The sequence below is a fragment of the Gracilimonas halophila genome (assembly GCF_042684365.1).
Classification (GTDB): domain Bacteria; phylum Bacteroidota; class Rhodothermia; order Balneolales; family Balneolaceae; genus Gracilimonas; species Gracilimonas halophila.
In genome coordinates this window covers 1-230,686 of record NZ_JBHULI010000024.1, presented here as the reverse complement: position 1 = coordinate 230,686, position 230,686 = coordinate 1, and the positions used below count along the sequence as shown (strand labels likewise).

Annotated in this window: 221 protein-coding genes, 1 tRNA gene, 1 pseudogene and 1 riboswitch (1 of these 224 cut by a window edge); of the genes and pseudogenes, 81 read left to right on the top strand and 142 right to left on the bottom strand. The window is 40.5% G+C overall.

Annotation, left to right across the window (positions count from 1 at the left end; genetic code table 11):
• Positions 1-658: the beginning of a methionine--tRNA ligase gene (gene metG / locus ACFSVN_RS07430; RefSeq protein ID WP_390300589.1), read on the bottom strand. It extends 1,376 nt beyond the left edge of the window; only the first 658 of its 2,034 coding nucleotides appear in the window; the start codon lies at positions 656-658; its stop codon lies beyond the left edge, outside the window.
• 118 nt (positions 659-776) lie between these two features.
• Positions 777-1,253: a tRNA adenosine(34) deaminase TadA gene (tadA, locus tag ACFSVN_RS07425; RefSeq protein ID WP_390300587.1), complete on the bottom strand. Its 477-nt coding sequence runs from the start codon at positions 1,251-1,253 to the stop codon at positions 777-779.
• 58 nt (positions 1,254-1,311) lie between these two features.
• Here tadA and ACFSVN_RS07420 point away from each other — a divergent pair, with 58 nt between their 5' ends.
• From ACFSVN_RS07420 to ACFSVN_RS07405, 4 genes are all read left to right on the top strand, one after another.
• On the top strand, positions 1,312-1,854 hold the full coding sequence (locus tag ACFSVN_RS07420; RefSeq protein WP_390300584.1) for an adenine phosphoribosyltransferase: 543 nt from the start codon (positions 1,312-1,314) through the stop codon (positions 1,852-1,854).
• Positions 1,855-1,922: 68 nt separating this feature from the next.
• Positions 1,923-2,408 carry a hypothetical protein gene (locus tag ACFSVN_RS07415; protein WP_390300582.1) on the top strand — a complete coding sequence of 162 codons (486 nt, stop codon included), beginning with the start codon at positions 1,923-1,925 and terminating at the stop codon, positions 2,406-2,408.
• Entirely contained in the window at positions 2,405-3,628 is a 1,224-nt protein-coding gene (locus ACFSVN_RS07410; protein ID WP_390300580.1) for a hypothetical protein, read from the top strand. The genes ACFSVN_RS07415 and ACFSVN_RS07410 overlap by 4 nt, the downstream gene beginning before the upstream one ends.
• Before the next feature lie 133 nt (positions 3,629-3,761).
• Positions 3,762-4,295: a SixA phosphatase family protein gene (locus ACFSVN_RS07405; protein ID WP_390300578.1), complete on the top strand. Its 534-nt coding sequence runs from the start codon at positions 3,762-3,764 to the stop codon at positions 4,293-4,295.
• Here the strand turns inward: ACFSVN_RS07405 and ACFSVN_RS07400 are convergent.
• The 7 genes from ACFSVN_RS07400 to ACFSVN_RS07370 all read right to left on the bottom strand — a co-directional run bounded on the left by ACFSVN_RS07400 (position 4,280) and on the right by ACFSVN_RS07370 (position 13,415).
• Complete coding sequence (locus ACFSVN_RS07400) at positions 4,280-6,217, bottom strand: hypothetical protein (RefSeq protein WP_390300576.1); 1,938 nt, start codon at positions 6,215-6,217, stop codon at positions 4,280-4,282. The genes ACFSVN_RS07405 and ACFSVN_RS07400 overlap by 16 nt on opposite strands.
• A gap of 178 nt (positions 6,218-6,395) precedes the next feature.
• A complete protein-coding gene (locus ACFSVN_RS07395; protein WP_390300574.1) occupies positions 6,396-7,406 on the bottom strand; it encodes an AAA family ATPase in 1,011 nt (336 codons plus the stop codon).
• Positions 7,385-8,755, bottom strand: coding sequence for a peptidylprolyl isomerase (locus ACFSVN_RS07390; RefSeq protein WP_390300573.1), 1,371 nt, complete (start codon positions 8,753-8,755; stop codon positions 7,385-7,387). Before ACFSVN_RS07390 ends, ACFSVN_RS07395 begins: the two co-directional genes overlap by 22 nt.
• Positions 8,745-9,656, bottom strand: coding sequence for a peptidyl-prolyl cis-trans isomerase (locus ACFSVN_RS07385; protein ID WP_390300571.1), 912 nt, complete (start codon positions 9,654-9,656; stop codon positions 8,745-8,747). Before ACFSVN_RS07385 ends, ACFSVN_RS07390 begins: the two co-directional genes overlap by 11 nt.
• 10 nt (positions 9,657-9,666) lie before the next feature.
• On the bottom strand, positions 9,667-11,385 hold the full coding sequence (locus ACFSVN_RS07380) for a peptidylprolyl isomerase (RefSeq protein WP_390300569.1): 1,719 nt from the start codon (positions 11,383-11,385) through the stop codon (positions 9,667-9,669).
• A 30-nt stretch (positions 11,386-11,415) separates the two neighbouring features.
• Entirely contained in the window at positions 11,416-12,744 is a 1,329-nt protein-coding gene (locus tag ACFSVN_RS07375; RefSeq protein WP_390300567.1) for a NupC/NupG family nucleoside CNT transporter, read from the bottom strand.
• Complete coding sequence (locus ACFSVN_RS07370; protein ID WP_390300565.1) at positions 12,744-13,415, bottom strand: thymidine kinase; 672 nt, start codon at positions 13,413-13,415, stop codon at positions 12,744-12,746. Before ACFSVN_RS07370 ends, ACFSVN_RS07375 begins: the two co-directional genes overlap by 1 nt.
• 264 nt (positions 13,416-13,679) lie before the next feature.
• Between ACFSVN_RS07370 and sufB the strand changes: the two genes are divergently transcribed.
• The 10 genes from sufB (at position 13,680) to ACFSVN_RS07320 (ending at position 26,393) form a co-directional block, all read left to right on the top strand.
• Positions 13,680-15,122 carry a Fe-S cluster assembly protein SufB gene (gene sufB / locus ACFSVN_RS07365; protein ID WP_390300563.1) on the top strand — a complete coding sequence of 481 codons (1,443 nt, stop codon included), beginning with the start codon at positions 13,680-13,682 and terminating at the stop codon, positions 15,120-15,122.
• A gap of 263 nt (positions 15,123-15,385) precedes the next feature.
• A complete protein-coding gene (gene sufC, locus ACFSVN_RS07360; RefSeq protein WP_390300561.1) occupies positions 15,386-16,159 on the top strand; it encodes a Fe-S cluster assembly ATPase SufC in 774 nt (257 codons plus the stop codon).
• The gene (sufD, locus tag ACFSVN_RS07355; RefSeq protein ID WP_390300559.1) at positions 16,159-17,496 is read left to right on the top strand and encodes a Fe-S cluster assembly protein SufD; all 1,338 of its coding nucleotides are present in this window, start codon (positions 16,159-16,161) and stop codon (positions 17,494-17,496) included. The genes sufC and sufD overlap by 1 nt, the downstream gene beginning before the upstream one ends.
• 295 nt (positions 17,497-17,791) lie before the next feature.
• On the top strand, positions 17,792-19,039 hold the full coding sequence (locus ACFSVN_RS07350) for an aminotransferase class V-fold PLP-dependent enzyme (protein WP_390300557.1): 1,248 nt from the start codon (positions 17,792-17,794) through the stop codon (positions 19,037-19,039).
• Positions 19,040-19,057: 18 nt separating this feature from the next.
• Positions 19,058-19,609, top strand: coding sequence for a NifU family protein (locus ACFSVN_RS07345; protein WP_390300555.1), 552 nt, complete (start codon positions 19,058-19,060; stop codon positions 19,607-19,609).
• A gap of 6 nt (positions 19,610-19,615) precedes the next feature.
• The gene (locus ACFSVN_RS07340) at positions 19,616-19,966 is read left to right on the top strand and encodes a HesB/IscA family protein (protein WP_390300553.1); all 351 of its coding nucleotides are present in this window, start codon (positions 19,616-19,618) and stop codon (positions 19,964-19,966) included.
• A gap of 75 nt (positions 19,967-20,041) precedes the next feature.
• Positions 20,042-20,551, top strand: coding sequence for a DUF2480 family protein (locus ACFSVN_RS07335; RefSeq protein WP_390300552.1), 510 nt, complete (start codon positions 20,042-20,044; stop codon positions 20,549-20,551).
• A 79-nt stretch (positions 20,552-20,630) separates the two neighbouring features.
• Positions 20,631-21,353, top strand: coding sequence for an SDR family oxidoreductase (locus tag ACFSVN_RS07330; protein ID WP_390300551.1), 723 nt, complete (start codon positions 20,631-20,633; stop codon positions 21,351-21,353).
• Positions 21,354-21,401: 48 nt separating this feature from the next.
• Complete coding sequence (locus tag ACFSVN_RS07325; protein WP_390300549.1) at positions 21,402-23,423, top strand: ATP-dependent helicase; 2,022 nt, start codon at positions 21,402-21,404, stop codon at positions 23,421-23,423.
• Positions 23,424-23,462: 39 nt separating this feature from the next.
• Entirely contained in the window at positions 23,463-26,393 is a 2,931-nt protein-coding gene (locus ACFSVN_RS07320; protein ID WP_390300547.1) for a hypothetical protein, read from the top strand.
• A gap of 6 nt (positions 26,394-26,399) precedes the next feature.
• On the opposite strand, the gene ACFSVN_RS07315 is transcribed toward ACFSVN_RS07320, so the two are convergent.
• Positions 26,400-26,648, bottom strand: coding sequence for a hypothetical protein (locus tag ACFSVN_RS07315; protein ID WP_390300545.1), 249 nt, complete (start codon positions 26,646-26,648; stop codon positions 26,400-26,402).
• A gap of 66 nt (positions 26,649-26,714) precedes the next feature.
• On the opposite strand from ACFSVN_RS07315, the gene der reads away from it, so the two are divergent.
• From der to ACFSVN_RS07285, 6 genes are all read left to right on the top strand, one after another.
• Entirely contained in the window at positions 26,715-28,022 is a 1,308-nt protein-coding gene (gene der, locus ACFSVN_RS07310) for a ribosome biogenesis GTPase Der (protein ID WP_390300543.1), read from the top strand.
• Positions 28,023-28,111: 89 nt separating this feature from the next.
• On the top strand, positions 28,112-28,798 hold the full coding sequence (locus tag ACFSVN_RS07305; protein WP_390300541.1) for a NuoI/complex I 23 kDa subunit family protein: 687 nt from the start codon (positions 28,112-28,114) through the stop codon (positions 28,796-28,798).
• Positions 28,799-28,814: 16 nt separating this feature from the next.
• Positions 28,815-29,345: a hypothetical protein gene (locus tag ACFSVN_RS07300; protein ID WP_390300539.1), complete on the top strand. Its 531-nt coding sequence runs from the start codon at positions 28,815-28,817 to the stop codon at positions 29,343-29,345.
• Positions 29,345-29,947: a hypothetical protein gene (locus ACFSVN_RS07295; protein ID WP_390300537.1), complete on the top strand. Its 603-nt coding sequence runs from the start codon at positions 29,345-29,347 to the stop codon at positions 29,945-29,947. Before ACFSVN_RS07300 ends, ACFSVN_RS07295 begins: the two co-directional genes overlap by 1 nt.
• Before the next feature lie 13 nt (positions 29,948-29,960).
• The gene (locus ACFSVN_RS07290; protein WP_390300535.1) at positions 29,961-30,416 is read left to right on the top strand and encodes a peroxiredoxin; all 456 of its coding nucleotides are present in this window, start codon (positions 29,961-29,963) and stop codon (positions 30,414-30,416) included.
• Positions 30,417-30,594: 178 nt separating this feature from the next.
• A complete protein-coding gene (locus tag ACFSVN_RS07285; RefSeq protein ID WP_390300534.1) occupies positions 30,595-30,948 on the top strand; it encodes a response regulator in 354 nt (117 codons plus the stop codon).
• Positions 30,949-31,127: 179 nt separating this feature from the next.
• Here the strand turns inward: ACFSVN_RS07285 and ACFSVN_RS07280 are convergent, their stop codons facing one another.
• The 5 genes and pseudogenes from ACFSVN_RS07280 to ACFSVN_RS07260 all read right to left on the bottom strand — a co-directional run bounded on the left by ACFSVN_RS07280 (position 31,128) and on the right by ACFSVN_RS07260 (position 34,548).
• Positions 31,128-31,877, bottom strand: coding sequence for a diacylglycerol/lipid kinase family protein (locus ACFSVN_RS07280; RefSeq protein WP_390300532.1), 750 nt, complete (start codon positions 31,875-31,877; stop codon positions 31,128-31,130).
• Positions 31,874-32,221 carry a DUF952 domain-containing protein gene (locus ACFSVN_RS07275; RefSeq protein WP_390300530.1) on the bottom strand — a complete coding sequence of 116 codons (348 nt, stop codon included), beginning with the start codon at positions 32,219-32,221 and terminating at the stop codon, positions 31,874-31,876. Before ACFSVN_RS07275 ends, ACFSVN_RS07280 begins: the two co-directional genes overlap by 4 nt.
• A gap of 12 nt (positions 32,222-32,233) precedes the next feature.
• On the bottom strand, positions 32,234-33,178 hold the full coding sequence (locus ACFSVN_RS07270) for a succinylglutamate desuccinylase/aspartoacylase family protein (RefSeq protein WP_390300528.1): 945 nt from the start codon (positions 33,176-33,178) through the stop codon (positions 32,234-32,236).
• Positions 33,171-34,093 (bottom strand): annotated as a pseudogene (rimK, locus tag ACFSVN_RS07265) (30S ribosomal protein S6--L-glutamate ligase). Before rimK ends, ACFSVN_RS07270 begins: the two are co-directional and overlap by 8 nt.
• Positions 34,093-34,548, bottom strand: a complete 456-nt coding sequence (locus tag ACFSVN_RS07260; RefSeq protein ID WP_390300526.1) for an ATP-dependent zinc protease family protein — start codon at positions 34,546-34,548, stop codon at positions 34,093-34,095. The pseudogene rimK and the gene ACFSVN_RS07260 overlap by 1 nt, the downstream one beginning before the upstream one ends.
• 103 nt (positions 34,549-34,651) lie before the next feature.
• Here ACFSVN_RS07260 and ACFSVN_RS07255 point away from each other — a divergent pair, with 103 nt between their 5' ends.
• Genes ACFSVN_RS07255 through ACFSVN_RS07245 form a run of 3 tightly spaced genes read left to right on the top strand, consistent with a single transcriptional unit; the run spans position 34,652 to position 37,160 of the window.
• Positions 34,652-35,515, top strand: coding sequence for a 5'-nucleotidase, lipoprotein e(P4) family (locus tag ACFSVN_RS07255; protein ID WP_390300524.1), 864 nt, complete (start codon positions 34,652-34,654; stop codon positions 35,513-35,515).
• Between the two features lie 23 nt (positions 35,516-35,538).
• A complete protein-coding gene (locus ACFSVN_RS07250) occupies positions 35,539-36,072 on the top strand; it encodes a hypothetical protein (protein WP_390300522.1) in 534 nt (177 codons plus the stop codon).
• A gap of 11 nt (positions 36,073-36,083) precedes the next feature.
• A complete protein-coding gene (locus ACFSVN_RS07245) occupies positions 36,084-37,160 on the top strand; it encodes an alanine racemase (protein WP_390300520.1) in 1,077 nt (358 codons plus the stop codon).
• 1 nt (position 37,161) lies between these two features.
• On the opposite strand, the gene ACFSVN_RS07240 is transcribed toward ACFSVN_RS07245, so the two are convergent.
• The 15 genes from ACFSVN_RS07240 to trpE all read right to left on the bottom strand — a co-directional run bounded on the left by ACFSVN_RS07240 (position 37,162) and on the right by trpE (position 51,652).
• A complete protein-coding gene (locus ACFSVN_RS07240) occupies positions 37,162-38,181 on the bottom strand; it encodes a S66 peptidase family protein (RefSeq protein ID WP_390300518.1) in 1,020 nt (339 codons plus the stop codon).
• Positions 38,182-38,210: 29 nt separating this feature from the next.
• Positions 38,211-38,795 carry a nicotinate (nicotinamide) nucleotide adenylyltransferase gene (gene nadD, locus ACFSVN_RS07235; RefSeq protein WP_390300516.1) on the bottom strand — a complete coding sequence of 195 codons (585 nt, stop codon included), beginning with the start codon at positions 38,793-38,795 and terminating at the stop codon, positions 38,211-38,213.
• The gene (locus ACFSVN_RS07230) at positions 38,795-39,619 is read right to left on the bottom strand and encodes an outer membrane protein assembly factor BamD (protein WP_390300514.1); all 825 of its coding nucleotides are present in this window, start codon (positions 39,617-39,619) and stop codon (positions 38,795-38,797) included. Before ACFSVN_RS07230 ends, nadD begins: the two co-directional genes overlap by 1 nt.
• 19 nt (positions 39,620-39,638) lie before the next feature.
• On the bottom strand, positions 39,639-40,634 hold the full coding sequence (locus ACFSVN_RS07225) for a polyprenyl synthetase family protein (RefSeq protein WP_390300512.1): 996 nt from the start codon (positions 40,632-40,634) through the stop codon (positions 39,639-39,641).
• A gap of 48 nt (positions 40,635-40,682) precedes the next feature.
• Positions 40,683-41,708 carry a type 2 isopentenyl-diphosphate Delta-isomerase gene (fni, locus tag ACFSVN_RS07220; RefSeq protein ID WP_390300510.1) on the bottom strand — a complete coding sequence of 342 codons (1,026 nt, stop codon included), beginning with the start codon at positions 41,706-41,708 and terminating at the stop codon, positions 40,683-40,685.
• A 91-nt stretch (positions 41,709-41,799) separates the two neighbouring features.
• Positions 41,800-42,582: a methyltransferase domain-containing protein gene (locus ACFSVN_RS07215; RefSeq protein WP_390302315.1), complete on the bottom strand. Its 783-nt coding sequence runs from the start codon at positions 42,580-42,582 to the stop codon at positions 41,800-41,802.
• Positions 42,583-42,596: 14 nt separating this feature from the next.
• On the bottom strand, positions 42,597-43,700 hold the full coding sequence (locus tag ACFSVN_RS07210) for a DUF4837 family protein (RefSeq protein WP_390300508.1): 1,104 nt from the start codon (positions 43,698-43,700) through the stop codon (positions 42,597-42,599).
• A 9-nt stretch (positions 43,701-43,709) separates the two neighbouring features.
• On the bottom strand, positions 43,710-44,507 hold the full coding sequence (gene trpA / locus ACFSVN_RS07205; protein ID WP_390300506.1) for a tryptophan synthase subunit alpha: 798 nt from the start codon (positions 44,505-44,507) through the stop codon (positions 43,710-43,712).
• A gap of 112 nt (positions 44,508-44,619) precedes the next feature.
• Positions 44,620-45,837, bottom strand: a complete 1,218-nt coding sequence (gene trpB / locus ACFSVN_RS07200; protein WP_390300504.1) for a tryptophan synthase subunit beta — start codon at positions 45,835-45,837, stop codon at positions 44,620-44,622.
• Between the two features lie 108 nt (positions 45,838-45,945).
• Complete coding sequence (locus ACFSVN_RS07195) at positions 45,946-46,599, bottom strand: phosphoribosylanthranilate isomerase (RefSeq protein WP_390300502.1); 654 nt, start codon at positions 46,597-46,599, stop codon at positions 45,946-45,948.
• 3 nt (positions 46,600-46,602) lie between these two features.
• A complete protein-coding gene (trpC, locus tag ACFSVN_RS07190) occupies positions 46,603-47,415 on the bottom strand; it encodes an indole-3-glycerol phosphate synthase TrpC (RefSeq protein WP_390300500.1) in 813 nt (270 codons plus the stop codon).
• Positions 47,416-47,478: 63 nt separating this feature from the next.
• Positions 47,479-48,519: an anthranilate phosphoribosyltransferase gene (trpD, locus tag ACFSVN_RS07185; protein ID WP_390300498.1), complete on the bottom strand. Its 1,041-nt coding sequence runs from the start codon at positions 48,517-48,519 to the stop codon at positions 47,479-47,481.
• 3 nt (positions 48,520-48,522) lie between these two features.
• Positions 48,523-49,086, bottom strand: a complete 564-nt coding sequence (locus ACFSVN_RS07180) for an anthranilate synthase component II (protein WP_390300496.1) — start codon at positions 49,084-49,086, stop codon at positions 48,523-48,525.
• Between the two features lie 47 nt (positions 49,087-49,133).
• On the bottom strand, positions 49,134-50,120 hold the full coding sequence (trpS, locus tag ACFSVN_RS07175) for a tryptophan--tRNA ligase (RefSeq protein ID WP_390300494.1): 987 nt from the start codon (positions 50,118-50,120) through the stop codon (positions 49,134-49,136).
• Positions 50,121-50,191: 71 nt separating this feature from the next.
• A complete protein-coding gene (gene trpE / locus ACFSVN_RS07170) occupies positions 50,192-51,652 on the bottom strand; it encodes an anthranilate synthase component I (protein WP_390300492.1) in 1,461 nt (486 codons plus the stop codon).
• A gap of 334 nt (positions 51,653-51,986) precedes the next feature.
• On the opposite strand from trpE, the gene ACFSVN_RS07165 reads away from it, so the two are divergent.
• The 9 genes from ACFSVN_RS07165 to wecB all read left to right on the top strand — a co-directional run bounded on the left by ACFSVN_RS07165 (position 51,987) and on the right by wecB (position 62,447).
• Complete coding sequence (locus ACFSVN_RS07165) at positions 51,987-52,790, top strand: hypothetical protein (protein WP_390300490.1); 804 nt, start codon at positions 51,987-51,989, stop codon at positions 52,788-52,790.
• On the top strand, positions 52,791-54,389 hold the full coding sequence (locus ACFSVN_RS07160; protein WP_390300489.1) for a hypothetical protein: 1,599 nt from the start codon (positions 52,791-52,793) through the stop codon (positions 54,387-54,389).
• A 68-nt stretch (positions 54,390-54,457) separates the two neighbouring features.
• The gene (locus ACFSVN_RS07155; protein WP_390300487.1) at positions 54,458-55,444 is read left to right on the top strand and encodes a hypothetical protein; all 987 of its coding nucleotides are present in this window, start codon (positions 54,458-54,460) and stop codon (positions 55,442-55,444) included.
• Positions 55,441-56,382 carry a PorV/PorQ family protein gene (locus ACFSVN_RS07150; RefSeq protein ID WP_390300485.1) on the top strand — a complete coding sequence of 314 codons (942 nt, stop codon included), beginning with the start codon at positions 55,441-55,443 and terminating at the stop codon, positions 56,380-56,382. The genes ACFSVN_RS07155 and ACFSVN_RS07150 overlap by 4 nt, the downstream gene beginning before the upstream one ends.
• A gap of 10 nt (positions 56,383-56,392) precedes the next feature.
• Positions 56,393-57,406 (top strand): glycosyltransferase family protein, encoded by a 1,014-nt coding sequence (locus ACFSVN_RS07145; RefSeq protein WP_390300483.1) that lies wholly within the window; start codon positions 56,393-56,395, stop codon positions 57,404-57,406.
• The gene (locus ACFSVN_RS07140) at positions 57,399-58,802 is read left to right on the top strand and encodes an oligosaccharide flippase family protein (RefSeq protein WP_390300481.1); all 1,404 of its coding nucleotides are present in this window, start codon (positions 57,399-57,401) and stop codon (positions 58,800-58,802) included. The genes ACFSVN_RS07145 and ACFSVN_RS07140 overlap by 8 nt, the downstream gene beginning before the upstream one ends.
• Positions 58,775-60,328: a polysaccharide deacetylase family protein gene (locus ACFSVN_RS07135; RefSeq protein WP_390300479.1), complete on the top strand. Its 1,554-nt coding sequence runs from the start codon at positions 58,775-58,777 to the stop codon at positions 60,326-60,328. The genes ACFSVN_RS07140 and ACFSVN_RS07135 overlap by 28 nt, the downstream gene beginning before the upstream one ends.
• Entirely contained in the window at positions 60,298-61,356 is a 1,059-nt protein-coding gene (locus ACFSVN_RS07130; protein ID WP_390300477.1) for a glycosyltransferase family 4 protein, read from the top strand. Before ACFSVN_RS07135 ends, ACFSVN_RS07130 begins: the two co-directional genes overlap by 31 nt.
• Positions 61,353-62,447: a non-hydrolyzing UDP-N-acetylglucosamine 2-epimerase gene (gene wecB / locus ACFSVN_RS07125; protein ID WP_390300475.1), complete on the top strand. Its 1,095-nt coding sequence runs from the start codon at positions 61,353-61,355 to the stop codon at positions 62,445-62,447. The genes ACFSVN_RS07130 and wecB overlap by 4 nt, the downstream gene beginning before the upstream one ends.
• Here wecB and pssA read toward each other — a convergent pair.
• From pssA to greA, 16 genes are all read right to left on the bottom strand, one after another.
• Positions 62,438-63,268, bottom strand: a complete 831-nt coding sequence (gene pssA, locus ACFSVN_RS07120) for a CDP-diacylglycerol--serine O-phosphatidyltransferase (protein WP_390300473.1) — start codon at positions 63,266-63,268, stop codon at positions 62,438-62,440. The two genes, wecB and pssA, sit on opposite strands and share 10 nt — an antisense overlap.
• Entirely contained in the window at positions 63,265-63,918 is a 654-nt protein-coding gene (locus ACFSVN_RS07115; protein ID WP_390300471.1) for a phosphatidylserine decarboxylase family protein, read from the bottom strand. Before ACFSVN_RS07115 ends, pssA begins: the two co-directional genes overlap by 4 nt.
• A gap of 1 nt (position 63,919) precedes the next feature.
• Positions 63,920-65,260 carry an RIP metalloprotease RseP gene (gene rseP, locus ACFSVN_RS07110; protein ID WP_390300469.1) on the bottom strand — a complete coding sequence of 447 codons (1,341 nt, stop codon included), beginning with the start codon at positions 65,258-65,260 and terminating at the stop codon, positions 63,920-63,922.
• A 5-nt stretch (positions 65,261-65,265) separates the two neighbouring features.
• Positions 65,266-66,414 (bottom strand): 1-deoxy-D-xylulose-5-phosphate reductoisomerase, encoded by a 1,149-nt coding sequence (locus ACFSVN_RS07105; protein ID WP_390300467.1) that lies wholly within the window; start codon positions 66,412-66,414, stop codon positions 65,266-65,268.
• A 103-nt stretch (positions 66,415-66,517) separates the two neighbouring features.
• Positions 66,518-67,357, bottom strand: coding sequence for a histone deacetylase family protein (locus tag ACFSVN_RS07100; protein WP_390300465.1), 840 nt, complete (start codon positions 67,355-67,357; stop codon positions 66,518-66,520).
• Positions 67,358-67,428: 71 nt separating this feature from the next.
• On the bottom strand, positions 67,429-68,175 hold the full coding sequence (pgeF, locus tag ACFSVN_RS07095) for a peptidoglycan editing factor PgeF (RefSeq protein ID WP_390302312.1): 747 nt from the start codon (positions 68,173-68,175) through the stop codon (positions 67,429-67,431).
• A complete protein-coding gene (gene aroE / locus ACFSVN_RS07090; RefSeq protein WP_390300463.1) occupies positions 68,159-69,010 on the bottom strand; it encodes a shikimate dehydrogenase in 852 nt (283 codons plus the stop codon). The genes pgeF and aroE overlap by 17 nt, the downstream gene beginning before the upstream one ends.
• Positions 69,011-69,089: 79 nt before the next feature.
• Positions 69,090-69,566 (bottom strand): SRPBCC family protein, encoded by a 477-nt coding sequence (locus tag ACFSVN_RS07085; protein WP_390300461.1) that lies wholly within the window; start codon positions 69,564-69,566, stop codon positions 69,090-69,092.
• A 222-nt stretch (positions 69,567-69,788) separates the two neighbouring features.
• The gene (tmk, locus tag ACFSVN_RS07080; RefSeq protein ID WP_390300459.1) at positions 69,789-70,397 is read right to left on the bottom strand and encodes a dTMP kinase; all 609 of its coding nucleotides are present in this window, start codon (positions 70,395-70,397) and stop codon (positions 69,789-69,791) included.
• A gap of 35 nt (positions 70,398-70,432) precedes the next feature.
• Positions 70,433-71,389, bottom strand: coding sequence for a phosphate acetyltransferase (pta, locus tag ACFSVN_RS07075; protein WP_390300457.1), 957 nt, complete (start codon positions 71,387-71,389; stop codon positions 70,433-70,435).
• Complete coding sequence (locus ACFSVN_RS07070) at positions 71,389-72,252, bottom strand: hypothetical protein (RefSeq protein ID WP_390300455.1); 864 nt, start codon at positions 72,250-72,252, stop codon at positions 71,389-71,391. Before ACFSVN_RS07070 ends, pta begins: the two co-directional genes overlap by 1 nt.
• Positions 72,252-73,901 carry a caspase family protein gene (locus ACFSVN_RS07065; protein WP_390300453.1) on the bottom strand — a complete coding sequence of 550 codons (1,650 nt, stop codon included), beginning with the start codon at positions 73,899-73,901 and terminating at the stop codon, positions 72,252-72,254. Before ACFSVN_RS07065 ends, ACFSVN_RS07070 begins: the two co-directional genes overlap by 1 nt.
• 71 nt (positions 73,902-73,972) lie before the next feature.
• Positions 73,973-75,190, bottom strand: coding sequence for an acetate/propionate family kinase (locus ACFSVN_RS07060; protein WP_390300451.1), 1,218 nt, complete (start codon positions 75,188-75,190; stop codon positions 73,973-73,975).
• A gap of 7 nt (positions 75,191-75,197) precedes the next feature.
• A complete protein-coding gene (locus tag ACFSVN_RS07055; RefSeq protein WP_390300449.1) occupies positions 75,198-76,424 on the bottom strand; it encodes a BamA/TamA family outer membrane protein in 1,227 nt (408 codons plus the stop codon).
• Complete coding sequence (locus ACFSVN_RS07050) at positions 76,406-76,861, bottom strand: NUDIX domain-containing protein (protein ID WP_390300447.1); 456 nt, start codon at positions 76,859-76,861, stop codon at positions 76,406-76,408. Before ACFSVN_RS07050 ends, ACFSVN_RS07055 begins: the two co-directional genes overlap by 19 nt.
• A 27-nt stretch (positions 76,862-76,888) precedes the next feature.
• Positions 76,889-77,362 carry a transcription elongation factor GreA gene (greA, locus tag ACFSVN_RS07045; protein ID WP_390300445.1) on the bottom strand — a complete coding sequence of 158 codons (474 nt, stop codon included), beginning with the start codon at positions 77,360-77,362 and terminating at the stop codon, positions 76,889-76,891.
• A 239-nt stretch (positions 77,363-77,601) separates the two neighbouring features.
• Between greA and ACFSVN_RS07040 the strand changes: the two genes are divergently transcribed.
• From ACFSVN_RS07040 to dnaB, 6 genes are all read left to right on the top strand, one after another.
• Positions 77,602-79,389 (top strand): SLC13 family permease, encoded by a 1,788-nt coding sequence (locus tag ACFSVN_RS07040; RefSeq protein ID WP_390300443.1) that lies wholly within the window; start codon positions 77,602-77,604, stop codon positions 79,387-79,389.
• Positions 79,390-79,396: 7 nt separating this feature from the next.
• On the top strand, positions 79,397-81,130 hold the full coding sequence (locus ACFSVN_RS07035; protein ID WP_390300441.1) for a SulP family inorganic anion transporter: 1,734 nt from the start codon (positions 79,397-79,399) through the stop codon (positions 81,128-81,130).
• Complete coding sequence (locus ACFSVN_RS07030; RefSeq protein WP_390300439.1) at positions 81,130-81,663, top strand: RNA methyltransferase; 534 nt, start codon at positions 81,130-81,132, stop codon at positions 81,661-81,663. Before ACFSVN_RS07035 ends, ACFSVN_RS07030 begins: the two co-directional genes overlap by 1 nt.
• A 73-nt stretch (positions 81,664-81,736) precedes the next feature.
• Positions 81,737-82,549, top strand: coding sequence for a uracil-DNA glycosylase (locus ACFSVN_RS07025; protein WP_390300437.1), 813 nt, complete (start codon positions 81,737-81,739; stop codon positions 82,547-82,549).
• Positions 82,530-83,072, top strand: a complete 543-nt coding sequence (locus ACFSVN_RS07020; RefSeq protein WP_390300435.1) for a GNAT family N-acetyltransferase — start codon at positions 82,530-82,532, stop codon at positions 83,070-83,072. The genes ACFSVN_RS07025 and ACFSVN_RS07020 overlap by 20 nt, the downstream gene beginning before the upstream one ends.
• Before the next feature lie 94 nt (positions 83,073-83,166).
• A complete protein-coding gene (gene dnaB, locus ACFSVN_RS07015; protein ID WP_390300433.1) occupies positions 83,167-84,705 on the top strand; it encodes a replicative DNA helicase in 1,539 nt (512 codons plus the stop codon).
• 206 nt (positions 84,706-84,911) lie between these two features.
• Here dnaB and ACFSVN_RS07010 read toward each other — a convergent pair whose 3' ends face one another.
• Together ACFSVN_RS07010 and mutL are read right to left on the bottom strand one after the other, a co-directional pair.
• On the bottom strand, positions 84,912-86,024 hold the full coding sequence (locus tag ACFSVN_RS07010) for a tRNA-queuosine alpha-mannosyltransferase domain-containing protein (RefSeq protein ID WP_390300431.1): 1,113 nt from the start codon (positions 86,022-86,024) through the stop codon (positions 84,912-84,914).
• Between the two features lie 6 nt (positions 86,025-86,030).
• Complete coding sequence (mutL, locus tag ACFSVN_RS07005) at positions 86,031-87,881, bottom strand: DNA mismatch repair endonuclease MutL (protein WP_390300429.1); 1,851 nt, start codon at positions 87,879-87,881, stop codon at positions 86,031-86,033.
• 515 nt (positions 87,882-88,396) lie between these two features.
• Here mutL and ACFSVN_RS07000 point away from each other — a divergent pair.
• Positions 88,397-90,625 carry an NADP-dependent isocitrate dehydrogenase gene (locus ACFSVN_RS07000; protein WP_390300427.1) on the top strand — a complete coding sequence of 743 codons (2,229 nt, stop codon included), beginning with the start codon at positions 88,397-88,399 and terminating at the stop codon, positions 90,623-90,625.
• A 73-nt stretch (positions 90,626-90,698) separates the two neighbouring features.
• Here ACFSVN_RS07000 and ACFSVN_RS06995 read toward each other — a convergent pair whose 3' ends face one another.
• The 3 genes from ACFSVN_RS06995 to ACFSVN_RS06985 form a co-directional block, all read right to left on the bottom strand.
• A complete protein-coding gene (locus tag ACFSVN_RS06995) occupies positions 90,699-91,517 on the bottom strand; it encodes a DedA family protein (protein WP_390300425.1) in 819 nt (272 codons plus the stop codon).
• Between the two features lie 7 nt (positions 91,518-91,524).
• Positions 91,525-92,262, bottom strand: coding sequence for a lysophospholipid acyltransferase family protein (locus tag ACFSVN_RS06990; protein WP_390300423.1), 738 nt, complete (start codon positions 92,260-92,262; stop codon positions 91,525-91,527).
• A gap of 85 nt (positions 92,263-92,347) precedes the next feature.
• A complete protein-coding gene (locus ACFSVN_RS06985; RefSeq protein ID WP_390300421.1) occupies positions 92,348-93,151 on the bottom strand; it encodes a GNAT family N-acetyltransferase in 804 nt (267 codons plus the stop codon).
• A 140-nt stretch (positions 93,152-93,291) separates the two neighbouring features.
• On the opposite strand from ACFSVN_RS06985, the gene ACFSVN_RS06980 reads away from it, so the two are divergent.
• Positions 93,292-94,080, top strand: a complete 789-nt coding sequence (locus tag ACFSVN_RS06980) for an alpha/beta fold hydrolase (protein WP_390300419.1) — start codon at positions 93,292-93,294, stop codon at positions 94,078-94,080.
• A 2-nt stretch (positions 94,081-94,082) separates the two neighbouring features.
• On the opposite strand, the gene ACFSVN_RS06975 is transcribed toward ACFSVN_RS06980, so the two are convergent.
• Genes ACFSVN_RS06975 through ACFSVN_RS06965 form a run of 3 tightly spaced genes read right to left on the bottom strand, consistent with a single transcriptional unit; the run spans position 94,083 to position 98,184 of the window.
• Positions 94,083-95,918: a hypothetical protein gene (locus ACFSVN_RS06975; RefSeq protein WP_390300417.1), complete on the bottom strand. Its 1,836-nt coding sequence runs from the start codon at positions 95,916-95,918 to the stop codon at positions 94,083-94,085.
• A gap of 5 nt (positions 95,919-95,923) precedes the next feature.
• On the bottom strand, positions 95,924-96,793 hold the full coding sequence (locus tag ACFSVN_RS06970; RefSeq protein WP_390300415.1) for a hypothetical protein: 870 nt from the start codon (positions 96,791-96,793) through the stop codon (positions 95,924-95,926).
• On the bottom strand, positions 96,757-98,184 hold the full coding sequence (locus tag ACFSVN_RS06965) for a PilN domain-containing protein (protein ID WP_390300413.1): 1,428 nt from the start codon (positions 98,182-98,184) through the stop codon (positions 96,757-96,759). Before ACFSVN_RS06965 ends, ACFSVN_RS06970 begins: the two co-directional genes overlap by 37 nt.
• A 556-nt stretch (positions 98,185-98,740) precedes the next feature.
• On the opposite strand from ACFSVN_RS06965, the gene ACFSVN_RS06960 reads away from it, so the two are divergent.
• From ACFSVN_RS06960 to ACFSVN_RS06945, 4 genes are all read left to right on the top strand, one after another.
• Positions 98,741-99,943 (top strand): MFS transporter, encoded by a 1,203-nt coding sequence (locus ACFSVN_RS06960; RefSeq protein WP_390300411.1) that lies wholly within the window; start codon positions 98,741-98,743, stop codon positions 99,941-99,943.
• A 184-nt stretch (positions 99,944-100,127) separates the two neighbouring features.
• On the top strand, positions 100,128-101,540 hold the full coding sequence (locus ACFSVN_RS06955) for a carboxypeptidase regulatory-like domain-containing protein (RefSeq protein ID WP_390302309.1): 1,413 nt from the start codon (positions 100,128-100,130) through the stop codon (positions 101,538-101,540).
• A gap of 125 nt (positions 101,541-101,665) precedes the next feature.
• Positions 101,666-102,229, top strand: a complete 564-nt coding sequence (locus tag ACFSVN_RS06950) for a hypothetical protein (RefSeq protein WP_390300409.1) — start codon at positions 101,666-101,668, stop codon at positions 102,227-102,229.
• A 103-nt stretch (positions 102,230-102,332) separates the two neighbouring features.
• Entirely contained in the window at positions 102,333-102,557 is a 225-nt protein-coding gene (locus ACFSVN_RS06945; RefSeq protein WP_390300407.1) for a translation initiation factor, read from the top strand.
• 69 nt (positions 102,558-102,626) lie between these two features.
• Here ACFSVN_RS06945 and ACFSVN_RS06940 read toward each other — a convergent pair whose 3' ends face one another.
• The 4 genes from ACFSVN_RS06940 to nei form a co-directional block, all read right to left on the bottom strand.
• Positions 102,627-102,971 carry a four helix bundle protein gene (locus tag ACFSVN_RS06940; RefSeq protein ID WP_390300405.1) on the bottom strand — a complete coding sequence of 115 codons (345 nt, stop codon included), beginning with the start codon at positions 102,969-102,971 and terminating at the stop codon, positions 102,627-102,629.
• A 150-nt stretch (positions 102,972-103,121) separates the two neighbouring features.
• A complete protein-coding gene (locus ACFSVN_RS06935; RefSeq protein WP_390300403.1) occupies positions 103,122-103,613 on the bottom strand; it encodes a putative metallopeptidase in 492 nt (163 codons plus the stop codon).
• Between the two features lie 44 nt (positions 103,614-103,657).
• Positions 103,658-104,146, bottom strand: coding sequence for a DUF4920 domain-containing protein (locus ACFSVN_RS06930; protein WP_390300401.1), 489 nt, complete (start codon positions 104,144-104,146; stop codon positions 103,658-103,660).
• A gap of 74 nt (positions 104,147-104,220) precedes the next feature.
• Positions 104,221-105,048: an endonuclease VIII gene (gene nei, locus ACFSVN_RS06925; protein ID WP_390300399.1), complete on the bottom strand. Its 828-nt coding sequence runs from the start codon at positions 105,046-105,048 to the stop codon at positions 104,221-104,223.
• A gap of 127 nt (positions 105,049-105,175) precedes the next feature.
• Here nei and ACFSVN_RS06920 point away from each other — a divergent pair, with 127 nt between their 5' ends.
• From ACFSVN_RS06920 to ACFSVN_RS06905, 4 genes are all read left to right on the top strand, one after another.
• Positions 105,176-105,574, top strand: coding sequence for a hypothetical protein (locus ACFSVN_RS06920; RefSeq protein ID WP_390300397.1), 399 nt, complete (start codon positions 105,176-105,178; stop codon positions 105,572-105,574).
• Positions 105,552-106,748, top strand: coding sequence for a hypothetical protein (locus ACFSVN_RS06915; RefSeq protein WP_390300396.1), 1,197 nt, complete (start codon positions 105,552-105,554; stop codon positions 106,746-106,748). The genes ACFSVN_RS06920 and ACFSVN_RS06915 overlap by 23 nt, the downstream gene beginning before the upstream one ends.
• A gap of 135 nt (positions 106,749-106,883) precedes the next feature.
• On the top strand, positions 106,884-107,552 hold the full coding sequence (locus ACFSVN_RS06910) for a 3-keto-disaccharide hydrolase (protein ID WP_390300394.1): 669 nt from the start codon (positions 106,884-106,886) through the stop codon (positions 107,550-107,552).
• A gap of 219 nt (positions 107,553-107,771) precedes the next feature.
• The gene (locus tag ACFSVN_RS06905) at positions 107,772-110,231 is read left to right on the top strand and encodes a c-type cytochrome (RefSeq protein WP_390300392.1); all 2,460 of its coding nucleotides are present in this window, start codon (positions 107,772-107,774) and stop codon (positions 110,229-110,231) included.
• 142 nt (positions 110,232-110,373) lie between these two features.
• Here the strand turns inward: ACFSVN_RS06905 and ACFSVN_RS06900 are convergent, their stop codons facing one another.
• The 16 genes from ACFSVN_RS06900 to ACFSVN_RS06825 form a co-directional block, all read right to left on the bottom strand.
• On the bottom strand, positions 110,374-110,520 hold the full coding sequence (locus ACFSVN_RS06900) for a hypothetical protein (RefSeq protein WP_390300390.1): 147 nt from the start codon (positions 110,518-110,520) through the stop codon (positions 110,374-110,376).
• 310 nt (positions 110,521-110,830) lie between these two features.
• Positions 110,831-111,295 carry a hypothetical protein gene (locus ACFSVN_RS06895; RefSeq protein WP_390300388.1) on the bottom strand — a complete coding sequence of 155 codons (465 nt, stop codon included), beginning with the start codon at positions 111,293-111,295 and terminating at the stop codon, positions 110,831-110,833.
• A gap of 499 nt (positions 111,296-111,794) precedes the next feature.
• Positions 111,795-112,508: an SDR family NAD(P)-dependent oxidoreductase gene (locus ACFSVN_RS06890; RefSeq protein ID WP_390300386.1), complete on the bottom strand. Its 714-nt coding sequence runs from the start codon at positions 112,506-112,508 to the stop codon at positions 111,795-111,797.
• Complete coding sequence (locus ACFSVN_RS06885; RefSeq protein WP_390300384.1) at positions 112,508-113,158, bottom strand: 7-carboxy-7-deazaguanine synthase QueE; 651 nt, start codon at positions 113,156-113,158, stop codon at positions 112,508-112,510. Before ACFSVN_RS06885 ends, ACFSVN_RS06890 begins: the two co-directional genes overlap by 1 nt.
• Complete coding sequence (locus ACFSVN_RS06880) at positions 113,159-113,539, bottom strand: 6-pyruvoyl trahydropterin synthase family protein (RefSeq protein WP_390300382.1); 381 nt, start codon at positions 113,537-113,539, stop codon at positions 113,159-113,161. It lies immediately after the preceding gene.
• A gap of 99 nt (positions 113,540-113,638) precedes the next feature.
• On the bottom strand, positions 113,639-114,229 hold the full coding sequence (locus tag ACFSVN_RS06875; RefSeq protein ID WP_390300380.1) for a redoxin family protein: 591 nt from the start codon (positions 114,227-114,229) through the stop codon (positions 113,639-113,641).
• Positions 114,230-114,355: 126 nt separating this feature from the next.
• A complete protein-coding gene (locus ACFSVN_RS06870; RefSeq protein WP_390300378.1) occupies positions 114,356-114,700 on the bottom strand; it encodes an MGMT family protein in 345 nt (114 codons plus the stop codon).
• Positions 114,697-115,554 carry a Rossmann-like and DUF2520 domain-containing protein gene (locus tag ACFSVN_RS06865; protein ID WP_390300376.1) on the bottom strand — a complete coding sequence of 286 codons (858 nt, stop codon included), beginning with the start codon at positions 115,552-115,554 and terminating at the stop codon, positions 114,697-114,699. The genes ACFSVN_RS06870 and ACFSVN_RS06865 overlap by 4 nt, the downstream gene beginning before the upstream one ends.
• A gap of 2 nt (positions 115,555-115,556) precedes the next feature.
• Complete coding sequence (gene amrB, locus ACFSVN_RS06860) at positions 115,557-116,309, bottom strand: AmmeMemoRadiSam system protein B (RefSeq protein WP_390300374.1); 753 nt, start codon at positions 116,307-116,309, stop codon at positions 115,557-115,559.
• A 104-nt stretch (positions 116,310-116,413) separates the two neighbouring features.
• Positions 116,414-117,052, bottom strand: a complete 639-nt coding sequence (locus tag ACFSVN_RS06855; RefSeq protein ID WP_390302306.1) for a 4'-phosphopantetheinyl transferase family protein — start codon at positions 117,050-117,052, stop codon at positions 116,414-116,416.
• A gap of 63 nt (positions 117,053-117,115) precedes the next feature.
• A tRNA-Ser gene (locus tag ACFSVN_RS06850) sits at positions 117,116-117,204 on the bottom strand.
• A gap of 68 nt (positions 117,205-117,272) precedes the next feature.
• Positions 117,273-117,893, bottom strand: coding sequence for an energy transducer TonB (locus ACFSVN_RS06845; protein WP_390300372.1), 621 nt, complete (start codon positions 117,891-117,893; stop codon positions 117,273-117,275).
• Positions 117,894-117,946: 53 nt separating this feature from the next.
• A complete protein-coding gene (locus ACFSVN_RS06840; RefSeq protein ID WP_390300370.1) occupies positions 117,947-118,675 on the bottom strand; it encodes a lysophospholipid acyltransferase family protein in 729 nt (242 codons plus the stop codon).
• Positions 118,672-119,610, bottom strand: a complete 939-nt coding sequence (murQ, locus tag ACFSVN_RS06835; protein WP_390300368.1) for an N-acetylmuramic acid 6-phosphate etherase — start codon at positions 119,608-119,610, stop codon at positions 118,672-118,674. Before murQ ends, ACFSVN_RS06840 begins: the two co-directional genes overlap by 4 nt.
• A 5-nt stretch (positions 119,611-119,615) precedes the next feature.
• Positions 119,616-121,106, bottom strand: coding sequence for an acetyl-CoA carboxylase biotin carboxylase subunit (gene accC, locus ACFSVN_RS06830; protein ID WP_390300366.1), 1,491 nt, complete (start codon positions 121,104-121,106; stop codon positions 119,616-119,618).
• A 72-nt stretch (positions 121,107-121,178) separates the two neighbouring features.
• The gene (locus tag ACFSVN_RS06825) at positions 121,179-122,153 is read right to left on the bottom strand and encodes a phytoene/squalene synthase family protein (protein ID WP_390300364.1); all 975 of its coding nucleotides are present in this window, start codon (positions 122,151-122,153) and stop codon (positions 121,179-121,181) included.
• 199 nt (positions 122,154-122,352) lie between these two features.
• Here ACFSVN_RS06825 and ACFSVN_RS06820 point away from each other — a divergent pair, with 199 nt between their 5' ends.
• Genes ACFSVN_RS06820 through ACFSVN_RS06810 form a run of 3 tightly spaced genes read left to right on the top strand, consistent with a single transcriptional unit; the run spans position 122,353 to position 124,690 of the window.
• Entirely contained in the window at positions 122,353-123,369 is a 1,017-nt protein-coding gene (locus ACFSVN_RS06820; protein WP_390300362.1) for a LacI family DNA-binding transcriptional regulator, read from the top strand.
• On the top strand, positions 123,369-124,322 hold the full coding sequence (locus ACFSVN_RS06815; RefSeq protein ID WP_390300360.1) for a phosphoribosylaminoimidazolesuccinocarboxamide synthase: 954 nt from the start codon (positions 123,369-123,371) through the stop codon (positions 124,320-124,322). The genes ACFSVN_RS06820 and ACFSVN_RS06815 overlap by 1 nt, the downstream gene beginning before the upstream one ends.
• Positions 124,319-124,690 carry a cupin domain-containing protein gene (locus ACFSVN_RS06810; RefSeq protein ID WP_390300358.1) on the top strand — a complete coding sequence of 124 codons (372 nt, stop codon included), beginning with the start codon at positions 124,319-124,321 and terminating at the stop codon, positions 124,688-124,690. Before ACFSVN_RS06815 ends, ACFSVN_RS06810 begins: the two co-directional genes overlap by 4 nt.
• A gap of 1 nt (position 124,691) precedes the next feature.
• On the opposite strand, the gene ACFSVN_RS06805 is transcribed toward ACFSVN_RS06810, so the two are convergent.
• From ACFSVN_RS06805 to ACFSVN_RS06795, 3 genes are all read right to left on the bottom strand, one after another.
• Positions 124,692-125,648: a methylenetetrahydrofolate reductase gene (locus tag ACFSVN_RS06805; protein ID WP_390300356.1), complete on the bottom strand. Its 957-nt coding sequence runs from the start codon at positions 125,646-125,648 to the stop codon at positions 124,692-124,694.
• Entirely contained in the window at positions 125,645-128,344 is a 2,700-nt protein-coding gene (gene metH / locus ACFSVN_RS06800) for a methionine synthase (protein ID WP_390300354.1), read from the bottom strand. Before metH ends, ACFSVN_RS06805 begins: the two co-directional genes overlap by 4 nt.
• An 85-nt stretch (positions 128,345-128,429) precedes the next feature.
• Positions 128,430-129,395, bottom strand: coding sequence for a homocysteine S-methyltransferase family protein (locus tag ACFSVN_RS06795; RefSeq protein ID WP_390302303.1), 966 nt, complete (start codon positions 129,393-129,395; stop codon positions 128,430-128,432).
• Between the two features lie 100 nt (positions 129,396-129,495).
• Positions 129,496-129,614: riboswitch (SAM riboswitch) on the bottom strand.
• A gap of 244 nt (positions 129,615-129,858) precedes the next feature.
• On the opposite strand from ACFSVN_RS06795, the gene ACFSVN_RS06790 reads away from it, so the two are divergent.
• Positions 129,859-130,368, top strand: a complete 510-nt coding sequence (locus tag ACFSVN_RS06790; protein ID WP_390300352.1) for a hypothetical protein — start codon at positions 129,859-129,861, stop codon at positions 130,366-130,368.
• 11 nt (positions 130,369-130,379) lie between these two features.
• Here ACFSVN_RS06790 and ACFSVN_RS06785 read toward each other — a convergent pair whose 3' ends face one another.
• Positions 130,380-132,041, bottom strand: coding sequence for a BamA/TamA family outer membrane protein (locus tag ACFSVN_RS06785; RefSeq protein WP_390300350.1), 1,662 nt, complete (start codon positions 132,039-132,041; stop codon positions 130,380-130,382).
• Positions 132,042-132,203: 162 nt separating this feature from the next.
• Here ACFSVN_RS06785 and ACFSVN_RS06780 point away from each other — a divergent pair, with 162 nt between their 5' ends.
• The 4 genes from ACFSVN_RS06780 to ACFSVN_RS06765 are packed head-to-tail and all read left to right on the top strand — an operon-like array spanning position 132,204 to position 137,444.
• Positions 132,204-133,610: a type III PLP-dependent enzyme domain-containing protein gene (locus ACFSVN_RS06780; protein WP_390300348.1), complete on the top strand. Its 1,407-nt coding sequence runs from the start codon at positions 132,204-132,206 to the stop codon at positions 133,608-133,610.
• Positions 133,603-134,463, top strand: coding sequence for an agmatinase (gene speB, locus ACFSVN_RS06775; RefSeq protein WP_390300346.1), 861 nt, complete (start codon positions 133,603-133,605; stop codon positions 134,461-134,463). Before ACFSVN_RS06780 ends, speB begins: the two co-directional genes overlap by 8 nt.
• Entirely contained in the window at positions 134,460-135,434 is a 975-nt protein-coding gene (locus tag ACFSVN_RS06770; RefSeq protein ID WP_390300344.1) for a deoxyhypusine synthase family protein, read from the top strand. Before speB ends, ACFSVN_RS06770 begins: the two co-directional genes overlap by 4 nt.
• A gap of 24 nt (positions 135,435-135,458) precedes the next feature.
• A complete protein-coding gene (locus tag ACFSVN_RS06765; RefSeq protein ID WP_390300342.1) occupies positions 135,459-137,444 on the top strand; it encodes an alpha-ketoacid dehydrogenase subunit alpha/beta in 1,986 nt (661 codons plus the stop codon).
• Between the two features lie 121 nt (positions 137,445-137,565).
• On the opposite strand, the gene ACFSVN_RS06760 is transcribed toward ACFSVN_RS06765, so the two are convergent.
• From ACFSVN_RS06760 to holA, 3 genes are read right to left on the bottom strand one after another with little or no spacing between them, the layout of a single operon-like run.
• Positions 137,566-137,811 carry a hypothetical protein gene (locus ACFSVN_RS06760; RefSeq protein WP_390300340.1) on the bottom strand — a complete coding sequence of 82 codons (246 nt, stop codon included), beginning with the start codon at positions 137,809-137,811 and terminating at the stop codon, positions 137,566-137,568.
• A gap of 41 nt (positions 137,812-137,852) precedes the next feature.
• Positions 137,853-138,464 carry a sigma-70 family RNA polymerase sigma factor gene (locus tag ACFSVN_RS06755; protein WP_390300338.1) on the bottom strand — a complete coding sequence of 204 codons (612 nt, stop codon included), beginning with the start codon at positions 138,462-138,464 and terminating at the stop codon, positions 137,853-137,855.
• Between the two features lie 51 nt (positions 138,465-138,515).
• Positions 138,516-139,583 carry a DNA polymerase III subunit delta gene (holA, locus tag ACFSVN_RS06750; RefSeq protein ID WP_390300336.1) on the bottom strand — a complete coding sequence of 356 codons (1,068 nt, stop codon included), beginning with the start codon at positions 139,581-139,583 and terminating at the stop codon, positions 138,516-138,518.
• A 169-nt stretch (positions 139,584-139,752) separates the two neighbouring features.
• On the opposite strand from holA, the gene ACFSVN_RS06745 reads away from it, so the two are divergent.
• On the top strand, positions 139,753-140,139 hold the full coding sequence (locus ACFSVN_RS06745) for a bactofilin family protein (protein WP_390300334.1): 387 nt from the start codon (positions 139,753-139,755) through the stop codon (positions 140,137-140,139).
• Positions 140,140-140,269: 130 nt separating this feature from the next.
• The gene (locus ACFSVN_RS06740; RefSeq protein WP_390300332.1) at positions 140,270-141,238 is read left to right on the top strand and encodes a bactofilin family protein; all 969 of its coding nucleotides are present in this window, start codon (positions 140,270-140,272) and stop codon (positions 141,236-141,238) included.
• A 2-nt stretch (positions 141,239-141,240) separates the two neighbouring features.
• Here ACFSVN_RS06740 and ACFSVN_RS06735 read toward each other — a convergent pair whose 3' ends face one another.
• The 10 genes from ACFSVN_RS06735 to ACFSVN_RS06690 all read right to left on the bottom strand — a co-directional run bounded on the left by ACFSVN_RS06735 (position 141,241) and on the right by ACFSVN_RS06690 (position 153,509).
• The gene (locus tag ACFSVN_RS06735) at positions 141,241-142,734 is read right to left on the bottom strand and encodes an asparagine--tRNA ligase (RefSeq protein ID WP_390300330.1); all 1,494 of its coding nucleotides are present in this window, start codon (positions 142,732-142,734) and stop codon (positions 141,241-141,243) included.
• Between the two features lie 84 nt (positions 142,735-142,818).
• Entirely contained in the window at positions 142,819-144,069 is a 1,251-nt protein-coding gene (locus ACFSVN_RS06730; protein WP_390300328.1) for a M16 family metallopeptidase, read from the bottom strand.
• 84 nt (positions 144,070-144,153) lie between these two features.
• Positions 144,154-146,265, bottom strand: coding sequence for a polyribonucleotide nucleotidyltransferase (gene pnp, locus ACFSVN_RS06725; protein WP_390300326.1), 2,112 nt, complete (start codon positions 146,263-146,265; stop codon positions 144,154-144,156).
• A gap of 117 nt (positions 146,266-146,382) precedes the next feature.
• Complete coding sequence (gene rpsO, locus ACFSVN_RS06720; protein WP_390300324.1) at positions 146,383-146,652, bottom strand: 30S ribosomal protein S15; 270 nt, start codon at positions 146,650-146,652, stop codon at positions 146,383-146,385.
• A 113-nt stretch (positions 146,653-146,765) separates the two neighbouring features.
• Positions 146,766-147,695, bottom strand: a complete 930-nt coding sequence (locus ACFSVN_RS06715; RefSeq protein ID WP_390300322.1) for a bifunctional riboflavin kinase/FAD synthetase — start codon at positions 147,693-147,695, stop codon at positions 146,766-146,768.
• Complete coding sequence (gene truB / locus ACFSVN_RS06710) at positions 147,683-148,426, bottom strand: tRNA pseudouridine(55) synthase TruB (RefSeq protein WP_390300320.1); 744 nt, start codon at positions 148,424-148,426, stop codon at positions 147,683-147,685. Before truB ends, ACFSVN_RS06715 begins: the two co-directional genes overlap by 13 nt.
• Positions 148,427-148,430: 4 nt before the next feature.
• Positions 148,431-148,805 (bottom strand): 30S ribosome-binding factor RbfA, encoded by a 375-nt coding sequence (gene rbfA, locus ACFSVN_RS06705; RefSeq protein WP_390300318.1) that lies wholly within the window; start codon positions 148,803-148,805, stop codon positions 148,431-148,433.
• Positions 148,806-148,886: 81 nt separating this feature from the next.
• Entirely contained in the window at positions 148,887-151,718 is a 2,832-nt protein-coding gene (gene infB / locus ACFSVN_RS06700; protein WP_390300316.1) for a translation initiation factor IF-2, read from the bottom strand.
• Between the two features lie 56 nt (positions 151,719-151,774).
• A complete protein-coding gene (gene nusA, locus ACFSVN_RS06695; RefSeq protein WP_390300314.1) occupies positions 151,775-153,031 on the bottom strand; it encodes a transcription termination factor NusA in 1,257 nt (418 codons plus the stop codon).
• Positions 153,032-153,044: 13 nt separating this feature from the next.
• Positions 153,045-153,509 carry a ribosome maturation factor RimP gene (locus ACFSVN_RS06690; protein WP_390300312.1) on the bottom strand — a complete coding sequence of 155 codons (465 nt, stop codon included), beginning with the start codon at positions 153,507-153,509 and terminating at the stop codon, positions 153,045-153,047.
• 234 nt (positions 153,510-153,743) lie between these two features.
• Between ACFSVN_RS06690 and ACFSVN_RS06685 the strand changes: the two genes are divergently transcribed.
• A complete protein-coding gene (locus ACFSVN_RS06685; protein WP_390300310.1) occupies positions 153,744-154,196 on the top strand; it encodes a DUF192 domain-containing protein in 453 nt (150 codons plus the stop codon).
• Positions 154,197-154,203: 7 nt separating this feature from the next.
• Here the strand turns inward: ACFSVN_RS06685 and fbp are convergent, their stop codons facing one another.
• From fbp to ACFSVN_RS06565, 24 genes are all read right to left on the bottom strand, one after another.
• Positions 154,204-155,232 (bottom strand): class 1 fructose-bisphosphatase, encoded by a 1,029-nt coding sequence (gene fbp / locus ACFSVN_RS06680; protein WP_390300308.1) that lies wholly within the window; start codon positions 155,230-155,232, stop codon positions 154,204-154,206.
• Between the two features lie 79 nt (positions 155,233-155,311).
• Entirely contained in the window at positions 155,312-155,908 is a 597-nt protein-coding gene (gene coaE / locus ACFSVN_RS06675; protein ID WP_390300306.1) for a dephospho-CoA kinase, read from the bottom strand.
• Positions 155,909-155,926: 18 nt separating this feature from the next.
• Positions 155,927-157,037 (bottom strand): peptide chain release factor 2 gene (gene prfB / locus ACFSVN_RS06670; RefSeq protein ID WP_390300304.1). Its coding sequence is split into 2 segments (ribosomal slippage): positions 155,927-156,970 and positions 156,972-157,037, totalling 1,110 coding nucleotides; the frame shifts between segments, so codons are not numbered across the junction.
• An 18-nt stretch (positions 157,038-157,055) separates the two neighbouring features.
• Positions 157,056-157,319 carry a DUF883 family protein gene (locus tag ACFSVN_RS06665; protein ID WP_390300302.1) on the bottom strand — a complete coding sequence of 88 codons (264 nt, stop codon included), beginning with the start codon at positions 157,317-157,319 and terminating at the stop codon, positions 157,056-157,058.
• 114 nt (positions 157,320-157,433) lie between these two features.
• The gene (locus tag ACFSVN_RS06660; RefSeq protein ID WP_390300300.1) at positions 157,434-159,209 is read right to left on the bottom strand and encodes an ABC transporter ATP-binding protein; all 1,776 of its coding nucleotides are present in this window, start codon (positions 159,207-159,209) and stop codon (positions 157,434-157,436) included.
• A gap of 12 nt (positions 159,210-159,221) precedes the next feature.
• Positions 159,222-160,511: a ribonuclease Z gene (gene rnz, locus ACFSVN_RS06655; RefSeq protein ID WP_390300298.1), complete on the bottom strand. Its 1,290-nt coding sequence runs from the start codon at positions 160,509-160,511 to the stop codon at positions 159,222-159,224.
• A 66-nt stretch (positions 160,512-160,577) separates the two neighbouring features.
• Positions 160,578-162,371 carry an ABC transporter ATP-binding protein gene (locus ACFSVN_RS06650; RefSeq protein ID WP_390300296.1) on the bottom strand — a complete coding sequence of 598 codons (1,794 nt, stop codon included), beginning with the start codon at positions 162,369-162,371 and terminating at the stop codon, positions 160,578-160,580.
• A gap of 33 nt (positions 162,372-162,404) precedes the next feature.
• Positions 162,405-163,433 carry an NAD(P)/FAD-dependent oxidoreductase gene (locus tag ACFSVN_RS06645; RefSeq protein WP_390300294.1) on the bottom strand — a complete coding sequence of 343 codons (1,029 nt, stop codon included), beginning with the start codon at positions 163,431-163,433 and terminating at the stop codon, positions 162,405-162,407.
• A 44-nt stretch (positions 163,434-163,477) separates the two neighbouring features.
• A complete protein-coding gene (locus ACFSVN_RS06640; protein ID WP_390300292.1) occupies positions 163,478-164,848 on the bottom strand; it encodes an acyclic terpene utilization AtuA family protein in 1,371 nt (456 codons plus the stop codon).
• A 208-nt stretch (positions 164,849-165,056) separates the two neighbouring features.
• The gene (locus tag ACFSVN_RS06635) at positions 165,057-165,701 is read right to left on the bottom strand and encodes a response regulator transcription factor (protein WP_390300290.1); all 645 of its coding nucleotides are present in this window, start codon (positions 165,699-165,701) and stop codon (positions 165,057-165,059) included.
• Positions 165,702-165,776: 75 nt separating this feature from the next.
• Complete coding sequence (locus ACFSVN_RS06630; protein WP_390300288.1) at positions 165,777-168,599, bottom strand: sensor histidine kinase; 2,823 nt, start codon at positions 168,597-168,599, stop codon at positions 165,777-165,779.
• 59 nt (positions 168,600-168,658) lie between these two features.
• Entirely contained in the window at positions 168,659-168,796 is a 138-nt protein-coding gene (locus ACFSVN_RS06625; RefSeq protein ID WP_390300286.1) for a hypothetical protein, read from the bottom strand.
• Between the two features lie 185 nt (positions 168,797-168,981).
• Entirely contained in the window at positions 168,982-169,221 is a 240-nt protein-coding gene (locus ACFSVN_RS06620) for a hypothetical protein (protein WP_390300284.1), read from the bottom strand.
• 389 nt (positions 169,222-169,610) lie between these two features.
• Positions 169,611-170,234, bottom strand: a complete 624-nt coding sequence (locus tag ACFSVN_RS06615; RefSeq protein WP_390300282.1) for a response regulator — start codon at positions 170,232-170,234, stop codon at positions 169,611-169,613.
• A 68-nt stretch (positions 170,235-170,302) separates the two neighbouring features.
• Positions 170,303-170,557: a sensor histidine kinase gene (locus ACFSVN_RS06610; RefSeq protein ID WP_390300280.1), complete on the bottom strand. Its 255-nt coding sequence runs from the start codon at positions 170,555-170,557 to the stop codon at positions 170,303-170,305.
• 50 nt (positions 170,558-170,607) lie between these two features.
• Positions 170,608-171,585 carry a tetratricopeptide repeat protein gene (locus ACFSVN_RS06605; protein WP_390300278.1) on the bottom strand — a complete coding sequence of 326 codons (978 nt, stop codon included), beginning with the start codon at positions 171,583-171,585 and terminating at the stop codon, positions 170,608-170,610.
• Positions 171,586-171,918: 333 nt separating this feature from the next.
• A complete protein-coding gene (locus ACFSVN_RS06600; RefSeq protein ID WP_390300276.1) occupies positions 171,919-173,235 on the bottom strand; it encodes an amidohydrolase family protein in 1,317 nt (438 codons plus the stop codon).
• Between the two features lie 15 nt (positions 173,236-173,250).
• Complete coding sequence (locus tag ACFSVN_RS06595) at positions 173,251-174,651, bottom strand: amidohydrolase family protein (RefSeq protein WP_390300274.1); 1,401 nt, start codon at positions 174,649-174,651, stop codon at positions 173,251-173,253.
• A gap of 4 nt (positions 174,652-174,655) precedes the next feature.
• Positions 174,656-176,002, bottom strand: a complete 1,347-nt coding sequence (locus tag ACFSVN_RS06590; protein ID WP_390300272.1) for an amidohydrolase family protein — start codon at positions 176,000-176,002, stop codon at positions 174,656-174,658.
• Positions 176,003-176,375: 373 nt separating this feature from the next.
• The gene (locus ACFSVN_RS06585; RefSeq protein WP_390300270.1) at positions 176,376-176,906 is read right to left on the bottom strand and encodes a hypothetical protein; all 531 of its coding nucleotides are present in this window, start codon (positions 176,904-176,906) and stop codon (positions 176,376-176,378) included.
• Complete coding sequence (locus tag ACFSVN_RS06580) at positions 176,907-178,451, bottom strand: trypsin-like peptidase domain-containing protein (protein ID WP_390300268.1); 1,545 nt, start codon at positions 178,449-178,451, stop codon at positions 176,907-176,909. It lies immediately after the preceding gene.
• A gap of 9 nt (positions 178,452-178,460) precedes the next feature.
• Positions 178,461-179,189 carry a DNA repair protein RecO gene (gene recO, locus ACFSVN_RS06575; protein ID WP_390300266.1) on the bottom strand — a complete coding sequence of 243 codons (729 nt, stop codon included), beginning with the start codon at positions 179,187-179,189 and terminating at the stop codon, positions 178,461-178,463.
• Positions 179,190-179,275: 86 nt separating this feature from the next.
• Positions 179,276-179,767: a hypothetical protein gene (locus tag ACFSVN_RS06570; protein ID WP_390300264.1), complete on the bottom strand. Its 492-nt coding sequence runs from the start codon at positions 179,765-179,767 to the stop codon at positions 179,276-179,278.
• Positions 179,768-179,854: 87 nt separating this feature from the next.
• Positions 179,855-181,486 carry an acyl-CoA carboxylase subunit beta gene (locus ACFSVN_RS06565; RefSeq protein ID WP_390300262.1) on the bottom strand — a complete coding sequence of 544 codons (1,632 nt, stop codon included), beginning with the start codon at positions 181,484-181,486 and terminating at the stop codon, positions 179,855-179,857.
• A 113-nt stretch (positions 181,487-181,599) separates the two neighbouring features.
• On the opposite strand from ACFSVN_RS06565, the gene ACFSVN_RS06560 reads away from it, so the two are divergent.
• From ACFSVN_RS06560 to queG, 5 genes are read left to right on the top strand one after another with little or no spacing between them, the layout of a single operon-like run.
• A complete protein-coding gene (locus ACFSVN_RS06560; protein ID WP_390300260.1) occupies positions 181,600-182,973 on the top strand; it encodes a GWxTD domain-containing protein in 1,374 nt (457 codons plus the stop codon).
• A 40-nt stretch (positions 182,974-183,013) separates the two neighbouring features.
• Positions 183,014-184,024 (top strand): 4-hydroxythreonine-4-phosphate dehydrogenase PdxA, encoded by a 1,011-nt coding sequence (gene pdxA / locus ACFSVN_RS06555; RefSeq protein WP_390300258.1) that lies wholly within the window; start codon positions 183,014-183,016, stop codon positions 184,022-184,024.
• Positions 184,014-184,796 (top strand): class I SAM-dependent DNA methyltransferase, encoded by a 783-nt coding sequence (locus ACFSVN_RS06550; RefSeq protein ID WP_390300256.1) that lies wholly within the window; start codon positions 184,014-184,016, stop codon positions 184,794-184,796. The genes pdxA and ACFSVN_RS06550 overlap by 11 nt, the downstream gene beginning before the upstream one ends.
• On the top strand, positions 184,778-185,482 hold the full coding sequence (ftsE, locus tag ACFSVN_RS06545) for a cell division ATP-binding protein FtsE (protein WP_390300254.1): 705 nt from the start codon (positions 184,778-184,780) through the stop codon (positions 185,480-185,482). The genes ACFSVN_RS06550 and ftsE overlap by 19 nt, the downstream gene beginning before the upstream one ends.
• Before the next feature lie 31 nt (positions 185,483-185,513).
• Positions 185,514-186,461 (top strand): tRNA epoxyqueuosine(34) reductase QueG, encoded by a 948-nt coding sequence (gene queG / locus ACFSVN_RS06540; protein WP_390300252.1) that lies wholly within the window; start codon positions 185,514-185,516, stop codon positions 186,459-186,461.
• Positions 186,462-186,513: 52 nt separating this feature from the next.
• Here the strand turns inward: queG and ACFSVN_RS06535 are convergent, their stop codons facing one another.
• From ACFSVN_RS06535 to ACFSVN_RS06525, 3 genes are all read right to left on the bottom strand, one after another.
• Complete coding sequence (locus tag ACFSVN_RS06535) at positions 186,514-186,786, bottom strand: hypothetical protein (protein WP_390300250.1); 273 nt, start codon at positions 186,784-186,786, stop codon at positions 186,514-186,516.
• A 75-nt stretch (positions 186,787-186,861) separates the two neighbouring features.
• Complete coding sequence (locus tag ACFSVN_RS06530; protein WP_390300248.1) at positions 186,862-187,329, bottom strand: hypothetical protein; 468 nt, start codon at positions 187,327-187,329, stop codon at positions 186,862-186,864.
• Between the two features lie 75 nt (positions 187,330-187,404).
• Positions 187,405-188,037 (bottom strand): RNA polymerase sigma factor, encoded by a 633-nt coding sequence (locus ACFSVN_RS06525; RefSeq protein ID WP_390300246.1) that lies wholly within the window; start codon positions 188,035-188,037, stop codon positions 187,405-187,407.
• Between the two features lie 254 nt (positions 188,038-188,291).
• On the opposite strand from ACFSVN_RS06525, the gene ACFSVN_RS06520 reads away from it, so the two are divergent.
• Positions 188,292-188,720: an outer membrane protein gene (locus ACFSVN_RS06520; RefSeq protein WP_390300244.1), complete on the top strand. Its 429-nt coding sequence runs from the start codon at positions 188,292-188,294 to the stop codon at positions 188,718-188,720.
• 54 nt (positions 188,721-188,774) lie between these two features.
• Here ACFSVN_RS06520 and ACFSVN_RS06515 read toward each other — a convergent pair whose 3' ends face one another.
• Genes ACFSVN_RS06515 through ACFSVN_RS06490 form a run of 6 tightly spaced genes read right to left on the bottom strand, consistent with a single transcriptional unit; the run spans position 188,775 to position 194,091 of the window.
• The gene (locus ACFSVN_RS06515; RefSeq protein ID WP_390300242.1) at positions 188,775-189,683 is read right to left on the bottom strand and encodes a Ppx/GppA phosphatase family protein; all 909 of its coding nucleotides are present in this window, start codon (positions 189,681-189,683) and stop codon (positions 188,775-188,777) included.
• The gene (gene prmA, locus ACFSVN_RS06510) at positions 189,680-190,516 is read right to left on the bottom strand and encodes a 50S ribosomal protein L11 methyltransferase (protein WP_390300240.1); all 837 of its coding nucleotides are present in this window, start codon (positions 190,514-190,516) and stop codon (positions 189,680-189,682) included. Before prmA ends, ACFSVN_RS06515 begins: the two co-directional genes overlap by 4 nt.
• Entirely contained in the window at positions 190,516-191,484 is a 969-nt protein-coding gene (locus ACFSVN_RS06505) for a M28 family peptidase (protein ID WP_390300238.1), read from the bottom strand. Before ACFSVN_RS06505 ends, prmA begins: the two co-directional genes overlap by 1 nt.
• Positions 191,477-192,241 carry an SDR family NAD(P)-dependent oxidoreductase gene (locus tag ACFSVN_RS06500; RefSeq protein WP_390300236.1) on the bottom strand — a complete coding sequence of 255 codons (765 nt, stop codon included), beginning with the start codon at positions 192,239-192,241 and terminating at the stop codon, positions 191,477-191,479. The genes ACFSVN_RS06505 and ACFSVN_RS06500 overlap by 8 nt, the downstream gene beginning before the upstream one ends.
• 12 nt (positions 192,242-192,253) lie before the next feature.
• The gene (locus tag ACFSVN_RS06495) at positions 192,254-193,780 is read right to left on the bottom strand and encodes an amidase family protein (protein ID WP_390300234.1); all 1,527 of its coding nucleotides are present in this window, start codon (positions 193,778-193,780) and stop codon (positions 192,254-192,256) included.
• Positions 193,781-193,797: 17 nt separating this feature from the next.
• The gene (locus tag ACFSVN_RS06490) at positions 193,798-194,091 is read right to left on the bottom strand and encodes a Sec-independent protein translocase subunit TatA/TatB (protein ID WP_390300232.1); all 294 of its coding nucleotides are present in this window, start codon (positions 194,089-194,091) and stop codon (positions 193,798-193,800) included.
• A gap of 77 nt (positions 194,092-194,168) precedes the next feature.
• On the opposite strand from ACFSVN_RS06490, the gene ACFSVN_RS06485 reads away from it, so the two are divergent.
• From ACFSVN_RS06485 to rlmD, 4 genes are all read left to right on the top strand, one after another.
• A complete protein-coding gene (locus ACFSVN_RS06485; RefSeq protein ID WP_390300230.1) occupies positions 194,169-194,423 on the top strand; it encodes a DUF2795 domain-containing protein in 255 nt (84 codons plus the stop codon).
• A gap of 127 nt (positions 194,424-194,550) precedes the next feature.
• Complete coding sequence (locus tag ACFSVN_RS06480) at positions 194,551-196,872, top strand: BamA/TamA family outer membrane protein (protein WP_390300228.1); 2,322 nt, start codon at positions 194,551-194,553, stop codon at positions 196,870-196,872.
• 16 nt (positions 196,873-196,888) lie between these two features.
• Complete coding sequence (locus tag ACFSVN_RS06475) at positions 196,889-197,437, top strand: cyclic nucleotide-binding domain-containing protein (protein WP_390300226.1); 549 nt, start codon at positions 196,889-196,891, stop codon at positions 197,435-197,437.
• A 3-nt stretch (positions 197,438-197,440) separates the two neighbouring features.
• Positions 197,441-198,850, top strand: coding sequence for a 23S rRNA (uracil(1939)-C(5))-methyltransferase RlmD (rlmD, locus tag ACFSVN_RS06470; protein WP_390300224.1), 1,410 nt, complete (start codon positions 197,441-197,443; stop codon positions 198,848-198,850).
• 19 nt (positions 198,851-198,869) lie between these two features.
• Here rlmD and ACFSVN_RS06465 read toward each other — a convergent pair whose 3' ends face one another.
• Positions 198,870-199,679 carry a UbiA prenyltransferase family protein gene (locus ACFSVN_RS06465; protein ID WP_390300222.1) on the bottom strand — a complete coding sequence of 270 codons (810 nt, stop codon included), beginning with the start codon at positions 199,677-199,679 and terminating at the stop codon, positions 198,870-198,872.
• A gap of 105 nt (positions 199,680-199,784) precedes the next feature.
• On the opposite strand from ACFSVN_RS06465, the gene rsgA reads away from it, so the two are divergent.
• On the top strand, positions 199,785-200,690 hold the full coding sequence (gene rsgA / locus ACFSVN_RS06460) for a ribosome small subunit-dependent GTPase A (RefSeq protein ID WP_390300220.1): 906 nt from the start codon (positions 199,785-199,787) through the stop codon (positions 200,688-200,690).
• Positions 200,691-200,782: 92 nt separating this feature from the next.
• Complete coding sequence (locus ACFSVN_RS06455; protein ID WP_390300218.1) at positions 200,783-201,910, top strand: DUF6588 family protein; 1,128 nt, start codon at positions 200,783-200,785, stop codon at positions 201,908-201,910.
• Positions 201,911-201,989: 79 nt separating this feature from the next.
• Here ACFSVN_RS06455 and ACFSVN_RS06450 read toward each other — a convergent pair whose 3' ends face one another.
• The 8 genes from ACFSVN_RS06450 to ACFSVN_RS06415 form a co-directional block, all read right to left on the bottom strand.
• Entirely contained in the window at positions 201,990-202,712 is a 723-nt protein-coding gene (locus ACFSVN_RS06450) for an ABC transporter ATP-binding protein (RefSeq protein WP_390300216.1), read from the bottom strand.
• Between the two features lie 6 nt (positions 202,713-202,718).
• Positions 202,719-204,092, bottom strand: a complete 1,374-nt coding sequence (locus ACFSVN_RS06445) for an efflux RND transporter periplasmic adaptor subunit (RefSeq protein WP_390300214.1) — start codon at positions 204,090-204,092, stop codon at positions 202,719-202,721.
• A gap of 26 nt (positions 204,093-204,118) precedes the next feature.
• Positions 204,119-205,498, bottom strand: a complete 1,380-nt coding sequence (locus ACFSVN_RS06440; RefSeq protein ID WP_390300212.1) for a TolC family protein — start codon at positions 205,496-205,498, stop codon at positions 204,119-204,121.
• A gap of 123 nt (positions 205,499-205,621) precedes the next feature.
• On the bottom strand, positions 205,622-206,008 hold the full coding sequence (locus ACFSVN_RS06435) for a hypothetical protein (RefSeq protein WP_390300210.1): 387 nt from the start codon (positions 206,006-206,008) through the stop codon (positions 205,622-205,624).
• Position 206,009: 1 nt separating this feature from the next.
• A complete protein-coding gene (locus ACFSVN_RS06430) occupies positions 206,010-206,417 on the bottom strand; it encodes a phage holin family protein (RefSeq protein ID WP_390300208.1) in 408 nt (135 codons plus the stop codon).
• A gap of 6 nt (positions 206,418-206,423) precedes the next feature.
• Complete coding sequence (locus ACFSVN_RS06425; protein ID WP_390300206.1) at positions 206,424-206,636, bottom strand: hypothetical protein; 213 nt, start codon at positions 206,634-206,636, stop codon at positions 206,424-206,426.
• A gap of 69 nt (positions 206,637-206,705) precedes the next feature.
• Positions 206,706-207,929, bottom strand: a complete 1,224-nt coding sequence (locus ACFSVN_RS06420) for an ABC transporter permease (protein WP_390300204.1) — start codon at positions 207,927-207,929, stop codon at positions 206,706-206,708.
• A 1-nt stretch (position 207,930) separates the two neighbouring features.
• Positions 207,931-209,160: an ABC transporter permease gene (locus ACFSVN_RS06415; RefSeq protein ID WP_390300202.1), complete on the bottom strand. Its 1,230-nt coding sequence runs from the start codon at positions 209,158-209,160 to the stop codon at positions 207,931-207,933.
• 137 nt (positions 209,161-209,297) lie between these two features.
• Here ACFSVN_RS06415 and bshB1 point away from each other — a divergent pair, with 137 nt between their 5' ends.
• Together bshB1 and ACFSVN_RS06405 are read left to right on the top strand one after the other, a co-directional pair.
• Positions 209,298-210,041, top strand: coding sequence for a bacillithiol biosynthesis deacetylase BshB1 (gene bshB1, locus ACFSVN_RS06410; protein WP_390300200.1), 744 nt, complete (start codon positions 209,298-209,300; stop codon positions 210,039-210,041).
• 87 nt (positions 210,042-210,128) lie between these two features.
• Positions 210,129-211,310, top strand: coding sequence for a cystathionine gamma-synthase family protein (locus tag ACFSVN_RS06405; protein ID WP_390300198.1), 1,182 nt, complete (start codon positions 210,129-210,131; stop codon positions 211,308-211,310).
• A gap of 8 nt (positions 211,311-211,318) precedes the next feature.
• Here the strand turns inward: ACFSVN_RS06405 and ACFSVN_RS06400 are convergent, their stop codons facing one another.
• Positions 211,319-213,283 carry a GNAT family N-acetyltransferase gene (locus ACFSVN_RS06400; RefSeq protein ID WP_390300196.1) on the bottom strand — a complete coding sequence of 655 codons (1,965 nt, stop codon included), beginning with the start codon at positions 213,281-213,283 and terminating at the stop codon, positions 211,319-211,321.
• A gap of 64 nt (positions 213,284-213,347) precedes the next feature.
• A complete protein-coding gene (locus ACFSVN_RS06395; protein WP_390300194.1) occupies positions 213,348-214,172 on the bottom strand; it encodes an inositol monophosphatase family protein in 825 nt (274 codons plus the stop codon).
• 139 nt (positions 214,173-214,311) lie between these two features.
• Here ACFSVN_RS06395 and rpiB point away from each other — a divergent pair, with 139 nt between their 5' ends.
• From rpiB to ACFSVN_RS06375, 4 genes are all read left to right on the top strand, one after another.
• Positions 214,312-214,752, top strand: a complete 441-nt coding sequence (gene rpiB, locus ACFSVN_RS06390; RefSeq protein WP_390300192.1) for a ribose 5-phosphate isomerase B — start codon at positions 214,312-214,314, stop codon at positions 214,750-214,752.
• Positions 214,753-214,761: 9 nt separating this feature from the next.
• Positions 214,762-216,060: a serine hydroxymethyltransferase gene (glyA, locus tag ACFSVN_RS06385; RefSeq protein WP_390300190.1), complete on the top strand. Its 1,299-nt coding sequence runs from the start codon at positions 214,762-214,764 to the stop codon at positions 216,058-216,060.
• Between the two features lie 33 nt (positions 216,061-216,093).
• Positions 216,094-216,930 (top strand): twin-arginine translocase subunit TatC, encoded by an 837-nt coding sequence (gene tatC / locus ACFSVN_RS06380; RefSeq protein WP_390300188.1) that lies wholly within the window; start codon positions 216,094-216,096, stop codon positions 216,928-216,930.
• Positions 216,931-217,061: 131 nt separating this feature from the next.
• Positions 217,062-217,544 carry an FKBP-type peptidyl-prolyl cis-trans isomerase gene (locus tag ACFSVN_RS06375; RefSeq protein ID WP_390300186.1) on the top strand — a complete coding sequence of 161 codons (483 nt, stop codon included), beginning with the start codon at positions 217,062-217,064 and terminating at the stop codon, positions 217,542-217,544.
• Here the strand turns inward: ACFSVN_RS06375 and alr are convergent.
• Together alr and ACFSVN_RS06365 are read right to left on the bottom strand one after the other, a co-directional pair.
• Positions 217,541-218,596 (bottom strand): alanine racemase, encoded by a 1,056-nt coding sequence (gene alr, locus ACFSVN_RS06370; RefSeq protein ID WP_390300184.1) that lies wholly within the window; start codon positions 218,594-218,596, stop codon positions 217,541-217,543. The two genes, ACFSVN_RS06375 and alr, sit on opposite strands and share 4 nt — an antisense overlap.
• 8 nt (positions 218,597-218,604) lie before the next feature.
• Positions 218,605-220,209 (bottom strand): phytoene desaturase family protein, encoded by a 1,605-nt coding sequence (locus ACFSVN_RS06365; RefSeq protein WP_390300182.1) that lies wholly within the window; start codon positions 220,207-220,209, stop codon positions 218,605-218,607.
• A gap of 87 nt (positions 220,210-220,296) precedes the next feature.
• On the opposite strand from ACFSVN_RS06365, the gene ACFSVN_RS06360 reads away from it, so the two are divergent.
• The 4 genes from ACFSVN_RS06360 (at position 220,297) to ACFSVN_RS06345 (ending at position 224,749) form a co-directional block, all read left to right on the top strand.
• Positions 220,297-221,145 (top strand): MBL fold metallo-hydrolase, encoded by an 849-nt coding sequence (locus ACFSVN_RS06360; RefSeq protein WP_390300180.1) that lies wholly within the window; start codon positions 220,297-220,299, stop codon positions 221,143-221,145.
• Positions 221,146-221,264: 119 nt separating this feature from the next.
• Complete coding sequence (locus ACFSVN_RS06355) at positions 221,265-223,670, top strand: TonB-dependent receptor (protein ID WP_390300178.1); 2,406 nt, start codon at positions 221,265-221,267, stop codon at positions 223,668-223,670.
• A gap of 388 nt (positions 223,671-224,058) precedes the next feature.
• Positions 224,059-224,511 (top strand): copper resistance protein NlpE, encoded by a 453-nt coding sequence (locus ACFSVN_RS06350; protein ID WP_390300177.1) that lies wholly within the window; start codon positions 224,059-224,061, stop codon positions 224,509-224,511.
• 4 nt (positions 224,512-224,515) lie between these two features.
• A complete protein-coding gene (locus ACFSVN_RS06345; RefSeq protein ID WP_390300175.1) occupies positions 224,516-224,749 on the top strand; it encodes a hypothetical protein in 234 nt (77 codons plus the stop codon).
• A 48-nt stretch (positions 224,750-224,797) separates the two neighbouring features.
• On the opposite strand, the gene ACFSVN_RS06340 is transcribed toward ACFSVN_RS06345, so the two are convergent.
• The 5 genes from ACFSVN_RS06340 to ACFSVN_RS06320 all read right to left on the bottom strand — a co-directional run bounded on the left by ACFSVN_RS06340 (position 224,798) and on the right by ACFSVN_RS06320 (position 230,508).
• On the bottom strand, positions 224,798-226,522 hold the full coding sequence (locus ACFSVN_RS06340; RefSeq protein ID WP_390300173.1) for a M28 family peptidase: 1,725 nt from the start codon (positions 226,520-226,522) through the stop codon (positions 224,798-224,800).
• A 752-nt stretch (positions 226,523-227,274) separates the two neighbouring features.
• Positions 227,275-227,703, bottom strand: coding sequence for a hypothetical protein (locus tag ACFSVN_RS06335; RefSeq protein WP_390300171.1), 429 nt, complete (start codon positions 227,701-227,703; stop codon positions 227,275-227,277).
• A 447-nt stretch (positions 227,704-228,150) separates the two neighbouring features.
• Positions 228,151-228,996 (bottom strand): GIY-YIG nuclease family protein, encoded by an 846-nt coding sequence (locus ACFSVN_RS06330; RefSeq protein ID WP_390300169.1) that lies wholly within the window; start codon positions 228,994-228,996, stop codon positions 228,151-228,153.
• Between the two features lie 157 nt (positions 228,997-229,153).
• Entirely contained in the window at positions 229,154-229,630 is a 477-nt protein-coding gene (locus ACFSVN_RS06325) for a PEGA domain-containing protein (protein WP_390300167.1), read from the bottom strand.
• 179 nt (positions 229,631-229,809) lie between these two features.
• Positions 229,810-230,508, bottom strand: coding sequence for a serine hydrolase domain-containing protein (locus ACFSVN_RS06320; protein ID WP_390300165.1), 699 nt, complete (start codon positions 230,506-230,508; stop codon positions 229,810-229,812).
• Positions 230,509-230,686: the final 178 nt, after the last annotated feature.

Sequence of the window (230,686 nt, the reverse complement as noted above, 5' to 3'; positions counted from 1 at the left end):
CCTGACCCATTACATTCGGCTTCCAGTTCTCCCGGGTTTCGATCCATTTTTCAAGTTTGGGTTGTACATCCCCAAGTGGCATGTACCAATGTTCAGTTTTTTTAAGCTCAGGCTTTTCTCCGGAGAGCGCACTAACAGGATCTATCAATTCAGTCGGGGAGAGTGAGGTTCCGCATTTCTCACATTGATCTCCATATGCTTCTTCATATCCGCAATTCGGACAAGTTCCCTTTACGTATCTGTCAGGCAAAAACATATCTGCTTTTGCATCATAAAGTTGTTCCTCCGTTTTCTTTTTGAAGAACCCCTTTTTATGCAGAGTTGTAAAAAATTCCTGGGAAGTTTCGTGATGGACTTTCGAACTTGTTCTTCCGTAATAGTCAAATGTAATTCCAAAATCCTCAAATACTTTCTTATTCATGCCATGATACCGATCCACAATATCCTGAGGAGTAACACCTTCTTTCTCGGCCGCTATGGTAATAGGAACACCATGCTCATCGGATCCACAGATAAAGGCTACATCGGCGTCCGTTCTTCTTTTGTAGCGTACATAAAAGTCGGGGGTGAGATAGGCTCCTGCAAGGTGACCAAGGTGAATTGGTCCGTTAGCATAAGGCAAAGCTGAAGTAACAAGAATTCTTTTTCTATTGGGCATGAATGAGTTTTGTCCGTCGTTTTTTTGGGAAGATAAGAAATGATGTTCTTAATATTTAAAGTAGCTATTGAATATTTTAAAACAATGCAGCATTTCAGGAACTTATATTATCAAGATACTAGTCTCTTTTATTTCTAAAGAACTCCTTTAATAGGAATTCAGCTTCCGCTTCCATGACTCCCTGAATAACATCCACACTGTGATTCAGTTTTTTATTGGATGAGATATTGAACACGCTGCCGCATCCACCGGATTTAGCATCTGTAGCTCCAAAAACCACGGTTTTTAATTTACTCCATACAGCGGCTCCTGCACACATCGGGCAGGGCTCGAGGGTCACATACAAAGTGCATTCACTTAAGTATTTTCCCGACAAGGTCTCACAGGCGGCCGAAATAGCGATCATTTCAGCATGTGCGGTGGGATCATTCATTCGTTCAACCTGATTGTATCCCTTTCCAACTATTCTTCCTTTATACACTACAATAGCCCCAACCGGAACTTCACCTTCCTCAAGTGCCTGTTCGGCTAACATAAATGCTCTTGCCATAAATCGTTGATGCTGTTGCATGAGTGGGAGATCGATTGTATTCATAAAACTTGATTGCTATTGTTGGTTTTGGCTACCTTGGCGCGAACTAAATCCGATCCTGATGAAGAACGTACACCAAAGTATTACTGATTATATTTCTAATACTATCCGAACTATTCCTGATTTCCCTAAAAAAGGAATTCAGTTCAAAGATATAACTACCTTGCTTCAAGACAAAAGGGCTCTTGAGTTAACTTCTTATATGTTAGCCCAGCCATTCAGAAATAGATCAGTTGATTTTGTAGTTGGCCTGGAATCACGGGGGTTTTTATTCGGAACTAATTTAGCTCAGGATCTTAACGCCGGTTTTGTTCCTGTCAGGAAACCGGGAAAGTTACCCTCTAAAACTCTTTCTGAGATGTATGCACTGGAGTATGGGGAAGACCATGTGGAAATTCATCAGGATGCTATTTTTAAGGGGGCGAAGGTTATCATCCATGATGACCTGATAGCCACAGGTGGAACGGCTTCTGCAGCTTCAAAACTGATCAAACGACTGGGAGGCGAGATCGTTGGCTATTCCTTTATAATCGAACTTTCTTTTCTGAATGGGAGAGATCAGCTTGTTCAAAATGTGCCTATCGAAAGTATTGTTATAGAATAAGGGAACAAATTTCATTTCTTCAGATACAATTTACTGAACGAAAAATATCAGTAATTGAGGACTTAGAAATGAAATCAAAAAGCTTTATACCGATCCTATTATTGGCTTACGTAATGTTGGCAACCGCGGCTTGCAATAAGTTTGTGGTCGAGAATGTAAACTATTCTCAGCAAATTGAATCTGTGTTGATACCTGATGAGAATGGAGATGTTAACGATATTCGCCATGGAATCACATTCAACATCGAGCCATTCAAAATTCAGGAATTCGGCGAAGAGGATACTACACCTGAGATCAAAGAAGTACGTCTTATCCGAAATGCAGAAGGCTATTATTTCATCACTGCAAACCAATTTAAAAATGTTTATGTGATGGAACCGGGCAAATCAGAACTTAAGCTGAAGAATAAAATTCAAGTGTCTGAAGAGCGTCTTAACGCTCCTGCATTCAATTTACGTGATAAAGCTGTACAACTCGTAAAAACGGATACAAACGAAATTCTCACTTTAAACGAAAACGGACTTCAAGAGAGTAAAGAGGAGGACCAATCATGAAACGCATTATATCATCAATATATATCATACTTATAATTTCATTTGTTGCCACCAATGTTGCAGCTCAAAATTCAGATTATCAGGTAAAACAACAATTTGTTCAATCATATGAAGAGTTGAAAAGCTCCATTGATCTTGCAATGTCAGTGGATGAGGTGGATAGTCTCCTTGATCAGGTATCCAAGCTAGAAGTCAAATATGAAGATCATGAAGAACTTTTAGATCATGCCTTGTATCCGCAAACATTTTCCAGCAGCATTGAGGCCTTACAGCAAGAAGCACGTAATGCAGAGCATATGTTGCTGATCATCGAAGGGCAAGAAGAGAAGTTGGTGAAACTTTCTGATGAGCTTGCAAATTATAGGTCAGAAATAGATCATCTTAACAACAGAACGGACTCTTTGCGAACTCTAATAACTGATTCTGAGCAAAGTGAAAAAGAGCTTGCGAACCTTGTCCAGAGGTACCGAAACAGTATCGAACAGAGGGATGAGTTTGTTCTGAATATGATAGATTCATTGTTCGTAACCTACCTGGATATGGAAGGGAGTACTTTTACAGAACTGAAAGAGGAAAACAGAACCATAGAAACCGGAGATAATCCATTGGAAGTAATTTTGGCTGTTATCGAAGAAAATATCCAAATACTGAAAACGGATAATGGAACTCTTCAAACTGAAGATTATCTGAGGATATATGTTGTTCAAAGTAGATTTAATGAGGTTTGGACACGAATAGGAGATGATCTGGCAACTATTTACGGTGGTAATAATCCCGAGCAGTGGGAGTCAAATGTTGAAGAAAGATTAAATGACTGGAAAGCAAGTGCCTCAAAAAATATGTGGGCATCAATTGATGAGCATTTAGAGCAAAACAATGTTGACCTGGGAGCATTTGATAACAATAAAAGCTTTTATGAAGCCAGTGATTCTTTCATAAGTAAAGCCACGGATGCAAGTCGTGATAAAGTAGTTACTAATGAAAACTATGAAGACTTTCAGAGATTCTATGACTTCTGGAATACTAAGATAAAAAGTGATTGGGGTGAGTTTGTTCAGGAAGGAGAAGTACTTACCATGGCTCAGATATCATCCATCGATACAGAGATGATGACCTGGAGAGATGAAGCAAAACCACGATCATTTATAATCCCAATTCTGTTTGGTTTGAGTTTAATAACCATTGTTGGATTGATCATTGTTCTTGCCCGTAAGAACTGAATCACTTAAAACTGTTCAATAAGAAAGGCCGGCTGAATAAGTCGGCCTTTCTTATTTTTTTTGAGAGTGTAACTTTTAAAGTTCAGATGCGATACATTCCCATCTGCCAATTTTAATCATGCATTCTACCATTATGAAAAAAATTACCTGTTTATTACTTCTGATCCTATTTACACTTCCTGCTTTTGCTCAGGTTAATTCACAAACAAATACAGAGACGACACTTATTTTTGTACGTCACGCAGAAAAACAGGATGATGGTACAAGAGACCCTTCTTTGACTGAAATAGGAGAGAAGAGGGCTCAAAAATTGTCTGAATTGATCACTTCGAGTTACAATGTTTCTGCTATTTACAGTACCGGATATAAGCGAACACAGCAAACCGCTTTCCCTACGTCAGAGGTTTTAAATCTATCCATCAATGAGTATCAGCTTAGTAATCCTGACTCATTAATTAGATCAATTATCGAATTACATAAAGGCGAACACGTATTGATTGTCGGGCACTCCAATAGTACACCAACTTTGGTGAATGCGGCGATCAATGAAAATAGATTTGAAAAACTGGATGAGTCCGTTTATGATAATATATTCGAAGTTAACATTGATGAAACAGGGGAGACTTCTGTGAACCGGTACACGTATTGGACTCAGGGCAAGGAGTAGTATTTTCTGAGCATCCATTCTGATCCTAATAACAATAGCACTAACATGAACCAAGGCAGGGAACGGACCGGGAAGAAATAATTTTCTTCGACCTGAATTTGGGGTTCTAACATGCTTGCAGATTCGAGCGTATTCCAAAAACTTTCAATGTCATCATAAGTAAAGAACGCCCCGCCTGAATTCTCAGCTATCGAGCGAAGCAAGCCATCATTTCTGGTTGTGTTTGATAGCTCTGAGCTGGTATTTGATACGAGAAACTCTCCATTTTGTGTATCCAGTTGCCGGTTTCCCTTTCTTGCTGTTGCTGAATATTCGTATAAACCTTCAGAAAGACGGGGAATATTCAATCTGTAATTTCCATTTCCTGAATGATCCATGTTGAAGGTACGAGCCGATCCGCCTTCTCTTTGTAACTCTACCTCAATGATACCGGAATTCTCAGGATCCCCTCGTTCATTTCTTAAGCTACCATTTAAAACCGGTCGTTCTGTGGTATTAAATACTTGTTTTATAGGGTTAATGCGAAGCATCCTGTCATCAGGGTTACTTGCTGTCCATGACACAAGGTTTGTGATCAGTTCAGCAGTAAAAACTCTGTGGTCTTTATTCGTACTTTGAAGCATTCTATACCACCCCCAGGAGACAACATGTCCTCTCCTAAGATTTCCTCTTTCAAGCACAGATATAACAGGGTAGTCTGAATCTATCTGGTTATAACGCAATGCAAAGAGGGCTTCTGCCTGAAGGTCAAGTACAGAGGTTCTTAAAGGTGCATAAAGAGGCGGGAGATCAGTCAGGTCAATTTCTGGAAGTTCAAGTACCGGGTGCGCATTTTGATCAATAAGAGGATGTAAGGTGACCTGAGCCGCTTGCCGGGTATCCGAAGTTATCAGAGTTAAAAGATCAAACCCGCTAAGTTGAGAGTTAATGTCAGAACTCAATTCAAAAAATAAGGTGGGCGTGTCATTTAATTCGGATAAAAATTCAAAATTTTGAATAGAATAAGGAGCCCCATGAATGATTATAAGATTGAACTCCTCCTCAGAAGGAAATTCTTCGATAAACCGATTTCCACCTAACCAGGTAAGCGTGTGTAATTCATTTGTTTCGCCACGCTCTATAATCGAGCGAATAGCTTTTACGTCGGGGTGGACCTGAAAAGCAATATGTAAGATCTTAAAACGATCATCTATAACATCCACAGAAAATAATTGCTCGTTATTAGAATCTGTCCATTCATCTGGAAGGGGCTGGACCCGAATCTCATATTGTTTAAGTCCAGCTTCTTCCAAAAGAAGTTCAAATTCAGCAGTAACAACCTGACCATCCGCTTCAAAAGTGATCTGTTTCTGTTCAATGATCTCATCATTTGATACCAGTGAAACTGTTACCGTGTTATTGGCAAATCCTGACTGTGTGATCTCAGCCTCTATGATATGATTGCTGTTTGTATAACCGGTGGCATTCGTGATCACATTGGAAACCGAAATATCCCTGACATTGGTCGTATCACCTATTGCAATCGTAAAAATAGGGATCGCCGAGTTAAAAGCACTTACACTTGGGTTTCGACCGTATGTAATGATCCCATCGGAGATTATGACTGCTGCTTTCACTTCATCTTCCATTTCCAGAATGGTGTTAATGGGGGCGGAAAGGTCTGTCTGAATTTCAACGGCTGATAATGAATCGGGATCAAATGCCTCAACATCACTTCCTATAGAAAAGTAGTTAATATCGGCTTCCTCGATAGAACTAAATGCCAGACTTGACAAGAGATCATTGTAGGATCTTAGACCCTCATAATTACCTTTTGTGATACCCGTGCTTTCTGAATTATCCAGAAAAACAGAAATTTTTGGCTTTACTTTTTTCTTTTCTGAAGAGTAGAAGTAGGGATTCAATAAAAGTAGTAAGACCACTGTGAGACTAATACCTCTCAAACTTATCAAAGACCAACGACTGAGAGGGGGAATGCTTTCAAATTTTCGATAAGAGGCCCAGGAAATACCGAAAAGGATGATAATAAGTACGACAATTAAAGCCGGTGGAAGAATATGTTGAAAGCCCTGGAAATCCACGTTAGCTCCTCATTAGAGATTAGGCTTCATCAATAAGCATGTTGATCAATTTGACAGTGGTAAAACCTTCAGCTTCTGCTGCGTAGTTATTTACAATACGGTGACGAAGAACCGGGATCGCCAGTTGTTTTATATCATCAACTGTAACATGATATCTGCCTTGAGATAAAGCACGGGCTTTACCACCCAAAATTAGATATTGGGAAGCTCTTGGTCCCGCTCCCCAGCTCATATATTTATTCACATACTCCGGAGCAAGCGCATTACCGGGACGGGTTTTAGCCACAAGTTCAACAGCATAATCCAATACGTTCTCTGGAACAGGAACTTCACGAACCAAGCCTTGTAATTCCTTGATCTTCTCTTTGGTTACAAGAGCCTCTATCTTGACATCCTGATGAGCTGTTGTTTTACTTACGATCTCTTTTTCTTCTTCAAGAGAAGGATAATCAACCCATACATTAAACATAAAGCGATCCAGCTGAGCCTCTGGAAGGGGATAGGTTCCTTCTTGCTCTATAGGGTTTTGAGTTGCAAGCACAAAGAAGGGCGTATCAAGCTGATATGTTTTACCTCCTGTTGTCACATGGTACTCCTGCATTCCTTCAAGTAAGGCAGCCTGGGTTTTTGGAGGAGTTCGGTTGATCTCATCAGCCAATAGAATATTAGCAAAAACAGGCCCCTTTATGAAGGTAAATTCCTTGCGACCAGAATCCTTGTTTTCCTCGATCACTTCTGTACCTGTAATGTCTCCGGGCATAAGATCAGGAGTGAATTGTATACGATTAAAAGTAAGGCTAAGTGATTCCGAAAGTGACCGTATCAGTAGTGTTTTAGCTAACCCGGGAACACCTACTAACACACAATGTCCTTTAGAGAACAGACTGATAAGTAACAGGTCAATGATATCATCTTGCCCGATTACAACTTTATGAATTTCATCTTTGATCTGATTAAAAACGGCATGAAACTCATCTGCAAGTTTAACCGGATCTTTTACACCTGAACTCATAGGTTGGTCTCCGTCCATGGTACATCAATTTTATAATCAATGTAGATGTCGTTACGTAACTCTTTCAGCCAATTCTGCATTATCCGAAATTGTTTTTGCTGCAAGGCAATGCTTTTTATTCGTTCATAATCCTGATCCAGATTTGCAACGTGTTCAGGTATTTGTCGGTCAAGTCTTACTATACGGTAAGCCTTTTTATTTTGGCTTTGTAAGGTGAAAGATTTAGGCTCAGAAATGGCGCCCTCCTCATCCATCATAAGTACTATTCTATACATAGAAGGGTCAAGTCGGTTAAGTGCAATAAGTCTTTCGCCTGTTTGTGGATCAAATACCTTACCGCCATAATTCGCAGTGTTAGGATCTTCACTTTCTTTTCTCGCTACTTCAGAAAAAGTTACTTCAGGGTTCGTAAGAATGCTATCCCGAAGAGTGTTTAATTCATTTATCGCATAGTCTTCATCCAGTTGATTTTCATCTACGGAGATAAGGATGTGATTAGTTTCAATACGGTCTCCAACACGTCGGTTAAGTTGAATCACATGGAAGCCAAACTGAGTTTCAACTACGTTTGAAATTCCGCCGGGCTGAAGGGCTGATGCTGCTGCTGAGTATTCAGGAACCAATTCGTCCAAAGACATGAGCGGTAATAGTCCGCCGTCCTGGGCAGAACCGCGATCAGCACTGTGTCGGCGAGCAAGCTCTTCAATAGATTTTCCATGAACTACGATAGAATCACGCAGCTGTTTTGCAAACTCATAAGCAAGTTCTTTGGCGTTACCTCTTGCGGGTGGAATTTTTACAATCTGCGATAAAGAAACTTGTTCAGGAATAGTAGGGAGGGAGTCGCTAGGGATGTTATTAAAAAACTCCTCAACCTCAGGTCTGGTAATAGTAATTGAACTCCGTTTCTGTTGTTGAACGCGGTTTGCAATCATTTGCTCTCGAAAGTTTTCTCGGAAATCAGCTCTCAACTGAATAATAGATTTCCCAAAAGCTTGTTCAAGCGCTTGTTGACTACCTGCCTGTGCGGTCAACTGCCTGATACGTTGATCCATTTGCATATTTACCTGATCATCAGAAACAGTAATGGAGTCGATCTCAGCCTTTTCAAGTAAGACATAATTATTGATGGCAGATTCAAGAAACTGAAACCAAAGTTCTCGGCTAAACTCAACATTTTCACCGGAAACCTGGGCTTGCCTCAAATAATCGGCTACGTTTTGATCAATTTCAGATTTTAAAACAATGTTTTCATTTACATGTGCTACAATTCGGTCAGCAAGCTTGGGAGCTTCCTGTGCATATGATTGTGTGGTAAATAAAAATGAAAGAAAGATGAGAGGTACAAAAAATAAGTTATTCTTCATTAGTTGTTTGATTCAATGTAAGAGTGTCTGATGACACCGAGTTAAGTTCGTTAGTAACGTTGTAAATTGTAATTTCGTTGTTAGCTTGCGCCTGAAGATAAAGATTCTTTACGTATGTGTTGAATGCTCTTTTACGTTTTTCGAGTGTCAGCCATTCCTTGATCTGCTCAATGAGCCAATCGAGGTCGGGATGATCTCCTGCAGGACGCTCTTCTATTAACTGCACAAAATGATAATCATTGCCCGAGCGATAGGTAGGAGATATTTCTGAAGGACCGATGATCCTTAAATATCTATTGAGCATGGAAATATCACCACCTGCAATAGATATAGGCCAGAACCTTTCAGACTCCCTGATCTTCAGATCCGGGTACTTGGAATACCGATCGGCTACTGTATCCCATTCAACTGCTTGCATGAGTTCTCGTTTAGCACGTTCAGCATCAGCGTTACTTTCTGCAATGAGATGCCGATATCTTACATAGCGTTCTTCCAGCGTGAATTTCTCTTTGTTTTGCTGATAATAGTTGCGAGCCTCTTGATCACTTACTTCCATACCATCTTCAAATTCGCCAATTATATAATCCTGAACAGATTGAAGAATAAACTCCTCCTGAAGTCGATGAAGCCTTCTTTGAACGTCTTGTCGGTTAGAAAAATTAAGCCGTTCAGCTTCCTGTAAAATTATTTGTCGGCGAACCCAATCATCTCTGAAGCTGATGTAAGCTGTACTGCTGTCGTCCCTGAAAATATTGGGGGGAATTTCAGATCGAGCATGTTCCTTGGTTAGTACCTCACTTCCAACTTGTGCGAGAACCTCTTCAGAATTTTCAGTGTTTGACTTACAGGAAGCCATTATAAAACCAAGCGATAGGAACAGTAAAAGAAGTTGTGCTTTCATTGAACTAAAATTAAGAATCTTTTTGATACGCTTCGAGTAATTGGTTCAAATCTGAGGAAACGTCATATTTCTCTCTGAGGCTCTCCAGCCATTCTTGTTCTCTTAGCGGCTGGTATTTCTTTAACAATTTGTTAAAAGCTTCGTCAAAGGTCATCTTTCGAGCTCTAAGTTTATCCTGCAGCCAAAATACTCCCCGAGAGTTGTTATAATGAAATTTATTTGAAAAGGTCTCCGGCTTCATATTACCCAACCGGTCAAAGGGTTCAGTAAAGGAGATAGAGACTGAGTCTGAACTAATACGCAAACCATCAATAGCTGAAGAGAGTTTGTCAACGGAACCACCTTTATATACAAACTGAATGGCTTTGTCGAGCGTAGAATCATGGCGTGCAGTAAGGAGATAATAGAAAGACCTTTCCTGGTATTGATAATTAGCAGGATTCGAATGGTACATGGACTGCAACCGGGCAGTATCCACCTTTGCAGGATTCCATAGCTGTTCTTCATTCAGTTTGAACACTATTAATCCTCTCATAAAACTCTCAGATTGCTGTTCAAACTCTGGATAATATTCTTTTGTCACTTCAACAATATCTTCATTTGCAATTCCTCTCCCTAATTTCTCTTCAAAGTAACTCAAAACATAATCGTTATTTGCCTCATAAAAAGAGGCTTGTTCAAGTTGTTCTCTCAGGGCCCGGTCTTTGGTTTCCTGATCCGGATAGCTTTCTACTGAATCAATTTTAAAAATATGAAAGCCGTAATTAGTTTTTTTAGGTTCTGTGAATGAGACATCAGTTTTGACATTCATTACGGTATCAATAAAACTGTTGGAAGCGACCTGATAGTTTAACCAACCAATTAATCCGCCATTTTGTATAGTTGAAAGATCTTCAGAAAAAGCATTAACAACCTGATTCCACAACGTCCCACTTTTAAGCTGCTGATAAGCTTTGGTTATCTTTTGATTTGCAGTAGAATCATTTGTTGGACGAACATAAATATGTCTTGCAAGGCGGGAGGGGGTTCGTTCTCTTTTATCCTGAAGTACTACAATATGATATCCGAATTGGGTTCGGAAAGGATCTGAGATCTCACCCGGCTCAAGAGTATAGATCTGATCTTCAAACTCCTTTACCGTTGTCCCGGCTGTAACCCAGGGGATATCGCCCCCCATACTTCGTCCGTTTCTTACGGTTGAAAATTTCTGGTTTACTTCCTGAGGATTTCTGCCATTCTCCAATTCACTTTTAGCTTGCTCCAGCTTCCTAAGAGCATCATTTCTCGAAGCCTGAGAGGCATCATCGTCAATAGCTATCAAGATGTGAAACCCCTTTAGCTCTGATCCGGAACGATGCTTAAATTCGTCAAAGGCTGAAGGTTTTATCTCCTTTTCTAACCAGTAAGAGTAAGCTGCTTGTGTAAGATAGTTCTCATATTCTGAAACCAGAGCTGAGTCTTTATGGTAACCCATCTCTTTTCCGGCTAAGATCTTGGCTCTGAAATCGAGGTATAGGGGGAGGAAGCTCTCAAGTTCATCATAGGTAGCTTCAGCTAAAGAACTGCCGGTAGAATTCAAGGCATAGTTATTCAACAATTCTTCATATGTGATATCAGTTCCGCCTACCGTACCAACAACCATCAGGTCAGGATCACTTTGAGCTGATAAGGTTGCAGGGATTGTCACTGCCAAAATAATGAAGACAGACAGATTCTTTAAAGATAGCATAGATCTATAGTACTGTTGAATGAAATCAGTTTAAAATAACATCCCTGCAAAAGTAGCTGTCATAAGGTTTGCTAAAGTTCCGGCGAAGACTGCTTTTATCCCAAACTTGGCGAGATCAGATTTTCTACTGGGAGCAATCCCTCCAATACCACCGATTTGAATGGCAATAGATGAAAAATTAGCAAATCCACACAATGCGAATGTAGCCATGGCAATTGTTTTTGGGGATAAATTAGCAGCGCCGACTTCTTCGGCCAGCTTCAGGTATGCAATAAACTCATTAAGCACGATCTTAGTACCTAACAAAGATCCCATATTAACAGCATCAGACCATGGGACACCAATAAGCCAGGCAATAGGAGCGAAGAGCCAGCCTAATATCATCTCGATCGTGAGGCTTTCGCCAAGTAAAGTGGTAATACCGGTCAGGTCGCTTCCCCAGCCTAAAATCCCATTGAACATAGCAAGTAATGCAATGAATGCCAATAACATAGCGCCTACATTTAAGGCTAATTTTAATCCAACTCCGGCTCCGGTTGCTGCTGCATCAATTCCATTGGCATCTGTTTGTTCTACATGCATGGACACATCACCTTTGGTGACCGGTTCGCCATCCTCAGGGTAAAGGATCTTTGCAATAACTAATGCAGCGGGAGCTGCCATCAAACTAGCGCCAAGTAATCGTTCAGCAAACAATTGCTGAGCTACTGCGATTTCAAGTCCATTAGCCTCTGCGAAAGGAGTTCCAAGCATTGCAACATACGCGGCCATCACTCCACCGGCAATGGTTGCCATACCTCCGGTCATCACAACCATCAGCTCAGATTTAGTCATTTTTTCAATAAATGGTTTTATGACAAGAGGGGCTTCTGTCTGCCCTACAAAAATATTTGAAACCACCGACAATGTTTCTGCTCCTGAAGTACCTAAAAGTTTCTGCATTCCTTTAGAAACTATTTTGACGATAAACTGCAAAATACCATAGTGGTACAGAATAGCCGTTAGCGATGCAAAAAAGACAATAGTGGGTAGCACCTGAAAAGCAAAAAAGACCCCCAGGCTTTCAGGATGTTCAGGACCTTGCCCCAATCGTCCAAATATAAAGGATGCTCCTTCTGTAGTATAATTAAGGACAACCACAAAGAAACTCGCGACTTCCTGAAATAAGAGAACCGGCCAACCGAGTGGGCCCCATACTCCGGCTAAAAAATCTGCTTTTAAAATGAAAACAGCTAAGATGAACTGGAATCCAATTCCTATTCCTACTAATCTCCAGTTTACATTCTTTTTGTTATTACTAAAAATGAAGGCAAGGCCAAGAATGGCAACCATTCCGATTACGCCGCGAATAATATCCATTAGGTTTGATCTGAGTTAACTTCTGTTTGTACGTTAGTTTCTTTGTTAGGGTCCTCAACATTTGGATTCAAAAAAGGTCTAATAGGACGCCCGCGCCTTCTATCCACAGGAGGGCGGAAGCAATGCCTGGCTCGAGGTTCATAAGCATCATATTCACCTACTAAAACCTGTCCTTCTTTCTCTACAACCCTTTGTGAATAATGAGCCATAGATCCACTTTCTGCACAGACTGCATGTAATTTAGTAACATATTCTGCGATGGCTAATAAATAAGGCATGGGGCCAAAGGGCTTGCCTTCAAAATCCATATCCAAACCCGCTACTATTACACGTTTACCATCGTTTGCGAGCGTGTTGGCAACTTCCACTACACGATCATCAAAAAATTGTGCCTCATCTATACACACCACTTTGGCATTTCCGGTTAGCAAAACAATTTGGTCAGCCGTATCAACTAATATACTTGGTAAAGCATTTTCGTTATGGGATACTACTTCGGTATCACTATATCGTTTATCGAGAGCAGGTTTTACAACTACAACTTCTTGTCCGGCTATATGCGCTCTTTTAGCTCTCCGGATCAATTCTTCGGTTTTGCCGCTGAACATGCCGCCACAGACGACTTCAATCCATCCAAATTCCCGTGGTGCTAACGATGGCTCATTGATCATTTATAAAGTGTACTTCTGGTTTAGAACCTTAAAATTTCGAGTTGGAATATATCAGGGCAAGAGGAGAAAAGGAAAGTATAAAAAGCTTCATTTATCTTTAATTGGCATCATAGAAATTCTCAATCATTTCGGTTTAGTTAAGAGAGGGAGATTTCGTATATTTGTACTCAATCTAAATAGACTGGTTAAACAACGAACGCATTATAACAGAAGGTTGTTTTTCCGGCGAGATAATAGAGCAAACCCTAAGACAAAAAAAAGCTAATGAGCGAGATGCAAGCCTTAGAATCAATGATCGGAGAAGACTATAAGTATGGCTTCTCAACCGATATTGAATACGAAGAATTTCCAAAAGGGATTAACGAAGATATTATTCGAGAGCTTTCCGCACTTAAAGAAGAACCGGAGTGGATGCTTGAATTCCGTCTGAAGGCCTATCGTGCCTGGACTGAGATGGAAGAGCCTGACTGGTTCAATGCTGAGTATGAAAAACCAAAGTTTGATACTCTTCAGTATTACTCAGCTCCGAAGAATAAGCCTAAATTGGACAGCCTTGATGATGTAGATCCCAAAATCCGTGAAACTTACGATAAATTGGGAATTCCTCTGGAAGAGCAAAAAGCCCTGGCAGGCGTAGCAGTTGATGCTGTGTTTGACAGTGTTTCTGTATTTACTTCTTTCAAGGAAAAACTGGCTGAAGCAGGCGTGATCTTTTGCTCTATTTCTGAAGCGATCAAGAATCACCCAGAACTGGTGAAAAAATATATGGGTTCGGTGGTTCCTGTTCGTGATAACTTTTATGCGGCGCTGAACTCAGCGGTATTTTCAGATGGATCTTTCTGTTACGTACCAAAAGATACGATCTGCCCAATGGAGCTTTCCACTTATTTCCGTATCAACAATATGAATTCAGGTCAGTTCGAACGTACGCTGATCATTGCAGAAGATAATTCTCATGTGAGTTACCTTGAAGGATGTACTGCTCCAATGTATGATGAGCATCAGCTTCATGCCGCTGTAGTTGAATTAGTAGCATTGGATAATGCTGAGATAAAATATTCTACCATCCAGAACTGGTATGCCGGTGATGAAGATGGAAAAGGCGGTATCTACAACTTTGTAACGAAACGCGGAGCCTGTCGCGGTAAGAATTCTAAGATCAGCTGGACTCAGCTTGAAACCGGATCAGCTGTTACTCTGAAATACCCAAGTGTGATCTTGCAAGGCGATGGCTCTATTGGAGAATTCTATTCGGTTGCTGTAACCACTAAACGACAGCAGGCTGATACAGGGACCAAGATGATCCACATCGGTAAAAACACCAAGAGTACCATTATTTCGAAAGGTATCTCTGCCGGACATTCAGACAATAGTTACCGAGGTGAGGTTAAGATTAATAAAGGTGCAGATGGCGCTCGGAATTATTCGGTTTGTGACTCTATGTTGATCGGTCAAACATGTGGAGCACATACATTCCCTTATATATCTTCTAAGAATCCAACGGCTAGTGTGGAGCACGAGGCTTCAACTTCCAGAGTTGGAGAAGAGCAGATCTTTTACCTGATGCAGCGTGGAATCAGCGAGCAGGATGCCATTTCCATGATCATAAACGGATTTGTGAAGGAAGTGCTGAAAGAGCTGCCACTTGAATTTGCTACAGAGGCAAATGCTCTGCTTGATGTGAAACTGGAAGGTAGTGTTGGGTAATTGTTGAGTTTGGAGGTGGATGTAAGCTGAGGAAATCTTGGCGACAACACCCCACGAATTTCATGCAGGAACAGCTGCATGAAATGATCTCCCCTTAAGGGAGACTTCTCTTAACAAGGTTGACATATTGAATTAGAAAAGTCCTCCCTTGAGGGAGGTGCCGACCGAATGGGAGGCAGAGGGTGTCGATTAGGGCAAAACAACCTTGAATGCCTCAACATCATCCCAAAAAAAATATTAATAATCAAAAAAAGAACAGAAACGTGTTAGAGATCAAAAATTTACATGCCTCGGTTGAAGGCGAAGACGAACAAATTCTTAAAGGTGTGAATCTCACCATCAACAAAGGAGAGATCCATGCTATTATGGGTCCAAACGGAAGTGGAAAGAGTACATTGGCCAAAGTAGTATCTGGCCACCCCGAGTACGAGATCACTGAAGGGGAGATCCTTTTTGAAGGTGAAGATATAACTGAACTGGATGCCGATGAGCGCGCCCACCTGGGTATGTTTCTCGCATTTCAATACCCGATAGAAGTACCGGGTATTACCAACAGAACTCTGCTTCGTGAGTCTTATAACACTATAGCTCGTGAGAACGACCGTGAAGAACTCGACCCTCTTGAATTTGATGATTACCTGAAAGAACGTCTTGAAGTGATCGATATGAAAGATTCATTCCTCGAAAGAAGTATCAATACTGGGTTTTCCGGTGGTGAAAAGAAGAAGAACGAGGTTTTTCAGATGGCAGTATTGAATCCAAAGCTTGCCTTTATGGACGAAACTGACTCCGGACTTGACATCGATGCCCTGAAAATTGTTTCTGATGGTATCAACAAAATTGCCGGACCTGAAAATGCGATCGTTTTGATTACGCACTATCAGCGACTGCTAAACTACATCACTCCTGATTATGTGCACGTGATGATGAACGGTAAGATCGTGAAATCGGCCGGTAAAGAGCTCGCACTTGAGCTTGAGGATCAGGGCTATGAGAAACTTGAAAAAGAATTTTCCCTAAACGGAGAGGCTCAGTAATGAGTACAGCAGTACAAGAAAAAGAAACAATACTGAACTTTTTGGACGGTGATTTCAGCACGACATCGAATGTTGCTGTAATTGGCGGGTTGAATCAAAAAGGAGCAGGAAATATTTCGGAGTTCCCATTTCCAACCAAGAAAGATGAGGACTGGAGGTTTACAGACCTGAGATCCATCAGCCGTAACCATTTTGTTCCTGTTGCTGAAGCAGGGGCAAACCCGGTGGGAGATATAAGTGATCATTATCTGCCGGAAGCACAGGAAAGCCGTTTAGTATTTGTGAATGGTGTATTTGATGCAGAAAAGTCTTCGCTGGATGCCATTCCCGATAACGTAACTGTAGGAACTCTTGTTGAATACGGTGATTCTGAAGTTGTGAAAGAGCATCTCGGTAAATATACCAATTATGATGACGATCAAGATGTGTTCAATGCCCTGAATGATGCCAATTTTAAAGATGGCGTATTCATTCACGTTCCTAAAGAGACCAAAGTTGAGGCACCCATTCACATCCTGAATGTTTTTACTGATGTTCAAAAGCCATTTTATGCTACTCCTCGTGTGTTATTTGTTGGGGAAGCATATTCAAAATCAACGGTTGTTGAGGAGCATATCGGACTTGCCGAAAATGAGTATCTGAATATTCCCGTTGCTGAATTCAAGATGAAGGAAGGTTCAAACATCCACCATGCGAGAATTCAGCGCGACAGTAAGAAAGCAAACCATATTTCCCGTCCCATTGCGCACCTCGATAAGTATGCTGAATATCATTCTTATACCATTTGTTTGGGTGCGAAGTTATTCCGTAATGACCCTCGGGTTGTGCAGAATGATGAAGAAGTGAATTTCACTATTGACGGACTGGTATTGATCGATGGTGAGCAAATTGCTGATACACATTCTGCGATCGATCACCGCCACTGGCACGCTCAAAGCCACCAGTTGCACAAAGTAGTTGTGAATGACAAGGCTCATTCCATATTCAATGGAAAGATCTTTGTTCGGGAAGATTCCCAAAAGATCGATTCATTCCAGGAAAACAGAAACTTGTTGCTTTCCGTTGATGGAACGGTTCACACCAAGCCACAACTTGAGATCTTTTCTGATGATGTACTGTGTTCTCACGGTGCAACTATCGGTCACCTGAACGAAGATGAGGTATTTTACCTGCATAGTCGTGGTTTGACCAAGAAGAAGGCTCGTGAATTGCTTGTTTATGCTTTCACCCTCGAAAGTATCGAGAATATGGAAGTGGAATCGGTTCACAAGTTATTATTGGACGAAGTGATCAAATTTACCTCTCGCGACGAAGAGTTTGTTGCCGTAGGAAGTTAAATGCCCGTAATTCGCTACGACGCAGAGCGTGCGTAGCGAGGCCTGGGTGAGATAAATTATTGTAGAAATACTCGCTCCTACGCTCTGCGTTGGAGCGAAAGTCCTCCCTTGAGGGAGGTGCCGGACTGAACGAATGTGAAGTCTGACGGAGGGTGTCGATTGGGGCAATGTTGCTTGAATCGACCAACACCTCTCACATCAAATCAGGAACAACTGATTTGATGATCTCTCCTCGAGGAGAGACTTGTTAAGAGCTGAATTAAACTTCAAGCTCGAATTTTCACATATTATTATCATGCAAGAAACCCTGAAAACAGAAACCAAAACTACCATTGACTGGGAAGCCATTCGCAGTCAATTCCCCGTACTTCAACGCGAAGTAAACGGGCATCCGGTGGTGTATCTGGATAACGGGGCTTCAAGCCAAATGCCGCAGCGAGTAATAGATCGTATCAATGCCTATCACTCCAACGAACATTCTAATGTGCATCGAGGCATTCATACATTGAGTCAACAGGCAACGGATGCTTTTGAGTTAGCTCGCAAAAAAGTAAAAGAGCTAATTAATGCTCGTTACAATGAAGAGATCATTTATACGACCGGAACCACCGACTCCATCAATTTGGTAGCTCAAAGTTACGGCCGTAAGCATTTCAGTGAAGGTGATGAGATCATTCTTTCCGAAATGGAACACCATGCCAACATCGTGCCCTGGCAAATGATTGCCGAGGAAACGGGAGCTAAGATCAAGGTCATTCCGATGACTGAATCCGGTGAGTTGATGATGGATGAATACCATAAACTTCTTTCGGAACGCACCAAAATGGTGGCCGTAGTTCATGTTTCCAACGCGCTTGGCACAATCAACCCGGTGGAAGAGATCATTGAAGCAGCTCACGCCAAAGATATTCCGGTGTTGATAGACGGAGCACAGGCAGTTCCACATGCTAAAGTCGATGTACAGAAACTGAATGCTGATTTCTATGCTTTTTCCGCTCACAAAATGTGCGGGCCAACAGGATTCGGAATTCTCTACGGTAAAAAAGAATTACTGGAAGAAATGCCTCCGTACAGAGGAGGAGGGGATATGATCGACAAGGTGACCTTTGAGAAGACCACCTGGAACGACCTTCCCCATAAATTTGAAGCCGGAACTCCGCCTATCGCGGCCGGAGTCGGTTTTGCTGAGACCATTGACTTCCTGAACGAAGTTGGAATGGAAAATATCTCAACCCGCGAGCATGAGTTACTGGAATATGCCACTGCAAAATTAAACGAGATCGAAGGATTGAAGATCATCGGAACGGCAGAAAACAAAGCATCGGTCATTTCGTTTTTACTGGAGGGAATTCACCCTGCTGATGCCGGTACTATTCTGGACCAAAGAGGTATTGCAGTTAGAACCGGGCATCATTGTGCACAACCTATCATGGATCATTTTGAAATCCCGGGGACAGCACGAGCTTCCATTTCTTTTTATAATAACGAAGAAGATATTGATCGGCTTGCAGATGGAATTAAATACGTACAAGAATTTTTTTGACAACAAAAGAGAACTGATATGGCTAAAATTAAAGAAATAGAACGCACACCAAATCCCGATGCAATGCGCTTTGTATTGGCCGAACCGCTGACGAATGGAACTACCCGTTCTTTTGAGAATGCAGCTGAAGCTGAAGGCGATGAACTTGCATCCGCTTTATTTGCTGTCGATAACGTGATCAACGTCTATTATGTAGACAAATATATTACTGTTACGCAGGATGGAAAAGCTGTTTGGTCCGAATTACTCCGCAAATTGGCTCCTCCAATTCGAGAAGCTGAAGCTGCAACTCATGAAGAGGACGACACCGATGTCCATATGAGTAAAGAAGTGCAGGGTTCTGATGATCCTCGCTTGAAGGAGATCACGCGGATGCTGGATGAGCAAGTTCGTCCGTACCTGCTTGCTGATGGCGGTGGATTGAAAGTACTTGGGCTTGAGTCCAACAGGCTTAAAGTTCACTATCAGGGCGCTTGCGGAACATGCCCAACAGCTACAACCGGAACGCTGTACGCCATCGAAAGTATGGTCAAGCGTATTGATCCCGAAATTCAAGTAGTTTCTGTTTAACTCTTAGTGAGAAGTATTATCGAAGAACTTTCCATCACAGAACGAGCTTCCGAACGCATCAATTTGATTCGCAAGGAACAGAATGTCCCTGACGACGCATTTTTGCGCGTAGGAGTGGTGAGCGGAGGATGTTCAGGTCTGACTTATGACCTTGAATTCAATTCTGATGTCCAGCCTGAAGAGAACGATAAAATTTTCGATGTAGAAGGACTCAAGGTATTGGTAGATATGAGAAGCTTTCTCTATCTGGCCGGAACCGAGCTGGATTACACCGAAGGCTTGAATGGACAGGGATTCCACTTCAAAAACCCCAATGCTACTAGGACGTGTTCCTGTGGCGAATCATTTTCGATTTAATTTTAAATGTTGAATGCTAAATGTTAAATGTGGCACCATATTTAATATTTAGCATTTAAAATTAAACATTTCCCCATGTCAGAAGAAGTAATCGTAAATAAGGTTCAGCAAAACAAGAAGTTGGTTACGATTGACTTGCAAAAGTTTCATGACCCAACACCCCTGGAAGAGCTGGATATCAAACAGTTCTTGTTTCAGGAAATGTTGTTAAAGGAAAAGGATTTCAGGGAACAGCTGAAAGAATTTGACTGGTCGCAATACGAAGGAAAAAACTTATGCGTGTATTGTAGCACCGATGCCATCATTGCTCCCTGGGCCTGGATGTTGATCACCTCTTATGCCGGTCCATTTGCCAACGAAGTTTTCCTTGGGAAGAAAGAAGCTTTTCTGCACCAACTCTACCAACGTAAGCTTGAGGAATACGACTGGGATCAATATGAAGACAAATTTGTACTCCTGAAAGGATGTGGAAAAGTACACGTCCCTGATTCCATTTACATTCTGGCTACCAATAAGTTAATGGGTACAGCTAAGAAGATTATGTACGGGGAAGCTTGCTCGAATGTGCCTGTTTGGAGAAGGTAAGAATCACATGTTTCTTTGATTACACTGATTAGTTTATCTTAGCCCATCCATTAATCAGAATGACAATCAATATTGCAACATGAAATTATTAGTCACGGGCACCTCTCGCGGAATAGGAGAATCCATTGCAGAACAGTTATTAGAAAATGGTTATTTGGTTATTGGCACTTCCCGTTCAACCAATACACCATTTCCCAATAACCAAAGCTACCGCCACATTAAATGTGATCTTGCGGTAAAGGAAGACGTGGGAAAGCTTAAGGAAGTCTTTCAGGAAAATGAGATCCCGGAGGTTCTGATCAACAACGCCGGGATGTTTGCTGAGGCACAATTTGATATCTCTGACGAAGAATGGCTCGAGAATTGGGATAAGACCCTGCAAGTGAACCTGCGTTCATCGGCATTGATCACGAAATGGGCACTGAATGCCTGGACCAAAGCAGGAATAGAAGGGAGGCTGATCAATATTTCATCCCGGGCCGGATATCGCGGAGATACGGGCGAATATGCCAGCTACGCCGCCAGTAAAGGAGGGATGGTCGCCTTCACTAAGAGTATTGCCCGCAGTTTTGGAAAGCACGGGATCACCGCCTATACCATAGCCCCGGGCTTTGTGGATACGGATATGGCTCAGGGTTCCATCGAAGTGTATGGTGAAGACTACCTGACTAAAGACCTGGCGTTGGATTCCATTGCACCGCCTGAGCAGATAGCTAATATTGTGGGTCTGTTGGCAGAAGGGAAACTAACGCATGCTACCGGACAAACTTTTCATGTGAATTCCGGGTCTTATCTGATCTAAATTCTATACATAATTTTTACATACTCAGTCAGTTTGCTATCTTGAGGTATGAAGAAATTTGTTCTACAGAAGGAAGAGCCTCGCAAACGCCCCGAAGACTATTCGATTCCGTATGCTGAACTTTTAAATCAGCAGCAGATGGATGCTGTTTTTCATGAAAAAGGTCCGGCTTTAGTAGTGGCAGGGGCCGGAACCGGAAAAACTCGTACCTTAGTCCACCGAGTGGCCCGTTTGGTTGAAAGTGGTATCAATCCTTCCAATATCTTGTTGCTTACCTTTACACGAAGAGCTGCTAAGGAAATGCTTCGTCGTGCAAGTAATATTCTCGATGAGCGATGTAAGCAAGTTCAGGGCGGTACCTTTCATTTCTATTGCAGTATGCTGCTTCATCGCTATTCGGATGCCATCGGTTATCCATCTAATTTCACGATCATTGATACAGCGGATGCTTTGGAGGTTATTCAATTTGTACGAACTCAGCTCAACCTTCATAAAAAGAAAAAGCGGTTCCCGAATAAAAATACTCTGCTGAATATGATCAGCACTTCAAAGAATAAACATCTGGATCTTAGGATCGTTTTATTGGAGGAATATCCTCAGTTCCTGGAGCAGGAGGAAAAGATCATACAGGTCGCAGAAGCATATCAGGAGTATAAAGAGAAGAATTTTGTCATGGATTTTGATGACCTGTTGATCAACACAAGAGATCTGTTGGCTAAAAATGATGATATCCGTATCAAAATTGCTTCTCGGAATGAATATGTGATGGTAGATGAGTTTCAGGATACCAATAAGCTTCAGGCAGAGCTGACGGAGTTGTTTTCCAGCGTGCACGGGAATATCATGGCCGTTGGTGATGATGCTCAAAGTATTTATTCCTTTCGCGGGGCAGATCATCAGAACATCATGGATTTCCCTGAACGCTTCAAAGGCACTAAACTGATCAAACTGGAAGAGAACTATAGATCTACCCCTCAGATCCTTCAGGTAGCTAATAATTTACTTAAACAAGCCAATTTCAAATTTGATAAGGAGCTGTACTCCAATAATAAGGAAGGTGAACTACCCGCCCTGGTACAATCTTCCAGTGAGCATGATCAGAGTCGGTTTATCACACAAGCTTTATTGCAGCTTAGGGAGCAGGGGAAGGAGCTGAATGAGATGGCCGTACTTTTCCGTAACGGTCGTGATTCTTTTGATCTGGAAGTGGAGTTGAATAGAAAGAATATTCCTTTCGTAAAATACGGAGGACAAAAGTTTACAGAAGCGGCTCATATTAAAGATGTATTGGCGCATGTCAGGGTTCTGGTCAACCCAATGGATACTATTGCATGGAATCGGGTGTTGATGCTTTTGGATGGTATAGGCCCTAAGACTGCTCAGGATCTGTTTGAATGGATACAGCTCGCAAAGAATCCCTACCAATTGGACCTGTCTGACACTACCAGTAAATCCTATATCGATCAGCTAAAAGAACTCAGCAAACTTTTGGTTGATATCAAAGAAAATGACCGGTCAGTATCAAAGGTAATCGAATTGATCGTGAATTATTATCGGGATTTCTGTAAAGACAGGTATGACGATTATCCAAAGCGGCTTAAAGACTTAGAAGCTTTTGTTAATGTTTCAGAAAGCTTTTTATCCCTTCCAAAAATGCTAGAGGAACTGGCCCTGGATCCCATCACTGCAACTGCTGTAGATACCGAGCAGAAGACCAAAGAAGAAGCCCCACTGATCCTTAGCACCATACATTCTGCAAAAGGACTGGAGTGGAAACATGTATTCATTATTCAATGTCTGGATGGTATCATTCCATCAGCTTATTCAGTAGAAGATGAGGAACAACTGGATGAGGAACTCAGGCTTTTATACGTAGCTGCAACAAGGGCTGAAGAAATGCTCTACTTTAGTTATCCGGTACTTGCCCAGTCAGCCTACGGCGATTATTTTACACAGCCTTCCAGATTTATTACGGAAATGAATGAAGAGCTGGTAGAAGAATGGAAACTTATTGAAGAAGAACAGCAACAACAACTTGATGAAGGAGACCAAAAGCAACTCCCGGGGTAATCTGACGTAGCCCATCAATCAAGTCTTAAATGGAATCTTATGCAAAAGTCGTTACTTAGTCTTCTTTTAATTTTAGTTTCACCGGCGTTAATTGCTCAGGGGTTTAATTCTACGAATGGGAGAAATCACCCGGAATTGAATTGGCATGTAGCTGAAACAGAGCACTTTTTGATCATGTATCCTGAGCGGATATCCGGTATCGAATCAAAAGCTGCCGCTATAGCTGAAGCCACATACGAATCTTTATCCCAAAACCTTAATGTAGAGTTTGATTACAAGATCAGGATCTATCTATCAGATGAGGATGAGGTAAATAACGGTTTTGCAGTACCCTTCAATAAAGCATTTACGGATATCTGGGTAAATCTGAATGATTATAGTGAGATCTGGACAGGGAGTGAAAAATGGCTTAGAAAAGTAGTAGCTCATGAACTGGCACATATCTTTCATTTTGAGGCAGTACGTTCACCAATGGGTCTTTTTCAATATACCTTTGCCAATCCTTTACCAAGTTTCTGGACTGAAGGCCTGGCCCAGTATCAAACAGAATACTGGGATTCCCAACGTGGAGATCGGTGGTTACGCAAAGCCGTATTTGATGATGACATGAATTATTATTCAGGTCAGGCTTTGGAAGATGGAAGATTGAGATATGCTCTCGGAAATTCTCAGCTTCGCTATTTCACAGAGAAATATGGGGACAGCACTTTAGTGAATCTGCTTCAACAAAGGGAAAAGCTATGGGGGCTTTTCACTTATCATGATTTTGATGCAGCTTTTTCTGAAGTGATAAAAGGTGGCTATTCCTCATTCTATGACGACTGGCGGAAGCATACCAATGTCTATTATAATACCGTAGCCTCGCAAATGGAAAGGGTAGATTCGTTGAAAGGAGATCCATTGAATTTCCCGGGCAGTTTCTACTTCGATGCAGCTATTAGTCCTAATGACAGTTTGGTAGCAGTGCTTGGTTTCCCATCTATGAAAAGGCCTGTAAGAAGACTTTATATTGTTCAAAATGATTCTACTCAAAATTCAACCTTGGCAGGAGAAGGGGGGATCAATGAAGATCTTTCCTGGAGCAGTGACAACAGCAAGCTTATTTACTCCAGAACGATGAGGGGGAAGCATTCATCACTTTTGAATGATGTTTTTATATATAACCTCAAAACTGAAAGAGAACAACAGGTCACCCATAGCCGAAGAGCTAAGTTTCCGGTATTTGGCCCCAGTGAAAACGAGATTTCCTATATCGTAAATGAAAATGGAACAGGTAATCTGTTTACATTGAATTTAGAAACAGGTGATGAGAAAAGAATCACGAATTACAGTGATGATATTCAGCTACTATGGACTGTATGGATAGATCGGTATGACAGTTGGCTAGTACATCGGTTTGATGAAACAGGAAATAGAGATCTTGTAATGATCAACAGGGAAACCGGGAATGAAGAAATTCTTGAAACCGGAGATGTTGACAACAGGGAGCCCGTGGTTAGTCCTGATGGAAATAGGGTGGCTTACATTTCATTACGGGATGAAGTTCCCAATGTGTTTATTTATGATCTTGAATCAGGATCGGAAAAAAGGTTTACTCAAGTTTTTACTGGGGCTGAGGTATTTGGCTGGACCTCAGACCATGATTCTACCGGATACGAACACCTGCTGATAGGTGCTTCAGAATCAAGAAGAAGAGATCAGCTTTATTTTGTTTCTGCAGATCGCAGTATCAGGGAAAGTGAGGTTGAATTACCAAAGCAATACTCAACCTGGCGTAATAAAACCCCTCCTTCATTTCTTGATTCAAAGATCAAAGCTGATCAAAGTCTGATTATTAACAATTATAGCTATTCATCACTCAGAAACCTCACTCATGTTACTTCATTCGGATTCCCATATTATGACGGGAAAGATGATTGGGGAGTCTTTGCTACTACCAACTGGACCGAGCCTTTAGGAAAACATACATTTGTAGCAGGAGGATGGGTATCTGCTCCCGATCCAGTTTCCCAATCATATGGAGCAATTTCCTATCTGAATAATCAGCTTTATCCATCTATTTATTTCAACTTATACAGGATCCCGGAAAACGGCCAATTTTATGGGGATAAATTCCTGATCGAAGAGTACACCGGAGGGGATATTAAGATGGAGTGGCCACTGGATATACTTTCCGGCTCTTATCAAAACAGCTCATTTTCGGCACGGATTCGTCATTATAAGACCCGGCCAATAGATATTGATAAGTTTTCAGGACAACCACTTCTTCCAATTCCGGAATCGGCAACCATCACTGATCTTGAGCTCGGTTTTATGGTCAAAAAACAAAGACCCTGGGGAGATAATCAAATTCACCCTCTGGACGGGTCCGGGATAAAGGTGAAATTAAACGGATCAGAGGATATTCTGGGTTCAGAGAGAAGTTTTTTAACTGCAGACCTAAATGCTTTCACTATACTTCCTTTTATAGGAATGCATCGAATATATATTCAAGGGAGGCTTCAGTCTAAATGGGGTAACAATCTGCCGCAGAACTATATAGGCTTTTCACGTTATGAAAATATAGGTGTTAATCTCCTGGAAGAAGTTCCGCTACAATTTTTTGGAGATAATGAGCGGGTTAGGGGATATCGGGACTTTGTAACCGGCAGCAGGTCCGCATTTGGAAGTATTGAATACCGGATCCCGTTTTTACCATCTCTTCAGACTGAAATATTGGGAGTGTTAAGTTTAGGCAGCACTACTTTTGCTTTGTTTACTGATGCGGGGATTGTTGCCGATGGAGTCTCTGAATCTTCAGAAACAGGTACCATTAAAAGATGGGGGACAGGTGCTGAGATCAAAAATAGAATATTCCTTTTTGGAATAGATTTTGTTCACAGTATTGGGTTTGCCCAACCGGTTAAAGAATTATTTACGGAAAGAGATCAGGAAGTTTATTACAGGATCAAAACGGTTATTCCTTTTTAAGGTATTCTATTCCGCGCTCTCATCATCCATATACTTACGCTGAGTGTAAATATCCAGAATAAGCCAGATCACGGGGTATATGGGGATAAGTACGGCTAAGATTATCTGCCAGTTGTGGCCTTTCTTTTGCCCACCATCATAGGGAAGGGTTATACCGGCAATTCCTGCCATCCATAAAATAAAAAACAGGAACATGGATATCGCCAGAGCTAGGGCCCCAAAGAATCCGAAGTTCTCATAAAAGCTTTGAAGCATAGTTAATTAAGTGCTGAATTATGCGTACCTTTAATGCTGTTTCAATCTAAGAATCTAACACTTAAAATGCTTCCAGTAGTTTCAATTGTAGGACGTCCTAACGTCGGTAAATCAACCTTTTTTAATCGTTTGCTCGGAAAGAGAAAAGCCATCGTTCATGATGAGTATGGAGTTACAAGAGACCGCCATTATGGAGAGACCTTCTGGAATGGCAGAGATTTCAATGTTATTGATACCGGTGGGTATCTTCCTGATGACATGAATGTAATGACGGTAGGTATCCGAGAACAGGTTCATATTGCCTTGGAGGAGTCGGATATTATTATTTTTGTTGTTGATGTAGAAACCGGAGTAAATACACTTGATAAGGCAGTTGCTTCTCTATTAAGAGAGCAAGAAAAACCGGTGATCCTGGTAGTAAACAAAGCAGATAATGAAGAACGGAGGCTCAACGCCTCTGAATTTTATGAATTAGGGATTGAGGATCTTTACCCGATCTCATCAATTAGCGGAATGGGTACCGGTGATCTGCTTGATAAAGTTACTGAATATTTGCCCGAAGGAGAGCCAGAGCCTGAATCAACCTTGCCAAAATTAGCATTCATAGGTCGGCCTAATGTTGGAAAAAGTAGCTTGTTCAATGCTTTATTACAGGATGAGCGATCGATCGTAACCGATATTGCCGGAACAACCCGTGATTCCCTAAACAGTAATCTCAATTATAATGACAAGGATTACATCCTGGTTGACACAGCCGGACTCAGAAGACGAACAAAAGTAAAAGAAAATGTAGAGTTCTACAGTACGGTAAGAACAGAAAAAGCTATACGTGAATGTGATATAGCAATACTCATTGTCGATGCAATGCAAGGTTTTGATGCTCAGGATAAACGGGTTCTTCGTGAGGCCGAAAAATTCAACAAAGGGCTGATGATCGTCCTGAATAAATGGGATCTGGTCCCTGAAAAAGACACCAATACCGTCCGGGACTTCGAAGAGTATATTTATACTTCTGTTCCTCAATTGTCCTACGTTCCTATTCTCACTATCTCAGCTATGAACAAACAACGCGTGCATAAAGTGTTGGATATGGCGGATTTGGTTATACAGGAACGAAAGAAGGAAATATCTACTTCAGAATTCAATGATTTCATAGATCAAATGCTTGGCGAAAAACCCCTTCCAATGAAAAGGGGGCAGCAGCTTAAGATCACCTATGCGACACAGGTAAAAAGTGATCCACCGGTCTTTAAATTCTTTATGAACAGTCCGCATGATCTACCTCCAAATTACCGTAAATATATTGAGAATAAGATAAGGCAGCGCTTTGGTTTTACCGGTGTTCCTATTACAATGGTATTCCGCCAAAAATAAAACAGAAAAGCTGATAAATAACTTTGATGCTAAGGTAACAAAGGTTTATTTTTCAGTGCTAATTTCTACTTGAAACCGATTCGAATTGAATGGCTAAGAATCTTGAAAAACCGACGGTAAACGCTTTAAGCGATAACTATAAAAAAGAGCGAAAACTTAATTTCCTCGAGAACATCTATCTCATAGAGATCTTTAAGGGGATGTGGTATTCCTTTAAACAGATGTTTCAGCCCACATTTACACTAAACTATCCTGAGGAAAAGTGGGATCCACCCGCTATTTTTCGTGGTCGCCCCGTTTTGGTAGAGGATCATGGAAAAGAAAGGTGTGTAGCTTGTGGTTTATGCGCACGTGCATGCCCGCCGCTTGCTATCAGTATGCAAGCTAAAGAGACCGATGATGAGAAAGAACGTTTTCCGGATTTCTTCGAGATCAATATGCTCCGGTGTATTTATTGCGGTTATTGCGAAGAAGTATGTCCTGAAGAAGCTATCGTTATGAGTAAAGATTATGATATCGTTTTTGAATCAAGAGAAGATGCCATTTATGACAAAGAACGATTATTAGTTCCAAAAGAAGACCTTGAAGAGCGCTTAGAATATCTCAAAAAATATCGAAATCAGCAGTTTGGGTCTTTTTGGGATTTCCAGGAAGAGAATAACATTCATTCGGTCAGGGATAGAGACCAGGAATGGAATACGGGATTGTCTTTAGTTGACATGATTGAGCAACAAAAAAATAATGATTCAACCCCGGCGTCCAAAAGCTGGTCTTAATCACTTTCCAAAAAGAATGGATATAAAACAAAGCCAGATTGATTCATTAATTGATGACGTTGCATATTTGGAACATGAGGCTGAGGCTTTAAAATATGTCATCGATTCCGTTCCATATGATGAAACTCCTCCGGGAGGGAGATCAATATCCGAAATACTAATGTTTCTGGATCATGCACAACAATCATATTACCGAAAAGTGATTGAGGATGCATATAAAAGTGTGAGGCCTATAAACCTAAACGCTTACATTGATCCTGAAGAGACCTTTGAAACGGATGAGGAACTTTCTAAGGACATTCAAAAACTATTGTATAAACTCTCAAAACATAGAGTAGCCCTCTTAAACCTGATTAAGAATATTCAACTAATTGACTGGGAACGGGAGATAAGTAAGGGCAGAGAATCGATAACTTTATATGAATTCACCTCTCAGATGGTCCGTAAGGAACGTAGTACATTGAAAGAAATAGCGGACTTGGTGCTTACCTACCAAAAAAGCCGCCAAGTACAGAGGGAGCTTGAAAGTCGTAACCCGGAAAGCTGATGGAACCGCAAAAGTGGGTTGACCTTGTCGTTTCTTTTTCATTCGGAACAGCATTCATATTACTCTTTAAGCTGTTTTTAAAAAAGAGATCTTTACTTGAGCTATACTTTAGTCTTGCTGCTTTTGTAATCTCAATCCCGTATTTATTAGATCTTTTTCAAATTGACCCTGTTATTGATCTTTTTCAATGGGGTAAGCTCATTTCCATCACTATTTATATAAGTGGGTTATTGGTATTAATACGTGAATCGAAACCCGTATTCGCTCGTTTCCCGATCTACTTAACGGCTTTGCCTTTTGTCAGTTTTTTATTTTTTCCACTTCTTATTAATTCGATCGTTATTAAAGACCTTATTAATGCTACTTATCAAGGCGGAGCATTAGTAGTAACAGTTCTGGTATTTACAGTTAATCAAGCCCGAGCTAAGGGACGACGTTACTATATTATTGGGATCAGTTTTATATCTGCAGCATATCTAAGTTACTGGTTATATCTGAATCGACTCAATGAACCTGATCTAATATGGATTACAGAAATTTTACTGTCTGTGGGAATTCTTGTGACTCTATTTAGATTTATTAAGAGCCAACAAGTACAATAATAGTCATAAGTCTATGAACACAGCCCCAAATTTTACTCTACAGGATACGAATGGTGAAGAAGTATCATTGTCTGATTTTCGAGATCAAAAGAATGTTGTTCTTATCTTTTTTCCATTGGCTTTTAGCGGAGTCTGTACTAAAGAACTATGCACAACAAGAGATAACCTGAAAATTTATAGTTCTCTTGATGCTGAAGTGATCGGTATAAGTGTAGACAGTTTTTTTACTCTCAAAGCTTTCAAAGAATCAAACAATCTAAACTTTTCGCTTCTAAGCGACTTCAACAAAGAAGTAAGCGAACAGTATGATACTTTATATCAAGATTACTTCGGAATGAAAGGGGTTTCTAAAAGATCAGTATTTGTTATAGATAAAGAGGGAAGGGTAGTACATCAAGAAGTCCTTGAAGACTCAGGTAAACTTCCTGATTTTGGCAAAGTTCAAGATGCATTAGCTGATCTCAATTGAAATCGAAACACAACTATTACGGTTTAAGGAGAAAAGGGTTTAAATCAAGACCAACCTTACTTTACATAATATAAATTATAAGAATAAATATATTATAATCACAATTGGCAAATAATTTCTTATCATCACACAGAGAAAAAACTCCATTAAATTGCTTAATAAAATCGATGCTTAAAGGATGAAGATTATAATTGTTGAAGATGATAAAGTGTTGTCGTTATTACTAACAAAAATGATAGAACGTCTTGGTCATGAAGTCTTAGAAATTATTACCAAAGGTTCTGACGCTATAAAAATTATTAAGGATATAAGTGCAGATCTCATATTAATGGATATAATGCTCGAGGATGACGTGGATGGTATTTCTGCAATGAGTTCTTTAAGAGAAAGCGGCCTTACTACTCCTGTCATATATATCACGGGAAATTCCGATCCGGTAAATTTTGAGAGAGCAAAGAAAACTGATTTTGTAGAGTACTTGATCAAACCGGTTGGTTTTGATGAACTCAAAGAAAATATCGAAAAGGTTTAGCTATTGAAAAGCGTTCTAAACCTGAAGCCTATTTGTATTTGTAACAACTGATAAAGCTCCCTTTTTCAAAGAGAACGAGAAAATATTTCTTTTCTCGTTAACTTGCTCTCCATCAGCATGTACCTTTAAGACACCTTCCGTTTGAATGTCAAATCCTTTTCTGCTTTTAACAACCTCTACTACACTTTCTTTAAAAGAATAGCCAAATAAAGCTTTATGAATTCATAGACCAATCTACTTTTTGATACCTTTTTTACGAGTATAAGTTCAATTTCCCCGTCGTGGTTTACTGAATCAGGTGAAATCTCATACCTCCCTCCTTCAGTTTTTCCGTTTGCAATCGCTGCCATCCAGGCATTCCCTTCAAAAACGGTACCAGATTCTCCTGTTTTAACTGAGACAGTGAAAGGTTCTGATTCAAAAAGTGCTCTTAATCCTGCCCAAAAATATTTTAACCCTCCGTGTTTAAATGGACTGTTGTTCGAGTAATAATTTGTAAGTCCATCAACTCCAATGCCAAAGGTGTTTAAGAAATAGCCCCATTCAGTTTTAATAACATCTACTGAAGTTCTTTGGTCGCCTAGAAAAACTTGCAGATCTTTCTCAAAATTCAAATAGAGACCGATATTTTGTGCAAAATCATTACCGCTACCTAAGGGAATTACTCCCATAACAGCTTGTGTGCCTATTATAGCGTTAGCAACTCGATTTACAGTTCCATCTCCTCCACAAGCAATAATGTGACTATATACTAGCGCTTTTTCTCTGGCTATCTCAAGGATTGAATCTCCTTTTTGGATATAGATGAATTCAGAATGACCGGGTAATTCTCGCCTAAGAACGGTCTCTCTTTCTTTGAAAAAAGATTCAGCTCTATAGGAATTTGATGAGCAATTAATTATAAAGCAATATGTGGAATCCAGACTCAATCGAAGTGTTTAACGTTTACTGAAAACGTACCTTTTTTGTTGGACTTAAGTTTGATCTTATCGATGATCGCATCCATTTTTACTTCACCTTGTATAGACACAAATTCAAAACCGTCTTCCTTAATGCGTTTGATAGGGCTTTGAATGCGCAGAGGATCTAATACGATAAGCAACAGTTGTTCAGTTCCATCGAAATAATGGTTTATAATTTCTTCTGCATGTTCTCCTGTAAATGAATTTACGGAACCATCCTGTTCAAATGATGCAGGCTTTAAGCGTTCTTGCTGTGAAACTTCGCGCCATTCTGATTGTTTAATGACTGCAAATAATAGATCTATATCCACTGTTATATTTGTTTATTTGTTATATGCATAATGAAGGAGTGCGTCACCCTTATTTACTACAGGACAATTATTTAAACCGATTACCATCCCATCATGAGGTGCAATAACTCTTGAATTCAGTTCACCATAAGGGTCTTTTATCAAGCCTAAAACTTGTCGTTTATTCAATTCTTCACCAAGTTCGGCTTTTGGAATAAAAAGCCCTGCATTTTTAGTCCTGATCCAGGTAGAATTATTGAACACCTTTGATTTATTTGGTTCAGGTGCTTCAGACATCATTCCCAAATATTTCATTAATCTTTTTGCTCCATTAATGCCTTCTTCGATCCCAAATTCATCATATCGAAGAGATTCACCGGTTTCGTAAACCAAGATCTCTTTCCCTTTCTTATGAGAAGCACTTCTGAAAGACTTTGATATGAGGGAAGAATGCATCATTACAGGAGCTCCAAAAGCTTTAGCCAACTCTTTGGCTTTTTTGATCTTAAAGGAACACCGGATCTGGGGATAGTTGGAACGTGCTGCTCCCCCAGTATGGAAGTCGATACCATAATCAATTTCAGGTATGATTTCCTTCATCAAAGTATGCGCCAATAACTTGGCCAATGACCCTCCTTTAGCCCCCGGAAAACTTCTGTTTATATCTTTCCCATCCGGTAAACCACGTGAGTTTTGTATAAATCCATAGATGTTTACAATTGGTATCGCGATCACAGTACCTTTTTCAGGGATCACCTGTTCCCGCTCTATCATTCGCCGAACGATCTCCACACCATTGATCTCATCTCCATGCAGTCCTCCGGTCAGTAACAATACGGGACCGTCAACCGGGGCGCGATAAACTAATACAGGCAGGTCAATACTCGTATAGGTAGGAAGTCGAGCTATGTTCAGGTTTATGATCCGCTCTTCTCCAAGCCCGATCTTCTGTTTGTTTATAGAAATAGAATCAGGCATTTTTCTTAGCCTTTTTCTTACGAGCTGGGTTGATCTTTCGGCCTTCAACTGCTTTTTCTATATAACTTATTATACTGCTCGCAATATCTTTTTTGGTCGTATTCTCAATACCCTGTAACCCGGGTGAAGAATTCACCTCAAGGATCAGCGGCCCTCGTTCGGATTGCAGCATGTCCACACCTGCAATCTGGAGATCCATGGCATGAGCGGCAGTTAAAGCAGCCTCTTTTTCGGCTTTGGATAATTTTATCAAAGTTCCGGATCCGCCTTGGTGTAAATTGGACCTAAATTCACCTTCCTTACCTTGTCTTTTCATGGCCCCAACAACTTTGCCATCAACAACAAATGCACGAATATCGGCACCTTTGGATTCTGAAATGAATTCTTGAACAATAACACGCGCCTTCATAGCATGAAAGTCTTCAATAATAGACTCAGCGGCTTTCTTTGTTGGGCCAAGCACAACTCCGTGTCCTTGTGTTCCCTCCAGTAATTTTACGATCAAAGGAGCTCCCCCAACCGACTCTATTAGTTTTTTAACCTCTTTGGAATAATTCGCAAATACGGTTTTAGGTAACCCGACTCCAGAACTGGCCAATAGCTGTAAACTTCTGAGTTTATCTCTGGATCGCACTAGTGCTTGAGAATGGACAGCGGTAAATACTTCCATCATTTCAAATTGACGTACCACTGCAGCTCCGTAAAAGTGACAGAAGCACCGATTCTTGGTATAATCGCATCCAAATAATCTATGCGCTTACTCTTATAGTAAATCTTCGGATCATCCTGTTCTATTACGATGTCACATTTCAAGTGATCGATAACCTCAACTTCGTGCCCTTTTGATTCTGCCGCTTCTACTAAACGACCTGTTGAATAGAGTGATGAGTTTCTGGATAAAATTCCGATCTTCATTAAGATTCCTTGGTCTTTGTATTCTTAGAACTATTTGTGCTTGTTACATCTACTATAAAAGGGCCTTTCTTGAGGAACTTACGCCCTATGAGCAACGGGTATTTCATTGCCGATCTATCCGTTAAAGAAAATTCGATGGTATACGAACCGTCAAAAAAATTAATCTTTGTTTGAATAAAATATCTCAGCTCCTTTTCCCCATTTGAGCTTTTTACTTCTCTTTGATCATGAATAGGCATTTCAATCTTACGGTCGTTATAAGACTCATGATCAGGATCCAGTAAATAAAAACGGATCCAATTTGCATCTCCTTTTTTAAAAGGTTCAATATGATGGCAATGCAAACTCGAAGTGAAAGCCCCGGTATCAATTTTTGCTTCGAGAGCATAAAATTCCCATTCAGGAAGATCTACCTGCTCAAGTCGTCCAATGATCTTTAGCTTTGATGTATTCATTTAGAAAATAAAAATAACGGTTTAATTGGCTAATTACATTCTTAGATATAAGTTATTTACGTTATTTTCATTTCATATCTTCTAAAAAAACTGAACAATCATTATGTATTCCCAAAAATTTGGCATTCTGATTCTTTTACTGAGCGTACTGATCGGTGCCTGCGGCTCAACACAGCAGATTACAGAATCAGATGAAATACCGCTTAACAAGACTACTCAGGCAACTCTTTGGGTGCAAAACGCTGCAGAATACACCGCAATTACGACTCAGTCTTATAATACAGCTCAGCGTATGCTTCCATTATCGCTGGAAGATTCCTTCTGGACCGCTTCTCTGAATCAGCAAGAGAATGAAAATCACCTCTCCCTCCCTCCTGCAATAATTATGGATATTGACGAAACTGTGCTCGATAATTCGCCTTTTCAAGCCAGAATGATCAAACAGAATAAAGCCTTTAATATTGCAGATTGGAACGCATGGTGCAATGAGGCGAATGCAGATCCTGTTTCCGGGGCATTGGAATTCACCAATTTTGCGGCTGAAAATGGAGTTGCCATCTTTTATATCAGTAATAGAAGCTACGAAGTTGAAGATGCTACTAGGAAGAACCTAATCGAAAAGGGATTCCCCGTTTCCGATTCCATTGACACGATCATGAGTAATGGAGAAGAGCCGGATTGGAATTCTTCTAAGGTAGAGAGACGTAAAGTGGTGGAAGAAAATTATCGCATTCTTATGGCTTTTGGTGATGACCTGAACGACTTCTTGCATGCCAAAGGTATCACCCAAGACAAACGAGCAGCTCTTGTTGAGGAAAACGCGAATAAATTTGGGCGCATGTGGTTTGTACTTCCTAATCCGGTATATGGCTCCTGGGAAGATGCTTTATTTGATTTTGAGGATGATCTGACTGAAGATGAACAAAATTCTATTTTGCAAGAACGGCTTAACTCAAAGAATAATTAACAGAAACTCTCATTTATATAGGTATGAAATTAGGATTATTGATCATATCAATACTTTTCGGCATTCAAACCGCTACCTATTCACAGATCGTGTTTGAGCCTAAAGAACAGAAAAAAGAACGATCACTCCCTGTTCATTCCTTGTATATAGATATTCTTGGAAATGCCTATTCTTACTCTCTTAATTATGATGTGATAAATAAGAACAATATTGGATTCAGAGTTGGAATCACCCCTTATTTTGATCTTACGATCAATGATAAAGAATTACCGAAGAACAATGATCGGTCTTCTCAAAGCTTTCTCTTAATTGGAATGGGTAATTATTATTTCGGAACAGGATTACATCGGTTAGAAACAGGATTAGGAATGGTTTTTTCAGTTACCGACAGAAATATTCGCCCGGGACTACCTACTTACCCTGCTTTCACAGGTACTATCGGGTACAGGATCATCCCTTTTAAAGAAAATATTACACTTCGTTTAGCTTTCACTCCAATTTTGTCGGGCGATGAATTTTACCCTCATATTGGATTTTCAATAGGATATATATTTTAAGAACAGTAAACATGAGCTCTATCTATCCCACCCTTTTTGTGGACCTTGAAATCGTCAAAAACAACATTGCAGCCATGGCTGATAAAGCCAGGAAATGTAATGTTGAATTTCGACCACATTTTAAGACCCATCAATCAAAAGAAATTGGAAGGATCTTTCGTGAATTTGATGTTTCCGGTATTACCGTTTCTTCAGTTAAAATGGCAAAATACTTTCTAAATGATGGATGGGATGATATCACTATTGCATTCCCTGCCAATGCATTAGCTATTAATGATTATGATGATATTGCTTCCAAATGTGACCTTAAAACGCTGGTTATTTCAGAAGAGGTTATACGGAAATTAGATCAGGACCTTAATCAGGAACTTGGCCTGTATATAGAAATTGACCCTGATTACGGCCGAAGCGGCCTACCGATTAGTAACATCAACCGTATACGATCAGTACTTACTGAGATTCATAATTCAAAACACTTTTACCCTGCAGGATTTTATTGTCATGCAGGTCATACCTATAAATCTAGATCCAAGGAAGAAGTTGAAGAGACTGCGTCTGCAGCTTTAAATAAGCTGAGTGATTTAAAGAAGCATTTTCCGGAACTCCCTATTTGTTTTGGAGACACCCCCTCCTGCAGTGTGTTAGAAGATTTTGGGCCAGCTGATCAGGTCAGTCCAGGTAACTTTGTCTTTTACGACTGGATGCAGGTTGAAATAGGTTCATGTACACCCAATGAGATCGCTGTGCACATGGAATGTCCCGTTATTGAGAAATTTGAGAATAGAAACCAAGTGCTTATACATGGTGGGGCAGTTCATTTCTCAAAAGATTTTGTGCAAGTCAATGGAATGAAGAGTTTTGGGGAGCCTCGTCTAAAACACCTTTCAAAAGAGACGTATATCAGTAGTCTATCCCAGGAGCATGGCATCATTCAGTGCAGTCCACAGGTTTATAAGGAGATCGAGATCGGTGAAGCCATACAGATATTCCCTATTCATTCGTGCCTTACTGCTGATCTGATGCAGTCCTATAAGACACTAGAAGGCAGGGTGATCGATCATTTATCAGGTACTGAACGCCCCAAATGAACTAAACCACAGCCGAATCATTGATTCTTATTATTTGGGTGGCTGCATCTATTGTCCCTGAAATTCCAAAAGGGATGGTCACATTATCATCCTCATGACTTATCATTGCACCATAGAACGCAGGAATATTCAATGGACTGATATGATCTTCAAACACCTGTTCTAAAGTAAGACTGTTATTACCGGCCGAGCATTCTGTACATTTCCCAAATACAAATCCGGATAATTGATCAAGGACTCCGGCGAGTTTCAATTGGGTTAGCATCCGGTCGATTCGATAGACACTTTCTCCGATATCCTCCAGAAATAGAATAGCTCCTTCAAATGACGGCAGGTATTCTGATCCTATCATAGAAACCAATACGGATAAATTCCCCCCGATCAATCTTCCTTCTGCAGTTCCTGGAGTAATCGTAAACTGGTCTTTAGAGTTATCCGGAATCATGTATTCTACTTCTTCTCCATTCCAAATAATACTTTTGAAAGAATCAGTAGTGAACGAATTCCATACTGATTTACCTACCGGACCATGAAAAGTATACAGATCACTCCTCTCATAAAAAGCCATATGCAGGGAAGTAATGTCACTGAATCCACAGAACACCTTTGGGTTAGACCTGATTACATCATAATCTATATAAGGTAAAATACGGTTGCATCCCCACCCTCCTCTTATGCACATTATCCCATCAACTTTTGGGTCTTTAAACATATTCATTAGATCTTCTAACCGTTCTTGATCTGTGCCGGCCAGATAGCCATTTCGATTACGGACATGCTTTCCCAGTTTGAGTTCGAAACCCAGATCAGTGAGATTAATGAGCATTTCATCAAATACTGATTCTTCGTAAATGGGACTGGCTGGAGCAATTAATCCTAAAGTATCGCCTTCCTTTAATGCCTTTGGTTTTATCTTACCCTTTACCGGTAAGTTTGTATTACAGGCCGTACCGCTAATCGTCATTCCGGCAAGTGAAGCTAAAGCCGTAGTTCTAAGAAAATCCTTACGTGTAAAATTCATTCTTTTCTATAATTATTGGGTAGCAGTAGTTAGCTATATAACTGCTCATTTTCAATAATTAATGCTACCTCTTCAGGAACCTCTTCCCTAATGGACGTCTTCTTTTTTGCTTCACTCCGAATATCAGAAGATGAAATATCAAGTGGGGTATGTGATACGAAATGAGTTTGAGACAGGATATCATCCTCAGTTTCATCATGTGAAACACCGGGACGCTGAGCTACCAACAACTCACATTCTTCCAGTATTTTATCATAAAATTTCCAGGTATGAAATTTAGCAAGGCTATCCTCTCCCAAACAATAAAAAAAGGTAGTATCAGGATATTCCTTTTTCAGATGCCTGATGGTTTGAATACTATAGGAAGGTTTTGGCAAGCTATTTTCAACAGTATTGATCTTAACTTTTTCCATACCTGAAAAAGCAACCTCCAGCATATCGAGTCTGGTTTGGTAAGATGTTGTCGATTTTTCTTGCTTATGTGGCGGGAAAGGGGTTAACAAAACCCATAACTCATCAATAATACTCGAATCAATGAATGACTGAGCAATGGAAATATGACCATTATGTACAGGATCAAAAGTTCCTCCAAATAATCCCACACGATGAGTCATTAACTCTGAGAGGTTTCTGAAACTTTTGGTGTGGGTACTTCTGCAAGCTTTTGTTGTGCTTCATCATGCAGACTTTCTACTTCACTTCTATACTCACTATCCGGAAAAAGCTGAAGGAATTTTTCATAGGTTTCAATAGCGCTTGAATATCGCTCTGCCTGACGGGCAATGATACTGTTGTCAGCATAGGTAATATATGTCTGAATCTGATCTACTAATGATCTCTCTGCCCACTCTGTTTCAGGATACTGATCTATTGTCTCATCAAAATAGATGTTTGCCGCCCTGTACCGGTCAGTTCTTACATAAAACTGTGCAGCTTCATAAGATTTACGAGCTAATTTATTTCTTAATTCATCGATCCGATCGGCAGCTTCAGGAACTAGTTCAGAATCAGGGAAACGATTATTGAATAACTGAAAACGTTCTATAGCCCTGCGCGTAGAGGTTTGATCCAATTTATATCGTGGACTTTGATGATAATAACTCATAGCAGCTTTAAATTCTGCATCTTGCCTTCTTGGATCCTGAGGGTACAAACTGACAAATCGGTCATACTCAGATGCAGCCAAAAGGTAGCGACGTCCGCTATAGTAACTTTCTGCAAGATAATACTGTGCTTCCTGACCATAATTTGTTCCCCGGCCTAATCGGGTTACTGTATCAAAAGCATCAGCAGCTTCACTAAAATCTTCTTCTTCATATAGCGCCATTGCCTTTCCGAAAGCTACATCAACAGTGTCTCCTCGTTTAATAAGCTTATCGTTTTGGCAAGCGGTGAAAAGAAACAGGAAACTAAATACAACTAAAAGTTTTTTACGCATTGAATAAATTTGTTCTGATTTAATGGTCACGATTCTGTAGAAAGATAAGAAGTTTTTCAAGCTCTTGTTGATATTCTGAGGGTGTAAATTTATTGAGCACTTCAAAGGCTTTTTTATAATGCTGATCCACTTCTTCTGATACATCTTTAAGCACATTCAATGATTTCATAATATCCAAAACTTGATCCACCTTTTCAGCTTCAGGATCATCTGTATTCAAGGTATCCTGTATTAATGCTGCTTGTGCCTTATCTGCCCGTTCTAACGCAAGTATGGTAAGATATGTTTTCTTTCCTTCAAAAATATCTCCACCTGGTCTTTTGCCAAATTTTTCAGGATCAGCGGTAGCATCCAGGAAATCATCCTGTATCTGAAAAGCAATCCCCATTTCATATCCAAGTTCATAAAGTTGACTTCTTTTTTGAGAAGAAGCGTGCGCAGATATAGCCCCCATTTCAAGCGCGGCGCCTAATAATGCTGCAGTTTTGCCGGCTATCATCTGTATATATTCTTCGTGTTTCACATGTCTGCGTTCAACAAATTCCATATCTAAGGCTTGTCCTTCACAAACGGTGATTATGGCCTTTGAAAAAACTTCATGAATAGCAGCATATTCATCTTTTGAGAAAGATTTATTCTTAGCATAATACCCAAGCTGCCGGTATGCATCTGCAAACATCACATCTCCGGAAAGAATTGCTGTGTTCTCATTCCATTTTTTGAAAACACTGGGTTCTCCTCTGCGGGTATCCGCACTGTCCATAATATCATCATGCACCAGAGTAAAATTATGCAAGATCTCTACAGCCAAAGCAGCAGGTAATGCATCATTAATATCACCTTCACACAACCCACAAGCTAAAAGAGTTAACATGGGACGAATACGCTTACCTCCTACAGAGAGAGCATAACGATAGGGCTCATAAAGGGTTTTAGGTTCACCCGGAAGATCAAGTTCCTGCAGGGCCTTTTCGATCCTGTTTAGTAATTTTTTTTGAAGGTCTGTTTTACTCAATGTTCTGTTTGTAGATGAAGTAAGAATATAAGGAAATTGGCTGATGCATTAAGAAATTTCTCGCAGGTGTGCAGTATTCAATTCTGCTATACTTTTACATCCTAACAACGTAAGAATAGTCTTAAGGTCTTTTTGCCAATGAGAAAAAAGGTGATCAAGTTCATCTATTCCATTTTTGTTGATCGCTTTGATAATCGGCTGAGCAGTGGCCGAAAAATGCGCTCCCAAGCAAAATGATTTAGCCATATCAAAAGCAGAACGAATTCCGCCGGATGCAATGATCTCAAAACTACGTTCCCATTCTAACTTGCTAAGTTGCAGTAAACATTCAGTGGTAGGAATTCCCCATTCATCAAATTGATGATCAGCTGATTTGTTTGAGCTTCTGAAATTTTCAACTTTTGCCCAGCTGGTCCCCCCCGCTCCGGAAATATCAATCACTTCAACTCCAACATTCAGCAAACGCCGCGCTGTATGCTCAGAAATTCCAGCACCTGTTTCTTTTACAATAACTGGTCTTTCTGTGTCTTTGACCAACCGTTCAATACCATGTAATATACCCTTGAAATCTCGATCTCCTTCCGGTTGCATTAATTCCTGGAGGGGGTTCAAATGAACAATAACAGCATCAGCTTTGATCGAATCTATAATTTTGTTGATCATTTTAACCTCAAGCCCTCCAACAAGTTGAGCGCCTCCAATATTAGAACATATAAATGCGTTTGGAGCATGTTTTCTAACAACAGAAAAGGTATTAGTCAGGCTTTCATCTTCCAGCATGGCTCGTTGACTCCCTACTCCAAAAGGAAGATCATACTGTTCGCAAAATTCAGCAATAATAGCATTCACCGGGCTGGCATCAGCATAACCACCTGTCATGGAAGAAATGAATAAAGGAAAGCTAAACGTCCTGCCGAGTAAGATCGATTCAGTGGACACTTCACTGAAGTTCACCTCTGGCAATGCGTTATGAATAAATCTAAAACGTTCAAAACCTGTGTTCTGAACATACTGAGTACCATCAGTTAAGGTAAGCTCTACGTGGTCTTTTTTTCGATCTCTGATGTCTGTCATGCTGATAAATTGCTACTATTCTAAAGAAAACACAAAGCCGGAGCACAAATAATATATAACTGAAATTTTAATAGGTTAAATAAAACTGATGTCACTGAGTTTTTTTAGCAGCCAAATATACAATGTGCCATTTCACTTTCACCTTTCCATCACTTTTACTGTCCCAGTGATCCGTAAGTAACTTAAACTGTTTTGTACTTATCGATTTATCCAAAACACTGATGGAGGCACCAATATTTTTAAGATGTCGGAAAAAATCCATAGAGGAGTCGAATTCCTTAAAAAGGTCATTTTCATAATAATCAATTTGTATAGGCCCCATGGATAGCTTTACAAGTACCTCCTCCACATCAGGTAATGGGTTCGCAGTATGAGGAAGACCTAATTCCAGACAATTCTCATACCATTTTGGGAATGAATGATTTCCCGGAAAAGCCGCTAACATAATTCCGCCGTACAGTAGCGATTCTCCTAAGTTCTGCAGCCCTATGGAAGTATCTTTAAACCAATGTGCCACAAAATTACTGATCACCAGTGCAAATTCCTCTGAGTCAGCTTTATAATCATTTACATCTAGTTGGCGAAATTCTACATTATCAGTGGCAATATCTTGTCTACAAAGTTCTGCTTCACAAAATTTGAGCATCTTTCTAGAGGCATCGGTTACGATCAACTTCCTCTCAGGGAATTCCTTAATGAGTTTTGAGGTCAGGAATCCTGTACCACAACCTACTTCCAGGATCGGTCCTGAAGGCAGGGTTTCCTTCCAGGGAATAAGTGAAGAGATCAACCCTTCTGCTACTTTAAGCTGAATATCAGCTTCACGGTGATAGGCTTCTGCTCGCTCACCAAATACTTCTGCTACTTTATTGATGGTACTTTAATTTTCTAAAGATTAGGATCTTCTTGTTCAACAGTCCAGGTAGAATCAGACTGAAATGTTCTTCCCATAGCCCGAAACTGACGTACAAATGGTAATTTTTTGCGTACACTCGGGGCAAATTGATTATAATCAACCATAAACAAACGGTTTGTATCAGGGTCGTAGTAGGTAAAATTAACAAATGGTCCTCCCATCAAACCGTTCATCATATACCATGTTCCGCGGGTTTCATATGTTATAAGCCTTCCCATTTGAAAAGATTCCGTTTCTATAGGCCTTCTTACCTGATCGTTAATATATGTCTGAACATACATCGAATCTCTGGCCCCTTTAATGAATTGCTCCTGAAGAGAATCTCTGGTAGCAATGATCCAATCCTGATCTAAGAAAGAGATGTCATCTACATTATCTTGGTGCCAGGTCCACATCCAGCGATCGTTCTCGGGAAGGAATCTCCGAAAACTATGGAAATTCAACGTATCAATATTTTTAATATAATCATGCTGAATGCGAACTTTATACCCATAATTTTCCCAAAGAGAATCTGAATATTGAGTTTGTTCATAGCGTTCATAAACAAAGTACTCCCATCTGGCCAGCTCTTTTTCAAGCATATTGCTAAGAAGTGAGTTTTCAGTATTTCTGATCTTCTGGGCCAACACAGAATCAGAAGTAGAAGTTAAGATGAGGGCATATTGATCCTTATACCATTGATCTTCAAAAGGGAAAGCAAAACTTTCTCCTGCTCGTACCCGCTGTTCAATGGTTTCATCAAGAAAACCACGTATTTGTCGGCCGGTATTGGAATCTTCATCAATGGGTGCTGCAAAAATAATATTCTTTTGACTTCTGATGCGTTCCAGATGATCCTGAGATCGGATACGAGTGAATCTGAGGTCATAATAAGGTTCACCATTAGGAACAGTCAAGACCCATTTACCAAATACATCACGAATGGCTTCTGCGGTTTCGCTTTCCCATTGAGTTGAATCCATAACAACAACAACTTCCCGGGTATTACCATCAGCAAGAGGACGATAGTCTCCATCGCATGAGATAAACAACAAAAGAAAAACGGATGCAATAAGTGATAAATATGTGCGCTTCATAATTACGAATTAGTTTCCAAATTTAAGTGAGTGAACGAAGGAGAATAACTCAGATTGCCATCCCTCATTCGGATAGTGTTTTTTGATGGTATCAATTAAGGCACTTCCAACTATAAATCCATCGGCATTTGATGCGATATCCAAGGCATCGGCATGTGACTTAATACCAAAGCCGACCATAACCGGGTTTAGAGTGATGTTAGATCGAACCCGTTCTATAAAACGTGAAACTGATTTTGATACTTCTTCACCATCCCGGGCACCGGTTACTCCCGTCACGGAAACACAATATACAAATCCCTGAGAGTTTTCATCGGCCTGCTTCATGCGAACATCCGAAGTATTCGGAGCTACCAGATGAACTATGTTCAAATTATTCTTTTCTGCCTGTTCTTTGATGATACCATCTTCTTCTAAGGGGATATCAGGAATGATCAACCCATCCACGCCTGCTTCCTCTGCATTTTGGGTGAACTTATCTACGCCATATCGCAATACCGGATTCATATAACCCATCAGGACAATAGGGATCTCCGAATGTTTGCGTACTTCCTTTACCATCTCAAATATCTTATTCATGGTATTACCGTTTTGAATGGCCACATCACTCGATTGTTGTATGGTCGGGCCATCAGCCAAGGGATCACTAAATGGCATTCCTAACTCAATGATATCAGCTCCGTTCTCTTCAAATCCCAAAATGAGATCAACAGTAGAATCCAGGTCAGGATATCCCGCTGTTATAAAAAGACTCATCAGTTTTTGGTCGTCTTTTCTATTCTTAAATACGTTTTGAATTCGATTCATTATTTATAATAATTTCGTTATGGAACGCGGATGATACGGATCGAGCGGATAGTCACGGGAATTAATTAATCGGTGATCATCCGCTGTATCTTCATAACCCGTGTACTATTCTTTAGTCTTTTTCGCGAATGTATTCTGAAATGGTGCCCATGTCCTTATCCCCTCTTCCTGAGAGATTCAATACAATAATTTCATCTTTGGAAGTCTGTGGCATTAATTTCTCTAACCATGCAAAAGCATGAGCGGTTTCGAGTGCAGGAATGATGCCTTCTGTTTCTGATAACAATTTGACCGCATCCATGGCTTCTTCATCGGTTACGGCATTGTATTCGACACGACCCAGATCTTTAAGGTGCGCGTGTTCAGGCCCTACACCGGGATAATCCAATCCTGCACTAATAGAATGGGCTAATTCGATCTGACCTTCATCACTTTGAAGCAGATAACTTAGAGATCCGTGTAAAATCCCGGGTGTTCCTTTACTCATAGTCGCAGCCGTTTTCCCTGATTCCACTCCAAATCCAGCTGCTTCAATTCCAATGATCTTTACATTTTCATCTTCTATAAATGGGTAGAAAAAACCTATGGCATTTGAGCCGCCTCCTACACATGCCACTAAATAATCCGGGTTCCTCCCTTCAGCTTTATCAATTTGATCCTTTGTTTCATTGCCTATCACTTCATGGAAATATCGAACCATCATTGGGTATGGATGAGGACCTACCACTGAACCAATGATATAGAAAGTAGTATCCACATTGGTAACCCAGTCACGAATTGCTTCGTTAGTCGCATCTTTTAGGGTTCTGGAACCACTTGTCACGCTTCGGACTTCAGCCCCAAGTAAACGCATACGGTCGACATTCAATTTCTGACGAACCATGTCTTCTTCGCCCATATATACAATGCATTCCAAGCCAAACTTAGCACAAGCCGTTGCAGTTGCAACTCCATGCTGACCTGCTCCTGTTTCAGCTATAATACGCTTCTTACCCATTCTGCGAGCCAGAAGAACCTGTCCAATAGCATTATTGATCTTATGAGCTCCAGTATGACAAAGGTCTTCTCTTTTCATATAGATCTTTGCCTTTCCATAATATTCGGTAAGCCGGTTTGCGAAAGTAAGTTTTGTAGGCCTGCCTACGTATTCATCCAGCAATGCGGATAACTCTTTTATAAACTGAGGATCATCTTTAGCTTTAGTAAACTCTTCCTCCAATTCATGAATAGCGGGAATAAGAATCTCAGGAACGAATTTTCCACCGAATTGACCGTAATAGCCTCTCGCATCTGGAAATTTATAGGTCTTAGTCTTGGTTTGTGTTGCCATAATATCGTTTGAACTTGTCATCTTATCCTCGATTTCTCGGGCTGAAAGATTTAAATCTATATTGCTTATGTAGGTTATTTGCTTTCAGTAAGAATGACTTTTTTTGATTTAGTTTTCTTCTAATGCTCTTATTTCATTCATAAAAGCTTCAATTTTGCCAAAGTCTTTGAGCCCGGGCTTTTGTTCCAGGCTGCTCGAAACATCAACTGCAAAAGGCTGAACGGTTTCTATAGCTTTTTTGATGTTATCAGCCTTCAATCCTCCGGAAAGAAAAAATGGGATGTCGTCTCCGATTTCTTTCAAGATATTCCAGTCGAAGGCCGTTCCGGTTCCGCCCCATTTCCCATCGATCTTTGAATCAAATAACAAATAATCGGCTACTTCAGCATATTGTTCAACCTGATGTTTTAGAAGATAGTCAACCGTTTCTTCCTCAATATGAATTACTTTTATTATAGGCTTCTCGATAAGTCCGCAATACTCGACAGATTCATCTCCATGAAGCTGAACAAAGTCTAAACCTGTTTCTTTTGCTATTTGATTTACATCATCCAAAGGCTGATTTACAAAAACACCTACTTTTTCAGGCCCCTCGATCCAATTTATTATCGCCCCGGCCTCTCCCGGCTCGATATATCGGGGACTCTTCTCATAAAATATGAAACCCAAATAATCGACCAATGCACCCGCTGCAAAACGAGCATCTTCCAAATTGGTTATCCCACAGATCTTAATTTTAGTTTGCTTATTCTCGTAACTCATCAACTAACTGTATTGCTTTTTAAATTCTACTTTTGCATTCTCGAGCAATCCTCTTACAGCTTTTCCCGGATCTTTTTGCCTCATGAAATATTCACCTATTAAAGCAGAGTGAATTCCTTCTTTCTGTAATAAAGCCATGTCTTCCCCGGTAGATAACCCACTTTCTGAAACTAATACCGTTCCTTTTGGTGCTTTTTTTAGCAGTGAGATCCCGCGATGGACATCCACTTCAAAGTTCTTAAGGTCCCGGTTGTTCACTCCTAAAATATCCACTATATCAAAGTTGATTCGATCAAGATCATTCTGATCATAGCATTCAACCAGTGCGTCGAGTCCAAATTCCTTTGCCGCATGAATCAATTCATCAAGCTGTTTTCCCTCTGTTATAGCAACAATGATCAATACAGCATCCGCTCCATAAGCCCTTGTTTCTTTGACCTGATAGGGATCGATAATAAAGTCCTTTCGGAGTAATGGAAGTTGCGTACGTTTTGAGATGGCCTCTAAATAGTCCAGATCACCTTTAAAAAACGGTTTATCAGTCAACACTGAGATAGCAGCAGCACCTGCTTCCTCATACCTTAAGGCAATATCTACCGGATCAAAATCCGGACGTATAACACCTTTTGAGGGGGAAGCTTTTTTTACCTCGGCAATAATGGATATGGAGTCGGTTCCACTTAAAGTGCTTTTAAAAGACAGATGTTTTTTTTCAAATCCCTCAAAGGAATTGAAATCTGCAAAAGAGACCTGTTTCTTACGTTTAACCAGGTCATAAGCTGTCTGAGCAGTTATTTGTTCTAATATGTTACTCATTAAAGTTACTTAGGTTCGAATAGTATTGTGATGCAGATGGCACGTTACTCATGTTAAGTTCAATTAGTATTTAAAAGTACCCATTGCATCGTTTGTGGCATCCATAAAATCGTTTAGCATCTTGCGAGCCTTACCCGATTTAAGTGCTTCCACCGCGTGATCTTTCGCATCTTCAAGCTTCTCTACTTTTCCGGATGCCTGAATGGCAAAAGCGGCGTTCAGTAAAGCGATATTTTGTTGCGCTTCCGTTGCTTCATTTGCCATGATATTGGTCAATATCTTTGCATTTTCTTCTTTTCCATCCCCCATTAGTTCATCCATGCTAACTTTTTGGAAGCCAATAGATTCCGGGTCAAATATGATAGAGGTTGAAACTACTTTATCCTTTAATTCAAAGATCTCAGATTGAGAAGTAAGACTCACTTCATCCAGCCCGTCATGGGCATTAAATGTGTAAGCAAAATCAGTGTCCAGATTGGCCAGGATATGGACCATTTTTTTGGCTACTTCTTTGTTAAATGCGCCAATAACATAACGTTGTACTCCGGCCGGATTCACCATCGGGCCCAAAATATTGAAAAAGGTTCGAAAGCCTAATTCACGTCTAGTTGGCATCACGTATTTCATAGCCGGATGAAAAATAGGAGCAAACATAAAGGCCATGCCAATCTCATCAAAAACCTGTTCTACCTGTTCTTTACCCAATTCAATAGATGCTCCCATATATTCCAAAACGTCAGCACTTCCGCATTTACTAGAAGCACTTCGGTTTCCATGCTTTATTACCGGCACTCCGGCTGCAGAAGTAATAAAAGAGGCTGCTGTTGAAATATTAAAGGTACCCGACTGATCGCCTCCTGTTCCGACAAGATCAATAGCACCGGCTATATCTACATCTACTTTAACGGCCTTAGACCGCATTACTTTTACAAAGGAAGTCAATTCTTCAATAGTCTCTCCTTTTAATCGCATGGCTGTAAGGAAAGAGGCTATACGCTCCTCTGAAACGTCCCCACTCATGATCATATTCATTGCCATTTCAGCTTCAACCTGACTAAGGTTTTCAGAGAATGAGAGTTTATTGAGTATACTTTTAAAATCCATGGATTATTGTCTTAACCAGTTTGAAATTAATTTGGGTCCTTCTGTAGTAAGAATACTTTCCGGATGGAATTGAATCCCTTGAATAGGAAATTTTTTGTGACGGATTCCCTGTATAACATCATCATCGGAATAAGCTGTTACCTCAAGTACTTTTGGTAAAGTATCAGGATCTAAGGTTAGGGAATGATAACGTGTAGCAACAAAGTCTTTTTCAACACCATCAAATATATAATTTCCGTTATGTGATACCTTTGAAACCTTGCCGTGCATTAACTTAGGGGCATGTACAACTTTAGCTCCAAACACCTCACCAATAGCCTGATGTCCCAAACAAACTCCCAATATCGGTATCTCTTTACCAAGTTCACGGATGATCTCTTCGGTTATTCCTGCATCATGAGGACGCCCCGGTCCGGGCGAGATCAATATTTTGGTTGGCTTAAGTTCACGGATCTCATTCAAAGTCATAGCATCATTACGGATCACTTTGTAATCCTCGGTCTCTGCCGCTACCAAATGCACAAGGTTGTAGGTGAATGAGTCGTAGTTGTCAATAATTAGGATCACTGATGTTGATGATTGGGTTAAATTTATTTCCTAAAGCAATGTTAAAATCAAAAGTGCCGTACAATTCCTGTTACTTCTCTGATAGGTTCCATAACACTCTCAGCACGTTCACGGGCTTTCTCTCCGCCTTCACGGAGTATGTCACGGACATAATCCATGTCTTTAACCAACTCACGTCTTCGTTCTCGGGCCTCACCAAAGTAATTTTCTATCATGCCTAAAAGTTCCTTTTTGGCATGTCCGTAACCATATCCTCCCGCACGGTACTTCTCAGAGATCTCATCCTGTTTTTCCTTGTCGGTAAATAGTTTAATGAGTGCAAAAACATTGTCTGTGGAAGGATCTTTAGGGTCTTCAAGAGCAGTGGAATCAGTTTCAATAGACATCACGCGCTTTTTTAAAGCCTTTCCTTCCGCAAAAATATTGATCGTGTTGTCATAACTTTTGCTCATTTTTCGTCCATCTATACCCGGCACCACAGCTACCGATTCTACAATATGTTCTTCAGGAAGTTTAAGATACTCACCGTTATATGTATGATTAAATTTACCGGCAAGGTCCCGGCAAATCTCAATGTTTTGTTTCTGGTCCTGACCCACCGGCACCACATCCGAGTGATAAATCAAGATGTCAGCAGCCTGAAGAATGGGATAGGTAAAAAGCCCGATGTTGGGATTCATACCCTGTGCAACTTTATCTTTGTAAGAAACACCTTTCTCCATCAGGCTTACCGGAGTAAGAGTCCCCAATATCCATGCAAGTTCTGTAACCTGTGGCACATCACTCTGAGCAAAAAAAGTGCACTTATCAGGGTCTAGTCCTAATGCAAGGTAATCAAGAGCAATGTCCCAGGTATTCTGGCGTACTTCTTCCCCTTTATTTACAGATGTAAGAGAATGATAGTTGGCTATAAAATAAAAGGCGTCTCCTTTATCCTGAATAGCTATATGCTGGCGAATTGCCCCAAAATAGTTGCCAATATGAAGTTTTCCAGATGGGGTTATACCTGATAAAATAGTCTTTTTCTTACTCATTGATCTTATTAGTTATATAATGTGTATAAGGTTTTTAGTAATCTCAAAGTTTCCAAAAAATACTCCGGTAATCACTGAATATCTAAAGCTACGCTAAGCGCCTGAATAAGAGCTCCTGCTTTGTTTTGCGTTTCCTCGAATTCCTTAGTGGCATTACTGTCAGCCACTATTCCTGCTCCAGCTTGAATATACGCTTTGTTCCCTGTTACAACCATGGTACGAATGGCAATGCAAGTATCCATATTTCCTGAAAAATCAAAATACCCCACCGCCCCTGCATAGATTCCACGTTTTGTTTGTTCAAGTTCATCAATGATCTCCATTGCACGGATCTTAGGGGCACCGCTTACTGTACCTGCAGGGAAACATTGCATCAATGCATCAACGGAGGTTTGATCATCCTGTAACTCACCTATAACATCACTTACAATATGCATAACGTGAGAATAGCGCTCTATAACCTGATTCCGCTCCATTTTAACCGTGCCTGGTTTACAAACCCTGGAGAGGTCATTACGCCCCAAATCTACCAGCATGATATGTTCAGCCACTTCTTTTGGGTCATTTTTAAGATCTTTTTCCAATGCCAGATCTTCTTCATGTGTTTTCCCTCTAGGACGAGTACCTGCTATAGGAAGAACTCTCGTCTTGCCTTCCTGTACACGTACCAAAACTTCAGGTGATGAACCCACCAATTGAAACTCATCAAAATCCAGATAGAATAAATATGGAGAGGGATTCACCATTCTGAGAGCCCGGTATAACATAAACGGGTCTCCACTCATATCAGCCTCAAATCTTTGTGAAAGCACGACCTGGAAGATATCACCTTCATAAATATACTCTTTACCCTTCTTTACGATCTGCTCAAAGTAAGTTTGAGTCATATTACTGGTGAGAGATTCAGTATCAATACTGAATGGGCGGCTTTGGTAGTTAGAGCTCAGTGCAGCTTCCTCCATTTCATCCAGACTCTGCTGTGCTCTTTCATATGCAATATGCAGATCTGATTCCTCTTCCGTAAAAATCGTTTTAATCAAAACCACCTGATGCTTCACATGATCAATCGCTAAGATCTCATCATAAAAGGCCCATATGGCCTCAGGCAGATTGAGGTCATCTTCAGGAACATTTGGCAGATCCTCTACCTGACGAAAAGTATCATAGGCAGAAAATCCAACGGCACCGCCTTTCAATCTCGGAAGCTCAGGAAGTGGCGGTTCAGAATAAGCTGTTGTAAGCTCTTTTAGCTTATCAAAATATGTTGATTTTACTTTTTCTGTACCGTCCTTAGTCTCCAGAGTCGTTTTTTCGCCGTCAAATATCAGTTTTTGATAGGGATTCCTTCCAATAAAAGAATAACGGGCAAGCTGCTCTCCTCCTTCTACCGATTCAAGTAGGAATGGAAATTCTGCGGCTTCTCTGATATTCAAAAACAGAGAAACCGGAGTCAAAACATCTGATAACAATCTCCGATAAATGGGGATAGCCGTATAATCTTTACTAAGTTCTAAAAACTGTTTTTTATTCATTTGAACCAATACTAAAACACAAAAGCACTAAATTTACTTTGAGTGATTTCGTGGTAGTTTATTTAAACAAAAAAACCCACTATTCATCGAACAGTGGGTTTTTTAAAAAATTCTTTTCAATCGCTCAATTACATACGATGCCCACTGCTATTTATAGCAACCGGCCACCACCAAGAATTCATATGAGCGTTTTTATTTTTCATAACGCGTCGAATATACAGGCATCAATACGTACATGCAATAAGAATGAGGTAAATATCAGTTTATAATTACGTATTGGATTTAAGAATACCGAATTCGTACCATTACTCTCATAATTAAAGAAGCTATTGTCTTGAAGAAAATATTCATCTGCTTTTCCATTTTAAGCATTGGTTCTATCATATCCGCTTGTGATGAAACTCCTGGTCCAGCTTCTGTTTTGGAGGATGCCCCAGCTATTACTCATATTCAGGTTCAGCCAAAAAATGTAGAATTCACGGTTGAAGAAGACGGTTTTAAAGACGACACTACTATTACTGTCGAGGTATTTGTATCCACCATAAATATCTCTAATGACCAACCACCATTGTACATTATGGCAGATAAAGGCTCCGGAACAGAGATCGCCGCAGGTACATTTGATATAATAAATTCTGAAAACGGTGATTTTAGGATCGAAATTCCAATAGAAACTTCAACTACTTCCTTTGAAGAATTTATCATTAATGCTTTTCCATCATCAAATACAGGGGTTGGAAATTTTGCTCAGGCTTCATTTGAGATTAGTGGTATTTCCAACAATGCACCGGTGATTTTAGAAACTGATAACCCGGATGAGATTCAGCTCCCCTCTTCGGGTAACCAGAATGTCACATTCACTGCAAAAGTAACTGATGAGGATGGTCAGAATACGATCGAGAATGTTTTTATGAGACTTATCAGTAAAACTAACGGAGAAGTTGGTAATTCCCCTTTTCCTCTTTACGATGATGGCACAAATGGAGGTGATGAAATAGCAAACGATTCCCTCTTTACCCTGACTTTTCAAATCAATGAGCAGAATCAGTCTGACACCTATTTCCTGGAATACTTTGCGATCGATCAGGGCGGATTGGTAAGTGATACTGTAACCTCCACATTCAGCATAATTGAATAGATGAAAAAGTTATGTATATCCATAGCCCTGATTTTATCTCCTTTTCTGGGGTATACTCAGGTTATTGGACCCGAGAATCCTGACATTGATAAATTCAATACCATTCGCCAAAATTCGGTGAGCACCATTGCCGCAATTGGTGATACAATTTGGGTCAGCCCTGCACTTAATCGGAATATTGGAAATGCCGGTGAATGGTTTTCACCGGATAATGCGGTTGAGGTTGTTAATGGGGCAAGCCGTGTATTCTCACTTAGTTTAACTCAAGATACAGTAATAGCAGGTTTAGGATTTTCTGCTGAAAGTCCTGCCGGCCCTGTTCCCTCCGGTTATGGTTTCTATACCAGTATTGACGGCGGGGAAAGCTGGAGGCTCATTGAATTTCCTCTTGACCCCGAGCCCCCTTCGTCTTGTGAGCCTACTGCAGAAACCTATGATCCTATTTGTGATATAGAGTTCCAGTTCGGAGATGAAACCTACACAAGGATACGAACTACAGTTCCACAACAATCTCCCCCTTATGCCGTGGATTCAAGAGGAGATGTCATTTTTGTTGCTGCCTGGGCTTCAGGGTTGCTGAGAAGCACCGATTTCGGCGATTCCTGGGAAAAGGTAATACTTCCCCCCTCATCCGTTGACAACTTTAATCCGGATGAAGATTATGAATGGACATCATCTTACAACGGTGAAATTATAAACAGGTATGACCCCAGAGGTGACAATAACCTTTTGGGATTCGGGGTTCTGATAGACTCCCAAGACAGACTTTGGCTCGGAAGTGCCGGAGGCATCAATATTTCCGAAAATGCACTCAGTGCTCCGATAGATAGCATTTCATGGAAACACTTACGTTTTAATAATACTTCGAACGGTTTACTGGGTGATTGGATCATTACAATAAAAGAGGATCCTCAAACGAATCGTATCTGGCTTACAAACTGGATCGCAGATCAGTCACAACAACAAGGGTTGGTTTATACCGACGATGTTGGTGAGAGTTTTACACAGGTTTTAAAAGGCGAACGCATTAATGATATAGGATTTAAAGACGACTATATTTTCGCTGCCGGAGATAACGGGCTGTTTATCTCTGAAGATGAAGGCGATAGTTGGGTCAGGTCGCCGCAGATCAAAAGCCCCAATACATTTATAAAACCTTCAGCCCAGTACTTTTCTGTAGCCTCAACCCTTGAAAGAGTTTGGATCGGTACTGATGATGGTATTGCCTCTACCGATGATTATGGTTCTTCCTGGGAGATAACCCGGGTAGATTTTCCTCTTACCGGAGGGAACAGATACGATCCAGATGGAAGGGATGTAAAAGCCTATGCGTACCCGAATCCTTTCTCCCCAACCGTACATGAAGTTGTTCGCATTAAGTTTGAAGTTGAAAAACAAGGTAATGTTAGAGTTCGGATCTTTGATTTTGGAATGAATCTGGTTAGAGAAATTGAAAACGGGAGCTTTGTTCCAGGTACTTATGAGGCAGTATGGGATGGACATGATGGAAGAGGAAGAAAAGTAGCAAATGCACCTTATCTCTATATTATTGAAACTAACGGCAGAGAAATTAATGGTAAAATTTTAGTGGCAGATTGATGAGAGCTATACCTACATTTAAAAAAATAGCTTTTGGGCTTGTCGTATTCCTGACAACATTTTTAATAATGCCTGAATTACTTGCGCAAAACGGTGGGTTTGCTGGCGCTTCAACACGACTTGGTTACAGTGCAAGAGGCATGGCTATGAGCAATGCCATGTCTGCAGTTACATCAGAAGGTGCATTTCCATATTACAACCCTGCACAATCAGCCTTGTTATTAGGGAGTAAACAAACAGATCTGACTGTTGGTGCATTGAAATATGACAGGGTATTTCAAAGTACCGGAATACAACTTCCGCTTCCTCCTTCCGCCGGCTTAGCCATCAATATCATTAGAACCGGTGTAAACGATATAGATGCCAGAACTTCAAGTGGATATCCACTGGATAGATTTGACGCATCCGAGTATCAAATATCAGGCAACTTTGGGCTTAGGTTAACAGAGAAATTTTATGGGGGTATTGGTTTAAAATTCAGCATTGCCAATTACCACCCTCGACTTGATAATTCGACCAGTTTCGGTGTCGATATCGGCTTTCTTTATCAAACTGATGCTAATATGAACCTCTCACTAACCATAAAAGATCTATTAGCTAACTATTCCTGGAATACTCAAAACCTATATAATTTGAGTCAAGCCCAAGATGTTATTAATGAGTTCCCCACCCGTATTATTACGGGAATTGCTTATCAGGAAAATGATTTCACCCTTTCTGCTGATGCCGAATTACAGATATATAATTCAGAAATAGAGAATACTGAATTAGTTGTTTTGGATGGAAATCCCGTTTATACATCAACAACTGAAGAGGTACAAACCAGTTCCGTACAATTCAGGCTTGGAGGTTCTTGGCAGGCTCATGAACGGTTCACTCTCAGGGGCGGTTGGCAACTTCCAGATTTCGGACAAATAGAAAGCTGGGCTTTGAGTTCCGGCTTCTCCTTACACCTCCCTTTCGATGTGTTTTCACCCTCTGTTGATTATTCTTTTGTTATGGAGCCATATAGAATTTCCAACATGCATGTTTTTTCATTAAGATTGAATTTATGAGAACAGGATATTTAACTATTGTCTTTATTCTACTTTCCACACCCGTGCTGGCTCAGGGTTCCGGCTTCGAAATGCTTAATATTTCCCCAACACCTAATTCGCTATCTAAAGCTGAAGCTGCTACAACCTTAGCTGATGGATCTGCTTCCATTTATTCCAATCCCGCTTTGTTGGCCTATGCGAACAAATCATCCATTGACCTTGGCTATTCATTCTGGATTGCAGATGTTGACAATATCTTTGGTGGTGTCAATTTCCTAAGAAACAGAAGTGCTGTAGCATTTTCTTTCTATACTTCCGGCAGCAGTGAGTATCAACAATTTGTTAACCCAGGAGAGCCCAATGGCAGTTTTTCCATTCAATACCTATCGATAGCTGCCGCGTATGCTTATAATTTTAAATACTTCACTATCGGCGCAACAGCCCAGTATCTGAACGAAGAGAATTTTACATATAATGCAAATGGTTATGCATTTAATGTGGGTTTGGCTTCTCAATTTTTTAACGATCGTCTTCGTCTTGGTACTTCCCTGACTAATCTGGGCGAGATGGAGAAATTAAATATTGAGTCTACACAGTTACCCTCTACCTATAGAGCAGGAATCTCTGCAGACCTTATTGAATTTACGGCCCAAAGGAATGGTGAACTTCCCATATTGATATCAGCTTATGCTGATTTCATATCACCCCTTCAAGAAACCTCAGGTAAGGACTTTGCCGATTACAGTGCTTCTGAGAACTATGTGAATTTAGGTCTTAAGTTTATGATAGCAGAAGTACTGGAATTGAGCAGTGGATACAAAACACAAAATAATGTACGCCCCATTTCTTTTGGAGCCGGCTTTTCTACCGATGAGATCACTTTTAATTATGCGCTAATTCCTTTTAATACCGGTTACGGAACGGTACATTCCATCGGAATTCAGTATAAATTTTAAAAGAATATATATGGAGGCCTCTTCCCTATCCGAGATCTATGAATCAATCAGTAAAGATGCAGATATTATTTATGTAGTGCCTTTGATACGCCACACCCACAAAAAAACTGACTATCTGTATCTGCTTTATGAAGATCTTATCGGCTCCGATTCTTATGAAATCAAGTCTATCAGCATCTTTCACCACTTTAAACTGGTAGCAGGAATTCTTACTAACAGGAAGGCAATACTTCATTACCACTGGCTGGAATTCCAGGACTTTAAGTCATTATTGGGGATGCCCTGGAAGATGTTGTGTATCTATCTCTTCCAGCTTTTTGGGGGGCATATAGTCTGGACTTTGCATAATGAATTTCCTCATAACCAAAAGTATTTAGGACTTCATCGATATCTACACAAGAAAATGGCACGCTGGACAGATATTCTGCACGTGCATTGTTCTGCTGCAGTCTCATTGATGAGTGACAGGCTTAAGGCACCTAAAGAAAAATTCACAATAATACCTCATCCTGATTTCCCAACGGACCCTATTCCAAAGTCTACTGCGATTTCTCATCTCAATAAAAATTATGATTGCGGGATAGATCCTGACGACACAATACTATTAATGTTTGGTAATATAAGTCGCTACAAACAAATAGAGGAAATAGCTGATATACTTATTAAGGAAGAACTATCATCAAAACTTATCATTGCAGGACCTGTTAAAAAAGGAAACATGGATCTCTATGAAGAGCTTATATCAAAAGTGAATAAATATAATTGCATCAAATTGATCGCTGAATTTATCCCTGAAGAACATGTTCCCTGGTTTTATTCAGCAACAGACATTTGTGTATTCAACTATCGTGAGATCTTATCCTCCGGTGGTTTTCATATGGCTGAATCCTATAATAAAACCATTATTGCACCTAATATCGGTTGTTTAAGTGAAACAAAAGATCTTTCAAATATTCACTTGTTTACCAATGCAGATGAGTTGAAAGCATTACTCAGAGTGAAAATAACGGAGTTAAATGGCTAACCTGAAGGAAAAAGCTTTCTGGATCTCTTTTGGTGATATAGCAGGACGAGGGCTTTCATTTATTACCTCCATTTATCTGGCCCGAGTTCTAGGAGCTGAGTTTTATGGCTTGATCACGGTGGCTATTTCAATATTGGGCTACGCCACCTGGTTCTCCGATCTTGGATTACACCAAATTGGCACTAGAGAGACAGCAAAACAGCCTTCTAAAAGGATCTTCAGGGTTCTGGAGGTATTCAGGTTAAGATTATTTTTAGGGATCATCGTTCTAATTATCTCTACCATGGTGATTTCAATGATAGATATGGGAGAGATCGAAAAACAAGTAATGTTGGGTTATTTGTATTCTCTTATCCCATATATGGCACTTATGGAATGGTTTTATGCCGGAAAGCAAGAGTTCGGTAAAATTGCACTTTCTAAAGTTTTAAACGGTTTGACTTATTTTATATTGATCTATTTCATGGTCGAAACTGTCGAAGATGTAACCACGGTTCCCGTACTTTATACAGTCGGAATTGTAACTGCTGCTTTAACATTGGGTACCTTTGCACTCAAAGACAAACCTTTTTCACTCCCCTCACGTGGATTTCAAATCTATCCCGATCTCTTAAAAACAAGCTCTATATTAGGGTTAGGTCAGTTTTTTGCACAAGTTGTTAGTCTTTTACCGCCTCTATTAGTGGGAGCGCTCATGTCTTTGAGAGATGCAGGAATCTATGGCGCTGCTTTTAAGATCGTTTTAATAGCTATGATGGTCGATCGCGTGTTCGTGAACTTACTGCTACCGAATCTATCTTCGATGTGGAGCCAAAATCGTTCGGCGGCAGTTAGTAAAGTAAAACTTATCTACGGGATTTTAACTGTAGGTGGTGCTCTTATCGGAATGGCTACTGCGATCGGAGCTGAACAGATTATCTTCTTACTTTTTGGGGATAACTATGCAGAAAGTGTGGTAGTTCTTCAAATCCTCTCAGTAATGATATCCGTAACTTTTATAAATAGTCTGTTCTCATTTGGGTTGATCGCGACCAATAAAGACAAAGAATTTTTCATTGCAACCTGTTTCGGTGGCACCGTTTCAGCACTTATTATATTCGGAATTGCTGCATTTGGCGATCTTGTGATGGTAACCATTTCAGTGGTTTTTGCTGAAATTATTATCACCTTTTTTACCTATTTCTGGTTCAGAAAAGTCATCCCTTCAAATTATGTTAAACCTATACTGATAAGTTATCCGCTCGCAATCATTCTCTTTTTATTATTTAGTTTAAGTCCATTAATGCCCCTGATAAATGCCCTCATTGCATCTATAATCTTTATTTTAGTAATCGTAAAAACCGGAGTTTTAGACCGGCAACATATGCTGTGGATAAAAAGCAAGTTGAGCACATGAACCAAAGGCTTTGCATAGGAATTCAGAAACTCACTCAAGATTGGGAAAACATTCTCAATGATCTTGGACTTTGGTTCGAAGAGATTGAATACAGCAGTAAACTATTAACACAATATAGCCTTCTCATTCTTAATGAGGCACCAAATAGCGCCGAAATACCTCTTCTTAATAACTACTTAATAGAAGGTGGGGCATTGTTAGAATTGAAGGACGTCCATGCTTTTACAAATAAAGAAGAAACCAGGACCACATTCAAAAAAACTGTTATTGATCGGTCTCAATCTGAAGCTTTTCATCACATTCCATTTTTAGACCTGTACTGTAGCATTGACCTCCATCAAAGATCAAAAATATTCAATGGGATGGTCTATTTTGAAAAGAATAAACATGGAGTACTTGGTTTTTTAGGTGTTGACCTTCCTAAGGTTTTACGATCTACTCAATACAAACGAAAACGGTTCTATGCTGGTGATATGCGTTCCCCTGACGAGATCGTAAGCGCTGTTTCAAAGCATGAACTATTAGAAGTATTTCGGGCAACCATTGCACACCTTCACTATGAAAGAGAACTTCCTTTTAATACGAAATGGACCTCTCCTACAGAAAAACCGATCTTTTGTTTTAGAATTGACAGTGATTTTGGAGATAAGACATCCCTCAAAAACTTGTACGATCTGTGCTCCAAACATGATATAAAGGCAACCTGGTTTCTGCACGTGGAAGCTCATGAAAATTGGCTCGACGTATTTCAGTCTTATGAAAACCAGGAAATTGCGCTTCATGGATATAAACACGGGACATCAAATTCATCAGTTAAAACATATTGTAATATTAAGAAAGGCAATGAGTTATTAGAATCATCAAAATTTAGATCAGGTGGATATTGTGCACCCTATGGTATCTGGAATAATTCTTTGAAAAAAGCATTATCAGACTTTGACTTCAAATACACTTCTGAATTCACTTTTAAGTATGACGGATTCCCGATCACTTCTTCTGCTGCTGATAACAGACTTCAGATTCCAATTCATCCCATTTGTACCGGAAGTTTAAACCGGTGTCATTATGATAAGGACCAAATGAGTCGCTATTTTAATCAAGTTATTGAAAATAAAACGTCTCGTTTCGAACCCATTTTATTTTATCATCATCCTATGCAATCCGGGATTGATGTGATTGAACAAATCTTCAAAGAGATCAATAAAAAAGGCTTTAAGAATCTTACATTTTCAGAATATGCAGATTTCTGGATCAAACGAAAAAAAAATACGTTTGAAGCCTACTATGATGGTATTACAATGGAGATAAATTCAAATAATAGTCAAATTTTTCAAGCTTCTACCGATCATCAGGGGTTCCATTTATTACAAGCTGAAGCTGATCAGTTTGACCTTAACACGATTCCGAGAAATGAATACCGCAGCAGAGATCTGCCATCTTATAAAAAGATAGAAGAAATGCACACAACTGATCTTCGATTGCTTAAAACATCTCTATGGGATTGGAAAAACAGGATTCGGTTATGAAGGTTGGATATGTAGCACCCATGAGCATTGCAGCCGTTAACGGAGGAATGAGAAATCAGGCCCTTAATACTATTTCTAAGATCCATGAGCTTGGAATTGTGACTGTTAAACTATCCCCCTGGGAGGATCTTTCCGAGTTAAACCTTGACCTTGTTCACATTTTTGGAGCTTCTGTTGAAAATATTGGCATCGTCAATCAACTTTATAATACGGATATCCCAATCGTATTGTCCCCTATCTTTTATTCAAATCGAAGTGCATCTTTTATAAATAGAGTTTTAAATGTTGAACAATTTCTAAAACCTCTATCAAGGGGGATTAGATCCGATTTTAGCGTTCAAAGAGATCTTTGCAGAAAAGCAGATCTCCTCCTCCCCAATACTGCTGATGAGTCGATGATGATCAGGGAGGCTTTTTCTATTCCTGAAGAACGAATTATAGTTACACCAAACGGGGTTGAGTCCCACTTTGAACATGCAAAGCCTGATCTTTTTGTGAAAGAATATGGATGTAAAGACTTTGTCTTGTTTGCAGGACAAGCCGGTGCTGAACGAAAAAATGTTATCAAGCTCCTTGAAATCAGTGATAAAATGATTGTGCCCGTGGTGATCATAGGTTCATTCTATGATGATGAATACGGGAAAAAATGTCTAAACATGGCTTCAGAACTGGATAATGTAATCCTGATCGAAACGCTGGATCATGATTCAGAGCTGCTGGCTTCTGCGTATGCAGCTTCAAAAGTATTTGTATTGCCTTCCCAGTTTGAGACACCGGGTATTGCAGCCATGGAGGCAGCACTAACGGGCTCACAGATAGTAATAACAAAGAATGGTGGGACTAAAGAATATTTTGGAGATCATGTTAACTACATCGATCCGAACTCTGCCAGTTCTTTGCTACAAGGAATCCAAAATGCTTTAGCACAAGAGCAATCTGATGATCTTAAAGTTCATATCCTGCAGAATTACACTTGGAATAAGGTTGCAAAAATGACTGCTGAGAATTATCAAACATTGATATCATGAAGAAATTATTGATCGCATTCGGTACAAGACCTGAGATCATAAAACTGGCCCCGGTAATTTTAGAGCTAAGAGATAGTTATGAGTTAAAGTTATTGCATACCGGTCAGCATCGCGAAATTGCAGACCCAATGCTTTCTTTATTTGGAATCTCTCCTGATGTTGATCTCGAGATCATGAAAACAAATCAGGATCTGTTTTCTTTAACAAGCGACCTACTCCCTAAACTCAGCAAAGTATTGGATGAATATCAGCCGGAACATGTAATGGTCCAGGGTGACACCTCTACTTCTTTTTTAACAGCTTTAGCAGCGTTTTATAAACGAATTCCAGTATCTCATGTTGAAGCCGGGCTTAGAAGTTATGACAAATACAGTCCATTTCCGGAAGAAATGAACAGAAGACAAATTTCTCAGATCGCGCAGCTTCATTTTGCCCCAACGGCTATAAATAGAAATGCCCTTGTAAAGGAAGGTATTTCAAAAGAGAAGATCTTTGTGACAGGAAATACGGTGATCGATGCTTTGAATATGATCATAGGTTCTGATGATTTCTCAAAATCCTCCCCTTCCATTCTTTCCGAAATTGAAAAGGACGAAAAACTTATTTTACTTACTGCGCACCGCCGCGAAAATCATGGGGCTCCACTTATTCAAATTTTTAAGGCGGTGGAAGAGCTTTTAGCTACTCAACCTGATCTAAAAGTTATTTTTCCGATTCACCCGAATCCAAATGTTAAAGCAGCTTTAGATAAAAGTCGGTTAAATAATACAAGGATGATCCAAACTCATCCTATGGAATACCTTCCTTTCCTACATGTACTTAAAAGAGCCGATCTCATTCTTACCGATTCGGGAGGAATTCAGGAGGAAGCCACGGTTTTGGGAAAACCTGTACTTATCCTGAGAAATGAAACGGAACGCCGGGAGCTTATTGAAGCGGGTTTAGGAGAAATTGTAGGAACGGATATTTCCAAGATCGTAAGCCGATCAAAGGCATTACTTGAATCTACGATAAATCACTCCACATTAAACATATTTGGCGATGGAAAGGCAGCTGAGAAAATACACGAGATCTTAAAAGATCAACTATAATCCTGAAATTTATCTACTCCTGCAGGACCATAATCATCAGTGAAGAATTGGATGGCACCAATTGTAATCCCTTTAAGGACAAAGATGATAAATACGGCCATTAGTCCATATTCTTTAAAGATCAATATGAGTACAAGGTATAGAAGAAATAGAATAAACTTCCCCTTCTGCTGACGAATAGTTTCACGGTCAAAACGAGGGATCTTATCAAACGGTAATGTGCTCACCATGAGAAATGAGATAACGACCGTAAATGGGATGAGAGCAGAATTGACTCCATTTTCAAGAAAAGCAAAAACATCCAGTGAATCTCTGAATGTGAGGAAAAAAGCTCCTAACATAATAGCCTGAGCTGGAATTGGAAGACCAATAAAGAAATTTTTGGTGGGCTCGAGTCTTGCATTCACATTAAAACGTGCCAAGCGAACAGCTCCACAAAGTGGCGGAAGAGCACTTATAATGATTCCCACAAAACCCAATTCATGTAAGCTCCAGATGTAGATCAAAAAACCCGGGGCAACTCCAAAAGAGACCATATCACAGATAGAATCAAGCTCGATACCAAAGTCAGTTGTGGCATCTGCAAGCCGGGCCATTAATCCATCAAAAACATCAAATAAACCTGCAAGGGCAATTAACCAAGCTCCGCGCACAAAATCTCCATCTGAAATAGAGATGATGGCCAAAAAACCGCTGAATAAATTCATTAATGTAAAAAAGCTGGGTACTGCGATCTTCTTATTTACGGGAGGCTTGCTTTTTTTGCGACGTTCTTGCCGTTCTTTAAATGTATGGTATTTCTTTTGAATGGGGTATTTCATGCGTTAATAACTCCAAGCACTGATTCACCTGCAACTGTTTTATCTCCGGGCTTAACTTTAACCTCAACATTTCCGGGAACTACAACATCCATTCGTGATCCGAATTTCATGATCCCAAATCGTTCACCTGCCTTTAGTTCATCACCTTCTTTGATATTATATACGATCCTACGAGCCAGGAATCCGGTGATCTGCCGGAAAAATATTTTGGTATCCGATGGATGGAGAACTCCAAAATCTGCTCTTTCATTTAGCTCAGAAGCGTGTTCCGCCCAAGCCATAAGGTATTCCCCGGGGTGATATTTAAGATATTGAAGATCGCCTGATACCGGGTTTCTATTCACATGCACATTAAGTGGAGAGAGAAAAATACTTATCTGAGTAGCTTTACCTTTAATGTAGACTGACTCCTCTATTTCTTTAACAAAAACAACTTTTCCATCAGCAGGAGAAATAATCAGTTCATCTCCGACCGGTATATCCCGGTCAGGATCACGGAAGAAAAAGATGGTCAGCCCGCTTAGTGCAATGATTGAAAAAAGAAGTATATACCTGAACCAATGATCAAGGAAGTAGAAAGCAAACCCACATACCATCACTGAGACCAAAAGAACCAATGCTATGGTAGAATATCCGTCTTTTGCAATCATTTTAAAGCCCGAAATATCTAAATGCGTCGTTAAACATTACGAATATGAATAATCCGATCATTAAGAAGAAACCTATCTGTTGTGCAACCATTCGTACTTTCTCTGAAGGTTCGCGCCGTGTGATCCCTTCATATAACAGAAATACCAAATGACCTCCATCTAATACCGGTATAGGTAAAATATTCAGGATAGCCAGCGTGATACTCAATAAAGCAGTGATATTCCAAAAACCTATCCATCCCGCAGAATCCGTAGCTTCACGGGTAATACTTGCGATGGCTATGGGACCACCTAAATTTTGGGATACTGAAATATCTCCGGTTATCATTCGGGTAAATCCCTGTAGTATTCCAACTGTTTGCTCCATGGTTTGATTGTAGCCTTCACCAATAGACTCAAAAAAACCATATTCAATTCGTTCTATCCCTAAAGTTTCTAAACTTGGTGAAGCAATACCGATAGTTTTTGTCTCGGAATCAGGTGTGATGGAAGTGTAGAACAGAGAATCTTCCCTTTGCACACCAAAAGTGATAGCAGTATCAGCATTCTGGATAATTTCTACCAATTGAACCCAATATAGTACGGTGTCGCCGTTTGCAGATACGATCTTATCGCCGGCTTCTATGCCTGCCTCAGCAGCTGGCCGACCTGCCGGAGCCGATGATATATTACTTGGAAACATATAACTGACATCCAAAAAACCACGAGTTTGAAGACTGTCAAGATAATTTGGGGTTACAGAGACATTTATACGCTGACCATCACGGATCACAGTATAATTAAGATCGTCTACAGTAAGCTCTGAAGCAGAAACCAATTCATTGAAATATGTAACCTCTTGCCCGTTTACTCCAATAATCTTATCACCGGTTTGAAAGCCGATTTCATTTAAAATAGAAGATTCCGGCACATACATTCCGGCCGTCTCCTGAATTGGAAGTACGGATTTACCATTGGTATAGGTCATTCCAAAAAAGATGAGGAATGCCAGGATCATATTAAAAATAACCCCTGCAGTAATTGTAATTATACGTTGCCAAACCGGCTTACTTCGATATTCCCATTCCTCTGGTTCCTTCTCGAGGTGTTCGGTATCCATACTTTCGTCGATCATACCAGAGATCTTAACATAGCCGCCCAGAGGTGTTGCTCCTATACAATAATCGGTGTCCCCTTTCTGAAAACCCCAAATACGTGGCGGAAAACCAATGGAGAAACGCTCAACTCGCATTCCAAACCACTTAGCAGCTAAAAAGTGTCCGAGTTCATGTACAAAAACGAGGATCATTAAAGCCCCGCCAAATATTAGCAGTGTATTTAATAAATTTAAAAACCAGTCCATGTAAATTATTTAATAATTGATTTAGCGAAGACTCGCGTCTCTTTATCTATTTCTTTTAGCGTCTCTGCGTTCAAACTATCATTCCAATCAATGTTAGCCAAACTTTTTTCAACAATTTCAGGGATGTGAATATAACCAATTTCTTTGTTCAAAAATCGCTGAACAGCTACTTCATTTGCAGCGTTTAAAATTGCCGGAGCATACCCTCCTGTTTCAATGCTTTCCATAGCTAATCTAACACATGGAAACTTATCAAAATCAACGGGTTCAAAGGTAAGATTCTGGGCTTCATTCCAATTCATTCTTGGGGTATCCAGATCTAATCTTTCTGGGTAGCTTAATGAGTAGATAATAGGCACTTTCATGTCGGGCAATCCGAGCTGTGCTTTACTTGATCCGTCAATAAAAGTGATCATAGAATGAATGATACTTTGGGGGTGTATAACCGGCTGAATTTTGTGCACGGGAATATCAAACAACCAGTGTGCTTCTATGATCTCAAGGCCTTTGTTCATCATGGTTGAGGAGTCGATGGTTATTTTGGCTCCCATATCCCAATTGGGATGATTTAAAGCTTGCTCCACCGTTACATTTTGCAATTGCTCTTTAGTAAAGGTTCGAAATGGCCCTCCGCTGGCTGTAATAATGATCTTCTCTATATTATCAAGTGATTCACCTGTAAGACATTGAAGCATAGCACTGTGTTCAGAGTCTACGGGAATGAGTTCTGCATTTGACTTCTTTAGCTCTTCTGTGATTATCTCCCCCCCAACAACCAAAGATTCTTTATTGGCTAACGCCACCCTCTTTCCTGCTTTTATAGCTGCCAAAGTAGAATCAAAGCCTGAATATCCAACTAAGGCATTAAGAACGGTATCCACATTTTCTAATGATGCTAACTCCGGAAGATGTTTTTTACCACTTAGAAGAGTGGCTCCAGAACAAACTTTTTCTAAATCCTTTGCGTGACTTTCATCTCCAATAAGAGTGAATTCAGGATTGAATTCCTTGACTTGTTCAGCCAGCAATTTCCAGTTGGAATTCGCTGATAAGGCAATAACCTCAAATTTATCAGGATGCTGACGAATGATCTCAAGTGATTGGGTCCCAATGGATCCGGTTGATCCAAGAATAGCCAGTTTTTGTTTCTTCAAATGTTTCTTTCTTTTTACTTCTTTAGAAATTGTGGCTCATTTCTGAACGTGTAACTATAAAACCGTAATTCAAGATAAGTGATTCCAAATTAATTAGTGGTTATCAAAAACCTATCTCTTTGGCAACTTCATACATTTGAGCATGCGCAATTATCGTTTCTTTTAAATTTGGAGCATATCCTCCGGAAAGCAATAGAACTAAAGGATATTCTTTCTGTGTAAAATATTCGATCACAATTCTATCTCTTTCCCTGAGTCCTTCTAAAGTCAAAGACAGCCTCCCAAAATGATCCGTTTCAAGGGGATCAATCCCTCCTAAATAGAATACCAGGTCTGGTTTAAATTCAGCATTAATATTATCCAAAGCAGAGATCAAAGCTTTATGATAGTCTTTATCTTTTGTTTTGTCCGGCAATCCGACATCAAGATCAGAGGGTGGCTTTTTAAAAGGATAATTTCTTTCGCCATGAATGGAAAATGTAAACACATTCGGATCATTCAGAAATATATGCGCAGTCCCATTTCCCTGGTGTACATCACAGTCTACCACAAGAACTCGATTCACCCACATCGATTGCTGCAATACCTTTATAGCAACAGCAACATCGTTATACACACAAAATCCTTCACCGTGGTCAGGCATAGAATGATGTGTTCCCCCTGCCAGATTCCCGGCTAACCCATCCTGCAGAGCCATCAACCCGGCATTAATGGTGCCCTGTACAGCAAGCCTGGAACGAATGGCCAACGACTTACTCCAGGGAAGCCCCATTCTTCGAACCTCTTTTTTAGTAAGATCGCCCGTCCAAACAGCTTTAGCGTAATGTTCAGTATGAGCTGTGATCAGATTTGAAAAGTCAACCATTGAAGGCTCTATAACCTCATTTTCGCTCACTATACCTGAATCAGTTAAATAAGAATGGAGCCCGCTGAATTTCTTCATGGGAAAGATATGCTTCTTTGGTATATCGGCAACATAGCCGGGGCTGTAGCTGACTCTCAAAAGTAATTATCTTAATTTAATTTTATGATTCCCATCATTCGACCACTTTTTCCTTTTTGCCTGCGATAGGAATAAAACTTTTCATCATCTATGGTGCAATGAGTATCTAATTCAATTTTAGATTCCATCATTCCATGTTCTAATAGCTGATAACGTATGAATTCTTTAAGAGCAATATGAGGTTTTTCAAAACGGTCACGATCTACAAACTGACCAGGAAACTCAGATGCAACTTCCTCACCTACTTCAAAATTATTCAAAGAAATGCAGGGACTTATAAAAGCCTTAATATTCTTTGGTTCAGCTCCGAGGCTCAACATTTTGTCTAGTGTTTTTGGAATGATATTCCCAGCTGCCCCTCTCCATCCTGCATGGGCCGCTGCTATAACTCTATTCTTTGGATCCCCAAACAGTACTGCCGCACAATCCGCAACCTGTATAGCAAGAGCCATATCTTTTTTTGTTGTTACAAAAGCATCAGTATCAGGGTAAGTCCCAGCATTTGTAACCACTTCGATCTTCGTTTTATGTACTTGTATTGCATAAGCAACTTGATGTACATCTAACCCAATTTCATCCAAAAGTAGTTTTCGGTTTTGAAGTATAATTTCTTCCACCTCTTCTGTATTCATGCCAAGATTCAAACCCGGAATGTTAGTATTGGGCCTCACAGAGTCATGATTGCGTAAACTGAACCAACTTGAAATTGATTCGTCATTTAGCAAAAGTGGTTTTATCAATTCAATTTGGGAAGACATCATCTAATTTCATTTTAATGAGTCCTAAAGGAAATTCCTGTCCGGTCCACATTTTAAAGGATAGCGCACCCTGATAGATCAGCATATCTAATCCCTCGATCGGGATTCCTCCCGATGCCACAGCTTGTTTTAAAAACTTTGTTTCTCTGGGATTATAAACTACATCATAACAAATCTTACCCTCTAATAAATGTGTCTCACTTTCTTTAACCGGAGAAGCATCTGTATTTGGTATCATTCCCAGCGGAGTAGCATTTATTATGATAGCAGCTTCTTCAGCATAAGCATGCCAATTATCATAATTACACATAATGACGTTATCAGAAAGGTCATATTTTCTCGGTCTTCTGGAAACCATTAATATTTCTTTGATCCCCATTTCATACAAAGCAAACGAAATAGCTTTAGTAGCTCCTCCGGTCCCAAAAATAATGGCTCTCTCTCCTTCTAATTCATCCGCATATTCTTCTATAGGGGCTTTAAATCCATATGCATCCGTATTTTCTCCAACTATTTTACCGTCTCTTTTTAAGATGGTATTGATGGCTCCGATCTGAGCTGCTTCAACACCCAATGTATCCATCGCACCAAATAACGTTTCCTTATAAGGTATGGTAACGTTTGCACCTAGAAATTCCAGTTTATTCAAATGAGCTATCAGTGATGATATTTCGTTGTTACGAACAGAAACAGCATGGTATTCTGCCTTTAATGCATGATGCTCTAAAGCGGTATTATGCATCAAAGGAGAGACACTATGACTTATTGGGCTGCCGATTAATAAATAATGCGGCATACGACTCGATTCTGATTGTAGAAACTTAGAAAATTCCATGGTCGCTGAAGTTAATGACAAAAAAAATGCGCATCGTTGAGATGCGCATTATAAATAAAGTGATAAAGATTAAATTACCTTATGCAGTAACTTCTTCTTCGCTCTCTTCTTTAGGCTCGAGTGGAGTTTCTTTGAAGGTACCGCCTTCAGCTAATTCTTTGAATTTCTTAAGATCTTTAGCCAATTGAGCAGGTGAATCTTCAATGAAAGAAGCTAATTCTTCTTCAGGCTCACCGAAAAATGTACGGTAATCTAAAGAAAACTCAACTCTTGTTCGCTCTCCATTATCAAGTGGAGTGAAGCGAATTGTTCCAGTTTGATTGAGATTACCATTAATAGTAATCCAAGCAAATCGAGTGTTACGAAGATTGTCGATAAGATTAGTAGTCCAATTATATTCTTCTCCCCCGATATCGGTCTTGTATTCAAAAGTCTGAGAATTAATTCTTTCAACTTTATCAATGCGTTCCAGGAACTTAGGGAATTCAACCGGATTGCTTAGGAGTTCATATACTTTGGCAAGAGGTAAATCAATTTCGATTCTTTCGTGCGCCATAATTTAATACTTGGTAGTTATGATCGTTAGAATTGTATTCTTTTGATGAACTGGTTGTCATGGAAATAGGCAGGACTAATCCAGATTGTTCTAAATTTACGGATAAAATGATTAAGGCTCAATGATATTGACCTATAAAAAAATAAAAAACTTTTTTTACCTAAGTTTTTTCGCCTATTCTTTTGACCTTTTCCCTGCTATCTGCTTTTAAAACTGATAAAACTAGGATTTCAGTGAAGGAATCAGAATTTCTATAATTTCCTCATGAATTGAATCTATATCGCGCTCTGCATTAATGACTTTAAAGCGAGGTTCCGTTTCAGCCAAATGTTCAAATCCTTCAAAAACCTGTGCGAAGAATGTATCTCCTGCGCGCTCCATACGGTCTTTCTCAAATGTTTTAGTTCTTTCTCCCGCCTCTTCAAGACTCAACCGCAGATAAAAAGTAAAATCAGGTACCAGGTTATGCGTTGCCACGGTATTGATCTGTTTGATCTGCTCAAGTGGCACACTCTTTCTGCCAAATCCCTGGTATGCAGTTGTGGAATCATAAAAACGGTCTAAAATAACTATGACATTATCCTCCAGTAATGGACGAACTTTCTCAGCTACTAACTGGGAACGTGCAGAAGAGAATAGTAACAGCTCTGTCACAGGATCTATTTCCAGTTCAGGATTAAGCAGCATTCCTCTTATCATTTCAGAAACATCTGTACCTCCTGGTTCACGGAACACCTGCACATCGTGACCCATTTTCGCCAGATAATCCCTTAATAGCGAAATCTGTGTTGATTTACCGCTTCCGTCTATTCCTTCAAATGTTATTAGCATTACTCAATTTAATAAGAAAATTCATATTTAAGTGATCAGTCATTTCCCATTAAAGCACAGACACAAGCAGTATTCACGATATCCTGGGCTGAACACCCCCGAGAGAGGTCCATCATCGGTTTTGCAAGGCCTTGAATTATAGGACCGGTTGCTATGGCTCCTGCCAAACGCTCGGTAATCTTATATGCAATGTTACCTGCGTCAAGATTCGGGAAAATGAATACATTTGCCTGCCCGGCGACTTCTGAGCCGGGTGCTTTTTGTTTACCGATCTCGGGTATCACAGATGCATCAAACTGGAGTTCTCCATCTACCGGAAAATCAAGGTTATGGGATTTCACGATCTCAAGGGCATCACGAACTAACTGAATCCGTTCATGCTCTGCACTTCCCTTTGTTGAAAACGAAAGCATCGCCACCTTTGGAGCTACCCCTGTTATCTTATGATGAGTTTGTGCAGAATCCATAGCTATAGTCGCCAATTGTTCAGCGTTGGGATACGGAACCACAGCGCAGTCTCCATAAGTGAACACCCTCCCGTCTTCAAAACTCATCAGGAACACACTTGAAACTACATTGGATCCTTTTTTTAACCCAATGGTTTGAATAGCTGCACGAAGCACATCGCCGGTTGTAGCAACAGATCCGGCAACACAACCATCGGCATCATCTGCATCAACCATTGCTGCAGAAAAAAATAAAGGGTTTTTGATCACATCTATCGCTTCTGCCTCTGAAATACCCTTATGTTTTCTTCGCTCATAAAAAGAATGAGCATATTTTTTTAGCCGTTCATCTGATACAGGGTCTATAACAGTTAAATTTTCAGGAATTTGAGCACCTGCTCTATTTTTAATTAGGATCGGTTCTGCCAGGTGGTGATCAAGTAAAAACTGAGCCGCCTCAATTACCCTCGGATCCGAAGAACGTGGTAATACAATTCTTTTCTTCTTGGATTTAGCGCGGTCTCTGATCTCAGAAATAATGTTCATTATCCTAATAATAAAAAGATTGAAATTATTGCGATTCCCAGTCCCGACCACTGTTTAACTGAAGGGCTATCTTTCCATATCCATATACCAATGAAAGTTCCAAGTACTACTAAAGTTACATTAACTATTGGGAAAACGATGGAGCCGGGCATTAACTTCAGTGCATATAAAAGGAATATTGAGGAATATAGATTCACGATTCCTGTAGCAACTCCGTAGCCAATTTCTTTGTAGGTAAACTTAACATCCCCTCGTTTAATGAGAATGCTTCCACCTACAATAAAAGAAATTAAGAATATTCCGGAAACAAAAAGGTCTTCAGAAATTTGAGTGGCAAAAAGTTGCTCGTACATCTTAAGTCCTGAATCAGCAAATCCCGTCATTATAAAAATCAAAATGGGTAACCATGCATCAGATATACCGGAAATATTTTTGGTTTTTATTCGTGGAACCATCAATAAAAGCGAACTAAGAGCCAGGATAATTCCGGCGTATTTTATCATTCCAATAGTCTCACCAAAAACAAAAAGACTTACAGCAATTGGGAAAATCAATGACATTCTCATAGCTGCGATGCTCACCCCCATTCCAACACGATCTATGGAACGACTGTATACTACCATATTGGCTATAAAAATAATCCCCAGAAGAATAGCCAATCCCATCAGCCACAAGCTAATCTCATTCTTAAATTCGGGAAGCAGTGAAAATTCAGCAGAGTTAAAAAAACTGATTAGGAACCCTGCCAAATAATTACAGACAAGAATATGAAGTATCCTCATCTTATTATTCTCAGCTAACTTCAATATTTGAGCAATGGCTAGTGAACAGGATACACTAAGTGCTATGAAAATAAGCCCCATCAGTTAAGAAGCTGAAGCTGAAGGTTACCAAAAAACAAAGGATTTTGTGGGCGATCATAGATGCTTCTTGACGTAAATGGAACATTACGGTCAAGATGGTTTAGAATTTCTCCCATGGTCATATTTCCTTCTTTGATCGCTTCAGCAAGGTAGTAGGTAAAAATACTATGCCTGTTCTGATCTCCATTACTTGATGTGAAAATACCGGAACGCTGATCAGGCTGAGCCCCAAAGAACACGGCTGAAGTGCTGTTGTCAGAAGTAAGGATGGAAGCCAGGTCTTCAAGCGGTTCAGACGAACCATCTTCATTTACAATATCTAGATCAGCATACACTATAATGGAACTAAGTTGAAGATTATTCAACCCTCTGAAAAATTGATGCAGGTCAATATACTGTCTCTCTTCACTTCCATTCTCAGAGCTACCTATCAAATAGACTTTTGAGTCTCTGATCTCGGCATACCCACTGATATAAACATTCAAACCCTGCTCTTCTTCTGTTAAAGAGTTAGCAAGTCTGGAATAGGCTCTTTCAAGTAGCCTATCGCTGTTTATGTTAGTTGCTTTCACAATATTATTGCCCCTGATGCCAAAAGCCTGCAGAAAATATTCTTCCATAAGCTTTGTATCGCGTTCCCCATAGATCCGCTCTGAGAGCGAACCCCCATATTGAAAATTAGATAGCAGAAAAGCAGAAGCATTAAGCGAACTCACTCCTAAAACAGGGATATCACGTTCTACATCTACAGAACCAAAAGGTACATTTGGAATAGCTATGACAGACAGGACGGATGCAAATTCAGAAGGCCTCCAAACAGTACGCACATCATTGGCATATACCCAGGTTTCAGTAATACCATATAACACTTTATACCATTCCCCCTCGCTTTCCACCAGTTTTAGCTGACTGCCCTCTGCCAAATCAGTTAGAATATTATTTCTGCTATTAGAAGGTTCATTTCTAAGCGGTGTGATCTGGGCATCAACAATCACAAATTGTTCAAATATGGAAGAAACCGGAACTTCCTTTGTACTGTAAAGTGAATCGTAGGAAACTTCTATTACTATATTGTCCTGTGGATCTTCCTCAAACAAACCGGCATTAACTTCTTCTGCAAGATTAATAGATATTCTTCCTTCGTTAAAACTCCAATTTGTAGCTTCCCTTATTACTTCTTCTTGGTATGAGATTTTGATCGAGGCCAGATCCGAATTGTATGGACGTACATTTATTGTATCTGCCTCCTCAACACTCCCTGTTCTTCGTAAAAGCCTGCTCTCACCTGTCTTTGAAGGCTCCCCAATCGGTTTCATGTTTAAGAATGAAAGCCCTGTAAGCAATCCACCTGCTCCCAATAAGGTATATCGCTGAGAAGATGTTGGCTCTTTAAGCAACTTATCTGAATAAGCAGCATATGTTGAAAGCCCTGCACCGGCTATGCCAAGCAACACAAATCCAACCCGGTGACGATAACGTTGTATATATCTTTCAGTTCTTACTCTTTGAGCATATTCATAGGTATTGATGGCTTTTATATCGAAGTGAACGATCGGCTGATTAGGAGTTAACCCATTTGAACTCTCTAAGTAATATTGAGATGAAATGATCTCAAAATCATTAATGTCTTTAGCTTGTTCCTCTACCACTACCCAACTGGTGCTCGAGCATGACATGAACAGGAAAGACAAGAAGATCAAAAAACAGGATAAAGATCTATTTATGCCCATGGTGTTTGTTTTGAAGCCGTCGCAATTTTTGCTGCATCAATCGCAATTACAAGTTCTTCGTTGGTAGGTATAACGTGAACCTGAACCTTTGAATTGTCAGCGCTGATCAACGTTTCATTTTTTAATTCTTTATTTCTTTTTGAATCCAACTCAATACCAGCAAAATTCATTTCGCTCAATACCTTCTCCCGAATAAGAGGAGCATTTTCACCTATACCACCTGTAAATATAATTGCATCAACCCCGTTCATGGCAGCTATATATGACCCGATATACTTTTGTATTCGATAACAAAACACATCGATTGCTTCCGTACACCTGCGGTCACCACTTTCGGCCTCCTCAATGAGATCTCTCATATCAGCTGCATAACCACTTAGACCTAACAGCCCGCTGTGCTTATTCAATAAAGCATGAACATTGGCAAGTGATAATTCTTCTTTCTCTATGAGATAGAATACGATGGAAGGGTCAATATCTCCGCTACGTGTGCCCATCACCAATCCTTCCAATGGAGAAAACCCCATGCTGGTATCATAGGATTTTCCGTCTTTAATCGCAGTTATAGAACAGCCATTCCCTAAATGGCAAGTAATAACTTTTGAGCCTTCTTTAGGTGCTCCCGTTATCTGATGGTATTTTCGGCTTACATAATAATGAGAGGTCCCATGAAATCCATATTTACGGATCTTATATCTCCGGTATAATCGGTTTGGGATCCCATATAAAAAAGCATGTTTTGGTATGGAATGATGAAAAGCGGTATCAAACACGGCCACATGTGGCACATCCGGGAGGTGCTTCTTAGCTGCTCTGATTCCATCAAGATTTGGGGGATTGTGAAGTGGTGCTATATCAAATGCTTGCTGGATTGCTTCTTCTACATCCTCATCGATCAGAACCGAATCTTTGAAGGTCTCTCCTCCATGTACAACCCTGTGACCTACAGCTTCAATCTCGTCCAAAGTTTGCAGATGATCATTGTCCGCTTCAACTAAGAGTTCCATTATTGTTTTGAGAGCAGATGCATGATTTTCGATCACCATCGTTTTCTTAATGGGTTTCTCCCCTTTAAACTCTTGTTTTATAATAGAAGTAACGGCACCAATACGTTCTACCAGGCCTTTGCATAAAGACTCTTGATCTTCAGTATTAATGAGCTGGTATTTAATGGAAGAACTGCCACAATTTATGACGAGAATTTTCATAAGAAAGTTAAAGTGAGATTACTGCTCCGATACCTATCAAATTACGAAATTTAAAGTTGCTTTCACTGTCTTCAGGGTGTGACAACCAAAATGGAATCTCATACCGAATTGCAAAACCACGATCATTGCCCAAATAATCAGGGATATTTATAGAGAACTGAAATCCAACTCCTGCATCTGCTCTTTGTTCGTTCAAATCAGAAATTAATCCCGGGGAAAGTTCGTAATCTGCCCTGAAAAAATTACCTGCATCTGCGAAGAGGTATGATCTAAGCTGAACAAAGTCACTTATGATGGAGCCGGACATTGCAGAATTGATGAAATTAGGGAATTCGAACTCAGTATTTATGGTATTAACAAAATTATACTGCACGAAACTTTCTTCAGAAAGGCTTCGAAACTCAGCATTCGTATAACCACGGAGGTTAGCATGACCAGAAACATGAAAGAGTCCATCATCAAGCAAGCTGCCTGGTAAGGTGCCTTTTGCCCTGCTAATACCGTTTTGGAGCCAGCCAACAGGTTGACGGTAACTAATTCCAAAAAGATACTCCGGAGCATTTTCAGTATCAGTGTAGCCTGTAAAACCCCTTACTCTGAATTCAAATTTATCGCCCAATGGTATTTGTTGTTTGATCTCAACCATAGCCACCTTAAAACCTTCAAATTCACTTACATTCTGCTTGAAGGAAGCATTCAGGTTAAATTTACCGAGATCAAAATTCTGGCTAAGCCGATACTCTGCTCCTAAAAGTGATTTCCACTCCTTTTGCCACAACAATGGATAAGGCCTGTACTCTTGATCAAATAACTTTTCCTGGCTGAAGCTCAACGTGAATTCATGATAATCAAATTCATCAAACCCATTTTGCCATCGTTTATTCATAGACAGTTCATGCCGACTATACCCTGTCCGTATACTACTTTGGATTCTGAAATTTCCTTCATTCCCAAAGCTTGAAAATGCTGAAATAGGCTCAGTGAATGAAATATAATAAGAGACAGGAAGGTCAGGAAAAGCTGTTCCTACCCAAAGTCCTGCCTCCAATCGGTGAGGACCGTCCTGAAAAGTACCTTCCATTTCACCTAAAACCCGAGCGCCCAGCCGAATACCGTCTACTTCGTTATACCATGCATCAGGAGCAAAACTTAATGTATAGTTATCGGATTGAGCTGCCAGAACTCCCGGAAACAATACAATGAGAAAAACAGCTATTAAAATTCTATTACCCATTCGGGGAGTATTTCTAAAAATTCATCGGTCATTATATCATAAGTGAGCTTCATCAGTCTCAGTTGCTCCGGCCATTTTATATAGGGCTGAATGCCTTCTATGCTGATCCACTTATATTCTGAATGCTCATCATCCAGAGTGATCTCGGCGTCAAACTCCAATTCAGCTGCAAAAGCTGGAATGGTGTGAACGGTATCAGATTTTGCTTCATAAAATTGATTCACGGAAGGTATGGCCCATAGCTTAAGGGGTCTTAGACCGGTTTCCTCTTTAAGTTCCCTTAAAGCTGCTTCCCAGCTTTGCTCTCCTTCTTTCACCTTCCCTCCAACCATTCTCCATTGACTGGCATATATCTTTTCTGAAGAACGTTTGAAAATCAAAAAATGTGGGTATCCATTTTTCTGTCTGTAAGGATATACATCAATAAGTTTTTTCATATGCAGGAAGGTAACGAGCCGTTTTAATCAAATTTCAATATTCTTTACCTCAAGCTCCAATTTCCCGGCCGGAACCTCCACTTCAACGGTCTCTCCGATCTCACGTCCAAGCAATGCTTTACCTATGGGTGAGTCTATGGAGATCTTACCGGCTGCAAAGTCAGCTTCGTTGGCGGAAACAAGCGTGTATTTCATTTCCTTGCCTACATTCTTATTCAAAATGGTAACGGTAGTCAATACTCTGACTTTTGACAAATCCAGATCCTTTGTATCCAAAACACGGGCGTGGGCCAGGGCATCTTCAAGCTTTGTAATGCGATCCTCCAAGTGTCCCTGAGCTTCTTTAGCTGCATCATATTCGGCATTTTCACTCAAATCTCCTTTGGCTCTTGCCTCTGCAATATCGGCTGCAATCTCTCTGCGTCCTCTGGATTTGAGATCCTTCAATTCCGCTTCTAATTTATCATAACCTTCTTGTGTCAGATATTGAACTTTACTCATAATCGTTGTTTTAGTTCGGTTTCTATAAATAAAAAAAGCAATCTACCTTTGGCAGATGGCTTTAACTTGCTTTCCTAAAATATACCTTAAAATAAGGGGTTATTGCATGTATTTCCATTACTGTTTTCATTTAGATTTATTGCTTTTTATATCCTCTATTTATAATTCGATTTTCAAATAAAAGAGATACTTATAATATTTAGTCTTTTGAATCTCGTATAAAAACTATATAAATCTCAATGTTCGGAATAGCACCAGACATCCTGTTTGTTTATGCCCTCATTCTGGTAGCTGTAGTTCTATTTATCAATAAGCGTATCTCCTTCGATATTACATCATTGATATTGCTGGCAATATTGATCGTATCAGGAATATTGACCCCTACTGAAGGACTTTCCGGCTTCAGCAACCCGGCTACAGTTACTATCGCCTGTATGTTTATTCTAAGTGAGGGGCTTAGAAGAACCGGTGCACTGGATATTGTGGGCGACTATTTTTTCAAGCTTAGCAAGCTGAATTACCGGCTCACAATGTTCATTATTATGATTATTGTCGGAGTTATTTCTGCCTTCATAAATAATACAGCTGCTGTAGCGATCTTTATTCCCGTCATCATCAGCCTTTCAAAGGATATTGGTGAAAGTGCTTCAAAACTACTGATGCCCATGTCTTTTGCTGCCATGCTTGGAGGTGTTTGCACGCTTATAGGGACCTCAACTAATCTTCTTGTAGATTCCATCGCTACAGATAATGATCTTGCTGGTTTTGGAATGTTTGACTTTGCCCCTGTAGGTATGATCTTTTTTGTAGTGGGTTTTATCTATCTATTCACGATCGGGATCAAGCTTATCCCCGAACGAAGGAAAGATGAATCCCTAACAGACACTTTTGAGATGCAAAGCTACCTCACTGATGTCGTTCTTCAGCCCAACTCTCCGTTTGTTGGCACTCCGTTAAAGAATACGGAACTGATACAGGACCTGGATCTGGATATTGTTGAAGTATTTGACGAAGATGGAAACTCAAAGCCCGACCGGCGTACAATTAATCTTGAGAAAAAAGATGTACTCAGGATCCGCGGAAGTGTAAAAGAGCTGAACAAGCTTCTAAACCGGGAAGACGTACTTATTAAACCCAATAAAAACTGGGATGATAAGGACTTTGAGATCGGAAATGGTCAATTGGTCGAAGCTGTTATTGCTCCTGAATCTTCTTTTGAAGGCAAAAAGCTGAAAAAAGTAGATCTTTATCAACATTATGGGGCACAGGTTCTTGCCATCCGCCAAAAAGGGAAAATACAGCATGACCAATTGCAAGATATCAGGCTTCAAAGCGGAACATCACTTCTTTTATATGCAAAAAAGGAGCGTGTAAATGAGATCAAAACTGCCGAAGAGTTTGTGCTTGCAACTGAGATCAAAGTGCCTGATTTCAAGAAATCTAAGATCCCTGTGGCTATCGCTATCATCACCGGAGTTGTGGCGTTTGCTGCTTTCGGGATTCTGCCCATTGTGGCATCAGCTATCTGCGGGGTCATCCTAATGGTGCTCACAGGATGCCTTTCCAATGAGGAAGCCTATCAATCCATTAACTGGAAAGTGATCTTTTTACTTGGTGGAGTTTTACCTCTCGGAGTAGCAATGCAAAAAACAGGTGCGGCCCAATTAATTGTTGACATTGTTGTAACTCAATTCGAGTCACTGGGCCCAACAGCAGTACTTTCGGCATTCTTTTTCTTGTCTATGATGCTGACCAATCTAATTTCAAATCAAGCCACGGCAGCACTGCTTGGCCCAATTGCTATTGAAGCATCCTCTTCAATCAATGTCAGTGCAGACCCTTTACTTGTTGCTGTAACTATGGCTGCATCTTTGAGTTTCATGTCTCCCATCGGATATCAAACAAATACCATGATCTTCGGCCCCGGTCAATATAAATTTATAGATTTTGTGAAAGTTGGAACTCCGCTCAACATCTTATTCTGGATAATTGGTACCTTTGCCATCCCATATTTCTGGCCATTTTAAATAACCGATGAAAAAGCTTCTGAAAACATACTTCCCGATCCTGCAAGTGATCAAGGAATATAATTTAGATAAGTTAAAAGCTGATGCCATTTCAGGCTCCACAGTGGGGGTTGTATTGATCCCACAGGGAATGGCTTACGCGGTTATAGCAGGACTCCCTCCCATTTATGGACTTTATGCAGGACTCGTTCCGCTTTTCATCTATCCGCTTTTAGGAACTTCAAGGCATATTTCTATCGGGCCGGTTGCTATAGACATGCTGATCTTGGCTGCAGGATTGGGTTTTCTTGCCGGTAATGATCCCACAGAAAAGATCAGCTTAGCAATTCTGATCGCCGTTATGACCGGTATTTTTCAGCTTATGATGGGGTTCATGAAGCTTGGTTTTGTTTTCAATCTATTTTCAAGACCCGTGATTTCAGGATTTACTATAGCGGCACCTATCATAATTATTGTGAGTCAGGTCGGGACTTTATTGAATGTGGATGTTCCAAATTCCCAATACATCCATGAAATGTTTTATTACATAAGCCAACAAATAGGGAATATTCACTATCCTTCATTAACGCTTTCCATTTTCTTTATTTTATTTTTGGTACTAATACGGCGCTTCTATTCCAAACTTCCGGAATCAGTACTGTTAGTAGCTATTACTATTATCATTGTTTCCTTTTTCAGCATTTCAAAATGGGGTATCAACCAAGTTGGAGCTATTCCACAAGGCCTACCCTCATTCGCTATACCTGAACTCAATTTGGAATCTATTAAACAATTGGCTCCCAATGCCTTTACATTAGCACTTATTCAGTTCATGACTATCGCTTCACTCTCTAAAGCATTTGCAAGGAAACATGGATATACCGTTAATCCCAACCAGGAATTGATTGCGATTGGGAGCAGTAATATTGTGGGAAGTTTGTTTCAATCTTTGCCCGTTTCGTCCAGTTTCACCCGTTCCGCCATTGCTGAACAAGGAGGAGCTAAAACTTCTCTTAATAATGTTTTTGCAGGGATTTTGATCCTATTCACCCTATTATTTCTGACCCCTCTATTTGAGATGTTACCGGAACCTCTTCTCGCCGCTATTATCGTTGTTTCTGTAAGTAGCCTTATCGATATACAGGAACTTAAATTCCTGATTCGCACCAAACGCCGTGATGCTTTGGTGGCAATGATCACCATTGTAAGTGTGCTGGCAATTGGAATTCAGGAAGGGATCATTATAGGACTCGTTTCATCGGTCCTGGCTTTGCTTCTTAAAATGAGCAAACCAACTGTCGCTGAACTCGGGCTTATTCCCGGTACCAGAGATTTTAAAAATCGTGAACGGTTTTCAGAAGTAAAACCTATTCCGGGTATCCTTATTCTTCGGGTTGATGCGCCCTTTTCTTTTGTTAATGCAGAGTTCTTTAAAAATTACATTTTAGAGAAAAGCATGAATGATAAAGAGGCTCCTAAATATGTGATCATTGACGGAACTACGATAGGAGATCTTGATATTTCAGCCATGGATTCACTGCTTATGATAATCGAAACCTTAAAAAAAGAAGGCATTGAATTATATATATCAGGATTAATTGGTCCGGTTCGCGACGTTATCCGAAAATCAGATATAAGCACATTTGTTCGATCCAACCGTTTCTTTAATACCGTGCATGATGGTGTAGTATCAGCATTAAAAGCACAGGACGATCAAGACCAAGGGAACAGGCTTAATGAGTACAAGGAGATATGCGCTTAATGAAAAAGCTCACCACCAAACAAATTCTCGAAGAAAATCTTTCCAGAGAAGCACCCGAAAGTATCAGCTCTCTAAAGCTACTGATTCCCAATATCCGAAGTTTGCATAACGTGGGCTCCATTTTCAGGTCTGCAGATGCGTTTGGGATCTCAGAGATCATTTTAACAGGATATACGCCTACACCTCCCCGACCGGAGATTAATAAGACAGCAATTGGTGCAGAGGAATTCATGGATTGGCGCTATGAAGAAGATGCCTCGAAAGCTTTGAAAGATCTCAGGGAAAAAGGGATTTATATAGTTGGACTTGAGCAAACTTCAGACAGCACTCACCTCCCTGACTTTGAAGCAAGAAAACATTCAAAAATGTGTATTGTACTGGGCAGTGAAGTTTCAGGGATCGAAGATGAACTGCTGCCACTGATAGATGAATTTGTGGCTATTCCTCAGTACGGAAGAAAACACTCTCTGAACGTATCTGTAGCAGCAGGAGTAATGCTTTATGCAATGCTGGAAAAACTGTGGGATCAATAATGGTTATTCCTTATCTGTATTTGTAAACTTACAAAAGCTTTCAATTTTCGATTCATGAATAACAAATAACGAAATGGCCGATCCTAAAGAACTGGTTGAAAGAGCTGAACGTTTTCTAAAACAACAGCAGGAAATGTATGGGGATTTTTTTGTGAATTCTGATGAGGGTAATTCTTCTGATTCAAAATTAACAAATAGTAAAAAAGATGATAACAAAGTAACTGAAGACCAGAAGACATCGGAAGAACTTAAGAATCAAGAAGCTGCGGATTCTGTTCAACAAACGTCCAGGAAAGAATTAAGTACAGCTGAAAAAATAGCTGCCTGCACTACCCTCGATGAGTTGCGTGATTTATGTGCTAAAGCCAAAGAATTACAAACCGACCTTGAAGATACCAACCTTGTTTTTGGTGTGGGAAACCCCAATGCTGATCTTATGGTTATTGGCGAAGCTCCTGGATTTAATGAGGATAAACAGGGTGAGCCATTTGTGGGAGAAGCCGGCCAGCTGCTTGACAAGATATTGGAGGCCATTAATCTCAGACGAGATGATATTTACATTGCAAATATTCTAAAACATCGTCCACCAAATAATCGAGATCCAAAACAAGAAGAAAGGCAACGCAGCCTCCCTTACCTGCTTCGGCAGATCGAACTTATAGATCCAAAACTGATTTTGTGTGTAGGCAGAGTTTCAGCAACAACACTTTTAAATGAAGACACTTCCTTGAGTAAACTCAGAGGGAAATTTCATTCCTTTCATGGCCGGGAATTGATGGCGACCTATCACCCTGCTGCATTGCTTAGAAATCAGCAATGGAAACGTCCCACCTGGGAAGATGTTCAAAAATTAAGAAAACGATACGATGAACTGGGTGGGAAGTAAGGTATCTACACAAAGGCTGTCTCTTCGCCCCATTCAAGATCAAGATCTCCAACATATTTATCGAGGACTTTCTGATCCCAAGGTCATCAAGCACTATGGTGTCAGTTTTTCGAGCATGGAGGAAACTAAAGAACAGATGGATTGGTATCGAAAGCTCATAGAAAATAAAACCGGGATCTGGTTCGCCCTTGAGCTAAAAGAAAGTAATGAATTTATAGGAGCTGTCGGACTTAATGACATCAAAAAAGAACATCGTCGGGGTGAAATTGGGTTTTGGTTACTGCCCGAATTTTGGGGATCAGGGTATATCTCAGACGCGGTTCCTAAAGTGTTAGAGTATGGATTCCGTACGCTAAAACTCCACCGTATTGAAGCATGGGTAGAAACTGAAAATGAGAAAAGCCGGAAAGCTCTCACTAAACTTGGTTTTCAATACGAAGGTACATTAAGGGACCATGAGTTCAAAAATGGAAGGTTCATCAGCGTTGATATCCTTGCGAACATTGTGGATAACTTTGTCTAAAATTTGTTTAAAAAGAATCTCAATTAGGTTCTGATTTATACCTATTTTCGTTGTTCACTTTATCGTTTCAGCATAAGATCTTTCAGTATCACTCATGGCAAAAAAGAACGGTTCTTACAGTAACAAATACAAGCAGGATGATTCAAAAAAGCTTGAGCAAGGCGGACGTGTTCCGCCACAGGCTGTTGAAGTTGAAGAGGCTGTTCTTGGAGCCATGCTAATAGAACATGGTGCGGCAACCATTGCCCTTCAGATGTTAAAGCCTACCGATTTCTACAAAACTGCTAATCGGCACATCTTTGAAACGCTCACTAACTTATATGAACGTGACAATCCTTTGGATCTGCTCACAGTAGAGAACGAATTAAAGGATAATAATCTGCTGGAAGTGTGTGGAGGCCCTACCTATTTATCAGACCTGACCCGCTCGGTTAGTTCTTCCGCCAACATAGAATATCATTCGCAGATAATAATTGAGAAGGCAATAAAGCGAAATCTTATTCTGGCAAGTAATGATGTGATAAAGGATGCCTACGATACTACGTCTGATGCATACGATGTACTTGATCATGCCGAACAGAGTATTTTCGACCTCTCAAATCAAAAAAACAGAAGTTCTGCTGTCCCCGTTGAAAAACTTCTAAAAGATACCCTTTCCTACCTGGAAGATCTTCGGGGTAAGGAATACGGAATAACCGGAGTGCCTACGGGACTGGCCATTGACGATATGACCGCCGGCTGGCAAAAAGGTGATCTTGTTATTATCGCTGCCCGTCCTTCAATGGGTAAAACAGCTTTTGTTTTGACAGCAGCCCGAAATGCAGCTATGCATCCGGATGAAAATCTCAGAACCCCTATTGCCCTTTTCAGCCTGGAGATGTCCAACCAATCTCTTGTTCAGCGTTTACTGACCATGGAAGCTCGTGTCCGTGCCGATGAAGCTCGTAAAGGTACACTTAAGGATGAAGACTTCCGCAGGTTGATAGATGCTGCAAGTCGTCTTTTTAGTGCTGAAATTTATATAGATGACACGCCCGCTATAAGTTTAATGGAGCTTCGCACCAAATGTCGCAGGTTGAAAAGTGAGAAAAACATTGGCCTTATCGTGATCGATTACCTCCAATTAATGCAAGCTAATTCCAAAGACATTGGAAACCGTGAGCAGGAAATTGCCACTATTTCGCGTGGACTGAAAGGACTCGCTAAAGAACTGGATGTACCTGTAATTGCCCTTGCTCAGTTATCGCGTGCGGTAGAGCAGCGTGGCGGTGATAAACGCCCTCAGCTGAGTGACCTTAGGGAATCGGGCTCCATTGAGCAGGATGCTGATATTGTGATGTTCCTATACCGTCCGGAATATTATGGCATTACTACAACTGAAGAAGGACAGTCAACGGCCGGACTTGCAGAGATAATTGTTGGGAAGCAGCGTAACGGTCCTGTAGGTAGCAAGATGATGTATTTTGTGAAGGAATATGCCCGTTTTGAGAATCTCACCTCTGCCTCAAATGATAACCCGATGTTGGGAGGCGGTAATAACAATGGTAACGGACCTCAACTTGACGGTGTAGGTAATGATGGCCCTCCTCCTATGCCACACAGCCCGGCACCTGATGAGGATGCCCCTTTTTAATTTCGTGGTTGTTACTAGTTGAAATCAATATCTATTTGAGTCATTCTGAGGGTACTCCCGAAGAACCTTACCTGTTTAGGATTGGAAGCATCTTTCAGGTAACTATTCATCCAATATATTAATACTTGCATCATCAAATACCTATGCTTCGCTAAAGGCAATTTCCTTCGCATTCGCTCAGGATGACTGATCAGATAGATACCTAATTAACCGGTAACCATTTCTTCAAACAGCTTATCAAAAGCTTTTATGCGCTTCGACCAATCCAGATGTTTATTGATATTCTGAAGGGAACTCTTGGGTAGAGATTTTGTATTTCCGGTAAGCAGATCTTTCAGATGGTGAAAAAGATCATCCTCGGTCTCGTACAGAACCGGTGCATGCAAAAGCGGATCATGCAAGCTTTTTGGGATCAATTCCGGATAATGTAAGTTATTGGGCACCAATGGGTGGCATCCACAATATATCGCCTCCATTATAGCTACACAGAAAAATTCATAGCTTGCTGTGGAAACTACAATATCACCTGAATGAAGAAGTTTGCTGTAGTTTTCCTTGTCATCCACATATCCAAAATGAGTGATCTGCTGACCGAATCGTTGCCATGCTTTTTCAAACTCTTCGGGCTTTTCATGCTGCGTATCTCCTGCAAGGATCAGGTCAAATTTCAGATCAATGTCATTGAGGCGATTCAAAACTCTGAAAAACATGGCCGGATTTCGATCAAATTGCCAACGCTGATTCCAAACGATAACAGGAGTTTCATTTTCAGACCGGGTATCCGGTTGTTTGTCGAAACTTTTCAGATCCAGACCGGGGTGCATCACAATACTTTTTTCTCTGATCTTATCAACGGTCCCATATTGTTTTCCATCAGGGAAATTATCGAGGAATCCGGGCAAAGCATCCATAAGATCGTCAAGATGAAACTGGGATGAAAAAAGTAGTTTATCAGCCACCAACATGCTTAAATAATTAATGTAGCAATAGGTCAGATCACGCTTTTCACCATCCGGTATTGGTCGTGTAAACTGATTTTCATGCATGTACATGATCACAGGTGTATGGGCAAATCTTGGATTGGTCAGAGCCATAAACGCCGGCAGGTTGGTCATGCTACTGGTAAGCAAGAGGTCGATATCCTCCTCCACCTTATTCGTCATCTCAGTAAGTGTGACCGAATCCCCATGCATTCTCCATTTCCAGCCTTTATAATTCAGCTTTATAGGTATGATATTATGACCGGAATGTTTCTCAAGTCCTTTTAGAAAAGCTTTATGGGAGCCGCTGTAAAATGGTTCTACCGCCAGGATGTTCATAGTTGATTACCTAAATCGAGCTTGGATTTCGTCCAGAGGAATATAACTGATGGTAGGCTTCTTCAAAGGGTCAAGATATGGCTGTTCACAAGCAAATAATTGATCTACCAATGATTCCATTTCAAGCTCGGTTAATTTCTTTCCTCTTGGGATAGCAGCCTTTGCGGCAAAAGCGATTGCCAGTTTTTCACGAGCTTCCAGCTTTACCTTTTGCCCCAACTCCTGATATTGATGAAGCATAGAGATCAGAACTTCCTCTTCATTACCGATCTCTATATCGGCCGGAACTCCATTTATCATAGCGGTATTGCCACTTAAGAGCTGAACGGAAAACCCCATTCGCTGAATGATAGAGTGAAGTTCTTTCAGTAAGGTATAATCTGAAGCTGAAAGCTCCAATGTTTGCGCAAATAACAGCTGCTGAGTGCTTGGAAGTGCTTCTTCAGTAGCATTGATCGCCTTTTCGTAGATAATGCGCTTATGAGCCAAATGCTGGTCTATAACGGTCAATCCGGTACGGGTTTGAGTAAGGATATAGGTGTTATGTAGCTGCCAAAACCCTTTATCCTGCGTAACATTATCTTTCGGCTCTGTCCCAGACTGGAAAGTCTGCAGATCATCCTCTTCATTTCCTTGCTGAAAGGTACGTCCACCATACAATTGCTCAGAAAACTCACCACCTCTGCCCTTTACTGTATCAGACCGATTATTAATCCGGGAAGACATATGGAACCCTCCTCCTTCTCCCTGGGAAGTCTTTGGGCGGTTGAAACTGAAACCGGAATCAAATCCCTTGGTGGGGTCATCACTCAAAAAGGTGTCTTCATTGGGCTGAATATCCGGCACTTGAAAGTGTTTGTTTAAAGCCCTGTTCACAACTGAACGGGCAAGCTGAATTACACTGCGTTCGTCCTCAAACTTAACTTCCATTTTTGCAGGATGCACATTCACATCGACCTTGGAAGGATCAATATCAAAGAAAAGTGCGTAAAAAGGATATTCATTATTCCTTGTCCACGCATCATACAAGCTTAGAATTACATGTGTAAGATAACGATGCTGAAAAGGGCGGCCATTCACAAATAAAAATTGTTCTCCCCGACTTTTCTTAGCCAGTTTTGGATCCGAAGCAAAACCATGAATTTTCACATAGCTTGTTTCCTCACCAAACTCTATAAGGCTGGCCTTATAAGAACTGCCAAAAATCTGTGTTACCCTATCTTTAAGATCTTGAATTGGCAGGTCATAAATAACATCTCCATCCGCTTCCACATAAAAAGCGACATCTGTGCTTGCAAGAGCAGCATATTGGATCGTTCTTAGAATGTGCCTAAGCTCGGTAACGTCGGTTTTCAAAAATTGCCTGCGGGCCGGTACATTAAAAAATAAATTCCGGACTGCTATGGTTGTACCATCATCTGTAGCAGTGGGTTTGATCTCACGTTCTTCACCGCCCCAGACCTCAAATTCCCAACCATTCTCATCTCCGGCACGTTTGGTTTTTACGGTAACCTGAGATACGGAAGCTATGGAAGCCATTGCCTCTCCGCGAAAGCCAAGAGTACGAATTTTAAAGAGATCATCAACAGAATTGATCTTAGAAGTGGCATGTCGTTCAAAGCATAGCGGAAGGTCTTCCTTACTCATTCCGCATCCATTATCGGAAACTTGAATAAGCGTACGTCCCGCATTCTGGATCAGGATCTTAAGCTGGTCGGCTCCGGCATCAATGGCATTATCAAGAAGTTCTTTTACAACCGAAGCCGGTCGCTGTATGACTTCCCCGGCCGCAATTTTATTGCTTATTTCGGGCGGCAGTTGATGAATAATGGAATCGCTGATATGCGTGTCGCTCAATTAAATGATCTATATTTTTAAAGTGAAATTAGGTAAACGATGATGGCTAATAAAGCAGCAAAAAACACAATTCGTGTAAATTGTGCCGGTCTGCGACGAGTATGTGTCTCAAATTTAATTCGCTTGCGCCTCTTTTCCTTTTCGTCCTTTTCGGGGTCATAATATCGAAACGGGTAATCGAATTTCTTAGGTTTGGGCCGGAAGCCGAACATTGGTTTGATCATAACAACACCTCATTTTTATTGGCTTTAGAAGGCTAACAAAGTAGGCTAACCTATCGACTCTCAATATATGGATTCCAAGTGGAGAATGTCGAATATCAAGCAAGGAACTTCTAATATCTCATGATTATTATTTAGTAACAGGAAGCAACTTCAAACTGAATAATTCAATGTTCTTTGTTTGATGTTCTTTTGCTTGTAAAATTTGTAAACTCTTTGCCCGATATTATTGTATCGAAATTGAGCTAATTTCGATTCTTCAAGTTAATTAAAACTGAAAATTAATTATTGAAAATGAGCACTGATAAAGCCAAGATCTTTTACACTATTACTGATGAGGGACCTTATTTAGCCACTCATTCTTTTCTGCCTATTGTTGAAGCCTACACAAAAGCAGCCGGGGTAAATCTCGAAACTAAAGATATTTCATTAGCCGGACGTATTCTCGCAAACTTCCCTGATTATCTCAAAGATGATCAAAAAGTATCTGATGACCTTGCTGAATTGGGAGAATTGGCGAAACAGCCGGAAGCAAATATCATGAAGCTTCCAAATATCAGTGCTTCAATTCCACAGTTGGTTGAAGCGATCAAAGAACTTCAGTCTAAAGGATATAAGATCCCTGACTACCCTGAAGATCCTAAAAATGACAAGGAAAAAGAAATTCAGGCTCGATATGGAAAAGTTAAAGGAAGCGCTGTAAACCCTGTCTTAAGAGAAGGTAATTCAGACCGTCGTGCTCCAAAAGCCGTAAAAGAATATGCTCGAAATAATCCACATTCCATGGGTGAATGGAGCTCGGATTCTAAATCGCATGTAGCAACTATGGGTGACCATGATTTCGCTTCTTCGGAGCGATCAGTTACTGTTAACAATGCTGATGACGTAAAGATCGAGTTTGTAGACTCAAAAGGTAATACTACTGTACTGAAAGAAAGTACCCCCCTTCTTCCCGGTGAAGTAATCGATGCCTCTGCCCTAAGCAAGAAAGCGTTGGTCAGTTTTCTGGAGAATGAAATTAAAGATGCTAAAGAAAAAAGAGTTCTGTTCTCACTCCATATGAAAGCCACAATGATGAAGGTTTCCGACCCCATCATCTTTGGACACGCAGTACGTGTTTACTTTAAAGATGTGTTTGAAAAGCACAGGGAAACACTGCAGGAATTGGGTGTTGATCCAAACAATGGATTTGGGGATATCGAATCCAAGATCAAGGAGCTGCCGGAAGCAAAGCAAGCAGAGATCAAAGCAGATATTCAAAAATGCTATGAAAATGGTCCTGACCTGGCGATGGTTAATTCCCATAAAGGAATTACTAATTTGCATGTTCCAAGTGATGTGATCATCGATGCTTCTATGCCCGCTATGATTCGAACTTCCGGACAGATGTGGAATAAGAATGATGAAACTCAGGATACCAAAGCCGTTATCCCGGACAGTAGCTATGCCGGTATTTATCAGGAAGTGATCGACTTCTGTAAAGAACACGGAGCTTTTGACCCTACCACAATGGGGAGTGTTCCCAATGTTGGGTTAATGGCAAAGAAAGCTGAAGAATATGGCTCACACGATAAGACTTTTGAGATCCCGGAAAACGGCTCGGTCCGAGTTGTTAATAAGGCTGGCGAAACTCTTGTTGAACACGCTGTAGAGGAAGGCGATATCTGGAGAATGTGTCAAACAAAAGACGATCCTATCAAAGACTGGGTTGGTTTAGCCGTTCGAAGAGCCCGTGAAACAGGAGACCCTGCTGTATTCTGGCTTGATGAAGACCGGGCTCATGACGCAGAGCTCATCAGCAAAGTTAATCAATATCTTCCTGAGCATGATACCAAAGATCTTGAAATTCATATAATGTCGCCTGTTAAAGCCATGCGTTTTTCTTTGGAGCGCATCAAAGAAGGAAAAGATACTATCTCCGTAACCGGAAATGTATTGCGCGACTACCTCACTGACCTCTTCCCTATTCTAGAAGTTGGAACGAGTGCAAAAATGCTTTCTATTGTACCTCTTATGAATGGCGGTGGTTTATTTGAAACCGGTGCCGGTGGATCTGCTCCTAAACATATTCAGCAGTTTCTTGATGAAGGCCATCTTCGCTGGGATTCACTGGGAGAATTTCTGGCGCTGGCTGTTTCAATCGATCACCTTGGTAAGACATTCAATAATGACCGAGCCAAGATCCTTGGAGAAACTTTGGATACAGCAACTGCCAAATACCTCCAAAACGACAAGTCCCCTTCACGAAAAGTGAATGAGCATGACAATCGTGGAAGTCATTTTTATTTGGCTATGTATTGGGCTGAAGCATTAGCGGAACAATCGAATGATGCAGAGTTGTCTAAACGATTCCAGGAAGTAATGCAGAAGCTCAAGGAAAACGAATCCAAGATCAACGAGGAGCTTATTTCAGCACAAGGAAGTCCTCAGGATATCAAAGGATATTATTGGCCAGACCGTGACCTTGTATTTAAATTTATGCGCCCAAGTAAAACCCTGAATTCAATTATTGAATCAGTTTAATTGTTCTTTAAATCAAAAAAAAATCCCGGATCTGTCGATTCGGGCTTTTTTTGTTTTTAATGATCTTAAAAGATCATTTCCGAAATAAACGTCGGAATTTCTTCCATATAACCCTACGACCAGCTGCTGTCAGCATAAGCGGAATAATTTTATAGAGTCCATTGAACACCAATAATGCAGCAAAGATCACCCAAATGACATATTGGTCATATTTTTCGTAGAAAGCCAAAAGCTCATGACCTGTTAGCATAGATATCCATACAAAGATCGGGGTCCAAAGTAATACAGTTCCTCCAAAATAGAACATAAATGTCCAGAACCCGGTGTCTAAAATACCTGCTGAAATATACACAGGCATTCTGCTTCCGGGTATAAATCGACTGGCAAAGAGAATATATGGCCCCCTGCTTTTGAACCATTTTACAGAAGCATCAAGAGTCTCCTCTTTGATCATCCATTTAAAAGGAGGAAGTTTAAGTATGGGCTTCCCCACCCATCTACCGGCCAGGTATAGAGAGAAATCACCAATAAAAATCCCAATAATAACCGCAAAAGCAGCAGGCCAAAAAGGAATCATCGCATTGGCCGCCATAAGTCCTGCCCCAATGGCTGCAAGGTCTTCACTTAGAAAAGTAGATAGTGCAATAAGTAGCACATAAGTGGCATAGAGCTCATCCTGAGAATCAGCATCTACATCGTCCAGATATGGAACAAGCTTTTCCAGGGAATCATTACTTATTTTGGAAGTGTCCTGAGGCTGAGTCAGGGTATTGATAGAAAGAGAATCCTGAAATAGATGCAATTCTCGGGCATTACCATTATTTGCAAAGGTTTCTACTCTAATCAGAGAAAGCAGTCCAAGAAAAACCAGAATAACAGCCTCAATTCTCATTCATTACCTAAAATGATAAAGGTTCAAATTCATCGTGTTGTTCCAAAAAATCTTTCTTTTTAATTACAGGTTCAAATGAGTATTGAACTCTTTGGTGTAACTTCTCTGCTAAACGCTTACGGTCGTCTTCAATAACAGATTCATTACCAAAGTGAATTATTGCTTTAAAACCTTTCATCTTAAGTAATTCAAAAAAATGTACAAAAAAAGGAGTATCACCCCACCAGCAAACCTTCTCATAAACTGTGTTATTGTCCATTACAATTAGAGCGTAAGAAATTGCTGCATAGGATACAGGAAAATTATGGGCAGCAGGGAATTCTAAAAGTGAAGTACGAAATGGCAGTATCTCAAAGCCCGGACTCGTTGTCCCTTCCGGGAAAAGGATGATACCCTGATCTTCGTTTATGTTCTCTGAGATAAGGTTATTTACTCTTGGAACATCTCTTTTTCGGTGCCTGTCGATAAAGAGGATGCCACAGGTTTTAATGATAAAACCTATAACAGGCCATTTTTTAACATCACTTTTTGCCACAAATAGACAACGAAGTCTGGAAAACAATATAAAGACATCGACATAGCTTAGATGATTTGAAACCAGTAAGAAAGGTGGATCGGGTGGATCTCCCTTAATTTCCAATTTGATACCTAATACCAAACAGCATAATCTTCCCCATTTTCTCAGTAAATAACCACGTGCTTTGTCGTAATTAAGTCCGACAGCTTTTCCCAAAAGGGAAATCATAATCAGACTATACATGATCAGAGTTACCGTTAGAAATAAAACTAGTTTAATAATGGCCCTTAAAAACTTCATGGGCAGAAATTAATCAATTATCATTGAAAAACAGGTGTTTTGTTTCATTATTTAGCATTTTCACGTCTAACAGAATCATGTAATCTATTGTTCTGAATTCCCTGTCAATGGCAGGTGGACTACAGATTTTTGCACCTATTTTTAAATACATTTTTAGAAGTATGGGAATATCTACATGTTCGATGTTAGCTACAATTTTACTTTCACATTGATACTCTTCTCTAACAGGCACCAAATACTTTGTGTGTAAATAATTTTGTTCTTTTAAAAAACTATATAGGTTCCATCCAGTCTCTGGGTTCACCGAATTCAAAGAGCAACACCCGAATAAGAAGCGTTTATCTTTTAAAAGTATATATCTAGCGATCCCTTTCCACAGCAGAAATAAAACCCGACTATTTCTGTGTTCAGATGCGATACAAGCCCTTCCTAATTCAATTCCATTTCTAAGATAGCTTCCGGGTAAAGAATCCATATTAAATTCAATATTAGAATAAAAACCAATTCCTTGTTCAGCTATTTCAAATGTTTGAATTCGGTAAGTACCTACAATTTCATTTGTGCAATTTTCAACAACTAGGAGATGATCACAAAAAGCATCGAAACCATCACTATCTAAGCCCGTTTTATAAGATGTTGACGAGCCCCCTCCCAACTCAAGGTTAAATACCTTATACCTTAATCTTAAAGCTTGCTCAATATCATATGTATTTTCGGGGAGTCTAACGGTGTACTTTGTACTTTTAATAGGCTTGAACTGATGAAGTAACTTAAACGATTGCTTAGCTCTTTGTGTTTGGGACAGAAGTGTTTGCATAACAAAAATAGTAAGAGGTTTTTATTGATAATACCCCTTGATTGTTAAGTCCGTATTCACAAATTGTTTAGTTTGTGTATCGATTTGTAAAGTTGACAGAACTCATTTACTTAGATCGGAAATATTTGTAATCTTTATATATGCTTTACTACAAAAAATATAAATCTTCTGACAAGAGCGACTGGGTTGTCTTTGTGCATGGTGCCGGAGGCAGCTCATCTATCTGGTTCAGTCAGCTTAGAGATTTTAAGAAACACTTTAATGTATTGCTTATAGATCTTCGCGGACACGGTAAATCGAAAGATCTTTTACAGAAATATTATGAAGAGGATTATTCCTTTGAATTTATCAGTAAGGATATCCTGGATGTCCTGGATCATTTAAAAATTGAAAAAGCACATTTCATTGGTGTTTCTTTAGGTACCATCATTATCAGGACGATTGGGGAAATTGCCCCTGACCGGGTTAAATCAGCTGTATTATGCGGTGCTATAACTCGATTGAATATACGTTCACGTATCCTTGTCTTTTTAGGACATATGTTCAAACGGTTTATCCCTTATATGTGGCTGTATAAATTTTTTGCCTGGATCATCATGCCTCGAAAAAGACATGCTAAATCCAGAAATTTATTTATAAGAGAAGCTAAAAAACTTTACCAAAAAGAATTTTTAAGATGGTTCAAACTAACCAATGAAGTCAACCCGCTCTTGAGATATTTCAAAGAAAAGGAAATACAATCACCTATGCTTTATGTGATGGGAAGTGAAGATCATATGTTCCTCCCCCCTGTAAAACAGATCGTAGAGAAACATAAAAATTCAACACTACAAGTTATTGAAAACTGTGGCCACGTTTGTAATGTTGAACGCCCCGGGGCTTTTAACAGATTATCTATTCAATACCTGAAACAACACTCTTCAACCTGATCTTATTCCTGCTCTGATGGCAGTTGGAAGATCCAGGCTTCATCATTGAAAGTACTTCTGATCTCTAGTGTACGTTCTCTCGCCGTTTCGTAATCCTTATATGCTTCAAAGGCTACGTAATTAAATCGAGTTTCCGGATTAAAAAGAATTCGGGTTTCGTATCCCTGGTCTTCAAGCATTTGCTTAAAATTCTCTGCGTTTCTAGGAACCAGGAATGATCCACCGATAATAAAGTAATTAAGATCAGAGGCATCATCAGATTCTACCTCCTTTCCATTTGCCTGATATTCAAGGTACTCTTCCAATGAAAATGCTTTTGGAACTACAACCATAAGCTCAGGACGGTCTACAGAAATAGTTAAGTCTTCAGCCGGCTCCACGGGTTGTTCTTTTGTTTCTAATGGTTCTTCAACTTCCGTAGTTGTAGTATCCTCCATTACTTCTTCTTGAGGTGGAGTTACCGGCTCAGTTTCTGTTACTTCAGGTTCGTCTGAAACTGAAGTAGAAAAAACTTCCGGCTCAAATACACGATCTAAATTAGTTCGCATCTCATCTCTTGTGTTATTAAGAACTTCCCGTGCTGTTAACTTTTTATTGGCCACACGTTTCGATACGGGTTCTATTAACTCAGCCTGAACAATAATGATCAATTCATTCTCAAGAAAATCACTGGAGTTATAACCAAACAAATATTTAAGACCAAAAAACCAACCCGGAAGATCTTTTAATATTGGCACTCCTCTTCTAACCTCAGTTTCCTCGGTACGGTAAAGTCCAGCCACATAAGTAGATTCACCATTCAAAAGGATAGCAGAAGTCTGTGCCGACTGCTTGTTTACTATAGTACTTACTACATCAGGCTGTGCTGTTGATCTTTCCACAGCAAGGTCTAAGTATATAAATGAGGTGTCACCTTGAGTTATGATTTGTGGAGTTACCGTAAGGATCGTACCTGTACTCACAAAGTTATCGGTAACGTTTCCGGCAATATCACGCTGTTTAATAGAAAAATCCTGTCCAACCTGAATATTACCTTCCTGGCCATCTACAACCTTTATAGACGGAGTCGCTAATACTTTACCAAGGTTATCCGCTTCAAAGGCTCTAAAAAGGGCCTGAACACTGATACCTGGGCCATATTCTCCTAAATTAACCAAAGCATTAAACGCATTCTGTGATACGTTTGCAGCATTGAATGAATTAATAGCTACAAATTGATCGCTAAGATCTGATGATGGAACAGATTCCTGGCCGTCTCCACCAACAAAATCGCTCACATTATCAGGAGCATCACTTGTCAATGTAGACCAATCGATTCCTATTTCCTGTAGTGCTCTTTTATTACCTTCGAAAAAGGTAGCATTTATACGGATTTCACGAGTTTGAGTAGTAGCTAATGCATTACCCATTGATCCGGAACCTTGCCCTCCGCCGGCTTGTCCACCACCAGCTCCGGAAATATTCTGTGTTGTCTCAGTCTCCGGTACTGTTATTTCATAGAATTCATCATATTCAGTCAATTCCAGATTTTGGAATCTCATGATGTATTCAAGTGCATCTTTCCAATGCATGGCCGGCAGATTAACACCAATCTCACCGCTATAGGCTGATTTATCAATGATAAATTTATTCTCATACTCCTGAGCAAAAGTATTTATAATCTCAATTGCTTCATTGTAGGTCGTATTCTTATTGAAAGCTACAATTTCATCAGGATTTGTATACTCTCTGAGTGGGTCAATGATCTGAGCTGAAACGTGTTGTGGAATAACGGCCATAAAGGTAAAAGCCATTATAAAAATGGAAAACAAGCCTAGTTTATATCGTATTTCTTTCATGGGTTTCATTGCTCTGTCTCCAAGGTAACTAATTCCGTAATGCCGCCTTTATTTAAATTGAAAGTAGCAGATTTATTTCTTAGGTCTATTGATTCTAATACACCGAGATAAACTTGATCACCCTTTCTCAAGGATGTTATATTTCCTGCCTGATCTACTATAAATACTCTTGAATCTGTCAATCCTATCAATCGGCTTTCCTCAACGTTTATTAAATTATCAACATTAGGAGGAATGGACGGCTGTATCAATGGAAAAAATGGATTGTATACAGAAACTTCTTCATTCATTGCTATTTGGTTGACATCCCCAGAAACTTGTTGAATAGAAATTCTCTCAAAATAACTTTCGAGAACAAAATAGAAATTAATTTCATCGAGCTCTTCTCCATCGCCCCCGGCAGGCGTAAATTCAAGACTGGTAACTTTATTTAAAAGCTGACTATTTTCAATTTTGTTAATGAAATTGACAACATTACGGTATCGGCCATAGCCATTGATATCTGAGCGTATTATTCCATATTGATCCTGTGTTGTTGAATCAGTAAATGCAAAATCGAAATATACTTTAGATGAAGGGCTGCTATTGCTTATATAATTTAAGTAATCAAAAACATCATCCGCCTGCGGGGCTGGATATAATGATTTATCATAATTCTCGATTATAGATAAGGCTGTTTGATAAGTCTCGTTTAGCTGAGGAAAGGCATCACTAGTTGCTTTCTTTTCATTGAAATCTTCCTGCTTTTCGGTATAAGTTGATTCAAGTCGTTCCAGTTCAGGAAGTTGAAAGAATGTTATATATCCATAAGCCCCTCCCGCAATGATAAGAAGAGCAACTAACAGTATAATGGTATTTCTGACTGCGTATGACAATGTAAATTCCCTATTAGTTCACGTATGCCTTGCACACTTTCCGGTGTATATATCTCTTCATTTTCAAAGAAGTCTTTAATAATATATACAAACTTATATACTTCCTTTTCTCTGATCTCGTCTGATCTAACGTTTAACAAAGTAGTAGTATTAAATAAACTTGCCAGCTCAGGGATCCTGTCTCTGTAGATCGCGTAACCATTGATCTCAATATTATTATTTTGAACTGGCGTTAGCGATGTCAGCCAAATCGAATTTACGTCTTCAATCCCGCGATTAATAAGGTCAAGGTTTATGGACCATCGTAATGTACCTTCATTTAATTCACTCAAAAGAGTTAATTTTGACTGAATTTGACTTAACTCATTACTTATCTGATTGTATCGTTGAACGGTAGGCTCTAAAGACTGTATTTGAGCATCCAGAGTACTAATCTCACCTTGAAGTCGATCAATATCAGTATCGTACTGGGTATAAAAATGATTTGCTACAATTGGAGTAAGCATAATAAATAAAAGCAGCAACATTCCATGCCACTGTAGCTTAAAGATCTTTTGGCGATCATTTACATAATTCGGTAGGAAAGAGATCTTTGGAAATACTTCCTTTTTTAACCCTGAGGCAGACCATGCTGCCCCTATAGCTGTTGTAAAAGAGACAATTGAAGAAGGATTGATATTTTCGGCTTCAAAAAAGTCTTCCGAAAACTGAAATTCGGCAACATCCACATCCTGAAAACGATCTTCAAAAAATTCAATGGCTTCGTCACCTAAAGAGTTGTTGCAAATGATCAAGCGATCAAGATTAGGTACCTCTCCGGTATCAAGTTGAAATAGGATCTTACTGAATACGGTGTTTAAAAAACGCTGACTCTTGAGAGACTCAGTAATAATAGGAGAAACAATCCAAAGTTGATTCCCCTTTAGAAAAAGTACCCGGGTGGAATTCTCACTAAATTGAACAACACCGGTGATACTGTTTGGGTCAAGATCATAATTAGCTCTGATAAGCCCTAATAAGAGAATCTCATCAGGTAAAATCTCATGAATAAAGAGTTTACCATTGTAAAGTTCTAAGGTTCTGTTGATGAGAGTCAGGAGTTGAGGTTCATCATCAATCGAAGTTAGTAAAAGAGCACCGTCTTCCCTGACCGAATAAGAATAATAGTCCTCTCCCTTTGATATCCCATGCAAGGATTCCAAACGATCATCCACTATCACCTGAAGATCCTTCTTCTTAGTATCAGAAAAATCTACATCTTTAAGAATCTGAAAAATAGTTTGTCCTGAAGGAATGCTTATCCCAAGGTCTACCCTCTTCGCATCAACAGAACTAAATAAGTTATAAAGAAGTAACTCGTTAGAAGAAGGCGTTTCTGATTCATCCACCATATCGGTGTCTACAATGGTATCAGCTCCTTCATCAAGGTCATCAAAATCAAGATCATCAAGGTCATCCTCAAAACTTTCAAGGTCTAACCCTTCGTCTTCGTTATCTTACTATAAACCTCAGAACCTTCTTTACCATCTTTGAGGTCTTTTTGTATCGTTTTAATAACTTCTTTCATCCTTTTGTTTTGAGTATCCTCATACAAAAGGTTTAGTATTTCATCATAAGGCAACTGTTGCTTTAGAAGATCGGCTGAGAGACTAATAAATGTAACAACCTCCTGATTTGCCGATTATGCCATTTGCCTTTATATGTATATACCATTTTAAATTCTGTAGATGATATAATAAACTAATTTATTTTGAGAAATAAGCATAATAATAAGACAATCTTTCTTTTTATTTCTTTTGGATGTAGGCTGACAGCCTAAGTAAAAAAATTCTGAGTGTAAAAGCCATACTATCATTAATTAACTTTTAATAATGAAGTTAAAATCAGCTATTCAAATATTTACTGTTTTTTAAAGAAAGGCGCTCTATCTTGACCTAAATTTTTAAAATGAATAAACAGCAAGACGGCAACCCCTACATTATAATTTTTGCTTTATGGCTCCTTGTATTTGCAGCAAGTAGTCAAGTCATGATTATCTCTCCTATTCTACCTCGCATAAGTGAACAGCTTGGTACTCCATTAGAAATTCTTGGAAATCTGGTTACTATATATGCGGTAATGGTCGGTGTATTTGCGATCATAATGGGACCTCTTTCAGATAAGATCGGGCGCAGAAAGATCTTATTAATTGGTACCGGTGGGATTACTGTCTCTCTATTTTTACACGGCTTTGTAGATTCTTTTTGGGGTTTGATGACCGTTCGTGCTTTAGCAGGAATGGCAGGAGGTGTTTTGAGCGGCGCTGCTGTTGCTTATGTTGGAGATTATTTCCCTTATGAAAAAAGAGGCTGGGCAAACGGTTGGATAATGAGTGGCATTGCCATGGGACAAATTCTAGGAATTCCAATGGGTACATTATTGGCTGACCTCTCCGGATTCAGAATTCCTTTCGTTTTGTTTGGAGGGATAATGGCCCTCACATTTATTCTAATCCTTATAAAAGTACCGCAACCCAACGTTACATTATCCACCGACAAAGTAACTTTCAAAGGTTCTATCGGTAAATATTATGTATTGTTGAAACGCCCCGAAGTGAGCGCTGTTGCTTTCTCTTATGTTGTAATGTTCTTAAGTATTTCGGTTTATGTGGTATATCTTCCAACTTGGCTTGAAGAATCCTTTGGAGTTAGTGGTACTGAAATTGCGTCATTGTTTTTTGTAGGGGGTATAGCCAATGTTATCACAGGACCAATAGCAGGAAAGCTCTCTGACAAAATAGGACGTAAAAGCATCATTATTATCTCTTGTATTGGTTTATCCCTGGTAATGCTTATTACTACCTATGTAATTACCGACTTTTGGATAGCTTACGTTGTCTTTTTTCTAACCATGGTACTTATAGCCATGCGCATTAGTCCCTTTCAGGCACTCTCCACTCAACTTATAAAGTCTGATAACCGTGGCTCCCTGATGAGTTTATTGGTAGCCATAGGTCAAGTTGGTTATGGAGTGGGAGGTTCTATAGCCGGCCCCTTCTATGTGCAAAGTGGGTATGTAAGTAATACCATTATTGGAACGGTCATGATCCTGGTCATGGCCTATGTTGTTTGGAGACATATCCCTGAACCGGATTTGAACAGTACCTCCTAAGTTTTTGCAACTAAAAATCCCACCTCCCTATTAAATTATTTTAATATTCATTTACTATCTATAATTTTAGCTGGTAAAATAAAATCCAATATTCCTGTAACGAATCTGTAACATTTCGCCAGGTTCTCACTTTTTAAATAAAAAAGTCATGTAAAAATATCTACAGTACTGTTTTACTCTTTTAATACTTTCATTTGTTGTCATCTCCTGTGCTCCTGATGATGATTCTGCTGTTATTCAGGGTAGTGTATTTGATGCTCAATCAGGGGATGTGATTGAAAATGCCCTAATTCAGATCACGGCACCGGGCGCGCTCAATGACCTGTTCTCAAGAACTGATGAAAATGGTCAGTATAATATCGGTGGTATTGAAGTTGAAGGGGTTACAGATTTAACACTTACCGCTTCTGCAACCGGATATGATGACTTAGAAGAGGAAGTACGAATAACTCCGGGTGAGAGCATATCGGGTGTTGATTTCGACCTTCCCGTTCAAGGTTCCGGTGACGACGGAGGAAGCGGAGATGATGGTGGTCAGGAAGTTGGCGGTGAAGCCGGCGGTCCTGCCCAGATTCAATTATTACCGATGAGTAATACCACGATCAATGTTGCTGAGACCGGTGGTATTACAAGCACTACTTTTACATTTGTAGTAAAAGATTCTGCGGGGCGTAAAGTAGATCGCGACCATGAAATCTCTTTTGAGATAATCAGAGGTCCTGAAGGCGGAGAATACATCACTCCTGAAATCAGATTCACAAATAGCCAGGGAGAAGTCACCTCAAATCTTGTTAGCGGCGACTCTTCTGGTACCGTTCGTATTGAAGCTGTTATTGAGCGTCCTGATGTTGGATTGACGATTCGCTCTACCCCTGTGATCGTATCTATTAGCAGTGGATTCCCCCACCCCAACAACTTTTTTGTAGCACCCCGTGTATATAATTTTGATGCCTATGGATATATCAATGAAAGTTATAGAAATAATATTGCTGCAAGTGTTGGAGACCTTAAAGGAAATCCGGTCAAAGAAGGCACAGCTGTATATTTTTCATCTGAGTATGGAGGATTAGTAAATGGAAGCGCGGTAACGAACGCTAACGGGTATGCAAGTGTAAATTTATCGGCAAATGGCAGCAGCCCTCAAAATCATCCAGATGGTGTAGGTTTTATTGATGTTACAGCACAAACTGTCGACAAAGACAACAACTATATCGAGAATACCTTCACAATGCTTCTTACAACCCGTTCAGCCGTTATTACTGTTACCCCCAATAATTTTGATATTAATAACGGACAAACACAAACGTTTAATGCTACCATCACTGACCTCAATGGTTACCCTATGGCAGCTAATACGCAGATTTCAATTGAAACCGGTCCAGGTTTGGTGGCAAGTGGTGATATTGTAGACTTACAACTACCAAATTATTTCACCCCCGGTCCAGGTACAACACAGTTTTCGTTTAGTGTCTCTGATGCCGATCCGGATGATATCCAGGATACAGAAGGAAGTTTTACAATCAGAGTTGAAACTCCTTCTGGCGGTGTAACAACCAAAACCATCTCAGGTCAGCGTGAAAAAAGAAGTTCTAATTGATCGCTTTTATTTTAAATAAAGAAAAGCCTGCTCATCCAGAGCATGCTTTTTTATTTTCTGCTTTATTACAATTGCAGTAAGCCCTACCTTTGCTACTCATATAAAATCAGCTTTTAACCACAGCCATGAACGCAGATAATACTTTCGAATACAACAGTGTTAACTATAAAGAGTTTTTAAAAAAATTCAGAAATTTTAATTCATCTAAGCATAATCTTATTGTGTTTGCCGGTCCTTTTCACACCAACAGAAATGCAGCACTCGATGAATTGAAACGAGAAGTTATTGGTGAGGTTGTTGAAGTTGATCTGGCAGAGATTATTACTGCATATGAAGAAGAAACATATCAAAATATTGACAAGGCCCTGGAAGATATTGACCAAAATGCCCCACTCATTATTTTTAGAAATGCTGAACAGCTGAATGGAGCTTACACAGCTTATTCCGGTTCAATCGTTAAATATGCTACCCCACAGGAAAAATACTTTCTCAAACATGTCAAATCCATAAAAGCACCTGTAGTTCTGGAGTTCAAAGATTTTGACCAACTTGACCGAACCGTTGTTCGAACAGCTGATTCTGTTGTATACTTTCGCCCCCCTTCCTCACTGATCGAAAAATTAGCATGGAAACTGCAGAATGTTCACGTACATGGATCAAGTTTCTTATCCCCTCGCCCTGTGAAATAAAGTAGTTATTCTTTATTCGGAAGCATATAAGTACACCTAAACTAAATCTCGTTCTATTGCGATCTTCACAAACGCTTTAATCCAAAATTTAATAAAGAGTATTATGAAAGTAACCGTAAAAATGGAAACCGCAGGACGCAAGGGCAAACAGGTTTCAGTGATCAGGGGTATTACTCATAACCCTCAGGTCATAGAAAAGCTCGAAAAGAAACTAAAAACACAATTAGGTACCGGTGGTACTATCAAAGGAAAAACAATAGAAATCCAGGGAGATCACGTTGACCGCATCAAAGAGATACTGGCTAAAGAAGGGTACGAAGTGAATTGAGGCTCAAGGGGTTAGGTACAAGGCACAAGTTATTTTTACTTACTTATCTATTGCTAACCTACTTTTGATTTATTTTTTTAAAAGTGTTTGTAGCATTTTTTGAACTTCTTCATTGTATCCAAAAGCTGTTTTGAGAATTTTTGTATCCAAAATTTCATTCTGCTTTAGCAACAAAAGTTGTGTTTCAAGTTCAAAGCTTGAGCCAAGTGATATTCGAAGAAATCTGTTAAAATCTTTTCTGCTATTTCTGCTGCTTCCCTCAGCAATATTAGAGGGAATAGAAATTGAGCACCTCACTATTTGGTCTCTATAAGTAAATCGTTTTTGATGTGGAAATCTAGAAACTAACTTTGCAACCTCAGCCGCTAACTCCATACTCCGCTGCCAAAGAATAAGTTTTTTAAAATTTTTCATTGAGCTCTATTTATTGTTTGCGTTTCACAGTTAGAGCCATGAAAATCCAGTTCCTTACAATAAAATTTAATGACCTCTTTTCAGAAATAAGAAATAAAGATCAAACAATTAGGTTTTTCTTGCACCTTACCACTTGAACCTTGTACCTAATTACAGTTTGACCTTACTCTCCTGCTTAGGGTCCAGGTCGTATAAAGAAGAAGCGGTGGCTTGTATCGTCTTATACCACTCATTCCCATACTTATCGTTGATGGTATAGAAATCAGCAAAATCAGGCTTTCGGATGGTCATCTTCCATTCCTGAGTTTTTGATTTAAAGGTGGGATCAACATGCAACAACTCATGATACAACATCATCTCTTTGGTGTCATTGTCCAGCATATCCCAGAGTTCACCTGAAATTTCGATCAGGTAGTCGTTACCGGAATAATGCTTTACTTCCCTGCTGGCTTTCACACATTTTGCAGCGCGCTGCTTGGAAAGATTCGGATAGACCAAGAAATATCCGATCTCGGCCGGACCAAATTCCATCTTATGTTTCTCGATCACCTTTTTAGCAATAGCCTCCACTTCGGGAGATTCCATTAATTGTTTGGTAGAATGAATCGTCGGCTCTGCACCTAAATAGTCGTTCTCTGGCATGAATAGGTATCTTGATATAATTTAAAATTCTAAGGTAATAAAACTTACGATTTCGGAACCAAAACAGAAGTAGCTATGATGGAGTACTCCTCTTGTGATCCCTGAATGGCATCCGGGTTTTCTCCGGCATCTTCAGCATGATGTTTTGCCTGATCTTCTGAGAGAGTTTTAACTTCAAATGTACCGATCAGCTTAACTGTTTTTCCTTTTGAGTCGGTAGGAATAAAAAATCCATAATCCTTAAATGTAATTCGAGCAGCATTGTTACCATCATTAGCTATAAAGAAACAACCTTTCTTCTCACAAACTTCTGCAACTTCAGTTTCCAGGGTGATCTCTTTACCAGTGAATACGTCAGCATTTGAGATCAGGTCATTTAAAGCGATGGGCTCATTCCATGATGATACTTCAGCGCCAAAAACTTCATAAGTTTCCGTTTCTGCTACCGGTTCAGATAATCGAATAATCTCCTCATTCTGAGCGAAAAGAGCAGTTGAAAGAACAGTAAATACTAAGATCAATAACTTTTTCATAGGTCTGTTTTTATTTTTTTAATGACTCCAAACATACAAAGAACTGCCCCAAATTCGCATCCCTTATTTCACAATTATTTATTTTCTTTCTGTCGGTTCTCGCAAAAATAGATCTTTCTTCCTCCTGTTTTCATCTCTTTGATCTCATGTCCACATTTATAACAGGGATTCCCGGTTCTTCCGTATGCATAATGTCGGTATTGCTTACGGGTAGCCCCCTCCCGCTTCAAAGCTTCTACCAATTCCGGAGCGGTGGTAATACCTCCGGTTTTATAAGATCTGCGAGAAAGCTCTAAGGAATAATGAGACAGATCTTTGATCTGCTCCTCCGAACAATCTTTAGGGCGATGATCAGGATCAACTTTTGCACAAAATAAAATTTCACTGCGTAAATAATTCCCTACTCCGCTCAGAAATCCCTGGTCGAGTAATAATGTGGCAAGTTTCCGGTTTTTAAAAGTATCATCTTTATATCTATCCAATACCTCTTCATAGGCAGTATTTGGATCAACTACATCAGGACCAAGCTTTTTTATATAAGGATGAGATTCAATTTCATCATCTTTCAAAAACTCAATTTCAGAAGCAGAATAAAGATATGCTGAAGAATGCTCAGTATGAATAGCGACCCTTAATGATCGGTTAGTGTCCGGCTCTTCCCCATTTCCGCTGATCATCCATTTTCCATAAAGCTGATTATGAGTATATAAATTTAATTCGTTATTGAAGGCTGTAATAATAGCTTTACCACGTGGAGCAACAGAACTGACCACAGAACCTTCCAGCCGGTTTTCATATTTTTTCAGTTCATCGAAAGCGAAAAATAGTTTAGTGATCTTTTTTCCTGCAATGGCATCATTGATCTGACTCGCAGCTCTCCAAATTTCAGGTCCTTCTGGCATTTTATAGTTTATAGTTTTGAGATTTTAATTTTAGTTCTTATCAATTCAAAAACTATTACTTATTTGTGATAGTTTTGTTTGGTAAATCATCTGGAAGTCATTACAATTCCGACCAAAAATCCGTTCAATGAAACAAACCCTCGCTGTGATATCTGGTTTTTTTGGCCTTCTCTTCTTTGAAGGCTTTGCCCGGCTGATCATCACTTTTTATCACCGTATGGACTTTCAATTCTATGGCATTTCTCATTTACCCTCTGATATATGGGTTGTAGTGATCTTACTTTCAGTGATCACCAGTACCTGGCTGGTTACCATGCTGGTGCTTACCGTTATCAATGATCATATTTTTTTCTATTCTGTATTATTTGGAATGATTATTTTCGCATGGCGTGGAATTGAGATTTCAAATTCATACCACACAGAACCGACATGGTACTTTATTACAGTTTTAATTCTTCACATAATCGGTATATTTATTGCCTACCAATCATTTACAAGACAGCATGAATTCAAAACTCTTTCTTAGCTTATCGATCATTTTTTTAATAATTGGATGTAATCCGAATAATGGGATCACTGTAAATGAAATAAGTTCTCCTGTTTCCCAAAACAGTTCCCTCCCTCGTTTATATACTGACAATACCGGAACTGTATTTATGAGTTGGGTTGAAGAAGTTGACAACATGAGCTATCTCAAATTCTCTTCGTTCTCCAACAATACCTGGTCTAAACCTAAAACCGTTACTTCTGATTCTACCTGGTTTGTGAACTGGGCAGATTATCCTTCAGTAATAGCTAATGATGGTTCACCAATGGCTGCTCACTGGCTAAATAAAGTTGTAGGCGGGACATATGCATATCATATAAATATGTCAGTATATAATGAGGAATGGAGCCCGGCTTTTACTTCTCACCAAGATAATACCCCCACCGAGCATGGGTTTGTGAGTATGACCCCCGCCTCCGATTCTACCTACGCTGCAATTTGGCTGGATGGAAGGCAAACTCACGATCGCGAAGACGATGAATATTCTGATTTAAATAAAGCCATGACTTTACGTGGAGCAATAATTAATACCAATGCCGAAATTTTGGAGAAATTCCTTATTGATGACTCAGTTTGTGACTGTTGTAACACATCCATCACAAAAACCGAGAATGGTTTTTTAGCCGCCTATAGAGATCGTACTGATGAAGAGATCAGAGACATCTATGTTACTTCCTATGTTGATGGAGTTTGGTCGGAGCCAAAACCTGTTCATGCTGACAACTGGTCGATCGGGGCTTGTCCTGTAAATGGGCCTGCTGTTGACGCTTCTGGAAATACAGCTGCTGTTGCATGGTTTACCGGTGCCGAAGGCACGCCTCATGTTCAGTTTGCTATCTCTAAAGATCATGGTCAAAATTTTCAACCCCCAATCTCTTTGGATAACGACTCTCCTTTGGGAAGGGTTGATCTAAATATTACTGAAAGTAAAATATGGGTTAGCTGGCTCTCCCCTACAGATAATGGAGCAAAATTGAACATCAAAGTTTATACTCTTGACGGTGAAGAACTTTCTTCAAAAACGGTTAATGGACTTTCACGAAGCAGAAGCAGTGGCTTTCCACATATTACTGAATTAGGTGCAGGGTTAATGATCGCATATACGGATGTAACAGGAGAGATCCCAACGGTTCGCACCCTAATTTTGGAATAGGTATTTGATCTTTCTTCTAAATAACCGATCTGATCGAATCACCATTTTAGAGATGGCATATGATCTGATCATTGAATTAAACTATGTTCTGAAATGAAGAACTTATCATCGATTTATTTTCTAATCATACCAATCTTGATCTTCTCAACATGCACTCAAGAAATAGCTGAATCACAACCTGATAACAGCTTTCGTGAGATCTTGACAGAAAATACCTTAGATGAATGGAAAGGAAACCCTAGCCACTGGCGATTTGAAGATGGAGTCCTTACAGGCGAGACAACTCCTGATAACATCATTATTGAGCACTCTTTCTTTATCTGGAATGAAGAGCTGACTGAAGACTTTGAACTTAAATTAGAGTATAGAATTTCTGACAGCGGTAACAGTGGAATTAACTATCGAAGTGAAACTGTAGAAGGAAAAGAGTTTGTATTGCGTGGCTACCAGGCAGATATAGATGGGAACAATGAATATACCGGACAATTATATGAGGATAAAGGCAGAGCTTTTCTGGCTCGCAGGGGTCAGGTTACAATAATTGATGCAGGAAATCAGGTTCATGAAATAGGCTCATTGGGAAATGCAGATGACCTATTAGCTCATATAGAGACTGATGGATGGAATTCGTATAAAATTATAGCAAAAGAAAACACTTTGATACATGTAATAAATGGCCGCGTAATGAGTATAGGCACCGATCATGGAAGTAAAATGAAGGAAGATGGCTTGCTTGGATTTCAGTTACACCTTGGGCCTCCCATGAAGGTTGAATACCGGAATATTTTATTTAGAAAACTTTAGCGAATAAGGCCTCGCAACTAGAATTATTAAAACTGCACCAATGAGAAGAACTTCTACAAGATCCTTACTCCAATTATTTACCCTCTCACTTTTATTTTTTCCGGTTGTAGTTCAAATCCTGATTCACAGGATATCTCAACCTTAGATTCTGATCAAGATATCTCAGATAGTCCGGAAATTATTACACTGCCGGGCTTTGAGGTTCAAGAATTATATTCAGTGCCAAGAGGAAGTCAGAGCACCTGGATATCACTTACTTTAGGTCCTAATGGTCATTTAATAGCATCGGATCAAAGTGATAAAGGTTTTTTTCGAATTATCATATCTGAATCGACCGACTCTGATCTCCCTAATGTTAGAACAAAAGAATTGCTGATGCCGCTTTCCGGGGCTCACGGACTTACTTTTGCCTATGAACACTTATATACAAATGTACCCGGAAAAGGAATTTTTCGGATGCGCGACACCAAGGGCACTGAAGAATTTGATGTAATGGAATATATTGGAGGGCCTGAAAAACTTGCAGAGCATGGAAATCATAGCGTAATTAAAACCCCTGAAAACGATGGATTATTCATCGTAAATGGGAATTATACCCCTGCTCCTGAGCTCACTTCCAGCAGATTACCATCTTGGGATGAAGATATCTTATTGCCACGTCAGTGGGATATGCGCGGGAATGCCCGTGGAATATTTGCCCCCGGTGGGTATATCGCCCGCATGAATCCCGATGGTTCTAAATGGGAGATGTTCAGTATAGGCTATCGCAATCAGTACGATGCAGCAGTGAGTCCTCATGGAGAACTGTTCACCTTTGACTCTGACATGGAGTATGATCTTGGAATGCCGTGGTACCGCCCTACCCGATTATTGCATGTCACAAGTGGAAGTGACTTCGGTTGGAGAAGTGGCAGCGGAAAATGGAAAGAGTATTATGAAGACAGCCTGCCTCCTATTGTGAATATTGGCAGAGGTTCACCGACAGGTCTGGTATTTGGAACAGGGGCTAAGTTTCCGGCTCAATACCAGCATGCACTTTATGGACTTGATTGGCTTTATGGGACAATATATGCCTTCCATCTTACTCCTGAGGGAGCATCATACTCTGCAGAAGTTGAAAAGTTTTTAACCGGAAATGAATTACCGGTCACCGATGCGGTTATCGGTTCAGACGGAGCTTTATATTTCATTACAGGAGGCCGAGCCAACGACACCAAGCTATACAGAGTTATCTATAACGGTAATGAATCCACTACGCCTGCGGAATTACCTCGTAATGAAAAAGCTGCAAATGCAAGGGAATTGAGAAAAGAGTTAGAAGCATATCATGGAAATATAAATTCCCAAGCTATAGCTAAAGCATGGCCTCACCTAAACTCAGATGACCGATACATACGCTACGCGGCAAGGCTTGCTGTTGAATCTCAACCTGTTAGTATATGGGATCAAAAAGCGTTATCTGAGCAAAATTATCAGGCCAGAATTACCGTGATAATGGCCCTTACTCGTTCAGGGGATGTTTCTTATCGACCCCAGGCAAGCCGATCTCTTCTGGAAATCGATATCAACACTCTGGATAAAGAAAAAAAGCTTGGATATCTGCGCTCAATTTCCCTGATATTTACCAGGTTGGGAGAGCCGGAACCAGATCAAAAGAAACAAATTACAGATACTCTAATTGAGTTACTGCCTACTGAAGATCACAGAGTAAACATCGAGTTAGTTCGAATTTTGGTTTATCTCAAAGATACCAGAGTCATTGATAAAGCAATGGATCTTATCGATCAAACTAAAGAGGATCCCGAACCGAATTGGGTTGGTTTACCAAACAACAATGACGGTACCATTCAAAAAATGTTGGAGAACCCTCCCCCCACTAGTAAAATTAAATACGCTTTTTTATTGAAAAATCTTCGCGATGGCTGGACCATAGATCAAAGACGGGAATATTTCACCTTTATCAATAAAGCTGCAGAAGCCCCCGGAGGCTCAAGCTATGGAGGCTATTTAACTAAGATCCGTGAAGATGCTTTGCAGAATGCCAGTGAAGAGGAACACAATGCAGTTTCAGATATAACAGGTGTAAATTTAATTCAGGAACCATCTTTTGATGTACAACCACCCGAAGGACCGGGGAGAGACTGGACCGTTGATGAGGCGCTCGGGGAAGTAGCAGATTACCTTACCAATAGAAATTTTAAAAATGGCAGGAATGCCTTTTTTGCTACAGGGTGTGCATCATGCCATCGTTTTAATGGTTATGGTGGAAATATTGGTCCCGATTTAAGTTCCGTTGGAATGAGAGCTTCTGTTCCGGTTTTACTGGAAGATATCATTGAACCCAATGCGCTTATTTCAGATCAATACAACAGTTCTATTGTCACCCAGACCAATGGAAAAACTGTATCAGGATTGGTTGTTGAAGAGCAAGAACAAGTTAAGATCTACCCAAGAAACCCGGATCAACCTCCTGTAATTGCAGATAAAGAGGAAGTCGCTTCCATAAAGAAATCAGAAATATCACAAATGCCGGAAGGTCTGATAGATCCACTTAGTGAAGATGAACTGAGAGACCTGATTGCCTATCTAAGATCCGGTGGTAATCCTGACAGCCAATTGTTTAAAGAAGGAAGTGGCAGTTCGTCTGGTATTGAAGATCAGGAACATGATCATGATTGACCATAAATCGACCTGATGAATTACGAAGTACATTAGTATTAAAAGATAGTAAGTTGGATTAAGCTATAGAAAAGATACGGGTGGCTTAATCTAAAAATCGGTCAAGGTATGAACCTAAATGCTTAGCATAGAAAAGAGGTTCTTATTCATTCACCCATTTTACAGAATCGCGATAAACTATTACGGTGATAGGAGTTTGACCAGTTCCACTTGGATATCCAATAATCGTGAATGAAGTATGGGTTTTATTAGTGAGTTCAAATCTTCCATTTCCATTAACGCTATCCATTAATAAATCATTGAAAGTAATGTTTTCGAAGGAACTTGCTCCTCCTCCATATACTTCAGGGCGTTCATAATAAGCTATTGATCGACCTACTGCAGTATTTATACCTTCAATTATCGCCGTTCGGCTGGGACTAACTTCTGATCCGGTATCGTTCGTACAGCAACACCAATACTAATTGCTACTAAAACCGTAACTAATATAACAAGTAATAATTCTCTGTTGCCCATAGCTATTTCTCAAGTTTTTTAATATAAAAATGGCTCCTGAGAAAGGAGCCATTTTTCACATCGTTAGTAAAAAACGAGTTGGCTTACTGGTTGCTACAAGTAGCACAGTTCCAGTTAATACCACCTGGTCCAATTTCAGCAATTAAAGGACCGTTTCCTTGAGTTGCTGTTGCGGTAGCTGTTACCGGTCCGTCAATTCTACTTGATGGATGGCCTGAAATTGTAAATACAGTATCAGTAGCAGCTGGTGCAGCGAAAGTATAAACACCATTAGCATTAACAGCAGTTAATCCAGCATTTGCAACTTCATCAGCTGGGAATGCTACAGTATTGAAAGTAATACCTTCCCAGTCACCGCCACCGCCGCCAAGCATTTCAGGCTTCATGAAGTAGCCTTGTGCAGAAGCTGCGAATGTTGCGATGTCCTGACGAACAGCATCGATGTTAGCTGAATCAGCAGCTGATCCAAATGTATTAATAGCCACAACCGTCGCAATACCTACGATGATTGTTACAAGAATAACGAGTAATAATTGTTGTTGACCCAAGATGATCTCCTAGTTGTTGTGTTTTGTTTGTTTGTTGTAAACTGTTTTCAATTTATCTGATGCAAATGTTATGAATAAGTGCGTCAAAGTAAATTAGAAAATATTTAGTGTTGAGTATGTCTTTGTTTCTCTAATAAGAGTGTAGTTCTTGGTAGTTGTTACAAAAGAAATTTCATTAAAATTTTTTAATGTTTTCAAATTTATTTCTTTTAAGCCCAAATTTAATATTGGGAACCAACTCAAACTGTTATACATGTTAGTACTGCTTCCGGATTGATTCTTTTTCTTATAGTGATACGTTTTTCCTAAGGTAGAAAGATCATATGTGATTAGGAATAATTCTTTTCTGCCACCAAACCCCGATCTGATGGATTACCCATCTGATCGATGATACAAGTGCAAAATGACGGATTAATATAATTACAAAACTTGGATCCCCTGAAGCCCTACTCAACCAATCGGTCAGACGGCTTGGAGCCGGCAGACCGTGAGATAGATATCACATAGGTGCTACTTTTCCACCCTGAGGCATCAGTGTTATCTCCTCAACAACACTTCGAATGCTTAATTGCGATAAAGAAATTATCAGTTTCCCTACATCTTCGGGATCAATTAATTTCTCCTGGGCGATATCTACATCTTGCCATGATGTAGAGTAGGTCTGTCCAAGGTTAATAGCTGATACCGCAATCTTGGAATTCATTAATTCCTTTCTTAGCGAGCGTGTGTATCCAAGTAAGGCATGTTTTGACATTGAATAGGCTCCACTGTCTTTTAGACCTTCCAAAGACCCCATAGAACAAATATTGACGATGAGTCCTCTCTCCTTCTTTTCTAATTCAGGAAGAATAGATTTTGTGATGTTGAAAGCACCAAATGCATTGATCTGAAACTGCCTGTCAAATTCTTCAACTGAAGTATCCTTTAATTTTTTAAACAGAAAAGAACCGGCATTGTTAATAATAATTCCTGGATCATAATCAGTAAAGGGAATATTCGAAACAGCATTTTTGTCCGTGATATCAACGGAAATAGTATGAACCTCTGTAGCCCCATCTTCGAGGCATATCTCTTTAGCCTCCTCCAATTCATCCCTATTTCGTGCGATCAGAACAAGAGGGTGATCGGTTTCCCTGGAGAATACTTTCGCAATAGATAGGCCTATTCCTTTGCTTCCACCAGTTATTAAAACAGATGATCGTTGAAAACTCATTATGGTACTTTTAAAAATTTATGTGCCTGAAGGCTTATTCCCCATTCAGGATGTTTCTTAACATATTCCACAATAATATCTATAGATTTTGGGGTTTCCCATTCAGGCTGTAATAGCAGTTTTGTTCCTTCGGGACATTTCGCTGCATTATCTTCAGCCCACTTCAGGTCTTTCTTTGTAAGAACAACAACCTTCAGCTCATCCACATAGTCAAATACTTCCGCAGTTGGTTTTTTAAACCGTTTTGGAGAAAGTGTAATCCAGTCTAACTGTCCTGATAAAGGTGAAGATCCACTTGTTTCAATATGCACCTGTAATCCGGCTGATTTTAATCCCAGAGTCAGAGGAAGCAGGTCATGTAGCAGTGGCTCCCCACCTGTGATAACTGCAAACGGAGCCCCGCTATTCTCAGCTGCATAAACAAGCTCTTTCACGGTTAACCTGGGGTGACCTTCTTCTTCCCAGCTATCTTTGACATCACACCACCAACAATTCACATCACACCCGGCGGTGCGAATGAAATATGAGGCTCGACCTGTATGAGCTCCTTCTCCCTGAATGGTATAAAAGTGTTCCATTACAGGATATTCGACATCCATGAAGTCTTTGGTGTCGGTAAGCGTTTCGGTATGGTTTTCTACTTTAAACATTTAATCCGTGTATTCGACCCAACTTGTTTCTGTTTCCCAAACGGTAACAGTTAATTCAATATCATCCGGAATTCTATTCTTGGTTTCTTTATGAATAAACTCAGCGATCCGTTCAGCAGTAGTATTGTCGGGCATCAATTCATTCAGAAATCCATGGTCAAAACCACCTTTTTCAGAATCTTTCGCAGCCCACTTCAATTCTTTAAAATCACACACCATATCGGGAGTTTCCAGATATTGAGATGGGTTCAACTTGTTTGATTTAGCTGTCATCTTAACTTTATAGGAATGGCCATGCATTCGGCCACACTTACCATCATATCCGTCTATATAATGAGCAGCGTCAAATTTAAATTCAGTATGTAAAGTCCAGGTCGGCATTATTCTCTTTTAGTTCCTTGGATACTTTTTGGTAAAACATCATTCAATAAAAAAGCCACGTTTGTGGCGTGGCTTAAAACTACGGGTTTTTGATGAAAATTACTCAGTCCGCTTGATGGTACATCCTTGAATTTGAGTTCTTCTTTTTTGGATATCGTTTCCACTTGCTATAGTTACTATAGCCTCTTCAAGATGCCTTGAGTTCGCTTCACTACCGTTTTCAGCATTATCATCAATTGCACCGTGGTACACCAATTCAAGATTCTCATCAAATAAAAAGACCTCCGGTGTTCGAGTTGCTCCAAAAGCATCCGCAATAATATGATCTTTGTCCAGAGCATAAATAAAATTATATCCTTGTTTTTGGGCTCGTCTTCTCATGTCTTCCATGGCCTCCCCTCTGTCTCGGGTACGTTCATTCGAATTCAGTGCAATCATACCCACATCATTCTGATTAGCCAGACTTGAAATCTCATTATACCGATCTTCCCATTTTGCTACCCATGGGCAAGTATTACAAGAAAAAATAACAATAAGACCATTATTATCTGCGACATCGGAAAGCGTTGTATTACGATCTGAAGTATCTACGATCACCCTATCCGTTTCAGGGGCATTTGATCCCATTTTCAAAGGGGTAATATTTTGTGCAACTCCACTGACTGTAATTCCTAAGAATATAATCAGCAAACCGTTTATTTTTTTAATCATCTGTACTCCACTTATAGAATTCCCAATCGTTAAAGAAATCAACTATTTATTCTCAGAACCAAAAACCTGACCTAATTATACAGAATGGAGAAGGTATATGCACCTTTAGTTTTCAAGCTCTTCCGGGTCCCAAAAATGTCCCTCCAAGTCTACAGTATATTCTTCTTTAAACTTAATCCCTTCCTGCAACAAACGTTCGCGCATGGTATCCCCTTCAAAATGAGCCCGACCTGTCAATTGACCCAGCCTATTTAAAACACGATGAGCAGGAAGCTCAAACTCAAGATCATAGCTTTGATAATTATTCATGGCATACCCAACCATACGCGCTCCCGATGCTACCCCTAAATACTGAGCGATTGCTCCATAAGAAGTTACTTTTCCCTGAGGAATTTGAGCAACGACCTCATATACTCGTTCATAAAAGTCATTCGGTTTTCCAGAGCTCACGATAACAATTCTTTTATTTTTCCTAATGATGAAGAATGGCCACTTTTCCGTTCAGCAATTTGTAGTGCTTCCAGCCCCAGAGTCTTATATAATACCTGAAGCTTTGGAACTGATTCTAAACTTTGAAGATGTTTCTCGACCGTTTGAGCATCACCCCGGGCTATAGGACCTGTAAGTGAATCCGTAACTCCTAGTTCAGTAATATTGGAAAGTGTACTTTCCATTAGAGGAGCTAATGCTTTGATTGCGGTATGTTCAGGTATATTTCCCTGTGATGAGATCCTTGATACCAAGTCAGCCAATACCACCAAATAATTTGAGGCCACCACAGCTGATGCATGTAAAAATGGTTTGGCTTCCGGTTCAACTCTAAATGAAGAAGCTCCCAGCAATTCAGCTAATTTCTCAAGTATACCCAAAAGCTCTTCATCCCCTTCTATATCGAACCATATATTCTTGAAAGAAACCGTGTTTGAAGTAATCGCCTTAATAGGGTGAAAAGAGGCAATATTAGCTCCTTTTCTTTTTAAAGATTTCAATATTTGTGATGAATGAGTCCCGGAACAATGGATTACATTCAAATTCTCATTAGGGGTGAGAATCTCAGAGAGTTTTTCAGCAACTTCCTTTATAGCATCATCGGAAACCGCTAAGATGATAAAGTCTCCCATAGGTTCTTCAGGACCGGGCAACTCTCTTCCAAAAAAAGAATTCGGAAACTTCCCTTTCACTGAAGGGTTTATTTCAGAACGATTGAATACGGAAACTACTTCTACCTTACATCCAGAAAAAGCATTCAATAATGCTGTACCCACTTGTCCCAATCCAATAATCGAAACGCGGGGTTCATTCATCGCTATGCTATTTGAGGTTGTGTTCGTTTTGCGTATCCACAAATATTATTTGCAGATTCAATATGATCCAGAAATTCAATATCGTATCCCCAGGAACGAGCAACTAATACTCCACTCATAAAAGCCCGTGCACCTTTTACAGTTTTGTCATTACTATTCAGATAATGCATCAGCCCTGATTCTTTATTCTCCACAACCAACGTTCTAAGTTTCTCCAGCTCGTCAGGATTACTTGCAGGTACATCACAACAATACACAATCAATGCATTTTTATGAAGTAATAACTCATCAAGGGTAAAAGCCAGTTCCCGAACAATAGCTGGGTCATAATCTCCAATTTGTAAACTAACCACTTCAAAATCAGAGAAACAAGATTGTAAAATGGGCAGCTGTGTGTAGATACTCATTTCTTTGCTATACCCTTCATCAGCGATAAAAAAATCATCTTCCTCATCACAAAACTCATTCCTTAAATAATCGTTGACGGGTACCTCACCAAATCGGGTTTCGAAAGTTTTGTTGGAAGGCATTGCCAGTTTCTTTTGCAACTGGCCTGTATAAGATTCAATGATAACTACCGTATCAAAATTTTGATTGATTACGGTTTTATACGTCGTGCAAAGCTCCCCAAAATTATGCTCACCAATTTTGTTAGGCACGAAGAGCATACGAACGTGCTCAGCGTTCGTATTTAGATGTTTTGCATTTTTTATCCTGTCCCGGATCTCTTGTTTTGTGAGGGTTTGTACGTCCATGGTGCTGATTGATGGTCTGAATAAATCGTTAAACGAAAAAAAGCCCGAAGACACCATTCCCTAACCAAATGAAAATGGCAACTTTGAGCTTCTTTGAAATTCTATCAAATATGTTTGCTTTGATAAGCTAGTGCTATCTGATGATCGGATTGCCTAAAACTACAAATTTCAATGTATTTATCATTGTAAAATTTTACAGAAATCTGAGAACTTTGATTTTTTACAATTTTAAGCTCATTTAAATTTGTACGTAGTCCGGTTCCCAGAAACTTTACTACTGCTTCCTTTATCGTCCAGACTTGAACAGGCTTAAGTGTAGATACCACTGATCGTTCAGCATCCGATGTTATTCTTTTCAAAACACTTTGACTGATGTCTCTTGATAAAGGCTCTACATCAAGCCCGATATCCAGCTTTTTTGAAATAGCACAGTACACTTTTTCGGGAGAATGAGAGAAGCTTACAAAAATATGTTTTTCATTCCACATAGCATACGGCTTACCCTCCTTGTCTTTCTGAAGCAGAACTTGTTCTGGGTTTATATCCATTTGACAAAGTAAAAACCTAAAGAGCTTTCTGGCTGATATAAACTCCGCCCTTCTCTTTGTGTTCTTAAAAGTGTCATATTCTTTTAGTTCTTCTTTAGAAAGAATATCCAAGGATAAATGTTCCTTTATATCCGCCTCACCAAATATAACGTCCTGCGGGTAGTTCCTTATTTGAGAAGTATCCAGTTCTTTCATCAAGACAAGTATAACGATTTTTAGCGGTAATGAATGAGGTAAGCAAAAAGAAAAGCAAAAATGCGGAGAGGGAGGGATTCGAACCCTCGGTACCCCGTAAGGGGCACACTCGCTTTCCAGGCGAGCCCGTTCGACCGCTCTGGCACCTCTCCGTTTTTTTAAGATGATAGCCCATCGAAGGGCGCCTAAGATAGAAGTATTTAGATCCTATATCAATGAATTAAAAGCCAATTTTAAAACTATTTTGAACATAGGTCTTTACTCGCTCTCCATTGTCTCTTGCCGGAGTGAATCTCCATTTATTGGCTGCCTCCAAAGTAGCTTCAAGAATCCCATAACCTATCTGGTCTACTACTTCATATGAATCCCCATTAAATAGCCTTATCTCAGAAACAACCGCTTCTTCAACTTTACCATCAATCCCCACTAAGAAAGTCACTATGATCTCAGCTTTTATGTTCTGCCTTTTAGCTATATCAGATATTGTTGGCTCAACTATCCGGAATACACGCGGGCTCTGCTCAGGACTTCCCACAAGTTTACCTTCACCGCCGGTTTCAGATGAACCCTCTTCTCCCATGGCATCAAAGTTAGTAATCACCTCATCAAATTCCGGAAAATCGATCTCTTCTTCGATCACTTCATCATTGGGAACAGGAACCGGAATCTGGGGTTTAGGAGGAGCCGCCGGAGCATTGGTTTGTTGTGTTACTATAGCTCGCTCAACATAAATAACTTCATCAGTAAAAGGGTCGTTATAAGATGTTGAAGAATCAACCTGTACAGGCCATAATTTAAGAATCAATAAAAGGATCAATTCGGCACATATTAGCGAAAACATAAAGCGATGCTCATGCTCAAGTTCGCCGTAATATATTTCTCGAATCTTATTGATCAAACAGGTCTCATTTCTTGCAGTTCTTTATTCATAAGCATTCTTACATGGTCTTTTAGTTCCGAAAGGCCCTCAAAGTCTTTCACATCAATAGGGTCTAGGACCCTCAACTTGAAATGCACCTTAGGTTCCAGGTTTCCGGAACCTGACGGCATGGCTATATGTCCACCATTGATAACCATAGGTTGTATTTTAAACCCATGCTCCATCGCCAAAAGGAATGCTCCGTTCTTGAACGGTTTCAGCTCCCCATCCATTGTGCGGGTTCCTTCCGGAAAGATCATTACCGGAACCAGATCTTTCAGTGGCCGGACTAAATTTTCGAGCTTCTTTAGCGCCGTTTTACTGCTCCTATTTATGGTTAGATGTCCTGTAAGCCAAACCAGCCATCCCATTACCGGTATATAGGTTAAGCTTTTCTTGGATACCCACTTCATTTTCCAAGGCAAATGATAGATCACAGCCATATCCAGAAAACTCTGGTGATTACACACAAAAATTGTTGGTTCTTCAGGATCAAATTTTTCCGTGCCCTCAAACTCCATCTTCCACCAAGGACTTGCCATCATCATAAAGCGAGCCATTATTGATAAAGTGAAATTAGGCGCTTTTCGATATCGGTCAAATGGAAAGGTAACCAAGAAAACAGCCGAAATGAGTATAAAAAACACCAAAAATAAAAAGCTGAAGTACGTAAATACGAAAATACTAAACAGAGTTCTCATCATGATTCTTCTAAACTTAAAAGTGCTTTTCGCACAAAACCATTATGCTGGTCTAAAAGATCTTTCGCTTTATCACGATCCACTTTACCCAAAGCCATCATCAATGCTGTTTTCACATGTCCTTCTGCCTCTGATAATAACTCTTCGGCCCTTTCATACTCAACCCCTGAAAAGATCATCAGAATTCGTTTTGCTCGCTCTATCAGTTTTTCGTTTGAGAGCATCAAATCGACCATCACATTTTCATAGATTTTCCCCTGCAGGATCATCGCTCCTGTTGTGATCATGTTCAACACCATTTTTTGTGCTGTACCGCTTTTCATTCGTGTGCTTCCCATAATTACTTCCGGTCCCACCGGGATAGCAACCAAATGATCAACCTTAAGGTCTATCTGTTCATCAGGCACGGTAGTCACTAAAATGGTTCTGCATCCTCTTTTTGAAGCTTCTTTTAATGCTCCGTGTACATACGGAGTACGACCACTTGCAGCAAGGCCACACACTATATCAGGAGGTGCTGCTTCTGCTTCATCAACAGCCTTCACTCCTACATCTTCGGAATCTTCAGCTCCCTCCTGAGCTACAAACATCGCCTGATTTCCTCCCGCAATAAATCCCTTCACTTTTTCAGGATAAACACCAAAAGTTGGAGGACATTCGGCAGCATCCAAAACTCCTAATCGGCCACTTGTCCCGGCTCCGAAATAAAGCAACCTGCCCCCAAGCTGAAAGGCATCACTTACTATTTCTATGATCTCCGAGATAACTGGAAGTTTCTTTTCAACTTCCATGGCTACTTTTTGGTCTTCCTGATTTATAAGCCTGGCAATCTCCAGAGGAGTAGCCAAGTCAATTTCCAGTGTAGCAGAATTACGTCCTTCGGTAGACAAAGACTCAAGTTTGCTGAATAACTTTTTTTTATCAGCTTTTGATCTCACTTGTTTTACTCCCTGCGGTTCTTCCACCACATACTTTCAGCAGATCCGTTCAAAGTGAGAGCCGGTTCTGCTTCGCTTTCGGCCATCCCCTTCAGCAATGCAGCAGCCAAGGCTACATCACTTTCATTTTGTTCAGGCTGCATTTTTTCCGGAGTGAAGTGATCAGGTACAAAATGTGTGTCATATTTAGCGTCAATGAAAGCGGGATGATTCAATGTAAACTCACAAAATGGGATAGTGGTTTTGCATCCGGCTATCTCATACTCACCCAAAGCTCGTAGCATCCTTTTGCGGGCTATTTCCCGATCAGGTCCATGCACACTTAACTTCGAGATCATAGGATCATAATTGATCGTGATCTGCTGCCCCTCTTCAACGCCCGAATCTACACGAATTCCTGACCCGGTAGGAGCTCTGTGTTTCTCAAGTAACCCGGTACTTGGCAAGAAATTATCTGCAGGATCCTCTGCATAAATACGACATTCAATAGCATGTCCGTTTATCTTAAGATCGCTTTGTTTGAAAGGAAGTTCTTTACCCTCAGCAACTAGGATCTGCATAGCAACAAGATCTACTCCTGAGATCATTTCTGTAACCGGATGTTCTACCTGAAGCCTTGTATTCATCTCCAGGAAGTAAAAATTAAGATGTTTATCTACTAAAAATTCGATAGTTCCGGCACCTATATAATCGACAGTTTTGGCTGCTTTAATAGCTGCCTCCGACATATTCTTGCGAAGTTCGGGAGTCAATAAAGCACAAGGCGCTTCCTCGATCACTTTCTGATGACGCCTCTGAACCGAGCATTCCCGATCAAATACATGAAGTACATTTCCGTGCGTATCCGCTATGATCTGAAATTCAACGTGACGAGGTTCCTCAAGATACTTCTCAATGTAGATACGGTCGTCACCAAAAGCATTCCTTGCTTCAGATTTAGCAGCCTTAATACTCGCTTCAAATTCTTCTTTTTTATGAACGATTCGCATACCCTTTCCTCCGCCACCCGCTGCGGCTTTCACCAAAATTGGATAGCCGATATCATCGGCAACACTACGAGCTTCTTCAATATCTTTAAGCTCACTTTTTAAACCGGGAGGTGTGGGTATTCCCGCTTTAGTAACTAATTCACGGGCTTCGGTCTTATCGCCCATCAGGGTGATCGCTTTGGGCTCCGGCCCTATAAATATGATATTCTCTTTCTTACATTGTTCCGCAAAAGCAGCATTCTCACTCAAAAATCCATATCCTGGGTGAACAGCATCTGCTCCGGTTTTTTTAACGGCATCAATGATTTTATCGATTACAAGGTAACTCTCAGAGGAAGCTGCCTCTCCTATGAAAACAGATTCATCAGCATGAAGTACATGAGGTGCATGTGCGTCAGGACGGGAATACACCGCGACCGTTTCAATACCCATTTCCTTACAGGTGTGAATGACCCTTAATGCAATTTCTCCTCGATTTGCGATTAGTACTTTCTTTATTTCAGCCATAGATAAAATCTTGTTTTCTTTTTGTCCAATGATAGGACTTTACAATAAGATTCTCCAAGCTAAAAAAAGATTTTAACTGGCAGTTTTCATCTCCAGCAGAACACGGGGTAACATGGAAAGCTTTTCAGTGTAATTGAGGTAAGCCCTGTTATCAAACACATTGTAATTATTCTCTTCGATCTTATCCAAAATTCGGCTGTAATTGTGACGAGCAAGATATACCGGGAGTCTGCTATCACTTGAAAGCAGTGGAATACCAAAATCTGCCTTTGAGTAATATTCATTGGTACGTTCTATCTGAAATTTCATAAGGTTGGTAAACTTTTCGTTTACCTTGCCCTCAAAAAGTTCTTCTTCAGTGATGTCAAATTTCTTAAGATCATCCTGTGGAATATATATTCGCCCCCTTCTAAGATCCTCACCTACATCTCTGAGTATATTAGTAAGCTGCATGGCAATACCGAGATCGACTGCATAATCCAGCGCATCGTTATCTACATATCCAAAAACTTCACTCGTCATTAATCCAACAACCGAGGCAACTTTATAGGAGTAATCATATACTTCCTCGAAGGTTTCAAATCGATCTTTTACAAGGTCCATTTTTACTCCTTCCATCAAAAGAAAAGGTAATTCTATAGATATCTGATACTTTTTAAGGGTATCAGAAAAAGCTGTCAGGATTGGATTATCTACTATTTTTCCATCATAAACATCGATCAGACGTTGTTTAAAAAGTTCCAGTTTTTCATCTACCTGATCTATGGTGATCTTTTGGTCATGGATTAGATCTTCAGCCTCGTCAACAAGATCATCCAGATATCTACACAAGCCATAAATAGCAAATATCCCCCTCTGCTTGTCATTAGGAAGGAAGCGGGTAGCCATATAAAAAGTTTTTGCATGTTTTCTGGTTATAAGCCGGCAATGCGAATAGGCACTCTTTAGCCCGTCATCCTGCAGATCTTCAATAACTGACCTATGAAAACTGGTCTTCTCATACAGAGGACGAATCAGGTGATATGAAATACTTAGTATATTTGTCATTTCTTAAATTTTCTCTCTTCCTAAGCTTTTTTTATTCGGAAAAAGTTCCCGCCTACTCATAGTTAATTCTATTTATACTCTATAACATTTTGAAAAGAAGATGTTTATACTTGAATACAGTAAATGGTTATATTGAGGTAATATTATGTTCTTATGTTATTAACCTTATTATTATATAATACTAAATAATTCAGGTAAAATGCGCAAAAAAGTAACAATTTATGAGGTCGCTAAAAAGGCCGAGGTAGCCATTTCCACTGTTTCGAGGGTATTAAATGGTTCAGATAATGTTTCGAAGAGCACGAAAGAGAAAGTTCAAAATACTATTAAAGAACTAAATTTCAGACCTCAGGTTAATGCCCGAAAGTTGGCAAGTAAAGAACCGCAGATGCTGGCTATTGCTGTCCCCTCCTTCACGACGCCATATTTCAATGAGGTATTGAAGGGTGTTAAAGATGAAATCAAAAAAATGGATCTTGATATCATCATGTATAACACGGGATCCAAAAATCCGGAAGAAGGAGTACAAAATTTTTTCGATCGCGGTACGGCCGACGCTGTTATTTTATTATCCATTGATGTAAGTGAGTCGGTTCATGAATTAATTCAAGCCACCCAAACACCGGCCGTTCTTGTAAATTCATCCCATCCCGCTTACAATTATTTTATGCTCAACGATTATCGGGGCGGATATCTTGCCGGAGAGCATTTAGTCAATCAGGGCTTTGAACGACTTGGCATGATTACCAGTATCGTTGAATCCAAAACATCAATGGAAAGGATCAGAGGATTCAAAGATGCCCTTAAAAACTATAAAATGACTATTGACAGTGAACTCTTTATGAGCGGTGATACAACCAAACATGGAGGATTTACTGAAGAAGCCGGTTTCGAAGCCATCTATAAATACGAGAAACTTGGGAAATTCCCTGATGCCATTTTCTGCTCAAACGATACTCAGGCAGTGGGAGCTATCTACGCTTTATCAAAACTTGGAATGAAAGTACCGGACGATATTGCCATTATGGGATATGACAATTTAAAGTTGAGTAAATACCTGGAACTGACTACCATTGACCAAAAAATGTATACCATCGGAGTTCAGGCAACCAAACGGTTAGCCGAGATCATCTTGGACCCAGAAGATGAACTCTGCCAAACCACTATCGATCCGGTGCTTGTTAAACGAGGTTCAACCGAAAATAAGAAAGCATAGTGAATACCAATTTCTCTACTCAGGAAGCACTCGATAACTGTATTACTGAAACCCAAATCCCAGACCTTCCCTCCCCCTATAAAGGCAAAGTGCGTGAAGTATATGATCTGGGAGACGAAAAATTAGGCATTGTTGTAACCGACCGGATATCCGCTTTCGATTACATCATGAAGCAAGCCATCCCTTTTAAAGGACAAATTTTGAATAAGCTGGCTGCTTTTTCATTTGACAAGGTAAAGGATATTGTAGCTACACATATCATTGAGGTTCCCCACCCTAATGTAACTATTGCTAAAAAGTGTGAACCCATTCCCATAGAAGTAGTCATTAGAGGCTACCTGACCGGGCATGCCTGGAGAGTTTACAAGTCCGGCAAAAGAGAATTGTGTGGGGTGAAATTACCGGAGGGTCTGAAAGAACATGATAAGTTTCCCACTCCGATCCTTACTCCTGCTACCAAGGCAACAGAAGGCCATGACGAAGACATTTCTGAAAAAGAAATCCTATCCCGTAAAATTGTATCTCCTGAGCTTTGGAATGAGATCAAGGAAGTTGCTTTCAAACTATTTGAGCGAGGTACAGCCATAGCTACAGAACAAGACCTTATTCTTGTAGATACAAAATATGAGTTTGGGTTATTCAACAATGAGCTTACACTGATCGATGAAGTTCATACCACCGATTCTTCCCGCTATTTTTATAAAGATGGGCATGAAGAACGTCAGGCTAGTGGCCAGGGGCAAAAACAGCTTTCAAAAGAGTTTCTTCGCGAATGGCTAATGGAGCATAATTTCCAGGGATTAGAGGGACAATCACTTCCTGATCTTCCGGATGAATTCAGAATGGAAGTTTTTGAACGGTATGCTGAACTTTTTGAAATGCTGACCGGGAATAAATTCGAACCGGTTTTAGAAAAAGATTTCAATAAAACTTTAGCAACCATATTCTCATGATCGATAAAGCAAACTTACTTTCAAAATTTGAGCAGATCAATGAATATTGGACACCAAAGATCATCGCTGAACTCAATGATCAATATGTTAAACTCGCCAAACTTAAAGGTGAATTTATCTGGCATGATCATGAGAACGAAGACGAACTTTTCTATATCGTTAAAGGGCAGCTTCATCTGAAATTTAAAGACAGGGACGATATCCTTCTTTCTGAAGGAGAAGTGTATGTGGTTCCGGCAGGAGTTGAACACCTTCCGATAGCTGAGCCAGAATGCTGGGTATTGTTAGTGGAGCCCAAAAGCACTGCCCATACCGGCTCAATACAGAGTGAAAGAACCGTTCAGGTTGAAGATCAAAATTGGATCTGAGCTAGAACAAGGCTTTAGCAACTTCATACACTGAAGCCGATTTCCCCATTGAATAGTAGTGCAAACTCGGGACACCATATTCCATTAGCTCTTTGGACTGCTGAATGGTCCATTCAATACCTACCTGTATAACCTCCTCCCTGTTTTTGCAGGCTTCCACAGCTTTTGATAACTCCATAGGCAGATCCACATGAAAAAGCTGGGGTAATATCGTCAATTGCTTACTGGATGTAATGGGTTTTAAGCCCGGAATAATAGGTATTGTAATTCCAGATTCCCTGCATTTTTCAACAAAATTAAAATACGACTGATTATCAAAGAACATTTGAGTAACAATGTAATCACCGCCTTTTTCCTGCTTTAATTTCAGATACTTAAGATCTGTCTCCATATTAGGAGCAGCAAAGTGTTTCTCTGGATATCCGGCCACACCAATACAGAAATCTGAGGGTTTCGCATTTTCCAGCTCTTCATCAAGATAAATCCCATTATTAAGCTCTACTACCTGCTCAATTAAATCTGAAGCATGGGCATGTCCGTCCGGTTCAGCTACAAATTCCCGTTCCGGTTTTCTTGTATCTCCCTGTATCAAAAGCACATTATCTATTCCCAGAAAATTCAGATCTATAAGAGCATTCTCTGTATCCTCCTTCGAAAACCCACCACAAATAATATGCGGAACCGCATCCACCTGATAATGATTTTGAATGGCTGCACAGATACCTACGGTACCCGGTCGTTTACGTACCGTTTTTCGCTCAAGTAATCCATTCTCCCGCTTTTTATATACAAACTCTTCACGGTGATAGGTTACATCCACAAAAGGTGGATTGAATTCCATCAGGGGATCCATATGATCAAACAAAGATCGAATATTCTGTCCTTTTAACGGAGGCAGAACCTCGAATGAAAACAGTGTGTTACCATTGGCTTTCTTGATGTGTTCAGTTACTTTCATTTTTTCTCTGGATCATAGTCTAAATTAGGAGAAAGCCATTTCTCAACTTCCTCTTTGGTACATGATTTTCGTAGTGCATACTCTGAAACCTGGTCTTCTCCGATATTTCCCACCCGAAAATATTTTGATTGTGGATGTGAGAAATAAATTCCACTTACCGATGAAGCCGGGTACATAGCAAAGGATTCCGTGAGCTCGATCTCCGCGTTCTTTTCCACCTCCAACAGATCGAACAATAACCGTTTCTCAGTATGATCGGGGCAGGCTGGGTAACCCGGAGCCGGTCTGATCCCGGAATATTTCTCAGCTATCAGATCCTCATTTTTGAGATCCTCTTCTTCGGAGTACCCCCAAAATTCTTTTCGGACCCGTTCATGCATGCGTTCCGCAAATGCTTCAGCAAGTCGATCAGCTACGGCTTTTGTCAAAATCACCATATAATCATCATTGGCTTTCTTGTATTTGCTAATGATGTCTTCAATACCAATTCCGGCCGTTACCGCAAAAAAACCAACATAATCCGTTATTCCGGCTTCTTGGGGAGCTATGTAGTCTGAAAGACTTGAATTTGGCTGTCCGGCCCTCTTCTTGGTTTGCTGCCTGAGAAAATGAAATTCAGTCAGCTCCTCAGATAGATCATGATCTTTATATATAATTATATCATCGCCGTAACTAACTGTGGGGTAAAACCCTATAACCCCTTTTGATTGTAATAATTTCTGCTCAACAATTTCATCCAGTAATGTATTCGCATCATCAAAAAGAGACTGTGCCTGATCTCCTACGGCTTCATCCTTCAGGATATCAGGATATTTCCCGGTAAGCATCCAGGTTCGGAAAAAGGGAGGCCAGTCAATATAATTTCTCAACTCTGAAATGGGATAGTCTTCAAATGTTCTGGTTCCCAAAAAAGTAGGTTTAGGGGGATGATAACCTTCCCAGTCTATCTCTGTTTTGTTATTCCTGGCTTCTTCAATACTCAAAAGTGGCTTCTTATTTTGACGCTCTTCATGCTGCTTCCGCAGTTCAGCATACTCTTTTTTCATACTGCTCTTAACGCCTTCTTTCCGCTCCTTACTGATCACATCGCCAGCAATAGATACCGCTCTTGAGGCATCCAATACATGAATTATCGATCCTTCATATTCAGGATCGATCTTCACTGCAGTGTGCAGGCGTGAGGTTGTTGCTCCGCCGATCATAAGCGGAAGATCCATATTCCTTTTTTTCATCTCCCGGGCTACGTGGATCATTTCATCCAGAGAAGGTGTGATAAGTCCGCTTAAGCCAATGGCATCCACTTTATGTCTTTCGGCTTCATCCAGGATCTTGTCGGCCGGAACCATAACCCCAAGATCAACCACATCATAATTATTACAGGCCAGGACTACGCTCACAATATTTTTTCCAATGTCGTGCACATCACCTTTTACAGTAGCTAATAGTACTTTAGGGCGCTCACTTGTGTCTTTATTCTCAGCTTTCTCCTTTTCAAGGTATGGCGTTAGATAGGCTACAGCTTGTTTCATTACGCGGGCACTTTTCACGACCTGTGGAAGAAACATTTTACCTGAGCCGAAGAGATCTCCGACTACATTCATGCCATCCATAAGCGGTCCTTCGATCACCTGCAGAGGACTTTCATACTTAACCCGGGCCTCTTCTGCATCTTCTTCAATGTATTCATTGATCCCCTTTACCAGCGAGTGACTGATCCGGTCTTCCACTGTCTTTTTACGCCACTCATCGTCTTTTTTAGCTTTAACGGAGGATCCCTCATTTTTAAACTCCTCTGCAATTTCCATAAGTCGTTCTGTGGCATCATTCTTTCTATCAAAAAGCACATCTTCTACTCTTTCAAGAAGGTCTTCCGGGATATCATCATACACCTCAAGCTGGGTAGGGTTCACAATTCCCATATCCATTCCGTGCTCTATAGCATGATAAAGGAATGCAGAATGAATGGCTTCACGTACACGATTATTACCGCGAAAGGAAAATGACACATTACTAACACCTCCAATAACGTGTGCCCCCGGTAGGTTCTCCCGAATCCACTTGGCAGCAAGAAAGAAATCCATCGCATTCAGCCTGTGTTCCTCCATTCCGGTTGCCACCGGAAAGATATTGGGATCCAGAATGATATCTGATGGATGAAATCCAACTTCTTTGGTTAGCAGTTTATAGGCCCGACCACATATCTCTTTTCGACGTGGAAGCGTATCGGCTTGCCCCTCCTCATCAAATGCCATACAAATAACGGCCGCGCCAAAGCGTCGAACGATCTTTGCTCGTCGCAGAAACTCCTCTTCCCCATCCTTCAGACTGATTGAGTTCACTACGCCTTTTCCTTGCAAGCATTTCAATCCTGCGAGAATAACTTCCCACTTCGAGGAATCTACCATAATAGGAATTTTGGCGATATCAGGTTCAGAAGCTATCAGATGCAGAAAGTGGGTCATTTCAGCCGCACTGTCCAGCATACCTTCATCCATGTTTACATCCAGGATCTGTGCTCCGCCCCGCACCTGATCGAGCGCAATTTTAAGAGCCTGATCATAATCTTTATTCTTGATGGTATTCAAGAACTTCCTTGAGCCGGTGACGTTGGTCCGCTCTCCTACATTCACAAAGTTAGAGTCTTCCGTGATGATAAGGGGTTCAAGTCCGCTAAGTGTCAGAGGTAATGACTTCATACTGTTCTTGCTACCAAAATTTTAGAATTCCAACTCATCGTCAGATAGAGGTCGGGGGTATTTTTGACTGATTGTTTTCTCAGAATCATATCAAAACTCCCTTTGCCCCTTTGCGGTTTATACTTCTTGGTTCGTAACTCCGGGCCAGTTGGGCCATTTTAGTAATGTGTGCTGGAGTTGTACCGCAACAGCCGCCGAGAATATTCACCAATTTATCTTCAAGATATTCTTCCACTTGATTTCCCATTTCATCCGGACCTTCATCATATTCTCCAAATTCATTCGGCAATCCTGCATTCGGGTAGGCGCTGATGAAGAAAGGTGATCTGTCAGATAGATTTTGCAGGTAGGGCTTAAGCTGCTTGGCTCCAAGAGCACAATTGAATCCTACGCTGAGAATGGGCGCATGGGAAACTGAGATCAAAAAAGCTTCTACAGTTTGACCTGAAAGCGTTCTCCCCGAAGCATCTGTAATGGTTCCGGAAACCATAATTGGGATTTCCTCTCTCCGTTCCTCAAACAAATTCTGAATGGCAAATAATGCAGCTTTGGCATTAAGCGTATCAAATATGGTTTCTACCAGCAGCACATCCGCCCCTCCATCCATTAAGCCTCTTGCCTGCTCTTTATACGCCTCAGCAAGCTCATCAAAGGTTACAGCCCGATAACCGGGATCCGTGACTTCCGGGGAAATGGAAGCTGTTTTGTTCGTTGGTCCCATCGAGCCGGCGACAAACCTTGGCTTAGCCGGATTTTGTTGGTTGAATTTATTCGTCGCTTTTTTAGCGATCTCTGCCGATTTTCGATTCAGCTCATACACAATATGTTCCAGGTCATAATCAGCCTGGGCGATGGATGTTCCACTGAATGTGTTCGTCTCGACAATATCAGCTCCGGCTTCCAGATATTCCTCATGAATGGACTGAATGATATCCGGGCGAGTCAGGCTAAGTAAATCGTTGTTCCCTTGAAGGTCATCAGGATGATCTTTGAACTGTTCGCCTCTGAAGTCATTTTCTTCCAGCTTATAACGCTGTATCATCGTACCCATGGCTCCATCAAGGATCAGGATTCGGTCTTGTAAAGCTTGTTTAATATTCACTCTTTCATCTTAGATTGGCTTATACAGAAAGAGCGGAGAGTGATTAGCTCGCTTATCTTTCAGCATACATAAAGTTCTATGTGTGCTGTGGGATTTGGCACCTGCCCCTTTTCAGAAGTGGTTGCCAAGACGTCATCGGGCCCATCCCTCGGTCTTTCTTTATAAGCATTCAATAAATAATTTCTTTGAATATAACGGTCTCTTAGTCGCTGAGCAACCTATTATCATGGATAAAAAAAAATCATTTGAAAGTATCAGAAACCTAAGCTTCAAAATTTCATTGACGTTTCTTGAAGTAATGCCCGGAAATTTAAGATTCCAGACCTGAATTGAGAGTGTTCCAAAACAAGGTTGTATAAATCAATTATTCAGAAGAAATTCAGATATAACAAAGAGTAAGACTCCTGCCTTCATGGAAGATCATATTGAATTCAAACGTATTCGCCCCCGCATCTTTGTGGAAACACCACTTACTGCAGATGAGATCAATCAAAGGATCCGGCAGGAGCTTCGTTCTCAAAACCGTCTTTGTGACGGGCAATCCACTAAAGGGTTCGCTACTATTTGTCCCCCTGAAGAGGAACAGCATTTCTGGTCACCACAGCTTACTATTACACTTGAAGAGACTGATGAAGGGTCTGAAATTAGAGGATTATATGGCCCTAAACCTTCCGTGTGGACCATGTTCGTGTTTTTCTATGCAACCATCGGGTTTTCCATAATGACCCTCTCCATGATCGGACTTTCTTACTGGTCATTAGGAAAATCTGCCGGATTCATTTGGTTGTTGCCAATTTTAGTGATCGTGTTTTTCACTCTTTACGCAGTAGCTTATTTTGGGCAAAAACTGGGACAGAAACAGATGACGAATCTTCATCGGTTTTTAGAGCGGTGTCTGGACAAGGAAATTGATGCGGTTTGATAAAAATCAGATCAAAGCTCCGTCCTGATACCAAAATGCACTTTTCCATTCCCTATCGATTCTTCCGGTGAAATGGCATAGGTAAACTTCAATCTTCCGATGCGGGTCTGGTAACTCAACCCAAATCCTGTGGAGAAAAGGTAGTCGGTTATTTGAAAATCATTATTCGTTTCAGTCAATAACATTGGCCGGTGATAACCTCCCGCTGCTCCAAAACCGAACAAAAAGGAATTGTTGTTCAGTAAAAAACGATATTCTATATCTCCCCAAAATAAACGAGCGGCTCGAAATTGCTGCTCAGAATATCCTCGAAATGAATTTGCACCCCCAAACCGAATCAGGTCATTGGCAGTCACTCGCTTCGATTCTAATAGAAATCCATGTAAAGAAGTCGCTATCACACTTTTTTCAAAAATAGGAATATAGTTGCGGGCTGTAAATTCAAGAAAATTCTGTGTAAAAGCTGTACTTGAATCATCCGTAATATCTTTATTTGCGATACCAAATATCAGTCGTACCGAACTGCCTTTAGTAGGTACAACATACCTATCCAGATTTGAATACTCGAAGCCCAGCCGTGCCGTACGTTTCTTACCGTCAGGCTCAATGACAGCAGGAACATTATTTCCTGAAGTTGTGTTTTGAAACCCAATTCCTCCAGTCAATTTAAAAACTGGGTTCAACCGGTAATACCCATTCAGATCAAGGTCACGGGATTGATATGTGGTATCATTTTGATAGAGTTGAAACCCGGCAGAAACTCCCACCGGAATATTTCCGATCCAGTCTTGCGAAGCTCCAACATTCAATTGGCTTGTTTCTGAACGCAACCGCTGATATTTAAGATCAAAGCCATTTCCCTGAGTGATCACATTCCATAATGAAAGCTCCACATCACCCACAACCTGACCATTTCCAGCTGCATCAGGTACATATCCGATCAATCCATCAAATTGATTCAGTGAACGCTCTTGAACGTCAAACACAATAACCGGTTCACCTTCCCGCAAAAACACCTGTCCTTCTCCCACCTCATTGAATAATTCACTGCTATTAAGATTGGTTCTTAAAAATTGCAGATAGTTTGAAGTGATAAGCTGACCGGGCTGAAACCGGGATATTTTGGAAAGATAGGCTTGTGAATTCGTCTGAATACCTAAAAAGAGAATATCCGAGGCCTCTGCTTTTTGCCCCGTTCTGAGATATACTTCAATAGCAATAGAACAGTTTTCAGGATCAGGATCAAACTTCGCGATCTCTGAGTTTGCAAATGGAAATCCATCTTCCGCCAACTCGATAAGCCTGGATTCAATCTCATTCCGTAAATATTCCTGCCTGTATCTTTGCCGGGGATTCTGAGTAACAACAGTATCTATTGCTCCAGAGTAATTCCAGTTCAGTTGTTGAAATTCGAATGCGCAGCCCCGATCAATATAAAACGTGTTTTCTTTTACAGAATCAGTGGAAGCATACAAATATCCATCGGCTGAAAGCCACTGTAACAAAATGTTTTCAGGGGATGTTGATTCACCAACAAGCTTTGTTTGAATAGAATCAGGAACAGAAATTTCTGTACCGCTATCAAATACACGAGGTGCCGAATCCTGAACCTGGGCAAAACTCAGAACCGGGATCAATAACCATATACTGACTACGCCTGCTTTTGAAAACATAGATCAAATCTACATCCTTTTTCAAACTTGTGCAGAAAAACTCAGAACTCAACAAATTACTTTTTTTAAACACAACCTATTTATCCGTTGCAATTAACTCGTATATTTATATTCTTTTCACCCCATTATCCATTTAATTACCCATGACCTCTACCCCATCTGATGAAGAATAATTATTACGAATTAATTGACCAGACTTATCATTTCCCTCAAAATGGCTTTGAACTTGCCGGCGGAACGCTACACTTTAATAACGTTGATCTCCATAAACTGATCCAGAAATACGGGACACCTTTCAAGCTTTCGTATTTGCCTAAGATTAGAGAAAAAATTCAGAAAGCACGAAAGTACTTTAATCAAGCGATCTCCGAGAATAACTACTCCGGTAAATATGAGTTTTGCTACTGCACCAAATGCTGCCACTTCAATCATGTGGTTAGAACGGCATTAAAAGAAAATGTGTCGCTGGAAACGTCCTCTTCATTCGACATCGATCTGATCGAAAACCTCTACAAGAAAGGGGTCTTTAACAAGGATAAGATCATTGTCCATAATGGTTATAAAACCGACAATTACATTAAAAAAATAGGTCGGCTTATCAATGAGGGATTCTCCAGTTCTATTTGTGTATTAGATAATATTGGGGAGCTTGATAAACTTATGGAGCTCGAGACCAAAGAGCCGATCAAGATCGGATTGCGTATATCTATTGAAGAAGAACCTCAAGCAGCTTATTACACCTCTCGACTTGGGATCAACAAGCGAGAAATATTGGATTTTGTACGAGAAAAGATCATTGGCAATGACCGTATTGAACTGGTTATGGTTCACTTTTTTGTTGATTCCGGCGTGGGTGATAATATGTATTACTGGAATGAATTTAAGAAAGCATTGGGCCAGTTCACCAAGATCAAGAAGCTGGTCCCCTCAGTCAAAAGCTTAAATATTGGCGGAGGGTTCCCCATACAGAACAGCCTTAGCTTCGATTTTGACTATGAGTATATCACCGGTGAGATCGTTAGAAATATACAGGAAGCCTGCAAAGATGATGGCGTGGAAGAACCTGACATTTACACCGAGTTTGGAAAGTATACCGTTGGTGAAAGCGGAGCCGTTATTTTTCAGGTACTGGAGCAAAAGCAACAAAATGATGCTGAACTTTGGTACCTGATCGACAATAGCCTGATGAATACCATTCCCGATGCATGGTCCATCAACGAAAAATTCATATTACTTCCTCTTAATAAATGGCAGAATCAATATAAGCGAGTAAATATAGGCGGTATAAGCTGTGACCATTCCGATTACTACAATTCTGAAGAGTTAAATCAGCAGGTGCTGCTACCAACCTACTCTAACGATGATGATGAACCCTTATATATCGGATTCTTTCATACCGGAGCTTATCAGGATTCCATCAGTGGTTATGGAGGTATCAAGCATTGCCTCATCCCTTCCCCAAAACATATTGTGGTAGATATGGATGACAATGGAAACTTTTTTGACTACGTTTATCGCGAAGAACAAACTGTTGATAACATGCTTAACATATTGGGTTACAATGACTAAATCGAATCATATATTCGCAGGAATTGAAGGTAAACACAACGAATTCGAACACGCCAATGTCCTGTTGCAATCCATTCCCTATGATGGAACCAGTACCTGGGGAAAAGGTGCTGATGAAGGTTTTGAAGCTTTCCTTGATGCCGCAGAGAACATGGAGATCTATGATATTGAAACCGAGAGTGAAGTCTATAAAAAAGGTGTGCATATCATCGATCCGATTTTAGAAGACACTTCACCTGAAGCTATGTTTGAGTCGGTATATAAAAGCACTAAAGAATTACTAAAAACCAACAAATTCCTCACTTTTTTTGGAGGGGAACATTCCATCAGTATTGGAGTGATCAAAGCTTTTTATGAAGCGCATCCGGATATCACTATTCTACAGATCGATGCCCATGCTGATCTTCGCCCTCAATACCATGGCACCCCTTATAATCACGCCTGTGCCGTTTATGATGCTTCGAAAAATGCAAACTTGGTTCAAGTTGGTATACGCAGTATGGATACCAGCGAAGTACAGTATCTGGATAAAGACAAATGTTACTTTGCAGAAGATATGTACGGCCACTCTGCCTGGATGGAAGATTCCATAGGTAAAATGACGGATAAGGTCTACATCACGCTCGACCTTGACGCATTTGACCCATCCATCATGCCGGCCACGGGAACACCTGAACCTGGCGGAATACTATGGAATCCAATGATCCAATATCTTAAAAAAGTATTTCAGCAAAAAAATGTTTTGGGCTTTGATATTGTGGAACTTGCCCCTACTAAAGGATTGAGTGCCCCACAATTTATGACAGCTAAACTATACTATAAAATGTTAAGCTATAAATTTGCGAATTCATGAGTAAGAAAGGACCTGTTTCCGATTTCATTACCCACCACTACCGTCACTTCAATGCTGCCTCTCTCGTTGATGCTGCCAAGTCTTATGAAGATCAGCTCAATTCCGGAGCCAAGATGATGATCACCCTTGCCGGAGCTATGAGCTCTGCTGAACTGGGATTATCACTTGCCGAAATGATCCGGCAGGATAAGGTACATATCATTACCTGTACCGGAGCAAATCTGGAGGAAGACGTATTCAACCTCATCGCACATGATCATTATAAACGTATTCCAAATTATCGGGATTTGAGCCCTCAGGATGAACAAGAACTGCTTGAAAATCATTTTAATAGGGTTACAGATACTTGTATTCCTGAAGAAGAAGCAATGCGCCGCATAGAAGATCACTTAGTTAAACGTTGGGTAAAAGCTTCCGAAAATGGAGAGCGCTATTTACCTCATGAGTATTTTTATGACATGTTGCTAAGCGGAGATCTGAAAGAGGATTACCAGATCGACCCTAAAGATTCCTGGCTACTGGCTGCAGCAGAAAAAAATATTCCGATTATTGTTCCCGGCTGGGAAGATTCAACCTGTGGAAACTTCTTTGCCTCTCATTGTATCGAAGGGCGTACAAAACCATCTGCAATGAAATCAGGAATTGAATATATGATGTTCCTGTCAGACTGGTATCTTAAGAATTCGGAAAATGGAATTGGGTTTTTCCAGATCGGCGGAGGAATTGCCGGGGATTTTCCAATTTGCGTAGTACCCATGATAGAACAAGATCTTGGCAAGAAAGATGTACCGCTTTGGTCTTATTTCTGTCAGATTAGCGATTCCACCACCAGCTATGGTTCTTATTCAGGCGCAGTGCCCAATGAAAAAATAACCTGGGGGAAACTGGGCATTGATACGCCAAAATTCATCATTGAATCGGATGCAACTATTGTAGCTCCGCTTATTTTTGCTTATCTGTTGGACTGGTAACATTTGAACTAACCTACAGAAAGCGTGGCTATTACTACAAAGAAGGAAATTTCAGCTGATCAAGCTCTTAACATCTACAAGAATCTGCTTCTACACCGCAGGATTGAAGAGCGTATGCTCAAACTACTCCGGCAGAATAAGATCAGTAAATGGTTTTCAGGGATCGGACAGGAAGCGGTTGGTGTAGGAGTAACACTCTCAGCTAAGCCTAAAGACTACATTCTACCCATGCACCGTAATCTGGGGGTTTTTACTGCCAGGAATGTCCCTCTCTACCCTTTGTTCTGCCAATTGTTTGGGAAAGCCGAAGGATTTACCGGTGGACGTGATCGTTCTTTTCATTTCGGTATAATGGAGCATAATATTGTAGGTATGATCTCTCATCTTGCTGCCATGATGCCCGTAGCCGACGGGCTCGCACTTGCCAAAAAACTCAAGGGTGAAGATGCCGTTGCTTTCTCTTTTTGTGGAGACGGAGCTACCAGCGAAGGTGACTTTCATGAAGCTTTGAACTTAGCGGCTGTCTGGAAACTCCCGGTAGTTTTCATTATTGAGAACAATGGATATGGACTCTCCACTCCTACTTCAGAGCAGTTCGCTTGCGAACACCTTTCAGACCGCGCCAAAGGCTACGGAATGCACGGCTTCAATATTGATGGAAACAATATCTTTGAAGTAATGGAGACCGTAGAAAAGGCACGAAAACTTGCCTTAAATGGAGAACCTGTTCTCATCGAAGCCAAAACCTTCCGCATGCGTGGACATGAAGAAGCTTCCGGAACCCATTATGTACCGGATATCTTATTTGAGAACTGGGCGGAGAAAGATCCCATTCTTCGTTTTGAGAATTTTATGGAAAGAGAGGGAATTGCAGGTAAAGAAGATTTTAAAAAGATCACAAAAGAGATCGACCAATCTTTCAGAAAAGATCTTGAGAAAGCAATAAATGCAGAGGACCCTGTTTTTGATGAACAAACTGAAATCAGCGCGGTGTATTCAACCGAAGAACCCAAACCTCCGGTTCATTCTAACGGCATTACCTATGAAAAAAGATTCGTAGATGTACTTCAGTCAACCCTCTGGCAAGCGTTTGAAGAGGATGACTCTTTCCTGATCATGGGACAGGATATTGCCGAATATGGTGGTGTTTTTAAGATCACAGAAGGATTTTTAAAGGAATTTGGTGAAGATCGTATCAGAAATACACCCATTATTGAATCAGGTGTGCTTGGGGCAGCAATGGGACTTGCACTGGAAGGATTCAAGCCTGTTGTTGAAATGCAGTTCGCTGATTTTATATCCTGCGGATTCAATCAGATTGTAAACAACATCGCTAAATCGCACTATCGATGGACACCTTCATTAAATATAACTATACGTGCGCCTCATGGCGGAGGTGTTGGAGCCGGTCCTTTTCACTCCCAATCCGTGGAAGGTTGGTTCATGCAAATTCCCGGGTTGAAGGTTGTAGTTCCCGGAACCGTGGAAGATGCACAGAACTTACTATACAGTTCTCTATACGACCCCAATCCCGTCCTGTTCTTTGAACACAAGAAACTATATAGAAGTCTTAAAACAACAGTTCCTGACAAAGCAACCTATGAGCCTCTGGGAAAAGCTAAAATACTGAAAGAAGGGAATGATGCTACCATCGTTACCTACGGAATGGGTGTTCAATGGGCCCTTAACATTGCTGAAGAATTTGAGCATAAAGGAATTTCACTGGAAGTTTTAGACCTTCGAACGCTTCTTCCTTTAGATAAAGAATCTATTCACGCAACAGTTAAAAAGACAGGGAAAGTGTTGCTGCTCCAGGAACCGATGCTGACCTTAGGTCCGCTTAGTGAAATTTCGGCTATCATTTCTGAAGAATGTTTTGAGTGGCTGGATGCTCCTGTAATGCGATGTGCTTCTTTAGACACCCCTATTCCCCATGATAAAGGTTTGGAAGATGGATTTATGGCTACCGCTAAGCTTGAAGATCAGATTACAAAGCTTCTTAAGTATTAGCAGTGTTGAAGGAGATCCTTAACCCGAAAAATTTTTTATTAATATTGATGCCTTAGATCATTATCACTTCACTGTAAGCTGAGATAGCCCCAAAACGGTCTCTCTGTTAGTCAACAGCTAATTACTTCCCTTCAGAGATACTGGCCATTAAACGCTCGATAAAGTCTTCTTTCGCTTTGATCTCACGAAATTCATCCATGAGTTTTTTCCCTTCTTTTGCAGCAAAGGTTAATTCGCGAAGTTCATCATCGTGAACTAAAACTTCTTCAAAAGTAACTTTTTCAACTGAATCGAGTGATTCATCCACATAATTAAGAATGTAATCTTCAATTACCGGATGGTATTCATTATCTAAATAATTATTCATAGGAGTTTGCTAATGACTATTTACTCCCTTCTATTCCGATTCTAAGAATTTGTTCCCAATTGAACGTAGTCTTTTATCAATGCCTGGACCTGCGCCCTTGCACGGTTTATTCTGGATTTCACAGTTCCCATAGGAATGTCTGTAATATCAGATATCTCATCATAGGAAAGTTGTTGCAGGTCTCTGAGAATAATGACCTCACGAAAATCTTCCGGTAACTCCATCAATGCTTGTTCAAGCTTTTCTATGCAAAGTTTTTCGTGCAGAGCATCATCTTGTAAGATAGTTGAATCTTCCAGCTTGATCTCTCGATCGTCAGGATCAGATTCATCCTTGTGGATAGAAACCTTGTACATGCGCTGCTTTTTCTTATACAAACTCTTGGCAAGGTTTAGCGCAATGGTGTACATCCAGGTAGAGAATTTCGCTATACGCTCATAGGAGTGCTTGCTTTTATGAACACGCAAGAAAGTTTCCTGAACTAAGTCCTCACAATCCTGATGATTATGTGTGTACCGATATAAAAAATTATGCAGTCTGTCCTGATAGCGATATACCAATTCATTAAAAGCCATTTCCATACCATTCTGGAAATACTCCATCAGGTCTTCATCATCATAGGTCTTAACAGCTGTTGCTTTAAACGCTTCCATATCACAAACTCCACAAATGTTATTTCAATTCTTACTTTGCGCGAATCGATATTAACCGATGATCCGCTTGACCAGGAAGAATAAAATTGAAGTGGAGTCTAATGTGCTGAACCCTTTAATGGAGCGATCTGCATCCAAAAGAGCTTCGAATATCCGGGGCATTTCCACGTAACGAAAATTTGAGGCATCATCCCAAAGTTTGTTAAAGTACCAGCTGCTGCCGATCCCCAATTCACTCTGGATCTGATTTTTAGCAAACCCCTTTTCAGAGAGCCTCAAAATCTGCCAGACATTTACAAACACACTGTTAAAGAACCCCACGAGACGAATCAATTCTCCCGTGTCTGATTTAGTGTGTTGCAACATCTGTTCCGAAATGTACAGTGATTGTTCCATATTACGTGCAACAATAGCCTCTTTGAGCTCTATGGCCGTAAATTCACGATATGAACCAATTATTTTCTTTACATCGGCTTCTGTAACGGTATCAGAAGTGTCCACAAAAGTGCACACTTTATCTATTTCTGTGGACAGTAACTGGAGATTGTTACCCACAAATTGTGCCAGCAACTGAGCTGCTGCCGGTTCAATATTCTTTGAGTGATTACTGCGCACCCAATCTATCACCCAATCAGGGATCAGATAATCCGGCATGCGTTCAAATTCATAAAACCCAACCTTTTTATCTTTCTTAAAGGCTTTACCAATATTGGTATTCCCTGCAGGCTTCTTTTCATCAAAGCATACGAGCAACGTGGTTGGGTTAGGATTTTCGATATACGGGATGAAATCATTGATATGTCCACGAGGAGAACCATCCTCTCCACCACCCTTATTCAGTTGAAGGAAGTTTCGAACGATCAGAACCCGCTTCTCTGCCACCATCGGAAAGCTGCGGGCAATAGACAGAGCCTGAGCCGGAGTAACATCCTGCCCGTACAGCAGATCGAAATTAAAGTCTTTTTGCTCAGGTGAGATTATCGAAGAAAACTTTTCGAGCAATTGGTCAAGATAAAATTCTTCTTCCCCAAAAAGATAATAAATGGGTTTAAGGTTGCCGGAATTCAATTCTCCTACAACCTGCTGAAAGACCTGATTGCTATTTTGTTTTCGTGCCATCGGTGGCAAAGATAAGGAAAAGTGGCTCTGAATGAAGTCCTATTTCAACTTCATTTGCTGATTTAATTTTCTTTGTCTAATCACAGTCTTGAAAAATCAATTTATACAGGAACTAAACTCTATAATAGTTGTATCAGTTAATATGAAGTTCAATAGAAATAAAAGAGACGTGAATACCAAACCAAAAGCTGAATCACCAAGTGTTACATATATTACAGAATCCACACATGTGAATGCCGATATCAATTGCAAAGATGATATCAGAATTTCAGGAACTGTTGACGGAAATATTAAAACTTCTAAAAAGATCATTCTCTCAAAAGAAGGGAAGATCAAGGGCAAACTAACCTCTCCAACAGCTGATATAGCAGGTAATGTTGACGGTGATATCATCACTTCCGGAAAACTCACGCTCCGCCCCACTGCAGTTGTAACCGGTAAGATCCAGGCTGAAAAACTATCTATTGAAGACGGAGCTCAACTTACTGGGGAGTTCATGGTAGGTCCCGGAAGTAATGCTTCGGTTTCAAAACCATCTTCAACAGTATCTAAATAAGTTCGTCCGGGGTTCTATTTCTATCAATTAAGACTATTGACAGAATATTTAATTTTTTGGTTTTACATGCCAATAAATACAAAAACATTAAATATTTTAAGGGCCTAATTCTAATGCAGATTATTAAACAGTGAACGAAGCAAATACTGCGTCCCCTATTACTAACATTGCCAAAGGAACACATATTACGGCAGATATTGAAACCAGTTCCATAATACAAGTTTCCGGAAGAATTGAAGGTGATATAACCACTAAGAGTCATTTGGTTTTAGAAGAAAGTGGTCATATTACAGGTACTGTTGTATGTAAAAAAGCCACAGTAAGTGGAAAACTAACTGGTGAATTACGAGCAACCGAACACCTTGATATCCGTTCTTCCGCTAAACTGGACGGCTTTGTTTTTACAAAAAAAATAATGGCTGAAGAAGGGTCTGTAATAATAGGTATTGTAAAGGCCGGTCCTAACGTAGATGTATTGAATTCTAAGATATCGGGCCAAGGCTCTTCTCAGGGAAAACATAAGCCTCATCAGCCCGACCCCGGTACCGCTGAAAGTAAAAGTGATTCTTCAGAAAAGCCTGTTGCTAAAGATACAACAGACGATAAGCCCCTCAATCGGTTTCTCCATAAATTATTGATTGGAATTCCTGAAGTAAAAGCATCCAATGAACAAACGGGAGCCATTTACAACGCTTCTGAGGAATTTCTACAGGCCTTAGACTTCAATCTTGAGATCTTTGATGAACCATCTTATGCTCCATTTTACCAAAGTCTTACCTTTGTCCGCAAAGGACCAGAAGAACAAGATGAAGTTGAGAAAGACTTTGAGAATGGGAAAAAAGTGATCGAGACTGCTTTTTTGAAAAAAGAAGCCGAAGAAGATGCATCAAAACTTCAAAGGTCTGCAATTAGATTGACAAATCTTATTGGAAAATTTGAAGATATAGCTCTACTCTTAGGTGAAGTATTGATCATTAAATTTCAACAAAATGAGGTACAAACCATTGCCATTGAGACTATCAGTGAGCAGGTAATGGAAAAACTTCGCAAAGATCCCAAACAAATAACTGATCCGGAAAAGCTGTACTCCTTGCTTTAAATTTAAGGTTTAAGCCTTCCCATCATTCTTGGGAATGGAATAGTCTCCCTAACGTGGGATAAGCCACACAACCACGCTACGGTACGCTCCAGTCCAAGTCCATAGCCTGAATGGGGAACCGAGCCAAAGCGACGAAGATCGAGGTACCATTCAAAAACTTCTTTATCCAGTCCTTCTTCCGCAATGCGTTCTTCCATCACCTCCAGGTCATCTTCCCGCTGAGACCCGCCTACGATCTCACCATATCCTTCAGAAGCTAAAATATCCATTCCAAGGGCAAGCTTATTTGTTTCATCCCGCTTCATATAAAATGCCTTGATCTCTGCCGGCCAGTGTGTTACGATCAGCGGGACATCAAACTGCATCATTAATACCGTTTCGTCACTTCCGCCAAAGTCATTACCCCACTCAAAATTTCGGGCAGATTCTTTCCATTTTGGAATATTACGAAGATCTTCCTCGATCTGAGCTACTCTTGCAGAAATATCTTTTATCCTTTGATCGATCTGGGCTTTGCGCCATTTCTTTGCTGACCCATGCTCTTTTTTGATCTCCTGTTCTTCTTTTTCAAGATCCAGGTTCTCTTGTCTGCGCGATTCTGCCATTTGATCCAGCATATCCGCTGTTTCATCACTGGTCAAGATGTCTACGGCCTCCGTGTAGGTCATTCTTTCAAAAGGTTTCTCGGCAACTTTTTCCAGGGCTGAAAAATCACGTTCTAAGATCTCAAGCTCATTTTTACATTTTTCAAGTACCTGGGAAACAATAGCCTTGATCATATCTTCTGCAAGATCCATATTCATTTCAAGATCATAATAGGCCATTTCGGGCTCTATCATCCAGAATTCTGTCAAATGACGGCGAGTCTTGGACTTCTCGGCGCGGAATGTTGGGCCAAAAGTATAGATCAATCCATGAGCCATTGCCATGGCCTCACCGTAAAGCTGACCGGTTTGTGCCAGATATGCTTTTTCTTCAAAATAATCAGTTTCAAATAGTGTGGTACTTCCCTCGGCCGCGTTTCCTGTAAAGATCGGAGAATCCATTTGTACAAACCCTCTTCCCTGGAAAAAAGTATGGATTGCAAAAATGATCTCATTCCGAACTCGCATGGCCGCCCACTGTCGCTGACTTCTTAACCAAAGATGACGGTTATTCATTAAGAATTCCACACCGTGATCTTTCGGAGTAATGGGGTAATTATCAGCAACCTGATATACTTCAACATTCGAGACATGTATCTCATGCCCGCCAATACTTCGATCATCAGCTTTCACCGTTCCGGTAACGGAAAGAGAACTTTCCTGTTTAAGCGATGTAGCAGCTTCCCAGGCTTCTTCAGAAACATCATCTTTTGCAACCACACATTGAGTGATCCCGGAGCCGTCTCGCATTTCAATAAACACAAGGCTTCCGCTACTCCGGTAATTATACACCCAACCTTTTAGTGTTACTTCTTTGTCGACATGTTCTGAAAGATTCTTGATGTAGATCATTACTAATGTTGAATTATTTAATACTTAGTGTTAAATGGTAAAAGCTCAAGTTATTTTTTTATTCCTTGAAACCGGAAATATGGTCTAATTTTCAGGCAGTAAAATAGCTTCCATGAAGAATTCGTCACTGAAGAAACCTTTAACAAATTCCTGAATATCCTCTGCTGTTACTGAATCAATATTTTCAACTAACTCATCCAAAGTTACGAAACGTCCGAAATATAATTCACTTTTTGCAAGACGCGTCATGCGATTGCTGGTACTTTCCTGTGATAGTAGCAACTTCCCTTTTAGCTGAGACTTAGCTTCGTCCAGTTCCTTTTTAGGAATGAGTTCTTCCTGCATTTGTTTCAGTTCCTTTAAGATCAATTCTCTTACATGGTCCACGTATTCCTTATCGGTACCTACATAGATGCCCCATAGACCGGTATCAGTGTAAGATTGGTTGAAGGTCTGAATAGAATAACAATATCCATATTTTTCACGGATGTTTTGATGTAGCCTTGAGCTCATCCCTCCTCCTAAAACAGTATTTGCTAACAGGAGCAGATACTTGTCGTCATGATCAAAATTCAAACCTCTTCTTCCATAGATATAATGTGTTTGCTCAATCGCTTTTGTAAGCTTCACATCCTCTTTTTTGAAATCAGGAAGCGGTTGTTCTTTCTCATTCTGGTCTTTGGGTGCCAACGTTTCAAAATATTCGGAAACCAGCTCAACAACCTTATCATGTTCCACATTTCCGGCTACGGAAACCAATAAATTCCCCGGGTAGTACCGATCTTCCATATAATCATATAAGTCCTGACGGCTGAATTCAGAAACCGTTTTCTCGTATCCAAGTACCGGCCTCCCCAATTCATGCCCTTCAAAGATCTTGCTGTTAAATTCTTCAAAAAGGTAATCATCCGGAGAGTCACGATACATTTTCATCTCTTCGATCACCACTTTCTTTTCCTTCTCGATCTCTTCTTCAGGAAAAGAAGAATTAAGTACCATGTCTGAAAGTACATCTAATGCACGGTCTAACTGGGTACTGAGACATCGGGAATAGTAGCATGTATATTCGGAAGAAGTAAAAGCATTGAGATAACCGCCAACTGATTCCATACTAAGAGCAATATCAAAGGAAGACCGCTTATCGGTTCCTTTGAAAAGCATATGCTCAAGGAAATGGGTTATTCCTGCCTGCTTCTCTGTCTCATGCCTTCCACCGGTCTTTACCCAAATACCAACTGAAATACTCTTCACACTTTCGATCCGCTCTGTTACAATCCGAAGTCCGTTTGGAAGGGTACTTTTAGTTACAAAATCGATCTCTTTCACGTTTTCCATAGAATGATTATCTGCTTAAATAAAAAAAGCTCCACACATTTGAACAATGTGCGGAGCAATTTAGGTCAATTGATTAACAAAGACTTACTCTTCTTCGTCTTTGTCCAACAATACTTTTCTTGACAGTCGAAGCTTATTACCCGGCTCGATCTTGAGGAGCTTAACTTCGATCTGATCTCCAACACTCATGTATTGACTTACATCTTTAACATGTTCGTGAGCAACTTCAGAAATATGCAGGAGTCCGTCGCGACCCGGTGCGATCTCTACAAAGGCACCGAAATCTTTAATAGATTTCACTTCGCCTTTATAAACAGCTCCTTCTTCGAGTTGCCCCGTTATAGCTTTGATTCGCTCCTGAGCTTCCTGGGCTTTATCAAGTCTGTCGGCAGAAATTGTGATCTGTCCGTTTCCTTTCTCATCTTCTTCAACCCAGATCTCAGTATCTGTTTCTTTTTGAAGGGTCTGAATTACCTTACCGCCAGGTCCGATAACTGCACCGATCATGTCACCATCGATCTCCATCTTGATAAACTGAGGAGCAAATTCTGATAGTGTTTCATTAGGAGTTGAAATGGTTTCAGCCATTTTACCCAAAATGTGTAAGCGACCAGTGTGAGCTTGTTTTAGGGCTTCTTCCATTACTTCGAATGAAATTCCTTTCACTTTCATGTCCATCTGGCAAGCAGTGATACCATCAGCGGTACCGGCAGTTTTGAAGTCCATGTCTCCCATGAAATCTTCTTCGCCACGGATATCGGACAATACTACTGAGTTATTCTCCCCAACGATCATTCCCATTGCTATACCAGCAACCGGCTTCTTCAGGGGAACACCGGCACTCATAAGCGCCATTGAACCACCACAAACGGAAGCCATAGAAGATGAACCGTTAGATTCAGTAATGTCAGAAATTATTCTGATCACATATCCAAAATCATCAAAGGGAGGCATCATCATTTTCAATGCGCGCTCGGCAAGGTGACCATGACCGATCTCACGTCGACCCGGACCTCTTAAAAATCCAGCTTCTCCTACAGAATATGGAGGGAAGTTATAGTGCAGATAGAATTTCTTGTCTTCTTCGTCGAACAAGGTATCAACACCCTGGGCATCTTTCTTGGTACCGAGTGTTACAGACACAAGTGCCTGAGTTTCACCGCGTGTAAAGATCGCAGAGCCGTGTGTTCTGGCAAGATATCCGACCTGAGTCCAGATATCGCGAACGTCTTCCGGAGAACGACCGTCAATACGACGTTTTTTCTCAAGTATCATATTGCGAAGTTCTTCCTTCTCAATATTACCGAGGATATCTTTAACCGTACCAATTTCTTCTTCGTACTCTTCTTCAAACTCAGCTACAACGCTGTCTTTAGCTTCTTTTAGCTTCTCGCTGTATTCTTCTTTACCAAGTCCGATATTTACTACTTCTTTGATCTTGTCGGTAGCTAACTCACGAACTTTATTCTCGATCTCTTCAGGATAGCCTTCCGCAACAAATTCACGTTTTGGCTTGCCATACTCTTCTCTGAGTTCTTCCTGAAATTCACACAAAGTGATAATAGAAGCATGTGCTGCTTTGATAGCACCTAACATTTCTTCTTCAGAGATCTCACCCATTTCACCTTCCATCATCAAAACAGAATCGGCAGTACCGCCAACGATCATATCGATGTCACTGTTTTCCAGTTCAGAAAGTGTTGGGTTGATCACATACTCACCATCAATGCGTCCTACCCTGACCTCAGCCATGGGACCATCAAATGGCACATCTGACATATGCAGAGCAGCTGAAGCTCCAAATCCACCAAGAACATCACCATCGTTTTCTCCATCTGAAGAAAGTACGCTTGAGATGATCTGTGTTTCACATAAATATCCTTTAGGGAAAAGCGGGCGTAAACTTCGGTCAATCAAGCGACTTGCTAATACTTCTTTCTCAGAAGGACGTCCTTCACGCTTCATGAATCCACCGGGGAAACGACCGCCGGCTGAAAAACTCTCTCTGTGATCTACTACTAACGGGAAAAAGCCTTGTCCCGGTTTTGGTTCTTTTGCACTCACAGCGGTACATAACACCTGGGTATCACCCATGCGAACCACTACAGCGCCATCGGCTTGCTTGGCAATCCGGCCTGTTTCAATTGAAAGCACCTTACCCGGTGCAAATTCTACACTTCTTATTTGTTCTTTCATTTGTCTTCTTTGTCTTTTTGATTTACTGAATCCCGCCAACAACAGATAAGAAATGTAATAGCGGCAGGATAAATTGAAAAAGGCTCCAACATCAGGAGCCTTTTATAACGAATAAACTTACTTACGGATACCGAGTTCTTTGATAAGTTCTCTGTACTTCTCGATATCGTTTTTCATGAGGTAGTTCAACAACCTTCTTCTTTTACCAACCATTTTCAACAGTCCACGGCGTGAAGCGTGATCTAGTTTGTTGTCTTTCAAATGCTCGGTCAGGTCATTAATTCTTTTGGTTAGAAGGGCAATTTGTCCTTCGGTGGAACCCGTATCGGTCTCACTGTTACCAAACTTCTTAAAGATTTCTTTCTTTTCTTCTGCGGTTATGCTCATTGCAATGGTTTAATTAGTACTTGTATAAATCGATTTATAGTATTGAAAGATAGGGGTTTTTGGTGTAACGGACAATCCCTCAAAAGCAGATTTTATTAGCTTTATTACCTTTTTCAGCTCAGAATCTCTAAGCTTTTGTCTTTATCCGAATCCAACTGAGCTTTCAGTTCTTCTATTCCGTTAAACTTCTTTTCATTTCGAATACGTTCTATAAAACGAACCTGAATGGTTTCTCCATAAATTTCACGGTCGAAATCAAATATATTCACTTCTATGGTTCGAACCGGATCATCAAAAGTAGGCCGCACTCCAATATTCATCATCCCGCCAAACCATTCTCCCTGAACCCGTACTTTCACAGCATATACCCCATTTTTAGGAATCACTTTGTTTTCATGCTCCGGTTTCAAATTCGCAGTCGGGTAACCGATGGTTCTTCCCCTCTCATCACCGTGCATTACAATACCGTTGAGCAGATAATTTCGGTTCAGGTATTCCGCTGCTCTTTTCACATTCCCCTCTTCAGCCAGAGTTTTGCGAATTACCGTACTGCTAATGGTCACATCTCCCATTTCCTGTTTTGATACTACATAGGAATCAAAGCCAAGTTCTTGACCCAAATTTTTGATGGTATCAATGGTTCCTTCACGATCTCTTCCAAAGTGGTGATCATAACCGATCACAAATTCACTGACCCCAACTTTCTTATGAATGATATCGCGTACAAATTCTTCCGAAGTCAGTAAAGAAAAATCGCGGTCAAATGGAATTACAAGCAACACATCCACTCCCAGATCCTCAAGGATCTCACACCTTTCCTTTAAAGTGGTGAGCAATTTTATTCCTTCTTTCCCGGGGTTAATGATCTCTCGTGGATGTGGGTCGAAAGTCACCACTACGCTTCTCGCACCTCGCTCTTTGGCTTTAGAGACTACCGTACCGATTAAGGCTCTGTGACCTTTATGAACACCATCAAAGGTCCCAACAGTAATTACTGAATTAGGTTGACGCGTAATGTCATTAAGTTCAATTAGCTCAGCCATATTTCTTTCAATTGATCTCCCATTTCATGTGGAGTTAATGCTTCCTCTATTGAAAAATGTCCTATTGAAGTTCGTTCCAATCCACTTAAATAGCCTTTTGAATCAAGGGCTTCACCAAGATCTCTTGCAAGTGAACGAATATAAGTTCCCTTACTGCATGTTGTCCTTATAGTCAGCTTTGGAGGGCTGAAGTTTATAATCTCATGTTCATGAAACGTAACCTGTCGTGGTAAACGAACCACTTCTTCTCCTTTTCTGGCGAGCTCGTAGAGTTTCTTTCCCCCGTATTTAAGTGCAGAGTACATTGGGGGAATTTGTTCGACCGTTCCGGTAAACTCATCAGACAAAACAGACTCTATTTTTTCTTTTGTGATATGTTTCCAATCCGCTGTTTCCGTTACTTCCCCTTCGGAGTCGTAAGTAGTTGTAGCTTCACCGAAAGTGATTTCAGCCGTGTAAACTTTGGGAAGATCCTGGATCAGAGAAATAGATTTTGTGGCACGACCACAGCACAGGATCAAAACTCCGGTCGCGAGGGGATCGAGTGTTCCTGCATGGCCCACTTTCTTTACTCTTATTCTTTTCCGGAGAAACTTGACCACATCAAAACTAGACCATTCAAGGGGCTTGTCTATAATGAAAACCCCTCCTTCCTTTAAGTCTGTGTCTTTGGTTGGTAAGTTATTTTTACCATACACAGGAATTTCATCCAAAGGAAGAGCTCGGGCCATTTACTTAATCTTCACTGGGTGATTCAGGATCTTCATCAGGAATGTCAACTTTCTTTAAAAGTTGCTCCATCTTGTTTACATATTCAGCTGTATCATCTTCATAGAAATGCAATTCAGGGATCTTTCGAACCTGATTTTTGATCTTGGAGGCTAATTCAAATCTGATCTCATCGATATGCTCATCAATAAACTCATATACCGGTTTATCGTCTCTGCCGGGAGAAAAAACGCTTAAGTATACCTTGGCAATAGACAAGTCGTCCGTCATTATCACATTTGTCACGGTAACAAAAGTACCACTAGGCTGATAAGACTGTTGGATTATCTCACCAAGGTCGCGTTTAATTACAGCTGCTAATCTTTCAGGTCTGAAACCCATGATCGTAGGTAAGAATTAATTTAAAAATTTAGTTCTGAAGGAAGAAATCAAGCTGTAATATTTTCATCACAGCTTAATAGCTTATCCGGCTGAGTCTTCAAGGGTACGTTTCTGTTCGGTGATCTTGTAACTTTCGATCTGATCACCAACTTTGATGTCGTTATATCCTTTAATACTGATTCCACATTCATAACCGGATGTAACTTCTTTCACATCATCTTTGAAACGCTTAAGGGCATCGATCTCTCCATCATAGATCACAACACCGTCGCGCACCAAGCGGATAGGATTGTTTCTTTCAACCTTGCCTTCCGTTACATAACAACCGGCAATAGTTCCAACTTTGGATACTTTGAAGATCTCACGAACGTCAACAACACCCATCATTTGCTCTTTGATCTCCGGTGAGAGTAGCCCTTCGAGAGCATCCCGAACCTCATCAACCGCATCGTAAATTACACTAAAGAGTCTGATATCAATCTCTTCTTCTTCGGCAAGCTTACGAGCTTGAGCTGTTGGTCTAACCTGGAAACCAATTATGATAGCGTCTGAAGCAGAAGCTAACAATACATCAGATTCAGAAATGGCACCTGCTCCGGTGTGAATAATATTTACTGAAACCTCATCGGTACCTAATTTCTGGAGTGAACCGGAAAGAGCCTCTATGGAACCATCCACATCAGCTTTGATAATGATATTCAATTCTGAAACTTCACCAAGAGCCAGTCGGCGAGAAATATCATCCAGTGTCATGTGCTTGGTAGAGCGCATAGCTTGCTCACGGCGGATCTGCATTCTTTCGCTGGCCACTTCTTTGGCTGTTTTCTCGTCGTCTGCCACAATAAGTTTATCACCGGCTTGCGGCATGTCATCAAATCCCATAAGCTGAACCGGTGTTGATGGACCTGCTTTCTGAATACGTTTACCACGGTCATTTTCCATTGCACGTACCCGGCCATAACATGGGCCGGCCACAAATGGATCTCCAACTTCAAGCGTACCACCCTGAACAAGGATATTCGCTACAATTCCTTTTCCTTTATCAAGACGGGCTTCAAGTACAACACCATCAGCACGGCGATCAGCATTTGCTTTAAGTTCCAGAAGTTCTGCTTCTATCAATACTTTCTCGAGCAGGTCTTCAATTCCTTGTCCTGTGTGGGCAGAAACTTCAGCATACTGAACCTGTCCGCCATATTCCTCAACGATCACATCATGCTCAGAAAGCTCAGCTTTGATACGATCCGGATTTACACCTTCTTTATCCATCTTGTTGATGGCTACCACTATAGGTACTCCGGCCGCTTTAGCGTGATTGATGGCCTCTATTGTTTGAGGCATTACTGAATCATCACCAGCAACTACAAGGATTACAATATCTGTTGCCTGAGCACCACGAGAACGCATTGCAGTAAAGGCTTCGTGACCAGGGGTATCAAGGAATGTTATCTCATTATCATTATGTACCACCTGATATGCACCAACGTGCTGGGTAATACCACCGGCCTCACCGGCTGCTACTTTCTCTTCACGGATGTAATCAAGTAAGGAAGTTTTACCGTGATCAACGTGTCCCATTACGGTAATAATTGGTGCGCGTGGATGCAGATCTTCTTCCTCATCCTCCGGGATAGTAAGCTCTTCATCAAGTTCTTCAGCATCAATAAATTCGACTTCCTTGCCAAATTCTTCCGCTACCAGTTCAATAGTACCGGCATCCAGTCTTTGGTTGATCGTTATCATTAAACCAATGGACATGCAAACTGAAATAATATCATTTACACCTACATCGAGAAGATCAGCTAATTCGTTAGCGGTTATAAACTCGGTTGTTTCTACAATATCTGATTCGAGTTCTTCAAGTTCCGCCTGTTTTTGCAGCTCTTCCTCACGCTCTTCTTTTCTTTCACGGCGACGTTTTGAACGCTTACTACCCACGGTTTTAGAAGACTGCATCTTCTTCATGGTTTCGCGCATCATCTTGTCTACATCAGTCTCATCGATCTCAGTTTTCTTCTTCCGTTTCTTCTTGGAAGTTTTTCTGGATTTTGAACTGCTGTCATCTTTCTTGGATGAGCTGTCATCCTTCCGGTCTTTACGTCGCTTTCTGGTCTTGCGTTTCTTCTTATCAGCGATATCACTAGTAAAAGAAGCTTTTCCTAATACTTTAGTTCCTTTGAGCTTACCGGCTGCTCCACGGATTATTTCCTCTTCTTCCTCGTCTTCTTTGCTGTCTTTTACATCTTCATCTTCGGAGTCCGAATCGGAATCTTCTTCAGCTTCAGTATCTTTAGATTTCTCTTTCTTGGCTTTAGCTTCGGCCTTAGCTTTTTCTTCTTTTTCTTTGGCCTCTTTCTCTTCTTTAGCCGCTTTTTCCGCTTTTTCCTTCTCGGCTTTCTTTTTCTCTTCTTCTTCCTTTTTCTTTGCTGCTTCTTTCTTCTTAGCCTCTTCCTCTTCTTTGGCTTCTTTCTCCGCTTTCTTCTTAGCTTTAGCTTTTTCGTCCTCTTCCTGATCTTCTTCCGGTTCCAAATCAGCTTCCGGTTCTAAATCTGCTTCATCCTTAGATCCATCATCTTCGGGTTCGAGGTCAGCAGTTTTGTCTTCGGGCTCTAAACCTATGCTGTCTTCTATGGGTTCCAATACGTTATCGATAGTTACGCTATCGTTACGCTGGTTCATCATTTGACTGCGGCGACTTTCATACTCCTCACGGGCTTTTTCATGATCAGCACTTTTCGCTTTGTCTTCTCCATAAACTTCATCAAGCGCCACATACATTTCAGGCGTAATCTTGAAGTTAGGACGATTTGCTGCATCAAAGCCGTTGTCATTTAATGTGTCCACGATAGATTGTGTGGCAACATTAAATTCCGCTGCAACTTTAAATAATGGTTTAGGTCTTTTAGACGTCATAAATGGGTTTTAAATGTGAGCTTTTAAACTAAGAATTTTTAAATGGAATTGCCGATTTAAGCCTCGTCCTCAAATTCGTATGCAATTACACCCATAATCTTCTCTGCCAGCTCGGGATCTATTTGTTCGTTCGTTCTGCTTACTAATTCATCTGCGTTTAATTCCAGTACAGCACGAGCGGTGTCACAACCGATGTCGTGCAGCATCTGAATCACATCTGCTCCGAAATCAACTTCGAATTCGTCAATATCAATATCGTCTTCTTCTTCAACTTCGCGGTATACATCAATTTCAACCTCGGCTAGTTTCGATGCCAAGCGAATATTTACACCACCCTTACCAATGGCTTTTGAGACTTCATCGGCCGGCACAAGCACATTTGCATGCTTATTAGCTTCATCCAGCTCTACTTTTAAAACCTCAGCAGGTTGAAGTGCCCTTTTAATAAATTCAATTTTATCAGGGGTGAAGTTGATCACATCAATGTTCTCATTCTGCAATTCACGTACAATGGCGTGAATTCGAATTCCTTTCATTCCCACGCAGGCACCAACCGGATCAACCCGCTCATCATGAGATAATACTGCAACTTTGGATCGGTCGCCCGGAGAACGTGCAATCCGTACCAATTCAATGATTCCGTCAAATACTTCGGGAATCTCGTTTTCAAATAATCTTTCCAGGAACAATTCTGAAGTTCTTGAGATGATCACCGTCGGGTTACCGTTGCGCATATGCACACCGGTTACTACTGCCCGGATGGTATCTCCTTTGCGATAGCGATCTTTATAGATCTGCTCACTTTTGGGAAGCAACAGCTCTACACCGTTGTGATTAACAAGGATGTCTTTATTCTGACGAACCTGATATACGTCACCGAGAATAATCTCTCCTACACGATCGGTGTAGTCTTCATAAATATTGTCTTTCTCAATTTCCCGGATACGCTGAGCCAGCTGCTGACGTGCCATTGTAACAGCACGACGGCCGAAATCGGTGATCTGGATTTCCTGAGCAAGTTCATCATAAAGCTCTGCATCAGGGTCTACTTTCTGAGCATCTTCCAAGGTGATCTCCGCAACCGAATCAGTTAGCTCATCGGCAGGAACCACTTCCTGTACATGGAGGATCTGGATTTCTCCCCGGTCAGCATTCAAGATCACCTCAAAGGCTTCGTCAGACTCATATTTTTTGCGGATCATAGTACGAAATACATCTTCCAGTATGGAAAGAAGCATATCGCGATCAATGCCTTTCTCATGTGCGATCTCAGCAAATGAGGAGATAATCTGTTTTGATAATTCGTTCTGCATCAGTTTAGCTTAATTAAATTACGGGGATGATTTTGGTTTCAACGATTGCTTCAAAAGGAATCTCTGTTTCAACTTCCTCTTCATCTGTTATAGCAACGTTATCTTCCATAATACCGGTGATGACACCTTCAATTTTTTTATATTCACCGGCTTCATTTTTGAATTTGATGGTAGCAACTCGACCTTCATTTTTCTTGTATTGCCTTTTATCACTCAATGGGCGACTTAATCCGGGCGATGAAACATTCAGTCTGTATTTGTTATCAAAAAGCTCATGAGCCTCGATCAAAAAACCGAGTTCTTTGCTGATATTGGAACAGTGATCTATGTTCACACCACCGTCTTCATTATCAAGTAACACCCAAACTTCATTCTGCCCGCCTCCCGTTTTCAGTTCCACATCTACAACAAAGAGATCGTGTTCTGCGGCAAGCGGTTCCGCTAAGTCTTTAATATTTTGTATGATATCTATTTGCATTTACACCAAATTCTGAAACAAAAAAAAGCGAGTGCCTTCCGACGCTCACTGCCTTTCAAAGGTAGCTCTATTTCGTCTAAATTTCAATGAAACAAAAGGATTGAAAGCAGATTCATTTTTTGGTTAAGAACTTTTGGCTTAATTTAGAGTTATCATCAAACTTAAAGGATCTCGTATTCATATACCCTCAACCCAGATCTTATGAAATCTATTTTTATTGCAGTTTTTAGAAGTATGCTAATTATCTGTCTTTTTATATCCTGTCAGGATAAAAAGTCCGAAGGTCAGTCTGAACAAAAAAAGGGAAGACAGCTTGAGCTAACAGAAGAAGTGACTTTTCTGGATCAGGATAATGAAGAAATTTCGAAAATTACTGTAGCCGTTGCCGATGATCAGCAGGAACGAAATCAGGGATTGATGGATGTTACTGAATTACCAGCTGATGCAGGTATGCTGTTTATCTTTCCCACAGAGGAGGAACTTAGTTTCTACATGGCAAATACTCCCCTGCCTCTTGATATCATGTTTGTAAATGCCGACAGTGTGATCATTCGTATTCATCACAGTGCAGCACCTTTTAACAGTAAGCAGTTATTTTCAGATGGCCCGGCTCAATATGTGGTAGAAACAAATGCAGGTTATGCCGTCTCAAATGATATCCGGGAAGGAATGAGAGTCCGATTTTAGAAAATTATTATTCCTGAGGTACTGATTTATACTCTTTCAGGAATTTCATGACATCTTCTACATTCTTTTTAGAGCCTATATAGATAGGAGTTTGTTGATGAATTTTTGTGGGTTCAAGTTCCATGATCCGTTTTTCGCCATCAGTCGCCATACCCCCTGCCTGTTCTATGATAAAACTCAATGGGTTACATTCATACATCAATCGTAATTTACCATTCGGATATCTGTTACTGTGTGGGTAAATGAATATACCCCCTTTTATCAGTGTGCGATGAATATCAGCTACCATAGATCCAATGTATCTCGCAGAATAGGGCCTTCCTGATTCTTGATCTTCCTCCTGACAGTATTTAATATATTGCTTAAGCCCAAGATCCCAGGAATTATAACTCCCTTCATTGATGCTATAAATATTTCCATAATCCGGCATTTTTATCATCCGGTCACTCAAAATGAATTCACCGATGCTTGGATCCAAAGTAAATAGTGAAACGCCTAAACCTGTAGTGTAAGCTAATATGGTACTGGAACCATATAACACATAACCGGCAGCGACCTGACGAACACCGGGCTGTAAAGCATCGGATTCCCTGAGTGCAGAATCGTAACGGGGCTCCCTCATATAAACTGAGAAAATACTTCCAATTGAAACATTCACATCGATATTGGAAGAACCATCAAGCGGATCTAAGTAGACGATATACTTACCGTTCTTGCTGCTCATCCTTACGATCCCGTCATTTTCCTCGGAGATAACCATACATGTAATAAGTGAACGGTCTAAGGCTGAGATAAGCTGTTGATCAGCAAAGAGATCTAACTTCTTAACAGCTTCCCCGTGTATATTTGTGGAGCCGTCAAAACCGAGTATATTGGTAATTCCTGCTTTATTAACCTCTCTGGAAATGATCTTGGCTGCTAAACCGATATCTCGAAGTAGCTGTGACAGCTCACCTGTAGCTCCGGGAAACCTGTTTTGGTTTTGAATAATGTATTCTTCTAAGGTTTCCAGTCTAGATTCTTTTTTACTCAGCATATCAAGTTTTATGTTTTGGAAGCGCTTTTTTGATAATATAAAGATGTTTGAGGGTCAAAATCTTTTCCTTTTCTATTTATCAGGTTTGCTCTATGATCTTTTTAAAGAGTTGCTGGGATTTGTTTTTAAGTTCTTTTAAAGTACCGTCATTTGTAATAACGAAATCTGCCAAATGAATAAGCTCATTAAAATCAGGTTGTTTTGAAATTCTATTCCGAATCTGTTTTTCTGAAGTCCGGTCTCTGTCTTTGGTCCGATCTATACGGTTTTCTTCATCAGCCAGCAGAAGCACTACATAATCAAGATCTTTTGGGCGTCCGTTATTTAATAAGATGGCTGCCTCTTTAACAAAAACTTTCACCCCCTCTCTTTTCTTCTCTTCTTCGATAAGCTTTGTATTCTCCCATAACACAGGGTGTACCAATTCATTCAACTCTTCTACCCTGCCTTTTTCAAAGGCTTGACCGGCTAGATATGATCGATCTAAATTACCGGATGCATCATAAGATTGCTCTCCAAAAACCTTTATGATCTTAGATCTTAGCTCATCATTTTCATTCATCAATTTTTTAGCAAGATCATCCGCATAGAGTATATAAGCACCCATTTGCTCCCATTCTTTACAGAGTGTGGTTTTACCTGAGCCAATTCCGCCTGTAACTCCAACCTTGATCATGGGAAAGTTTTGTACTGATTAAACTTCGGCATCCTGAAGCAGATATGCTTTTATGAATTCATCGAGGTCTCCGTCCATCACCCCGCTTACATCACTTGTTTCGTAGTTGGTACGATGGTCTTTAACACGTTGGTCATCAAATACATAGCTACGTATTTGTGAGCCCCATTCGTTTTTACTTTTAGAACCTTCCAGCTTAGCTTTTTCAGCTTCCTGAATTTCTTTTTCAAGTTCATAGATCCGTGATTTTAGCAATACCATTGCTTTTTCACGATTCTGTAACTGCGACCGCTCCTGCTGACATTCAGCCACAACCCGTTCCTTTCGTCCATCCGACAGCTCATCTTCCCAGATGAGTCGGACGGCCGTTTCCACTTTGTTCACATTCTGTCCGCCTGCTCCACTAGAGTGGAATCGCTGTAGTTCAACTTCACTTTCATTGATATTTACTTCAATGGTATCATCAATAAGCGGGGCTACAAAAACGGAGCAAAAAGAGGTATGGCGACGAGCGTTGCTATCGAATGGTGAAACCCGGACAAGACGATGCACTCCACTCTCTGCTTTAAGAAATCCATACGCATTATCTCCCTGAACTTCTATAGTGGCACTCTTGAGTCCTGCTACATCACCATCCTGGTAATCCACAACGGAAATCTTAAATCCGGCCTTCTCAGCCCATCGGGTGTGCATCCTATACAACATCTCAGCCCAATCCTGACTTTCTGTTCCTCCTGCTCCGGGGTTGAAGTTAACGATTGCATCCCTGTGATCATCAGGACCGCTGAGCATATTACGGAGTTCCATTTCCTCCAGAGCTTTTTCGAGCTTTTTGTATTCAGCGTCGAGGTCGGATTCTACATCTTCTCCCATTTCCTGAAATTCGAGATATACGTTGATGCTCTCGCGCAAAGAGTCGAGATTATCCCATCCCTCAACCAGACTTTTCTCATGATCCAGCTCTTTCATGATCGCCTGAGCTTTAGCAGGATCGTTCCAGAATTCGGGGTCTTGCGTTTGTTCGGTAAGTTCTATTATGCGTACTTTTCTTTTGTCGTAGTCAAAGGTACCTCCTGAGCGCGTCAATTCGCTCATAGAGTTCCTGTAGGTGATCTGTATTTATTGCCATCTGTAGATTTTAAATTTTTTATTTTCTTGTCAACAAGGCGCCGAGCACTAATCCGGCTACAAAAGCTATTCCCAAGCCTTGTTCAGGATGAGCGCGTACGTAGCGACGTGCATTTCGATACTCATGCTTTAGCTCTCGTTCCAAACCATCCCGTTCATATTTCAAACGATCCAACAATACATCATAAGTCTCTTCAGCTTTATCCTGAAGTTTCTCGGTGGTATCGTAAATGGTTTCTTCAATGTCTTTTTTTGTAGTAGATTTTTTCTTTCTATCAGCCATGATATTCTCCTGTTTTGATTCACTGAAAATACGAATTCATTTGTTAAAAAATTACTTGACTGCCTTTCTCTAAAATGATTGAAATTTTAGGTTTCAAGCAACATATAAAAGAAATTATTTAGCAACCAGCTGGTCTTTATATTGCAATTCGTATAGCTTTTTATAAAGCCCGTTTTCCTGAAGCACAAGCTCTTGATGACTTCCTGATTCCCGGATCTCCCCTTTGTGCATCACCAGGATCCTGTCTGCATGTTGAATGGTCGAAAGCCGATGTGCAACAACAATTGAAGTTCTACCTTCCATCATTAGACGACTTGATTCCGTTACCAAAGATTCAGTTTCAGAATCAACACTTGAAGTAGCTTCATCAAGGATCAGAATCTCAGGGTTGTAAACTAAGGCCCTTACAAAACAGATGAGCTGACGCTGTCCCATAGACAGTGATGCTCCTCTTTCCTGAAGAACATAGTCATAAGTTTCGGGAAGTTTCTCAATGAACCTGTGCGCCTCTACTTTGTGCGCAGCTTCGATCACTTGCTCTCTGGTAATATCAGGATGTCCAAGTGTAATATTGTCAAGGATGGAACCGGAGAATAAGGCATTATCCTGCAGCACCAAGCCAAAATGAGAACGAAGATCATAAAGTGAAAGATCTCTTATATCAACTCCATCGATCTTTACACTGCCTTTCTCTATATCATAAAAACGCATAAGGATATTTATGATCGTTGTTTTACCTGCCCCTGTTGCCCCAACAATGGCTATATCCTCTCCGGGTTCAGCAGTAAAAGAAACATCTTTCAACACATAGTCTTCATCTTGATTGTACTTAAACCATACATTTTCGAATTCGATCTTTCCTTTTGGGTCTTTGATCGCTGTAGGGTTATCTTTTTCCAGAACTTTTGTTTTAGTATCTAACACTCCAAAAATACGTTCTGATGATGCTAAAGCAGATTGAAGAGTGTTGAACTTTTCCGACAAACCTTGAATTGGGCGGAAAAACTGACGGGCATATTGTATAAAGGCCAGCAATACACCAAAAGTTACCCCATCCATTAGAGCTCTTGCTCCACCATACCACACAATGAGCGCCATAGCCAAACTTGCAGTTACTTCAACGATGGGCCAGAAAATTGCGAAGTAGAAGATCGTCTCGATGTAGGCATCTCGGTGTCCGGCATTGATCTTTTCAAACTTCTCTCGTTGTTTCTCTTCCCTGTTAAAAAGCTGAACCACATCCATCCCGTTTATGTGTTCCTGCACAAAGGAATTCAACTGGGCGATCTTATCCCTCACTTCAAGAAATGTGGCTCTGACTTTGGCCTTGAACCAAAATGTGGCATAGAATAAGATAGGCAATACAGTAAGGGTGACTATACTCAGCTCCCAATTCATGCTAAACATAAAGTAGAGGATAAATATTATGCGAAACAGATCACCCGTTATCGCAACGACCCCATCGGATAATAATTCACTTAGGGCTTCTATATCACTTGTGGTTCTGGTAATAAGCCGGCCTATGGGATTTTTATCGAAGAACTGAACATTCAGTGTCTGGATCTTTTTAAAGACAGTATTCCTCAGTGAATAAAGTGCGTTCTGTCCAAACCACCTGGTTATATAAGTGTTAAAAACCAGTAAAATAAATTCACCGAGTAAGGCCCCTCCCAACAAGGTTATGATCCACCAAAGACCCTCAAAATCATCTACAGCAATGTACTCATCAACTGCGATCTGGGTAAGTTTTGGGCGTATCGTGCCTAAATAGGATGCCGACAGAGTAAGACCGATGGCTAATAGAACGAACCATCGGTAGGGTTTTAGGAAAAAATAAAGCCGCCGAATCAGGGTGGTATCGACGGCTTTGGAATCTTGTTTGTTGCTCACTTAATTGTTTGCTTAGAATCTGTCAAAATCATCATACGAAGATCTTGGAGTGATCTTTCGGGGTGAACTTGAGTCAGAATCGTCTTTTTTATCTTTTATGTTAGCACTGTAGGTGCTGCTTCCATAGGTTTTTCTTTTGTAATTATCGCTTTTACCCCGGCTGTCAGTCCTTTTTGAACTGCTGGAACTGCTGCTTCGCCCCCGACTACTGCTACTGCTGCTTCGGGAACTGCTTCTTCCACGGCTGGAGCTTCCGCCTTTACGGCTTCTGAAATTCTTCTTGCCGCCACTCTTGTAATTCTTTTTGCCCTTATAATTACTTCCTCCGGATTTCTTATCGATCTCGTTGATCTCAACCTTCGGAGTGATAATACCACGCTCGTGCATTGGATCCGTGAAAATAGGTCGGAGTTCGTTAGCAAGCCAGGCAGGATAAAATCCTTCACGGGCTTCTTTCAGTAGATCATGCTCATTGGTGTAACGAGCTGAGAAATGCCCGATCACCAAAAGTTTGGTTTGGGCTTCCGTTGCCACACGTGCAGCATCTACAGTAGAAGAATGTCCTGTTTCACCTGCTTTATCATTCAGATCTTTACCAAAAGTGGCTTCATGATAAAGGATGTTGGTATTCATCGCCAGTTTAACGGCATTCGGAGTGTACTCTGTATCAGTAACGTAAGCAAAGCTGTCTCCTGGACGAGGGTGGCCTACTATATCTGATGATTTAACAACACTGCCATCATCAAGCGTTACATCATTTCCGGCTTTTAACTCTTTAAACTCTTCGTCTTTGGATATACCCATTTTCTCAGCCTTTTCAGCATCAACTTTTCCGGGTTTATCCTTTTCCTGAAACCGATATCCAACACAGAATTTGGTATGTTTTAGCGGTCGGGCTTCTACATAATATTCATCTTCATCATGCACCACGTCCGATTCAATATCTTCTGCGATCTCATGAAAAGTGATCTCATAATTAGCATCTATATCCGCAAATTTTAAATTCCATTCTACAAAGTCCTTGATTCCTTTCGGACCAACAATGTGTAATGGTTTTTCTCTGCGTTGAAGCTGAAGTGTGGCCAGTAATCCAAGTAATCCTGAATAGTGGTCCACATCAAAATGTGTGATAAAAATTGCTTCGATCTTTGATCTCTTGATACCGGCTTGCAACATGCGCATTTGTGCATTTTCCCCGCAATCGAAAAGAAACACACTTCCTTCTCTCCATAATGCAACTGAGGGTAAATGCCTGACGGCTGTTGGGGTTGCTGATGCCACTCCTAAAGGTACTACAATCATTGTTCTATCTCCCGTAATGTATGTTTTATTTGGGGCGTTGCTTTCATACAAGTGGCCCCGGTTTATTTATATTTCTGCCAATTCTTGTTCTAATATTTGTTTGTTATACATGGCTGTATATCTGCCATCTTTAGCCAATAAAGCTTCATGGGTACCTGTCTCTACAATCTGTCCTTCTTCTATATAGTAGATTTTGTCAGCGTCTTTAATTGTGGAAATGCGATGACTGATCATAATGGTTGTTCTTCCGCTTAACTCTTGTCGTAAATGTTTTAAGATCGCGTCTTCCGTTTTTGTATCCACTGCACTCAAAGAGTCATCAAATATTAAGATCTTGGGGGCTTTGATCAGGGCTCTCGCTATTGCTGTCCTTTGCTTTTGTCCACCTGATAAGGTAATACCCCGCTCTCCAAGCATAGTCTTAAATTTTTTCTCAAAATCCAAAATATTCTCTTTTACCTGAGCCTTCTCTGCTGCCGCTTCTATTAATCCTTGTGAAGCATCCTCAACACCAAATGCGATATTATCACCTATGGTATCTGAAAATAAAAAGGTTTCCTGAGGGACAAAACCGATTGCATCCCTAATTCTTGAAAGAGACCATTTTTTTAGGTTTTCACCATCCAATAATATCTCTCCTTCCGTTGGGTCAAATAACCTGGGGATTAATTGCACCAGTGTTGATTTCCCTGAACCTGTTCTTCCTACAATAGCGATATTCTCACCTGGATTTATCTCAAACGATATATTCTTGAGAACCATTTCGTCTGAACCGGGATAATGAAAACCTACATCCTTAAATTCTAAATGTCCCTTCACTTCTTGATCTACTTTGCCTTCAGCATCTTTGATCTCGATCGGTTCGTTCATTAATTCCTGAATTCTATTCCATGAGGCAAGTGATCGCTGAAATCGATTAGTCGTGTAACCCAAAGCAGCTACAGGCCAGGTCAGGTATGCAACATAGATCAGAAATTCTGCAATGTTACCTACTGTGATAGTTCCTTCTATCACCATCTCTCCTCCTTTCCACACCACAATCAGTAATGACAACCCAATAAGGAAGTTGAGAGCAGGATGAAACAAGGATTCGATCATATCAAGCCGCAGTTTCTTTTTCCGGTAATCCTCACTTTCATTTTCAAAAAGCTGCTGCTCATGGTCGATGCGATTGTAGGCTTTGATCAAACGTATAGCTGAAAAGGTCTCTTTTGCGCGACCTGCCATGGAAGAATATTGCTCCTGAATAATGGTTGAATGCCGATGTATAAATCCGGTTATCCAATAAGCAAATACAGAAATGAAAGGAAGGGGAATAAGCGCCCAAAAGGTTAGTTCAGGGTTAACAAAAAACATCATGGTAAGTACGAAACCGGCACGTGTTACGGTATTGATACTGTACATAATAACCGGCCCATAGTAATCACGTACCTTGCCAACATCTTCAGTAGCCCTTACATAGGTTTCTCCGGATGAATTTTCAGCAAAATAGCGCTGGGACAAATTCATTAATTTCTTCACAATATCATTCCGGATATCAAACTCTACCTTCCGAGATGTCACTATCAGGGTTTGACGTGTAGCAAATAACAGGACTCCATACAACATTACTGTTCCAATTAGTATCAAAGAATTGGTAGCCAGAATCTTAGAAGCTTCTGTAGAAAAAAGTGTTTGAACAATACTGGATGGGACTTCAAACCCCCTTCCCTCGAGGGATTCCACTTCATCCATGGTACGACGTATAAGCACCGGTATCCAAACGAGGAAGAAATTGGAAGCCGTCAAGAAAAGGGCTCCGAGTATCATCGTGCCTTTATACTTCTTGAGGTATTTATTGAGTTCTTTTAGAGCGCCCAAACCTATTCCGGTTAGTTGGCTTAATGTTATTTTTTAGTCAGCGAATTGTTCAGCCCAGTGTTTTCCGAGCTTTAATCCTGAAAGGTATGCCGATTCAACGGTGTTGCCATTTATATAACCACCAACCAAAGCAAGCGGAGTGTCGTTTCCTCGTATCTCCATAAAATCGTGCGGCAGAGGATTCTTAACTCGACTGTATCTCCAGAAGTGAAGCTGTTGCCATTCCGGAAGTCCGGCCCATCCCCCCAGTATCGTTATAAGCCGATCTGCAATAAGATCTTCAACTTTTTGACGATCAGAGTTCATGTTCATTTTAGCAAATTCAGAAGTTGTATGAATTACTAAGGTATTCTTGCCAGATTCTCTTTTAGTGGATTCATTTGATATCCATTCAATGATATCATCATCACATTCCAAAGCATTCCAATCCGGCATTTGTACTCCGGAATAACCTGTGAGAAGTGTAAACTGAGACTCATATTCCACCTCGTCTATTTCACGAACCATTTTCAATGTTTCTATCTCATCGATTGTGGTATTGAGCAAGGCATAAGCTTGACGAGCCGGGGCTGAGATCACAACGGCGTCTGCACTTTCGGTTAACGCAGTGGGGAAATTCAGCATCCAGCTTTTCTTCTTTCTTCGGTTTTCACCAATGTGTGTCAACCCTCCCACTTTCTCATTAAGGCGAATATCAAGATTTCGACCAATATACTTACCAATAGAATTCATTCCTTCTTTTGCAAAGTAATATTCAGAATCAGGAGTTACTTCAGATATTTCACCGCTTTCATTTCGGTGTACAAAAGTTCCACTCCAGGTACTCAAGATCCCTTTGGATGTTAACTCAGCAACAAGCTCTTTAAACTCATCTGATGTGGCTGTGAAGTAAGGAACCCCATGGTCAAGCTTTTGCTCATTTCCTTTACCCGCATACCGGGTAGCTAAACGGCCTCCGTAACCACCACTTTTTTCAAAAACGACAACTTCGTGTCCAGCTTTTACTAATTCACGTCCTGCTGCCAAACCTGAAATTCCTGCTCCAATAACTGCGATCTTCATATTCATCTGTATTTTGCCGTTAAAAAAATTATCGGCGGTTATATTTAATCTATTTCAAAAACGGTAACTCTTGGTGTGACAGCCTCTTTATCCAATAAGGCAGGCCAGTAAGCCACTACATCACTTGCTTTTGGACGCCCCCCGGCAAAGCCTGTTACTCCACTTGGACCGGTTAAGATAAGAGGTGCAATTTCCATCCCAAAGCGATTTAAATCGTTTTTACGTTCTCCAGATACTGAAATCCTCATCTGAATTTCATCAAATTCAGTATTCAGAGCTTCCTCCGTAACCGGCTGTTCCGAATTACCATTGTAACCGATGTATTCTTTGTTGAACTCATTGAATTGAAGCCCAAGATTTTCTGCCCTTTTCTCTAAGATCTCTGCACCCTTTACAGCTTTCTTTAGTGCATCAGGCCAACAGTAAACAAGCGTTGCCGATAATTTATACCCGTCATTATAGCTTGCTGAAACTTTATAAGTCGGTGTATCAGGATGGCCTTTAATTCCGGTTACTTTAACTTTGTTCTTTTCAGTCTCTTCCACTTTTATGGATGTAAAATCTGCTATCACGTCCGGAGTGATATACTCTGCCGGATCCCCAATTTCATAAAGTAATTGCTCTTTTACCGTCATCGCACTTACAAGCCCACCGGTTCCCTCATGTTTAGTAACAAAAAAATCACCGTCAGGATATGCCTGTACGATAGGGAAGCCTATATCTGTAAAGTCTTCAACCTTTTCCCAGTCCGTGAAGTTACCGCCTGAGGATTGTGCTCCACATTCAAGGATATGGCCTGCAATTGTTCCTACCGCCATCTTGTCAAAATCATCCAATTCCCAGCCAAACTCGTGGATCATGGGGGCGAGGGTAAGACCGGTATCTGTAACTCGTCCGGTAATGATCACATCCGCACCTTTTGCCAATGCCTCAACTATAGGCTGACATCCAAAATATACATTGGCACTCAATAGCTGGTCTTTGATGGTTGAGATCGGTCGGCCATTATCCATGTTCTTAAGCTCATGCCCATCAGCAATAAGCTCATCAATCTGATCCAGTATATCATCCCCGTCTACCACAGCTACCTTGAGTCCCGTATATCCTTTCTCTTTTGCAACTTTAAGGATCTCATCTTTACAAGCATTTGGGTTCACCCCTCCGGCATTGCTTATAACCTTGATACCATCATTTTTGATCTCGGGCAACACCTGTTCCACAACATTCACAAAATCCCTGGCATATCCCCAATCCGGATTTCGCATTCTTTGTTTCTGCATAATGGACATTGTTACTTCAGCCAGATAATCCATAACAAGGTAATCAATGGGCCCTTTTTTAGCCTGATTAACCGGAGCATTTGGAAGATCGCCCCAAAAACCCTGACCTGATGCAATTCGGATAAACTCTTTCATAAAAACTGCTTATTTGATACAACTGAAATTCGCGCTGAATATCGGGATATTTTCACTGCATGTGAAATAAAAAAACCCTGCTTTTATCAAAAAGCAGGGTTTTGGTGTATTAGGTTAGTTTAGTCTTGGAAGGACTAATGTTTTAAAAAACTAAAAAAGGCTATTTAGAAATGAACCGCATGATTATGTGGTCTTGATATATGATCTGTCAATCATTTGGGCGGATAATTTTTTTATTGATTCCTTTTGCAATAGCCTCTGAGCGGCTGTGAACCTCCAGTTTTTGATAAATATTCCGAATATGATGGCGGACTCCATCCACTGACAGATAGATCTCTTTCCCTATGGCAGCATAAGACCGGCCTGTGGATAGTTGATTTAAGATCTGGATCTCCCGTTCTGAGAGTTCTTCTTCCATATCTGCTGCCTGCTGAAAAGTTGAAATGATCTTGCGGGCAATATTCGGTGTGATAGGTGAGCCACCTTCGTGCGCATTCCTAATTGCTTCAACCAATTCGTCCGGAGTTACTTTTTTCATGAGATAACCAACTGCACCGGCTTTCAAAGCATCGAAAATATGATCATCGTCATCGTGTATGGTTGCCATTATGATATTCACATCCGGGTGATGTTCACGCATATACTTAACCCCCTCTATGCCGGTCATACCCGGCAACCCAATATCCATGATCATAAGATCAACTCTGTTAATGGCTGTCGACTCGAACGCTTCTTCACAGGACCCAAAACTACCTATCACTGAAAGGTCATCCTCATGCTCAATGAAAGTCTCCCATCCTTCTCTCATATACTCATTATCTTCTACTATGCCTATTTTTATCACGTGATCCATTTTGCGATTTAGATTAGATGTTTAAATCTATGTGCTTATGCAGAAAATAGCACTGCATAACAATGTGGTTTTTATTTAAACCGAGACTTTTAGAATCCAGCGGGTACCAAATCCTTCAGAGGTTTTAAGGGTGATTTCTCCCTCAATCAGATCAACCCTCTTTTGGATATTTACCAAACCATTTCCTTTTTTAACTTTATCGATGTTCATCCCTTTTCCATCATCCTGAACCACCAATTTCAGTACTCCGTCTTCATAATTCATGATCACATCCAACTGTTTTGCGTCAGAGTGACGGGCGGCATTGGTCACCATCTCTTTGAAGATCAACCATAAATGCTGACGGAGCTGCATATCCAGTTTTCCGGGAATATATTCATCGATCTTAAGACTGTATTTTATGCCTTTGCTTTCCAAAAGATCAGAAGCATATCTCCTGCATTTTGACAGAAAAGCCTGCCAGTCGTCATGTTCAGGATTGATAGCCCAAACGATATCGGTGATCTTTTCTTTTGCATCTCCGGCACTGTTAGCGATAAGCTTCACAAAACGGTCTTTATCTTTTTTAACCTTATCACTTTGAATGGCCTCTGCAAAATAACTGATGCTGCTGAGAGTGGCACTTACCTCATCATGGAGGTCAATGGCAATATCATTTCGAATACGCTCAACCCTCAACAACTGGTTTACCCTGATCTTGTAAGCAGTATATAAGATACCAGCTATAGTAACTGTATAGAGTAAATATGCCCACCACGTGCGATACCATGGTGGGAGAATACTGAATGAAATCGATGCAGTGCTCCCTTCCACATCATACACATTCTTGCTTCGTATCAAAAACGAATACTCTCCTTCTGGGATGTTGGTATAATCCTTTTGAGTTTCGGAAGTCCAGTTACTCCAATTCTGGTCAAAGCCTTCCAATTTTACCTGACATCGATTGCGATCGGGGTCAATATAACTTGCAGCTGCATAGGTGAAACGAAGCTCGTTGTCTTTGTAGGGGAATATTAACTCAGATTTTGGTTTCCCATATCCTCCAAAAACCAGAGAATCTCGGTCAATGAAAACAGAGGTAATGTTGGATTTAAATTTACTATTGTAAGTAAAATCAGGATTTTTAAGATAAAAAATCCCTTTAGTTCCCCAGAACCAAACACTATCTCCCATACATTTTATTCCTTCTATTGTATCAGAAGTGCTTTCATTCTTTATTAATCCAAAAGATGAATCATCGGGCGTCCATACGCCCTCAATTTTAACAAGCTTGATTATTTTTTTATTGGCATAGAACCAAATTTGACTTTCCGAACACTGGCTAAAACTCATAACCTGACGACCATTCAGGTTTGTGTTTTTATCAAAAAGATGATTACGTGATAGCCGGTTATTTTCTTCCTGTAAAACATAAAGTCCGCCATTTTCTCCCTCACCTTCTGTTCCAACAAAAAGACTATTTTCAATGATACCCATCGTATTAAAGAATGAAATGCCTAAATCTTGGTCATTCTCAACAGGAAATTGGACGATTCTTTCTTTTAAAACTTTGTATAACCCATTTGATTTGTTTCTAATATATAGCTCTTCTTTCCATCTCATTGCTTGGCTGAAATTAATATCAATATTTACTGGGCTTGTAGAAACCGTTGCCCCTTTGTATGCAATGATTCTTTCGGGGGTTAAGAATTGAAGCTGATCATCCCCAGCCTCTTCCACCTGAACCATATGTGGAAAATCCAGAATTCTGTCACCAATTTGATTATCAGAGGTTTGATATAAACCATCCTCAGCCAAAATATAAGACCTGTTTCTCCAGGTTATTAAAGATGTGATAGAGGGTTCAAAATCAACAGGGTCAAAAAGAATAACCTTTTCTTGCTCGAGGTAACGGCTCACGAACAGCCCGAAAATAGTATGCACCCAAGTATAATTTTCTGAGAAAGAAATATTTAGCACTACATCATTTAAACCCGAATGCTCTCCATAGTGTATCAGATTGTCGGTAATAAGAAGTTTTTGTATGCCTTTTTGTAAGCCAATCCAGAGGTTTTTTTCTTTATCAAGATAAAGATCGTACACCATGTTGTTGGCCAACCCGGTATTCTCATTAAAAATTTTAACCATTTCTCCTTCCCCATCAATAAAAACCACTCCTCCATACAAAGTAGCAAAAGCAAATAGGTCTTCATGGATTTTTATCCCGTCATAAATCTGATTTTCTTGTAAATATTGATCCGCTTTCGTTTCAAATTTTTGAAATGTATTCCCATCGTATGTGAAAAGTAAATTTTGACTGCTTCCAAACAAGTATTCTTTTTCATCTTTTTGAAAAGCGACATATATCACATCTCCCTTTAAAAAAGAAGAGCCTTTTATCCTTTTAAAAACCTCTTTTTGGTTAAAACTCACCATCCCTTTCCGCGAGCCTAAAATCAAAGAATCGCCCGCAATTACTGAGTATCCAAAAAGAGTGTCATCAGGTATTGGAAAACTCCGCAATTCATCATCATCGTACTTGTTGATACCATCTAAATGTCGAAAATAGATGGCATTATTCCATTCATGGGTTTCAAACTGAGGGAGTGCTCTTTTCCCGTATTCTTTTGAAAGAGAATGGTATTCTATATTGTTTACAGAGTCCGGTTTTATAAATCCAAAATCTGATTGACCGCTAACATATACCCGTCCATCAGTACTTGAGTATATGGAGGTGCCTCGTCCAGTTTCACCAATGTGTATATTTTTCCAGTCAATTCCATCAAAAATCAGCAGGCCGTCACCGTTGCCAAAATATATAAACCCGTTAGTATCTTGTTCTGCTGTCCAGTTTTGTACATGGCCACCGTATTCTTCGGGCGGATAATAGAAATGAAATGAAAACCCCTGCCCAGCCACCGGTATAGACAGAGGTAATAATAAAATTAAGAGATTAAAAAATTTAGCTAGCAACTTAATTAACCGCTTCCTCCGCAATTTGGATCAAGAGGATCACAAATGTGGCCTTGTACATGTGTTCTTAAATGTTTCCGGAGCTCTTCGGCTTCTGCATCATCTAACATACCCTTTTCCAATTTCTCTAATTTATTTTTCAACGTGTCTGCATGAATCAAACCTTCCTCATAGACAAAAATAATTTCATAGCCTCTTTTTGGATTTTTATGAAATTTAGTACGGGTAAATGAAGGTTCGTGACCTTCTCCTAAAACCCACTTAACATCTTTATAATCCCAGTTCTGTCCCTGTCCCGATTGTACTCCTGGTACTGTAACAATTAACTCTATCTTTTCTCCATTACCTCTTCGGAATAAAGTAGAATTAATTTTTTCTTTTGATCTTTTTTTAAAACTGAATCTGCTTTAGAGCTTGAGCTTAATAAAGCCGGTTTTTTTGCCCCATTCTTATCTTTTACATGTATAAAAACGGGAGTGCCTAATTGATTCTTAAATTCATCTGGTGCTCCATAATGTATAATTTCATTTGGTGACACACCATTTACATTCTCAGCATAAAAACCCAAAAAAAGTATTCCTATTAAAGTAAGTCCCGTAAAAATTTTTATTGCTTAGCAATTTTAGGTTTAAGGTTGAATCATTGTACCCATTCTAATGATTAATATCACTGCATAATTGTGTGGTTATATCAGCAGTATCAGAAATGAATTAAGCAGTTATTCCATCTAACTTCAAGAAGGAATTTTCAGGGGTCAAAGATAAGAAATCAAATAAAAAAGCCTGTCTTTTCAAGGACAGGCTTTTGCAGTTCTTTAGGTTAGAATAAACTTGTATTACTGAATTTGTATGTCCCTATAAACCCAAACCATATTTGTCTGATACGCCTCTATCATCGGTAACATCTGAGAAGAATGCACTACATAGATATGCGGTTTTAGAATCAGTTTTTATACTTTCAGATCAATTTATCCCGCAATGCCTTTGCAACTGCTTCACTTTTATTACTCACTTCCAGCTTGTTATAAATGTTACGGATATGATACCTGACTCCATCCACCGACAGATACACTTCTTTAGATATCCCTTTATACGAATTTCCTTCAGCCAATAATTTAAGAACCTGAATTTCCGTATCTGATAGTTGAATGGATGAGTCATTTACTCTTTGAAAGGAGTTGATAACCTTGCGGGCAATATTAGGACTCATCGGGGAACCACCTTCGTGAGCATCATGAACAGCGTCAATAAGTTCTTCGGGAGTCACTTTCTTTGATAAGTACCCTATCGCTCCATTCCTAAGTGCTTTAAAGATGCGCTCGTCATCATCATGAATGGTCACCATCATCACGGCAACATCAGGGTTTTTCTCTTTGATGATCCTGACTCCTTCCGTACCAAGCATTCCGGGAAGCTGAATATCAAGAAGGATGACATCGGCTTTAGGCAAGTTGTTTGCTTCGAAAGCATCCTCACAGCTTTCATATTCCGCTAGTACATTCAGATCGGCTTCAAGACCAAGTACGGTGCTCCACCCCTCACGCATGTACTTATTATCTTCTATGATTATAATATTGATCACTAAATGTGGACTTTTTCCTATAGTAAATAATTAATAATCCAAAAGTAACTGCCCGATTAGGCAGTTTTTTAGACCTGGACTTTCAACGTCCACTTTGTTCCTTTCTGAGGGGCACTATCCAGGAGCAGTTTTCCCTTAAGAAGTGTTGCACGTTGGCGGATATTCTTTAACCCGTTTCTGTTGCTCTCTTTTTCAACATCACTACCAATCCCATTGTCGGAAACCGAGAGAAATATAATTCCTTCCTCTTCCTTAAATACTATTTCTGCATGGGTGGCATTTGAGTGAGAGACAAGGTTATTGACCATCTCTTTATAGATCAACCACAGATTTTGTCTTAACTCCAGTTTTACCGGTATTTGAAAGTCCTCACTTATATCAAGTTCATATTCAATTTCTTTACTGTGGAGGGCATCTGCGGCAAAACGCTTACATTTTTTAAGGAACGTAAACCAATCATCTTTTGAAGGATTCTTTCGTTTGGTCGCATAAAGTTAGACGGATCACCATTTAACAATTGTCCTACTGAATCCGCTTTTTGAAGTTTGCCCATTTCCATATATCGATGACCCAGTCTTATTAAGTTGCCGCTTCCGATATTGGGAATGCGATATCTTGTAGTGATCGAAGCAGCATCTTCAAATAAAGCTAAAGCCCGTAATGAGTCTCCTTTCATTTCATAATTACGACCCAAATTCCCCCTCACAATCGCTTTTATTGGGGGAGCCAGGTTTTCATACTCTAAGCAAGGGCTCAATATCTCAATGCTTTTCTCAAAATCACCCAATTCAGTAAAGCTTGTGCTTATCTTACTTAAAATATTGCACCGGTCTTGCGGATTATCTTCATATTCAAGGAATTTCTCGAACATATCTATAGCTAAGTCATGAGCCCCTACATTCACGTACAGATTCCCCAAATTTCCATAAAAATAATGAACCGGATATTCGACTTCTTCCTCTAAATTTTCCCGGTAAGAAATGGCATTGAAGTATAATGATTCGGCCTGGATATAGTCTCTCTGAAGAGTTAACTGGGTGGCTCTTAGATTCTCCACCATTAGATATGAATTATGTTCATTCAGTTTTCTCAGCTTCTCAGAAGCTCTTCTTCGGTAATATAAAGCAGAATCACTATCTAAAAGACGCCAGGCACTTGCGGCAATAAAAAGAGAGAAAGCTTCTTTCTTTTGCTCCTCTATCCCTTTAAGATTTCTGATCTCATCGGAGACTAAAAGCATTGAGTCAGGAGCATTACGCAGATAGCGATTACTCATTTCCACATATTGATAGAGCTTATCTTCGGCAGACTCTATTTCATTGATCTCTGCCCTGATATCCTGAAGGCTCATCGGTGGAAGTGAGGGCCTTTGCTGTGCATAAGGTTGGTTGAAAATGCCCAAAATGAGGAAAACGGAAATCCCGAGGAAAACTGCCCTGCACCTTAAAACTGAAATTAAATAATCTTTGATAACGCCTTCTTTAAAAGTGAACTTCACTGCACTTCGCCTATTTATCATTGCCTGTCGGTAAAATAATAAAAAACCGATCGTCTCCAATCAGTTTTTTTGTTTAGCAATATTAAATATCAACAAAAAACCCCGTACACGCTAATGCACGGGGTTTATAAAAACTTTAAAGTTGATCAGGACAAGATCATCCCATCAACTTTCAACTCTCAATTACTACTCATTAACTGCATCCCTATCCAGGAACTCATCATAGAGTTGAATATGGCGACTGTCCATCGGGATCTTGAATCCTTTGATGAAGACATGCTCGATATTGGTCATAGGCTCAAAAGGATCTCCATCTGAAATAAACAGATTAGCTTGTTTACCTGCTTCCAGAGAACCGATCTTGTCAGCTACGCCAAACATCTCGGCAGGATTTATGGTCACGGCTTTGAGTGCTTCTTCCACTCCCATTCCGTAAGCTGCGGCATAACCGGCTTCGAACGGAGTATTTCTTGAGTTTTCTGTGTCATCAGAAACGATAGCCACTTTTACACCTGCTTCAGCCATTAGTCCCGGATTTTGGTATGGGCGCTGATAGTTGTCGTAGTCGCGGCTTGGAGTGTACAGTGTTGTTGTAAGCACCGGGACACCGGCTTCAGCTATTTCTTCAGCTACACGCCATCCTTCCCGAACGCCTTCAAAGATGAAATTCATGTCATCGTGACCTTTGATCCATTCAATGGCATCCAGGATCTCCTGCTCATCATTTACTGATATTACCACAGGAACATCACCGGCAAGAACTTCACGCATAGCTTCCATCCTTGGATCATGATCCGGTTTGGTTTTACCGGAAGGGTCAGCCTCGTATTCTTTCATCATTTTATCATAAAAGCGAGCTTTATCGAGGAAATCATTGATCTCTTTGAGATTTTCCTCATACTGCTTTTTGATCTCCGCTTCACTGCGGTTGTCCCACCAGCCACCACCGGACGATGAAGGCAGATCCATAACCAGTGCTCCGCTTTTCTTCACAGCCATGGAATCCGGAGAATATCCCCAGAGATCCATCACCGCAGCTTTACCGGCAATACTGCCTGAACTTGGGTGAGAAAGTACGGTTGTAACACCACTTACCCTGGTCACAGGTACTGCGGCACTGTGCGGGTTGAATGCAGTAAAGGCATACATATGTGGGTTGAATTGTCCCAGCTCTGCATTATCAACGGTAACAGGAACGGCTGATATCTCTACCAGGCCTAATCCCGTCCATCCGTCGATGAACCCCGGATAGACATGCTTTCCGGATGCATCAATGCGGGTATATTCGTTGGTGATGCGGGCGTTTTCACCTACAAAGGTGATCTCATTTCCATTGATCAAAATAACGCCACTTTCAATGGTGCCATTTGTAACGGTATGGATAGTGGCTCCCGTAATGGCAAATTTACCATATTCGGGTTTTTCAGTTATCTGTGCTTCGGCTGTGGCGTTTAAACCAAACAGCAGAGCAACAATTACAGCAAAAATATTGAGTTTCTTCATGTTTTTGTCTCCTGTTTAGTTATGAGCGTGTGTTTGTGCCTGATCCTGTAAAAGAATGAAGTTATCCTGAATGCAGGCATCTTCATCTCTGTTATCCACGATCTTGCGGAAATTAGAACCGTCATCGAAGTCGGCACCGGGATTGATCTGAATACGCATGTCATCAGGATCATTTGCCAGGTCAAAATATTTGGTTCCATCCACGAAGGTCATTTCAGCTTTGCTATAGATACTGAGGGGATGTCCGTCCCAAACAACAACATCACCGTGTTTACCTTCTTCAATACTTCCAACACGATCATCAATACCCAACTGAATTGCAGGATGCAGTGTGATCATCTTGATAGCGTCATTTACTGAAGTCTCACCGTAGCGTAAAACCTTAGCTGCTTCGTGATTCAAGGTTCTCAGCAACTGATCATTGTCACTGTTGATACTGTTTACCACCCCATTCGCATTCAGAATGGAAGCATTGTACGCTGTTGAGTAGTACACCTCAAACTTATAGGCCCACCAGTCAGAAAATACGGAGGTCATCGCTCCATTTTTCGCCAGTTCGTTCGCTACTTTAAATGCTTCATTGGCATGCTGAAAGGTATAATTCTCAATTCCATAATCATTGAAAACACGCATGAGCATCAGAATCTCATCTGAACGATAAGAGTGACAGTGAACAAAGATCTCACCTTCAATGATATCATTCAGTACTTCATATCTCAGGTTCTCTGCAACAGGAACCGGAGGCGTACCACGACCTCGTCGGTCGTATTGGGCTTTGGCCTCTAAATAAGCCTCTCTTTTACGTTTGTAATCAAGGGCTTCATCGAAATGACCGCGAACAACCTGCTCAACACCCATACGGGTTCGTGGTTGTATCCCGTTTCCTTGTCCGTGTACACGGGTAGGATTCTCCCCTAAAGCAAATTTGATCGTGCGTTTGGCATTCTCAAATTTCATCCCTTCCTGGGAAGCTCCGTAACGAAGTTTAAGGGTTTCTCCCTGACCTCCAATTACGTTGGCAGAACCGTGCATCAGGTGGATGGTAGTTGCTCCACCGGCCAATGCATGATAGATACCCACTTCATTGGGATCTACGGATTCTTCCATGGTAACCTCAGCTGTAACCGGGTTTCGCGCTTCATTGATATCTACTCCATTTAAATGTGAGTGAGCGTCAATGATACCGGGCATTACAAATTTGCCGGTAGCATCTACCGTTTCAACTCCACGGGGAGCTCTGAGATCTTTTCCGATCTCCCGAATAATTCCATCACGGATCAGTACATCCGTTTCTTCCAGATCACCATTAGTTACAGTGATCACCGTTGCATTTTGAATTAGAACCGAGCCTTTGTCCTGCGCTTGTGCAGTTAGTCCAAAAGCTGCGATCATACATAGTGTTAAAAGTTTCTTCATCTTCTTAATTCCCATTAAATTCGTGAATAATGCCATTCGAAATACTGTGAAGTACTTTCGCTTTTTCTTCGGTCATAGCCTTGTTAAATACCGAGAAGCTGGCGTTTTTGCCACTTTCAAGACTCCCATGTGTTCGGTTCAACCCTAAAATGTTAGCCGTGTTGGCACTCATAAGGGTTACCAGGTTAGTCTCCGAAAGTCCGCCCTCCTCCAATAATATTTCGATTTTGGCAGACAGATCTTTTAGTTCGAGCCCTGAAGAAGAAAATCCTACAGAAACACCGGCATCCATCAGTTTTTTGATGTTGGTAACTTCAGCTTTCCAGGCTGCCAGCTGCTTTTCACGATAATTCTGTTCCTCTTCAGAGATCTCTTCTTCTGAAGCTTCCTCTTCATCGGAATCTTTTTCTTTCTTTTGCTCAGCATACCATTCCGGCATATCAGTAAAATCGATACCGGCTAAAACAGGAATGTTTCTTCGCTTAAGTTCGTCTGCTTTGGCATAAGCTTCCTTACCGGAAACTATGACCACATCGAATCCAAATTCATCCTGAAGTTTTAAAAGTCTTTCAATATGCTCTTTAGAATCAACTTCAAAAAATAGCGGGGCTGAATTGTTCACAAGTGGGAATATCGCTTCCAGTACACGGTCTCTGTCAGGCGCCGGCATTTCCGGGTTTTGCTCATAATATTTGATATGCTGTTGTAGAGCAGTAGCATCAAACATGACCTGTCTGAACTTGGCCATCACTCCCATTAATGTGGATGGATATGCTCCACTACCCCATCCACCTGGTGCCGTATCAAATGACCCGGCCAGTCCCATCGGTCCTTTGATGAGCCCAACATTATCGTGACTTGAGGAAAGGTAGAAAGCTTCAACTTGTCCCGGAAGCATATATCCATTTGGAAACAAAGCCGCAGTAGTAAAACCGGCCTTCATAAAAGCTTCAAAGTTCTTGTCTTCCGTTAAAAGCTCGGAAGGTTTTCTTTCGGGTTGTACTTCGGATCGATAGTAAGGAGGGTTTCCGGGATCATCTAATTCAGGCAGATCCTGACTTCGGGGCAACGAAGGACTCCCCAAGGTAGAAAAGCCATCGATAAAACCCGGATAGACATATAAACTGTCGCCACCGTCGATCTCGAAAGCATCAAAAGGGATGGCTGCGTTTGTTCCAATGGCTTCGATCACACCGTTTCGCCAAACAACAGTGGCCGATTCAGTGATTGAGCCATCAGTATGGTGAATAGTTACGTTCTTTAGTGCATGGGCCGGTGTGGTTTGGGCAAACACACCCTGCATACTCAAGCCCGCAAAAAGAAACGCAAATAAAAGTAATTGTTTTCTCATAACAGATAGTCTGATTTTAATTATTTAGGTGGCAACAATAACAGCATTAATTCACTCTTAATAAAGGTAGGGGAATCAAAATTTTGTAAATGTTACTTTTTAAAATTAAAGTAGAATTGCATAAATATAGTTTCCTGAAAAGTGATTACATAGCCAATATTCACTATCGGACTTATCCCGATATTTAACTTAGACCGTTCACTGATGCTGAACCGGTGGGTTATACCCAGGTAAGATCTATTCTATAAATGCTTCAGGATAAGATCAATCTATCCGTATACTTTTGTAGTTATGACATCAGACCACCACTTCGACAAGAAGGATGACAAGGATTACCATCAACAAGATTGCAGGGAGAGCAAGTCAGCTAAAATTAATCAGGAAGTATTTCTGAATTTTTTAGAGCATTCCAAAAGCGTGTTTTTCCACTAAAACCGTCTTCAAGAAGACCCATTAACTCATTTTTTGTGATAGAAACCTCAGAAAATCCTCGATAGTAATTCTCTTCTTTATTGGCAGATTTATTACCGGAAACAGCTTCTTCCTGGACTGCATCATGTGCGTTTCTGAGAGTAATGATAAAATCGGTATCAGTGGCAATATCTGAACCTTGATCTTCAAGTTCTTCCCGAACTGACTCTAATTTTCTGGCAATATAGCTTTCCAAATTTACCCTAGCCTGTAATTCTGCATTTGCCATGGCAATCACAGAGTCTGACGAAACTGCGGTTGCAAAACCATTGTAGGAAAGAGAATCTACCGAAAACCCGGAGTGAATATACCACCCCGGATAAATACCCGTAGATCCTTCGCTTGATACAGCTGTTTGTTCCGTTGCGGAACACCCGAAAAACCCCATTGTAACCATCAATACTAATATAAATCCTTTAAAAATACGTGGCATCTAATCCTGTTTTATTTCTATAAAACCGCGAGCACCTTCTTCGTTAACGATCTCAAGTGTCACTGATCCTTTTTCATTTAAATTACGGCGCATAAGTTCTTCCAATTCGGAGAGATCTTCAACCTTTTCTTCTTCTATTTTTAAAATTTGTTGATCAGCTCTTAATCCACGATTCCACGCTTCTGAATATCTGTATACACGGTCCACATAAAGATCAAATTTATCGGCATCTTCAGGAGTTGCTAATGCCATGATCCGAAATCCCGGCTCAAATTCTTTATACATCACTCCATCATTATTCCCTTCAGGGATCTCTTCCGGCATCACGGGTTGTTCGTTTGAAGATATCTCAGGGATGGATTCCTGCTCCAGAATTTTTAAAGCGACATCCTTATCAATGATCTCACCTTCTCTAAGAATGCTTAACCGTACAGTTTCTCCCGGACTTAACACGGCAACCTGTTGCTGTAATTGATTCGCCTCATTCACTTTGATACCATTGACCCTAAGCACTACATCACCGGGCCTGATGCCGGATTCAAATGCAGCTCCATTCTCAGACACATTTAATATTTCAACACCCCGCACAGTTTCCATTCCTTTTTCTACAGCACGATCATAGTCAACCCCGGCAATAGTAACTCCCAACAAAGCCCTGCGTACCCGGCCGTACTCGATAAGGTCTTCTGCAACTTTAATTGCCAGATTACTTGGTACTGCAAATCCATAACCTTGATAGGTCCCTGTTTGTGAAGCAATAGCTGTATTGATTCCAACTAACTGTCCACTTGTATTTACCAACGCACCGCCACTGTTTCCACGATTAATAGCAGCGTCAGTTTGAATGAAACTTTCAATACGCATCTGATCGTTAATGATCTGCACATCCCGGCTTAATGCACTTACAATACCGGCAGTTACCGTAGAACGTAACCGAAATGGGTTTCCAATGGCAAGCACCCACTCTCCTACATCAAGGAATTCTGAATCGCCTACAGTTATTTTAGGAAGATCAGAACCATTGATCTTTATTACTGCAAGATCAGTACTGGAGTCAACTCCTACAACTCTGGCAGGATATTCCCTTTTGTCATTTAAAACCACTCTGAGACCTTTATCCACAGCTCCATCAATCACATGATTGTTTGTGAGGATGTATCCGTCTGAAGTGATCAAAACTCCCGAACCGACTGTCCTGGCTCGGCGTGGCATTAAGCGATCCCAGATGCTTTCTTCGTCTTCGTTATCAAACTCACCTTGTTCATCGTCATTGGGTACTCCCCCTTCAATTGGGACTATGGCTTCTATATAAACAACAGTAGGTGTTACTTCCTCGGCGACCTTTTTAAAAAGAAAGCGTGCATCCGCTCCTTCCAAAGCTTCATCAGAAATTAAAGGTTCACTGCTGCGGGTTATTTCTGTAGTTCTGACTTCAGCCAAGGGGGCCAGCTCTTCGTTTATAGTGTACAAGGCGATCAAAGTCCCGGCTGTAATGCCGATCATAACCAATAATAACCCTGTAAGAATTAGATCTTTCCTTTTCATAGTATTTACCTATAGCATCTGTTCAAAAATGGCATCTGACCTTCGTTCCTGATAGCCTTCAATATGATATTTAAAGTATACATCTATATGGTGAACAAGTTGCTTCAATTCTCCATTCTCTAATCCTACACTAAATATCTTTTTACTTTTACCGGACATAGCCAAAATAATAAATCGGGTTTGGGCTTCAGTTAATTTATAAGATAATTCCTCTTCAGGTTGTTCCGAAATGTTACCGGATGAAATATTCAGATAGGCCATTTCAGGAATCCTGGTTAATGCACTCACCAAACCAATACCGGTTATTTCGGCCAGCCTGATCTGAACATACGTGAATACCGATGGATAGGTTTCCTCTGCATCCCCCAGCCATTGGATGAAATTCAGTGCAAAGGTAAAGATCGGCTCGTTGACCTCATGCTCGTGCAAAAGCTGACTCAATAACTCAAGTGTAGAATATAATATTGCTGCCCGTTCAAAATCTTTTCGGAAGCTCTCAGTGGAATAGTGAACGGAGGCTTCGGTAAGAGTTTGTACTCCTCTCGATTGTTTGTAATAGTATACTACATCCAAAACAGCACCGATCTCCAGAATTCCTGCCAGCTTGTTTTTAGGTTTCTTAGTACCCTTGGCGATAAGCGCGATCTTGCCGTGCTCTTCAGTCAATACCGTCAGGATCTTACTTGATTCCTGATAATCAATTACGCGTAAAATTATGGCTTTGGTGTGTGCGATCATAGTGCTTGAACATATCTCAGATGGAGGACAAAAGAAACAGGATAACAGGTTTTAGTTTTTAGGTGTTAGGTTTTAAGGGTTTCTTTTTAACTTTCGAGGAATTCTATTCGGAATTTAAAATAGATATCTAGTTTCTCTTCCAGCTCCTGATAAAGTTGGTAGATTTGATCGAGTTCTTCCTCATCTGATTTCACCAAACGAATGTAGCCGTTATCAGTCATCAGGTCTAAGGTGAACCATTCCTTTGCCCCCATTCCTTTGCTGAATAGAGCTTTACCACTTTCAAAATTGGAGAGCAGGAGCTCATCTACATCACCAAATCCTATGGTCTGCAGCCGGATCCGAAAGTAATTGAAAAAACGGTAGTATCTGCTAACGGTATATTCGTCTTTATTGAACTCAAATTCATAGCGAGAAAAGATCTTTTGAAGTACGGCAAATGCGAATATCAGGAAGAACAGAGCAAATACAAATCCCAGTAAGAAACTGGAAAAGAACATCAGGAAGTCGATGAGCGTAAAACTCGCCTCCACCCCAAGAAATACCACATTATTTTGCTTATAAAGATCGTAATTCATGGGTTGAAAACTGTTATGTGTGAGTACCCGAAAACAAAGGGCACCTTTATGGTACCCTTATCTATACACTTCAATATTGGAATACGCTTAGGTTTGCATTACTCCCGTTTTAAACTCCTCGATCTCAGGTTTTAAATTAGCACATTCAATAGCTTTCGAAATGCGTTCCCTGGTTTCAATCGGATTGATAATGCCATCAACCCAAAGCCGTGAAGCAGCGTACCGGACATCAGTCTGATGATCATATCTATCACTGATCTCTTTCATGATCCTCTCCTGATATTCTTCACTTACCTCTTTCCCTTTTTTCTTCATGGAGGCAACCTGTATCTGCATCAATGTCTTGGAAGCTGAAGCCCCTCCCATCACTGCGATCTTGGCTGTGGGCCATGCATACATGAACCGGGGGTCATAGGCTCTGCCGCACATTGCGTAATTACCTGCTCCATAACTGTTGCCCACCACGATCGTAACCTTAGGTACAGTACTGTTGCTCATGGCATTTACCATTTTTGCCCCGTCTTTGATGATGCCACCATGTTCACTGCGCTTTCCGATCATAAATCCGGTTACATCCTGGAAGAAGATCAGCGGTATTTTCTTTTGGTTACAGTTCATGATGAAACGGGCGGCTTTATCGGCACTATCAGAGTAGATCACTCCACCGATCTGCATCTCCCCTTGCTTGGTTCTGTTTACCGTACGCTGGTTAGCTACAATCCCAACACTCCAGCCGTCAATGCGGGCATATCCTGTGATCAATGTCTGGCCGTAGCCTTTTTTAAATTCTGTAAAGCTGTCTTCATCTATAATGCATTCCAGCAGATCGTTCATGTCATAAGGACTGTTGCGTGTTTCCGGAAGGATCTCAAATACATCACTTGCAGGCCTTTTGGGTTCTTTGGGTTCCTTTCGATTAAATCCTGCAGTATCAAAAGGGCCAAGCTTATCAATTAGATCACGGATAGTGGAAAGGCATTCCTCATCATCTTTCATCTTATAATCTGTAACTCCTGAGATCTCAGTATGGGTTGTAGCACCGCCCAGTGTTTCATTATCCACATCCTCCCCGATGGCTGCCTTAACGAGGTAACTCCCGGCAAGAAATACACTTCCTGTTCCATCCACGATCAATGCTTCATCACTCATAATTGGCAGATACGCTCCACCGGCCACGCAACTTCCCATGATCGCAGCTATTTGTGGAATTCCTTTAGCAGAGATCACAGCGTTATTTCTGAACATACGTCCGAAGTGGTCCTTATCCGGAAAGATCTCATCCTGCATCGGTAAAAAGACACCGGCTGAGTCAACAAGGTAAATGAGAGGAATATGGTTCTCAATAGCGATCTCCTGCGCTCTCAAATTTTTCTTAGCGGTGATCGGAAACCATGCTCCGGCTTTAACAGTGGCATCGTTAGCAACGATCATACATTTTCGGCCACTTACCTCACCGATGCCTGTCACTACTCCTCCGGAAGGGCAACCGCCCTGCTCCTCATACATTTCATAACCGGCCCAAAGACCCAGCTCATAAAACCGTGAATCTTTATCTGTGAGGTGCTCAATACGTTCACGAGCTGTTAACTTGCCTTTCCCGTGTTCCTTATCAATGCGTTTTTGACCGCCTCCGAGTTTTATCTCAGCTTCAGTTTCTCCAAATTCCTCGATTAACTTATGTAGCCAATTTTTGGTGTCGCTTTCGGAAGTGTTACTCATAAACCGATTTTTTTATCTTAATACTCTTGTTTGAAATGATGCGTTGAAAATAGGGATTATATTTATTGTGTAAACCCCGATATTGATTTAATTCATTCAAAAAAATGATCTTTATGAGTAAAAGAATTTTAGCTTTACTTCTTTTTGCAGGAATTTCCAGCTCTTTGATCGCCCAGCGAGTTTCCTATCCACAGTTGGTAAATCGTACTGAGAGTCCCACTATTTTCATAGACGATATTATACTTCCGGGAGAAAACGGGAACTCAACCCTTGCGTTCATTTTCAGGTTTAATAATGATTTTATTCCGTTTAAACGAATATCCGGAAATGATTTCAATACACCTGAAGAAGCTGATTTTTATTCTACAATGCGATTTAATTCTGAAGTTTTTGAGGGAGAGTTAAAACGGCGTCAGCAGCCTTCCACAAATTCAGTGGCACGAGATACCTGGCGAGATACCTTATTTACTGCCAACTTTGAGGAAACACAATCCAAAGAAAAATATGCGTCCGGTGCACTCAGCATGCAACTTTCCCCGGGTACATATAATTTTATGCTCCAGCTTTCGATGATGCAAGAAGTATCTGATCGGAATACACAGCGAAGAAATATCACGGTGCCTGACCTCAATAAGAAGAATACCGGTGAGGTATACCTGATCAAGGATGTCGACTCAGCTCCCAGCACTACATCACTAAAGCTGATGAATATGGAGAATAATGTCTTGTTTGGAAAAGACTTTCATGCTTTGATTCGCATTCCGAATTATGACTCTTCAGCGGAGTATAGTTTAAAAATAAATAACGCGAATATTTCAAGGGATGACACAACTTCAGGATCCAATGTGTTTACTTATACACTTAAAAAAAGCGATATTCGCACAAACTCAACCATCAAACTTAATAAGAGCGAGAACCCATCATTGCATTTGATTCAAGGAGATCATCCCTTTACTTATGCTTTGGTTCCTATTCCTGCAGCTAAATTTGACAATGCTCTTTACTTGCTTACAGTTGCCAAGAACAAAGAAGATAGATCCCTTGCCCGATATCTGTTCCGGTCTTATTGGCCTGACATGCCCGCTAGCTTATACAATCTGAACATATCCATAGATATGCTTAAATACATCCTCTCAGAGAATGAATTGAATCAGTTGAGGAAAGGAAACGATGAGGAAAGAGAACGTAAATTCAGGCAGTTCTGGGAGCAAAGAGACCCTACTCCAAATACCGTTTACAATGAGCTTATAGCTGAATATTATCGAAGGATCGATTATGCTTTTAAGGAATTTGGGAGTCAGGAAAATCCAATGGGGCATGAAAATGACCAGGGTGAGGTCTATATCAAGTATGGACCTCCAAATGAAAAAGAACGCATCTTTCCCCCGCATGGAAAGACTCGTGAAATATGGAAATATTCTGACCGAACCTTTGTATTTGAAGCAAGTACCGGCTTTGGTGACTTCGTTTTAGTAGGAACCCGATGATGCTGTTAATTACTCCTTATAAACTGTAGTTTCTGTTGGTATGAAGAGAAGAAATATTCCGCATGTAGCAATTTCTATTGGTGATTTTAATGGGATCGGACCTGAAATTATTCTCAAAACGTTGGCAGAGGCTGATCTATACAGTTCCACACCGATCATAATTTCTTCAAAAGAGGTCATTGAGCGAGCTGAGGAATTCACTCAATCCGGGATCGTTTACAATTTTGTTAGTGATATCTCTGAAACAAAGAACAATGTGATCAATATTCTGGAACTGAAATCCAATGGTATTAAGTACACTCCCGGTATTCAGTCTGCCCAAAGTGGCAAGGTTGCCATGCAATCCATCGAAACTTGTATACAACTTTGCTTGAATAATGATACTGATGCCATGGTAACGGCACCCATTTCAAAAGAAGCGGTGAATTTGGCCGGTTATGATATTCCAGGTCACACTGAATTCCTGGCATCAGAAACCAAGACTGAATTCGTTTTGATGATGTTGGTAAGCGGAAGTCTAAGAGTTGCCCTGGTTACCACTCATATTCCAATTACAAAAGTCGCTTCTGAGATAAGTGAAGAGCTTATTGAGACCAAGATCAATATCCTTGCAAATAGTTTAAAAAATGACTTTGGAATCTCTCACCCAAAAATTGCCGTTCTTGGACTTAACCCTCATGCCGGTGACGGTGGAGTGATCGGGATGGAGGAGATCGATACTATAAAGCCTGTCCTGAACAAAATTAAAGAACAAAAGCATGATATCATCTTACACGGGCCCTTTCCTGCCGATGGATTTTTCGGGCAGAAATTACACACCAAACATGATGCAATTTTAGCAATGTACCATGATCAGGGGTTGGCTCCTTTCAAATTACTTTCATTCGGAAGCGGGGTGAATTTTACCGCTGGACTTCCGATCATTCGTACCTCACCGGATCATGGCACAGCCTTTGACATTGCGGGTAAAGGTATTGCCGATCCGTCCTCATTTAAAGAAGCCTATAATTTGGCTGTTGAACTTGCAAAAAAACGAATTAGTGAAGACTGAACAAACTGAGATCTATTCAGCACTGGCTCATCTCTACGACATCCTGATGCAGGATGTAGATTATGAAATGTGGGCTGATTTTATTGATGAAGTCATACAGACCCACCATCCGGATCCTATTGATGTCATGGAAATGGCATGTGGGACTGGTGCTGTAGCGCTCTGCCTCTCTGAACTCGACGTATATGAACTAACGGCTACTGACAAGTCGGGGGCTATGATAGAAAAAGCCAGACAAAAAGCGGCTGAAAGGGAGGCCGATGTTCAATTTCATACTATGGATTTCAAAGATATCAATAGCGATAAAAAATATGATGTCGTATTTTCGGTTTTTGATAGCATAAATTATCTCCATAATGAAGCAGATATATTAAAAATGTTACGGGGTTGTCAGAACATTTTGAAACCCGGTGGCCTTCTTATCTTCGATTTTTCCACTCCTCAGAATTCGCTGGAAGCCGTAGATTATCTGAATAATGAAGAAGGTGGTTTTGGTTCTTTTCGCTATTTCAGGGAAAGCAGATACGAGCCAGGCGAACAATTTCATTATAATGAGTTCGATATTGAAGAACTTGCGGAAGATGGGAAAACCGTGATCCGCAGTTTTAATGAAGTACACAAACAGCGTATTTATTCCCTGCAAGAAATGTTGTCTATTTTGGAACAAACCTCCTATCATCAGGTAGCCAAATACGAGGGCTTTGACTTGGTTGATGCCGATGAAAACAGCAGCCGCATAACAATGGTACTTAGATGTCAGAAACAGCAGTAATAGAACTTAAAAATGTATCCTTAAGATTCGATAACACCCAGGTGTTGAAGAATGTTAATTTCAAACTACATAACGGTGAATTCACCTATTTGATTGGTCCTACCGGTGTGGGTAAAAGTTCATTCCTGAAATTGCTTTACAGAGATGTTGTGCCTGATCATGGAACTGTCAGGGTAACCGAATATCCCGTCAACAAGATCAGTGAACGGGAAGTGCCAATGTTGCGCCGCAGATTGGGAATCGTATTTCAGGATTTCCAGCTTTTACAGGATAGAAATGTACATGATAACGTAGCTTTTGCCCTTCAGGTTACCGGAGAAAAACCAAAGTTTATCAAACAACGAGTGCTCGAAGTGTTGACAATGGTTGGACTGAGTCACCGCAGAAGACATATGCCTAAAGACCTTTCCGGTGGCGAGCAGCAACGGGTAGTTATTGCCCGGGCTTTGGCAAATGAGCCTCGAATTTTACTGGCAGATGAGCCCACAGGAAATCTTGATCCAAAAGCTACCAAGGAAATCATGGAACTCCTCAGAAGTATCAATAACCGGGGAATGGCTGTACTAATGGTCACTCATGATTATGCAGTAGTGAAAAAATATAAAGCCCGTACTGTACGTATGGTTAATGGGAAAACTCAGGATTTGGTCTGGAAGGGTGAAAAACTGGTTCCCATTAAATCATAAATCCAGAATGAATTAATCATTCAATTTTATTTTGCTAAAGCAACAAAAGCTTACAGAACTGATACGCACTCATGCTCTTAAACTGGGTTTTGATGCCTGCGGTTTTGCTAAAGCACAATATCTTCCCAACGAAGCTCGCAGACTTGAGGAATGGTTAGACCAAGAGCGCCATGGCACCATGGATTGGATCACCAACTATTTTGATAAACGGGTTGACCCTACACTGCTCGTGCCAGGATCAAAAACGGTGGTTTCAGTTTTGGCAAGTTATCATCATCCCAAACATAAGGATCAGATTGGAGTTAAGGATCAGCCCCTTATCTCAAAGTATGCCCAGGGTCGGGATTATCATAAAGTACTCAGGAAGAATTTAAAAAAGCTTTTCAGTTTTACAGAAGAACTTTTGGGCGGACTTGAAGGTCGTATTTTCACTGATTCAGCTCCTGTTCTTGATAAAGTATGGGCACAACGTGCCGGACTTGGATGGATCGGTAAGAACTCCAATTTGCTCAATAAAAACATAGGGTCTTTCTTTTTTATCGGGGAGATGATCATAGATGCTGAATTAAGCTATGACACCCCCGTAACCGATCATTGTGGTTCTTGCACTAAATGTATTGACGCCTGCCCCACAGATGCCATCTACGAGCCATACCGGGTAGATGCGAATAAGTGCATCTCTTACCTTACCATAGAGTTGAAAAATGAGATCGACAAGAAATACCAAACTAACATTGAAAACTGGATATACGGGTGTGATATCTGTCAGGATGTTTGCCCCTGGAACAGTAAATCTGTTTTAGCTCAATTTGAAGATCTTCACCCCAGGGATTACGTTGCTGAACGTGATCTGGAATTTTGGGAGAACCTAACTCCAAAACAATATGATGAGGTTTTTGAGGGAAGTGCTATTCGCAGGGCCAAATATGAAAAGTTTAAATCAAATGTTGAGATAGTAGCTGACAACCTTTCCAGCTAATAAAAAAGCCGGCTCAAGTAAGCCGGCTTTTTCTAACAGATTTCAACAATACTTAGTAACCTACTGTAGAGCAGTCAACATTAGTAAAGCTATCATTCCAGCAATACCTGTTCGCCGTATCAGTACCTTCTTGGTAATATCCGGTTAGCGCAGTAGTATTCCAGTGTACGTAGATATTATTCTGGCTATCAGTATCACTGAATGTAACATCAAAGATATTACCATTCTGGGTATAGGTATACGTTTGAACACCGGTACCATCGCCAAAGTATTCGGTAGTAGATTCAAAATTATCTTCACCTGTTCGTTCCCAGGTAGTTTCCATAAATGGTTCCTCCTGATTACTCTCAGGATCAAGGCTGTTGAATGTCCAAGACCCGGATGAACCGTCTTGAGCTATTCAACCCTCTACCATTGTATAATCTTCAAAAGAGGTTCCCTGTCCGTCATCATAAGACCAATTCATTTCCCATACTAGATTGTCGCCAACCTCTTGAGAGGTAAGAACAATAGAGGCAGTCTCCCCTTCGAAACTATAGGAATATTCCCATCTCCATGTTCCATTATTAAAGTCTGCTTCGGCTTGATCAGCAGAACTGAAGAAAGCGGTATAGAATAATCCGGAAGAAGTTACAGCCGAAAGCCCTGTTGCATAAAAATAGGCTTCAGTAAAATTGGTGTTATTTTCCTGACCAGTTGCTTGACTATTTTGTTCGAAATAGGAAAGGTCGGCATCAATATTTTCGAATTCAGGAAACTCAGGTGGATCTTCATTACCTGATGAAGCGGGATCATCACCACAGGCGGTTATAAACAGCGCAAAAATCAGAATAAAAGAACTGAGTTTTAAAGTATTTGTGTATTTCATGAGCTTTACATTTTATTGTTGGATAATTCAATATATAAATGCGCAAGAAATTTGAGAATAGGGTTAAATATGTTTTTAAAACTTATCCTTCTTGTCGATCAAGGCCTTATATAGCAGCTCTCTTGCCCGAAAAATATGAGCTTTTACCGTCCCAAGAGGTAAATCTAATACCTCTGCAATTTCCTGGTACGACTTTTCCTCCATATGCCTCATCTCAATAACTGCCTTGTATTTTTCAGGCAGATTCTGGATCGCATGCTGAACGATCTGTTTTCTCTCCTTCTTTATCACCGGTTCATCAGTAGAAAAATTCTCATCCGGAAGCTGTATTTCCATTTCACCATCCTTGGTCTTATAAGGCTGGTTAATAGATAACGTTTGCAGCTTTTTCTTTCGCAAATAGTCTATGGTGTGATTAGTGGCAATCCGGTATAGCCATGTTGAAAAAGCATATTCATTACTATAAGTGGACAGGTTGTGAAAGGCTTTCATAAACACCTCTTGCACGAGGTCTTCAACCAATTCCACTTCCTTGATCATCTTGCGAATATGGAAATAGAGTGGTTTTTGATATTTATCTACAAGCTTCTTGTAAGATTCTTCTTTACCTGCTAACGCTTCTGCCACAAACTTATCGTCTTCAAGACTGCTTGCAGAGGCGTTTTTTCTGGGTGAGTTATTTTTGATCTCGGAGTTTTCTTCTGACATATCGTAAATGATTCAATCCCTAAAATACAAAGCCTTTGGTAAATGAAAATGCCTTTTTAATAGTTTTTATGAATTTGATCCTTTTTAATTCCAGACCACGCATAAGTAGGTGAAGCAGAAATGCAATAATTTTAAATTCAACCAAATATAAAATACTTATGAAAAAACTAATTACTTCTTTGTTCATTGTCTTAGGCACCGTATTCATTGTAGAATCGGCACATGCTTAATTTACTAATGTTGGAGTCGGCCTGATGTATGGTTCTGAGATCGAGCAACCAGGTTTACGAGTTGATGGGGTTTATCAGATCAACGAAGAATTTAGAGCTGTAGCGGACTTTGGTTTTTATTTACCAGATGAAACTGATTTAGGTGGAGGAAACACCCTTACTATTACTTGGTGGGAATTAAACTTCAATGGTAATTATATATTCCATAACGATGAAGAAAGCGGTCTCCAAGCATATGCTTTAGCCGGTTTAAATATTACCGGTATCAGTTCTGAATTTGATGGCGGTGGAGATAGCAGTGACTCAGAAACTGGATTAAACCTTGGTGCCGGAATCGAGTACGGAATGAGCTTCGGGAACCTTTTTGGTGAAGCTAAAATGGCAAATGTCGGAGGAGACGCTGATCAATTTGTAGTAGGTGTCGGAGTTCGATTCCCGGTAGGTGGAAACTAATTCTGATCATACAGAATAATCTAAGCGCCATTATCATATATAATGGCGCTTTTTTTATGCTTTTAAAATTGCCCCGTGCCTGATCCCGCCGGTAGAAACGATCAGTTCACTCAAGCCTTCCTTCTCCATAAATCCTTCAAGTATCAACATGCCCGCCATAAAAATATCAGCTCTCCCCTTTAGATAAACAGGATGTTTCTTAAAAAGCTCTTCATTCGGCGTGACAGCAAATTGATCGATAACTGAACGAATGTTTTCTAATTTTAAATGGAATCCATTCAACCTTTCAGGTTGGTAATCGCTTAGCCCCAAAGTTATTCCTGCGAGTGTGGTAACGGTTCCTGCGACTCCAACCAGAATAGAATCCTTTTGCAGCTCAAAAGGACGGTCAGCCAATAAGTTTTTGATCTCTTTTCTGCAAGTCTTGATCTGATTCTCGCTGGGAGGATCATTTTTAAGAAAACGCTCCGTAAACCGAACAGAACCCATATCAAAAGAATGCGCATCGGATATTTCTGATCCCGCAAGAACAGCGATTTCGGTACTCCCTCCTCCAATATCTATGATCAATACATTGGAGGTTAGATCCTTCAGTACTGAAAGAGCACCTTGTGCCGTCCATTCAGCCTCCTCTCTTCCTGAAAGAAGCCGGATATCAAAACCCGTTTGCTCTTTCACGGCTTTCATGAACTCCTTTCTGTTTCCGGCATCTCTAACTGCGCTGGTTGCTGTAACTGTTACCGTTTCGAGGTCCGGATAGTCTTTTGCAAGTAGTTCTTTATATTCATTTAAAGCAGAAATAACACGTAGTGTGGCTGCTTCATTAATATTCTTATCGGCTTCCACTCCCTTACCCAGTCTTGGCACCCGGTGCTCCTCATGAATTGGTTTAATTACCCCCTCTTTTAATTCTCCAATCAAAAGGAGGACCGTATTTGTACCTATATCGATCGCTGCTCTCATGACTTAAATAACAGGGCTATCCATTCATCATGCCTTCGGGTATCAACATGGGTAAGTTTTTTCAAGGAAGGCTGATTTAACATCACCTCTTCGTCTTCTTCTAACAGCCCTGAGAGTAGAAATTGTCCACCATCATTCAGGAATTTGAGTAGTTCCGGGATCAGTTCTATCAATGTATTACGGTTGATATTCGCAAGGATCACATCAAATTTTTCACCTTCCGGTATTACTTCCGTTGAGCCAAGCCTGACTTCAAAATTATCCACTTCATTCAATAAAATATTTTCCCTGGCATTGGTCTCGCTCCATTCATCAATATCGAAACCAAATGCTGAATGAGCCCCCAATTTAAGGGCTGCAATGGCAAGAATTCCGGTTCCCGTTCCGGCATCCAATACTCTATTCCCTTCATAAATGACTTCAGGCAACCACTCCAGCATCACGCGAGTAGTTGCATGATAACCGGTACCAAATGCCATCTTTGGATCGATCATCAATTCGATCTTATCATCGAGTTCTCCGTCAAAAGTTGACCAGGATGGATGTACATAAAACTTACCAATGGTCTGCGGCTTAATGCTTCGCTCCCATTCTTCATTCCAATTTTGAGGAGCAATGATCTTTTCACTCAAAATGGAAGCTTCTCCACCGAACGACATTAACTTTTTCTCGATCTCTTCTCTCTTTGTATCATCAAATCTATTGGAAGGAATTGTTGCTAAAAGCAGATCATCTTCCTGTTCAAAACCCTCAAAATCAAGATTAAAGAGTTCAGCAATTAGCAGTTCATGGAAGTCATCCTGAAGAGATATTCGAAGTTCTACATATTCCATTATAAACGGTTATAAATGAGTTCTGCCATTACATCGCCGACGGCTTGCAGGGTTTCCTTGCTGATGATCTCCATGTTATCATTATGAGTATGCCAATATGGTGCAAACTCCGTACCTCCTCGCTCATTGCGACTGTGATTAATGATATTAATAATAGGTATTCCTGCCTGTTCATTCACTATCACATGATCATCAGAAACAGCAGCTCCCTGTTCATTCAGAAAATAATGATCATACCCTTTTTCAGAAGCAATATTCCAAACCTCATCTACTAAATTCGGCGCGTAACTCATTGAATATTGCTCTTTAGGAAACTGAGCATCTTCAGCGCCAACCATATCCAATAAGATGCCAAAACGAGGGCTATATCCCGGTACGGGTGGATTATTTGACCAGTACCGAGAGCCTAAAAAGTATTTTTCCAGGCTTCCTGATTTCCCATAGTCTTCTCCATCGAATAACACAATATCTACTCCAATGGGTGGCGGGTTATCTTTGAAAATTCGGGCCAGCTCAAGTAAAACGGCTACTCCACTTCCACCATCATCCGCTCCAACAATGGGTTCGTCTTTTCGGGTTGAATCTGAATCCATATCTGCCCTCGGGCGACTGTCCCAATGAGCACTGAGCATAATTCTGTCAGGTGAACTCAGGTTGAATGCAGCAATTACATTTCCAAGTTCAAGGTTTTCTTCGTATCCCTCAGCTGTAAATTTCTGAGTAAATACTGCATTTGAGCCCGCATAACCACGAAGTTTCTCTTCAAAAAATTCCATCGCCTTACGATGAGCTTCAGAATTTGGAACCCTCGGGCCAAAATCCACCTGTTGTTGTACAAAAAGATAAGCTGAGTCAGCATTAAAAGACGGTACTTCCCTCCCCTTTTCAGAGAATTTTAAACCGGGAGTATCAGAATTTGAGCAGCCGTAGATCAGGATCAGAAGAAAGAGTGAAATCCATTTATTCATTTCGATGTACCATTGTTGCTGAAGATTGTGCGACCGGATAGATGATGGTATCCATAATATTTACATGAGCCGGGCGATTGGCCACAAATACTATGATCTCAGCAATATCCCGCGCAGTTAATGGCTTCATGCCTTTATATACATTAGCAGCCTTTTCTTTATCACCATCAAATCGAACTTCACTGAATTCCGTTTCAACTAAACCCGGAGACACCATACTTACCCTGACATTCGTCCCATGCAGATCTTTCTTAGTGGATTCAGTGATCGCTTTAACTGCATGTTTGGTAGCTGAGTAAACAACTCCCCCCGCATAAGATTCATGTCCTGCCGAAGAACCAACATTGATGATATGACCGGAATTCAGATCTTTCATTCTGGCCGAAATTAATCTTGATAGATACAACAACCCTTTCACATTGGTATCTATCATGGTATCCCAGTCTTTAAAATCAGCGGCAAAAACAGGGTCTATACCTTTTGATAATCCTGCATTATTGACCAGTATGTCCACATCAACATTAAGTGCATCTACAAATTCCCGGCAAGCATCAGCATCCTGAACATCAAATGATGCCGTTGTAACCTTGATCCTTAACCGATCTTCAAGGTCATTCTTGATCTCTTTAAGGCGTTCTTTTCTTCGACCGGTTATGATCAGATCCACGCCTTGTTCCGCAAATAGCTCTGCGGTTTTAAATCCTATTCCGGCTGTAGCACCGGTAATAATTGCAGTTTTTCCGACCAGCCTGTTCATAGAATTAGGGTTTTAAGATAATTTAAGTTCTACGAGTCGCCCGGCATTCAATATTTTGGTTTCCTGAAAACTATCAGCCACAAACTGAATACCATAAGGTAATCCATTGCTATGTGTCCCAACCGGAACACTGATTCCACAAATACCGGCTAAATTCGCACTTATGGTGTACACATCATTCAGATACATTTGAATGGGATCATCTTGTTTTGATCCAAGTTCAAAAGCGGTAGTTGGTGCAGTCGGACTCACGATCACATCTACATTTTTGAATGCTTCTTTGTAATCATCTTGAATAAGTCGGCGCACTTTTTGAGCTTTGCCGTAATAAGCATCATAGTAACCGGCACTCAGCACATAGGTTCCAAGCATGATCCTGCGCTTGACTTCATCGCCAAAACCTTCGGTTCGGGATTTTTTATAGAGACGGATCAGTGGAGTATCAAGCTTAGCAAGTTTTTCCTGAATTTCGACTTTCGCATCACCTTCAGCTATTTCAAACTGCTCTTTCAAAGCTTTTTCTTCCTTTTTCAACTCATCGAGCATTTCATCTTTATCTGCTCGATGTCCATATCGAATACCATCATAGCGAGCCAGGTTACTAGAAGCTTCAGCAGTAGCTAAAACATAGTAAGTAGCAATTCCGTATTTGGTATGAGGTAATTTTACGGGCACTAGTTCAGCGCCATCGGCTTCAAGATCTTCAAGAACCTTATTCACACCGGTCTTGATCTCTTCATCCAGACCTTCACCGAAAAACTCATCCGGTACACCTATTTTAATATTTTTCCTGGGATTCTGAGCTGCATATACATAATCCTCTTTTTCAATTTGTGAAGAGGTGTTATCCATTTCATCAAAACCTGCGATAACTTCTAAAACCCGTGCTGCATCTTCTACTGAGTGAGCCAGTGGCCCAATACAATCAAAGGAAGAAGCAAATGCAACCAAACCATAGCGTGAAACACGGCCGTATGTCGGCTTCAAACCCACCACTCCACAATAAGAAGCGGGCTGACGGATAGATCCACCGGTATCAGAACCAAGTGTAACCATAGCCATATCTGCGGCCACTGCGGCGGCGCTTCCCCCCGAAGATCCTCCGGGCACTTTGGTTGGATCATGAGGGTTTTTAACCGGGCCAAAATTACTGTATTCATTAGCTGAACCCATGGCAAACTCATCCATGTTCAAACGCCCGATAAGAATAGCATCTTCATTCTTCAGCCGTTCGATAACAGTAGCATCATACACGCTTTCAAAACTCTCCAGCATCTTTGACGCACAAGTTAACTTCTTTCCTCGCTCAGAAATCACATCTTTTATACCCATAACCACTCCGGCAAGCTTACCGGAAGTGCCATTATCGATCTTTTTCTGTACCTCTTCGGCACGGGTTCTGGCGGCATCAAAATCAGTATCAACATAAGCATTGACCTTCGGATTTTGATCTTCGATCTGCCGGATGTAATGTTCTACAATGTCACGAAGTTTTGTTTCTCCTGATAAGACTTTTTCGCGAGTCTCTGAAATAGTCATGTAGTTCAAATCTGCTTTTATTTACTCTTTGATGAGGTTTCTTCGTGATTAGCGGCGTCGTTGATGTCGCGGGAACTTTCTTCAATTTCTTTCTTTATATCTTTAGAAGCCTGACGGAACTCCTTAATGCCCTGGCCTAATCCACGGGCTAATTCAGGAATTCTTTTTGCTCCAAATAACACTAACACCATGATGGCGATAATCAGAATTTCAGGGGCACCTAAACTATTAAACATTAAAATATTCCTCTTAGGATTTAGTTGATGTATTTGTGCGAAGATAACAATATTTTCGGCACGAATTTGGAACAAAAATTTTATTTATTCACTTGTGTTTTATTCACACTTGTGTTTATTACACTCATACAATTTAAAATAATTACATAACTATGATTTGGACTGTTGAATTAGCCGCAGCTTTAGATGATGCCCCCTTCCCGGCAACCCGAGAAGAACTTATTGAATGGGCAGAACGTAATGGCCTGCCTACTCAGGTTATTGTTAATCTTGAAGAGCTCGAAGAAATAGAACAAGGTGAAGAACCTGTATATGAAGGTATAGAAGATATCTGGCCTGATTACATTCGTAAAGAAGACTTTTTCCATAACGAAGAAGACGAAGGCTTCGACTACGACGACGTTTAATTATAAAATCCTTTTATCAGAGGCAGCGGTTGTCAAATAAACCCGGTAACCGTTTTCTGTATCACCCTTGCTTACATCTACTCCCCGACTTCTTACAATCCTTTCTTTACTGTGTATTTTTACATGGATGGATTTTATTTATCCTGATGTGATTTATGCTCAAACCATCGAAGAGCAAACAAACACGGAAGATGTTGTCCGCCGGGTCCGTTTTTCCGGCAATGATAATATAAAAGACCGTACACTTACCACATTGGTACGTACCCGTACTAACAGAGAGTTTCTAAGCATACCAAGGTTCACACCCTGGTATTTTATATGGAGAGTCTCTAACGGTAGATTTGGAGAAGAACCGGCTTACCTTAACCGGCAGGTTGTGGGTAACGATATAGAACGTTTATCTCTTTATTATCAATCTCTGGGATACCTGGACGTGAATGTTGATACCTCTATCGTCGAATACAGGAGTAATAGAATCGAAGTATCATTCATAATTGATGAAGGGCCTGCTTATCAGATCGGAACAGTATCCTACTATGGAATGCCTGATTTCGCGGAATCTCAAAAAAAGTTCAACTTTCTTTCTGACAGTGAACTGACAAGGGGACGAATTAATGATACGACCTTCACCGTAAACAGGCAGTATAATTCTCAGAATTTAAGTATTGAACAACAGCGTATAATTACATTCCTGAAAAATAATGGGTACGCCTCTATACAACGTGATTCAGTTATAGCTTTGGTGAAAGAAGACTCTACGGCAGCAAATACACTTGATATCCGATATAGAATAAACCCCGGCAAGACCTATACCTTTGGTGATGTTCGGGTTCGACTTACCGATACTGAACCTCCCGTAGATTTTTCCGAGCAAGACACCCTTATCGGCCCACCCCATACGGCTGATTCCATGCATACTATCTTGCTACAAAAAGAACCGGGAGCACAATCTAAGTTCAGGCTTCTGCATGATCAGATCTTATTTCGTCCGGGTGACACATATAATCACTCTTTATATCTGGAGACTGTAAACGAATTTCAGAACCTTGGTATGTTATATATTCAGCGTTTCAGCCAAAGTGAAGAACAGGCTCAACCTGATTATAGCAAGGACGCGATTCCGGCTTACTTTGATCTTCAAACCATCACAAAACACAGTATCTCCTCTGAGGTATTTGGGATGAAGCGGTACGGATATGGAACCGGTTTTGGGATAGATTATAATAACAATAATGTATTCGGAAATGCTGAGAACCTTATTATCGGAGCTAATGCCAGTTTTGAATTTGTGAGCCCCAGTGTATTGGAAGAGATCGATACCACGGCCACCCAATCTTCGGTTTTTCGGAGTTATGAGCTGCGAGCAGATTATTCCGTGCCTCGTATAAACTTCCCCTTCGCTTTTCTGGATAACCGACCGGGGTTTAGAAGCGGTGTTACCCGATACCTTCTGTCCTATAGTCGTTCCGATCAACTGCTATTTGATATCAATTCAGATGTAGGATTCAATATGAGGTACGAAGTAGATCACACTTCTAACTTCTCAAGCTTCTTAGACCTCATTGAACTCGATGTGGTTGATACAAATCCATCTGATTCCTACATCAGAAATCTGATCAATGAATTTGGAGAGAATTCTTTTGTACTTCAGCGAATTCTGGAAGACTTCAATCCACAAGTTTCCTCTATAATCCGATATACGTTTAGGAGTCAGAATACCGATCTTATCAAAAGAAATCGCGGGTATTTCAGCGAGTATTCCATTTCAGCCGGTGGTAATATTCCCTACCTCATTGATAAACATATCACTACTCCGGGTACACTCGAAGGAAATGTTCCCAGCTTATTTAAACTCAGTGACAATAGTTTGAGATATAGCCGCTTTTTTAAACTTTCAGCAGATTACCGGCGATACTACCCCATCTCAAATACCGGTGTATTTGCGTGGAGGTTCTTTGGCGGATTTGCACAACCCTATGGAGGCTCTACGTCAATCCCACTTAACAGAAGATTCTTTGCCGGTGGCAGTAACGACATCAGAGGCTGGGCGCCATTCCAACTTGGTCCCGGTGATATTTCTACAGATAATGTGAACATTCCCGGAGGGGAAATTAAGCTGGCTGCTTACACCGAATTACGACAGACTTTCATCCGTGATTTTTTAGGTGCTAACTGGTATGCAGCCCTCTTTGCCGATGCCGGCAATATCTGGTACGGACCTCAAAACGATTTCAGGGATGAAAACAATGAAGACCGCTTAGAACAAGGTCGTTTCAAGTTTGACAATTTCTATAATCAAATAGCCGTAGGCAGTGGCCCCGGACTTCGTCTCGATTGGGAATATGTGGTAGTCAGGTTTGATTTTGCGTTCAGGTTACATGACCTTCAGGCTGGTTGGTTAAACAATAAGCAACTATATTTCAGCTTCGGTATCGGTCATTCCTTTTAACCTAACATCAGGTGCTATGTTTGATAAATTAAAACATCTAAAAGACCAGTCTAATATTGTTTTTAAGTCAACTTTCTTGGCTAATCTGAATCCTGCTGAACGCTATGAGTTCTTGCAACTTTGCCATCGCCGCAGTTATAAAGAAGGCGAGTATGTATTCTATAAAAATGACCCGGGTACAGGTATGTACTTCATTGAAAGCGGAAACATTCAGCTTACTATAGGTACACCTGATCAGGAAACTCCTGATGAGATCATCTCTCAACTGGAACTAAAATCACCGGATAGCTTCGGTGCACTTTCTATCGGGTATAATCTCCGGCGAAAATCTTCGGCTAAATGTATGACCGATTGTGATCTGCTGGGATTCTTTAAGCCTGATTTCGAAGTACTGAGAGACCGGCACCCACAAATAGCTGTTAAATTTTTACAAACACTTACTAATATTGCACTTCGCCAACTTGAAACAACATCTAAGAAACTGGCAGAATTGGCCAGTGAACAAGTGGCATTGAATATTCAATTTAAAACGTATTACGAAGAAAGTCGCGAGGAATCCGCATAGATTATGGCGCTAAAAAAAGGTCAGGTAGTAGAATTAGATATTATTAACGCTGCATTTAAGGGAAAAGGATTAGCTAAGGTTGACGGTCTTGCCGTTTTTGTACCGAATACAACGCCGGGTGATAAAGTAAAGGCCCGGATCATCAAAAAGAAGAAAAAGCACCGCGAGGCCAAACTCCTTGAGATCCTCGAACCAAGCCCTCATCGAATTGAACCAAAGTGCAGACATGCGAGCGTTTGCGGAGGTTGCAGCTGGCAGCATATACCTTATGAAAAACAGCTTGAGTATAAAACACAACAAGTTCGTGATCACATAAGCCGTATTGGTCACCTGAATGATTCCATTGTTAAACCCGGTGTAGGTGCTGAGAAAGAATTTTACTACCGAAATAAAATGGAATACAGTATAAGTTCGCGAAGGTGGTTGACCGAGGAGGAAATTCAGAGCGACGAATATGTGGATGACTCTGCTTTTGCTGCTGGGCTCCATGCTCCCGGCAGGTTTGATAAGATCCTGAACTTGAAAGAATGTCACCTCCAGGTACCGGAATCATTTGAGATCTTAGATTTCGTGCGAAACTACTGCATTGAGCATGGAATCACTCCTTACGATACGTTTGAGGATTCCGGTTTTATGCGGCATGTTATGATCCGTAATTCTCATCACACCGATGATTTTATGGTAAACCTGGTAACCTACAAGGACGATCAGGGCATCATGAATAAAATGAGTGAGGCTTTATTGAAAGAGTTTCAATTCATCACTACCGTTGTAAATAATGTGAATGACACCAAGAGTCCTACAGCAGTTGGAAGGTTTCAGCATGTACTGTACGGCCCCGGATTTATTGTAGATAAGATCGGCGATTTCACCTTCAAAATACACCCTAATGCATTCTTTCAAACTAATACAGCTCAGGCTGAAACACTCTATGAGATTGCCCGCAATTACGCCGAATTAAAAGATGGCGATATTGTATATGATCTATATTGCGGAGTAGGAACCTTGAGTTTATTTATGAGCAAGCCCGCTAAACATGTTCTCGGAATAGAGCTTGTTGATGTAGCGGTTAAGAACGCAAAATTTAATGCTAAAGAGAATGGAGTGGAGAATGTCTCTTTCATAAAAGGAGATATGAAAGATGTGTTTACTCAGGATGTTGTCAATGAATACGGTGCTCCAAATGTGCTTATTACTGATCCCCCGAGAGCAGGAATGCACCCCGATGTAGTAGAACGGTTGTGCGAGCTGAAAGTACCCAGAATTGTGTATGTGAGTTGTAACAGTTCTACCATGGCCAGAGATCTTAAGGAATTAAATTCAGTGTACGAAATTGAAGAAGTTCAGCCGGTAGATATGTTTCCTCAAACCTACCACATTGAAGCTGTGGCTAAACTGAAGCTAAGAGATTAGTACAATTGTGAGATCTCATTTATAGCCATAGCATAAGGAATAACCACACGATCGGCATACTTTCCACAAAGAATGAAGCGTAAAACTCCCCCTGCTCTTCTCTTGCTCCCATCAGCAATACCAAGGTCAAACCAAAAGTGATCAGGCTTGCATATAAATGTGCATCAGCCAGATAAGTTTGATTGATGGCTATAATTCCTGAAATAACCAGAAGTATCACGCCCAGCCATTTCGTTTTTGAAACTCCAAGTTTTTGGGGAAGTGTCCCCAAATCCGTTTTATCATGTTTCAAATCCCTGATCTCAAAAGGAAGTGTCAATGCTATTACAAAGAAAAAGATCTCCAGACATTGATAAAATACCTTTGGCCTGAAATTTAGGTTATGATATTCGAGAGGGAGCAAAACTGATACCCCTATCCAAACTATAGCTATGATAAAGATCTTAATGCCATACAGGCTTCTAAGATTTCTGCTTTTATACAAGGGAATAGCGTACAAAAGTGTTAATACCCCAAAGACACCGGCCATGATAAGTACTTCCATTGGAAGCATTAAGCCAAAATACCCTGCTCCTGACACACACAAGATAGAAAAACCCCTTATCAGGTTGATATGAGGTGTGATATTCAGGTTATGATGATTGGATATGCCTGCATACTTTACAAAATTATATCCAACAATGGTCCCAAAGAAGATAAACAGCAGCAATGTGGGTTCAGGTACAAAGCCGAATTCAAAGACTGTTACCACCGCAAGACATGTTACTGCTAAACCCACATGAATGCTGCTATGTATGTAAAACCTGAAAATGGCATAGATAAATTTCATAGTCAGAACTTAGAGAGCATTACTATGAAATCATAACATTCTTAGTGATCTGTAAAGTTCTTAATATATCCTTGTTAATCCCCACTTCTTCCGTATTTTTGGCGCATGCAAAAAGGACGTGTCATACAATCCACCGGAAGCTGGTATCTCATAGATACCGGAGAAAAAGTTGTAGAATCCCGACTTCCGGGACGCTTTCGGCTTGAAAATAAACAAGTAACCAATCCTATCGCCGTGGGAGATCTGGTAGATATCGTCATAAATGACGATGCGTCAGGGAGCATTGAAAAGATCCATCCACGCGAAAATTATATCACCCGACAGGCAACGCACAGTAAAAAGGGGGAACAGATCCTTGTTTCTAATTTAGATCAGGCTTGTGTCGTACAATCCATTAAAAAACCAAGGGTTAAAGAGGGCTTCATCGATCGGTTTTTAGTTACTTGTGAAGCTTATGAAGTTAAGCCTGTGATTATCATTAATAAAATGGACCTGGCCAAAAGCGGTGGAAAAGCTTTTGCAGAAGAACTCAGAGAACTCTATACCGAACTGGGCTATGAATTTTTAACTACCAGTATCCAAGATGAAGAATCACTAAAAAAACTTAAGGAGCTTCTGAAAGAAGTAACTTCTGCTTTTATCGGCCCTTCAGGTGTTGGTAAAACCAGTTTAATAAATGCCATTGATCCCTCCTTTGATCTTAAGGTCAATGAGGTTTCTGATTTTTCAAACAAGGGGAAACACACCACTACTTTTGCCCGGCTCATCCCACTTAGCTTTGGAGGCTACATTGCAGATACTCCCGGTATTCGTGAATTTGGGCTCGTTAATATTCAACCGTGGGAACTGTCGCTTTTCTTCCCTGAAATGCTCGAACCCAGACAACATTGCCAATTCAGTAATTGCACCCATGCTCACGAGCCAAAATGTGGTGTAGCTGAAGCTTTTGAACGAGGTGAAATCGCAGCAAGCAGGTATCAGTCTTACCTGAATATGCTTGATTCACTTTAAAAATGGTATTTGCCTCTTAAATTTGGTATTCCCTATCTCAAAAATTATCCACACATTAGAACATAACATTAAACAACAATCAAGGAGTACAAATGCTTAACAGATACAAAAAATTAATAAAAAGCTTATGTGTTATTACTGTCATAAGTTTTACTACAGTCGGAACTTCCTATGCGCAGCTCGATGATGCAGGTGCAATTCTAAGAGCCGGAGCTGATGATGCGAATACCTTAATGAAAAGCTATATATCCCCTTTTGGTAAAGGATTTGGAGCCAATCTGAATACAGGATGGTTCAATACCGCACAAACTCATAAAACACTTGGGTTTGATCTTAGCATTAACGTAGCGGCAGCCATTGTCCCCAGTTCAGGTCAATCTTTCAACGTCAATGATCTTACTTTCGATGAACTTGAATTGATATCAGGAAGCCCTGAAGCCCCTACCATTAGCGGAAACGAATCTTCAAATACTGAAATGGGGATCACCTATACAAACCCCCAAACCAGCCAAGAAGAAACATTAACGAGCTTTTTTATACCAGGCGGAACAGGATTCCCATATGTTCCTTCACCAATGATACAAGCAAGCCTTGGTATCATAAAAGACACTGACATTACCGTTCGATATGTTCCGGAAACAGATATCGACCCTATTGATGGTTCTGTTGGTTTATTTGGTATTGGGGTTAAGCACGGAGTTAACCAATGGCTTCCAGGAGGTAGTGCTCTTCCTGTAGATATTTCGGTTCAGTTCGGATATACTACCTTTGATTCCAATGCAGGTTTTGACGTACAACCTCAAGATGACCCTGATACATATAACCAATATGAGAACCAACCTTCTACGTGGGAAGGACAGGGAATTGAATTAGAAACTTCAGCAACAACTTTTAATGCTATAGTAGGTAAAACACTACCAATAATATCTGTTTACGGAGGCGTTGGTCTTGAAAGTTCAACTACTACCATAACCTCGCCAGGTTCATATCCTATTACCGTTCCGAACGAAAATTATAATAATATCGGCGATCCTTCTTTTGGGTTCCCAAAAGCAATTGAACGGGTCGACTCTCCTGTTGACATTGAAATAGAAGGTGACAATTCATTTCGTGCATTTGCCGGTACAAGAATTAAACTAGCTATTTTCCAAATTTCCGCCAGTTATACATTATCCAACTACTCTTCATTTAATGTAGGATTTGGAATTAGCTTCAGATAATAAATACTATACTTGATATAATAAAAAAGGCGCTCAATGAGCGCCTTTTTTATTTCTGCTAAATTAGTTCATGGTATTCTTAAGCAAACTGATATCCGGCCAGTATTGGATTCTCAACCACTTGATCTGTTTCTATGAGTCCATCTCTGAGTCGTACTATACGACGAGCGTGATCTGCGATCTCCTGCTCGTGAGTCACAACAATGATCGTATTCCCTTGTCTGTAAAGTTCTTCAAACAGCAACATGATCTCTTCCCCTGTCTTAGTGTCGAGGTTTCCTGTAGGCTCATCTGCTAACAAAATGGAGGGGTTATTCACCAATGCTCTCGCAATGGCCACACGCTGGCGTTGACCGCCTGACAATTCATTTGGCTTATGATCTACCCTGTCTCCCAATCCAACTTTTGTAAGTACTTCTTTAGCACGTTCTTTTCGCTCAGCAGATTTCATGCCCGCATAGATCAACGGGAGCTCTGCATTGGCAAGACAAGAAGTTCTTGGAAGTAAATTGAAGGTTTGAAAAACGAATCCAATTTCACGATTCCGAACCTCAGCAAGTTCGGCATCATCCATCTCACTTACCCGGTTATTGTTTAGAATATATTCTCCGGAAGTCGGGGTATCCAGGCAACCTATCATATTCATTAATGTTGATTTACCTGAGCCCGAGGGTCCCATGATGGCTATATATTCGTTTTCCTTCACATCAAAACTGACACCTGCAAGTGCATGCACCTCCGTGTGTCCCATTTGATACACTTTCGTAAGATCAGTGATCTGGATGACCGGTTTCTTAGTCATGGGTAATTAATTTAAAGCTGCTAATTTGTTATTTACTTTTACTTTGTCGCCGTCATTAAGGCTGTTTGAAAGTGTTCTGTAACTGCCGATCACAACTTCTTCTCCTGCCTCCAAACCTGAAAGTATCTGGATATGAGAATTATCGCTGATACCGGTTTCAACTTCTCGACGTACCGCTTTTCCATCCTCAATTACAAAAACCACTTTTCGGATATCTTCTTCCTGGATCATAAGACCTTCATCCTGACTACTTGCCAGCACTATCTCTGCTGAATCTGATTGTGCGTTCTCAGAGGAACGGTCTTCGGCAAAATCACGGACGGTAACTGCCTGAATAGGTACTGAAACTACATTGACTGCCGTTTGTGTCTCAACATCTACTGTTGCAGACATTCCGGGTCTGAAGTTCGGTACAAACATTTGCTCAGGATCTTCAGAGGTTTCTGTCCGAACCATTTGCTCGGCGCTGCTATCCAAATTATGTGGTGTTACAATCCGGACTTTAACCTGATAATTGGTAACCTGCTCATTGGTACCACTGCCGGTAACACGTGCGGAATTTGCAATTTCAGTAACTACTCCGTTGAAGTTACGCTCTGGATATGCGTCCACTTCAATTCTTGCAGTATCAGCATAATTCACATTCACAATATCATTTTCATTTACTTCGACCAATACTTCCATACGGTCTAATAAGGAAACTCTCATCATCTCGGTTCCTGCCATTTGTGCGTTCCCTAACACACGTTCTCCTTCTTCAACAGCCAAACCTGTAACGGTTCCGTTTTGTGGAGCTCTTATCACAGTTTGCTCAAGCTCTTCCTTTGCCTGTCGCAACTGAGCCTCAGCACTTTGGATCTGATACCTTGCTGCATTAAGACTTGCTGTTTGGGAATCAAATTCAGACTTGGACTGTATGTACTCCATTTCTGATATCAGATCTTTCTCATACAAGGTTTTGTCTCTCTTATAGGCTGCCTCTGCCCGGATAAGAGCTGCACGAGTTTGTTCAAGTCTTGCTTTCTGAGTGAGCAATGCTGCATTTAGGTTGTCGATTTGAGCCTGATATATATCGGGTTTGATACGAACAAGAAGATCACCTTCACGAACAAAATCCCCTTCATTAACTGCAAGCTCAATGATCTCTCCTGAAACATCAGGTCGGATTATAACTTCGATCTCCGGTTGTACTTTACCGGATGCTGAAACCAATTGCGTTATGGTCTTCAATTTGGCAGTGGCTGTTTCAACCTCCTTCCCGGTATCTTCAGTTCCTATTATACCTGTGACCCGAAGAACAAGCCCCAATGCGATGATTACCCCTAAAACACCCCCAACCCAAAGAAGTGTCTTTTTGCTTGATGATTTTTTCGTATCCATATACCTATCCTTGTTATGAGTCTGTTCTAAAATTCGATACTGTCACCGCTTAGCTTCCCTAAGTAGTAATCCAGTAGTTTTTCTTGAAATATGAGATTATACGTTGCCTGTGTGTAGTTAGACTGAGCTTCAACATAACTTGCTTGTGCCTGGCTAAGCTCTATCAATGTACTTGAACCGACATTGTACCGTTCTTGCTGAGTCTCAAAAGCTCTTTCACTGGCTATCAATGATTTCTCTGAAGCTGAAAGCTGTTTTTGATAAGAGGTATAGTCATTGTATGCCTGTGTTACTTCCTGAATTACCTGAAGCCTTGAATTATCAAGATTCAATTCAGCATTCTTAAGCTGAACTTTGGAAGACTCTATATTATACATTCTGTTCCAGTTCTGGAATATTGGTATGCTTACTGAAAAGCCAAAAGAACGGTTTATCCTTTGGTCAAAAAACTGATCACTGAAGGCTACACTTTCTCCTAAAAGTGAATACTGATCACTATAAGAAGTAGACAGACCGGCATTCGCAGAAACTGACGGAAGCAAGTTATTCTTCGCAATTTGAAGCTGATATTCAAGTGATCGTATATCTGCTATTGTACTTTTGAGATCCGAACGGTTTAGCAAAGCCTGATCTATTAATTCACTTAAGGAATAACTTTCTAAAACTTCAGTATTAATTTCTGATTCCATTTCAGGCACTGTAAACTGATAATCGCCCATCGGGTCTATTTGCAACTGCCGTACCAAAAGGATCTTACTGAACTTAAGCGAATTCTCTTGCTGGGTTAAAAGTAACTCTTCATTGGCTACCTGAGCTTCTTGATTGTAGAGATCTACCGTTGGTCGTGACCCTACTTCAACCTGTGCCTGAACCTGCTCTAATTGTTTTTGGGAATTTTCTAAATTCTCTCTTCTTATTTCAAGCAACTCCATGTCTAATAAAACCTGAAGGTAATTTGAGGCCGTATTAAATATCACCTGCTCCCTTGATCTTCGTAGGCTTTCCTCATCAGATATCTTCGATTGTTCACTGGCACGGAGTGAATTTATATTCTCAAACCCGTTAAACAGCGGAATATTTGCACTCAGGTTACCGGAGATTGATTGTGAGGTAATATCAACAAAAGGATCCAACCCTTCACTGAAACGGTCAGAGATAAACTGCTGTCCTGTTCTTCTCGAACCACTTAAATTCCCATTTACTGAAGGAAGGAAATCTGCATATTCACTTCTGATTTGATGATCTGCCAGATCTAAGTTGTTTCTTGCTTGTTTAAGCTGATAGTTATTCTCAAGCGCTATTTCTATTGCTTCTTGTAAAGTAATAGTGCGTTGTTCTTGAGCAAGGGCAGAACTTGCAAATAGGAATACAGCAAAAACAAGTGAGGATGATATATATCTTTTCATGATTAATATTCGTTTTGGTATTAACGGGTTGGTACACGATAGTGGACGAAAATAGTTACATAATAGTTGGCCTATTTTCGATTTTTATATCCTTTTACAGGTAGGAACTAAAGAATTGTAAAATCAATTGCCTGAAGAGGCTTTCTTTTCTTTCAACGAAGCTACTTTATCGTCCAGATAATCCATTAGAAGGCTGAGCCCTTTCTTAGCAATGATACGTTTCAGTTCTCTTGAAATACCGGAGTCGGAAAAACTATTACCGGTATTACTTTCCTTTGATGATATTCGATTAGAATACTTGCGCTCTCTACCCAATAAAAACCCAGCAACTAAAGACGCTCCTACAATTGGTAAAGGATACTTACGTATTACATTTTTAGGATCCATGTTCGAAGACACACCCTCTTTCACATCATCAATAGACTTGTCTATTCCGTTTTGTATCCGGACCAATTCTTCTTCAAGTTCTTTTTTCTTTCTCTCTAAATTCGATAGTTTGACTTCAGACATTTCAATTATGTTCTTTTTTTGAATTTTCTTTTGAAGGGAGTTCTTTAATTGGGTCTTCTTCATCCAATGAATTGATGAACTCGGCTAATATCTGGTTTTGAATAGATCTGACTATAGCCTTGGGCTTAAGGATTACCAATATCAAACCCATGATAATAAATGGTGATGCAACAATGGCATAACCGGCCCACATCTCATCTAACACCTCTCCAAGATATATAGCAAGTGCCGTCATCCCGAAAATCAATCCTATGGCAAGAATAGTATATCCAACCAGACTCTGAATAGATTTCCCGATCCAATAGCTAACCTGATCTCCAAAATTTAATAGTGTGAGTTCCAGCTTGGTCTCGATGTAATCTTTCAATTCATGAGTAACATTTTTAATTCGTTTTCCTAAATCATCCATTTTGGATCAATCGTCTGATGTGAAAATTTTAGCTGCTATATAACCCACTGCTAACCCAATAACCACTGATTTAATAGGATGTTTACGAATTGTATCTTCAGTTTGATGCTTCATCTCCTCTAAACGGATTTGCAGTTCTTCATCTTCCAGGATCTCCCGTCCTTTACCGATGGCGCTATCCAGTCTTTCATTTAAATTTTGAATGATCTCTTCGTTCATAATGCCCTGTATTTTTTTATTTAATATAACAAATTGCAATGGATGCTTAAATCATTCCATTGCAAAAAGTTATTCGTAGCGTAAACTTTCTATCGGATCCAGCTTTGATGCTTTATAAGCAGGGTAAACACCGAATACCAACCCAATGATAAGCATTCCAAAAAAGCCTCCTGCTACCGACCAAATTGGGATCACTGCTTCTGTTTCGATCCAAACAGCCATCAGGTTACCCACTCCTATTCCTAAGATCATTCCAATAATACCACCGATCTGACAAATAAAAACAGCTTCCATTAGAAACTGACTTACAATGGCTTTACGGGTAGCTCCTACTGCTTTTCTAACTCCAATTTCCCGGGTACGCTCTGAAACGGAGACCAGCATAATATTCATGACGCCAATACCTGCGCCCAGTAAAGTGATGAATCCTATTGCAAATCCGCCTATGTATAATGCTGTTGTGAAGGTATCAAAAGTCCCTGATAAGGTTTCGTTGGTTGAGATCTCAAAATCATTATTCTCACCAGGATTTACTTTCCTTATCACACGTAATATACCGGTGATCTCTTCCACCGTTTCATCTATAAAGTCGATCTCGGGAGCACGAACCTGAATGCTTATATTTCTATTAGCTCCATATACGTTAATGGCTGTGGTATAAGGTATAAGAACAAAGTTATCAAAAGACTGTCCAAATATTTGTCCTTTCGCTTCTAATATACCTATAACAGTATATGGTTTTCCACCAAATCGAATTTGCTTTCCTATGGGGTATTCATTCTTGAACAATACATTCTGAACATCCTTGCCGAGGATAACAACATTTCGTCCATATTGAATATCGTCACCGGTAAAATTACGTCCGTCCTCCAGTTCATAAGAATTATTGTTTAAATAATTTTCATTACTCCCGGAAATTCGAACATTAGGTTCCGTTTCTTCATCACTAAATGAGATCTTTGCAATACCAAAGGACTCATTTGGACTCATGCCCCGGCCTATTCGCATCTGTTCTTCCAGCTCTTCAGCTGTTGTAAAATCAATATCCTTCCTGTTTCGGATGTCATCACTCAGCGATCCCATCTGCACAGAGGGTGTTTTGGAAACATTGATCACATCTGTTCCCATAATACTCATGGTATTCTTGAAATAATTATCTAAAACCGCCACAGCCGTTGTTGATACAATGACTGAAAACACTCCGATAACCAGAGCCAAAAGCGTTAGGAAAGAACGAAGTTTGTTAGCCTTCAACGAATCGTAGGCCTGTATAGTAGTTTCTTTAATTCTCATTTTACTCAAACCTTAATGATTCAATAGGATCTGATTTTGCAGCCCTGTAGGCAGGTATAAAACCAAATACAACTCCAACTATGGTACATATGCTAAAACCGAGCACTACCACACTCACATTCATAACTGCAACAAAAGCCTGGTTGATCAAAATAGTAAGACCTCCGGCAAGAGCTACCCCTATTATACCCCCCAACAAACAAATCGCAATTGCTTCAAGCAGGAACTGAGTCATGATCTCCCATGATTTTGCGCCAACCGCTTTTCTGATACCGATCTCTTTAGTTCGCTCTCTAACCGAAACAAACATAATATTCATTACACCAATACCACCGATCAGTAAAGAGAGTCCGCTAAGAATAAAACCCACTGCATATATTCCCGCCTTCATCCCTTCAAGCTGTTGTTTAAAGGCTTCCGGCTTATTCAGGGCAAAATCATTATCCTCTGTAGCATCAACCTGGCGGATCCTTCTCATAATACCTTCAAGTTCATATTCCCCCTCTCTGAGAGCAGCCTGATCCGGAAACTGTACTCCGATTTGTATCCCCGATCGTAATCCATAGATCTGACCAAAAGCGGAAATAGGAATAATGATCCTGTTATCGGTATCCTCAAGCCCCATGAATTTGCCTTGCTTTTCCAACACCCCGACTACTATGAATTTCTGCCCGCCAAGCCTGATTCTTTTACCCAGCGGATTTTCCAGCTCAAATAGTGATTCATTCAGAGTATTCCCTATCACAGCTACTTTAGCCCCTGATCTGACCTCTTCCTGAACAAACATTCGTCCATCTGCAATATTCAACCCTTGAATCTCTAAATAATTGGCAGTAGTCCCGGAGAGCCCAACATTTTCAGCAGTTTTCCCATCGTACCGAATACTTGTACCTCTATTAGCTGCAGCAGTAACATTATTCGCATATCTGCTATACTCTCTGATCTGATCCACATATTCCAGTTCCATTTCCTTGCGGTTTCGGTACTCCCACCACTTGTATTCGCCACCCATTCCCCAAGGCCATTTCTCAACATAAACAACATTCTGCCCCATCATCGACATACTTTTTTCAAAAGTAATGTCCATTCCGGTTGTCACAGAATCAACAATGGTCACCATAGTTATTCCGATGATGATACAAAGCGCTGTAAGTATGGATCGTATTTTATTTGTTTTAAGAGCACTGAGGGCAATTTTAAACCCTTCCGTAAAGCTGTTTAATATTCTCATAATAGTTTTTAGATGATCAGTTTATGCCTGTACGAGAACAACAAAATTTCGTTACACTGAAAGTGAAATAAATCTAACTTCTTTTCATCTTTATTGATGCCACAATTATTCCTTACTTTCGGGAAAAAATAAAGATCATGAAATTAGACGTACTTGTTTTCGCCTCCCATCCTGATGATGCCGAATTGAATTGCGGGGGAACTATTGCAGCCCTCACCAACTCCGGGAAAAAAGTTGGGATCATTGACCTCACTAAAGGGGAAATGGGTACCCGCGGTACTGAAAAGACTCGTTCCGAAGAAGTCAGAAAAGCCTCCGGCATCCTGGATATTTCATACAGAGCCAACTTAGACCTGGGGGATTCTCTTCTTCCGAACACAAGAGATAATCAGCTTAAGATCATAGAGCAGATACGGTTATCTAAACCCCATATTTGCATTACCGGAACTCCTTTCGACCGACACCCTGATCATCCCAAAGGTACAAATTTGGTACTGGATGCACTCTTTTATTCCGGATTAAAGAAGATCAAAACTATTGGGAAGAATGGAAAAGAACAATCTCCGTGGCGGCCTGCTCACATTCTGCACTACATGCAAGACCGGCCTTTCGAACCTGATTTCGTATTTGACATATCTGATCATTGGGACACCAAGAAGAGGGCTGTCCTGGCATTTGATACACAGTTTAATGTAAGCGAACCCGGTGATGAACCTGAAACCTATATTTCATCTGAGAACTACTTTAAGCAGCTGGAAGCACGTGCCAGATATTTCGGGCACCTTTCGGGATTTGAATTCGGAGAACCCTTTAAGTATTACCTGTCTCCCGCTCCGCTCAAAAGCATGGATGTATTTTTTGAACACACTCCAAAACGCTGACAAAAAAATTAAAGCGTCATGCTTTGATTATCAGTCTTCTTTCATCATTTTAGCCGGAAGATCATCAACAAACAAACATTCCGGTTTATGGACTTTTCTAAGGAGCAAAAAGGAACGACTTCTGTTTGGGCAGGAGAAACAAAAACCTTCCACGAAGGAAGCTCAACAGTACCTGTATTCAATACGGTAACCTATGCGTATGACGACCTTGACGAATGGTATGAAGTAGCCAAAGGAAATAAGGAAGGACATATCTACAGTAGAAATACCAATCCCACCGTTCAGGTTTTGGAGGAAAAGATCCGGATTCTTGAAAACGGGGAAGCTGCGATCTCCTTTTCAACCGGAATGGCTGCTATAAGCAATACGCTTTTTGCATTGTTGAAACCCGGTGACCGCGTGGTTTCTATTAAAGACTCTTATGGAGGTACAAGCAAGATCTTCCTTGAACACCTTCCGAAATTCAATATAGATGTTTCCTTATGTGATACTGAAGATCATGAACAACTGGAAAAAGAGATCGGTAAAGGATGTCAGTTGGTCTACCTTGAAAGCCCCACCAACCCCACGCTCAAAGTTATTGACCTTCAAAGAATTACCAAAGCTGCCAAAAAGGTGAATGCTATCGTTGTTTCCGACAACACCTTTGCCTCCCCAATAAACCAAAATCCACTAACACTTGGAGTAGATCTTGTGATTCACAGTGCTACCAAGTTTTTAGGCGGACATTCAGATACCATGTGCGGACTGGCATGCGGAAGCAAGAAGCTGATCAAACAGATCTTTCAATATCGTGAGATAATGGGTGCAAGCCTCTCTCCTGAAATAGCTTATAATGTTAAACGTGGAATGAAAACTTTAGAACTAAGAGTACAAAGACAAAACGAAAGTGCTCTTAAGATCGCCCGGTTTTTAGAAGAACACCCTAAAGTTGCACAGGTTTTTTATCCCGGTTTGAAGAGCCATAAGGGACATGAAATTGCTAAGAAGCAAATGTCCGGATATGGAGGGGTCTTAAGTTTTGAGCTAAAAGGCGGATATGAAGCTGTCAAAAAGCTTCTCCATAACATGAAATTTGTCCATCTTGCTGCCAGCTTGGGCTCTGTGAGCACCTTGGCAGGCCCGCCCCGTACCACAAGTCATGTAGAACTAACGGAAGAGCAAAGAAAGCATCTTGGTATTTCTGAAAGCCTCATCCGCTATTCAGTAGGGATCGAGAACGTCGAAGATCTGATCAAAGACCTTGAATACGGGCTTAATAAGATCTGATAGAAATATCAGTTGGGTTCAATACTAACAAAACGTTCGATATTTCTGGACATCTCAATTCTGGTGATAAAAGAACTTATAATCTTCTTGTATAGATCTTTTCCCAGGATCTTATCCTCTATACCGGCATCGATATTTGGATTATCATTTACTTCTATGACATACACCTTGTCATCGAGTATCTTCAGATCTACGCCATAAAGCCCGTCTCCCATCAGAGAAGCTGCCTTCAAAGCAGTCTTACGGATCTTTAAGGGCACATCTTCAATTGAAAGCGTTTCAGCATTACCGGATTGATCTTTCTTCGGCCCCTTCCAGTTATAGATCTGCCAGTGTCCTTTTGCCATAAAATATTTACAGGCAAACAATACATTATTGTCCAGTACCCCAATACGCCAGTCGTAATCTGAGGGTAAAAACTCTTGCCCGATAACCAGGTCTGAATGCTTAAATAATCTATTTAATGATTCTTCCATTTCACTGGGGCTCTTAACTTTAGTAACTCCTAATGAAAAAGCACTGTCAGGTTGTTTAAGGATCATTGGATATGTCAACAGCTTCAGATCTTTCGACTTTACCATCCCTTTATAAAAGACGGTAGTATCCGGAGCCGGAATGTTATTGACCTTCAATCGCTCATGCAGATATATCTTATTTGAACACCTCAAAATAGACCATGGGTCATCAAGTACCGCCAATCCTTCGGCATACGCCTTTCTGGAAAATTGATAGGTATAGTTATTCACATTGGTAGTTTCACGAATAAACAAAGCATCGAACTCAGATAACCTGTTATAATCTTCCTTAGTGATGTATTCCGTATAAATATTGAGTTCATTAGCAGCATCTTTAAACTTCTTAAGTGCTCTTTTATTTGAAGGTGGATTCTCTTCTTTGGAATCTACAAGGATCGCAAGGTGATAAGTATAATTCTTAAGCTTAGTCTTTTTGAATCTCTTTGCTTCAAAATATTGGCGTGCAGACTCTTGAACGATCTCTCTGTCAGAGATATCAACTTTACTCAGGCTTAATGGAGTGATCTTTTTAATGTCCCACCTACTGCCTTTCACAAACTGAACCTGAAATAATGGAGCTTCAAACATTTGGTATAATTTCTGAGTCAGGACTTTATATTCCTGTTCAGTTGATTTACCAAAATAAACATTGAGTGAAAATCTATTATCCGTGCATTTCTGAAGTGAACTCTGGATAACCTCATCAATATCATCAGCAATAGAACGAATCACACTTACATCTTTGAAGTCTCTGATAGTGGTCACGTTTGGAATTGCCCGATGCTCTCGGGCTGAAGCTAACAGAGACACATAGTATCCCATGCTTTGATACCGATAGGAGTTACACAAATTGAACACGCGCAAAGACCGCTCGGAAAACAAGCCTTTATTGGATGTGTAATCTTTCGAAGAAACCACTTCTACATTTTCGATATTCAACTCCCACTCTTCAGGATCATCAACTACTATAATATTGGATAACCTGTTCTTTAACTCAGGGATCAGCAGTTCCTTCACCATTCGCAACCCGTCCCTTCCCTCTTCATAATAATCCTGCATGAGCTCTGTTGATTCAAAACCAAACTTATTATACCAGGCAATGAGTTTCTTATTATCCACACTTGCTTCCAGCGACAACCGTTCGGCTCCTCTTTGTTTAGCAAGAATCTCGGCATGTTCAAGAAGTTTCTTTCCCACCCCTTTGCTCTGATACTCCGGATCTACCACTATAGAAAAAATTCGTACCGTTCTCTTATAGATATAAAGAACGAGACCTCCTACCCCATGATGATCTTCTTGTCCCTCCGCCTCGGCAATCCAAACTTGTTGAAAATTACTTCTCAAGCTTAAGCTTAATACACGCTTTGAGCTTTGCTGATAAATTGGAAATGCACTTTTTTCGAGCTTAAGCAGAAGATCAAGGTCAGAAATGGTCGATCTTCTGATAGAAATATTCATTGTTGCAGAGGTTAGTTCAGCAGAAAATTACACTAATTTTCGATCATAGAGTATAGATACTTATTCAATTTGAATTTTTTTTGTGTGTTAAATCCTGTTGGCTAAAACATTGCCTGATCTCTTTACCCAGAAATGCATGAACAGCCTCATTTCCGGCAATGATCCTTTTACCAAATAACCAATCGCTTTCACCCCTCCAGTCAGTAACCACACCTCCGGCTTCTTTGATGATCAAAGATCCTGCTGCCACATCCCAGGCACTTAATCCGTATTCATAGAATCCTTCAAATCTTCCGCAGGCAACATTACACAGATCCCAGGCGGCAGTTCCCGGCCTTCTGACGCCATGAGTCTTTTCCATCAATCTTTTAAAAAGCTTGAGGTAATCATCCACCAGGTGCAGATCCCTGTAAGGGAACCCGGTTCCTATCAAAGACGCAGAAGGATCGTTATTTCCTGAAACATGTATAGACTTCCCGTTCAGGTACGCTCCTTCTCCCTCTAATGCTGTAAATAACTCTTGCTTGGCTACTTCCAGCACCAAGGCTACTTTTGGACTTTTATTATCCCAAAGTGCTATGGATACACAATAGGCCGGAAAACCATGCGCAAAATTTGTAGTTCCATCTATGGGATCTATGATCCAAACCCGCCCACTGGGTAACTCTGTTCTTTGACTCGACTCCTCCGCAAGAATTGCATCTTCCGGAAAAGCTTCGGTTAGAATCTCTATGATCTTATTCTCAGAGGCAACGTCTGCATCGGTAATAAGGTCGTTCTTCCCTTTCAATTCAATAGAAAAAGATGTTCTCTCTGCATATTCAGTTATGATCTTCGATGCTTCAATAGCCGCTTTCTTTGTAATTTCGAGTTCTTTAGTGTACTTCAATGGAAGAATTAATTTTTGTTTAAGGGGATTATTCAGGATTCAGAATCAAAAAGCTTTGTATTTCCTTCATTGTTGGCTTTAATATCAACCAAAAATTGAGGATATTTGATTTCAATTTCTTACCTAAGATAAACATTTGATGATCATCCCAATAGCCAGTGACCACGCCGGATTTCCAGCCAAAGAGACAAGCAAGAAAATGTTAGAAGAAATGGGGCACGAAGTGATCGACTTCGGGACCCATTCTGAAGAATCTGTTGATTATGCTGATTTTGCCGTTCAGGTAGCTGAAAAAGTAAACAATGGGGATCATGAATTGGGTATCTTGATCTGTGGAAGCGGGCAGGGCGTTTGCATGACGGCCAATAAGTATCCCAAGGTACGGGCCGGGCTTGTTTACTCTAAGCACTCCGCTGAAATGACCCGCCTGCATAACAACGCAAACATTTTATGCCTTCCGGGAAGAGAATTGAATCAATCACAGATCAAAGAAATCCTCGAAATTTGGCTAAACACGGAATTCGAAGGCGGACGCCATGAGCGCCGAATCAACAAAATTGAATCTTTAACACAACAATAAACGTTGCCGATGAAATCACTTCAGGAACAAGACACTGAAATTTTTGAACTGCTTGAGAAAGAAACAGACCGGCAGAATTATAACCTGGAATTGATCGCTTCCGAAAACTTTGCTTCAAAAGCAGTGATCTCAGCTATGGGCAGTGTTCTTACGAACAAATATGCCGAAGGATACCCGGGAAAAAGATATTACGGAGGGTGTGAGGTTGTAGATATAGTGGAAGATCATGCCCGAGATCGCGCTAAAAAATTGTTTGGAGCTGATTGGGTTAATGTTCAGCCTCACTCCGGAGCGACTGCAAATGCAGCCGTTTACCTCGCTTGCATGAAACCGGGTGAAACCCTGCTGGGCTTTGATCTTTCTCATGGCGGCCATCTTACACACGGTTCTCCGGTCAATTTCTCCGGGATCAATTACAATGCCGAATTTTACGGCGTTGAGAAAGATACCGACCGACTGGATATGAATAAGATCAGGGAGCGAGCAAAAGAAGTTAAGCCAACAATGATCTCGATCGGAGCCTCTGCTTATCCACGTGATTATGACTATGAAGCGTTTCGCAATATTGCAGATGAAGTTGGAGCACTGCTTTGGATGGATATGGCACACACCGCAGGCCTCATTGCCACCAAGAATTTGAATGATCCTCTGCCCCATGCTCATGTAGTTACCACAACTACACACAAAACATTACGTGGACCCCGAGGTGGGATGATCCTGGTTGGAAAAGACGGTGAAAATACGATCGGTGTTACCGCTGCAAAATCAGGACGTACCAAAAACTGGGGTGAAGTTTTTGATTCAGCAGTGTTTCCGGGAACTCAAGGCGGGCCATTGATGCACGTTATAGCCGCCAAAGCGGTTTCATTTGGCGAAGCACTTCAAGAGGACTTCAAGACCTATCAAACCCAAACTCAAAAGAATGCCAAGGCTATGGCTGATAAATTCATTGAGCTTGGTTACGATCTGGTAAGTAACGGCACCGATAATCACCTCATTCTCATTGATCTCCGTAATAAGGGATTGAATGGTAAGATCGCAGAAGAAGCCTTAGGTGAAGCAGCGATCACCGTTAATAAGAATATGGTTCCATTTGATACTGAAAGTCCTTTTGTAACTTCAGGAATCCGCATTGGATCTCCTGCCATGACCACCCGCGGACTCAAAGAAGCCGAGTTTGAGCAAATAGCTGTTCTTATCGATAAAGTATTGCAGAAGCCTGGCGATACTGAAAATCATAAAAAAGTAGAGCAGGAAGTACGTGACCTTTGTGACCGTTTTCCTCTGTATGATTTTGTAACAGCTTAATCGGGAGAACACAGATTGGAACAACGCCAGATCATGGAAGGGAAGCCACCGGAGGCTAAAAAACCGGCAGACAGAACCGATACTATGTCTTTCCTCGAACATCTTGAAGAACTGAGATGGAGAATAATAAAAGGATTGATCGGTGTGTTGGTTGGGATGGTGATCGCCTTTTTCTTTGCTGATTTTTTCGTGGAAGATGTCATCCTCGGCCCTACCCGTTCCGATTTCTTCATGTATGATGTATTACGCGTAGATGCGGTCAATTTTGAACTCCAAAGTCGCCGGCTGCCAGGACAGTTTTTTACCTACTGGGGAACACTTTTCGTCATGGGTTTTGTGATCGGATCTCCGTTTTTTATTTACCAAATGTGGTCATTCATTGAACCGGCTCTTGAACGAAAGGAAAAGAAAAAATCATTTTTCACTTCTTTCTTCATCACTTTCTTCTTTTTAACCGGTGTTGCCTTTGGCTATATGATATTAGTGCCTTTTGCATTACAGTTCTTTGCTCAATTTCAGATATCAGACATCATACGTAATGATTTTGATATCAATGAATATTTCAGCTCAGTAGCTATGTGGGTTATTGCCTGCGGTATCATATTTCAGATCCCCGTTGTCAGTTATTCCCTCTCAAAACTTGGTATACTTACACCGGATTTACTCAAAAAGTATCGGCGTCATGCCCTGATCTTATGTTTGGTGGTATCAGCCATGTTAACCCCGCCTGATCCAATTTCACAGATCTTAATAGCCCTGCCCCTAACGGTGCTATACGAGCTGTCTATTTGGGTTAGCCGCTATGCTAATCGTAAGCGTGACAAGGAGCTGGATGAAGCCATAACCGGAATATCCAAAAGTGATTCATAAGGTTTCATAAAATTAAATCTGCCTTATGGTTTTAACCTCTTGAACCTGTATCTTTTATCATAATAAAATGAAGGACAGATCAGTTTAGTGAACAGATCGTCCAACAAAAAGTTTAGATTTTTAAATATACAATGACTTCATTAAGAACCCTGATTCCATTTTTATTTCTCATTATTTTCACCCTCTCTTTTACAGCCTGCGATGATGATCCTTTTGAAATCGATTACTCCAGTGCCCCTGATCCCTTTGATATAGAAAGTGCAGAACGAGTTGAAACAGAGAGTGGGCTGGTATACTATGTTATTGAAGAAGGTGGTGGAGCCTTTGAAGTAAAACGCCGTGATCAAGTCACTGTTTATTATACCGGACGGCGCGAAAGTAATGGAGAGATCTTTGACAGCTCCTATAGAAATGGCAATCCCAGTCCTGCCACTTTTAATTCTTTAGGTAATCTTATTGAAGGCTTCAGAGAAGGCCTTATCGGTATGAAAGAAGGCGAGAAACGTGTACTTATTATACCTCCGGAACTTGGCTATGGTAATTCTGAAACATCAAGTCTTAGAGATGAGACTCTCCGTTTTGATGTAGAACTTGCTCAAATACTTACGAACTAAACGTACACTCTTTCTATTTTTGGGGATATAGCCGTTGTGATCTCATACGGTATGGTCCCCATTATTTTTGCCCATTTTTTGGCAGAAAGCTTTCCATTTTTTAGGATCGTTACGCTTTCTCCAGGCTTAAACTGCTGTTCTTTTAAGTACACCATCACATAGTCCATACTAATAGTGCCTACCTGTTGAAACAGCTGACCATTAATTTCCACGGCAAATTCACCGCTCAGGTTTCTGAATATTCCATCCGCATAGCCTACAGGTATTACACCAAGCCAACCCTCTTTCGGTGCCTCCCATCTGCTGCCATACCCAACCAGATCACCCTTTTGTAACTTTTTCACCTGAACTAATTTCGATCTCCATTCTATTACCGGTTCAAGATCAGAGATATCATAAGGACCCGGGGCGTAACCATATAAACATACTCCGGGGCGAACTGCATCAAACAACACGCCCTTGTCATGATAATAGAAAATAGCCCCACTGTTCGCTGTATGGGTAAGTAGTTGTTCCGGAAATTGTGACCTGATGGACCTGAAAACTTCTAACTGGCGAAGTACTCTGGAATGACCTTCTACATCGGAATTCGCAAAATGAGTGTAGATACCCGTGTAATCCAGGTCAAAGTCCTTCATATTCTGAAGAACGGCTGCGACATCATCGGGAAGCATCCCTAACCTGAACATGCCGGTATCAAAATGAAGGTGAGCCTTTGTGCCCGGCTTCAATCTTTCAAAAACAGAAACATCAGAGATGCTTGCGGTGATGTCATACTTAAGAAACAACGCCTCTTGTCCGGCCGGAGGGATCTCAAATACTAAGATCGGGTTTTGAATCCCATGCTCCCTCAATTGTACCGCCTCTTCCAGTCGGGCGGTACAGAACCACTCTACTTTGTCTTTCAGGTAGCCTGCAACGGGTAGCAATCCATGGCCATAAGCTTCATCTTTCACCACAGCCATGCGTTTAACGCCTTTACCGATCCGCTGATCTACAGCGTCGAGATTTTTGGCGATCCTGGAAAGATGTACGTACAGGGTAGAACTCAAAAGGTACCTCAGCTAAATGAAAAAATTCGTTTCTTGTTATTCTTTAAAATGACTTGTGCTGCATTATAACCTGCTGCACCAAACACTCCTCCCCCCGGGTGACAAGAAGCACTCGCTAAATATAAGTTCTTGATCGGGGTTTCATACTGACTCATTTCAGGAATGGGGCGAAACATGAACATCTGATCGAAACTCATTTCCACATGCATCACATTGCCTTTCAAAAGGCCGTGCTTTCGCTCAATATCCAATGGTGACTGTATGTACCAGTCAATAAGTTTATCTTTCATATTCGGGGCATAATCAACTACCACATCATAGATCTTTTGAGCTTCCCTTTCCCGGATGTCATCCCATTTCAATCCATTGGCCAGCTCATACGGGTGCCATTGCGCCCAGGCAAACAACGTATGTTTACCGTCTTTTGCTACGTCCGGATCGATCTTTGAAAAAGTCATACAGAGTACGGCAGGTTTCTCAGGCGAAAGTTTCTTTGTGTAATCACCGATCGCATTATTCATGTATTGAACGGATGGAGCCAGCAACTGAATTCCGTTGTGGATATCAGGATCATCAGGAGCAGCTGTGTATTGAGGAAGTTCATCTACTGCACAGCGGATCACCATACCAAATCCATTTCCTACATTTATGTTTTCCACCTTTGTAAACATGGAATCATCCAAATGTTCCCGTCCAACCATCTTCATCATCGTGGTTTGAACATGAGCATTTGAGACAATTGTTTTAGCCCGAAATTCTTCTCCATGTTCAGTTTGAACTCCAATGGCTATCCCATTTTCAATAAGAATTTTACTGATCGGGTGGTCGGCAATTACTTTCCCGCCGTGAGCCTCGATCATATTCTTCATGGCCTGCGTGAGCATACCACTTCCTCCCTTTGGATGCTTAGCCCCGCTTTCGTGCAACATCGACTGCCAGCCGGCAAAATCGCCCGTAGCAGAATGATCCGGCAGTGGCCCGGATTGAGCGGCAAACCAAAGAATGGCTGCTTTCATATAGGGTGAATCAAAGGCATCATCTACCACCTTCCCATAACTGGAAAGTATTTTTTGAAGTCCTGATTGCTGCTCTCCTTTTTTGAACATAGAGCCGTCCCGGATCTGGGCTTTCGTCATCTCTGCAAAGATATTCCCTGCGGAGGGTTTGGTCATAAATGCTTTCAGCACACTTTTGTTGATCTTCCCCCAGAACTCAATAAATTCCTGATAGTTCTTAACGTCTTCAGGAGCCACTTTTGAAATAGATTCCAGTGTCCGATCCACATCTTTCCAGAAATGGATCACCCCTTTTCCGGTAGGTACCGGGTACGACATGATCGGGTCCATATCAATGTATTCAAGCCCATATTTCTCCAGCTCAAGCTCCTCAATAATTCCGGTTTGATGGATCATGATGTGAACCGATGAGCCTACATCCATTCGAAAGCCGTTCGGATTTTCCTCTGACTGAAACATAGTTTCTGTTCTGACCGCACCGCCAATGGTCGTGTCACGCTCAAGAACCAAAACCTGATATCCGTTCTTTGCGAGGTAACAAGCGGTTACCAAGCCGTTATGTCCTGAACCGATGATAATAGCGTCGTATTTTTTCATAGATGACAAAGATAAAATGAATTGCCTGAAAGCAAAGAATTATTAAGTTAATGCAACGAGATATTTATTCCATTAATTCAATTTTCTATGAAGGTAGGCCGTTTCGAGATCGAACAACTCAGTGAAGGTATTTTTGAAATTTTTGAAGACGGTATCATTCAAAAAACAGATGCTTCTGCTATTACGGCTAAGAAGCAACAGTCAGGCATACGCTCATCGTCTACCCCTATAGGCATCAATCCTATTCTTATCAAAGATGGCAAGCATAATATCCTGCTGGATACCGGGCTGGGCTGGGGACTTGATCATAACAGTAAATATACCAACACCTCAAATCTACTCACCAACCTGGATATATTCGGGCTTACTCCTGCTGATATAACTCATGTGGTTCTTACACATTTGCATTTTGATCATTCTGCAGGTTCAACCTTTGTAGACCATAGAACCTCTACACAGCCAACTATGCCGTATGCAAACTATTTCATACAAAAGAAGGAATGGTATTTTGCGCTCGAGCATAATCAGATCAAAAAAGAGATTCCCGGTGCAGGATATAATCTGGATGAACTATATAAGCTGGCTGCCGAAGATAAACTGGTGATGATCACCGATGCATGCTTTGAATTATTTCCGGGCATAGAACTGATCAGAACCGGCGGACATACACCCGGCCATCAGATCGTAAAGATACAGGACAGCGGTGATACAGCGTACTTTCTGGGAGACCTTATTCCTTCCGAACATCACTTGAATCACTATGCGATGAGGCAGCTCGATATAGATCCTGTTGAATCCAAAAAAGCCAAAACATTGATCCTTCGTCAGGCACTAAAAGAAAAAGCATTGTTGCTATTCTATCACTCCATACATGCCAAAGCCGGCACATTAGATCAAGACAAAGACAAAAAATTCATCTTGCGCGAAGTAAGCTGATCTCTCTTCGGTATAGCATAAACTGCCTATATATTTTTCAACATTTGATAAATATACTAAACTCAATTAGATATCATTTATTCAAATTAATTCACCTGTAGAAAACACCCGCTGTTGTAATGAAAAACCTTTTGTTGCTTTTATTACCGGTACTTTTTCCATCCTTTCTATTTGCTCAAACACTTACCGTTAAAGACGCCAATACCGAAGAGCCCATTCCTGTAGTTACCATCAGTAGTTCAGAACCATCCTTTTTTGCGACTACCGACGAAAATGGAGAGGCAGAAATTGAACGGTTCATAGGTTCAAATAGAATCGAGATCCGGATCCTGGGCTATCAAACCATTAGGCGAAGTTATTCCGAGCTTGAAGCGAATAACTTCCTTGTATTGCTTGAACCGGTGGCTTTTGATCTCAGCGACATGGTAGTCTCAGCTACACGATGGAGTCAAAGTTCTGAAAATGTTCCTTCCAAGATATCAACGGTTAGCCCTGAGGCGATTCGACTTCAAAACCCTCAAACCGCGGCCGATCTGCTGAATATCTCCGGCAAGGTGTTTATTCAGAAAAGTCAGCAAGGCGGTGGGAGTCCTATGATCCGTGGCTTTGCCACCAACCGACTTTTATATACCATAGATGGCGTTCGTATGAATACCGCTATCTTCAGGGGTGGAAATATCCAAAACGTGATCTCCCTGGACCCTTATGCCATGGAAAGCACCGAAGTTCTGTTCGGCCCGGGTTCGGTTATTTATGGAAGTGATGCCATTGGCGGAGTGATGAGCTTTCAAACCTTAACCCCGGACTTCTCCGATGATGACAATGTGGAATTCAACGGAAATGCAGCGGTCCGATATTCTTCCGCCAATAATGAACAGACCGGACATTTTGACCTTAGCATAGGCGCCAAGAAATGGGCTTTTGCCAGCAGTCTCAGTTCTTATGATTATGGCCATTTACGACAGGGAGAAAATGGTCCTGAGGATTATGTGAAACCATTCTACGTGGAGCCACAGGCTAATACTGATGAAATTATCATACAAAACGATCCCCTGCTGCAAAGGCCAACAGCTTACTCACAGATCAATGCCATGCAGAAGCTGCGGTTCAAACCCAACAACCAGTGGGAATTCAATTACGGGCTGCATTTTTCCGAAACTTCCCCTTATGGCAGGTATGACCGACACAACCGATTAAGCAATGATCTGCCAAGATACGGTGAGTGGAATTATGGTCCCCAAAAATGGGAGATGAATCACCTTAAAACCGAATATGTACGTGAAATGGGGATCTTTGATAACATGAGTATCAGTTTGGCCCATCAATACTTTGAAGAAAGCAGGATCAGCAGAGACCTGAACAGCTCGGACCGGGATATACGAACCGAAAAAGTTGATGCATATTCAGCTAACGTAGATTTTCTTAAGATCCTAAGTGATAAAAACACCTTGTATTATGGATTCGAGTATGTACTTAATGAAGTAAATTCTACCGGTGTCAGTGAGGAGATCTTCACCGGGACCACCCAACCCGGCCCCTCAAGATACCCTGATGCCACGTGGGAGTCGCTTGCCGCTTATATCAATGATGAATTCCAGCTGTCGGATAAAGTAACCCTTCAGGGAGGCCTCAGATATAATCACATCATAATCGCTGCAGATTTTAATACGGCTTTCTACCCTTTTCCATTTGATGAGGCCAATATCTCAAACGGTTCCCTGACCGGTAGTTTGGGAGCGGTCTACCGCCCTTCAGAGAGCTGGGTCATAAATGCAAACCTTGCCACTGCTTTCCGGGCTCCCAATGTGGATGATATCGGAAAGATCTTTGATTCTTCTCCGGGAACCGTGGTGGTGCCAAACCCTAACCTAAGTCCTGAGTATGCCTATAACGCGGACCTTGGTGTGGCCCATACTTTCGGTAATTTGCTAAAATTAGATGTGACCGGCTATTACACCATTCTGGATAATGCCATTGTTCGCAGAAATTATACGCTGAACGGAGCAGACAGCCTGATGTATGATGGTGTCCAAAGTCGTGTGCAGGCTTTACAAAATGCAGCAACAGCGAATGTATATGGAATTCAGACAGGGATGGCGTTGAATGTAAACAGAGACATTAAACTCAGTTCTGACTTCAATTTTCAAAAAGGAGAAGAGGAACTCGATGATGGTTCCACAAGTCCGTCGCGGCACGCAGCCCCATGGTTTGGTGTAACGAAATTGACGTATCAAAAAGAGGATCTGACCTTAGAACTGAATTCCTATTACCAGGGAGAAAAGGCCCATGAAGATCTGTCGGTAAGTGAAAGTGATAAAACGGAGATCTATGCACTGGATGAAAATGGAAATACCTATACCCCCTCCTGGTACACGTTGAACTTTAAAGCTTTATATACTTTCCAGGATTCATATACCGTGAGTGCCGGACTCGAGAACATCACGGATCAGCGGTACCGCCCCTACAGCTCAGGGGTTTCAGCACCGGGGAGAAACTTCATACTTTCCCTTCAGGTTGCGATCTAACTGAATTGAAGATACAGTCTCTTACGTTTTCATCCCTATAGGGTTTATTCAATTCGTTGACCACTTTGGTTCTTCGGTGCTAACTACCATTCCCTTTCTTGTCATTTCGAACGGAAGGAATGAGCCTGAAAGGCGAATGACTGGAGCTGAGAAATCTACTGGGTTTAAATACTGTATTAATAATATTTTCGATCCCGTATATTTCACTTCGTGGGTGACGCTTCGCTCTGAGCTCAGCTTCGTTTCGTTCGTTTTTACTCACTACACTCCGTTCGAAATGACACTAATCAGGTTAAGTTTTTCATCTTTGACATCTGTTGGTACGACAACCAAAGCCTAATTATATATCAAACCCAAATCAGTTATCATTAACACTAAATATCGATCCATGAAACTATATCACCTGCTTCCTCTTTTCTTATGCCTTATTTTGGTGGGCTGTTCAGATCAAAAGAAGCCCTCTTCAAATGCTGAACAAGAACAAACACCCCCCGATATACACACCTCCCAAAACTCCCTGGATTGGGAAGGCACTTACACCGGAACCCTGCCCTGTGCTTCTTGTGAGGGAATTGAGACTGCCCTTCAGATCCATTACGATCTAAGCTATGAACTGACGATGATCTACCTGGGAGAAGACGAACCCAACACGGTTGAAACGAAAGGAACATTCAGCTGGAATGAAGCCGGGAATACGATCACACTTGATAATGAAGAGGTTCCCAATCAATATTTTGTGGGAGAAAATTACCTCTCCAAACTGGATATGGATGGGAATCGTGTGACAGGTGATCTGGCAGAGCATTATATTCTGAGCAAAAAACAGCCTGAAACTGAATAACAAAATGAACGATCTTTTGAAGTCTTTTCCGGAGCGACCCCCTTTTATCTTCAACGCCGTTACTGTTGGGCTCCCTGCCCTTCTCATCTTTTCCCTGTTTTTGACCTTTGATCCCATTGGTTTTAACAAGCTCGAGCTGGCTAATCGTGTTGTTATGTACGTGATGCTGGGCTTACTATCATTGTTTGGAGGGTTGTTGGTCGGTGGATTTTTCAGATGGATATCTTCGCGTTCTTAATGATGCTATTTTCCCGGCATATAGGCAGTAAGTAGTTTTTATAGGTCGCTATATATCTCTGAGAAGTTCTATAAGTCTCGTTTTTTCTTGAATAACATTCTGAACAGAGCTGCCTGCTTGTTGTAAAAACGCATCATTTGGTTCATTTAAAATATCCTCAGAGCTTTGAATTGACTTAACATACCAATCCGCCCACGTTTCCATTATATCAGTTTCAAGAACCAGGTCTCCTCCGTTTTGGAGTTCAGTCTTACTCAGTTCAAATTCGACCTGTAATCGTTCTATAGCAGCAGTAGTTATTTCATCGAGAACGAGGGAACTCGCGAATTCTTCCTCTCCTGTTAAAACCAGAGCACTGATCAACGCTCCGGTACCCACATTTTTAAGGGTACTTTTTGAAACCTTATCGATTCTGTCATTATCCGTATGATAGAATTGATCAGTGAAATGCCACAGCAGTAAACCAGGAATATCATTGCGTAAAAAAGGAACGTGGTCACTTCCTCCTTCATAAGGATTTACCTTCACCACCCAATCCTTAGCTTTTCCCTGTTCCTTAAATCTATTTAAAATGAAATCATTGAAATAATGCGGGGTCATATCTTCTTTATTCAGTGGCCGACCGCCCCATTCAGAATGTTTCTCTTCACCTCTCGTCCAGATCGCTGCAGGGTCCGGCATTTTTTCGATGAGGAACGTTCCACCTGTTTTATCGGTATCTTGCCCAACCATATCCAGACTCATTCCCCATTTAATGGTTTCAGCACGTTCTTCATCTTCAATGATAAAGCGATTGGTTGAAACAATTTCATCCCCAAATAAATAGGTTATAGTACGATGTGGATCTATATCACCCTTCTTTAAAAGCCGGGCGCTTACAGCGGCCACTTCAGCTAAAGCACCAACACCGGAAGCATTATCGTTTGCTCCGGGTTCCTGGATGTGAGCACTAAACACATAGCGATCTTCAGGGTACTTACTTCCTTTCAGTTCGGCTACAATGGTTAATTCTTCGGAGGGATAGATCTTGGTTTCCAAATCAATATTAATTCGATTGTTTCCTTGCTCTAACGCTTGTTTCAACTGTTCTTTTGCAGCATAAGAAAGTAAAACGCCCCACGATTTCTTGTCATCATCCAGTGCAACCCGGGAAAATTGAATCGAGGTTTGGTTTTTCTCCGGCTGAGTGTAAGAAGGCATTCTATAAGCCAATACCCCAGCCGCACCTCGTTTAAGAACGGCCTCCGAAAATAGATAATTCACAGATGTTTCTGCGAAAACAACTTTGCCTTCAACACTTTCATCAAAATGTAAGTCTCTGCCTTCTCCTGCATAAACTACTTCATATTCCTCATTTCCGTCTGTTGAGTAGGAATTGATGGCAATCAAATTACGATTGGTTTCGAATTCAAGAAGGCTTTCTCCGGAGCCTAAAGATAAAGAACCTGATACAGGCTCCCATGTTGGTCGTTCAAGTGGACGGCGCTCAATTCTGTACGTTAGACGGTCGCCAGAGGTGGCTTCGGACTCTTCAATAAAACCTTGTTCTTGCAGAAGCCCTTCTACGTAATGAATACTATTATTAAACCCTTCATTACCTACTACACGAAAATATTGTTCAACATACGCTACGGTTCGATAAGCTTGATCTGCATTAAACTCAGAGTCAACCATTTCAAAATAAGGCTGAACACCCGGTGCATGAATTTGATCTGATTCAGAACAAGAAAACAGAAAGGAAGGTACGGCGAGTAGTAGTAACGTGTATTTCATATTTTTTAGATGATGAAGATTAAGAGAAGGAAAGTACTATAATTATTAGAAAAGAAGGTTGCTAAGATGAGTGGATGATACGCTTAATTATTCCATTTTAATTAGATATAGAATAGCAAGAAGAGAGATAACGACCTGCGGTTTAACGGGCTTGGCCTTATTGGTTGGTAATGTAATTAAAACTCATAATTTCTTTTTGCGATCATATTTTGAATCAGCAAACAGCGGACAAGTCCGCGTTGAAACCGTTGTTAGGCTACAAAAATAGACCTAAGTTGTAGTATCAATTACGATATAGAAAAGATAATTAAGTCAATATTGAATAGAATTTTAAAATCAATAAAGCCAAATCGTTATAACCATTAAAACAACTATCCCTATTGAGGTAAGTACACTTTTTTTGTCTTCCTTAAATCGGAAATAAGTGTAATATATCCAGAAGGGTACACAAAATATAGACAGTAGAATTAAAAACGGAATGTCAGGTCCAAGATACAATAAAGAAGTAATATAAATCCCAACTAATATGCTTGAAAAATAGCTGAGCAATTTTACTTTTTGACTTAGTTCTGAACTTTTTACTTGTATCAATTCATATATAACAAACAAAACTAGAGTTCCAACAGCTATGTATAAAAAATTAGTATCCATATTTATTAACCTGTAATTTAGATTTAGTAAAAAGTCAGAGAACTAAGAATCTTGCTGATAATAAAATTCTTAGTTCTCTAAAATTGTTTGTTAATACCTTTTTATTCCATACATGCATTATAAGCATCTATTGCTTCAGCAACAGCTAATGTAGCATTATAAACAGATCCAGCGGCGCAGGCTGCATAACCACCGGGCCCCGTTCTTAATGCTAATACTGTGCATCCGTAATAAATCATAAAATCATATGTGGCATGTGCACTTGCAATATCTGCCTCAAACTGTGCTTGACAATTACTGCCTTTACTTAAAGTATTTTGTGAAACTGAATTTTGATAGAGAACTTTAAACAGTGATTTTATTTCTTCTTCGGAGCGTTCATTCAACTTAAACTTAGTATTTAAGTAATCTGCTTTTTCGATCATAATCGCTTCCCTTTTTTTCCAATATTCTTCATTAAGCCCCAGTTGATCTAAAACTTCTTCTTTTGATAAAGCTTTGAAAGCAGAAGGAGATTTATTTTCCTTCATTATCATTTTAATATCATCAAACTGCTTTTTAGTTTGCTTCTGAAGATCTAAATAAACAGAATCTTTAGAAATTACGTCAGCTAATTATTGTATAGATAGCCTACTAAAATCGATTTCTTCATTATTGTACACTTGCTCTTGACATCCAACAAAGAGAAGAATAAAACACGTTAGAATTGAAAATAAAGTTTTCATGACTGTACCTCATTTTTTGATTTTGTATATGGTTGAAATATTGTAAAAAGTAAAACGAATGCTTCTTACAATACTAAGAGTAGCTTGATGGTAATTTGTTACAGATAAATATTTGTTGCCTAACGGCATTGCGCATAAGGTGCACGCGAATAAATGTTGAATTTGCAACTAACGAAAGAAGAGACTTAAAACCAAGATTGGCAAAGAATTGGCGAGGCGTGTCCCCTTAATGCGCGGGTTATACCTTTTAATTTAGTTGGATTCAAACTCTTTAAGTGTAGTACCATCTGATAGTTTCCATTCACTGAGGCCATTGGCATTACGACCAAGAACTATTGATGCAGCTGTAGATGGGCTACTAAATATGTAATCATCGGTAAAATCATAACTGCCATTGTTAGCTTTAATAGCACCTTCTTCAATCAAATCATCTCTTAGTTTGATAAAGTTAGAAGTCATTGATGGAACCGTAGATCCCGCAGCTTTCGATCCTTCAAAAACGACAAATCCATCGGCCGACGGCTCACCTTCAGCGTTTGCTCCTCTTGCAGCATTTATCTTAAAAGTTTCCTTGTTTTTCTTTGTTGTTGGTTCTCTTTTTTCTTCAAATACTTTATGACCAAGAGTATTTACAAGGAGTTTAATATTCTGTAGAAACTCTTCCATTTCTGCTTGATCGGGTTCAGAAATTGAAGATTGAGTGGGAGTAACATTATTCTCCACAGCATATCTATTAGCAGACTTCGCAATTTTATGTAGGCGGTGCTCTAAATATTTTATATGGGCTTTATTCAAATTTTCATCTTTGCTTACAAAGACAATAGTTTCATTCCAAAAATCTTTCTGATTTAAGTGTTGATTTATCCTATTTAAAATATTTTCTGCTTCACCAATGTAAACTAAGTCCTTTCCCTCTTCATTTTTTCCAAATAGTAAGTAAATCCCTGGACTATCAAGATCGTTACGGTCAGAGCAGTCTTTAACTTTTATTCTCGGAATTTTATAAGCTTTGCCGGTCCAATTTGATAGCTCACAACTCATGCGACCATTTGGATCTCCATTGATAAGAAAAATTTTAATAGTTTTTCCGAACTCCATAATAGAATTTGATTAAAAAGGTATAACGGCCCAGCGCATAACGGGCGTGGGGATTATGAGTTAATAAAAGGTAAAATATTTGATAAAAGAAAAACTGGGAACCGAAGCTTCGTCCACGTCCCCAGTTAATGCGCTTGTTATATAGCCTTGTTAATATTTAGTTTGTAGATGCTTTTAGGGAGCCGATTTTTTCCCATTCTGGATTAGGCTCTAAAACAACAGCAATGAAAAAACCATCATTATTTTCATTTAATGAAAGATTTCCATTTCTGAGTTCGGCACTAATTTGTTCTGGAGTAAGCTTGTACATACCACCGGCAGCAGCATCAACAACTAAACCAATTAGACCACCGAATACGATATTTCCCCAAACCCAACCACTTACTTTTCGAGTTAAAGTGGTTTCATATGTTTCGTACCCATCAAGTTCAATTCGAATCATGTGGGAATCTTTTCGTTTCAAGTCAAGTACCATTGGGGTAGTTCCTTTGTCTTGACCATTTATAGTAACCGAGGCTTTACTTGGATTACTACTTATTCCTACTTCTTGAGTTGTACCCTGCATTATTGTACCACAAGCTTGTGTAAATACAAGCATTAATACTGTGAGGATAGTTAGTTTTGTTTTTTTCATTGTTTGTCTCCGTTGTTTGTTAGGCTATATAACGGTTTGGCGTTTAACCGGTTTTGCCATTTGAAGTGATTAAAGCAATAAAATAACATATTACTCAAATTTGATAATCTTTAATTTCGGTGATTTGTGGCAAAATCCGGTTGAAACGCTGGTTATACAAGCATTTATTCGCTTGGGAGCTATTGAATGTAAAAATAGATGCCGCAATAAGTATATTCGTCTGTGAAAGCCACCGTCCCCGGCTCATAAAGCAGATCTGTGTCATCAAAATACTCCAGCCCATCCACGACATCATCATGGGAACCTTGAAGCCGCATGGAACCAATCGCCCCGATTAAATCACGATTTTCCTCGTATCCCACGATGCCAGCAGTGTGAGAGGCGAGTTGGCGTGGTGTGAGCTGTGCCCAGTCAGAGTTGGGGAGATCATTGATATAGGTTGATATCGGTGCATCGACGTTGACGAGACTGTCATCAACCATGCGGGCAAACAGGGTTCCCGTCACCGCTTTTGAAGTAGAGCCGATACGGAACAGTGTATTTGACGTGGCCTCCCGCTTCTGCTCTAGGTCTGCGTAGCCTGCGGCCGCCGACCAAACAAGTTTGCCGTCAACAGCAACCGCGGCTGAGAAGGCCGGCACGTTGATCTCCTGCACATGATCTCGCAGTATATCTCGCGCACGGTCAGCAGCCTTACGGTAATCGGGTGCAACCTCACTCTCCACGTACGGGCGCGTTTCCGGAAGATAGATCCAGCCAAACGGCCGCATCGAGGGCACATCCTCCGCGATAAAAGGATAAAGAGAGAACAGGAGTGCGATCAGACCCAAAAGTGGGATGGCCAGTACGGCAAGCGTGATCTTTTGTCGTTTTGTCATGATCAAAATTATTTTTATGGCCGAAATTTCAATATTGTAGATAGATTCTTTACTTCGGAATAGTGGTAGGTTTTACAGATAGCAAAATGGCTGTATAACGACCCAGGGTTTAAACGGCGCGGGGATTATGATTTGGTTGAAGTAGCGAAATTATTTCCTGGCAATCAGGTTCCATTGC

Excerpts from the sequence above, each read along its gene's own strand:
- ACFSVN_RS06405 (WP_390300198.1), top strand. The coding sequence starts at position 210,129 with ATGGACTTTTCTAAGGAGCAAAAAGGAACGACTTCTGTTTGGGCAGGA.
- ACFSVN_RS07055 (WP_390300449.1), bottom strand. The coding sequence starts at position 76,424 with ATGGGTAATAGAATTTTAATAGCTGTTTTTCTCATTGTATTGTTTCCG.
- ACFSVN_RS06785 (WP_390300350.1), bottom strand. The coding sequence starts at position 132,041 with ATGTTTTCAAAAGCAGGCGTAGTCAGTATATGGTTATTGATCCCGGTT.
- ACFSVN_RS07000 (WP_390300427.1), top strand. The coding sequence starts at position 88,397 with ATGAGCACTGATAAAGCCAAGATCTTTTACACTATTACTGATGAGGGA.
- ACFSVN_RS07230 (WP_390300514.1), bottom strand. The coding sequence starts at position 39,619 with ATGCGTAAAAAACTTTTAGTTGTATTTAGTTTCCTGTTTCTTTTCACC.
- ACFSVN_RS06820 (WP_390300362.1), top strand. The coding sequence starts at position 122,353 with ATGCGCAAAAAAGTAACAATTTATGAGGTCGCTAAAAAGGCCGAGGTA.
- ACFSVN_RS06665 (WP_390300302.1), bottom strand. The coding sequence starts at position 157,319 with ATGGCTGATAGAAAGAAAAAATCTACTACAAAAAAAGACATTGAAGAA.
- ACFSVN_RS06560 (WP_390300260.1), top strand. The coding sequence starts at position 181,600 with ATGAGTAAAAGAATTTTAGCTTTACTTCTTTTTGCAGGAATTTCCAGC.
- ACFSVN_RS06715 (WP_390300322.1), bottom strand. The coding sequence starts at position 147,695 with ATGGCTGAGCTAATTGAACTTAATGACATTACGCGTCAACCTAATTCA.
- ACFSVN_RS06795 (WP_390302303.1), bottom strand. The coding sequence starts at position 129,395 with ATGGGTACGATGATACAGCGTTATAAGCTGGAAGAAAATGACTTCAGA.
- accC (WP_390300366.1), bottom strand. The coding sequence starts at position 121,106 with ATGGCTGAAATAAAGAAAGTACTAATCGCAAATCGAGGAGAAATTGCA.
- ACFSVN_RS06435 (WP_390300210.1), bottom strand. The coding sequence starts at position 206,008 with ATGTCTGAAGTCAAACTATCGAATTTAGAGAGAAAGAAAAAAGAACTT.
- ACFSVN_RS07155 (WP_390300487.1), top strand. The coding sequence starts at position 54,458 with ATGCCTGAATTACTTGCGCAAAACGGTGGGTTTGCTGGCGCTTCAACA.
- ACFSVN_RS07060 (WP_390300451.1), bottom strand. The coding sequence starts at position 75,190 with ATGAAAATTCTCGTCATAAATTGTGGCAGTTCTTCCATTAAATACCAG.
- ACFSVN_RS06595 (WP_390300274.1), bottom strand. The coding sequence starts at position 174,651 with ATGAAGAAACTTTTAACACTATGTATGATCGCAGCTTTTGGACTAACT.
- rbfA (WP_390300318.1), bottom strand. The coding sequence starts at position 148,805 with ATGGGTTTCAGACCTGAAAGATTAGCAGCTGTAATTAAACGCGACCTT.
- ACFSVN_RS06890 (WP_390300386.1), bottom strand. The coding sequence starts at position 112,508 with ATGAGTTTTCAACGATCATCTGTTTTAATAACTGGTGGAAGCAAAGGA.
- ACFSVN_RS07305 (WP_390300541.1), top strand. The coding sequence starts at position 28,112 with ATGGCTAAGAATCTTGAAAAACCGACGGTAAACGCTTTAAGCGATAAC.
- ACFSVN_RS07270 (WP_390300528.1), bottom strand. The coding sequence starts at position 33,178 with ATGCCTGATTCTATTTCTATAAACAAACAGAAGATCGGGCTTGGAGAA.
- glyA (WP_390300190.1), top strand. The coding sequence starts at position 214,762 with ATGAAATCACTTCAGGAACAAGACACTGAAATTTTTGAACTGCTTGAG.
- ACFSVN_RS06570 (WP_390300264.1), bottom strand. The coding sequence starts at position 179,767 with ATGAATTACGATCTTTATAAGCAAAATAATGTGGTATTTCTTGGGGTG.
- ACFSVN_RS06640 (WP_390300292.1), bottom strand. The coding sequence starts at position 164,848 with ATGAAAGAGTTTATCCGAATTGCATCAGGTCAGGGTTTTTGGGGCGAT.
- ACFSVN_RS07335 (WP_390300552.1), top strand. The coding sequence starts at position 20,042 with ATGTCAGAAGAAGTAATCGTAAATAAGGTTCAGCAAAACAAGAAGTTG.
- ftsE (WP_390300254.1), top strand. The coding sequence starts at position 184,778 with ATGTCAGAAACAGCAGTAATAGAACTTAAAAATGTATCCTTAAGATTC.
- ACFSVN_RS06475 (WP_390300226.1), top strand. The coding sequence starts at position 196,889 with ATGTTTGATAAATTAAAACATCTAAAAGACCAGTCTAATATTGTTTTT.
- truB (WP_390300320.1), bottom strand. The coding sequence starts at position 148,426 with ATGGCCCGAGCTCTTCCTTTGGATGAAATTCCTGTGTATGGTAAAAAT.
- ACFSVN_RS07100 (WP_390300465.1), bottom strand. The coding sequence starts at position 67,357 with ATGAAGAAATTCAGCGGGCTCCATTCTTATTTAACTGATTCAGGTATA.
- ACFSVN_RS07405 (WP_390300578.1), top strand. The coding sequence starts at position 3,762 with ATGAAAAAAATTACCTGTTTATTACTTCTGATCCTATTTACACTTCCT.
- ACFSVN_RS06330 (WP_390300169.1), bottom strand. The coding sequence starts at position 228,996 with ATGGAGTTCGGAAAAACTATTAAAATTTTTCTTATCAATGGAGATCCA.
- ACFSVN_RS06685 (WP_390300310.1), top strand. The coding sequence starts at position 153,744 with ATGCTAATTATCTGTCTTTTTATATCCTGTCAGGATAAAAAGTCCGAA.
- ACFSVN_RS06515 (WP_390300242.1), bottom strand. The coding sequence starts at position 189,683 with ATGAGAGCAGCGATCGATATAGGTACAAATACGGTCCTCCTTTTGATT.
- sufD (WP_390300559.1), top strand. The coding sequence starts at position 16,159 with ATGAGTACAGCAGTACAAGAAAAAGAAACAATACTGAACTTTTTGGAC.
- speB (WP_390300346.1), top strand. The coding sequence starts at position 133,603 with ATGACTAAATCGAATCATATATTCGCAGGAATTGAAGGTAAACACAAC.
- ACFSVN_RS06605 (WP_390300278.1), bottom strand. The coding sequence starts at position 171,585 with ATGAGCCTTCAGGATATCAGGGCAGAGATCAATGAAATAGAGTCTGCC.
- ACFSVN_RS07380 (WP_390300569.1), bottom strand. The coding sequence starts at position 11,385 with ATGCTATCTTTAAAGAATCTGTCTGTCTTCATTATTTTGGCAGTGACA.
- ACFSVN_RS07390 (WP_390300573.1), bottom strand. The coding sequence starts at position 8,755 with ATGAAGAATAACTTATTTTTTGTACCTCTCATCTTTCTTTCATTTTTA.
- ACFSVN_RS06455 (WP_390300218.1), top strand. The coding sequence starts at position 200,783 with ATGCTTAACAGATACAAAAAATTAATAAAAAGCTTATGTGTTATTACT.
- ACFSVN_RS06690 (WP_390300312.1), bottom strand. The coding sequence starts at position 153,509 with ATGCAAATAGATATCATACAAAATATTAAAGACTTAGCGGAACCGCTT.
- ACFSVN_RS07420 (WP_390300584.1), top strand. The coding sequence starts at position 1,312 with ATGAAGAACGTACACCAAAGTATTACTGATTATATTTCTAATACTATC.
- rpsO (WP_390300324.1), bottom strand. The coding sequence starts at position 146,652 with ATGAGCATAACCGCAGAAGAAAAGAAAGAAATCTTTAAGAAGTTTGGT.
- fni (WP_390300510.1), bottom strand. The coding sequence starts at position 41,708 with ATGACAGACATCAGAGATCGAAAAAAAGACCACGTAGAGCTTACCTTA.
- ACFSVN_RS07245 (WP_390300520.1), top strand. The coding sequence starts at position 36,084 with ATGAGCTCTATCTATCCCACCCTTTTTGTGGACCTTGAAATCGTCAAA.
- ACFSVN_RS06345 (WP_390300175.1), top strand. The coding sequence starts at position 224,516 with ATGAACGATCTTTTGAAGTCTTTTCCGGAGCGACCCCCTTTTATCTTC.
- ACFSVN_RS06980 (WP_390300419.1), top strand. The coding sequence starts at position 93,292 with ATGCTTTACTACAAAAAATATAAATCTTCTGACAAGAGCGACTGGGTT.
- ACFSVN_RS07330 (WP_390300551.1), top strand. The coding sequence starts at position 20,631 with ATGAAATTATTAGTCACGGGCACCTCTCGCGGAATAGGAGAATCCATT.
- ACFSVN_RS06355 (WP_390300178.1), top strand. The coding sequence starts at position 221,265 with ATGAAAAACCTTTTGTTGCTTTTATTACCGGTACTTTTTCCATCCTTT.
- rseP (WP_390300469.1), bottom strand. The coding sequence starts at position 65,260 with ATGGACTGGTTTTTAAATTTATTAAATACACTGCTAATATTTGGCGGG.
- ACFSVN_RS07160 (WP_390300489.1), top strand. The coding sequence starts at position 52,791 with ATGAAAAAGTTATGTATATCCATAGCCCTGATTTTATCTCCTTTTCTG.
- tatC (WP_390300188.1), top strand. The coding sequence starts at position 216,094 with ATGGAAGGGAAGCCACCGGAGGCTAAAAAACCGGCAGACAGAACCGAT.
- pssA (WP_390300473.1), bottom strand. The coding sequence starts at position 63,268 with ATGAAATACCCCATTCAAAAGAAATACCATACATTTAAAGAACGGCAA.
- ACFSVN_RS07040 (WP_390300443.1), top strand. The coding sequence starts at position 77,602 with ATGTTCGGAATAGCACCAGACATCCTGTTTGTTTATGCCCTCATTCTG.
- ACFSVN_RS06645 (WP_390300294.1), bottom strand. The coding sequence starts at position 163,433 with ATGAAGATCGCAGTTATTGGAGCAGGAATTTCAGGTTTGGCAGCAGGA.
- ACFSVN_RS06325 (WP_390300167.1), bottom strand. The coding sequence starts at position 229,630 with ATGAAAAAAACAAAACTAACTATCCTCACAGTATTAATGCTTGTATTT.
- recO (WP_390300266.1), bottom strand. The coding sequence starts at position 179,189 with ATGATCGCACACACCAAAGCCATAATTTTACGCGTAATTGATTATCAG.
- prmA (WP_390300240.1), bottom strand. The coding sequence starts at position 190,516 with ATGGAATATGTAGAACTTCGAATATCTCTTCAGGATGACTTCCATGAA.
- sufB (WP_390300563.1), top strand. The coding sequence starts at position 13,680 with ATGAGCGAGATGCAAGCCTTAGAATCAATGATCGGAGAAGACTATAAG.
- ACFSVN_RS06840 (WP_390300370.1), bottom strand. The coding sequence starts at position 118,675 with ATGATGAGAACTCTGTTTAGTATTTTCGTATTTACGTACTTCAGCTTT.
- amrB (WP_390300374.1), bottom strand. The coding sequence starts at position 116,309 with ATGGACGTACAAACCCTCACAAAACAAGAGATCCGGGACAGGATAAAA.
- ACFSVN_RS06420 (WP_390300204.1), bottom strand. The coding sequence starts at position 207,929 with ATGAGAATTAAAGAAACTACTATACAGGCCTACGATTCGTTGAAGGCT.
- ACFSVN_RS06975 (WP_390300417.1), bottom strand. The coding sequence starts at position 95,918 with ATGAAAGAAATACGATATAAACTAGGCTTGTTTTCCATTTTTATAATG.
- trpC (WP_390300500.1), bottom strand. The coding sequence starts at position 47,415 with ATGAGTAACATATTAGAACAAATAACTGCTCAGACAGCTTATGACCTG.
- ACFSVN_RS07350 (WP_390300557.1), top strand. The coding sequence starts at position 17,792 with ATGCAAGAAACCCTGAAAACAGAAACCAAAACTACCATTGACTGGGAA.
- ACFSVN_RS07115 (WP_390300471.1), bottom strand. The coding sequence starts at position 63,918 with ATGATTGCAAAAGACGGATATTCTACCATAGCATTGGTTCTTTTGGTC.
- ACFSVN_RS06805 (WP_390300356.1), bottom strand. The coding sequence starts at position 125,648 with ATGAAAGTAACTGAACACATCAAGAAAGCCAATGGTAACACACTGTTT.
- ACFSVN_RS06365 (WP_390300182.1), bottom strand. The coding sequence starts at position 220,209 with ATGAAAAAATACGACGCTATTATCATCGGTTCAGGACATAACGGCTTG.
- ACFSVN_RS06500 (WP_390300236.1), bottom strand. The coding sequence starts at position 192,241 with ATGAACAGGCTGGTCGGAAAAACTGCAATTATTACCGGTGCTACAGCC.
- ACFSVN_RS07250 (WP_390300522.1), top strand. The coding sequence starts at position 35,539 with ATGAAATTAGGATTATTGATCATATCAATACTTTTCGGCATTCAAACC.
- ACFSVN_RS07150 (WP_390300485.1), top strand. The coding sequence starts at position 55,441 with ATGAGAACAGGATATTTAACTATTGTCTTTATTCTACTTTCCACACCC.
- ACFSVN_RS06485 (WP_390300230.1), top strand. The coding sequence starts at position 194,169 with ATGATTTGGACTGTTGAATTAGCCGCAGCTTTAGATGATGCCCCCTTC.
- ACFSVN_RS06635 (WP_390300290.1), bottom strand. The coding sequence starts at position 165,701 with ATGGATCACGTGATAAAAATAGGCATAGTAGAAGATAATGAGTATATG.
- ACFSVN_RS06350 (WP_390300177.1), top strand. The coding sequence starts at position 224,059 with ATGAAACTATATCACCTGCTTCCTCTTTTCTTATGCCTTATTTTGGTG.
- ACFSVN_RS06430 (WP_390300208.1), bottom strand. The coding sequence starts at position 206,417 with ATGGATGATTTAGGAAAACGAATTAAAAATGTTACTCATGAATTGAAA.
- ACFSVN_RS07145 (WP_390300483.1), top strand. The coding sequence starts at position 56,393 with ATGGAGGCCTCTTCCCTATCCGAGATCTATGAATCAATCAGTAAAGAT.
- trpD (WP_390300498.1), bottom strand. The coding sequence starts at position 48,519 with ATGGATTTTAAAAGTATACTCAATAAACTCTCATTCTCTGAAAACCTT.
- ACFSVN_RS07070 (WP_390300455.1), bottom strand. The coding sequence starts at position 72,252 with ATGGGGCTTATTTTCATAGCACTTAGTGTATCCTGTTCACTAGCCATT.
- trpB (WP_390300504.1), bottom strand. The coding sequence starts at position 45,837 with ATGGCAACACAAACCAAGACTAAGACCTATAAATTTCCAGATGCGAGA.
- ACFSVN_RS06730 (WP_390300328.1), bottom strand. The coding sequence starts at position 144,069 with ATGGAAAACGTGAAAGAGATCGATTTTGTAACTAAAAGTACCCTTCCA.
- ACFSVN_RS07285 (WP_390300534.1), top strand. The coding sequence starts at position 30,595 with ATGAAGATTATAATTGTTGAAGATGATAAAGTGTTGTCGTTATTACTA.
- ACFSVN_RS07240 (WP_390300518.1), bottom strand. The coding sequence starts at position 38,181 with ATGAATTTTACACGTAAGGATTTTCTTAGAACTACGGCTTTAGCTTCA.
- ACFSVN_RS07030 (WP_390300439.1), top strand. The coding sequence starts at position 81,130 with ATGAAAAAGCTCACCACCAAACAAATTCTCGAAGAAAATCTTTCCAGA.
- ACFSVN_RS06855 (WP_390302306.1), bottom strand. The coding sequence starts at position 117,052 with ATGAAAGAACTGGATACTTCTCAAATAAGGAACTACCCGCAGGACGTT.
- ACFSVN_RS07255 (WP_390300524.1), top strand. The coding sequence starts at position 34,652 with ATGTATTCCCAAAAATTTGGCATTCTGATTCTTTTACTGAGCGTACTG.
- ACFSVN_RS06810 (WP_390300358.1), top strand. The coding sequence starts at position 124,319 with ATGATCGATAAAGCAAACTTACTTTCAAAATTTGAGCAGATCAATGAA.
- ACFSVN_RS06780 (WP_390300348.1), top strand. The coding sequence starts at position 132,204 with ATGAAGAATAATTATTACGAATTAATTGACCAGACTTATCATTTCCCT.
- dnaB (WP_390300433.1), top strand. The coding sequence starts at position 83,167 with ATGGCAAAAAAGAACGGTTCTTACAGTAACAAATACAAGCAGGATGAT.
- greA (WP_390300445.1), bottom strand. The coding sequence starts at position 77,362 with ATGAGTAAAGTTCAATATCTGACACAAGAAGGTTATGATAAATTAGAA.
- ACFSVN_RS07025 (WP_390300437.1), top strand. The coding sequence starts at position 81,737 with ATGGCCGATCCTAAAGAACTGGTTGAAAGAGCTGAACGTTTTCTAAAA.
- tmk (WP_390300459.1), bottom strand. The coding sequence starts at position 70,397 with ATGCTAATAACATTTGAAGGAATAGACGGAAGCGGTAAATCAACACAG.
- ACFSVN_RS06400 (WP_390300196.1), bottom strand. The coding sequence starts at position 213,283 with ATGAATATTTCTATCAGAAGATCGACCATTTCTGACCTTGATCTTCTG.
- ACFSVN_RS06950 (WP_390300409.1), top strand. The coding sequence starts at position 101,666 with ATGAACGCAGATAATACTTTCGAATACAACAGTGTTAACTATAAAGAG.
- pdxA (WP_390300258.1), top strand. The coding sequence starts at position 183,014 with ATGAAGAGAAGAAATATTCCGCATGTAGCAATTTCTATTGGTGATTTT.
- ACFSVN_RS06825 (WP_390300364.1), bottom strand. The coding sequence starts at position 122,153 with ATGACAAATATACTAAGTATTTCATATCACCTGATTCGTCCTCTGTAT.
- ACFSVN_RS06985 (WP_390300421.1), bottom strand. The coding sequence starts at position 93,151 with ATGCAAACACTTCTGTCCCAAACACAAAGAGCTAAGCAATCGTTTAAG.
- metH (WP_390300354.1), bottom strand. The coding sequence starts at position 128,344 with ATGAAGTCATTACCTCTGACACTTAGCGGACTTGAACCCCTTATCATC.
- ACFSVN_RS06960 (WP_390300411.1), top strand. The coding sequence starts at position 98,741 with ATGAATAAACAGCAAGACGGCAACCCCTACATTATAATTTTTGCTTTA.
- ACFSVN_RS07300 (WP_390300539.1), top strand. The coding sequence starts at position 28,815 with ATGGATATAAAACAAAGCCAGATTGATTCATTAATTGATGACGTTGCA.
- ACFSVN_RS06450 (WP_390300216.1), bottom strand. The coding sequence starts at position 202,712 with ATGACTAAGAAACCGGTCATCCAGATCACTGATCTTACGAAAGTGTAT.
- coaE (WP_390300306.1), bottom strand. The coding sequence starts at position 155,908 with ATGATCAAGGTTGGAGTTACAGGCGGAATTGGCTCAGGTAAAACCACA.
- ACFSVN_RS07345 (WP_390300555.1), top strand. The coding sequence starts at position 19,058 with ATGGCTAAAATTAAAGAAATAGAACGCACACCAAATCCCGATGCAATG.
- ACFSVN_RS06990 (WP_390300423.1), bottom strand. The coding sequence starts at position 92,262 with ATGATTTCCCTTTTGGGAAAAGCTGTCGGACTTAATTACGACAAAGCA.
- ACFSVN_RS06735 (WP_390300330.1), bottom strand. The coding sequence starts at position 142,734 with ATGATCTACATCAAGAATCTTTCAGAACATGTCGACAAAGAAGTAACA.
- ACFSVN_RS06865 (WP_390300376.1), bottom strand. The coding sequence starts at position 115,554 with ATGAATGAACCCCGCGTTTCGATTATTGGATTGGGACAAGTGGGTACA.
- ACFSVN_RS07375 (WP_390300567.1), bottom strand. The coding sequence starts at position 12,744 with ATGGATATTATTCGCGGCGTAATCGGAATGGTTGCCATTCTTGGCCTT.
- ACFSVN_RS06520 (WP_390300244.1), top strand. The coding sequence starts at position 188,292 with ATGTATGGTTCTGAGATCGAGCAACCAGGTTTACGAGTTGATGGGGTT.
- ACFSVN_RS06915 (WP_390300396.1), top strand. The coding sequence starts at position 105,552 with ATGAATTCAAAACTCTTTCTTAGCTTATCGATCATTTTTTTAATAATT.
- bshB1 (WP_390300200.1), top strand. The coding sequence starts at position 209,298 with ATGAAATTAGACGTACTTGTTTTCGCCTCCCATCCTGATGATGCCGAA.
- ACFSVN_RS06580 (WP_390300268.1), bottom strand. The coding sequence starts at position 178,451 with ATGAAAAGGAAAGATCTAATTCTTACAGGGTTATTATTGGTTATGATC.
- ACFSVN_RS06320 (WP_390300165.1), bottom strand. The coding sequence starts at position 230,508 with ATGACAAAACGACAAAAGATCACGCTTGCCGTACTGGCCATCCCACTT.
- pgeF (WP_390302312.1), bottom strand. The coding sequence starts at position 68,175 with ATGTCTTCCCAAATTGAATTGATAAAACCACTTTTGCTAAATGACGAA.
- ACFSVN_RS06335 (WP_390300171.1), bottom strand. The coding sequence starts at position 227,703 with ATGAAGGAAAATAAATCTCCTTCTGCTTTCAAAGCTTTATCAAAAGAA.
- ACFSVN_RS06900 (WP_390300390.1), bottom strand. The coding sequence starts at position 110,520 with ATGGATAGCGTTAATGGAAATGGAAGATTTGAACTCACTAATAAAACC.
- ACFSVN_RS06845 (WP_390300372.1), bottom strand. The coding sequence starts at position 117,893 with ATGTTTTCGCTAATATGTGCCGAATTGATCCTTTTATTGATTCTTAAA.
- ACFSVN_RS06530 (WP_390300248.1), bottom strand. The coding sequence starts at position 187,329 with ATGAAATACACAAATACTTTAAAACTCAGTTCTTTTATTCTGATTTTT.
- ACFSVN_RS06375 (WP_390300186.1), top strand. The coding sequence starts at position 217,062 with ATGACTTCATTAAGAACCCTGATTCCATTTTTATTTCTCATTATTTTC.
- ACFSVN_RS06885 (WP_390300384.1), bottom strand. The coding sequence starts at position 113,158 with ATGTTTAAAGTAGAAAACCATACCGAAACGCTTACCGACACCAAAGAC.
- nadD (WP_390300516.1), bottom strand. The coding sequence starts at position 38,795 with ATGACTCATCGTGTGGGATTATTTGGAGGAACTTTTGATCCTGTACAT.
- aroE (WP_390300463.1), bottom strand. The coding sequence starts at position 69,010 with ATGGAATTTTCTAAGTTTCTACAATCAGAATCGAGTCGTATGCCGCAT.
- ACFSVN_RS06505 (WP_390300238.1), bottom strand. The coding sequence starts at position 191,484 with ATGAATAAATGGATTTCACTCTTTCTTCTGATCCTGATCTACGGCTGC.
- ACFSVN_RS06760 (WP_390300340.1), bottom strand. The coding sequence starts at position 137,811 with ATGAATAATTATTTAGATAATGAATACCATCCGGTAATTGAAGATTAC.
- ACFSVN_RS07295 (WP_390300537.1), top strand. The coding sequence starts at position 29,345 with ATGGAACCGCAAAAGTGGGTTGACCTTGTCGTTTCTTTTTCATTCGGA.
- trpA (WP_390300506.1), bottom strand. The coding sequence starts at position 44,507 with ATGAATCGAATTCAAAACGTATTTAAGAATAGAAAAGACGACCAAAAA.
- ACFSVN_RS07050 (WP_390300447.1), bottom strand. The coding sequence starts at position 76,861 with ATGAAAAAACTTATTGATGTATATCCTTACAGACAGAAAAATGGATAC.
- ACFSVN_RS06965 (WP_390300413.1), bottom strand. The coding sequence starts at position 98,184 with ATGGTGGATGAATCAGAAACGCCTTCTTCTAACGAGTTACTTCTTTAT.
- infB (WP_390300316.1), bottom strand. The coding sequence starts at position 151,718 with ATGACGTCTAAAAGACCTAAACCATTATTTAAAGTTGCAGCGGAATTT.
- ACFSVN_RS06790 (WP_390300352.1), top strand. The coding sequence starts at position 129,859 with ATGGAAGATCATATTGAATTCAAACGTATTCGCCCCCGCATCTTTGTG.
- ACFSVN_RS06415 (WP_390300202.1), bottom strand. The coding sequence starts at position 209,160 with ATGAGAATATTAAACAGCTTTACGGAAGGGTTTAAAATTGCCCTCAGT.
- ACFSVN_RS06590 (WP_390300272.1), bottom strand. The coding sequence starts at position 176,002 with ATGAGAAAACAATTACTTTTATTTGCGTTTCTTTTTGCGGGCTTGAGT.
- pta (WP_390300457.1), bottom strand. The coding sequence starts at position 71,389 with ATGAACATTATTTCTGAGATCAGAGACCGCGCTAAATCCAAGAAGAAA.
- ACFSVN_RS07320 (WP_390300547.1), top strand. The coding sequence starts at position 23,463 with ATGCAAAAGTCGTTACTTAGTCTTCTTTTAATTTTAGTTTCACCGGCG.
- ACFSVN_RS06440 (WP_390300212.1), bottom strand. The coding sequence starts at position 205,498 with ATGAAAAGATATATATCATCCTCACTTGTTTTTGCTGTATTCCTATTT.
- ACFSVN_RS06930 (WP_390300401.1), bottom strand. The coding sequence starts at position 104,146 with ATGAAAAAGTTATTGATCTTAGTATTTACTGTTCTTTCAACTGCTCTT.
- ACFSVN_RS07130 (WP_390300477.1), top strand. The coding sequence starts at position 60,298 with ATGGGATTGGAAAAACAGGATTCGGTTATGAAGGTTGGATATGTAGCA.
- wecB (WP_390300475.1), top strand. The coding sequence starts at position 61,353 with ATGAAGAAATTATTGATCGCATTCGGTACAAGACCTGAGATCATAAAA.
- ACFSVN_RS07140 (WP_390300481.1), top strand. The coding sequence starts at position 57,399 with ATGGCTAACCTGAAGGAAAAAGCTTTCTGGATCTCTTTTGGTGATATA.
- ACFSVN_RS06880 (WP_390300382.1), bottom strand. The coding sequence starts at position 113,539 with ATGCCGACCTGGACTTTACATACTGAATTTAAATTTGACGCTGCTCAT.
- ACFSVN_RS06995 (WP_390300425.1), bottom strand. The coding sequence starts at position 91,517 with ATGAGAATTGAGGCTGTTATTCTGGTTTTTCTTGGACTGCTTTCTCTG.
- ACFSVN_RS07020 (WP_390300435.1), top strand. The coding sequence starts at position 82,530 with ATGAACTGGGTGGGAAGTAAGGTATCTACACAAAGGCTGTCTCTTCGC.
- nusA (WP_390300314.1), bottom strand. The coding sequence starts at position 153,031 with ATGCAGAACGAATTATCAAAACAGATTATCTCCTCATTTGCTGAGATC.
- ACFSVN_RS06940 (WP_390300405.1), bottom strand. The coding sequence starts at position 102,971 with ATGAAAAATTTTAAAAAACTTATTCTTTGGCAGCGGAGTATGGAGTTA.
- ACFSVN_RS07370 (WP_390300565.1), bottom strand. The coding sequence starts at position 13,415 with ATGATCAATGAGCCATCGTTAGCACCACGGGAATTTGGATGGATTGAA.
- ACFSVN_RS07290 (WP_390300535.1), top strand. The coding sequence starts at position 29,961 with ATGAACACAGCCCCAAATTTTACTCTACAGGATACGAATGGTGAAGAA.
- tadA (WP_390300587.1), bottom strand. The coding sequence starts at position 1,253 with ATGAATACAATCGATCTCCCACTCATGCAACAGCATCAACGATTTATG.
- ACFSVN_RS07325 (WP_390300549.1), top strand. The coding sequence starts at position 21,402 with ATGAAGAAATTTGTTCTACAGAAGGAAGAGCCTCGCAAACGCCCCGAA.
- ACFSVN_RS07395 (WP_390300574.1), bottom strand. The coding sequence starts at position 7,406 with ATGGACGGAGACCAACCTATGAGTTCAGGTGTAAAAGATCCGGTTAAA.
- ACFSVN_RS07410 (WP_390300580.1), top strand. The coding sequence starts at position 2,405 with ATGAAACGCATTATATCATCAATATATATCATACTTATAATTTCATTT.
- ACFSVN_RS06535 (WP_390300250.1), bottom strand. The coding sequence starts at position 186,786 with ATGGAAACTACCTGGGAACGAACAGGTGAAGATAATTTTGAATCTACT.
- nei (WP_390300399.1), bottom strand. The coding sequence starts at position 105,048 with ATGCCAGAAGGACCTGAAATTTGGAGAGCTGCGAGTCAGATCAATGAT.
- ACFSVN_RS06945 (WP_390300407.1), top strand. The coding sequence starts at position 102,333 with ATGAAAGTAACCGTAAAAATGGAAACCGCAGGACGCAAGGGCAAACAG.
- holA (WP_390300336.1), bottom strand. The coding sequence starts at position 139,583 with ATGGCACGAAAACAAAATAGCAATCAGGTCTTTCAGCAGGTTGTAGGA.
- ACFSVN_RS06935 (WP_390300403.1), bottom strand. The coding sequence starts at position 103,613 with ATGCCAGAGAACGACTATTTAGGTGCAGAGCCGACGATTCATTCTACC.
- ACFSVN_RS07210 (WP_390300508.1), bottom strand. The coding sequence starts at position 43,700 with ATGAAGCGCACATATTTATCACTTATTGCATCCGTTTTTCTTTTGTTG.
- ACFSVN_RS06585 (WP_390300270.1), bottom strand. The coding sequence starts at position 176,906 with ATGCCACGTATTTTTAAAGGATTTATATTAGTATTGATGGTTACAATG.
- ACFSVN_RS07010 (WP_390300431.1), bottom strand. The coding sequence starts at position 86,024 with ATGAACATCCTGGCGGTAGAACCATTTTACAGCGGCTCCCATAAAGCT.
- ACFSVN_RS06360 (WP_390300180.1), top strand. The coding sequence starts at position 220,297 with ATGAAGGTAGGCCGTTTCGAGATCGAACAACTCAGTGAAGGTATTTTT.
- ACFSVN_RS06340 (WP_390300173.1), bottom strand. The coding sequence starts at position 226,522 with ATGAAATACACGTTACTACTACTCGCCGTACCTTCCTTTCTGTTTTCT.
- trpE (WP_390300492.1), bottom strand. The coding sequence starts at position 51,652 with ATGAATAAAAAACAGTTTTTAGAACTTAGTAAAGATTATACGGCTATC.
- ACFSVN_RS06425 (WP_390300206.1), bottom strand. The coding sequence starts at position 206,636 with ATGAACGAAGAGATCATTCAAAATTTAAATGAAAGACTGGATAGCGCC.
- rlmD (WP_390300224.1), top strand. The coding sequence starts at position 197,441 with ATGGCGCTAAAAAAAGGTCAGGTAGTAGAATTAGATATTATTAACGCT.
- ACFSVN_RS06770 (WP_390300344.1), top strand. The coding sequence starts at position 134,460 with ATGAGTAAGAAAGGACCTGTTTCCGATTTCATTACCCACCACTACCGT.
- ACFSVN_RS07415 (WP_390300582.1), top strand. The coding sequence starts at position 1,923 with ATGAAATCAAAAAGCTTTATACCGATCCTATTATTGGCTTACGTAATG.
- ACFSVN_RS06525 (WP_390300246.1), bottom strand. The coding sequence starts at position 188,037 with ATGTCAGAAGAAAACTCCGAGATCAAAAATAACTCACCCAGAAAAAAC.
- ACFSVN_RS07260 (WP_390300526.1), bottom strand. The coding sequence starts at position 34,548 with ATGAATACATCAAAGCTAAAGATCATTGGACGACTTGAGCAGGTAGAT.
- ACFSVN_RS07085 (WP_390300461.1), bottom strand. The coding sequence starts at position 69,566 with ATGGCGCACGAAAGAATCGAAATTGATTTACCTCTTGCCAAAGTATAT.
- rsgA (WP_390300220.1), top strand. The coding sequence starts at position 199,785 with ATGCAAAAAGGACGTGTCATACAATCCACCGGAAGCTGGTATCTCATA.
- ACFSVN_RS06600 (WP_390300276.1), bottom strand. The coding sequence starts at position 173,235 with ATGAAGAAACTCAATATTTTTGCTGTAATTGTTGCTCTGCTGTTTGGT.
- rpiB (WP_390300192.1), top strand. The coding sequence starts at position 214,312 with ATGATCATCCCAATAGCCAGTGACCACGCCGGATTTCCAGCCAAAGAG.
- ACFSVN_RS06445 (WP_390300214.1), bottom strand. The coding sequence starts at position 204,092 with ATGGATACGAAAAAATCATCAAGCAAAAAGACACTTCTTTGGGTTGGG.
- fbp (WP_390300308.1), bottom strand. The coding sequence starts at position 155,232 with ATGCTGAGTAAAAAAGAATCTAGACTGGAAACCTTAGAAGAATACATT.
- ACFSVN_RS07315 (WP_390300545.1), bottom strand. The coding sequence starts at position 26,648 with ATGCTTCAAAGCTTTTATGAGAACTTCGGATTCTTTGGGGCCCTAGCT.
- pnp (WP_390300326.1), bottom strand. The coding sequence starts at position 146,265 with ATGAAAGAACAAATAAGAAGTGTAGAATTTGCACCGGGTAAGGTGCTT.
- ACFSVN_RS06480 (WP_390300228.1), top strand. The coding sequence starts at position 194,551 with ATGGATTTTATTTATCCTGATGTGATTTATGCTCAAACCATCGAAGAG.
- rnz (WP_390300298.1), bottom strand. The coding sequence starts at position 160,511 with ATGATTGTAGTACCTTTAGGAGTGGCATCAGCAACCCCAACAGCCGTC.
- ACFSVN_RS06565 (WP_390300262.1), bottom strand. The coding sequence starts at position 181,486 with ATGAGTAACACTTCCGAAAGCGACACCAAAAATTGGCTACATAAGTTA.
- ACFSVN_RS07385 (WP_390300571.1), bottom strand. The coding sequence starts at position 9,656 with ATGAAAGCACAACTTCTTTTACTGTTCCTATCGCTTGGTTTTATAATG.
- ACFSVN_RS07035 (WP_390300441.1), top strand. The coding sequence starts at position 79,397 with ATGAAAAAGCTTCTGAAAACATACTTCCCGATCCTGCAAGTGATCAAG.
- der (WP_390300543.1), top strand. The coding sequence starts at position 26,715 with ATGCTTCCAGTAGTTTCAATTGTAGGACGTCCTAACGTCGGTAAATCA.
- ACFSVN_RS06495 (WP_390300234.1), bottom strand. The coding sequence starts at position 193,780 with ATGACTATTTCAGAGACTCGCGAAAAAGTCTTATCAGGAGAAACAAAA.
- ACFSVN_RS06755 (WP_390300338.1), bottom strand. The coding sequence starts at position 138,464 with ATGGAAGCGTTTAAAGCAACAGCTGTTAAGACCTATGATGATGAAGAC.
- trpS (WP_390300494.1), bottom strand. The coding sequence starts at position 50,120 with ATGAGTAAGAAAAAGACTATTTTATCAGGTATAACCCCATCTGGAAAA.
- ACFSVN_RS06465 (WP_390300222.1), bottom strand. The coding sequence starts at position 199,679 with ATGAAATTTATCTATGCCATTTTCAGGTTTTACATACATAGCAGCATT.
- ACFSVN_RS06920 (WP_390300397.1), top strand. The coding sequence starts at position 105,176 with ATGAAACAAACCCTCGCTGTGATATCTGGTTTTTTTGGCCTTCTCTTC.
- ACFSVN_RS07195 (WP_390300502.1), bottom strand. The coding sequence starts at position 46,599 with ATGAGTTACGAGAATAAGCAAACTAAAATTAAGATCTGTGGGATAACC.